This window comes from Pseudomonas serbiensis, assembly GCF_030580745.1.
Taxonomy (GTDB): domain Bacteria; phylum Pseudomonadota; class Gammaproteobacteria; order Pseudomonadales; family Pseudomonadaceae; genus Aquipseudomonas; species Aquipseudomonas serbiensis.
The window spans coordinates 1-178,509 of sequence record NZ_JAUQOO010000013.1 but is presented as its reverse complement, the minus strand read 5'-3'; the positions used below and the strand labels follow the sequence as shown (position 1 = coordinate 178,509).

Genomic DNA, 178,509 nt, shown 5'->3' with positions numbered 1-178,509 from the left:
TGATTACATCGAGATGTTCTACAACGCAAAACGCCGCCATGGTTTCAACAATCAGCTCTCACCGGTAGAGTTTGAAAAACGTTACACAATGAGCTTGCAAGGTGTCTAGAGAATCCGGGGCGATTCATTCTTAGGCACGGTATCCATTCAATATTTAAGTGACTTAGAACGTGGCAAGCGAACGCTCTCGCTTGCAGTTTTAGCGCGAATCTGTGAGCGGCTGGAGGTGCATGAGGCTTTGCCCCTGATTCTGGCGAAGCATTTCATGCAGCCCACCGATCCTCTGCTCCAGACGATTAGAGATATTGAGCGGCAGCTCTACATGGCAGGATTTATTGACAATCCCTTAAGCTGGTGAGGGTCCGGCCTACCCTGCGTGCCGCAGATCCCTAGGCCTCAAGATGATGCTTAGAACTACCATGGAACATCTTCATCGAAGGGTTGTGGATCTGGCCATGCTGCCGGAATGACGGGAGGCTGAGGTGGCGCAGGTGGTGCAGGTGGTGCTGGCGCTGCCGGTCTTGGAACGGGACGATTCTCCGCCCATGCACGAAATTCTGCGTCACCTGAACGCGGTGTTGGGGAAGCCTCGGCGGCACGGATTAGAGTAGGCATAGATATGCTTCCTCCAAAAACTATGGCTGTTTGCCTAGGCAACCCGGCAATGCGACGGATTTCTCTTCGGTCTGCCCATTCGCTCGCAGCTTGGATAGAAGCAAGGTCCTTTTCCGATGTAAGCCTGAATGTCACCCAGTTATTGCACTGCGATAATACCGTTGGTGAAATTTCAGATGGTCGCTGCGTACTGAGCCAAAGCGCCAATCCGAATTTTCGTCCTTCCTTGGCTAACCGTTCGTAAGCTAGCGAATTTTCACCTGCTTCCTCGCCCGACCCGATAGGGCGGAGGTAATGGTGAGCCTCCTCCAACACCAACAAGGTAGGAATTTTGTTTTCCTGGCCTCGGCGAAACAACTCATACGCGTATAGTTCCAGAAGCGAACCAAGGACAAACGGCGTCAGATCATGCGATAGATGCCGAAGGTTTATTATATGCACTCTCCACGGCTCGTCTTGTCCGCCAAAAATCTGCTCTACCAGATGAGTAGATTCCTGTGCCCAATTAAGCCCTCCCCCTGAACCGGGACCACCCTCAACGTCCACTACAGCTCGAAACATTGGATCTTCGGCGAATCGGTTAATCCTGGTGATCAGAGGTGAGACGTTGGAATAGCTGAAGGCATTTCTTTCAGGTCCTCTCGCCGTGGGCTGTATTCCATGGCTTTCAGCAACAAGTGCTCCGAGTGCTGCCATGTTTGGCCATCTAGCTGCTGTAGCGGCCCTGCCACTGCGTATTTGCTGAATCCTACTATCAGCCTCATTGGCTCCACCTTGGCGGCAGTCATCAAATAGGAAAGGACCGACGTCGTTCACGAGACCTACTCCTTTCGGCTGAGCAAACCATTGAACTTGATGGAGATGCTCTAGGGCGAAGGTAAGCGCAGGACGCTGGGTCTTTTCGCTTGGAATCAGTAGCCTGTTTAAGCCATGGCGACCGAGAGCGTAGTAAGGAATTTTGAAAGCACCGGGATCTTGCCCGCCTATGGTTGTGCATTTCACAGCATCCTCTGGTAGATCCTGAAGAGCTAGCGCATCTTCGTACTCTCCATTGATGTCGAATACAACAATCCTCGCGCTTGGCAATTTTACGATCTGTTGGAGCACTGCTGCTGTAAAGCAACTTTTACCTTGGCCAGAACTGCCCAGCACTGCTACGTGTCTGGAAATTAAGCTCTCAAGACCCACATATAGGCTTCCGCCGCCGCGAAGGTCGTCGCCAAGCTTGATGGGGATGTCGTTGACGTCCTCGCAGTTGAGGATTGCCGCAAGCTCATCGGTATTGAGAGGGAAGGCCTCAGCCCCGAGTGGTGGCGTTGCTAAGGAATCGCTGATGAAGCGAGGCTTTCCGCCCTCCCTAGATAGTCTTCCAACTACGACACCGGAGACGTTTCTAAGCGGCTCACTTTGATGCGTGCTGGAGCCGATCCCTAGCCTGTGAGCCTCACGCGGTTCGTCAAAGCTTAGCGAGATAACTTTCATTACTAAGGCGCGACTGCCCGCATCCAGCACGAGAAGGCTGCCAACCTCGGTTACTGACGAAACACCTTGGGCATGAGACGCCAACTGTCCTCGGTGCATATCCAAAAGATTCAACGTTACATCCGAACCTTCGATCTTCACTACATAACCGACTGGCAGGCGGCTTCTCATATCAAGTCATCCAGTAATGGCTCTTGGGCCTCGTGATCGTCCCTCAGGGCCTTTTCAAATTTCCGCATGTCATCATCGTAGATAAGAGGGTCTGGTAGATGGCGGGCCAAGGAATCAATGTAAGCGTGACCGGCTCCACCCCCTACCACGGTGATACGAGGGTTTTTTAACGAAAGCAGTTTTCGTAGAGCTGAAGGCAAATTGGCATCCGCCGGATCACCACTGAAGCCAGATGAGTAAATGACGAGCTGGAGTGTGGGGTTCAGAAGCGCTGACCGAATGAGCCGGTTTATGTGCTCGTCTCCAAATCCGTATCCGCACAGGATCAAACAGCTTTGCGGCTTAGACATGAACTCAGCAAATCTACGGAAAAGCTCTCCCAGGACATATCCGATAGTGTCCATGTATTTGGCCGCTCTGGGCATTACCATCAAGCCAAGGTCCGAGCCGTCTCTTTCAGCCATGAACTGCCTGATACGTTGATGGGCCAGTGGAGCCGCCACTTCAAATACCTGACCGCCCTCCTGCTTCCATGTCAGCGATCCGTGTAGTTTTGCCAAGTAAATATTGTAAACGCCGAACCTTGCCTCCCCCCTCGCTTGAGTGTTGCGAAATCCCAAGTCGAAGCTTTGAGGCGAAAAGCGCCTGGTATGTACGCCAAGGAAGCCGTTAGAAACCTGGAGGTCGATTGACTCTGCGGCCCATTCGATTGCTAGGTCATAGTTCGTGGTGAATATCCAAGGAGAGGCTTGACCAGGTTGTCTTGCCGAAACCAGCTTTTGAAGAATTGTTCTTTGGCTCGCGAGGGCTGCGTCATCTGTTTCGACACCACTTGGAGAAAGCCACCATTCCTCCCGGAGCAAAGCTGCACTGACGACAGTTCTAAAGAGCGCCGCTTTTGCAGTCTTCAGGTCATCTAGGTTTTGCCCCAGTGCCTCCTCCCCGTCCGCGTAATCCACTTCTTCTGCAAACTTTTTCATCTGCCTAGTCCAATCGGACAAAGCAATTTCAAGAGCATCTATTAGGTGCTCTATATTCGGCGTGGTAGGTTTTGGGTCCGCTATGGCTTGAGCGTCGATGAAGCCATGCTCGACCATCCATTCGGCGTCGTCAGCGCACTCGCGGACAAATTGGCTCCATAACGCGATCATCGTCAGACCGCCAGCGGCAACCGATGCTCCGGCACCTAACAGCAATCCAATATTTTCTAATCTAAGAAGAGAGGCGAGATGCGCCTCAAGCTCGATTTCGTCAGTAAGAGCTGTGGCTCCCCGTATCGCGGCAAAAGGCATCCTGACCTCCATTTAAAGATAAGCCCGCTCCGTGGGCGCCCAAGAACTACATGAGGCTCGGAGGAAGTGGCTTGAGGCTACTGATTTGACATCAAGCTGTCCATCCGAAGACGGGCTGTCACCTGGAGACGCCAATTTCCAGCGATTAAACGTGATAACTGATCAGTTCTCGGGTCCGCTGCGCTCTGCTCACACGTACCTATGTGGCTACTTCTAGAGTGCTGCGGCCAAACTGAATCGCCTGTATATAATTTCGCGAAAACCTTATGCCTAGTATGCTGGGCATATCGGATATCCCGGCGCCGTTCGCGGTTTAGTACTAGCTTTCTGAATCAGGAGCTGACGATTGGATATCGCCGAAGCCTCAGGTGCGGTCCTGTACGAGGGTGAGATGCGGCTCGATCAATCAGCCTGAGTTCACTCCAGCCATCTTGCGAAACTAAGAAGGCCCGAGCGCCAGAAATCGAAACCGCAGGGAGATTGCGTTAGAAGGCCCCAAGTCTCCAGTAAGGAAGCTTGGCCTAACGCTCACCAAGCGATGAGTTCCAGTACATTTGCGTCGGCCTGACCTTCGGAGCTGCATTTTCGCCTATAGGTCTGAGACCTTCAGCATCCAAAAAATCGTTAGATTAGGTAACTACTTGAATTATGGACGATAAATCAAATGTAACGGTTAGCAAGGCTCCGGAATTTATGAGCGATCAAACGACCGACCAGCCTCACACTCCCGACGACCTCACGCCTACCGAAGCCCAGGGTACTGCCGAACAGGCGCCGAGTAATCAGGCGCAGCAACGTCAACGCGCCAGCCATCTGGCACAGGCGTTGCGCAATGAGCTGCAAAAAGCACTGATCGGCCAGAATGCAGTGATCGACGATGTCCTGACCGCCCTGATCGGCGGTGGCCATGTGTTGCTTGAAGGCGTGCCGGGGCTGGGCAAGACCTTGTTGGTCCGCGCCCTGGCTCGCTGCTTCGGCGGTGAGTTCGCCCGCATCCAGTTCACTCCCGACCTGATGCCCAGCGATGTCACCGGCCATGCGGTGTACGACATGCAGACCGAGCAGTTCAAACTGCGCAAGGGGCCTCTGTTCACCAATCTGCTGCTGGCCGACGAGATCAACCGCGCCCCGGCCAAGACTCAGGCCGCGCTGCTTGAAGCCATGCAGGAACGGCAAGTCACCCTTGAGGGCCGAGCGTTGCCCATTGCCCAGCCCTTCATGGTGCTGGCGACGCAAAACCCCATCGAACAGGAAGGCACTTATCCGTTGCCGGAGGCTGAACTGGATCGCTTCATGCTCAAGTTGCGCATGGATTATCCCGACGCTCAGGAAGAACTGGCCATGGTACGGCAAGTCACCCGTTCGACCCGCGCCGACATGCTTGATGTGCAACCCCTGCGGGTGATCCTGCAAGCCCGTGAAGTTCAGGCATTGCAACGCATCGCCAGCGAGTTGCCCATGGACGAGCAGGTTCTGGACTATGCCGTGCGACTGGCACGCAGCACGCGCACCTGGCCAGGCCTGAGCCTCGGAGCCGGGCCGCGGGCGTCCATCGCTCTGGCACGTGGCGGACGGGCACGCGCCCTGTTACGCGGCGGTGAGTTCGTCATACCGGACGACATCAAAGGCTGCGCCCTGGCCGTATTGCGCCATCGCGTGCGGCTATCGGCAGAGCTGGATATCGAAGGTCTTTCGGTGGATCAGGTACTCAAGCAAGTGCTCGATCAGGTTCCGGCACCGCGCCTATGAAGCAGGCATTCAGGCCTTCTGTCGTACTGTTGCGCTGGCTTGGCGGGCTGGCGGGCATTGCCTTGCTGCTCGGAACCCTCAAGGCTTTGAGCGTCGAACTCCCCCACCAGGTCACCACCCTGTTCTGGGGAGCGTTGCTCGGGCTGACCGGGGCAAGCCTGTTCGACCTCATCAAGGTTGCACGCCAACCGTCACCCGTCGTGCAGCGCCACTTGCCGGGCAGCCTGGCACTGGGACGCTGGAGCGAAGTACGGCTGGATCTTGAGCACGTCTACCCGAGTGCCTTGACCTTGCGAGTGTTCGATCACATTCCCGACGGCCTGGAATTTGAAAACATGCCGCAATCGATCACTCTGGCCAGAGGCGAACAAGGCCGGCTGGGGTATCGTCTGCGCCCCTTGAGCCGAGGGCATTTCGTCTTCGGGCACTGCGAAGTCAGCCTGCCCAGCCCGTTGCGCCTGTGGTCTGCACGCCGCTATCTGCCGCTGCCCGGCAGCACCCGCGTCTACCCGGATTTCGCCCGACTGTATGGCGGGCAGCTGCTGGCTGTGGATAACTGGCTCAGTCAGATCGGCGTACACCAGCGTCAACGCCGGGGGCTCGGGCTGGAATTCAATCAATTGCGTGAATTCCGCGAAGGCGACAGCCTGCGGCAGATAGACTGGAAAGCCACTGCCCGGCAACGCACGCCCATTGCCCGTGAATATCAGGACGAGCGCGACCAGCAAATCATCCTCATGCTCGACTGTGGCCGACGCATGCGCAGTCAGGATGGCGACCTGTCGCACTTCGATCACAGCCTCAATGCCTGCCTCTTGCTCAGTTACGTTGCATTGCGCCAGGGAGATGCCGTGGGGCTGATGACCTTTGCCGGCGAACAGCAGCGCTATCTGGCCCCGGTCAAAGGGCAGAGCCAGTTGAACCTGTTGCTCAACAAGGTTTATGACCTGCAAAGTACCCAGCATGCAGCGGACTACAGCGCTGCGGTACGCCAGGTGCTGGCACGGCAGAAACGCCGGGCACTGGTGGTACTGGTGACCAACCTGCGCGATGAGGACGATGAAGAGCTACCGGCAGCCGTGAAACAGCTCAGCCGCCATCACCGTGTACTGGTGGCCAGTCTGCGTGAAGAGGTACTCGACAGCCTGCGCCAATCGTCGGTACAAACCTACGATCAGGCGCTGGCTTATTGCGGGACCATCGATTTTCTCAATGCAAGAGCCGGGCTTCATGAACGCCTGGCAGCCCAGGGAATCCCGGTCATGGATGTACGCCCAGCAGAACTGGGCGCACAACTGGTCACTCGTTACTTGAGCTGGAAGAAAGCAGGAACCCTGTAAATCGCCTGCGTCAGGCTGAAGCTTCCACAAGGTAGAAGCAGAAGTAATGACGCAGAGCATCGGCAAGATCACGATAGCCCTCAGGCACCGTGTTCAATAAAAAGCCCGAATTGTAGTTTCCAGGTGTTTCATCTTCGTTGCACCACAGGCAGGTGGCATTTACATCTACCATCCTTTGCCCGCTCTCGTTAACGGGCATCTTCATGCGCAAATCAAATACTGCGCCGACCAGTAAGGGCAAATCGCTGATGAGCATCAATCCCTCTTCAGAGACATTGCCCAGACAGCCTATCGATTTGCCGGTGTAGCGATTTGAGACGTGAAGATAATCTTGCAATTGGTGACGTTCAATCCTTCGATTCCTTTGCATCTCAGCCGCCTTCTGAACTATTGGGCGTGATCCTGCACGCGAACAATTCAAATTCCCTGCGGTTACGACCTACTCATGCCGCATGGAAAGCCCTTGAAACAGGTTTAGCTCTGTACATTTCATTCCCTTGACACAGAGCCTAGCCGAGATTTTTTTAACATCCACCCAAAAACGCTACTTTTCCCCCAATCGGGTGTAATTATTTTGACGCAGGAAGGGGCTTCGCAGGTTGTCCACCGAGGTTATGGCCCAGCTGTGACAAGGTATCCAGACGTGCGCGTGCGCGGTAGGCATATTCACTGGAAGGATACTTGGCAATCAGAAATTGATAGGTCTGCACTGCGTCAACGTACAGTTTCTGCCTTTCAAGGCATTGCCCGCGCAGCATCGACACCTCAGGCCACACATAAGAACGCTCGCGGCTCTGACGCTCGACCTTCGACAGAGACAGCATCACACTGTCGCAATCACCACGATCATAAGCCTGATAGGCCTCATTCAAGTTGGCGTTCATCGCCCAACGGGTACATCCGCTGACAGCAACCAGTAATACAAGAATCGTTAAAATGCGCATGAGAGTCTCCTGTTCTGTGCCTTGATATCGGCCCCCGGCCCCATTTCTTCAGGGCCGATTTAACACCGATCATCAGCCGATTGCCCTGCCGATTCCCGAAGAGGTAGTGCAAAGGAACAATGACTAAAGCCCCGGACAGGAGTAGCCTCTCGCTGCGCTTCAATTAAGGAGTTTGTGCATGACCGTTCGCCGCACCAAAATCGTCGCCACACTTGGCCCTGCCAGTAATTCGCCTGAAGTCATCGAACAACTCATTCTCTCGGGTCTGGACGTTGCTCGCCTGAACTTCTCCCACGGCACCCCGGATGAGCACAAGGCTCGCGCCAGGCTGATCCGTGAAATCGCCGCCAGACACGGGCGCTTCGTCGCACTGCTGGGTGACCTGCAAGGCCCGAAAATTCGTATCGCCAAGTTCGCCAACAAACGAATAGAGCTTAAGGTCGGAGACAAGTTCACCTTCTCCACCGCTCATCCACTGACCGATGGCAATCAGGAAATCGTGGGCATCGATTACCCCGACCTGGTCAAGGACTGCGGCGTGGGCGACGAGCTGCTGCTCGACGACGGTCGCGTGGTCATGCGCGTCGATACACAAACGGCTGAAGAACTGCATTGCACCGTGTTGATCGGTGGCCCGCTCTCGGACCACAAAGGCATCAACCGCCGCGGTGGTGGCCTGACAGCACCCGCGCTGACCGAAAAAGACAAACAGGACATCAAGCTGGCTGCAGAAATGGAGCTGGACTACCTGGCCGTTTCCTTCCCGCGCGATGCCGCGGACATGGAATACGCTCGCAAGCTGCGTGACGAAGCCGGCGGCACTGCCTGGCTGGTCGCCAAGATCGAGCGCGCCGAAGCCGTTGCAAACGATGAAGTGCTCGACGAGCTGATCCGCGCCAGCGATGCCGTCATGGTTGCCCGTGGTGACCTGGGCGTTGAAATCGGTGACGCCGAACTGGTCGGCGTACAGAAACGCATCATCCTGCACGCACGTCGCCACAACAAGGCGGTGATCGTTGCCACGCAAATGATGGAGTCGATGATCTCCAGCCCGATGCCGACCCGCGCCGAAGTGTCCGACGTGGCCAACGCCGTGCTCGACTACACCGACGCCGTGATGCTCTCGGCTGAAAGTGCCGCCGGTTCCTATCCGATCGAAGCTGTACAGGCCATGGCTCGCATCTGCCTGGGCGCTGAAAAGCACCCGACAGGCAAGACCTCCAGCCACCGCATCGGTCACTCGTTCACTCGCTGTGACGAAAGCATCGCGCTGGCCGCCATGTACACCGCCAACCACTTCCCGGGCGTCAAGGCGATCATCGCCCTGACCGAAAGTGGCTACACCCCGCTGATCATGTCGCGTATCCGTTCTTCGGTGCCGATCTATGCGTTCTCCCCGCACCGCGAAACCCAGGCGCGTGCCGCCATGTTCCGTGGCGTCTACACCGTGCCGTTCGACCCGGCAGCCCTGCCGCCAGGTCAAGTCAGCCAGGCTGCGGTAGACGAACTGCTCAAGCGCGGTCTGGTCGAGCAAGGCGACTGGGTCATCCTGACCAAGGGCGACAGCTACCACACCATCGGTGGCACCAACGGCATGAAAATCCTGCACGTTGGCGATCCCCTGGTTTAAAACGCCAGACGCCGTAAACGAAAACCCCCGGTCTCTCGCGAGCCGGGGGTTTTCGCGTTATGGCATGACAGCTTGCTCGCGACGATGGATTGGCGACAAATACATACGGGGCGATGGTGCCATGACAACAGCCCATGACCTGTCATTTCTGACAGTTGTTCACTCTTTTTCCTCATGACACTGTGAGGTTCTTCTGGTGCCTGGAGCACGGAAGTCACTTACATAAAACGTTCAGGATGAACGTTGCAGACTTGAAGGAATAAGCCCATGAATACAAAAAAATCAACGCTGGCTGCTGGCGACCTTGACCCCGACTTTGGCGAAAACGGCATCCTGCTCTTGAGTTTCGGACCGGAAACGATCGATGCCTCAGTGCTCGGGGTCAATATTGCTCCAGACGGAAAACTGCTGGTATCCGGGTATCGCGGCCAAAATGACTATGCACTGGCACGCCTGAACCCCGACGGCACGCCTGACCAGAGCTTTGGCAATGCCGGAATCGTGCTCGGCCAATTCGGTCCGGGACTCGAATCGGCCGTCGCCGCAACCCTTGTCACCTCAGACAATAAGCTGGTTCTGGTCGGGAAGGTTTAGATCGGCGAGAACACTGATTACCGGGCACTGACTCGCCTGAATCCCGATGGCAGCCTTGATACCAGTTTCGGTGAGCAAGGTTCTGTCATCCTGGACCTGCCACTTGAAAAGTCCGCGACGGAATCCACTCGTTTTGCGCGCGACCCAGAAGCCCTGCAGAACTCCTCCACCTCGATCGGCGCTCTACTTCAGGAGGATGGAAAGATCGTCGTCAGCGACACGTTCGCTCATATCGCTGTCACGTTCCGGCTGAATCCGGACGGCTCGCTGGACACATCGTTCAATGGCACTGGCTATGCGACCCTGAGTTTTCCAGACGTATTGACCAGGCTGGAGCCTCTGTATGTGGAAAACGGCAAGGTCATCATCGCCGGGACTTATCGGTATACCCCAATCACTGAAGCCCGTCCGATGGTAGTTCGCTATAACACCGATGGGTCGCTGGACAGCAGCTTTGGGGAAAACGGCATCTTCATCGCTCCGCCAGAAAGCACAGATGGCCAGCAAGCTCAGTTTCTGGATGTGCTCAGAGAGTCCAACGGTAATATTCTGGGGATCGGAAGCACGGTCGTATACCCTCTCAAGTCTCTGGCACTGGGCCTGGATAAAGACGGCTCACTGGACCCCGCGTTCAATGGTGGCCAAGCGCTGTTTACCGAAATCGGCACTCAAGGCTGTCAATGGAACAATACCGCTCTGGACAGCCGTTCCGGCCTGAATGTCCTGTGCGGCGGCACCTTGGGAACCGAGTCGGCGGCAATCATCGGGCGTATTGATAACCGGGGTGTCTGGGACACTCAGTTCGGTGCCCCCCAAGGCTGGGTCAGGATATCGGTAGCAGTTGGGCATACCCTTAATTATGGTGTTGCCGTGCAGAACGACGGCAACATTCTGGTGGCCGGTGCATCTATCCCGACCAGCGGATTGCTGAAGGGCTTTGTCTTCAGGGTATTGGGATAACGCTTTATCCGCCTGTAGCACCCCGGCCAGCAAAAGTATCAGCCAGTAGCCGATTACGTGGCACTCCCGCCATGTACAGGGCTTTGGCAAATGTCTCGACACTGACCGGGCTGCCGCAGACCAGCGCCACGGCCTGGCGGCAGATCAAACGCAACTCGCCCAGAGCGGCACGCAACTCATCGGGGGTAAACAGGCGGACCTGCAATTGCGGATACACCTCGGCCACACGTCGTAACTCGTCAGCCAGATAGTGCTCGCCAGGCTCATGGGCCAGATGCAGCAGATGAATAGCCCCCTGATGTTCCTGACGCAACGCTTCACGCAACACACCCCACAGTGGCCCAAGCCCGGTGCCGGCGGCCAACAGCAGAAGCGGGCGCTCCTGCCAGTCGGGGTCATAGTGCAAGGCACCGCCGCGCAACTCCCCCAGACGCAGCATATCGCCGGGGCTCAAGGTACACGCCACATCGCAGAACGCTCCGGGACGGCGGCAATCGAGATGAAACTCCAGAAAAGCGTCTTCACCGGGCAGGCTGGCCAGTGAATAAGGACGCGCAACCCCGCTGCTCGTCCACAGCACCTGATGCTGACCGGCGCGGTAACGCAGCGGGCGCTCCGGCTCCAGACGCAAACGCAGCACCGTCGGGCTCAGCCAGTCGCAGCCCGACACTCTGGCAGGCAAACCGTCGCGAACCGGGTCGAAGACCTCCACCGTCAGATCTTCAACCACACGGCACTGGCACGCCAGACGCCAACCCTGCTGACGCTTGTCCGCAGCCAGCGCATCGGGTTTGTCATCCGCAGGTTCGCCCTGTACGCAGCGCACCAGACACGCATGGCAACTGCCCGCCCGACAACTGTAAGGTACGGCAATACCCGCCTGATTAAGGGCATCGAGCAGATTACTGGCCGCAGCCACCGGCCAGTGCCGGTCGCCGACATATATCTCAGGCATCGGAAAGTTCCAGGCCCTGCGCAGAAAATATGCGCGATTGTACAGGTTGGTCGATTGGGCGGGTTATACTGCCGCGCCTTTTTGCGCCCGCTACGGCTACCCTGACAACTCTGGCTCGTGCCGCTGTGCCAGATGTCTGCCGATAGCGTAATTGAATGTTCCCGTCCTTACAGAGGAGCGCGCCGCATGACCGTGATCAAGCAAGACGACCTGATTCAGAGCGTTGCAGACGCACTGCAATTCATTTCCTATTACCACCCCGTTGATTTCATCCAGGCCATGCATGAGGCCTATCTGCGTGAAGAGTCCCCTGCTGCCCGCGATTCCATGGCTCAGATCCTGATCAACTCGCGCATGTGTGCAACCGGCCATCGTCCGATCTGCCAGGACACCGGTATCGTTACCGTGTTCGTGCGTGTCGGCATGGACGTACGCTGGGATGGCGCCACCATGGGCCTGGACGACATGATCAACGAGGGCGTGCGTCGCGCCTACAACCTGCCTGAAAACGTCCTGCGCGCTTCGATCCTGGCCGACCCGGCTGGCGCTCGTAAAAACACCAAGGACAACACTCCGGCGGTCATCCACTACTCCATCGTGCCGGGTAACACCGTCGAAGTGGACGTCGCGGCCAAAGGCGGCGGCTCGGAAAACAAATCGAAGATGGCGATGCTCAACCCGTCCGACTCCATCGTCGACTGGGTACTGAAAACCGTTCCGACCATGGGCGCTGGCTGGTGCCCACCGGGCATGCTGGGCATCGGTATCGGCGGCACTGCCGAGAAGGCGGCGGTCATGGCCAAGGAAGTGTTGATGGAGTCCATCGACATTCACGAGCTGAAGGCCCGTGGCCCGCAAAACCGTATCGAAGAAATGCGTCTTGAGCTGTTCGAGAAGGTCAACCAACTGGGCATCGGCGCTCAGGGCCTTGGCGGTCTGACCACCGTGCTTGACGTCAAGATCATGGACTACCCGACCCACGCCGCTTCGCTGCCGGTGTGCATGATCCCCAACTGCGCCGCCACCCGTCACGCGCACTTCGTTCTGGACGGCTCCGGCCCGGCTTCCCTGGAAGCGCCGCCACTGGACGCTTACCCGGAAATCGTCTGGGAAGCAGGCCCGTCGGCCCGCCGCGTCAACCTCGACACCCTGACGCCGGAAGAAGTACAGAGCTGGCAGCCGGGCGAAACCGTTCTGCTCAACGGCAAGATGCTCACCGGTCGCGACGCAGCGCACAAGCGCATGGTCGAGATGCTGAACAAGGGCGAAACCCTGCCGGTAGACCTCAAGGGCCGCTTCATCTACTACGTCGGCCCGGTCGACCCGGTACGCGAAGAAGTGGTTGGCCCGGCTGGCCCGACAACGGCCACGCGGATGGACAAGTTCACCCGCCAGATCCTTGAACAGACCGGCCTGCTGGGCATGATCGGCAAATCCGAGCGCGGCCCGACCGCTATCGACGCGATCAAGGACAGCAAGGCTGTGTACCTGATGGCCGTCGGTGGCGCTGCTTACCTCGTGGCTCAGGCGATCAAGAAATCCAAGGTCCTGGCCTTTGCCGAACTGGGCATGGAAGCGATCTACGAGTTCGAGGTCAAGGACATGCCAGTCACGGTCGCCGTCGACAGCAAAGGCGAATCCGTACACATCACCGGCCCGCAGATCTGGCAGAAAAAGATCAGCGACAGCCTGGCGGTGGAAGTGCAGTAAGTCTGGTTGGCGTACTCAAGAAACCCGGCGCAATGCCGGGTTTTCTTTTTGTGTTCTTGCTCTTTCGCGAATGAATTCGCTTCTACACGGTCCGGTAGGAGCGAATTCATTCGCGAAGGGACGGTATCTACAAACAGGCTATCGAACGATCCACCATGGCCTTGGCCATTTCCGCCAGATGCAGCACCGAAAAGGCCAGATCGCGGCCTGTACCCTGAGCGCTGTCGCCCGACTCGTAGGCTGTGGTGATGATGCAGCGCAACAGGTCGGAAGCATAATTGAGCGCTTCTTCCTGATTGACGGATTCGTTGACGATAAACAGGGCTGTGGGTGGGTCTGGTATGACTTTATCGAGCACTTGTGTAACTCCTGATCATTAATAAGGAACTGCCACTATCGCTACCAAACGAAGGGTAGCGGCCGCACGCAGGTTGGTAGACCGGTGACCAGGCAAGCCGGTGCGTCCAAAGACGCCAAGCGCACGGCCACAATAAACGCAGGCCGTAAAAATACTCCTCGCAAAAGAGGGACGCATTGCGCACTAATCACACAGGTCTACCAAATCTGATCGCTGATTTTGCAGCGACCGTGGCAGCCTAGAGACCCGAATAACAAGGCGCAATAGGTTGGGATTTTCTCGGAAACTTCCTTCAAGGGAAAGAGAGATATCCTGCCATTTAGGGCAAAGCTGGGCGAGTTGAGCTATCGCGTCAGCCTTGAGATTCCGGCCACCTTTGCGGGGACCAATGCGTATGGGGCGTTACAAAATAACAGCACCGTAGCGCAAGTGATGATGAGCGGGTTTAGGCGATCGTGCTAGCCACAGCCTTGTCAGTGCCACCAGCGCCTGCTGAAACAGCTGATGAGGCACTTGAAATTTACAAAACCCTGCAGAACATTACTGAAAATGCATTGAGGTTCGTAATCATGGCTACTAAATTACAAGCAACAACCCTATAACAAACTTAACAGTATTGCGATTTAATCAACCCCCTTGCGCGCTATTGCAGCTTTTTGCTATCTCTTGGCTTCCTAACTCGGACTTCAGATCTAACCGGATTAACTACTGATGCATCAACGCCACCTAATTCATTACTTGCAACTGAGATCAGCGTTATACCAGATACTGCTATCGTCAGGCCAGGCAGTTTGCTTTCAGAGCGGCCTGAGAGTGACAAAGCAGCCCCGTGAGCCTCAAACTGCACAGTCAATCCATAATATCCTTGGTGAATATTTTGGTCTCGCAAAAGTGCCACCAAAAGCTCATGAATGGAGAAATTCCGACTTTTACCTATCATTAACTCCCCCTACAACCCCACGACCCAATAAAGCTTTTAGTAGGTAATTAGTTTAAAAGTTCGTACTGCCTTTCATCAGTCTAAAAGATGCAAAAACCGAACTTACAGATTGGAGCGCGCTGTAAATCCACACAGGCTTGCGCGCGTAACACAACCTCAGAACTCGCTATCCTTCTACCACACTGCCTACATTCAAATGAGAAAAAACCTAGCCTGTCGATAATGAATACATCGAGCGACTCATAGCCAAGGCAGCATAACCTACCTTCATTCGCGCTACCTTTCCAAGCCATCATCGCTCCTCCCTGCCTTCTATTGGTGGTAAGTCCCCGGGGGCTCTTATTGATGCGGCCAATTTTTATTAATAAGCCTTGCGACAATCAATGATTCATCAATTATCCGTTCTGGCCCTTCAGCCAACATCAGCGGTGACATATCCAAGTAGATCGCCACGTTAAATTTTGCTTGAACTGCAAGCGCATAAGGGTCGAAGCCGAGTTGAAATGCTGCATGAAAAACGGCTACAAGTGAATTGCAGTAAACCTTTTCAGAACTATTTTGCATAATGGCATCCTTGATAACCTTCAGCAGCAGAATTTCCTCTTAGCTGCATCCTGATTAAATCAGTCTTTAAATTGAAGTTCGTCTTAGCAGTCACTTCAAGTTTAAAGTGAAGATTATCCGGTCACTGGTCAGTCCGCCCCCAAATCAGAGCATTTATCCAGCTCGGGCACAACCGTCCGTCAGAAACGCACGCACGCTATCGACAAGAGGTTGACTCGAAAGGAAAGCAAGAGTCGTATTCAATTTTTACTCACACAGGAGAAAGCTGGTGGTTATAGCTTCAAGTGTTAGCTGATGATTTCCTTAGGTGTAAGGTCCGTAATGGCATAAGTGAACTAATGCCTAATCTTATCTATAAATATGGGCAGGACTGGATCTGGCTATACTTCGCTTTGAGCTAAAAATAGGACTCCATTTTCAATATTCAGCCCAAAGATGCTGGGGCTTTACTTGGTGTTACTGACGAAGCCGTGCTCCGAAGGATTGAAAGCGGTGTTAGTCGCACTCCCTGCAGGTAAAGCCCTTAAGTCTCTGGGCTGGATGTAGTAAGCAGAGGGTCCGTCCTCCCTAGGCCCTCTGCCCTTTATGATCTCAGGATGCATTGCGAGTGATGTTATTTGTAGTCGCCCCTGTAGGTTTTGTCTTGTTTCGGAACGATCTCCAACCCTCATTTCATCACTCAAATTTCATTTTCCACAGTTGGTTTATATTCGTTGTGAAGCTCTGACACAACAGTTCTCGACGCATCCCCCTATCTGGAGCAGTTGGAACACTCGCAGCACGTTGCGTCCCTCTCCCCCAGCACCCGTTGATCTGGCCCAGGCTCCCATCATCTTGTCTGAGGTTGCGGGCTGTACTTGGGGCAAACTCCGGTGGCCGGCGGTGTCATAAGAAATGCTACGGAATTCGCGGAGCTGACATACGAAATACAGCAAAGTGAAAACCATATACAGCCTGAAAAATGGGAGCATCTGGATACACTGGAAAGTGGAACGCTCTCAAAGATGAGTTTGAAAGAGCCGGCATAGAACGATTCTATAGTGCGCCCGTTGGCGATCACCGAAGACAGATAAGTAACCGAGCGGCTTGGTTACGGCGGGGCGGATGGTTTCGAGCACAAACAGTGCAACCAGCTCATTCGCCATGACGATACGGCAGGGACTCGCCATCTGCCGGAGTACCGTTTGCTCGGCTCGGCACTGACTGAGGCCCGGCATTTTCTGCTGGGTCTGGAAACACCGGATTGACCGCTGGATGAAGTCGAGCGGATGCTCTTCTGGAAAGCGACCGCTAAGAAACGCAGTCGGCGTTCAATACTGCGGGCGAAACACTTCGGCAGACCGATGCCATGGAAAATACGCAATCCTTCAAACAGACTGTGGCAGGTCAATTGAAAGCCATCGAGTTGACGCTAGCCGGTACCACACAACCGCAGACGCTGGTCAGTGCTATCCATTACAACGCCTTCAACACTCCTGGTGCAATTGCTGCGCAAGCGGTGGAAGCTGGGAAAAGTCGAAATTCTCGCTCAAGTACAAAGGCTTCAGAGACGTTACGCAAACCTGATATGGGATGGACCTGACGCAGCAAATCTTGACAGCACAGCCTTCAGCGAAGACCCGTTGCAGCGCACCCGGATAATGTTGAAAAACGCCGATTCCATTTCTCTGGCGGTTTCGGTTATCAATCAACAATTCAATGGTCCGATGGCCAGCCTTACCGTGCTTGATGAACCATCATCCCGCATCCAGGCCTTGAATCTCGCCATCACCAAGGCCCCTGTGCGGGTTGAGCGTCGACGTTTATCCCTATGAGAAATAGTCGCCCTTCAATGACTTGAGCTTATGGCCTGTTTGCGAATGAGTTTGCACAACATCATCGCTCAGTTGCGCCGATCCAGCAGATTGACCACCAACCGGTCAATCCAGCCCCAAAGCCGCTGTTTGACACGGCGCCACAAGGGACGGGCTTTCCAGGCGTCCAGAGTGATTTCGGTGCTCTGGGCGAAATCCTTGTCGAAGCTGGCAACCACATCACGGGTCAAGGCAGGGTCGATGGCTTCAAGGTTCGCTTCCAGGTTGAAGCGCAGGTTCCAGTGATCGAAATTGCAGGAGCCAATGCTGACCCAGTCATCGATCAGCACCATTTTCAGGTGCAGGAAACGCGGTCGGTACTCGAAGATTTTCACCCCGGCCCTGAGCAGACGCGGGTAATAGCGATGCCCGGCGTAACGCACCGAGGGGTGATCGGTGCGCGGGCCGGTAAGCAGCAAGCGAACATCAATGCCCCGCAAAGCCGCCTTGCGCAGTGAACGGCGAACTTTCCAGGTGGGCAGGAAATACGGCGTCGCCAGCCAGATACGTTTCTGGCCACTGTTCAGCGTACGAACCAGAGACTGCACGATATCGCGATGCTGACGCGCATCTGCATAGGCGACGCGCCCAAGGCCTTGCCCGGACTCAGGGGCTCTGGGCAGATGCCTGAGGCCAAAGTCTTCCATGGGCCGCCATGCCGTGCGACGCAGGTTGGCGTGGAACTGGCGATCAAACAGCGCCTGCCAGTCGATCACCAGCGGGCCGGTGATTTCCACCATCACTTCATGCCACTGGCTGACCGGATGACTCGGCTCCCAGAACTCATCCGTGACACCCGTACCGCCCACTACCGCCAATGCCTTGTCCACCACCAGCACCTTGCGATGATCGCGGTAAAAATTGCGGATACCCCGTCGCCAGCGAATGGGGTTGTAGAAACGCAGGATCACTCCGGCGTCGGTCAGTTGCCTGCGTAATCCAGTGCTGAAAGCCTGAGAGCCGAAGTCGTCAAACAGGCAGCGCACGATCACACCGCGTCGTGCGGCTTCGGCCAACGCTCGAACGATGGCGTCCGCACAGGCGCCTGCTTCGACCAGATACAGCTCCAGATCGACCTGCTGCTCGGCGCGGTCGATGGCGGCGATCATGCGCGGGAAAAATGTCGGGCCATCAATCAGCAGTTGAAAGTGATTGTCCGGGCGCCATGGAAAGATCGCTCCCGCCACGTCAGCGTGCCGTGAAGATCAAAACAGCGATAGCGAGAGTGGCGCGGGCCAGCAGCGTGGGCATGAAAACTCCGTATGCACATTCGAGGACAACCTTATCCGGCTGTCAGACCGCTGGCAAACGACTCCGTTCGTCCATCAAGGCTCCTCAGGCAATAAACGACAGCCCTGACGTGCGCCCTGCCACGTCGCAACGCTGCTGCGTCCCAACCCGCTGGCACTGACCGATTTGTTGAGGGTGTCGTCCGTAAAGGTTGCAGGAATGTATTGCTTGACGTAACTGCGGCAGTAATCGGCAGGGTTGTTCATCACATAACGACACGAACAATATTCCTTGGCCGTGTAGGCACTGATGATGATGGGGAACGCCTGCAAGGCAACACGGTATTGCCAGGCCAGTACCGCGATCATGAAGACCACCAGCAAGAGCAGGCTGCTGAAAGGACGACGCAGGATAAACATTCGACGTTCGCTCATTGCCCGCCCTCCTTGCCGAAGGCCACTCGCAACAGTTTGAGCATCCGGTTGTGATCGTAGCTGCCATCGCGGTCATCGGCATAGCGCACGATCACCAGCCTGTCAGCGGGAATCACATACAGCGCCTGCCCCCAATGCCCAAGCGCCGCGAAGGTATCGGGTGGCGCATCCGGCCATGGGCCATTGCTACCGTCATGGGTCCGATTGAGCCACCAGTGTCCGCCCGGCACCTCGGCGTTCGCTTGCACGTTCTGGCCAGCAAAAGGAGTCAGGACAAAATCCATCCAGGCAGTTGGCAGCAACTGCTTTTGCTGCCAGCGCCCGCCACGCTGCATCAACAGGCCTATACGCGCCAGATCACGGGCGGTCATGTAGGTGTAGGAAGAGCCGACGAAGGTGCCGCTGCCATCGGTTTCCCATGTGGCACTGCCAATGCCAAGCGGGTCGAACAGCGCGGTCCATGGGTAGTCCTTGTAAGCCTGTTCACCCACCATGTTTTTCAAGGCGGCGGACAGAACATTGCTGTCGCCGCTGGAATATCGATACGACGTGCCCGCAGCGCTGGCGATGCCATGGCTGGCCGTAAAACGGGCCATATCGTCACGACCTCGGGTGTAGAGCATGGCCACGACCGATGAGTTGAGCGGCGCGTATTCATAGTCCTCCTGCCAGTCGAGGCCCGACGCCCAGTGCAGGAAGTCTTGAACGGTAATGTCTGGATGCGTCTTGAGCGGGCTGTAGAACTTCGCGACGGGATCATTCAACTGGAAGCGCCCTTGCCCGAATGCTACCCCCAGCACAGTGGCCAACACGCTTTTGCTGATCGACCAGGTCAGGTGCGGCGTCTGGGCGGTGGTAACTCCGGCATAGCGTTCATAGACGATGCGACCGTCACGAATCACCAGCAGGGCATCGCTGCGAATCCCTGTGCGGGCCACATCGTCGCGAGGCGGGAAAGCGTAATCCTCCAATGCTTTGAGAGCACTGGTCGGCTTGGCTGGCTCAATGCTCCATTGCTCATTCGGCCAGTCTTCGGCCAGGGCCGGGAAGATATTCAGGCTCAGCAAACACAACAGGCACAAGCGAACAAAACGGCGGGGCATGGCCAGAGTCTCTGGAGGATAACCGGCCAACATTAGCAGGGATTCATGACAGAACCGGGTAACCCGGTAGGAGTAATGCTGATCAGTTAAGGCATACACAAAACTTGTGGGAGGCAGCTTGCTGGCGAAAAGGCCTGTGAAGTGCGGAAATTCTGCGCCTGTACGCTGAAGTCGCCAGCAAGCTGCCTCCCACAAAGTGGTTTATGACCTTAACTGATCGGCATTACCCGTCACACAACCATCACCAAAGCTTCACCTCCATGACACGACGGCTCCCTAGCCTGCACATACAGCAAGCGCTTGGACAATTCAGTCAACCGGCCGCACTTGCATGGCTGGCTTATGGAGACTTCGCATGACCCAGATTGCCCGCATCCGTGACAACACTTCTGACCGTCGTCTTCAGGCCGAGCGCCTGATCGGTACACACGCCCTGCAGGAAGCTCAGGCGTTGCGTTTCAGCGTGTTCAGCGAAGAATTCAACGCCCGTCTCAAAGGCGCTGAACTGGGTCTGGATATTGATGACTACGATGTCCACTGCTCGCATATCGGTGTTCGCGACCTCAACACCGGTCGCCTGGTCGCCACCACCCGTTTGCTCGATCACAAGGCCGCAAGCTCTCTGGGCCGTTTCTACAGCGAAGAAGAATTCAGCCTGCACGGCCTGCTGCACCTGCAAGGCCCGATCCTGGAGCTGGGCCGCACCTGCGTTGACCCGGCCTACCGCAACGGTGGCACCATCGCCGTGTTGTGGAGCGAACTGGCAGAAGTCCTCAATGAAGGCGGTTACAGCTACCTGATGGGCTGCGCCAGTATTCCGATGCAGGACGGCGGCATTCAGGCTCACGCGATCATGCAGCGCTTGCGCGAACGCTATCTGTGTACCGAGAACCTGCGGGCCGAACCCAAGAACCCGCTGCCGACACTCGACATTCCCGGTAACGTGATCTGCGAGATGCCACCACTGCTCAAGGCGTACATGCGCCTGGGTGCGAAGATCTGTGGCGAGCCTTGCTGGGATGAAGATTTCCAGGTCGCCGATGTGTTCATCCTGCTCAAGCGCGACGAGTTGTGCCCGCGCTATGCCCGTCACTTCAAGGCAGCCGTGTGATGAGCCGCCTGCGCAGCCATGCGCGTGTTGCACGGGTGTTGCTGGTGATTGCTGTGGGGCTGACGATTGCCGCAGCCTTTGCGGTGATGGAGCGTCTGAAAGTCGGCAGCTCCATGGAGCGCCGACAACGCTGGACTCGCTGGTTCATGGCACGCTTGACCAACGCCCTGCCCTTTCGGGTGACGGTCAGCGGCAAGCTGCCGACTCAGCCAATGCTGTGGGTCAGCAATCATGTGTCATGGACGGATATTCCGCTGCTGGGCATGCTCGCTCCGCTGTCGTTTCTGTCCAAGGCCGAGGTACGGACCTGGCCGGTTGCAGGCTGGCTGGCGCTCAAGGCGGGAACCCTGTTCATTCGTCGTGGCTCGGGCGACAGCCGCCTGATCCAGCGGCAGATGGGCAGCCATCTGCAACACGGCACGCCATTGGTGATTTTCCCGGAAGGCACCACCACCGATGGCCGCGCCCTGCGCACCTTCCACGGTCGCCTGCTGTCCAGCGCCATCGAAACCGGTGTGGCCTTGCAGCCGGTGGCGATTGCTTACTCGCGTAACGGCAAGCCTGATCCGATTGCGCCGTTCATTGGCGATGACGATCTGCTGTCACACTTGCGTCGCCTGTTCGCCAACGATCAGGGTGATGTGCATATCCATCTGTTGGAGCCGATCCCCACTGCCGGCCTGGAACGTGCAGCCCTGGCCTTCAAGGCACAACAGGCGGTTCAGGTGGCGTTGTTCGGTGAGGCCGTTCAGCCGAACGAAGTGGTATCGCGCCCAGCCAGGGCTGCTTGAGCGAAGTCCTGCAACAGCGGATAGAACTCGTCGAAATCCGCACTCAAGGGTTGGTACAGCGCCTGCAATTCCTGCATGGCGCCCGCCAACCCTTCAGGCCGTGACAGACGCCTGGAAATCCCGCCCAGCACTTGTTCCAGCACTTCGAAATCCCGGTATGAGCCCAGCCAGTCCTGTGCCGCCATGCGAGGCGCAATCAGTGCCAGCCGCTCGGGCAATTGGCGCTCGGCGGCCAATGCGCCGTACACCTTGCGGGTGAAGGCTTCCAGAGGAACGTCGGCATAGCGGTGCCAGTCCCGTGCCAGGCAATGGTCGAAAAAGACATCCAGCATGATCCCCGCATAACGCCGCCGCTGCGCCGGGAAACGAGCCATCGCGTCCTTGATCAGCGGGTGGTTGTCGGTGAATGAATCGATGCTGCGATGCAGTCGGATCGAGGCTTCAAGTTCCGCAGGAAAACGCCCCGGCAAAGGCCCTTTGACGAAGTCGCCATACAGGCTGCCGAGCAATTGGGCGGGCCGCTGGCCGCCAAGATGAAGGTGCGCGAGGTAATTCATGGAGCAAAGCCTACGCCGTTTTCAGGGGGCAGGTCCATATATCGTTATAACCCGATATACCGATTCGATCCTTGCTTAGCGCAATTCCATATTTGTATATCGCGAAATACAGATATAAAGTTCGCTCCATCGCGATATACCGTTAGTGAGAACGACATGACCATCGACCTCGACGAAATAATAAAAGCCCTGGCGCACCCCTTGCGCCGCGAGATCCTGACCTGGCTAAAAGATCCACGAGCCAGCTTCCCGACTCAGGAGTACTCCATCGAACACGGCGTCTGCGCCGGTCAGATCGATCAGCGTGCAGGCCTGTCGCAATCCACGGTTTCTGCCCACTTGGCCACCCTGCAACGCGCAGGCCTGATCAGCAGCAAAAAGGTCGGCCAATGGCATTTCTTCAGACGTAATGAAGAAGTCATCGCAGCCTTCGTCAAAGCCCTGGTGCAAGAACTGGACAACCAGCCTTGAAGCCCGTCCCCAACAGGAGAAGCTACGTGCCCTTACCTCTACTTATTCTGGCCCTGAGCGCCTTTGCCATCGGCACTACCGAATTCGTCATCATGGGCCTGCTGCCCAATGTTGCCGCCGACCTGGGTGTTTCGATCCCCGGTGCCGGCTGGCTGGTGACCGGTTATGCCCTCGGGGTCGCCATTGGTGCCCCGTTCATGGCACTGGCCACGGCCAAGCTACCGCGCAAGGCCGCACTGGTCACGCTGATGGGAATTTTCATCATCGGCAACCTGCTTTGCGCTGTCGCCAGCGACTACAACGTGCTGATGTTCGCCCGTGTCGTGACAGCCCTGTGCCATGGCGCATTCTTCGGGATCGGTTCGGTGGTTGCCGCAGGCCTGGTCCCGGCCAACCGCCGCGCCTCTGCCGTGGCCTTGATGTTCACTGGCCTGACTCTCGCCAACGTACTGGGCGTACCGCTGGGCACCGCGCTGGGCCAGTACGCCGGTTGGCGTTCGACCTTCTGGGCCGTGACCGTTATAGGCATCGTGGCTTTCATCGGCCTGATCCGCTTTCTGCCGACCAACCGCAATGAAGAAAAGCTCGACATGCGCGCCGAACTGGCAGCGCTCAAAGGTGCCGGCATCTGGTTGTCATTGAGCATGACCGCGCTGTTCGCGGCCTCGATGTTCACTCTGTTTACCTACGTCGCACCGTTGCTGGGTGATGTCACGGGTGTCTCGCCCAAAGGCGTGACCTGGACCTTGCTGCTCATTGGCCTGGGCCTGACCGTGGGCAACGTCATCGGCGGCAAGATGGCCGACCGTCGCGTCTCGACCACCTTGATCAGCGTATTCATTGCCATGGCCGTGGTGTCCACCGCTCTGAGCTGGACCAGCGTGGCGCTGATCCCGACCGAGATCACGCTGTTCCTCTGGGCGGTTGCCTCCTTTGCTGCGGTGCCTGCCCTGCAGATCAATGTCGTGACCTTCGGCAAGGCCGCGCCGAATCTGGTTTCAACCCTGAATATCGGTGCCTTCAACGTCGGCAATGCGCTGGGCGCCTGGGTCGGTGGCAGCGTCATCGCCCATGGCCTGGGCCTGACCAGCGTGCCACTGGCCGCCGCTGTGCTGGCCGTGCTCGCACTGCTGGTCACCCTGATTACTTTCCGCCAGACCGCCAATCCCGATCTGGCTCCTGCTACCAATTGATCACTTAAGAGGGTTCGACGCATGACAACTATCTTTGACCCGATCACCGTAGGCGATCTGCAACTGCCTAACCGCATCATCATGGCGCCACTGACGCGCTGCCGTGCCGACGAAGGCCGGGTACCAAATGCGATGATGGCCGAGTACTACGTACAGCGCGCCTCGGCAGGCCTGATCATCAGTGAAGCCACTTCCGTCACGCCGCTGGGCGTGGGCTACCCGGACACACCCGGTATCTGGTCCAACGATCAGGTTCGTGGCTGGAGCAATATCACCAAGGCAGTTCATGGTGCTGGTGGCCGTATCGTCCTGCAACTGTGGCACGTAGGGCGTATTTCCCATCCTTCGTATCTGAACGGCGAAACACCTGTTGCGCCGAGTGCGATCAAGCCAGCGGGCCATGTCAGCCTGCTGCGCCCGATCTCCGACTTCGTGACACCACGCGCACTGGAGCTGGCGGAAATCGGTGATGTGATCGAGGCCTACCGTATTGGTGCAGAAAACGCCAAGGCTGCCGGTTTCGATGGTGTGGAGATCCATGCCGCCAACGGTTACCTGCTCGATCAGTTCCTGCAAAGCAGCACCAATCAGCGCAACGATCAGTACGGTGGCTCTCTGGAGAACCGTGCCCGTCTGCTGCTGGAAGTGACCGACGCAATCATCGAAATCTGGGGCGCCGGCCGTGTCGGTGTGCATCTGGCACCGCGCGCAGACTCCCATGACATGGGTGATGCCAACCTGGCCGAAACCTTTGGCTATGTGGCGACCGAACTGGGCAAGCGTGGCATCGCGTTCCTGTGCGCACGTGAGAAGGAAGCAGGCGACAGCCTTGGGCCAAAACTGAAGAAAGCGTTCGGTGGCGTGTACATCGTCAACGAAAGATTCACCAAGGCCAGCAGTAATGCGTGGCTGGCAGAAGGCAAGGCCGATGCCGTCGCCTTCGGCGTGCCTTATATCGCCAACCCGGATCTGGTGGAACGCCTGGAAAAGGATGCCCCGCTGAACCCGGCCAATCCGGAAACCTTCTACGGTAAAGGCCCGGTCGGTTATATCGACTATCCGCGCCTTTAACAGCAATAAGCATCACAAGACCCTGACTCGAAAGAGCCAGGGTTTCTTGCATCGAAACACTTTACTTACTTTGCACTTTCAACCACGCCCTGCACATTACCGTCTGCATCCGTGATCGTACCATCGGCCAACTTCCAGCGGCCATCGGGATACTTCACAGAACCATCGGCCAGTAACCAGGTGCCATCTTTATACAGATAGCTACCATCCGCATATTGTGTGGTTCCATCGGCATGCACGATAGTACCGTCCACTTTCTGCACCGTGCCGTCAGGACTGGTGACCGATTGCCCTTGTGCATCGGCAACACTCCCATTGGGATAAGTGACGGTCCCGTTGGGGTTGAATACGCTATTGAGCGGATGGACCAATTGCAGAACGCCCGTTGCCGTATTGATCACGTTCAATGTTGTTTCCAGACGCGATGGGCGTGCAGGCACAGGCGGCAGACTTGAAGCGCCGACAGTGGGTGCAGAGCCACTGGATACAGGTTTTGGCGGGACAGGCTTTGCAGGTGTCGGCTTGACCGGCGGCTTTGGAGGAAGTACCGGTTTGACCGGTGGTTTGGGAGGTGCCACAGGCTTGACTGGAGGCCGCTGCGGCCGGACGGGAAACTTGGGTGGCTTGGTTGGCGGTATGACCGACTTGGGTGGTTTTACTCCTACGGGCGGCCTTTTTTGCAACTCCGCAAACTTGCCGGAATCCGCGTGTACATCCGCCACATCGCCATAACTTTCAGCACTGTCCTCGACAGCATTGAACATTTCATTCTCTACATCTTTCATATTCTTGATTCCATTCATTATTGAAACTCCTGTTTAAAACCGCACCTCCACAGTAATGCCTGCGCCTGTCTATTTCGTATATTTATTTATCGAGTTAACTTTTATTTAACAGCCTGGAACAGGCTTTATTAAAAACAAAAATCAATCACCTGTAAAAAACAGTCTCATTACAATAGAAACGTGCATGACAGAGTATCTTTTCGCACTGTCCAGGCGAATATCACTGTACCAAGGCGAGAAACCTGAAAATGGGCCAGCCCGCAACAGAGTTGCTGCGGGCCAGGCTTTACGTCTTACCGACTGGCGTTGATCTGCTGCGACAACGTCTGGATCTGGCTGGTCAGGGTGTTGATGTTGCGGGTCACCTGAGCACGAAAGGCATCGAACTCGGCAGTATTGCCAGCCGCCGAAGGAGCCGGTCGATTTTCCTGCTCGCTCTTGAGCACCACCAGATCCTGCTCAAGACGCTCGATGGCCGCCGAGGGGTTACCCTGTTTTTTCAGGGTCGCCACATCGGTACTCAGGCTCTTGAGCTGGGCATCGAGTCTGGCCTGATCGCTCTGTGCGGCTTTCAGATCCGGCAATGCCGTCTTGAGGGCCGTCAGTTCGATCGCAACGTTCTTGAGCTGCTCCTGCAACTGCGCGTTGTCGTGCTGTTGTTGCGCAGCTTGCGAGGATATCTGCTCCAGGCGCTTGTCCAGGCTGCTTTGCTGCCCTTCGACACCTTCGCGCTGCTTGTCCTGATCTTCCAGTTGCGCTTCAAGCAGCTTGATGCGCTGCTTGAGCGCCTCGCCATCGCTGCTCAGCGATTCGGTCGCAACCACCTTGCCGGAAATGTCCTGCAGGCGGCCTGCCGCTTCTTCACTGATGCGTGCAAAACTTTCCTGGGTGGCGACCAGTTGCTGTTCCATCAGGGAAACCTGCTGGAAACTCCACCAGCCCAGGCCACAGAACGCAATGAACAAGGCGCCCACCAAAGCCCAGAGCGGCCCGGTACTCGGCCCTTTGACCTTGGCCACCGGCGTGCTGCGCGAGTAGACCGTCGTACGCTCGCGGGCGCCCTTGGTCGGGACGAAATCATCGTCATCGTCGTCCTTGGCGCTGAGGTTCGGAACGTCATCGACGTCGTCGTATGGATCGTTACGCATGGGTAACCCTTTAAAAGGAAACTGTTGAAACCAAAGGTGCGCAGTATAACCGGGCTCTGTTGCCGTTTCAGCGCGAACCACCTTGCTGAGCCGACCACCAGCCACAGAACTCATCCAGCGCAGCCCAGAGGCTGACCTTCGGCTGGTAATCCAGATAATGCCTGGCACGGCTTATATCAAGCGTGAAGTCCTTGTTCATGACCTGCATTCCCAACCTCGACAGGGTGGGTTCAGGTCGGCCAGGCCACAACAGGCATGCGCCCTCGTTGATAGCAGCTGCGGCATACGCCAGCCGGTATGAGCGATAGCGCGTGACCTGCGGCAACTGCATCTGACGCATGACATAGTTGATGGCATCCCACAGCGGAACCGGCGCGCCATTACTGATGTTGTAGGCCTTGCCCAGCGCCGAGCCCGTTACCAGCAAACTGCTTGCCATGGCCTCGTTGAGATTCTGCATGCTGGTGAAGTCCACCACGTTCAAGCCATTGCCCACGATTGCCAGGCGTTTCTTGCGTTGCATGTGCAGCAGGCGCGGGAAAATGCTGGTGTCGCCCGCGCCCGTTACAAAACGCGGCCGCAAGGCGATGACTTCAAGCCCGAACTCTTCAGCGCCAAACACCTTTTGTTCAGCCAGATACTTGGTGCTGGCGTAGTGATTGTGCAAGCGCCTTGGCACTTGCTCTTCCTTGATGTCGCGGTGCGAACGTCCGTCGAAATAGATCGACGGTGACGAAAGATGGACAAGCCTGCGCACTCTTTGTTTCAGACAGGCCTCGACAATGTTCTCGGTGAGCTGCACATTGCCCTGGACAAAATCCTGCCGAGTGCCCCATACACCGACCGCGCCGGCGCAATGCACCACGGCTTCCACGTCATGACACAAGGCCTTGACCAGTTCCGGGTCCGCCAGATCACCCTGAATGAATTCGGCTCCGCGTCGTACCAGATGCTCGACACCTGTGGCCCGACGACCATTGATGCGCACGCTCATGCCCTGCTCCAGAGCAAAACGCGCAAAGCGTCCGCCGATGAAGCCGCTTGCGCCGGTGACCAGAATCTTCATTTACCGCTCCCACATTTCATATGTCTTCACTGACGCTCACTTGTCGTCCAGCGGCACCAACCACTGGCTCGCCTGTTGCGCCAGATGCGCCGTGAGGCGGGTCAGCAATTGCCCGCCATTACGCCAATGGTGCCAATACAAGGGCACGTCGATGTAGCGATCAGGCACCAGCTCGCGCAACGACCCTCGCTGTAATTGCGCCTGCACCTGCAACTCGGGCACCAGCCCCCAGCCGACTCCAGCCTCAATCATCCGCACAAACCCGTCGGACGAGGGGCACAGATGATGCTCGAAACCGCCCTCGCCCCCAAGCAATGCAAGGTAGCGATGCTGCAAAAAGTCATCGGGGCCAAATACCAGCGCAGCAGAGTGCATCAGCTTTTCGGGGCTGATGCCCTCGGCAAAATGCCGCTCGATAAAGGCCGGGCTGGCCAACGCACGATAACGCATGGCACCGAGCAACTGACTGCGCGCACCGGCCACCGGTCGCTCGCTGCCACACAGGCAGGCGGCCACTTCACCGGCACGCATGCGCTTGAGGCCCACGTCCTGATCCTCGACCACCAGATCCAGCAACAGACGCTGCTCGGCACAGAAAGCGCCCACCGCCGGAGCCCACCAGGTCGCCAGGCTATCGGCGTTGAGCGCGATGCGCAGCCGCTCGGGCATGCCTTCTTCGTCCAGTGCGGGCACCTGACTTTGCAGATCGCGCTCCAGCAGACGCACTTGCTGCACATGGTTGAGCAAGCGTCTGCCGATATCGGTCGGCGTGGGGGGCGTGGCCCGAATCAGCACCGGCTGGCCGACCCGGGCTTCAAGCAGCTTGATCCGTTGCGAGACGGCGGACTGGGACAACCCCAGCACCTGTGCCGCACGTTCAAAACCGGCTTGTTCAACAACAGCCGCCAGGGCTGAGAGTAATTTGTAATCGAACATCAGTTTTCCTAATGAGCAATCAGGAATATTGGTTTTTCTTATACACCCACAGCTCAGACAATCGCCACCTCTCCCCTGCATTCTGGAATTCATTTCATGTGGCACAGTTATTTCAACGGCCTGTTGGTCGCAGGCGGCCTGATCATGGCCATTGGTGCGCAGAACGCTTTTGTCCTGGCCCAAGGCCTGAGACGCGAACATCACGTGCCGGTGGCGATGCTGTGTATTGTCTGCGATGCAATTCTCGTGGCCGTTGGTGTGTTCGGCCTGGCCAATATCCTGGTACAGAATCCGGCCTTGCTGGCGGTCGCACGCTGGGGCGGCGTGATCTTCCTGACCTGGTATGGCGTGCAGGCACTGCGCCGCGCCTGCTCGCGCCAAAGCCTTGAGCAAAGCGCAACGGCGGGCCAGAGGTCGCGTCGTGCGGTGCTGCTCAGCGCCCTGGCGGTCACGCTGCTCAACCCGCATGTCTATCTCGACACGGTCTTGCTGATCGGCTCGCTGGGGGCGCAACAAAGCGTACCCGGCGCCTATGTTGCCGGTGCCGCCAGCGCTTCACTGCTGTGGTTCTCGACTCTGGCTATCGGCGCGGCCTGGCTCGCTCCATGGCTGGCACGTCCCGCCACCTGGAGGCTGCTGGATCTGATGGTGGCAGTCATGATGTTCAGTGTCGCAGCACAACTGATCAGGGCGAGTTGAGAGTTTGTCCCTTTTAATGAGAAAAGGCTTTGGAACCTTTATCCCACACACTTGTTGCGTGGTTAAGGCGCAGGGCCGGTGCTATGATCCGGGGTCTGCGCCGAAAAAGAGTAAAACTCCCGGTGCATGCTGTATCTGGCCGCCCGTGATCGGCCTTGCGATTACCGCAACTGACCTGATAAGGAGATAAACCATGGCTTTTGAATTGCCACCGCTGCCCTACGAAAAAGACGCTCTGGTGCCGCACATTTCCGCTGAGACACTGGAATATCACCACGACAAGCACCACAACACCTATGTCGTGAACCTGAACAACCTGGTGCCAGGCACCGAGTTCGAAGGCAAGACTCTGGAAGAAATCATCAAGACTTCTTCGGGCGGTATCTTCAACAACGCCGCTCAGGTCTGGAACCACACATTCTACTGGGAATGCCTGTCGCCAAAAGGCGGCGGCGAGCCAACCGGCGCTCTGGCCGAGGCCATCACCGCAGCATTCGGCTCTTTCGAGAAGTTCAAGGAAGAGTTCAGCAAAACCACCATCGGCACTTTCGGCGCTGGCTGGGGCTGGCTGGTGAAGAAAGCTGACGGCTCCCTGGCACTGGCCAGCACCATCGGTGCAGGCAACCCGCTGACCAGCGGCGACACTCCGCTGCTGACCTGCGACGTCTGGGAACACGCTTACTACATCGACTATCGCAACATGCGTCCAAAATACGTCGAAGCGTTCTGGAACCTGGTGAACTGGGACTTCGTGGCCAAGCAATACGCTGCCTGATTCCTGCTTCATACAAGAAACCCGGCAATGCCGGGTTTTTTATTGCTCGCCGTTCAGACCTTTGATTTAAAAAGAAATCCTGCACCGTGCCGACACCCCCTCCTGCCCTCCCGAATGCCTCCCGGTAAATATCCTTCGCTTGCTATCGTTTTCATCAACGAAGACCCCGCCACTCAAGGCCTGCATCACATCAATGCGCCATTACGAGTGCAGACGTTCGCAACCAACAAGGGACTTACTCCATGTCATCGGTCAGCCGTCGTTCTTTCGTTACCCTCTCCGCACTGGCATCTGCGAGCCTGGCGCTGCCAGGAATCAGTTCAGCCGCACCACGGACAAACAACCCCGCCAGCAATGACAAGATTCATCTCAACTTCAATGAAAGCCATTTAGGCCCATCTGCCCTGGCCCTGGAAAAGATGCAGGACGGTGCGGCTTCGACAGGACGCTATCACTATGGCGCGCAATTGAAGCTGATCGAACTGTTCGCCAGACAGAATCAGATACCCAGCGATTACGTACATGCTTACAGCGGCTCGCGTGAACCCTTGCAGTACGCGATTGCAGCGTTCACCGATGAGAACCGAAGCCTTGCTCTCGCCACGCCATCCTACGATGCGCCTGTCGAAGCCGCGAACAGTCAGCAGGTCGCGTTCCATGAAGTGCCCCTGCTGCCCGATGGCTCGCATGATGTCGAGGCCATGCTCAAGGTCGACACGACGCCAGGCCTGATTTACATCTGCAACCCCAACAATCCCACCGGAACCGTGACAGCGCAGCATCAGATAGAGAAAGCCATCCTCGCAAAACCCGAAGGTTCGGTGGTGTTGATCGATGAGGCGTACATTCATTTCTCGGATGCCCGCAGCCTTATTCCGCTGGCAGCCAAGCGCAAGGATGTGCTGGTTCTGAGAACCTTCTCCAAGCTCTACGGCATGGCTGGAGCCAGGCTGGGTCTGGCAGTGGGGCATCCTGAACTGCTGGAGAAAATCGAAGTATGGGGCGGCAATAATTTTGTCTCGTTGCCTGCCGCCATGGGGGGTATGGCCAGCCTTGAAGACCCCGATCTGGTGAGGCAGCGCAAGCAGCTCAATACCCGGGTGCGCGAACAGACCCGGGCCTTTCTCGCCAGCCATGGATTCACCTGCACGCCTTCGCAGGCCAATTGCTTCATGATCGATACGGGCCACCCGGCCGAGCGTGTCATTGAGGGGTTGGCCAGGCGCAAGATTCTGATTGGCAGGAAGTGGGATGTCTGGCCGACCTGGGTGCGGGTTAGCATCGGCACAGAGGCAGAAATGCAGGCATTTCGCCAAGCCTTCATCGAAGTCGTACAACAACTGGCCTGACTAACTCTGGCAGGCAACGCTCTAGTACGGGCATCTTCCCCCGCTTCGTGCAAGCGGGGGCATTCAATCGTTAACCTGACACTAATGTTTTGTATGTTGCCAGAAAGCAATAGCAGACTAATATTACTTCTTGTATTTACAGAGTCATGCTCAAGTTCCATGCATACTTGTCCGACATAGTAGAATCGCCCCGGATCCAATCTTGCGGGTAAGCAGGACAAGAGAAGCAGAAATCGGCCAGATGAGCGCGCGCTCGTCACGAGGCTGACACAGCTGGTTTTTCGATGGTTGTAGGGTTGCACGCTCCCGGCACGAATTAAGGAATGACCATTTGAAGCTGGAACTCAAACACAGCTTGTCGGTTAAGTTGCTGCGCGTGGTACTACTGTCAGCGCTGTTCGTAGGCGTTGTGTTGAGTTGCGCGCAAATCGTCTTCGATGCTTACAAGACTCGCCAGAACGTGGCCAGCGATGCCGAACGTATTCTGGACATGTTCCGCGATCCTTCGACCCAGGCGGTGTACAGCCTGGACCGGGAAATGGGCATGCAGGTCATCGAAGGATTGTTTCAGGACAACTCCGTTCGCATGGCGTCCATCGGGCACCCGAACGAAACGTTGCTCGCGGAAAAAGAGCGCCCTCTGAAAATCTCTTCCACTCGCTGGCTGACAGACCTCATTCTCGGCCAGGAGCGCAGTTTCACGACCCAACTGGTCGGCCGCAGCCCTTACAGCGAATACTACGGCGATCTGCGCATCACTCTGGATACCGCCAACTACGGCGAGAGCTTCATCATCAATGCCGTGATCATTTTCATCTCCGGGGTGTTGCGCGCACTGGCCATGGGGCTGGTGCTGTATCTGGTCTATCACTGGCTGCTGACCAAGCCGCTGTCCAAAATCATCGAGCATCTGACCAGCATCAACCCGGATCGCCCCAGCGAGCATCAATTGCCATTGCTCAAGGGCCATGAAAAGAACGAACTGGGTATCTGGGTCAATACCGCCAATCAGTTGCTGGCCTCTATCGAACGCAACACGCACCTGCGTCACGAAGCCGAAAACAGCCTGCAACGCATGGCCCAATATGACTTCCTGACCGGGTTGCCCAACCGCCTGCAATTACAGACTCAACTGGACAAGATTCTCGTGGATGCCGGGCGCTTGCAACGTCGCGTTGCGGTGCTGTGTGTCGGCCTGGATGACTTCAAGGGCATCAACGAACAATTCAGTTACCAGACGGGCGACCAGTTGCTTCTGGCTCTGGCGGACCGGCTGCGCGCCCACAGCGGCAGGCTCGGCGCTCTGGCGCGACTGGGTGGCGACCAGTTCGCTCTGGTTCAGGCCGATATCGAACAGCCTTACGAAGCCGCGGAACTGGCGCAGAACATTCTTGATGATCTCGAAGCGCCGTTCGCGCTGGATCTTCAGGAGATCCGCCTGCGCGCGACCATCGGCATCACGCTGTTCCCGGAAGACGGCGACAGCACCGAGAAGCTGCTGCAAAAAGCCGAACAGACCATGACCCTGGCCAAGACGCGCTCGCGCAATCGCTACCAGTTCTATATAGCCAGTGTCGACAGCGAAATGCGCCGTCGCCGCGAACTGGAAAAAGACCTGCGCGAAGCCCTGCCCCGTGGCCAGTTCTATCTGGTCTATCAGCCACAGATCAGCTATCGCGACCATCGCGTGATGGGCGTCGAAGCGCTGATCCGCTGGCAACACCCGGAGCACGGCCTAGTACCGCCCGATGTCTTCATCCCTCTGGCAGAACAGAACGGCACCATTATCGCCATCGGGGAATGGGTGCTCGATCAGGCCTGCCGCCAGCTGCGCGAATGGCACGATCAGGGCTTCACCGAATTGCGCATGGCGGTCAACCTGTCCACCGTGCAACTGCACCACTCGGAACTGCCGCGAGTGGTGAACAACCTGCTACAGATCTACCGCCTGCCGCCACGCAGCCTGGAGCTGGAAGTCACTGAAACCGGCCTGATGGAAGATATCAACACTGCCGCTCAACACTTGCTCAGCCTTCGCCGCTCCGGGGCGCTGATCGCCATTGACGACTTCGGTACCGGCTATTCGTCCCTGAGTTATCTCAAGAGCCTGCCGCTGGACAAGATCAAGATCGACAAGAGCTTTGTGCAGGACCTGATCGACGACGATGACGACGCGACCATCGTGCGCGCCATTATCCAGCTGGGTAAAAGCCTGGGCATGCAGGTCATTGCCGAAGGTGTGGAAACCAGCGAGCAGGAAGCCTACATCATTTCCGAAGGCTGCCACGAAGGTCAGGGCTACCTCTACAGCAAGCCCCTTCCCGGCCGTGAAATTCTGCCTTACCTGAAACAGGCCCAACGCAGCCAGGCAGAAGCCCTGTAGGTAGTTGCGCGGCACAAGGCAGGAGCCAATTCATACGCGAAAGCAGCAGGCGATGCATTTCCATTGCATGTGCCGGCCTCTCGCGAATGAATTCGCTCCTACGATCAATATCCGGTTGTCTTGAAACCGACAGTTACACGTCGTCGAATGCTCGTTCACGACTTTAAGGGCGTTATGCCTTTACACCGAATGCAAATCTTTCGCATTATGTCGCAGTTTTTCTGGGCGCTCGGCGCCATAAATCCCCTAGACGCAGGAATTCGTCATGATTCGTATGCCTCTGGCAACAGCTAGTCTGCTGGCCATAGCTATCTCCCTCGCCGGTTGCGGCGAAGGCAAGGACAAGGCAGCCGCTCCCGCTCCTGCTGCAGCTCCTGTGACTCCGGCAGCAGCGCCTGCCGCACCTGCTCCGGCAGCGGCAACCCAGACCGATGACGCCGCCGCCAAGGCCGTGGTCGCCAACTACACCAATATTGTCTTTGCCGTGTTCAGCGATGCCGAAACCGCTGCCAAGAACCTGCAGACCGCAGTCAATGCATTCCTCGCCGCACCGAGCGACCAGACCCTCAAGGCCGCCCGTGATGCCTGGGTTGCCGCCCGCGTGCCTTACATGCAGAGCGAAGTCTTCCGCTTCGGCAATACCATCATCGACGACTGGGAAGGTCAGGTTAACGCCTGGCCCCTGGACGAAGGCCTGATCGACTACGTGGCCAAGGATTACCAGCACGCGCTGGGCAACCCGGGCGCTACTGCCAACATCATTGCCAACACTGAAATCCAGGTCGGCGAAGACAAGGTCGACGTCAAGGACATCACGCCCGAGAAACTCGCCAGCCTAAATGAGCTGGGCGGTTCCGAGGCCAACGTCGCCACCGGCTACCACGCCATCGAATTCCTGCTCTGGGGCCAGGACCTGAACGGCACCGGCCCTGGCGCCGGCGCACGTCCTGCCAGCGACTATCTGGAAGGTGCCGGCGCAACCGGCGGCCACAACGATCGTCGTCGCGCCTACCTCAAGGCGGTGACCGACCTGCTGGTAACCGATCTGGAAGAAATGTCGGGCAACTGGAAAGCCGGTGTCGCCGATAACTATCGTGCTTCCCTGGAAGCGGAGTCCGGCGAAAACGGCCTGCGCAAAATGCTGTTCGGCATGGGCAGCCTGTCGCTGGGCGAACTGGCCGGCGAGCGCATGAAAGTGGCTCTGGAAGCCAACTCCAGCGAAGACGAACACGATTGCTTCAGCGACAACACGCACAACTCGCACTTCTACAACGGCAAAGGCATCCGCAACGTCTACCTGGGCGAATACACCCGCACCGACGGCAGCAAGATCACCGGCCCAAGCATCTCGTCTCTGGTCGCCAAGGTTGACCCGGCCACCGACGCCACACTGCGCGCCGACCTGGACGACACCCAGGCCAAGCTGCAAGTGATCGTCGATCATGCCAACAAAGGCGAACACTTCGACCAACTGATCGCTGCGGGCAACACCACAGGCAATCAAGTGGTACGTGACGCCATTGCTGCACTGGTCAAACAGACCGGCGCCATCGAGCAAGCCGCTGGCAAGCTCGGCATCACCGACCTGAACCCGGACAACGCCGATCACGAGTTCTGATCCGTGATGTAACCGGAGGCTCAGAGCCTGCAATACCGAATGCCAGTCAGGTTTGCTGACTGGCATTTTTCATGCCTTTCTCCTGCAAAAAAACAAAGCAGCCGCGTCGCCTTTCAAAAGCCGCCCAGCCCGCGATTTAGTAACAATACGTTGCCTCAGCCCGAGCAAACGATAACTTTTCTTATTCCAAACCCATCAGGCTGATAAGCTTGCTCGCCCTGATTTTCAGCTCGTTGCAGAATTCGTATGAGTATGCCGCTGCGCCTGTCCCTTGTTTTGTTCTCGGCTCTGGTCCTGATTGCGTGCGATGACGCGCCGCGTTTCACTCAGGCAGAACCGGGGGAAGCTCTGTCTGGCGGTGCTGCTACGGTAAAGAAAAGCGATCAGAACGCCTTCTCCATGCCGTCAGCCAATCTCTCGCCGGTGCGCAGGCTGGACTTCAGTGTCGGCAACAGTTTCTTCCGCAACCCCTGGGTTATCGCGCCCTCGACCACCACTGCCCGTGACGGGCTGGGTCCGTTATTCAATACCAATGCCTGCCAGAACTGCCATATCAAGGATGGTCGCGGCCATCCGCCAGAGCCCGGCGACACCAATGCCGTGTCGATGCTGGTAAGGCTTTCGATTCCGAACAGCCCGGCGTATGCCGAGGTCATCAAGCGCAACGGTGTGGTGCCCGAGCCGAGTTATGGCGGACAGCTACAGGACATGTCGATCCCTGGTATCGCGCCGGAAGGCAAGGTGCGGGTCGAGTACGATCCTCTGACCATTCGCTTTCGCGATGGTATGACTGTCGAGTTGCGTCAGCCGACCTTGCGTATCACGCAACTGGGCTATGGCCCCATGCACCCCGACACCCACGCTTCGGCGCGCATTGCCCCGCCCATGATCGGTCTGGGACTGCTTGAGGCGATTCCCGAAGCGGCGATCCTGGCCAATGACGACCCTGACGACAAGAATGGCAACGGTATTTCCGGACGCGCCAACTGGGTCTGGGACGATGTGCAGCAAAAGGTCGTCTTGGGGCGCTTCGGCTGGAAGGCCGGGCAACCCACGCTCAATCAACAGAATGTCCACGCATTCTCGGGTGATATGGGCTTGACCACCAGCCTGAAAACTTCCGATGACTGTACCCCGGTGCAAACGGTTTGCCGCGATGCACCAAACGGTAATGGCCCCAACGGCGAACCGGAGGTCAGCGACAATATTCTGCGGCTGGTGGAGTTCTATACCCGCAACCTGGCTGTTCCGGCACGTCGCAATGTGGATGATCCGCAAGTACTGGCGGGCAAGAACCTGTTCTTCAAGGCAGGCTGCCAGCAATGCCACACACCGCAATTCACCACCCGCGCCGATGCGGCAGAGCCTGAGCTGGCCAATCAGGTGATTCGTCCCTACAGCGACCTGTTGCTGCACGATATGGGCGAAGGCCTGGCCGACAACCGGACCGAGTTCCAGGCCACTGGCCGCGAATGGCGTACACCGCCGCTCTGGGGCCTGGGCCTGACCGCTACCGTCAGCGGGCACACACAATTTCTACATGATGGTCGCGCTCGCAACGTGATGGAGGCGATACTGTGGCACGGCGGCGAAGCCCAGGCAGCACAGCGACAGGTATTGGCTTTCGACGCCGAGCAGCGTGCGGCGCTGTTGGCGTTCCTGAATTCGTTATAAGCATTCCCTTTTAAAAATAAGGAGCCGGACATGTTCCGACCCAAGTTGTTGTTTACCAGCCTGGCAGCCCTGGCTCTGGGCGCCTGCGCACCATCGGACCCACAAGCCGTCACCTCTGCCGCCATCGCCAAGCAGGTGATCCTGCCGACCTACAGCCGCTGGGTCGAAGCCGATCGCCAGCTGGCCAGCAGCGCAATTGCCTTCTGCCAGGGCAAAACCGATCTGGAAAGCGCACGCGCCGACTTCCTGAAAGCACAGAAAACCTGGGCCGAGTTGCAGCCATTACTGATCGGGCCGCTGGCCGAAGGCAACCGTGCCTGGCAAGTGCAGTTCTGGCCGGACAAGAAAAATCTGGTCGGACGTCAGGTCGAACAACTGGTCAACGCCCAGCCGCAGATCAGTGCCGAAGAACTGTCCAAGGCCAGCGTCGTGGTTCAAGGGCTGTCGGCTTATGAATACATCCTGTTCGATGCCGAAATCGACATGGCCAACGCCGAACAGAAAGCCCGTTACTGCCCGTTGCTGATGGCAATCGGTGAGCGCCAGAAGATCCTGGCCGAGGAAATTCTCAGCCGCTGGAACAGCAACGACGGCATGCTCGCGCAACTGAGCAAGTTCCCGAACACGCGCTATGCCGACTCCCACGAAGCCATCGCCGAAGTGCTGCGTGTACAGGTCACCGCGCTGGACAGCCTGAAGAAAAAACTGGGCACACCACTGGGTCGCCAGACCAAGGGCCAGCCGCAACCGTTCCAGGCCGACTCCTGGCGCAGCAAGTCTTCGCTCAGCAGCCTGGAAGCCAGCCTGATCAGCGCCCAGACCGTCTGGGTCGGCGTGGATAACAAAGGGCTGCGGGGTCTGTTGCCCGCCGAGCAGAAACCACTGGCCGACAAGATCGACGCAGCCTACGCTGCCAGCCGCAAACTGCTGTCGGAACTCAAGCCGCCACTGGCCGACCTGCTGGCCAGCGAAGCCGGCCGTCAGCAGCTCAATGCGTTTTACGACAGCCTGAACGTGGTTCACCGCCTCCATGAAGGCGAGCTGGCAAAAGCTCTGGGTATTCAGTTGGGCTTCAACGCCAACGACGGCGATTGATCGAGAGGTTGTAGATGATGTTGCGACGTCAGGCCCTGGCTCTTGGCAGCCTGTTACTCAGCGCTTGTACGCTGGGCGGCTGGACTCTGTTTCGGCAAAAAGGCAAAAGCCCCCTGCTGCTTTCCGCTCGCGACGATGGCGACGCAAGGCACTACGCAGTGGGCTACCGGCTCGACGGCACGCAGGTGTTCGCAACCCAGGTCGCCCAGCGTTGCCATGACATCATCAATCACCCGTCCTTGCCGCTGGCAGTATTCATCGCCCGCAGGCCCGGCACTGAAAGCTACCTGATCGACCTGCGCGACGGTCGCCTGCTGCAAACCATCACTTCGCAGCCGAACCGGCATTTCTACGGCCACGCCGTGATCCATGGCGATGGCGAGTGGCTGTACGCCACGGAAAACGACACTACCGATCCCGGTCGAGGCCTGCTGGGCGTTTATCGTTTTGTCGATGAACGACTGGTGCATTCGGCAGAGATCCCCACTCACGGCATCGGCCCGCATCAGGTGTCGTGGATGCCGGACGGCGAAACGCTGGTAGTTGCCAACGGCGGTATTCGCACCGAGGCCGAAAGCCGGGTAGAGATGAACCTGCATGCCATGGAGCCCAGCCTGGTGCTGATGCAACGCGACGGCACACTGCTGAGCAAGGAAACCCTCAGGCAACAGATGAACAGCGTGCGCCACATGGGAATTGCCAGCGACGGCACCATTGTCGCCGGGCAGCAATTCATGGGCGATGCCCATGAGTCCTCCGAACTGCTGGCGATCAAGCGTCCGGGTCAACCCTTCCAGGCCTTTCCCGTAGCCGAAGAGCAATTGCGGGCGATGGGGCATTACACCGCCAGCGTTGCGGTACACAGCGACCTGCGACTGGTTGCACTGACAGCGCCCCGTGGCAACCGGCTCTTTATCTGGGATCTGGACAGCGGTGCAGTGAAACTCGACGCGCCTCTGCCTGACTGTGCAGGCGTGGGTGCGGTTGCCGATGGCTTTGTCGTGACCTCCGGTCAGGGCCGCTGCCGCTTCTACGACTGCCGCCAGCCCCAATTGCTGGCTAAACCTCTGGATCTGCCGGCAGGGCTCTGGGACAACCATTTGCATCTGGTGTGATTGTCTGTGGGACCGGATTCATCCGGGAAGGCGTTTTGAGAATGTACTGGCCTCTTCTCGGATAAATCCGGTCCTACGACCATAAATAAAGAAATGTCCTACGCCCTGCCGGTTTGCAATATCCGGCGCTGGAGCTAGCCTGCTTCTCAGGTTAAATATCTCCAAAGGAAGTGCAGTATGGTGCGTCGGCGCATGCTGATCATGCTGGGCTTTGTTCTGCTTGTAGTGCTTTTACTGGCGGGCTACAAGGCCCTCTCCATTTATCGGCAGATTCAGCAATTCAGCGCCCCAAAACCACCGGTCAGCGTGGCTGTGGCCACTGCCAGCGAACAACCGTGGCAAAACCTTCTACCCGCCATCGGCACCCTCAAGGCCTTGCAGGGCGTCGACCTGAGCCTGGAAATCGCCGGCACGGTAAAGGCCGTGCAATTCGAGTCAGGACAAAAGGTCAGGGTTGGTCAGCCCTTGCTGCAACTGGACAGCGATGTCGAAAAGGGCCTGCTGGGCACTGCCGAGGCGGATCTGGGGCTGGCACAGGTTGAACACGGTCGCGGCAGCAGGCTGGTGGGTGATCAGGCGATTTCCAGAGGGGACTTCGACAAGCTCGCCGCACAACTGAAAAAAGCCGGCGCAACCGTCGCCCAGCTCAAGGCCTCTTTGGCCAAGAAACAGATACTCGCGCCATTCAGCGGCACCATCGGCATTCGTCAGGTGGATGTGGGCGATTACCTGGCCAGCGGAACGGTCATCGCTACCCTGCAGGACCTGAGCAGCCTCTATGTCGACTTCTACGTGCCGGAGCAGGCCCTGCCGAAGATCGCCATTGGCCAGACAGTCCGGCTCAGTGTCGCGGCCTATCCGGAGCAGCAATTTGAAGCCAGGGTCAGCGCCATCAACCCCAGGGTCGATGAGACCACCCGCAACGTGCTGATTCGCGCCACCCTGCCCAACCCTGAAAGCAGGCTGCTGCCGGGCATGTTCGCCAGCCTGCAGGTCGTATTGCCCAGTGCTCCAAGCCAGATCGTGGTGCCGGAAAGTGCAATTACCTACACCCTCTATGGCAACTCGGTGTTTGTCGTCGTACCGAAGAAAAACGACAAGGGCGAACCGGAAAAAGACGCCGCAGGCCAGCAACAACTGGCGGTCGAACGACACTTCGTCGAAACCGGTGAACGCCGCGCCGGGATGGTCATCATCGTCAGAGGGATCAAGGCTGGCGAGCAGGTTGTCAGCGGCGGGCAGCTCAAGCTCGACAACGGAACCCATGTGGCCATCAGCGCCGACAAGACCTTGCCGGCCGATCCGAACAGCCAGCCACGCGCTGACTGATCAAGGAATTTCTCATGGCATTTACAGATCCGTTCATTCGCCGCCCGGTACTGGCGACCGTGGTCAGCCTGCTGATCGTGCTGCTGGGTTTCCAGGCGTTCAGCAAGCTGACCATCCGCCAGTATCCGCAGATGGAAAACGCCATGATCACCGTGACCACGGCGTATCCCGGCGCCAATGCCGAAACCATTCAGGGCTACATTACTCAGCCGCTGCAACAGAGCCTGGCCAGCGCCGAAGGCATCGACTACATGACGTCGGTCAGCCGCCAGAACTTTTCGGTGATCACGATCTATGCACGCATCGGTGCCGACAGCGACCGCCTGTTCACCGAGCTGCTGGCCAAGGCCAACGAGGTCAAGAACAAACTGCCGCAAGACGCCGAGGACCCGGTACTGAGCAAGGAAGCAGCCAACGCTTCGGCGCTGATGTACATCAGCTTCTACAGCTCCGAACTGAGCAATCCACAGATCACCGACTACCTGTCACGGGTCATCCAGCCCAAGCTGGCCACGTTGCCCGGCATGGCCGAAGCAGAAATCCTCGGCAATCAGGTCTTCGCCATGCGCCTCTGGCTGGACCCGGTACGGCTGGCCGGCTTCGGGCTGACGGCCGCCGATGTCACCAATGCAGTACGCCGCTATAACTTCCTGTCGGCGGCCGGTGAGGTCAAAGGCGAATACGTGGTCACCAGCATCAACGCCACCACCGACCTCAAGTCCGCCGAAGCCTTTGCCGCGATTCCACTGAAGACCGATGGCGACAGCCGGGTGCTGCTGGGGGATGTAGCGCGGGTGGAAATGGGCGCAGAGAGCTACAACGCGGTCAGCTCCTTCGATGGCATACCCTCGGTCTATATCGGCATCAAGGGGACTCCCAGTTCCAACCCGTTGGATGTGATCAAGGAAGTGCGGCGCATCATGCCGGAGCTGGAAAGCCAGTTGCCGCCCAGCCTAAAGGTGTCCATCGCCTATGACGCAACGCTGTTCATCCAGGCTTCGATTTACGAGGTCGTGAAAACCCTGATCGAGGCAGTACTGATCGTGGTAGTGATCGTGTTCCTGTTCCTCGGCGCACTGCGTTCGGTGCTGATTCCGGTCATCACCATTCCGCTGTCGATGATTGGCGTGTTGTTCTTCATGCAGTTGATGGGCTACTCGATCAACCTGCTGACATTGCTGGCGATGGTGCTGGCCATCGGTCTGGTGGTCGACGATGCAATTGTGGTGGTGGAAAACATCCATCGCCATATCGAGGAAGGCAAGACTCCGTTCGACGCCGCCATTGAAGGGGCGCGGGAGATCGCCATGCCGGTGGTCTCGATGACCATCACACTGGCCGCGGTGTATGCGCCTATCGGTTTTCTGGAAGGCCTGACCGGCGCGCTGTTCAAGGAGTTTGCCCTGACGCTTGCCGGGGCGGTGGTCATTTCGGGCATCGTGGCTCTGACACTCTCGCCAATGATGTGCGCCCTGTTACTGCGCCACGATGAAAACGCCAGCGGTCTGGCCCACAAGCTCGACAAGCTTTTCGAGCGTCTGAAAGTACGCTATCAGCGCCTGTTGCACGGCACCCTCGACACCCGCCCGGTGGTGCTGGTGTTTGCCTTGATCGTCCTGTTCCTGATTCCCGTGCTGCTCAAGTTCACCCAGTCGAACCTGGCGCCGGACGAAGATCAGGGCATCATTTTCATGATGGCGACCTCGCCGCAGCCGACCAATCTGGATTACATCAACACCTATACCGATGAGTTCGTACAGATATTCCGAGAGTTTCCCGAGTATTACTCCTCGTTCCAGATCAACGGTTTCAATGGTGTACAGACCGGCATCGGTGGTTTCCTGCTCAAGCCATGGGACGAGCGCAGCCGTACCCAGATGGAAATCCTGCCGCAGGTTCAGGCACGGCTGGCGCAGATACCGGGCCTGCAAATCTTCGGCTTCAACCTGCCCTCGCTGCCGGGTACCGGTGAAGGTCTGCCGTTCCAGTTCGTCATCAATACCCCGAACGATTATGCCGCGCTGCTGGAGGTCGCAGAGCGGATAAAGAAACGTGCTGTGGAGTCCGGAAAATTCGCATTCATGGATCTCGATCTGGCCTTCGACAAGCCTGAAGTGGTGGTTGAGATCGACCGGGCCAAGGCAGCCCAGATGGGTGTTTCCATGCAGGACCTGGGCAGCACGCTGGCGACTCTGCTGGCCGAGGCGGAAATCAACCGCTTCACCATCGAAGGTCGCAGCTACAAGGTCATTGCCCAGGTAGAGCGAGCCTATCGGGACAATCCTGGCTGGCTGAACAACTATTACGTGAAGAACAGCGAAGGCAAACTGTTGGCTCTGTCCACACTGATAACGATCAGTGACCGGGCCAGACCCCGTCAGCTCAACCAGTTTCAGCAGCTCAACTCGGCAATCATCCAGGGTTTCCCCATCGTCAGCATGGGCGAGGCCATCGAGACAGTTCGCCAGATCGCCAGCGAAGAAGCGCCTGCCGGGTTTGCCTATGACTATGCGGGCGCTTCACGCCAATACGTGCAGGAAGGCAGCGCTCTGTGGGTGACCTTTGCGTTGGCGCTGGCGATCATTTTTCTGGTGCTGGCAGCACAGTTCGAGAGTTTCCGCGACCCGCTGGTGATTCTGGTCACCGTACCGCTGTCGATCTGCGGGGCATTGATCCCGCTGTTCCTCGGGCTGTCGAGCATGAATATCTACACGCAGGTAGGGCTGGTGACACTGATCGGTCTGATCAGCAAGCACGGAATCCTGATCGTCGAGTTCGCCAATCAGCTACGTCACCATAAAGGGTTGTCGGCACGTGAGGCGGTAGAGGAAGCCGCTGCGATTCGCCTGCGCCCGGTGCTGATGACAACGGCTGCAATGGTCTTTGGCATGGTGCCACTGATATTCGCGACAGGGGCCGGAGCCGTCAGTCGTTTCGATATAGGGATAGTGATTGCTACGGGGATGTCGGTGGGAACCCTGTTTACCCTGTTTGTACTGCCTTGCGTGTATACGGTTCTGGCTGCACGGGACAAAGCGGCTGATGCTGCACTCTCACAGACAGCAGAAGCAAAACCCACACACTAGAAAGCCCCGAAAAGGGGCTCTGGAAAGTTGAAGATCATTTCAACCTTTGGGGCCGGAGCCCTGAACAAGACCGTACATCAATAGCAACAGATCATGATCAGGCTTGACTGCCTGCATGCTCTTTACGACTCGCGGCAAAGGACAATGCCCTTCACCACTCTGGACACTGAGTATCTTTGTCGAGGGCTGCTCCCAGGCAGCCACGGCAACGGTTGCAGTTGCCAAGGCACCGACTACAAACAGACCTCTAGCCATTTCAAGTTTCATCACTCCAAACCTTTGATAGTGCTGCCAAACACTGAATGGTAAAAGTAGACAAGCTTTTGCCAGTCTGCTGCTTCGAGTGACGAATGGCGTCGAAACTGTTTCATGTCATGCTGGGCAGCGCCATAAGCAGTCCAGCGACGGCGGGCTTTCTCCAGGTCAAGCAGCGCAACTTCCACCCGAGCCTGCGAGCCTTCGCCAGTCACACGCACGAATATGTGCTTGCTGTACAAGCAACTATGCTGCCAGCGCGCAAGATGCATACGGGCCAGAGTGGAACCTATTTCCTTGAGCATGCGCTCATGCAGCAACTCACCGCAACGCTCACGCCCACCATTGGCATACCACTGGGCAAGATCCTCGAAACCCTCAAGTGCCTCCGTGACCAGCAAGGCGCGCCATTGATTGTTTTCGTCTCGCTCGGCACCGCAGAACATTATCTCAGGCACGCCGACGTTGATCTGGCGCAGACCTTCGATGGCATCGCGCTCACGCAGAACGGTCGGACGCCCCAATGGATACAAAAAACTACGATAGGTATGGCCAATCTGACGCTTGCTGTAAAGCATCGGACCTTCGTTGCCATAAATCCGCTGAACACCGCTTTCACCACCACGACGAACATTCGGCTCTTCTACCCACTCACCGCGCAAGTTCCAGAAATGGCTGAAGCGGCTCTCTTTTTTGGAGGTACGCATCGCTTTTCCTAAAGTCTGAACACTCATCCAAAATTACCTTTTACGCAGTAAATAGACGCGCCACATGGCATAAAACGGTAAGAAATCCATGCGTTCCTGAATCCGGAAACCCGCCTGTTCAAACTCGGCCTCGACAGTTTCAACGGGTAACACAAAACGATTCTGGTAACCTTCAGCCCCACTTTTTTGCTGCCTGTGTTGCTCAAGGCGCTTGCGTTTCCAGGCCTTGAAATTGCCATCGACCCAGAGCGAAACAATCACGCTGTCACGGGTGACACGCTGAAACTCCCGTAATAGAGACATTCGATGTTCAGCCTGCCCAACATGGTGCAAAAGACGCATACAGAAAATACTGTCCACGGCGTTTTCGGGCAGATTGATTGCGAAAGCAGATGTCTGCAAAGGTTGTACCCTTTTCACAACATCTTCAGGCTGAGACTCCAGAGCGGTCTTGAGCATGTCCTCGGAATTGTCGGCGCCGATGATAGAGCGATTGGCTTTTTCAGCCAACAAAGACCAGAAACGGCCAGCACCGCAGGGCAGGTCGAGTACCAGCCCGGGATCACCGGCAAGGTGCAAGGCCTTTCGGGCAAGTTGCTCGTCACGATAATGAGAAAGTTTGCGCCACAGACCGTCCTGATGCTTGTCCAGATACTGCCGGGCGTGATCTTTATCGTATTTGCGCGAGAACTCAAGCTCGATGCGCTTGCTCATGTGGGGGGCATCTCATGATTCTGATTGAGGCCAGACTACTCAAGGCACTGTCATCGTCAGGTCATGCAGATGTGAAAAAAATGTTCTCTGGGAGCAGAGAACATTTCAAGATATTACAGGCACTTCCGGAGACTCAGGTTTTGCTGACAAGACTCACCTTGAACCGGCAACCATTTGGCTCCATCGGTGTGAGCCCTACACTCCAACCCTGATTCGCACAGATCCGTTGCACCAGCGAAAGCCCAAGACCAAGCCCTTCTCCACGCTGCTCATTGCCTCGCACAAAAGGCTCGAACATGGCTTCGCGTTTTTCTTCGGGAATGCCCACGCCGCTGTCTTCAACCAGAAAGCCGTCCTCCAGCAGGGTCAGGGCGATAAAGCCATGATCGGTGTAATGCAGCGCATTGCGCAGCAGGTTGCCCATCACCGCATGCAGAAAGGTGGCGTTGTAGCGCACATCGGTCGACAGGTCGGCCTCTGGCGGGTTGTAGATCAGTTGCAGGCCCTTGCCTTCGATCGGGCCACGCCACAAGGCAACCAGTTGCTCGGCAACAGCACCAAGAGTGGCGCGTGGCGTCATGGCCGGATCTTCGCGCTGGGTTCGGGCCAGCATGAGGAAGGTCTGCACCAGATCGCGCATTTCTTCACAGGCCCGGGCAATACGCTCTACCTGCCTTCTGGCACGCTGGTCGAGGGCCGGGTTTTCAAGCAGCAGTTCGCAGGAGCTGGCGAGCACCATCAAGGGTGTACGCAGTTCATGGCTGACATCGCTGGTAAACATCCGCTCACGTATCAGCGCCTGCCTGAGACGGCCAAGCGTGGCATCGAACGCGACGGCCAGCTCACCGACTTCGTCGGCGGCATAATCAGGGGCCAATGGCGGCGCCAGCCCCAGTAGCTGGTCACGATGGCGAACCTGTCGAGCCAGACGTACCACGGGAGCCATGACACGCCGGGCCAGAACCCAGCCCAGGAATACGGCGAGCGCCAGGGCCAGCACGAACCCCACCAGTACAACGGCGAACAGAACACGCTCGCGCTCTTCGAAGTCGCTCTGATCCTGCAGCAAGGCGTAATGCCTGCCATCCACCACCTCGATCATGGCGTGGTAGGACAAGGGCCCGCGAAACACTTCATGAAAGCCCGGCTCAAGATGGCGCAAGTCCTTGGGCAGGTCGAAATCGCCCGGACCATTGGTGAAGTAGAACAGTTGGTCCGGCTTGGGGCGATGGCTCCAGTCACTGACACTGTCCATCAGCATCAAACGATTGAGGTCGCCTCCCAAGCCCGCGGAAATCAGTTTTTCCTCGACCAGATGAACCGTGGAAATGATTCCCATGGCAAAAGAGCCAGCGACCAAGGCACTCATCAAGGCAAAGGCAATGATGATCCGCTGGGCAAGGCTCTGTTTAAACTCCATCCTTGCCCTCGGCCAGACGGTAGCCAACACCATGTACGGTTTGCAGCAGAGGTTTCGGGAAAGGTTTGTCGATCACCTGACGTAACTGATGCACATGGCTGCGCAGGCTGTCGCTGTCAGGGCAATCATCGCCCCACAACGCTTCCTCAAGCACCTCGCGACGCAGCACATGCGGGCTCTTCTGCATAAGAACCGCCAGGAGTTTCAAACCGACCGGGTTGAGCTTGAGCAGGCGAGAGTCGCGGGTGACTTCCAGGGTATCGAGGTCATAGACCAGGTCAGCGACCTGCAGGGTACGACGCCCTCCTCCCTGAGCACGACGCAACACCGCTTCGATACGCGCCGCCAGTTCGGACAGCGCGAAAGGCTTGAGCAGGTAGTCGTCGGCACCAGAGCGGAAACCCTGCAAGCGATCATCCAGTTGATCACGGGCGGTGAGCATGATCACCGGCGTGTCACGCCGCGCATCTTCGCGCAGGCGCTTGCAGAGGGTGTAGCCGTCGATGCCGGGCAGCATGATGTCGAGCACGATCAGGTCGTAATGCTCGGTTGCAGCCAGATGCAGTCCAGAGAGGCCATCCTGTGCGCAATCGACTGTATAGCCTTTCATACCCAGGTAATCGGCCAGGTTCGCCAGGATGTCACGGTTATCTTCGACCAGAAGAATTCGCATGTGGGACACTCTCATATGCAATTTGGGCTGGCGCAGCTTAAGGCGAACTCAGCCTCAGGGCCAGTACCACATGGCTTTACGTTTTTTTCACCAGAGGAGGCAGAAACTGCCTCGTCCCCCGTAACAGCCGTCGGGGCCTTTGTAATAGAACTGGATTCGACATGCCGACACCCGCAACCCTGCCCGGCTCACGCCCGCTCAATCCGTGGATCTATCTGGGTATTCCTGCTGTAACCGCTCTGATCCTTATCCTGCTGGAACTGACGTCACTGGACATGAGCCTCGCCCACCTGGCTTATGACCCGATCGCGGGCGACTTCATCGGCAAGCACAGCTATTTTCTCGAAGACATACTGCACGACCGCGCCAAACAGGTCGTCATTGGCCTCGCTGTCGTATCCATGCTTGTTTTCGCCGCCTCGTTCAAGGTCAAGCGCCTGATGCCGTGGCGCCGCGAACTGGGTTGCCTGGTGCTTTCCATGGCGCTTTCGACAGGTTTCGTGACACCGCTAAAAGTCGTCACTTCAGTGCAATGCCCATGGAGCCTCACCGAGTTCGGCGGCAAGGAAACCTACAGCGAACTGCTCGCTTCGCGTCCTGAAACGGACAAACCGGGCCGCTGCTGGCCGGGCGGTCATGCGGCGACCGGCTTCTCCCTGCTCGCCCTGTTTTTCATGTTCCGTGACCGCAAGCCACGCCTGGCAAAGGCTGGGCTGATACTCGCTTTCAGCCTGGGCTCCCTATTTTCTCTGGGCCGTATGCTGCAAGGCGCTCACTTCTTCTCGCACAACGTCTGGACAGCGGTGTTCTGCTGGTTGATCTGCCTGGGCGCGTATTACTTCATCCTGTACCGACCGGATAAAAGCGTCCAGGCAGAGCAAGGTCTGCTCGTGAAGCCTTAAACCATGTATTGGTGGTAATACTCCAGCGTGGCCACGTTCTTGTGCTTGGATTCGAACATGACGTCGAACCGGTCAAGAAACCCGGTCACGTATTCGTTGGTCCAGCGGTTCCACATCATGTCGCTGTGGCCATAGAGGTCGCGCTTGGAGAGGACGTGCAGCAGCGCGTCCATTTCCAGCTTCTGGTCAGCGGTAAAACCCAGCTCCTGCAAACGCTCCTGGGGCTGAGAGTAATGCATGGTCGGACGCACGCCACGCCAGCTTTCAATAACTCGCTCGACGCGAGGCGACTGCGCAGGCATGTAGTCATCTTCATGGATCCAGCAATGGTGTACGTCCAGAACCACCGGAGCCAGATCGGCTAACCCGAGGCAATCGTCCACGCCGTAGGTTTTTTCGTCGTTCTCGAAAGTGATGCAGTTCTGCGCCTCTTTCGACAGACGCGACCAGATAGAGCGAATACCCTCGGCGCCCAGACGACCGGCAATGTGGATATTGCATTTGAAATCCTGGAACTCACGCCCGTAGCCCATCATCCGGATCATGTCGGCGTGATACTCGAATTCGGCCAGGCTGTTCTCCACCACTTCAGGCTTGTCGGAACCCAGCACGCAATATTGGCCAGGATGCATGGACAGCCGTATTCCGGCAGCACGCGCCGCCACACCAATGGCGGCAAAGCCCTTGATCAGCATCGACTGAATGACCGGCTGCCGGTAGAACGCGCTGACTTTCGGGTGGCTGTAGAACGGCAGCAGATCACTGCTCAGGCGCAACATTTTCAGTGCATCAGGCAAGGTCGCCACATAAGCCAGCAAACGCAACTGGGCTTCGAGGTTGTGCTCGATGATCTCCACCAGTCTGGCATGAGCGACTTCGGTGGAAACGCTCTCCATCCAGCGCAAAGTGGTGGTGCGCGGATTCAAGGCCGCCTCAATGGTTTTCAACTCGCCAGGGGACAGGTTGCGTTGAGGGTGTCGATACTGGCATGCAAAACCGATCCGGGCAGTGGACATGGCAATCCTGAAATCAGAAGGAATGGTGGTCAGACTATTGAACGGATAGACCGTTCGCTATTGTGTAATTGCATCAATGGTCCAGCGTTTGACTCCGGCTCATATGCTCAGGCGAACAGCCAGAGCGCTCAAGGTGACGACAAGAATGGGAAGAGTCAGCACGATGCCGGTCTTGAAGTAGTAGCCCCACGTGATGGTGATGTTTTTACGGGCCAGTACATGCAACCACAGCAGCGTCGCGAGACTGCCGATCGGGGTGATCTTGGGTCCCAGGTCGCAGCCGATGATATTGGCGTAGATCATGGAGTCACGAATGACGCCATCGACCTCGGCAGCATGAATGGATAGAGCGCCCACCAGTACGGTTGGCATGTTGTTCATGACCGACGACAACAGCGCGGTGAGCAGCCCGGTACCCAGCGAAGCCCCCCATACTCCATACCCGGCGAACAGGTTGAGAATCCTGGCTATATGATCGGTCAGGCCTGCGTTCTTCAGGCCATACACCACCAGATACATCCCAAGGGAAAATACCACCACCTGCCATGGCGCGCCCCTGAGCACCTTGCCGGTTTCGATCACATGCCCCCGTGCAGCGATGGCGTAGAGCACAAGGGCACAGACAGCGGCGATTGCACTGACCGGGATGCCAAGGGGCTCGATCACAAAGCAGCCCACCAGCAGCAATACCAGCACCCACCAGCCAGCGATAAACGTCGCACGATCACGAACCGCTTCATTAGGACGCTGGAGATGGTTCACGTCGTAGGTCGCGGGCAGATCCTTGCGAAAAAACCACAACAGCATGCCCAGCGTGGCCGCAATACTGACGAAATTGACTGGCACCATGACCGAAGCGTAACGGCTGAAACCAATATCGAAGTAGTCGGCCGAAACGATATTGACCAGATTCGAGACCACCAGCGGCAAGCTTGCGGTGTCGGCAATAAACCCGGCCGCCATGACGAACGCCAGGGTTGCTGCCGGCGAGAATCGCAACGCCAGTAACATTGCGATCACGATGGGCGTAAGAATCAGCGCTGCACCGTCATTGGCAAATAATGCCGATACAACAGCCCCCAGCAGGATGATGAAAGCAAACAACTTCCGGCTGCTGCCACCGCCCCAACGCGCAACGTGTAGAGCAGACCATTCGAAGAAGCCCGCCTCATCCAGCAACAGACTGATGATGATTACCGCAATGAAGGTGCCAGTGGCGTTCCATACGATATGCCATACCGCAGGAATATCACTCAGGCTTACCGCTCCGGTCAGCAGGGCTAGAACGGCACCGAAAGTCGCGCTCCACCCTACGCCCAACCCCTTGGGCTGCCAGATGACCAAAACGATAGTGACGACGAAAATCAACAGTGCAATCAGCATGGGGACAACTCAATGGCAGGGCTGGATCAATCGCAAATGGATTCGGACACCTTGAAACATGCCGATCACCCACACTGGCAACTCAGGATGAAGACGATGGGCATAAAAAAATCCGATGCCAGTATCTGACATCGGATTTTCTAGAAAAACCCTGCCTCGACTCAAATGCTCAGGTAAACAGCATTACGCTTGGCAGGGCTCCTCTGGTGTCGCCTGGGGTAAGGCTGGCTTACATCATGCCGCCCATGCCACCCATGCCGCCCATGTCTGGCATGCCGCCAGCCGCTGGCTTGTCTTCAGCCACGTCAGCGATCATCGCTTCGGTGGTGATCATCAAGCTGGCGATGGAGGACGCTGCCTGCAGAGCAGAGCGAGTCACTTTGGCCGGGTCCAGGATGCCCAGGTCGATCATGTCGCCGTATTCGCCGGTAGCAGCGTTGTAACCGAAGTTACCCGAACCCTGCTTGACCTTGTCGACAACAACGCTTGGCTCGTCACCGGAGTTGGCAACGATCTGGCGCAGTGGAGCTTCTACAGCGCGACGCAGCAGAGCGATACCGACGTTCTGATCGGCGTTGTCGCCTTTCAGGTCAGCGATTGCCTGCAGGGAACGAACCAGAGCAACGCCACCGCCAGGTACCACGCCTTCTTCAACGGCTGCACGGGTAGCGTGCAGGGCGTCTTCAACGCGGGCTTTCTTCTCTTTCATTTCAACTTCGGAACCGGCGCCGACCTTGATCACTGCAACGCCGCCAGACAGCTTGGCCAGACGCTCTTGCAGTTTTTCCTTGTCGTAGTCGGAGCTGGTGTCACCGATTTGCTGGCGGATCTGAGCGATGCGCGAGTCGATATCGGTCTTGACGCCGGAGCCGTCGATGATGGTGGTGTTTTCTTTGTTCAGAACAACGCGCTTGGCATTACCCAGGTGTTCCAGGGTAGTGCTTTCCAGGCTCAGGCCGATCTCTTCGGAGATGACGGTACCGCCAGTCAGGACAGCGATGTCCTGCAGCATTGCCTTGCGACGGTCGCCGAAACCTGGAGCCTTGACGGCTGCAACTTTCACGATACCGCGCATGTTGTTCACAACCAGAGTCGCCAGGGCTTCGCCTTCAACGTCTTCGGCAACGATCAGCAGAGGACGGCCAGCTTTTGCGACTGCTTCCAGAACCGGCAGCATTTCGCGAATGTTGGAGATCTTCTTGTCGACCAGCAGGATCAGCGGGCTGTCCAGCTCGGCAACCATGGTGTCCGGCTTGTTGATGAAGTACGGGGACAGGTAGCCACGGTCGAACTGCATGCCTTCTACGACCGACAGTTCGTTTTCCAGGCCAGTGCCTTCTTCAACGGTGATAACGCCGTCTTTGGTCACTTTTTCCATGGCTTCGGCAATGATGTCGCCGATGGAGTTATCGGAGTTGGCGGAGATGGTGCCAACCTGAGCGATAGCCTTGGTGTCGGTGCATGGCTTGGACAGCTTCTTCAGCTCGGCAACGATGGCGATGGTCGCTTTGTCGATACCGCGCTTGAGGTCCATAGGGTTCATGCCGGCAGCGACGGCTTTCAGGCCTTCGTTGACGATAGCCTGAGCCAGAACGGTAGCGGTGGTAGTACCGTCACCAGCGTCGTCGTTGGCACGGGAAGCAACGTCTTTGACCAGTTGCGCGCCCATGTTTTCAAAACGGTCTTTCAGTTCGATTTCCTTGGCAACCGAAACACCGTCTTTAGTGATCAGAGGAGCACCGAAGCTCTTCTCGATGATGACGTTACGGCCTTTCGGGCCCAGGGTCGCTTTTACTGCGTCAGCCAGGACGTTTACACCAGCGAGCATTTTCTTACGGCCAGCGTCGCCGAATTTAACTTCTTTAGCAGCCATGATCTTTATTCCTTCGATACTTTGTAGTGACGGAAATCAGCGGGTTTCTCAGCCTTCGATGACAGCGAGGATTTCGTTCTCGCTCATCACCAGCAGGTCTTCGCCGTCTACTTTCACAGTGTTGCTACCGGAGTAAGGGCCAAACACTACTTTGTCACCCACTTTCACGGCCAGCGCACGTACTTCACCGTTATCCAGCACACGGCCGGTACCTACAGCGACGATCTCACCACGGTTAGGCTTTTCAGCAGCCGAACCTGGCAGCACGATACCGCCGGCAGTTTTCGTTTCTTCTTCGCTGCGACGGATTACGACGCGGTCATGCAGAGGACGAAGCTTCATTGTCGATCTCCTGATTATGGTTTTAGAGCGCCCGGTGAACACACCGGCGGGGGTTAAAAATCCGGTCTTGCCGGTTACGGTTCGGCGAGCGAACCGCAGAATACGGTCTGGCAAATGGGCCAGAAACCTTGCGGTGACCCATACATAAGGGCGAGCAAGGTGATTACAAGTCTTGGCCAGGATTTTTTTTCGCACAGACAGGCACTTGAAACGAACACGGCACCCGAAGGTGCCGTGCAGACGAGTCATGCCGATTACTTGTCGCGATGCTCGAATTCACCTTCGATGACATCGGGTTCGCGGGTAGGCTGATGAATCGCGCCAGGACGGCTGCTTGCCGGCCCCTGACTGGCCTGGTGAAGATCCTCGGAGAACGCACGCTGCCGCGTGGCCTGAGCTTCGGCACGCTGGCGAAGCTTGCCGGCCAGCAGGCGGCGAGTGAACGGCAGAAGGCAGATCACACCCAGGATGTCGCTGATGAAACCGGGCAGCAGAAGCAGCCCGCCACCGACCGCAATCGTCAACCCTTCCAGCATCTGCTGCGCGGGAAGCTCGCCACGCGACAGGCTTTCACGGGCACGCAACGCGGTGGCCAGACCGGCCACACGCATCACGAACAGGCCGAGCACCGAAGTACTCAGCACAAGAAGGAAGGTCCACAGGAAGCCGATGGACATACCGACCCGAACCAGAACGAACAGCTCCAGCACCGGAAAAAGCAAAAAGAGCAGCAGAAAAACGCGCATCAAATCAGTTCCTCTAAGGAAGAATGCCTTCCAAGTAGACCGTATGTGATGTCAGAAGATCGTTAATTCAAGCTTTTTGCTCTTCAGATGAAGGCCATTTTTGCACGCGAGCCAAATGAACCAAGGCTTCGCGCACTTGTGTCGGAGTATTGCAAGGCTCACCAAATGCCAGCCAGTGGATGCCGCGGCCGATCCTCAGGTGCATGCCTTCACTGTCGAGACCGACCATCTGCGCAGGCTCGGTCTGCGGCAGGCCGGACAGTGCCACGTAATGCGCAATGGCATTGGCGTGGTCGTCATTCATGTGCTCGACCATGCGGGTTTCGACTTCCCCGGCGAACGGGTTGGCCAGAGCAACGTCATCGAGCCAGTGAATGGCGCCAAAACCGCCAATGTAGCGATAGCGCACCGGAGTCAGCACCCAGAAATCGAAATCATGGGCGCTGTGATAACTCTGCGACTCGGGGAAATAGCGGTAATAACGCTGGGCGGCCGCTTCGATGGCTTGCGGGTCGCTCAACTTCACGGCCTCAGCCAGCACCGTGATACGCCCGACGGCCTGCACGTCATCAGCTTCGCGCTCGCCCACCAGCAAGGAACACTTGGGGTCCAGGGTCAGGTTGTGGGTGTGCTGGGCAATCCGGCTTATCAGAATCAGCGGCCTGCCCTGCTCATCGAGGCAGTAAGGCACCGCCGAACCGAACGGAAAGCCGGGCATGGACCTGGAATGCGTGGATAGCACAGAGCGATACTCTTTGAGCAATAACTCCCGGGCATTTTTAGAGGCTTTCGCGCTCATCGTGTGGCTCCTTATAACGTTTTCGCCAAGTTAAAGACGAACGCTCTGAAACAGCTTATAACTTGTTGCGAATGGCATCAGCGATCACCGGTGCCACGGCATTGGCTTACAGATTGGGCACGCACATGGAATTGAAAAACAAGTTAATTATTATTACGGGTGGCGGCCAGGGGCTGGGTCGTGCAATGGCCGAGTATCTGGCGACCAAGGGCGTCAATCTGGCGCTGGTGGACCTGAACCAGGAAAAGCTCGACCAGACCGTCGCAGCCTGCAAGGCACTGGGCGTAGAAGCACGTGCCTATCTGGCCAACGTTGCCAGTGAAGAACAGGTCACGGACACGATTGCAAAAATAGCCGAAGACTTCGGTGCTATTCACGGCCTGATCAATAATGCCGGCATCCTGCGCGATGGTTTGTTGCTCAAGGTCAAGGATGGTGAAATCACCAAACTGAGCCTCGCGCAATGGCAGGCCGTCATTGACGTCAACCTGACCGGCGTCTTTCTCTGCACCCGCGAAGTGGCCGCCAAGATGGTCGAGCAGAAGAGCCAGGGCGCAATCATCAATATTTCTTCGATATCCCGCGCAGGCAATATCGGGCAAACCAACTATTCAGCCGCAAAAGCTGGCGTGGCTGCAGCAACCGTGACCTGGGCCAAGGAACTGGCGCGTTACGGCATCAGGGTCGCAGGCATTGCGCCGGGCTTTATCGAGACCGAAATGACCGCCAGCATGAAACCCGAAGCACTTGAGAAAATGACTTCGGCCATCCCGCTCAAACGAATGGGCACGCCCGCCGAAATTGCGCATTCGGTGGCTTACATTCTGGAGAACGATTACTACAGCGGCAGGATTCTGGAGCTTGACGGGGCAATGCGGATCTAGTCTGGACTCCCCACGGCATCGCTGGACGATTGCCGTGGGGAAGCCTTTCGGTTTTTACCAGCTCACACCAAAGCCTGCGGTGTAGCGAGTCTTGTCGACATCGCCATTATCTGAACCGCTGATGATGTTTTTCTCGGCCTTGAGGTTCAACGATGCCCAGTCAGTGACCTTGTAGCGCAACCCTGCTTCGACATCCATCGAGTAATCAGCCACGCCGCTCAGAGGCTTGCCCACTTCACCGTTTGTGAAGAACTCGAATTTCTTGCCGACCAGATAACGGTTGTAGTCCCAGGTACCGGCAACCGCGTAGAAGTTCTCCTTGTCACCGTTGGAGAACTCGAAGTCGGTGCGGTTGAGCAGAGCACCGACCTTGAATGCACCCAGTTCGTCATCCCAGAACTGATAACCGGGACCGGTACCGACCGTGCGCTGACGGGACAGGTCTTCGATCTTGTCGCGCTTGTAGGTGATGCGCGCATCCCAGAACAGCTTGTCGGTCAGGAAGCGGTCCAGGGAGTATTCGGCGCTCCAGTTATCGGTGCCGACGGCATCGTCCGTCGTCTCGCGGTTGTAGTCGCCCTTGGCGTTATGACGCCACTGACCATGGCGCGCCGAGGTCTTGAACGCCACGTTGTAGTCGTTGGTATCGTTCTCGGCCTGCTGGAAATCCAGGGCTGCATCGATATTGCCCTTCCAGACCATGTCGGTGATGACCGGCTTGGGCTTGATGAGCTGCTGAATGCTGGCCAGTTCCACTGTCTTCGGAGTCTCGCCATTGACCAGCACGACCTTGCCGTCATCGGCAGCCTTCAAGGATTTGGCAACCTCGCCGGTGAACTGGTCCTGCTTGACCAGCAACGGCTGGTCACTTTCAAGGGTCTTGACCTGCTTCCAGTCCAGGGGCACAGAACCGCCATATGGCGTCTCAATGAGCAATTTACCGCCATCGAACAGCTTGATCGTGCCGCTCAACCGGTCACCGTTCTTCAACCAGACGGTATCGGCAAGCAGTGGAGTGGAGGCAGTGGTTATTGCAAGGCACAACAGGGTTCTGGACAACATAAGCGACTACTAGGCTCTGTTAAGCGGAAAATCGGGCATTATCCTGCCAGCCTGCTGGATAACGTCAGGTATCAATGACAGTAGGATCTTTCCGTAGTTCCGGTAACAAAACACATACATGCCTTTAAACAGGAATAAAACCGTGACCCACCCCGCGTCAGAACATGACGATCCTGGCGGGCTTTCCCCCGCAGAGGCCCGACGCACAGCGCTCTACCTCACGCTTGAGCAGATACCGGAAGGCAAAGTTGTCAGCTATGGGCAATTGGCCGATCTGGCCGGGCTTGGAAGAGCCGCGCGCTGGGTCGGGCGAACCTTGAGCCAGTTGCCCGAAGGCACTTCGCTGCCCTGGCATCGGGTATTGGGGGCCGGCGGCAGGCTCAGTCTGCCGGCAGGAAGCATTTCAGGTGACGAACAGCGTGCCCGCTTGCGTGCAGAAGGCCTTACCATCCGTAACAATCGGGTCGATATGCAGCGCCATGGCTGGCGTCCCATGTAGCACAGCGGTTAGAGTGCGCCCTTTGTTTTCGCAACCTGAGGCAGTTTCCAGCCCATGCCCCGTAAAACCTGGCGCGCCGCGCTCGCCGCTTATGCCAGCCCCTCGACATTAGTACTGTTGCTGCTTGGATTCGCCGCGGGCATGCCTTACATGCTGGTCTTCTCAACGCTGTCGGTCTGGTTGCGTGAAGCCGGTGTCGCTCGCGAGACCATTGGTTATGCCAGCCTCATTGGCCTGGCCTACGCCTTCAAATGGGTCTGGTCGCCCCTGCTCGACCAATGGCGCCTGCCACTGCTCGGAAAACTGGGGCGTAGACGCTCCTGGCTGGTCCTCTCACAGGCACTGGTGATGCTCGGCCTGATCGGCATGGGCTTTTGCGACCCGCAGCAGCATCTATCGTGGTTGATCGCCATTGCGGTAGTGGTGGCCTTTTCCTCTGCGACGCAGGATATCGCCATCGATGCCTACCGCCTGGAAATTGCCCAGGACACCCAGCAGGCGGCGCTTGCTGCCAGCTACATGTCCGGTTATCGGGTCGCGGCGCTGCTGTCCACAGCCGGGGCGTTGTATTTCGCCGAAGGTTTTGGCTCGACGGGCTTCTCTTACAAGCACTCGGCATGGACCGGCACGTATGTGCTGTTCGGGCTGTTGATGCTGCCAGCGCTGGTTACCACGTTCATCATGCGTGAACCGCCAGTACCGTTACGCACCCAGTTGTCAGCGGCTCGCTATGGTTTTGTGCACCAACTGGCCTCCGTATTCGTACTCATTGTGCTGCTGGTTTCAGTGCCAGCGATGTTCACCCAGCTCTACAACACAGACTTCGCGAGTGTTCTGTTCGAGGGCAGCAGCTGGATGAGCCTGCTGCTGGAAGACCGGGCCTTCCTGCGCTCCATTCTGTATATCGTGCTCACCATAGCCTGCCTGTCCTCCATGGGGCGACGCGGCCTCGCTCCCGTGCTGACGCCCGTCAACGACTTCATCATGCGCTACCGCTGGCAGGCCTTTATCCTGCTGGGCCTGATCGCGACCTATCGCATGTCAGACACGGTGATGGGCGTGATGGCCAACGTGTTTTACATCGATCAGGGCTTTACCAAGGACCAGATTGCCAGTGTCAGCAAGATCTTTGGCCTGATCATGACGCTGCTGGGCGCGGGCGTTGGCGGTCTGTTGATCGTACGCTTCGGCATCATGCCGATCCTGTTCATCGGCGGCATGAGCTCGGCAGCGACCAATATCCTGTTCCTGCTGCTGGCCGACATGGGGCCGAACCTGAAGATGCTGGTGCTGACCATTTCCCTGGATAACCTGAGTTCCGGGCTGGCCACATCCGCCTTCGTCGCCTATCTGTCGAGCCTGACCAACCTCAAGTTCTCCGCCACCCAATACGCCCTGCTCAGCTCGATCATGCTGCTGTTGCCACGCTTGATCGGCGGTTATTCAGGGGTCATGGTGGAGAAATTCGGCTACCACAACTTCTTCCTCATTACCGCGCTGCTGGGCGTGCCGACCTTGCTGATGATCATTTTGCAGTGGAGCAAGGAAATTCGTACCGCAGACAAACAGGATTAGCCCGACAAGACCGTGGCTGACAAAGCGCATTAATCAAAATGCCCGGTGCATCAAGCACCGGGCTTTTTACCACTCCCAGTCTTTCTCCATGAACTCGGCCGTGGGTGGCAGGACCGAGTGCAGGAGTTGCAGGAATTGCTCGAATAACTCTTTGTTGGGAAAGCGAAATTCAAACCCCACCGTGATGTCAGTTCGGTGAGTGATGATCATGGAGCGTTTGCGATCCACCGTGACAAAGTTGTACTCGTTCCAGGGCAAGCTCTGTTCGTTATTGATTTTATTCTCCCAGTTCAGCAAAGAGCGTGCGGCCCCGATTGAAATGGCGGCGGGGCCAAGCAGAAATAGCAGAGAGCCTGTGACGAGGGCCACACCGAGAAATAGCAGAATGGTGAAGATGGCTATGCCCTTGAAGAAGGGACCTGCAAAATTTGGATAGTAGTCGTAGTACTCGACAGAGCCTGCCTGGATATCTATATGGTAATTGAATATGGTCTTTTTTCTGGCGACAAGCATAATCATATAAGTCGCGGACACCACTGCCGCACAACCGAACCCTACAAGTAACTCCACATCCTCAGGGAGCGTATCCCACATCATCCATAGGCAATAAAGAAAAAGCGCAAGGCTTGAGCCTATAATGATAAGCTGAAATTTAATTAATTCCTTTGGAGGGCAATCAATTGTTTTTATACTCCACGCCATTACAGTCGAATCGCTGCTGAAAATTTTGTTCTGCGCTGTACTGCAGGCTGCTATGTTATTCATAATAATCTCTTATTCCAGAATAGCGCTTCATGACCTGTAAACAGCGCGAAGTGAACGAGCGCGCCCTGTAAGGCTGATGCCGAACAGTTAAGGTCATAACTCAATGTGTGGGAGGCAGCCTGGCGACTTCAGCGTACAGACACAGAATATCTGTCAGTTTTCAGGCCTTTTTCGCCAGCAAGCTGCCTCCTGCAAGTATCTCGTTGCATCAAGCACCGGGCTTTTACCACTCCCAGTCTTTCTCCATGAACTCGGCCGTGGGTGGCAGGACCGAGTGCAGGAACTGCAGGTATTGCTCGAACAGGTCTTTGTTGGGGAAGCGGGCGACAAACCCTGTAGTGATGTCGGTGCAATGAATAACGATGATGGAGCGCTTTCGATCAATCGTGACGAAGTTGTGGGTATCCCATGGACGAGTTTCCCGATGATGGATTTTATTCTCCCAATTCAGCAAAGAGCGTGCGGCCCCGATTGAAATGGCGGCGGGGCCGACCAGAAAGAGCAGGGAGCCTGTGACGAGGGCGACGCCGAGAAATAGCAGGATGGTGAAAATGGCGATGCCTTTGAAGAAGGGGCCTGCAAAATTTGGATAGTAGTCGTAGTACTCGACAGAGCCTCCATGGAGTGTGATGTGGTAGTTGAACATAGCCTTCTGCCTGACTGCGAACACAATCAAATAAGTCCCGAATACTACAGGTGCGCAGCCGAACGCTATAAGCATGCCCAGAGCTTCCGGCAAATCATCCCACAACAACCATAGACAATAAAGAAAAGGGAGAAGACAGGCCGTTACTACAGCAAGATAAGCTTTTTTTAGCTCCTTTGGAGAACACTCGATTGTTTTTATGCTCCATATCATTACAGCTGTATCGTTGCTGAAAGTTTCGTTCTGCTTTGTGCTGCTGGCTGCTATATGAGTCATAGAGTTTTATTCCGGAAGCACAAGGATCAGTGCGTTGGCACGGCTTTGTTTATTGACCTCTAGCAGTGTGAGGCTTGAGCCATCTACTGCCATATCGCCCTCCTGACTTAGCTCTATCTGATAAAGGTAGCTTTGTGCTTTTTGCCCTGAAGCACTCACCGAGTTCGGATACCAGATTTGCAACTCAATGTAGGTAGCACCTTCCCTGAGCGGAACCCAGGTTTGCCAGACGACATCCTCGCCCGCAGGAAAAATCGGGAAATACAGATCCGATGGTGAATAGGGAGGCCGTTCATTACCGATCTTTCCAAACTCCTTGAGAGGAGTGAACTTGCCACGCTCTTCAAACTTTTCTGCAATGGGCGTATCCGTTTGCTCCGTTGGCAGAAAACCGAAAGTTCGCGTACTGCTGATAACATTAAGCTGAACCAGTTGCCCGCGTAATGCCTCAGGCAAACGCATTTGTATCCAGGCACCGTTTTGTACTGGCACATCTACATACCCAGCTAAACCCATGTATTTTTGCCTATACTCAACCGTGCTTTTAATAAGGATTTGCGGACTCAGCTGGATTTCCAGCAAAGAACGCTTTTCTTCAACTTCTCCTTCCGGGGTATCCGTATGTCGATGTTCAGACGAACGCGACCAGCAGCACCTCCTCAACCACCAACCGACACTGTCCTGCTTGAAATAGTTCAGGACCATAGTGGCAATTAAATAAACGACACCTGCTATTAGAAGACCGATGGTAAACCACGTACCCATTACAAAAATCGCGATTCTGCTGGATAGTGTTAATCCCGTAACCAATTGAGCCAGACCACCAACACCCATCACAAAAACAGCGATACCTTTTACAAGTAATGCGGCTCTTTCCTCCTCGGTTTTGGCATTCTGATAATCGCCTCGAATATCCCAAAGCTCCAACACCGCCGCCGCCACCGCAAACGCTCCCAAAGCCACCACCGTGCTCCTGAACCCGCGAATCGCATCCCCCCAAGCGTTGTTTCCCTGAGCTTTCCAGTAGGCGGAAGAGCGATCCAGAATGCCGATGCTTTTGCCGTCGATCAGCACCGGCGTCGCATTCTTGATCACCGCCCACGGCGCTTCGACAAAAACAGCCATCAACAAATTGAAGCTGTAACCCAGGCTGTAACCGACCTTGACGATATCCTTGCCGCTGAAGTCGCCATCGCGGGTCAGGTCTTCATAGAGGAATGCGGTGTTGATGAAGTTGAGCAGGATGACGCCCCAGGTGATCCCGGCTCCGAAACCACCTAAACGCTCGCTCCAGGCTTTGGCGCGGGTGTGCCAGTCCTTGGCGACGTCCAGGCCGGACTTGAAGAAGGCACGGATTTCGTCCTGCAGCAGTTGGGCGTACTGGTTGTTCTGAAAGTCCAGCAGGCTCGGGATTTTCAGTTCGTGCAGGCGCAACGCTTCCAGTTGTGATTGCAGCAGGCGCGCCAGGTTTCGGCGTTCGCGGGGATGGTGCGGGTAGAGCCAGTTAAAGCGGGTGTCGTCGATCTGTTTGGTGAGCAGCCACCATTCCCGTTTCCACTGCTTGAGTCGGGAGGCGATTTGTTCGTTGATGCGGATCATTTCCGGCGTATTGGCCAGAATCTGGCCGATCATGAAGTTGCGGATCAAGGCTCCGAGGTTCTGGCCCTTGCCCAGCGCCAGACGGCTGTCGACCGGCACCCAGGCCAGCAGCATGTTTTCGGCAATCGTTTTACCTGCCCCGCTCGCCAGTTCGCGCAGGGCCTTGAAGGTGTCCTGCACCGGCTGTTTCAGCTTTTTCATCCAGGCCGCGTCGGCGAAACCCTGATGGTTGAGCGCGGCGTTGAGTTCGCCAGCGCGGGTGGCCAGGTTGGTGAAGTCGCCAATGCCGTTGAGCAGGGCGTTGGCTTCCTGATCCAGAGCTTCCTTGAGACCTGGAGAAAAGCCGTAACGCATCGTCCCGAACAGCGTACTGCCCCGGGCTTCCTGCTTGGCCAACCAGACGCTGGCCTGTTGATCCTGGCCATAGACCATCAGCAAATCGGTCATGACGGTTTGCAGGTACAGCAGGGTTTTCGGGTTGGCTGTGTCGATGAACAGCCTGAGCGGGTCGCTGCCAAGGTGCTCGGCCCATGTCTGGAAATCCGCCTGGGTGTCGCGGACCTGTTGCAGCAGGGCTTCGCTGATGGGCAGGTTGTCTTGCAGATAGGTACGTGCGCCCTTGAGGTCGACTTCACGGCGCCATTTCTCGCGGTCCTTCCAGGCTTGCAGCTCTTCCTGGGACGGGTATCGGCCATAACGAGTATGCAGCATCTGGCGCATGTCTGCGCTCTTGAACAGGTCCATCGTGCCCAGCGAACCGCCCGGCCCGTTGCCGTGCATGATCAGCATCTCCTCCAGGTCCATCTGATCGAAATAAGCTTCCCTGTCGCTCAGAAACTGTTGGGTGCTGGCGCTGTTGCCACGTATCCAGGAGGGCTGGTATTTGGGGTCGCCATTGGCCCCGCAAAGCGCGGTTACGGTCTGAGCCATTTGCAGCTTATGTTCGTGTTCCTGTTGCCAGTTCTGATACGCGGCCTGATCACCCGCCAGTTGCATGCCCAGGTCGTTGAACACACCCAGCGGATCGTCGAGGGCGACCAGCAGCGAGCTGCATCTGTCCGGGACATTGCCCAGCCAGTACACATCGGCCCCAAGCGGGGTAAAGAGCGATTTCGCCGCCTGATCAGGCTGTGGCTCGGGCTCGGCAGTCGGAATGGACGAGTCAGCGAAGCGTTTGTCCTCGACCACGTAATTCTTGTCGATATCGGCGACGGCCGTGGCGAGCTTCATCAGTGGCAACGTACCCGGCTCGTTCAGGGTGGCGCAGAAGTTGGCCAGGTCCAGAGGCTTCATCCACAGGGCGCGGCTGTCGGCGTGTGAGCGCATGTGTTCGCAGATTCGCCAGGTCCATTGCACCGGGGAAAAAGCCAGATGCAGGCGGTTCCTGCGGGGGTAAAACAGGTAAGGGTTGCCCTCTCCATCGCCGCTGCGAACGTCACGCCCCAGATGGGCCTCCGTCCAGACGATGCGCGTCAGGCAGGCATCGGACGCCGAAACGCTGTACTCATGAAACGTCCCTGCCGTTTCGTCGAACACATAGACATACCCGTCGTAGAGCTGGCGCAGGGTGTAGCTGCGGGTCTTGAGTCGTGGCAGTGGGCTCCACTGGCCACGGGCGGGCAAGGGCTTGAGCTGTGCGGGGTCGACATCGTAGTGCGAACGGTCAAGGGCATAGCGCACCGGGACAATGGCGATATCCGCCGTCTTGAGCGAACAGGCACAGGTGGCAGAAGACGGAGACTTGTCGAAGCGTGCTCCACGCCGTTCTTGCAGGGTGCCGTGTTTCTTAGTCATGGGACGCACCGCTGCGTGCGTCTTCAGCGGATACCTGGAGGTGAAGAGTGATGAGGCGGCTTGCCTGGTAAACGAGCATGAACATCCCTTGTTCCCTGATGGTTGCCGAGCGACCTCGCTCGGACGTGGGAACGGTCTGTATCAAGAGTCATGCCTGTTAATTTTTCTACATATAAATCAATAGCTTAAATTTAAAATCCTTAAAATCTGGTTATTTTTCATACAAAAATCCCGAAAAAGTGCGCAAGCCCATGCGCACCTGCGCAATATCTTGCGCAGCTGGTCGAAGAGCCCTGTTCATAAGGGTTGGAGGGGATTTCAGGGGTGTTTTATCAAGGATGGGGTGCGCAGATATTTGCGCATCAAGGCTTAATGCCTGCGGTCATCAAAAAGCTCGATGCCTGGAGCATCGAGCTTTTTGAGCGAGCTGTCCGCTTACTCCTGAACCACACGCACCATGCGCTGTGGCGAAGGGATATCGATACCTGCGGCTTTCAGACGATCACGTGCCTCGATATTGAAGAGCGAACTCACATCGCCCATATCGCCGGTCTTGGTCCATACCCTCAACGACAGGGTAATCGCGTTTTCGCCCAACGCCGCGACGACAGCCTGCGGTGCCGGATCCTGAAGGACACGCGGGTCCTGAGCCATCTCCAGCAGCACCTCAAGTGCTTTCCTCAGGTCGGCATCGGGGCTAACACCGATATCGAACACGATCTTGCGGGTCGGCTGGCGGTTGGTGTTGGTGATGATGCCGTTGGACAGATTGCCGTTGGGCATGATCACTGTTCGGTTGTCGCCGGTACGCAGCACGGTATGGAAAATCTGGATACTGTCGACAGTACCCGCCACACCCTGGGCCTCGATCCAGTCGCCGATACGGAACGGGCGGAACAGCAGAATCAGCACGCCACCCGCAAAATTCGCCAGGCTGCCCTGCAATGCCAGGCCAATGGCCAGGCCCGCAGCACCGATAGCCGCGACGAACGAGGTGGTTTCCACACCGATCATCGACGCGACGCTCACCACCAGCAGAATCTTGAGAATGATGTTCGCCAGGCTGGCGACAAAACCCTGCAATGCCAGATCTGCATTACGCAGTGCCAGCAATGCACCCAGCTTGCCGGTCAATCGGTTGATCAACCACCAGCCAATACTCAGTGTTACCAGCGCCAGCAGCACACGGCTGCTGTATTGCATGATCATAGGAATCCAGCTTTGTGAAACCTTCCACAACTGATCGACTTCTGCGCTCAAATCCATCTTGTTTCTCCTGCCTGTCACGAGCCAATCTTGAAAGGACTGCCGGAAACAATCATTTCAGCGTTTACAGGGGTGTTCGGACATGTCCGGGAATAAAGGGTTCCCGGACAACCAGAATCACCTAGTCACGGAAGTTGTTGAATTGCAGCGGCATCCCCGAGTCGTATGTACGCAGTAAAGCAATGGCATCTTGCAGGTCATCGCGCTTTTTACCTGTGACGCGCACTTGTTCGCCCTGAATGGCGGCCTGCACCTTCAGTTTAGCGTCCTTGATATGGGCGACGATTTTCTTGGCCAGCTCCTTGTCGATACCTTCCCTGAGCACGGCTTCCTGCTTCATCACTTTGCCCGAAGCGTAGGCGTCCTTGACCTCAAGGCACTTCACGTCGATCTTGCGCTTGACCAGGGCAAGCTTGAGGATTTCGATCATCGCTTCAAGCTGAAACTCCGCCTCGGCGGTGAGCGTGACGGTCAGCTCCTTGAACTCGAAAGTGCCTTTGCCTTTGAGGTCATAGCGACGGTCCAGCTCTTTGATGGCGTTATCGACGGCATTAGTGACTTCGTGTTTATCCAATTCGGACACTACGTCGAACGATGGCATGTAATTTCTCCAGATAAACGGCGCGCCCGAAAAAAGCGAACGCGCGTGACTTGACGGTATGAAAGAACGCTCATTATAACGAGACTTTCCCAGCCTTCACTGCGAGCCTTTCATGTCGACTTTCGATTTTATCGCTGCAAGGCCGTTCAACCTTTTGGACATCCCTCTCTGATGGGCGCTATCTGGCACATACTCGGCGCGGGCAGCCTGGGCAGTCTGTGGGCCGCAAGACTGGCCCGTGCGGGCGTTCCGGTGCGGCTGGTCCTGCGTAATGCTGCACGGCTGCAAGCCTATCAAGCCAACGGCGGCTGCCTGACCCTTGTGGAAAACGGCGTTGCCCAACCGATCTTCATTTCAGCCCAGACCACCGACAGCGCAGAGCCCATCGAGCGCTTGCTGGTGGCCTGCAAGGCCTATGACGCCGAACAGGCCGTGGCCCAAGTAGCTGCGCGCCTGCGTGCCAATGCAGAAGTCATCCTGTTGCAGAACGGTCTGGGCAGCCAGGATGCCGTGGCGGCGTGTATTCCTCATGCTCGCTGTATTTTTGCATCGAGCACCGAAGGGGCATTTCGGGAGTCGGACTGGCGCGTGGTATTCGCGGGCCACGGCTACACCTGGCTGGGCGATGCCCGTGAACCGGCACCAGCGACGTTCTTGCAAACGCTGCATGACAGCGGCATTGCCCATGAGTGGACGCCCGATATCCTGACGCGCCTGTGGCGCAAGCTGGCCTTGAACTGCGCCATCAATCCACTGACCGTTCTCCATGATTGTCGCAATGGCAGCCTGCAGGACCATCACTGTGAAGTGGCGACGCTGTGCGTCGAACTCACGGACCTGCTGGAACGTTGTGGCCAGCCCGTGGCGGCCCAGGACCTGCACACTGAAGTGCAACGGGTGATCAAGGCCACGGCGGCCAATTACTCGTCGATGTATCAGGACGTGGCCAATGGCCGACGTACAGAAATCAGCTACCTGCTCGGCTACGCTTGCGCTGCGGCCCTTCGTCATCGATGTGCCGTGCCTCACCTGCAGCAACTACAGACGCGGCTGACCACTCATCTCGCAAGCAAGGGTTTGCGTACCGACTAGCGCACGCTACCCTGCTGGTTCATCCTTCGCGTGTGATTCGCCCCATGCCATTGCGCCAGCGCCTAGAAAACCTGCCCGTAGGCCAGAAACTGCTGGCAGCCCTGCTGGTCCTGTTGACCACGGTGCTGCTGGTCGCCAACCTGACCTTCATCAGCGCCGCTTATTACATCTCTCAGGAAGCCATGGCCCCACAGGCCTTACAGACCATCGGACGCCTGATCAGCAGCCCCAATCTAAACGAGCAGGCCTTGAGTTCACCGCGCAACGCCCATGCCCTGCTCAAGGAGCTAAAGAGCTACGGGCCGTTGCGTGCAGCCGCGCTCTACGACAACGACGGCAATCGACTGGCGCAAGTGCAACAGGGCGAAGGGCTTCACCTGCCCACCCATTACGGCGATATCGAAGGCTGGCGCCTGACCGAGTTTCGCAACACACAAATCATTACCGTGCCCAAAGGGGACCAGGCTCCGGGGCATTTGTTGCTGGTCGCCAGCAGCGAACTGCCGACTGCGTTTTACACCGGTACGCTGACGGCAAGCCTGGGCATTCTGATATTCAGCGTTCTGCTGTGGCTGGTCGTGGCCCGCCAGATCAGGCGCCTGATTACCGAACCGATCTATCAGCTCGAAGAGCTGTCGCGTCAGGTCACCCGCGAAGAAAACTATGCCCTGCGCGCCGGCCCCGGCAACGAAGACGAGATCGGTAACCTGGCCGAAGCCTTCAACACCATGCTGTCACGTATCGAAGCTCGCGAGCAGCAACTCAAGCGGGCCCGCGACGACTCGCAGGAAGCCTATGCACAGGCTCAGGGCCTTGCCGAAGAGACCCGCCATACCAACCGCAAGCTGGAACTGGAGGTCAAGGTTCGCAGCAAGATCGAGAAAAAGCTCACCGGTTTTCAGAACTACCTCAACAGCATTATCGACTCGATGCCCTCAGCGATGATTGCTCTGGACGAACAGCTTTATGTCACCCAGTGGAATCAGGAGGCGACCGCCCTGTCCGGCACAACGCTGGACGAAGCGCTCAATCAGCCGATTTTCATTGCCTTTGAGCCCATGAGAGCGTTTCTGCCACAGATCAAACAGACCGTTGAGCAACACAGCGTCACCAAGATAGAGCGTGTGACGTGGATCAAGAACGACGAACCTCGCAGCTATGCCCTGACCTTCTACCCGCTTGCAGGCGATGCAGGCCGTGGCGTGGTGATCCGTATCGACGACATCACCCAGCGTATTTCCCTGGAAGAAATGATGGTGCAGTCGGAAAAGATGCTCTCCGTTGGCGGGCTTGCAGCAGGCATGGCCCACGAGATCAATAACCCGCTGGGCGCAATTCTGCATAACGTGCAGAACATCCGTCGCCGCCTCTCGCCGGAACTGCCGAAGAACATCGAACAGGCCGAGTCGGACGGTATCGACCTGAATACCGTCAATCATTACCTGACCAGTCGCGGCGTCCCGCAATTACTCGATGGCATTCAGCAGGCAGGCGCACGGGCAGCAAAGATCGTCAGCCACATGCTCAACTTCAGCCGCCTGAGCAACCGTCAGCTGACGCCTTGCGAACTGCCCGCCCTGATCGATCAGGCGCTGGAAATCGCTGGTAACGACTTTGACCTGGCGATCGGTTTCGACTTCAAGGGCCAGCACATCATTCGCCAGTTCGACCCTGAACTGGGGCCGGTCCCCTGTATTCCCAACGAACTGGAACAGGTGCTGCTCAACCTGCTGAAGAACGCCGCGCAAGCCATTCACCAGCGAGCGGAAAATGAAGCAGAACCCGGACGCATTACCCTGCGCACCCGCCTCAACCCGCCATGGGCGGAGATTCAGGTCGAGGACAATGGCATCGGTATGGCGGAGAACGTTCGCAAGCGCACCTTCGAGCCATTTTTCACGACCAAGGAAATTGGTCAGGGCACCGGGCTGGGTCTGTCGGTGTCGTACTTCATCATCACCAACAACCACAAAGGCCAGATGGAAGTGCAATCGTCCATTGGCATGGGAACCTGCTTCACTCTGCGCCTGCCTCTGGCAGGCAATCAGGTGAATGTGCAGCAACAAGTCATTTCAAAGCTGTAAGCCAGGAGCCATTCAGATGGGCTTTCGTTTGTCGAAGATTTACACACGCACCGGCGATGCCGGAGAAACCGGGCTGGGCGACGGTCGTCGAGTACCCAAGGATCATCCGCGTGTCGAGGCCATCGGTGAAGTCGATACGCTCAACAGCCAGTTGGGGCTACTGCTGGCCGGGCTGGGCGAACATGCGCAGCGCATTCCTGCACTCAATGAAGTGATCGAGGTGTTGAGCCCTTGTCAGCATCGTTTGTTCGACCTCGGCGGAGAACTGGCGATGCCAGCCTATCAGGCGCTGAATACTGCTGAAGTCGAGCGACTGGAAGCCGCTATCGATGCATGGAACGAGGAAGTCGGGCCGCTGGAAAATTTCATCTTGCCAGGAGGCTCGATGCTGATCGCCCAGGCCCATGTCTGCCGCAGCCTGGCTCGCAGTGCAGAGCGACGCTGTCAGCACCTCAATGCACTGGAACCGCTGGCCGGTGTCGGGCTGGCGTATATCAATCGGCTGTCGGACTTGCTGTTCGTTGCCGCCCGCATCATTGCCAGGCGGCAAGGAGTTGCGGAAATACTCTGGCAGCCTGCTCCCAAGCCAGACAAGACCTGACCCGCAAGTGTAATGCCGATCATTTATCACTTGTGGGTGGGGCCTTGGCCGCGACGACCCAAGTTACAGGCAACATATTTTCAGCGCCTGAACTGGCTGTCGCGGCCAAGGCCCCTCCCACAGGTTGTGCTCACCATCAATCCAGAGGGAAGTCCGTTACGCGCCTGGCCAGAAGGCGCGGATTCCGGCTACGCCTTGTGCGCCGCTTTCCCAGGCGCGCTGACGCTCGTCGGGGCCGACACCGCCCAGCAGGAAAACCGGCCTGGTGAAACCGGCAATCAGGCGGGAGGCTTCCTCCCAACCCAGCGGCTGCGCGTCGGGGTGAGTCTGGGTCGGCTGGACCGGTGACAGGGTGACAAAGTCCACACCCATCTGTTCGGCCAGGGCCAGCTCTTCGGCGTTATGGCAGGAGGCCGCCAACCAGCGTTCCTCAGGGAATGGACGACCACGGCTGGCGTACTTGCGTAGCTGCTCCGCCGTCAGGTGCCATCCGGCGGACGGGAAATCACCCAGCCATTCCAGAGGCCCTTTGAGCATCAGTTGAGCCTTGCCAGCGCACAACCCCACGGCATCCACCGCCAGATCACGATATTGCGGGTCATAACCACCCGGAGCGCGCAACTGGATCAGTTTGATACCACCGGCGATGGCTTTCTGCATGCCGCGCAGAAGCTCGGGGGTTTCCAGACCATCGGGCGTGATCAGGTAATCGCTGGGCAAACGTGCCGCCGCAACAATCGGTTTGTTGGCCGCTGGAAACTCGTAACCGGCCAGTTCCCGATGGCTAGCCCACACCAGCGGTTGCCCTTCGGCACCATGAGGCTCGCCGGTAAAGGCCGAGACTTCCCAGACATCCAGCAAGACCTGTTTGTCCGGGTAATCGTGCTGGATCTTGATCAGCGGGCGCGCCGCTGTAACACCAATGCCCAACTCTTCTTGCAGTTCACGGCTCAATGCGGCCTGGACAGCCTCCCCGGCTTCAACCTTGCCACCGGGAAACTCCCACAAACCGCCCTGATGCTGGTTATCTGCACGCTTGGCGATAAGAATCCTGCCGTCAGCGCCACGAATGACAGCAGCGGCCACATGAACACGTTTCACTCATCGGTCTCCTGCAAGGCAGCCTGTTGCCAGCTCTGGAAGGCAGGCCACTGGTAAAGGGTTTCAATATAGGCCAGCGCTTCGGCAGGCAAGGCTACGCGGTAGCCACGCAGACGGATGGCCACTGGCGCAAAGAAGGCATCGGCAATGCTCGCCTGACCGAACAGGAACGGACCGCTTTCAACCGCCGCAGCACGGCACTCGCTCCACAGCGCAACAATGCGGTCGATATCGTGTTGCGTGTCGACCGGAATGACTTCCAGCGCCTGATCGCGGCGCAGGTCCATCGGCATGTTGGAGCGCAGGCTCATGAAGGCACTGTGCATTTGTGCGCATGCCGAACGGGCCTGGGCACGGGCGGCCGTATCACGCGGCCAGAGATTGGCCTCGGGGAAACGTTCGGCCAGGTATTCACAAATCGCCAGCGAATCGATGATGGTCCCGTGTTCGCATTGCAGCGCCGGGACCTTGCCGGTTGGCGAGTATTCAAGAATCTGTTTGCGGGTGTCCGGCTTGTTCAGGCGAATCACCTGATCGGTGTATGGCTGGCCAGTCATCGCCAGCACCAGCCAGGGGCGCAGCGACCAGGAGGAATAACGTTTGTCGCCGATGATGAGGTGCAGAGACATGTCCTTGGCTCCAGAGTCAGACAATGTAATGCCGATCAGTTAAGGCACAAACAAAACGTGTGGGAGGCAGCTTGCTGGCGAAAAGGCCTGAAAACCGGCAGATATTCTGCGTCTGTACGCTACAGTCGCCAGCAAGCTGCCTCCCACAAAGTGATTGATGACCTGAACTGACGGGGGATCAGGTGCGGTATTCGGCGTTGATCTTCACGTATTCGTGGGACAGGTCGGTAGTCCAGATCGTTTCGCTGCAATCACCGCGGCCCAGCTCGATACGGATGGTGATTTCTTCCTGAGCCATGACTGCCGAACCCTGCTCCTCAGTGTAGGTCGTGGCGCGGCAACCCTTGCTGGCGATGCACACGGAGCCGAGAAACACGTCGATCTTGCTGACGTCCAGATCCGGTACACCTGCACGGCCGACCGCAGCCAGGATACGGCCCCAGTTAGGGTCGGAAGCGAACAGCGCCGTCTTGATCAGTGGCGAGTGAGCCACTGCATAGCCGACATCCAGGCATTCCTGGTGATTGCCGCCGCCATTGACTTCAACGGTCACGAACTTGGTCGCGCCTTCGCCGTCACGCACGATGGCCTGGGCCACTTCCATGCACACTTCAAAGACCGCTTTCTTCAAGGCCTCGAACAACGGGCCTTTGGCCTCGGTTACAGCCGGTACGTCGGCCTGACCGGTGGCGATCAGCATGCAGCAGTCGTTGGTCGAAGTATCGCCATCGATGGTGATGCGGTTGAACGACTTGTTGGCGCCGTCGCGGATCAGGTCCTGCAACACGCTCTGAGACACTTTGGCGTCGGTCGCGATGTAACCCAGCATGGTCGCCATGTTCGGACGGATCATGCCCGCGCCCTTGCTGATGCCGGTCACGGTGACGGTAACGCCCTCGTGCTGGAACTGACGGCTGGCGCCTTTTGGCAAGGTGTCAGTGGTCATGATGCCGGTCGCAGCGGCGGCCCAGTTATCCACAGACAGGTCGTCGAGAGCGGCCTGCAAGGCACCTTCGATCTTTTCCACAGGCAACGGCTCGCCGATCACGCCGGTGGAGTAAGGCAGTACGGCGCTGGCATCGACGCCAGTCAATTCGGCCAGCCTGGCGCAGGTGCGGGTCGCGGCCGCCAGACCAGGCTCACCGGTACCGGCGTTGGCATTGCCGGTGTTGGTCAGCAGGTAACGCACAGGGCCTTGCACACGCTGCTTGGCCAGGATGACCGGTGCGGCGCAGAACGCATTCAGTGTGAACACGCCGGCAACACTGGAACCTTCGGCGCATCGCATGACTACGACGTCCTTGCGCCCCGGGCGCTTGATGCCGGCAGAAGCGATGCCGAGTTCAAAACCGGGAACCGGGTGCAATGTAGGCAAAGGACCAAGACCAACAGCCATGGGGTGCGCTCCTTGAGCAGTATCTGCGCCGTCCGCATCGGTACGGCAATCAATGAAAAAACGCCGCGACGGGTAAGCCGGTCGCGGCGTGTGTATTACAGAGTCAGAGCCTTAACTGATCTGACCGTGACAGTGCTTGAACTTCTTGCCCGAACCACACCAGCAGACTTCGTTGCGACCCAGTTTCATGTCGTTGCGAACCGGCGCGGTGGCGACGGCCACATCACCGCCCTCTTCAACCAGTGCTGGCTGATCGAGGCCTGGCGCTTCGGCATGCTGGAACTGCATGCGCTTGGCGAGTTCTTCGGATTCGCGACGCAGACGCGCCTCTTCTTCCTCTGGATCTTCACGACGAACCTGAACATGGGACAGCACGCGAATGGTGTCGCGCTTGATGGAATCCAGCAGTTCCTGGAACAGGGTGAAGGACTCGCGCTTGTATTCCTGTTTCGGGTTCTTCTGTGCGTAACCGCGCAGGTGGATACCGTGGCGCAGGTGGTCCATGGTCGAGAGGTGGTCTTTCCACAGGTCATCCAGAACACGCAGCAGGATCTGCTTCTCGAAAGTACGCAGAGCCTCGGCGCTGGCCTGATCTTCCTTCTCGGTGTAAGCGACCAGCAGCTCTGCCAGAATCTTCTCGCGAAGGGTTTCCTCGTGCAGGTGATCGTCTTCGTCGAGCCACTGCTGAATCGGCAGTTTTACAGCGAAATCGCTGTTCAGCGAAGCTTCCAGACCTGCGACATCCCACTGCTCTGGCAGTGATTGTGGCGGAATGTGCTGGCTGATCAGGCCACTGAGCACTTCTTCGCGGAAGTCGCTGATGGTGTCACCAATGTTGGTGGCTGCCAGCAGGCTGTTACGCATGTGGTAGATCACTTTACGCTGCTCGTTGGCAACGTCGTCGAACTCGAGCAGTTGTTTGCGGATGTCGAAGTTGCGACCTTCCACCTTGCGCTGCGCCTTTTCGATAGCGTTGGTCACCATGCGGTGCTCGATCGCTTCGCCGGACTGCATGCCCAGGGCTTTCATGAAGTTCTTCACCCGGTCAGAGGCAAAGATGCGCATCAGGCTGTCTTCAAGCGACAGGTAGAAACGGCTGGAACCGGTATCGCCCTGACGACCGGCACGACCACGCAACTGGTTGTCGATACGGCGCGATTCATGACGCTCGGAAGCGATGACGTGCAGGCCACCCGCCTCGATCACCTGCTGATGGCGTTTCTGCCAGTCAGCCTTGATTTGAGCGATCTGCTCGGGGGTCGGGTTCTCGAGGTTGGCAACTTCGACTTCCCAGTTACCGCCCAACAGGATGTCGGTACCGCGACCGGCCATGTTGGTGGCGATGGTCAGCGCACCCGGACGACCGGCCTGGGCAATGATTTCCGCTTCCTTCTCGTGGAACTTGGCGTTCAGGACCTTGTGATCGATACCTTCCTTCTTGAGCAGATTGGACATGTGCTCGGAGGTTTCGATGGTCGCCGTACCCACCAGTACCGGACGATTCTCGGCCAGACAGGCCTTGATGTCGGTAACGATTGCCGCGTACTTCTCTTCCGCCGTCAGGTAGACGAGGTCGTTGAAGTCCTTGCGCGCCAACGCCTTGTTCGGCGGAATGACCATGACCGACAGGCTGTAGATCTGATGGAACTCGAACGCTTCGGTGTCGGCTGTACCGGTCATGCCGGACAGTTTGTTGTACAGACGGAAGTAGTTCTGGAACGTGGTCGAAGCCAGGGTCTGGCTTTCGGCCTGAATGTTCAGGTTTTCCTTGGCTTCGATGGCCTGATGCAGGCCTTCGGACAGGCGGCGGCCCGGCATGGTACGACCGGTGTGCTCGTCGACCAGCAGAATCTGGCCGTCCTGAACGATGTATTCGACATTGCGGTTGAACAGCGTGTGAGCACGCAGACCGGCATACACGTGGGTCAGCAGGCCCAGGTTATGCGCCGAGTAGAGGCTCTCGCCTTCCGCCAGCAGACCGACTTCGGTCAGCAGTTCTTCGATGAACTGGTGACCGGCTTCGTTCAGCTCGACCTGACGGCTCTTCTCGTCGATGGTGTAGTGGCCCGGCTTGGTGACCTCACCTTCCACTTCCTCGATGTGACGCTCAAGACGCGGAATCAGGCGGTTGATTTCGGTGTACAGGCGGGAGCTGTCTTCAGCCTGACCGGAAATGATCAGCGGTGTACGGGCTTCGTCGATGAGAATCGAGTCGACTTCGTCGATTACACAGAAGTTGAGTTCGCGCTGGAACTTGTCTTCCATGCTGAACGCCATGTTATCGCGAAGGTAATCGAAACCGAATTCGTTGTTGGTGCCGTAAGTGATGTCGGCAGCGTAGGCCGCGCGCTTCTCTTCCGGTGGCTGGAATGGCGTGACGATCCCGACGGTCAGGCCGAGGAATTCGTACAGCGGACGCATCCAGTTGGCGTCACGACGGGCCAGGTAGTCGTTCACGGTTACAACGTGTACGCCCTTGCCAGCCAGTGCGTTCAGATAAACGGCCAGCGTACCTACCAGGGTTTTACCTTCACCGGTACGCATTTCAGCGATCTGACCTTCGTGCAGGGTCATGCCGCCGATCAACTGGACGTCGAAGTGGCGCATGCCCATGACGCGCTTGCCCGCTTCACGCGCAACCGCGAAAGCTTCAGGAAGGAGCTTATCGAGGGTCTCGCCTTTGGCTATGCGGGCCTTGAACTCTTCGGTCTTGGCACGCAGTTGCTCGTCCGAAAGGGCCACCATTTGCTCTTCGAAGGCATTGACGACTTGTACCGTCTTGAGCATGCGTTTGACTTCACGCTCGTTCTTGCTTCCAAAAAGTTTTTTTAACAAAGGCGCAAACATATCGACAGGATCTTCCACACATAGGAATGGAGGGCGGCCCCGTGAGTCGCCCGTGCAGCCTTATGGCCGCATGCGAACGAGTATTCTACCCGGAAACGATGGTGAGGAAAGTGGCGTTATTCCACGATGCTGGCACAGCGCTGTTACGGGGCAGTCTTACAATGGGGCCATTATTCAGCACTTCAACCCGCTCAGGGCCGAAGTTACTCGTTGATTTGCATATAAAAGCACGGAAAGCCCGCCGAACGAAGCTGCAAGAGCGCTTTCTGTTAACATGAGCGCCTTGTCACCCCCGGCATCACATTCATGGCCTTTCGTCCTCTCAATGCTCGAGCACCCGCAGTTCTGCTGCGCGACGCCAAGCCGCTCAAGGCCATTTTTCGCCATGCAGAGCGCCTGAGCCACCTTCAGCGCCTGCTTGAAAGCCAGTTGCAACCGGCAGCCCGCGAGCATTGTCATGTTGCCTCATGGCGCGAGGGCAGCCTGCTGTTGATCGTGACCGACGGTCACTGGGCCACGCGCCTGCGCTACCAACAAAAGCGCTTGCAGCGGCAATTGGTCGCTTTCGACGAATTCGCCAACCTGACACGCATTGTTTTCAAGGTACAGCCTCCCACTGTAGCCAGGGGAGCCGTCGGTCACACCATCGACCTGTCGCCCGCGGCAGCAGAAAGTATCCAGGCCACCGCAGACGGTATCAGCGATCCGAAACTGCGCGCCGCGCTGGAGCGTCTGGCCAGCCATGCCAAGGACAAGAAGTAAGCGTCAGCGTCGGCCAAGCACCGTTTTGAACTGCGATGCGCCCGCCTTCATCACACCGGCCTGAACCAGCAGCGGCGTCACCAGAGCAGCCGGCTCGACCCGACCGCTTATCTTCATCCGACCGGCGGCAGGTTCCAGCAATATCTCGAAACGGTGTTCCCCCTCGCGCTGCACATCGGCCAACAGCTTCATTGCGTCTCGACACTCAAGTTTGAGATGAGTATTGCCCAGCACCACCATCCACGGTGACAACAAGGCCAGGTCCTGGCCCTGAAGGCTTCCTTCGCTGGACGTGCATTTCGCGCCTCGCCCCTGCATCAGCAAACGCCCCTGCCAGCGACCATCCACTGCATAGGCCGCAGCAGGAGTGATGAGGCTGGCGGCGGGCGCAAGTTCTGCGCTCCATGCCCAGGGCCATCCCTGCATCTTGAGTTCCCAGGCCCGCTGTTGAAAGCCAGCGCTTACAAAGCCTTGGCCGATCCAGGGCTGAAGACGCCAACTCAAAGGCCCGACGCTCCCCAGCCGTTCGGCTCGCCCGCTCCACAGGGTTCCAGCGACGCCCTGAGGCTGCCAGCCGGGTGCCCACACAATAAAGCGAGCCATGAACGCGGCGGGCATGTTGAGCAAAAGCGTCAGGGCAAATACCAGCGTGCCGAGCATCCATAGCTTGCGGCTCATGGTCGTCTCCCGGCACGTCCCACATCCAGGCTGAACACCAGACCCTGATGACCTTGTTCGAGACTCCAGCGCAGCGGTCGCCCGCCCTGCTCCTGAATGCTGCGCATCAGTTGCGTCAGGGGTTCGGCCCGAGTCAGTTCGCCTTGCAGTTGCCAGATGTCACCGCGCTGTTCGACCCGCGTCAGCACCAGCCCTCGCGCACCGGCAAGCGCTTGCCAGTATTCGCTGGAAAAGGCTGGACCGGGGCTCAGTGCCTGGGCCTGCTGCGCCAGAGCCGGCCACTGGCGCAGGTCCTTGCCCCAGGCCAGCAAAGGACGTCCGATCAGCACCAGCAATAACGTCAGGACCACAACCCAACCCGCCAGCAACATGTAACGCCGGGCAGGCGGCAGTGCGACGAAAGCGTTTGAAGCCCGCTGAATCAATGCATTCATGGCTGCCCATCCAGATTGAAATTGAGCGTCAGCAGGGACGTCTTTTCGTTCGCTTCGATGCTGACCTTCGCGCCCACGGCCCTGGCCATGGCCTGCCAGTGAGTCGGGGACGGAGGTGGAGCATCGCCGCTCAGGACCAGCCGCAGGGTTCGCCCGTCGAAATAGGTCCCGGACACGCCCCAGTCCTTTTGGCTGTCGAGCCACAGCGTCATGGCCTGTTCCAGCTCGACGATCTGCTGCTGACGGCTTCGCCAGTCGGTCTGTTCAGCCTGAAGACGGGACAACACTCGCGCTGCCTGTTGAGCGCTGCCGACTGGTCCGGTCAAGGCTTCGACCTGAGCTTTCCAGGCCGGCACCTGCTGCCAGAATTGCCCCAACGCCAGCACGCCCCAACAGAAAGCCAGCGCTGCACAAACACCTGCCAGACGAAGCTGGGTTCTGCCAAATGGCAACGCCCGTCGCGGAGCCTTTGAACGACGATTGCCAGAACGCACCAACAAATTGGGCAGACGGCTCAACGAAGCCCATCGGGAGGGCCATGGCCCGACGACGTCCTCGTTCGGCTGTCGCCAGTCCTCGGGCAATTCTCCTAGAACATCCGGCCATACCAGCCAGTGCTGCACGCCATGCTCAGCGCCACGTATCAGACAACTGCCTCCAGGATGCGACCAGCGCAGCATCTCACCCGCCGCCTGCTGAGGCAGCAACTGCATCTCGGCCCACAGGTAATCCGGCGATACGCCCAGTGCTTCGCACTCGCTCAACCAACGCAGAACCTGTGCGCGCTCCACAACCAGCAACTCCAGATGCCCGGCTACCCGCGACAGGCAACTGACCTGCACCGCTTCGGCAGGCTGTTGCAGCAGGTCCTCCAGCAGCATCGGCCACTCATGAGGTTTGAGACCCGGTGGTGCAGGCACCTGAAAATGGCTGCACTGCGCGGCGGGCATGATCAATGCGAGGGTGTCCTGCAGAAAGTGCGCAGGCGGCGGCCAGTCGCCGTGCTCGGTTCCCGGCAGGCGTTGCCATTGCCAAGTGCCCGTGACGGCAGGACGCAGCAACAACCAATGACGCTCCGTCCGGCGTCTGGCACTCCAGCGCTCAAATATCATGGGCGGCTATCGGGCAAGCTGAAGGTGCAGACATAAGGCGCTCCATGACGCTCGAACTCAAGTCGCACGCCCCGGTCGGGCTGAAGTGCGACGGTGGAAGGAAACGCCAGCCAGCGGGTTCCCTGATAAAAACTGAAACTGACTTTGTCGACGTCATCCAGACGCTCGCGACTCTCCCAGCGTGGAGCGCCGACGGCATACAGATCCGCCGAGGTCCACAGGCTCAAACGCCGCTCTCGCGAGTTGAACGCCAAACGCTGACGCTGCAATCTCGACTGGCCTTCCACTTCGGGCCAGGCCGTCAAGGCGACCCAGCCCAGTTGATTGGCTGCCGGGTCCCAGTCGAGCCAGCTCACCGGCAACGGCAAACGCTTTTCATACAAACGACGCAACACCAGCCCATCAAAACGCCGCTCCAGAGCCAGACAAAACTCCAGCACCACCGGCTCATTGCCCGGCTCGGCCAGACGCTCGCGAACCTTGATCCAACCGTTCACCAGAGCAGCCAGCACCACACCGATCACGGCCGTAAGCGCCATCGCCACCAACAACTCGATCAAGGTCAAACCGCGTTGCCCATGGCTCACGGCCGCACCAGAAAAACGGTGTAACTCCCCAACGGCTCGCGCTCGTCACGGGCAGCGAACAGCGCCAGCTCACCTCGACGCAAGTGCTGGACACCGGTCATGCCCAGGTCCATGCGCCAGTAACAAGTGCTTGCGCCTTGCTGCAATTCACCGCTGACCTTGTTGATCTGCGGCCAGTAGCGCTCGACACCGAATCGCGCCTCCAGCTCACGGGCACACAAGGCACCGAGTCGATGCTGCTGAACGGCCTGATGCACGGTGATGCGCTGACGCAACATCTGGCTGACCATCATGGTCATGACCGCCGCGATGCCCAGCGCCACCATCACTTCCAGCAGGGTGAAACCGCGCTGACGCTTCATGGCAGCTTTACCTGAGTCAGGCTGTTATCGGTGCGCCACTCCCAGCGTTGCTGCCCTTCGGGCCATCGCCAGTTCAGGTTTACCGCCGTACTTACACCCGATGGCGTGAATATCACGCGGGGTTCGTCAGACACTGGCCAGTCCGCCTGCAACCCTTCGGGCCAGGACTTCATGGGCGGTGCATCCGCGACCCAGCGGGCTTGATCCTTGCGGACAAACTCCGGCTGACGACCATTCCAGCGCATCCCAATTACCTGGCCGCTGTGCCGGGCTTGTGCCGCCTGAGTCCGGGCCTCGGCAGCCAGTTTTTCCAGGACCTGCTGCATCGGTGCATGGCCCGAATCCAGCCAGGCCACGCTCAGGGCACTGAACAGCCCGATGATCAGCAAGACCACCAGAATTTCCAGCAGCGAAAAGCCCCGCGAAACCTTCACGCCTAGAGGTTCCAGTTACCAATATCGCCATCGGTACCTTCACCGCCCTGCGCTCCGTCGGCACCCAGCGAGTAGATATCGATGCGTCCGCGCTCACCGGGAGCGCGATAGTGATACGGGTTGCCCCACGGGTCCGCTGGCAGGCGACGGATGTAGCCATCGGCTCGCCATGAACGCGCCAGTGGCTCGACCGTTGGCGCACTGGTCAGCGCGGCAAGGCCTTGTTCGGTGCTGGGGTAACGCAGGTTATCGAGGCGATACATGTCCAGCGCCTGCTCAAGAGTGGACAGGTCGGCCAGGACTTTCTGACGCATGGCCTTGTCCTGATTGCCCAGGACACTGGGCGCAACCACGGCAATCAACAGACCGATGATGAAAATCACCACCATGATTTCCATCAGCGTGAAGCCGCGCTGGCGGCGTGAAGCAGACGTGGACATAAGACGGTTCTCCATGAGTCAGAAAGTAAGCCCCTGGTTGAGCTGCATGATCGGCAACAGCACAGCCAGGACGATGAACAGCACGACGCCGCCCATCACCAGAATCATCAAGGGCTCGAACAAGGCCATGAGCATGTCCACATGGCGGGTGAAGCCGCGCTCCTGGTTGTCCGCAACCCGTTCGAGCATGTCCGGCAAGGTTCCACTCGCCTCGCCACTGGCGACCATGTTGAGCAGCAGCGGCGGAAAGTGGCCGGCAGCGTTCAAGGCGCGGTGCAGGCTGACGCCGCCTTCCACTTGCTCACGAACGGTTTCCAGTGCCCGATGCACTTCACGGTTGCCCACTGTTGCAGTCGCCACTTGCAAGGCTTCGAGCAACGGCACACCACTGCCCACCAGAATCGCCAGGCTGCGGGCCAGTCGTGCGCTTTCCAGCACCGTCAGCAACGGGCCAACCTTGGGCAAACGCAGCAGGCTGCGGTCCAGGCGCAATCGCCAATGCGCCTTGCGCAGCAGAACCCCCGCGCCCACGGCGGCAAGCAGCGTCAGCACCAACAGCCAAGGACCGATATGCACCAGCCCTTCGCTGATGCCGATCAGCAGTTGGGTAATCAGCGGCAGGCTCTGCCCGGTGTGGCTGAATTGCTCGGTGAGCTTGGGCACCACGAAAGTCATCAGGCCAATGACCACGGCCAGAGAAACCAGCATCAGCACTGCCGGATAGATCATGGCGGTACGGGCCTTGTGGTGCTGACGCTGGACTTGCTCAAGGTGCTCGGCAAGACGCTCCAGCACCGGCGCCAGCTTGCCGGAACGCTCGCCCGCCTCCACCAGCGCGCAATACAGCCCCGTGAACAGGCCACCTTGCCGACGCAGGCTCTGAGCCAGACTATGCCCTTCCCCCAGCGCACCGCGCACGGCCACCAACAGGTTGCGAATCGCAGGTTCAGCCAGTTGCCGTTCAAGTGTCCCCAAGGCATCCACCAGCGGAATACCGGCGCTCAACAGCGTCGCCAGCTGGCGTGTCAGTTCACATAGCTGGGTGTGATTGAGGCGCTGGCCGCGAGGGCTGCGTGAAGCCGAATCCTGAATCTGCAAGTCGCGGGCGAACAGACCTTGCTCGCGCAAGAGCTGTCGGGCATGACGCTCGCTTTCCGCTTGAAGGCTGGCCTTGCGCGTGCGTCCTGCCGGGTCGAGGGCCTGATAGCGATAAGTCGGCATCGGTCAGCCCCGCACGGCGCGCAAGACCTGCGCCAGGCTGGTTTCGCCTCGACGCAGGCATTCGGTGGCCATGGCGACAAGGCTCTGTCGCTTGTCGGCCAGATATTCATGCATCGCGACTTCGCTGGCCCCGTCGTACAGCAAGGCAATCAGGCCGGCGTCCAGCTCGATGAATTCGTATAACCCCATGCGACCGTCATAGCCACTGCCCTGACAGGTGTCGCAACCCTGAGGATGAAAGCTTTCGGTGAGCCCGGCCAGCTCGGGCCATAACATCCGTTCGGCGTCCTGCAACGGTTGCGGGACCGCGCAATGGCACAAGCGGCGCACCAGTCGCTGGGCCAGCACGCCCTTGAGGGTCGAGGCGATGAGGAAGGGTTCGATGCCCATGTCCCGCAGGCGGGTCACCGCGCCCACCGCGCTGTTGGTGTGCAGGGTGGAAAGCACCAGATGCCCGGTCAGACTGGCCTGCACAGCGATCTGCGCCGTTTCCCGGTCGCGAATTTCGCCGAGCATGATGACGTCCGGGTCCTGACGCAGAATGGCCCGCAAGCCATTGGCAAAGGTCATTCCGGCCTTGGGATTGATCGCGGTCTGGCCGATGCCGGTAATGGCGTATTCAACCGGATCTTCCACGGTCAGAATGTTGCAGGAACCATCGTTGAGGCTGTTCAGGCTGGCGTAGAGCGTGGTGGTCTTGCCCGAGCCGGTCGGGCCGGTGCTGAGCACGATTCCATTGGGGCGTTGCAGACAGGCTCGCAGCCCTTGCTCCACTTCAAACGGCATACCGAGGTTACCCAGGTCCAACAGGCTCGCCTGCTTGTCCAGCACCCGCATCACCACGCGCTCGCCGTGAATGCCCGGCAAGGTCGAGACACGAATGTCCACTTCACGCCCGGCAGAACGCAGGGTAATCCGGCCATCCTGAGGCTGGCGTTTTTCGGCGATATCCAGCCGGGCCATGACCTTGATCCGCGACACCAGCATCGTCGACAACGCACGCGGCGGACGCAGCACTTCACGCATGTGGCCATCGATGCGCAGACGAATCACCAGGCTGGCCTCGAAGGTTTCCACATGAATATCCGAGGCGCGCAAGCGCAAGGCTTCGCCGAACAGGCCGTTGATCAAGCGAATGACCGGCGCGTCGTTATCGTTCTCCAACAGGTCTTCGATCTTCGGCAGTTCGCTCATCAGGCTGTCGAGGTCAACCTGCTCGCCAATGCCATCGATCAACGCAGCGGTCGCCGACTCGCCGGCCTGATAAAGCGCCCCAAGCCGGGTTTCATAATCCTGGGTCGAAAGGTGCTCCACCGCACTTGGCAAACCATGCACGCGCATCACTTCCTGCAAAGTGTCGGTGTCGCTCCCGGCGCGCAGCCACAGTTGCCAGCCCGTATCGGTCGGCACTCTGGCGACGCCGGTCTGGCGTGCGATGCGATACGGCAGCAGCGCGTTCACCATGCGCCCTGGTCCAGACGTTCGCGACTGGCCGGAAACAATTGCAGCAACGGATCACCATCGCTCGCACCGGGAAGCGCCAGCGACGTGTTGGCCTTGAGATTTCGGTATTTCTCGCTGCTGAGCTGAGCCAGCGTCTCGCCGTCGCGCACGATGCGCGGGCGGATGAATACCATCAGGTTCTGTTTGACCCGCTGAGTCGCATCGGAACGAAACAGTCGGCCCAGCACCGGAATGTCACCCAGCAACGGCACCCGTTGATCGCTGGTGGTGGACTCGTCACCAATCAGGCCGCCCAGCACCACAAGGCCGTTGTCCTCGACCATGACCTTGGTCTTGATCTCGCGCTTGTTGGTGATGACATCGCTGGCGCTGGTGCTGTCGGCAATCGACGAGACTTCTTGCACGATATCCAGGCGCACGGTGTTGTCGATGTTGATCTGCGGCTTGATGCGCAGCTTCACACCCACTTCCTTGCGCTCGATGGTCTGGTAGGGGTTGGTATTGTCCTGCGTCACCGAGCCGGTCACGAACGGCACTTCCTGCCCCACCAGAATCGACGCCTCGGCGTTATCCAGCGTCAGCAGTGTCGGCGTCGACAGGAGGTTGAAACCGCTCTGGCTTTTCAGGGCATTGAGCAAGGCCAGAAAATTCAGCCCGCCACCGCTCAGGTTGCCGACCCCGGCTGTCACGCCCTGAACCCCGGACAACAACTGTCCCAGGCCTGCCGTATCCCCGGACTGCACCAGCGCGCCTACGCTGGTGACGCTCGCGGCATTGCCACTGAAGTTGATCGCGCCGCCACCAAAATTGTCGCCCTGAAACAACCATTGCACGCCCAGTTCCTGAGCGCGGGTGTCCGAGACTTCGGCGATGATGGCCTCGACCACCACCTGGGCACGCCGAATATCCAGTTGCTCGACGATGCTGCGATAGGCCGTCAATTCGCTGTCCGGCCCGACCATCACCACGGCGTTGGTGCCTTCCTCATATTCCATGCGGATGCCCGAAGTACTCACCGGCAGGGACTTCTCGCTCCCTTGGGCTGAAGATGTCGGCGCGGCGGCGTCCTGACTGAGCCCGCGCAGAACCTTGACCACTTCCGCCGCATTGGCATGGCGCAGATAGATCACCACGGTGTTGGCGTTATGCAGCGGGTCGTAGGGTTTATCCAGTTGCTTGAGCAAGGCCCGCACACGTGCGCGGCTGTCGGTGCTGCCGCGTACCAGCAAAGCGTTGCTGCGCGGGTCGGCCACCACTTGCGCACTGTCAGCACCTTGCTCGCGGGCCAGCAGGCGCGTGACCAGTTGCGCGGTGTCATTGGCATTGGCGTTTTTCAGCGGCAGCACTTCCAGAGGTTCCTGGCTGACCTGATCGAGTTGCACCAGAAGGCTGTCGATACGATCCAGGTTGCTGCGCCAGTCGGTAATCACCAACAGGTTGGCCGAAGGGTACGGCGTGATAACCCCCACTCGGGGATCGATCAGCGGCTTGAGGATATTGAGCATCTGTTCGCTGGCGGCATTGCGCACGTTGAAGACGCGGGTCGCCATGCCGTCGTTGGCCTGCGCTGCATTGCGCCCCGACTCCACCGGCACAGGCTCCAGGCGAGCGGCCTGATCCGGGACGATCTTCACGCTGCCGTTCGGCAGGTCCACTGCTGCAAAACCCTGGGCACGCAATTGGGCCAGGAAGATATCGTAGATTTCTTCACTGCCCAGCATCTCGCTGCTGCGCACCGTGACCTTGCCCTTGACCCGTGGATCAATGATGAACGTGGTGTGGGTGATGCGCGAAACGCTGTCGATGAACTCGCTGAGTTCGGTATCGACAAAGTTGACCTCGTACAGCGGCTCCTCTTCTGCGCTGACACCGCTCAGGGTCAAAGCACACAACAGAAGGGCAAGACGCAGTGGCTGCTTGAAACGATTGATGGTCATTGCTTATCCCTGTTGCTTGAAGCCGAAGGACGGCCGTTGCGCAGGCCATGGCAAACGTTCGAGCTTGCCGTTGTTGTCGAACACCATGCCCAGCTCATCGATGTCATGCAGAGAAACGCCGGGGGCCAGTTTCTGGCCGCGGCCCAGGGTGCGCTGGCGTTGCTCGAAACGCAGCACCACCACTGTGGCGCTCAGGGGAATGGCCTTGAGGCTGCCCAGGTATTCGATGCCCAGCGTGGTCAGGGGCAGCTCATTACTGAGGATGGGGCCGGCTCGCCAATGGCTGCTCAACAGACCGGCCACTGGAGCCGTCGGCGCGCTGCCGGTAGCGGGTTGCGCCGAGCCATGCCAGGCCTGCAACACACACTGCGCCGCCAGCCAGCCGATCAGCATCACCAGAAACACATGGCTCGCCCAGACCAGACGAATCATGCAGTCGACTCCCGAGGATGCCAGCCGGGATGACCTTGCACGTAGCGCATCCGGGGCAATTGCAAAGGCGCGATGCGCCAGTCCGCAGGACGCTCGCGAAGCCAGGCTTCAAGGTGCTGCCAGAGCGGCTGGCCAGCCTGGGCATCGAAGCCCAGACCAAACGTCCGGCACTGTCCGGCGAGGTCGCCCACACCACTGACCCGCTTGCCGCCAGCGCTGTAGGTGACCTCCCACGCCTGGCCCATCCAGCGCGGCAGGTCCTGGCTGTTATCCAGCAGCAACATATCGCCAAACATTTGCTCTGCGACGTTTTCCAGCACCTTGGGGATTTGTTTGGCTGGCACATTCACCACCGGAGCCGGGTAGCTGCCGGTCAGGCTGATCAGGTGTTCGCGGGTAATCATCTGCCCTTGCGCCAGCGGGCTGTCGTATCGCAGGCCCGGCAACAACACGGGGCTGTCCGCACGCTCGGCCAATGCCTCATGCAGCAAGCGGTCCCAACTGCCGCCGCGCACATCCCGACGCCAGAGATTTTCCGGCGCACGGGCCAGTGGCTCGTCGAGCCAACCGGCATGGGCGGCGCGTTGTTGTTGAGCAAGTTGCCGAATACGCTGGACCTGAACCTGATCAGCCGCAGTCAACGTGCTTTCCAGGGCAGGATGAAAACGCGCCGTGAATTGCCATTGCCCAGCGACCTGCTGGCAACGAATGCGAAAGGCTCCGCTGGCACGGGTTCCACCCAATACCACGGGCACCCGCTTGCCGGAGGCTTGCATGACTTCCACCGGTTGCGGCCAGAGATCCTGACCCCGCGCGCACAACACCAGATCAATCTGCGACAGGCGCTCTGCCAGCCAGATCCCCGGCCCGGTACCGACATCCGCCAGCGCGATCACCAGATCGGCATCGGCACGGGCGCGCTCAAGTGCCGGTTGCAGGCTGTCGTGCCATTGTTTGAGAGACAGTTTCTGATCGCGAGCGTAAGGGTCGGTAATGCCCACCACCGCGATCCGGATTCCACCGCGACGAAAGAAGGCCACGGCTTCGGTCCCCAGCCGCTGGCTGACGTCGGCAGCCAGGTCTGCGCCAAGCACCGGATGGCCGAACTGGCGATACAGACCGGTGCATTGTTGTGGCCAGAGCAGACGTTCATCACTGCTGACCCGCACTTCACTGCCCAGCAATGCGCTGCCTTGAACGCCGGACTTCCCCTGAGTCAGATAAGCCAGGCCGCTGCCATTCCAGCACTGGCCGTTTTCCAGTGTGAGGCTGTTGCCCTCGCCCGCTTCGCTGCGAAAACGCTGCAACAATGCGCCCAGCACAGGATAGCCACCGGTTTCGATGTGCTGGCTCAGGCTGGCGTCGAGCAGGCTGTTGAGTGAGCTTTGATCGGGAGAGTGAACGCGGGCATTGGCACCCGTAATCCAGGGTGCCTGCCCGATACGTGTCGCAGGCCCCAGGCGCGTGGCGGGAACCACGGGCTTGCCCGGCTGACGTGCATCGAGAGTGTCGGCCACATACAGCAGATCGACGTAGCTGCCGCTGGCAACAGAGCCTGTGTACTGAAGGCTTGAGCAGGCCGACAGCAACGGCGCCATGGCACCAGCCGTCATCCATCCCAACACATCGCGCCGCGCCATTGAAGCCATCGTTCTTGTGTCCTGAGGCGAATCCTTCACAGGGGCGGCATATTGGCGATGGAAAATGACAGTTTGATGGCAGATTTTTAACCTGGGCCCTTATTGCCCCTCTGTAACAAAATGAAATAACTACGACGACTTTTAGAGATTTTCTTAATAAAACTGCCAATGAATCATCACACTCGACTTCTACAGTCCCGGTTCCTTTTCCAAACCTATTTCATAAAAAGGACCTGATGAATGAGTCGTAATACCGGCGATAACCTGAACCGCAACCTGAGTACCAACGAACCGCTGTCATCCGTGCTGGACACCTATCTGAGCCGTCGCAGTGTGGTACGTGGCGGACTGGGTGCAGCCATTGCCATGATTGCGGGTGCCGGGCTGACCGGTTGCTTTGACAGCGGCGGCGACTCAAATGACGATCCGGCACCGACGCCAGCACCGGAAGCCGGTCTGAAACTGGGGTTCACCTCGATCCCCGGCTCCCTCACCGACGCCGTGACCATTGCCGCCGGTTATACCGCTTACGTACTCGCGCCGTGGGGCACACCGCTGAGCAACCTCGCCAACCCGTGGAAAAGTGACGGCAGTAACACGTCCACCGACCAGGCCAACTCGATGGGCATGCACCACGACGGCATGCATTACTTCCCCATCAACGGCAGTTCCACCGACGGCCTGCTGGCGATCAACTTCGAATACATCGATCAGGACGCCTTGCACCCGTCTGGCGCGACCCTGGTGGGTGGCGTCCGGCCTGTCGAAGAAGTACGCAAGGAAATCAACGCCCATGGCGCTGGCGTAGTGCGTATCAGCAAAGTCGGCAACCGCTGGCAAGTGGTGGAAAACGACCCGCTGAACCGCCGCTTCACCACGGCCTCGGTGATGAACCTGTCCGGCCCGCTGAAAGGCACCGATCACGTCAAGACCGTGTTCTCCACCGACGGCAGCCAGACTCGTGGCACCAACAACAACTGCGGTAACGGCTACACGCCATGGGGCACTTACCTGACCTGTGAAGAAAACTGGCCAGGGATTTTCGTCAACAGAGGTACCCGCCCGGCAGATCAGGTGCGTATCGGCATCGCCACCTCAAACGGCAACTATCGTTGGGAAACCGCAGCAGGCGATGCTTCCGAGGTCAACGGCGAGTTCACCCGTTTCAACATCACCCCGTCCGGTGCCACCGCCACGGACGATTACCGCAACGAAGCCAGCACCTATGGCTATATCGTTGAAATCGATCCTTACAGCGCAAGCACCCTGCCAGTGAAACGCACCGCACTTGGTCGCTTCCGTCACGAAGGCTGCTGGCCGGGCCTGACCACTCCCGGCAAGCCGGTGGTGTTCTACATGGGCGACGACTCGCAGAATGAATACCTCTACAAGTTCGTGTCCACCGCCCTGTGGGACGCAGCCGATGCCAACCCGAGCGATCGCCTGGCAACTGGTGCCAAGTACATGGACAGCGGCAAACTGTATGTCGCCCGCTTCAACGCTGACGGCAGTGGCAACTGGCTGTTGCTCGACGTAGCCACCGCAACGACCGACAGCAGCACCCTGGGTGCCAAGTTCACCGACCTGCCAGGCATCATCCTCAACACCCGTGGTGCTGCGGATGCCGTGGGCGCAACCCCGATGGACCGCCCGGAATGGACTGCCGTCAACCCGCTCAATGGCGACGTCTATCTGACCCTGACCAACAACACCAGCCGCACGACGGCGAACGCTGCCAACCCACGGGTCAACAACAGGCACGGGCATATCATTCGCTGGCATGACGCCGACGATCTGGTGTCGTTCACCTGGGACATCTTCGTTTTCGGCGCCAATGCTTCCGGCACGGCGGATATCAACCGCTCAGGCCTGACCGAACTGAACCAGTTCGCCAGCCCGGACGGCATGAGCTTCGATAGCCGTGGCGTGTTGTGGGTCCAGACCGACAACGGCGAATCCACCATTACCAGCTACACCAACGACCAGATGCTGGCGGTGATCCCGACCAATATGCTCGATGCACAAGGCAAGCAGATTCCGGTCAATGCCCAGAACCAGGGCGACCTGCGTCGTTTCTTCGTTGGCCCCAACGGCAGCGAAGTCACCGGCCTGGCCTTTACGCCGGACAACAAGACCATGTTCCTCAATATCCAGCACCCCGAGAACTGGCCATCCACCGATGTCGCCACCGACGTCACCGTTGGCACGGTTCGGCCACGCGCTTCAACCGTGGTAATCCAGCGGGCTGATGGCGGGGATCTGGCGGTGTAGTTGAGGGGCGAGCTGCAAGCGGCAAGTTGGAAGCTGCAAGTGCTTGTAGCTTGTAGCTTGCGGCTTGTAGCTTACGACTACCGCCGTCCCACTTCCCGCTCCCGCACCACCATCTCCTGTGCCGGCACTCGGCTGTGCCATTTCACGATGCCCAGGGCTTCGGTGCGGTATTGGCTGTGAAATGTCTGGCCATCCAGTTCCACTTCAATCTGCACCAGGAAATGATCGCCATTGAGCTGCAAGCCTTCGCTCAGTTGGGCGAAGGCTTCATCGTCCATGGCACCCATGGCCTGGCGCAAAGCGCTGGCATCGAGATAACCACCGGCCGGTCTGCCGCTGATCAGGCGAGTCAATTGCGAGCGCTCGACTTTCCCCTCGAACAAGGCCTCCAGCAGTGGCAACTCACTGAGGTTCAAGGCATTGGCATTCAGTCGCCAGCCCGTGGTTTCCGGTAATGCGCACAACTGTGGATAACGTTGTTCGCGCTGGCTGTCGGCGGGTAACAGCAGGTTCAGCTCGCTGATGTCGACCATCAACTGATTGGCAGCCAGACGCGGGGGCGACGAGCGCAGGTATTCGTTGTTTTCGGCACCGTGCAGGCTGCTCTGATGATCGGCGTCTATCCAGTCGGTCAGGCTTTGGGTCAGACGCTCAGCCGCCATATCCGCTCCCAGCAGATAAACCAGCTGCTTTTGCGCACGCTCGGCTTCAGGACCTATCAGGCTGTTGACGTTGAAACAGCGGTGCAAATCGACAATACGGATACTCGCCTTGCCACCCTTGAAGTCGTAGCTCAAAGGCTGCCCGCGTAAGGCCTGCCAGAACAAAGGGCTGGCGCGCCACACCGGGTCCTTGAGCGCCTGCTCGGCAAACGCCAGAGCCGCCTTTTCAATCGACCGCGCCTGAACCCGCTGCTGAAGCAAGCGGACGCTGTCCACCTCCTGCCTTCCCTGCTCGACCATCCAGGCCAGCCCGGCAGCCAGCATGGCGAGGGCAACCAGCACCATCAGCAGTGCCGCACCTTGTTGTCGGTTTTTCGTCATCATCCAGCCTTGAATTTCGGGGGCAGCCCTCTAGTCAACAGCGGAGATGTTTCAGGCTGGTGGCAGATTTATGAAAAGGTCTTATACGCCGATCAGTCAGGGCGTACATATCACTTGTGGGAGGGGCCTTGGCCGCGACGACCTGCTTACAGGCAACACATTTTCAGCGCACCTCATGTGATCCCCGCTCACTGACTCGCCATACACGTGCCAGCGATTGCACCGCCACCTGATAGCGATTTCCTACAACCGCCTGTGAATTCCCCGATTACATACCAGCAGCGCCACGGCTAACCTCCACTCCACTCGCTGCCAAATCAGCGACCGGGTTTGGCGATCCGATCAAGTAAATACTCCCCATCGCGGCGCAGTCGTTTTATTCTGTCGGCCACCGCGTTATGGCGGCTGTGTGCGGGAGACCTTCGGGTCTGCCGGGTTTTCTACTTGCCGGTTCGCCAACCCTCACATAGCTGCCACCCATTGTTTGGCGACAATTCATGGCAGCGTCAATCCGTGATCCAAGTAGAGTGCCACCAATGCGGAATATCGCTCCAACGCCCCCCTGCACAGACCATTTTGAAGCCACCCTTTTCTCCCGCCACCACCGCATGCTGCGCGCCATCTTCAGCGAAGCCCAGGCATGGTTTTGTCTGGCCGACCTTGCCCGCTTGATGGGCCAGACGCTGGGTGAACGCTCAGCACTCAAGCTCGATGGCGATCAGCGGCGGGTTGTCTGGTTACAGGCTAATGGCAAGTGGCAAAAGCAATTGATGGTCAGCGAGTCAGGCGCATTTGCATTGCTGGTTCATCACTACGTCCCTGAAAACCGGGCGCTGCGACAGTGGCTGACCCACGAAGTGCTGACGGTGCTGCACGCGCCGCAAAATGAAACGCTGGATAACCCGAGGCTCTGTCATTTGCAGTGGCCGGGCACCTCATTGAGCGTGATGCAATGGCGTGATGAGTCATGGATCAGGCTGCGGGATATGCCGAACATAGCGCCAGAGATTGCACCGCCACCTGAGCGTGGTTTCTGGCAAAAGATCGGGGCGCGTATCGACGGCTGCAGGCTGGCAGACTGACACACTACCCTGGAATCCAGCCGACGATAGCGAATGGCATTGGTGGTCACCTCTGACAGGCGGCCACCAACGCATTATTCCTCACCCGACCAATACCAGAGCGTATCGCCCCATTTCGAGTCGCTGAAGCTCGGCATTATTTCGCCTTGCTGGAAGTGGCGTCTTGAGTTGGCTTGAGCCGGGGTGAACCAGTAGCCTGTTTTGCTGCAAGGCTGACCGGCATCAATACGAGCAACTTGAGGTCCATTGGCAGGTCGATAGCTTCTTGCGTACTCGACCAAGTCCTTTGGATAGACCATGTGATTTATTTTGCTGTCGTCGATATCATACAAAAAAGCAATGGCTCCGGCCTCGAAAGCCCAATATCCGACGTAACTTCCTTCATCTCCATCCAAATGCGAATCGTGCCAAGGCGCTTGCTTGAATGCGGGATACCACTGCTTGCAATATGTATCAAGCAGTTGTGATGCCTCCTCTTTTTCATCGGCATATATAGCGTGAATCAAAGGAGTATAAACATCATGATACCACTCATCTATATCTTCACGTCCCGGCAAGAGCTTGCGGAGTAAATCTTCATAAAGGGTATCTTCCCCATTGTAGCCTGCATCATCCAATAGTTTGACAAATCTTTTTAGAAGATCCGTCCTATGAAGCAATATGCAGAGACTGAAAACCTGAACACACTCTTCAAATTGATATGGCCAGTCATCAATGGCAAGGGGGGAAATATTTTCAACCCCCTCAAGAATGGCAAGCTTACCCTGCCGTTCTTCGTATTTCGACACGAGATTTTCAAGCAAAGGTATCAGCGCAGAAATCTCCAAACCTGCCGTGTAAGATATAAATATTTTTTTTAGCGCCACTTTTTTAAAGTGACTGGCCCTTAATAATTCTTCTTGTTCAGGAGAGTCAGACTCAAACTTATTATGCGCCCAAAACTCTTCCGTTTCTTCGCTATAGGCTAAGAAATCTTTATACCTGAACTCACTAAGAAATTTTTGTCTCTTATTCATAATCACTATTACTCAATGGCCAGAGACGGTAGCTTTCCGTACTTCTCTGCAAGAGATCTTTTTCGTTTATTCACAAATGCCTTAATCTCGCTCTCGACATAATGAAAAGCAGAATGGCTAGCATGGGCGGCTTCATCGCTATTATTTTTCCGAGCCTCAGCATGCTGTTTGGGACTTTGTTTAGGATGATATAAAGGAGCATAAAATAAATGTCGACTGTAGGAAAGCATAACCTGATCAGCGAATCGCTCCGACACAGCACTATCAATATTTACCTCAATCCACTCCTTGCTCATTTGAACAAGAATTTCCTTTGGCTGTTTTGCAGACTTGTCTTTTTTATCAGCCGTAGCGGGAGAGCTTTTTGAGCGTGAGAGCTTGCTTTTTTTCTTCCCGGCAGGCGCACCTTGGTCAATGTCTAACGGTTCAAGCAACTCGCTTGGATCCGTAAGCCCCGAAACGCCCAGTGTTGACGCGACACTGGGCTTGCGGGTGTTATTGGGTTTTCGCATAAACTTCGGTCCATCTTCATCGCGACTCGCTTTAGCCTCAACAATCGCGAATTTTTTTCCGTTGTTTGTAGCTGGATCGGCGCGCCAAACAGAATCGATACCGGTTCCATTCGCTCCATCTGTCAGCTTATATAGAACATGACGGGACTTAGGGCTACCACCTTTTGAGAGCTTCCCCAACTTACTCGCACTCGGTAAACCCTCCAGCCACTTCCCATCAGCGCCCTTGTCATGCCCGTCCCAATCCTTGCCCCAACCGAACTCTACTGCGCAGATGTAGTCAGCAATATGTTCTCCACTGACTCCCAATCCTTCATTGCTAATGTCATAGAGTGGGCTAACACCTAACGTTGTCTTATCGCCTTTCTGCGACGCGGTGCCGCTTGCGCCGTCTTTGCCTTGAGTGGCCACGGTAGAATCTTTTGCCGCAGGCTTTTTACCACGTGCGGGTTGACTGGTACCTGATGCCATACCAGAACTATTGCGCTGCACCCCCTTCCACTTCACCAGCCGTTTCTCAACAATCCCCACCATCGCTGGCATGTTGTCGCGGAACGCCGCGAGGATGGTCACAACTGCGGCTTTTAGCTTGTTGGGCAGGCTCTGGAATGCCGAGGAGCCTTTTACGCCGGTGATGATGTCGTCGAGTTCGGTGCGCAGTTTTCCGGCATCGAAAACCTGTTTGAGCAGTTCTTCCGGGCTGGTTTTGATGCCGCACTCTTGCAGCACGAAGCGCAGCAGGTCGAACAGCACGGGGGCGTAGCGCTGCGGGTCTTTGTTGACGATTCGCAGGCTCTTCTTCAGGCCATCGCCCGGCCCAGGAATCCAGCCGATGACGGCCATCAACAGATCGAATTGCGCGTCCTCCTTGCCGTCGGTTGTCTCTGCGTTATAGAGGACGATGGAAGATTCGATGGTGTCGTAGGCGTCGATGGCCTGGCCCAGAAACGGTACGGCACCCAGAGCGATACCTTTGGCCAGTTCAACGGCGGCTTCCTGATACGCGGCGCTACGGTCTTCACCACCTTTGTTTGCGCCTGTGGCGACTTTCTGACTCATGCCAACCTCCCTGCGGCTTTTTCCACCAATGCCTGTAAATCAATCTGATCCGGGTCCAGGCCGAGTTTGCGTAAATCCTCGTTCACCTTTTCGTCCGTGCTTTGAACGACCGCGACGCTCTCGCGGCTGAACGGCCTTGGATCTTCGCCGTAATACACCTTGGCCGGGCCTTTGGGGACATCTTCCAGCCGGGCAAATCCGTCGTCGTCCAGTACGCCTTCTCGGGTCGAGCCATCGGCAAATGCAACGCGATAGGAGGCACCGGGGACTGGCTCAAGGTTGTCGTAATGCAGGTTCAGTTCCAGCCAGGTTGGATTGGCCTTGGCGGTCTTCATCAGTTGCCCGGCTCTGTCGGCAGCCGCGAGGCCCGGAATCAGCGGAGCCAGAATCCCGATCCCCGTCCCGGCCCCCGGCGATCCACCGGAATTGGTCTTCACCTGCGCCCCGCTGATGGTCACGCCACCGGCATCGATCTTGATAAAACTCCCGCCGGCCTTGGCCGTGAATTCCATGCCGCCTTCCAGCACCACCTTGTCGCCCGCGTAGTAGTGAATCTCTGTCCCGGCTTCGACAAACTGTGCCGTTCCGACCTTTACATGCTGGGTCGCACCGACGGTCAGGTGGTCGTCGGCACGGGCTTCGGTCTTGCGGTCCAGGTGGGTGATGCGGTGTTCTTCGGCCTTGAACTCGCTGAAGGTGTTGGCTTCGACCGTGTCGTGGCGCTCATTGCCCACGCGGATCTTCTGGTCGTGTTCGGTGTTTTCATCCCAGTCGCGCTGGGCGTGCAGGTAGATCTGCTCTGCACCTTTCTTGTCTTCGATGCGAAACTCGTTATAGCCCTTGCCGCCCGGTGAGCTGAGGGTCTTGAAGGTGCTGCGGGTCTTGTGGGCTGGCAGGTCGTAGGGGACGACGTTGGTTTTGTGGAACAGGCAGCCGGTGATCAGCGGTTGATCGGGGTCGTTTGCAAGGAAGGTGACCAGCACTTCCATGCCGACTCGCGGGATGGCAATGCCGCCATAGGCACTGCCGGCCCAACCGGTGGCGACCCGCAGCCAGCAGGTGGTCTTGTCGTCACCCTGGCCCTCGCGGTCCCAGAAAAATTGCACTTTGACCCGACCGTATTCATCGCAGTGGATCTCTTCACCTTTTGGCCCGGTGACGATGGCGGTCTGGCTGCCGATGGTCATGGGTTTGGGATGAGCCAATGGCGGACGGTAATGGGCGTCCCACGGGCTGGCGAGGAAGCGATTACGGTAGCCCTGGTGGAAGTCGTCCTTGTTGTCGGTGACGTCGCTGGTGATGTTTTCGCCCAGCACTTGCGGCTGTTTGCCTTCGTGGATGACTTCCTGCAGCAGCCAGAGGTCGTTCCACTCGGCTCGCGGATGTTCGCTTAAAGCCAGAAAATGACCCGTGACCAGCGTCGGCTCGTCGCCTTTACCTTCGGCGAGCTGGTAGTCGCTGCGATGGCGTTCCAGGGCGCGGGTCGCCAGTTGCTTGCCCCGTGCGCGGTCGGTGAAGCGACCGGGGTAGTCGTAGTCTTCAAGGTCAGGCGAGAAAGGGCTCTTGGCGGTGCTTTCAGGCAGGAGGCTCGGTTTTTCAAAGTCGTAATCGCGTCGGCTGACGCGGGTGGTGCGGGTTTCCAGGCGCAGGTTGAAGCGTTTGATGACCGGCTTTTCGGCGGCCATGCCGGAGTCTTGCTGGTAACTCACGGGGGCGAGTTTGAGGAATACCGTCTGGTCGTCGCCAAACACCAGTTTGTGGCCGCTGACGGAGTGCTGAAAGTGGAAATGAATACCTTCCTCTTCGCACAGACGCTGGATGAAATGCAGGTCGGATTCGTCGTACTGCACGCTGTAATCACGTTTGGGGTACGTCGCACCGAGTTGAAAGCTGTAGGCGTCGGCCAGAATACCCCGCGCTTCCAGAACCTGAGCGATGATCTCTGGCACCGTCAGTTGCTGGAAGATCTGCTGGTCATGCTTGTGCCGCAGGTAGGCGAGTTGCGGCACCAGCGTGATGCTGTAGCGGGTCAGTTTCTTGCCGGAATCGCCCTGCTCGATGCGGTAGACCAGGCCATGGATGATGCCTTTGCCCGTTGCACCGAAAGTCAGGTAACCGCGCTTGTGCAGCAGCTCTTCGAGTTTCAGGTCAGGACGGGAACTGACCAGTTCGATATCGAAGGAATAAGGCTGGTTAAGCGCTTCGCGACCGATGAAGCTGAGGACTTGCAGATCCGTGGAAACGCCTTCGAGCGTCAGGGAAATATGGGTAGCATTTGCGTCCAGCATGCTGTGCATTCCATCCATAGAAATGATCGAGAGGCGGGATGTTGCTTGAATGAATGCATTATCTCAATGCGGAAATTGCCATCACAAAAATCAAGAATCGTTAGAGCGCTTCCAGGCTCAAAAAATTCCCTTTCAGCTACTCAAATGCCATTAATTGGCTACCATTAGTCCGCCTTCACGGCACACCGACTCTTGTTGTCCCTTTGGGATCATTTGTAATCAGGGAGATTTATATGGCCAGACTGGAAGAGTCTTGTAGCAAAGGCATGGCACCGGCAATGAAACGTTGCCATCTGCACGCCGCGATTGCCGCATTGATAGTGGGATGCACGGCATTGCCCGCAATGGCCGAAGAGTCATCACGGCAGTTCATCAATCCGCCCGATCTGCAACAGCAGGCTCCGAGCCAGGCGGTTAGTGGCCAGACTACTTTGCTGATGCGTTCGGGCGTCGAAAAAGCTGCGACCAAGCCGCTTCCCGCGCCGACACCTCGCGCAGGCAAGGAACGGCAATTGGTGCTGAATATCGGCTATACCGTCAGTAGCATCTATAACCCGACAACCAAGAACGACGATGTGGTCAGACTGCGCAGCTACAAAGGCACAGACGTCGACCCGCGCAGGCCTTTTGTTGCCCCTACGATCAATGCCACGCCGGGCGATACCATTCGGGTCACGCTGAACAACAACCTGCCGAAGGATCCGAGCTGCACCGACCCTCATGCGGCAACAGACAAACCACACTGCTTCAATGGCACCAACCTGCACTCCCACGGCCTGTGGGTCAGCCCGACGGGTAATAGCGATAACGTATTGTTGTCGATCAACCCCGGTGTCAGCTTCCAGTACGAATACAACATCCCCGAAGACCACCCGGCCGGTACGTTCTGGTATCACCCGCATCGCCACGGCTCTACCGCCCTGCAAGTGGGTAGCGGCATGGCGGGCGCTCTGGTGATCCATGGCGATCGCAAACCGACGCATGAAAGCAATGGCGATATCGATACCTTGCTCAAAGGCGCTGATGGCAAGCCGTTCACCGAACGCTTGCTGGTCCTGCAACAGATTCCCTATGCCTGCACGGACGATGGCGGCAAGACCTATAACTGGAATTGCGCTAAAGGCCAGATCGGGGTCGTGGAAAACTATGAGGCGCAGTTTGGCCCAAACGACTGGCAGAACTCGGGGCGTTACACCACGATCAACGGCCAGGTCCAACCGATCTTTTTCGCAAACAGCGGCACTATCGAGCGCTGGAGGCTGGTACATGCGGGCATTCGCGACACCATCGTGCCGCAATTTCGCAAAATGGCCGAAACAGGACGCCAGCGTAGCCAGGAAGGGATCAGTACCGCCGACTCTGAAAGCTTCATCGCCAACCAGTGCGTAGGGGAGCCGGTGCCGTTCCAGGTCATCGCTTCAGACGGCCTGACCATGGACAAGGCTCAGCAACTCAGCCAGGTCACCTTGCAGCCAGGTTATCGCAATGACCTGCTGGTGATGTTTCCGGAACCTGGTCGCTATTGCGTAGTAGACAAGCCTGAAACCGCATCGGGGAGCGTCAACCAGACCACTGGCAGTACGCAACTGCTCGGTTTTGTTGAAGTCGGCGCAGGCCCTAAGATCAAAGACATCAAGGCCGCAGTCACAACCGAACTGGTCGCTGCTGCCAAGCGCAACATGCCAGCAGAGGTTCAGAGGCTGGTGGTCAGCGACCTTCAGAAGGACCTGAAACTGACCAAATTCATTCCACATGCAAGCATCTCCGATGAGGAGCTGAAGAAGAGCGGCAATCTTGAGCAGAATCTGGTGTTCATGCTCAACGCTACCGATCCGAACAACGTCAAGTTTGCTGTCGGCACCACCGCAGCGAACGCAGAGCCCTACAAGCCCGATGTCATCAATCGTCAGCTGACACTGGGGACAGCGGAAACCTGGACTCTGCAATCGGCTTACGTCAGCCATCCGTTCCATATCCACGTGAACCCGTTCCAGATCGAGAAGATCATCGGCCCGGATGGCACTGACCTCAGTGAGCCGGGGGCTGTGGATAAGACTGATAACAACGATGCTCAGTATGCAGGCCTCAAAGGCGTCTGGAAGGACACTCTGTTTGTAAAAGGCCCTAGCAGCAAGGACCAAAATTTTGATCCGGTGACTAACACCGAAGGCCTCTACAAGATCTACGTCCGCACTCGCTACCAACGCTACATCGGTGAGTTCGTGTTGCACTGCCACATCCTCGATCATGAAGATCAGGGCATGATGCAGAACGTCAACATCAGCATTCCGGATGGCAATGGCGGCAACGTTGGCAGCAGCAGTCATCATTGATGGGTTCTGACTGAAAAAAGCGGCTCACACTGAGCCGCTTTTTTTACCCGCGAAAAAGCCATAAAAAAAGGCCGCCCGAGGGCAGCCTTTAAAGAACAAAAGGAAAGAGAGTAAAGCTTGCTTACACGGCCGCGACAGGACGCATGTAAGAAATAGGTGCCGTACTGGCATCCTCGAAGGTCACGACTTCCCAGGCGTCCGGCTGCTCGATCAACGTGCGCAGCAGACGATTGTTCAGTGCATGCCCCGACTTGAAGCCGCGGAACTCACCGATCAGGCTATTGCCCAGCAGGTAGAGGTCGCCGATGGCATCCAGGATTTTATGTTTGACGAATTCGTCCTCATAACGCAGGCCGTCTTCGTTCAGTACGCCTTCCTTGTCGACCACGATGGCGTTTTCCACGCTGCCGCCGAGTGCGAGGTTGTGCTTGCGCAGGTACTCGATGTCACTCATGAACCCGAAGGTCCGTGCACGGCTGACTTCCTTCACGAAGGAAGTACTGGAAAAGTCCACGCTTGCACTCTGGGTGCGGTCACGGAAGACAGGGTGATCGAAATCGATCTCGAAGCTGACCTTGAACCCCTCGAAAGGCACGAAAGTAGCGCGTTTACCGCCCTCTTCCACTGTCACCTCACGCAGGATACGGATGAACTGCTTCGGCTCGTCCTGTTCCTCCAGGCCGGCCGATTGAATCAGGAATACGAAAGGGCCTGCGCTGCCATCCATGATTGGAACTTCGGAGGCAGAGAGCTCGACGTAGGCGTTATCGATGCCAAGGCCAGCCATGGCCGAAAGCAAATGTTCTACCGTGTCGACCTTGACGTCACCGCTGACCAGAGTGGTCGACAGTGTGGTGTCTCCGACATTTTCCGCCCGTGCAGCAATATGCACGACAGGGTCCAGGTCGGCTCGGCAAAACACGATGCCGGTATTCACAGGCGCAGGTTTCAGGGTCAGGTAAACCTTTTCCCCGGAATGCAAGCCAACACCTGTGGCACGGATAATATTTTTCAGGGTGCGTTGTTTAATCATGGCATGGCCGCTTCAGCGCAAGTTGCGAACTGGTATCAACAAAGGCTGGCGATAATAGCAGACCATGCCTTTGCTGAACACCAATCACCCTAATACCCCTGATACATTTCATCAATCGGCCTGACGACGCAGGAAAGCCGGGATGTCCAGATAGTCAAGGTCATCGTTAGGGTTCATCTTCGCCGCTGCCGTGGCGCTTGCATGAGCCTGATTACGCATTACGGTCGGACGGTCCAGATCACGGTAGTTCACCGATGGAGCTTCCTGACGAGCTGCTGCCGGTTGAGCAGCGGCCTGCTGGACGGTTTGCAGCGTGTTGTCGATGACCTTCACCGGCTTCTCGATTTTCGCGCCCAGACCAGTGGCAACCACGGTGACGTGCAACTCGTCACGCATGTCCGGATCGATGACAGTACCGACCTTGACCATTGCGTGCTCGGAAGCGAACGCTTCGATGATGCTACCCACGTCGGAGTACTCACCCAGAGACAGGTCAGGACCGGCGGTGATGTTGACCAGGATGCCACGCGCACCTTGCAGGTTCACGTCTTCGAGCAACGGGTTGCGAATGGCCGCTTCGGTCGCTTCACGCGCACGATTCGGACCGCTGGCGCAGCCAGTGCCCATCATTGCCATACCCATTTCGCTCATCACGGTACGGACGTCGGCAAAGTCGACGTTGATCATGCCCGGACGTTTGATGATGTCGGAGATACCGCGAACGGCACCGGCCAGAACATCGTCAGCCTTGGCGAAAGCCGACAGCAGGCTGGCGTCTTTACCCAGGATGGTCAGCAGCTTCTCGTTGGGGATGGTGATCAACGAGTCGACGCTTTCAGACAGCATACGGATGCCTTCATCGGCGATCTGCATGCGCTTGCGGCCTTCGAACGGGAACGGACGAGTCACGACCGCAACAGTGAGAATGCCCAGTTCCTTTGCCACTTCGGCAATGATTGGAGCTGCACCGGTACCGGTACCGCCGCCCATGCCAGTGGTGATGAAAACCATGTTGGTGCCTTGCAGGACTTCTGCAATGCGCTCACGGTCTTCCAGTGCAGCCTGACGGCCGACTTCAGGGTTGGCGCCAGCGCCAAGACCTTTGGTCACGCCAGTACCCAATTGCAGGATGGTGCGTGCGCCGATGTTTTTCAGTGCCTGAGCATCAGTGTTGGCGCAGATGAATTCCACGCCTTCGATGTTGCTCTTGACCATGTGATTGACAGCGTTGCCACCACCACCACCCACACCGATAACCTTGATTACCGGGCTCTGCGGGACGTTGTCTACGAGTTCGAACATTTTCCCTCTCCTTCAGTTCTCTAGTTGTTTCTGCCTACTACCTGCCGCTACCACTTTTGAAGCCTTGAAACTCAGAAATTGCCCTGGAACCAGCGCTTGACGCGCTCAAGCACTGGGGCCTTGGGTTCGTCGCCGTAACTGCTGCTGTTGCCCAGGCCGGACAGCGAGATGCCATCCGACTGTTTTTGCAGCCCGTACAACAACAGGCCTACGCCTGTGGAGTAGATCGGGTTGCGCACAACATCAGCGAGCCCTTTGACGCTATGCGGCACGCCAAGGCGCACCGGCATGTGGAAGATTTCCTCGGCCAGTTCGACCGCACCTTCCATTTTCGAGGTACCACCGGTCAGCACGATGCCGGCCGGGATCAGATCTTCATAACCGCTGCGGCGCAGTTCGGCCTGGATCAGGGTGAACAGCTCGTCATAACGAGGTTCGACCACTTCGGCCAGGGCCTGACGCGACAGCTCGCGAGGCGGACGGTCGCCCACGCTCGGTACTTTGATGGTTTCACCGGCACCGGCCAGCTTGGCCAGAGCGCAGGCGTAACGAATCTTGATTTCTTCGGCGTACTGGGTCGGTGTACGCAGTGCCATGGCGATGTCGTTGGTGACCTGATCACCGGCAATCGGGATCACTGCGGTGTGACGGATGGCGCCTTCGGTGAAGATTGCGATATCCGTGGTGCCACCACCGATGTCCACCAGGCACACGCCCAGCTCTTTTTCGTCATCGGTCAATACCGAATAGGCGGACGCCAGTTGCTCAAGAATGATGTCGTCGACTTCAAGACCGCAGCGACGCACGCATTTCTCGATGTTCTGGGCAGCGTTCACTGCACAGGTCACCACATGCACCTTGGCTTCAAGACGCACGCCGGACATGCCAAGAGGTTCACGCACGCCTTCCTGGTTATCGATCACGTAGTCCTGAGGCAGGGTGTGCAAAACACGCTGGTCGGCAGGAATAGCAACAGCCTGCGCAGCATCGAGCACGCGCTCCAGATCCGCAGAGCTGACTTCACGATCACGAATCGCCACGATGCCGTGGGAGTTCAGGCTGCGAATATGGTTGCCCGCTACCCCGACGAACGCCGAGTGAATACGGCAGCCCGCCATCAGTTGCGCTTCTTCGACTGCGCGCTGGATCGATTGCACGGTCGACTCGATATTCACCACCACGCCCTTTTTCAGGCCACGGGATGGATGGGTACCGATACCCACGATTTCCAGCGAGCCATCGGCCGCGACTTCGCCTACCAGTGCCACCACCTTGGAGGTACCGATATCCAGCCCGACGATCATTTTGCCGCTTTGCACATTTGCCATGGTCCAGCCTCTTATCAATTCTTCGCGACAGCGGGCTTGTCCGCTGTCGGCGCTACCTGTTCACGCCATCCGACCGCAAGGCCGTTGGAGTAACGCAGGTCGATGCGCGCAATATTCGTGATTTGTTCTTTAAGCGTTTTTTCGTAAATCGCGATGAAGCGGCGCATTTTTTCCACAAGATGATCGCGTCCCAGCAACAACTCGATACCCGGACCGGCATTGCCGGCACCGGTGGTCAGGAACCAACTGCCACGCTCACGTAACTCCAGGCGTGCGATGGAGAACCCCATGGGGCGCAACATCTGACTCAACACCTGGTACTGCTGCATCACCTGTTGCTGAGCCCGCTGCGGGCCGAACAACTGGGGAAGGTGTTCATAGTTGGACAGTTCACGCGGCGTGAAAGCCTGTCCCTGGTTGTTCAACAGCGCTTCATCTCCCCAACGGGCGACGGGCAGTTGCTCTTCCAGTCGAATCACGACCTGATCCGGCCATACACGCCGTACTTCGGCATGGGCGATCCAGGGCATCTGTTCCAGTTCGGTACGCATACCGGCCAGATCGATGGTGAAGAAGCTTGCCGCGACATAAGGCGCGATTCGCTGCTGCACGGCCTGCTGGCTGATGTAACTCAAGTCGCCCTGCACGTTGATCCGGGTGATCGGACGATCGACATACGGCAGCAGACGCTGCGCGCCTTCGTACGTACCGAACCCCAGAACCACCAGCAGCACCGGCCAGAACAGCCCCCTCAGGAAACCGAAACCCGGCTTGGGCAGTCGCGCCGACAATGGCTCCTTGGCCACCATCCGACTGGCACCACGCGGCACTGGCTTGCGACCAGGAGCAGGTGGCTGATGACGTGCCGACGCGCCGTACATGCTTAACCTCTCACCTGAACGCTGTCGGCCAGAATCGCCAACACCAGTTGCTGGAAGTCCAGCCCGGCAGCACGCGCTGCCATAGGGACCAGACTGTGATCGGTCATGCCTGGCACGGTGTTGACTTCCAGCAGCCAGAACTTGCCTTCTGCATCCTGCATGACATCCGTGCGCGCCCAGCCTGCAATGCCGATGGCTTCGCAAGCACGTGCTGTCAGTTGTTTGAGTTCCTGTTCCTTCGCGTCACTGAGCCCGCACGGAATCCGGTACTGGGTATCGGAAGCCAGGTACTTGGCGTCGTAATCGTAGAAACTGTGAGGAGTGCCCAGACCGATAGGCGGCAATATTTCGCCACGCAGGCAGGCGATCGTGAACTCCGGACCTTGAATCCATTGTTCGACCAAAACTTGCGAATCGTAGGTACTGGCTGCTTTCCATGCGGCGATCAATTCGTCGACGCCGGTCACCTTCGCCATACCGATACTTGAACCTTCATGGGCCGGTTTGACGATCAAAGGGAAGCCCAGTTCCGTCGCCGCAGAAATACAATCGGCCTCGCTGCCCAGAACCGCGTGCAGCGGAGTGGCAAGCCCGAGACTTTGCCAGACCTGCTTGGTGCGCAACTTGTCCATGGCCAGTGCAGAAGCCAGTACACCACTGCCGGTATAAGGGATTTGCAGGCACTCCAGCAGGCCCTGCATCGTGCCGTCCTCACCGCCACGACCATGCAGGACGATAAAGGCCCGGTCGATCCTTTCGCTGACCAGCCGTTGCAGGAAGTCATCGCCCACGTCGATGCCGAACGCCTCGACCCCAGCGCCGAGCAATGCATCGAGCACCGCACGCCCGGACTTCAACGAAACCTCCCGCTCAGCGCTCTTGCCACCGAAGAGCACGGCAACGCGGCCGAAGCTTTTCGGCTCAAGTGTCGAGCGCAGGGAAGATTGCGAAGTCACAGTCATTTGAGCTTCCCTTCGGTTGAAGCGATGACGGCGCCGGCAAACAGCGGGCTCTTGAGCAGTTGCGGAGCCAGACCACCGATATCACCAGCGCCCTGACACAGCAGGATGTCCCCGGCACGCAGCAACGGCTTGACCAGCGGCGCCAGTTCGACACCACGCTCGATATAGATAGGGTCCAGTTGCCCGCGCTGACGGATGCTGTGACAAAGGTTGCGGCTGTCGGCACCGGGAATCGGCTCTTCGCCCGCCGGGTAGACTTCCATCAGCAACAGCACGTTGGCATCGGCCAGCACCTGTACGAAATCGTCGTACAGGTCACGGGTACGGCTGAAACGGTGTGGCTGATAGACCATGACCAGACGACGGTCCGGCCAGCCGCCACGCACGGCATTGATGACCGCAGCCACTTCACGCGGGTGGTGGCCGTAATCGTCTACCAGCATCACGTTGCCGCCTTCGACCGGCAGTTCGCCATAGACCTGGAAGCGACGACCCACGCCCTGGAAGCCCGACAGGCCCTGAACGATGGCTTCGTCACTGATGCCTTCGTCAGTGGCGATGGCGATGGTTGCCAGCGAGTTGAGCACGTTATGGTTGCCCGGCATGTTCACCGATACATCCAGCGGCTCGCGGTCGCGACGCAACACGGTGAAGAACGTCAGCATGCCATCCTGGCGTACGTTGATCGCACGCACATCGGCGGTTTCGCTGAAACCGTAGGTCAGGGTCGGACGCTTGACCTGCGGCAGGATTTCACGCACTACCGGATCATCGATGCACATCACCGCCAGACCGTAGAACGGCAGGTTGTGCAGGAACTCGACAAAGGTCTTCTTCAGCTTGTTGAAGTCGCCTTCGTAAGTGGCCATGTGATCGGCGTCGATATTGGTCACGACAGCGACCAGCGGCTGCAGGTGCAGGAAGCTGGCGTCGCTTTCGTCGGCCTCGGCGATCAGGTAACGGCTGGTGCCCAGTTGCGCGTTGGTGCCAGCCGCGTTGAGACGACCACCGATCACGAACGTCGGGTCCAGGCCACCGGCAGCAAACACCGAAGCGATCAGGCTGGTGGTGGTGGTCTTGCCATGAGTACCGGCAACCGCGATGCCATGGCGATAGCGCATCAGCTCGGCCAACATCTCGGCACGCGGCACCACTGGAATGCGGCGCTCAAGGGCAGTCGCGACTTCCGGGTTGGAGGTGTTCACAGCGCTGGAAACCACCAGCACGTCGGCACCGACTGCGTTCTCGGCCAGATGACCGATGAAAATGTGCGCGCCGAAGGATTTCAGGCGTTCGGTAACCGGCGAGTTCTTCAGGTCCGAGCCGGACACTTCATAGCCAAGGTTCAGCAATACTTCGGCGATACCGCACATGCCGACACCGCCGATACCGACGAAGTGGATGCGGCGGATACGGCGCATTTCCGGTTGAGGCATGGCGCGTTGACTCTCAACCATGAGCCACCTCCACACAGACATCGACAACAGTGTTGGTTGCATCGGGCCGGGCCAGCCTGCGGGCGGTACGGGCCATGTTGTTCAATTGTTCGGGCTGCATCAAAACCTCTTTCAGGCGCGTGGCCATTTCGGCGGCGCCAGTTGTCGCTTGCGGCATGACGAAGGCTGCGCCTTCGCGAGCCAGATAGTCAGCGTTACGAGACTGGTGGTCGTCGATCGCGTGAGGCAGCGGTATCAGGAACGAAGGCAAGCCTGCGGCTGCCAGTTCACTGATGGTCAACGCACCTGCGCGACAGACGACCAGATCGGCCCAGGCATAGGCCTGTGCCATGTTCTGGATAAAGGGCGCGACCTGCGCCTCGACGCCAGCGCTTCGATAGCGCTCGGCGGTGACTTCATCGTGTTTCTTGCCTGCCTGATGGAATATCTCGGGGCGTATGTCTTCAGGCACCTGAGCCAGGGCTTCGGGCAATAATTTGTTCAGGGGCTCCGCTCCAAGGCTGCCGCCCAGAACCAGCAGGCGAGCCTTGCGACCGGCCAGTGCCTGACGTGGTGTTTCAAGAAACAGTTCGACACGCACCGGGTTGCCGGTCGTGCGGCGCTTGGCCGTTGCGCTGAAGGTGTCCGGGAACGCCTCGCAGATACGGCTGGCGAAGGACGACAGGCTGCGGTTGGCGGTACCGGCCACAGCGTTCTGCTCATGGATGATCAACGGCACGCCCGCCAGCTTCGCGGCCAGGCCACCTGGGCCTGTGACATAACCACCGAAGCCCACGACGCACACCGGTTTCAACTCGCGCACGACCTTGCGGGCCTGACGCAATGCCTTGAGCAGCATGAAAGGGGCCTTGAGCAGCGACAGCTTGCCCTTGCCGCGCAAACCGGTGGCATCGATCAGGTGCAAGGTCAGCCCGGCCTGCGGGACCAGTTCGTTTTCGATACCCCGTGGCGTACCCAGCCAATGCACCTTGTAGCCACGCGACTGGAACTCGCGAGCACAGGCCAGCGCCGGGAATACATGCCCGCCGGTGCCACCGGCCATGATCAACACGTTAGCGTCCATGGGGCGGCTCCTCGGCGAAGTCGCTCTCTTTGAATTCGGTTTCTTCACTGCCCATGTTGTTGCGCGATTCCCACTCGATGCGCAGCAGCAGACCGAGGCTCGCACAGCAGATCACAAGCGAACTGCCGCCATAGCTGAGGAATGGCAAGGTCAGGCCTTTGGTTGGCAGCAGGCCTACGTTTACGCCGATGTTGATCAGGAACTGGCCGATCCACAGGAAAGAAAGACCATAAGCAACGTAAGCACCGAAGAACTGTTTGGCCCTTTCTGCCCACATACCTATGTACATGCCACGAATACTGACGAACAGGAACAAGGCGACTGTGAGCAAAGACCCTATGACACCCAGCTCTTCGGCAAGCACCGAGAACACGAAGTCGGTATGAGCTTCCGGCAGATAGAACTGTTTCTGGACACTGTTGCCCAGACCGACGCCGAACCATTCGCCGCGACCGAATGCGATCAGCGCCTGGGTCAACTGGTAGCCGGAACCGAACTGGTCCGCCCACGGGTCGGTGAAGTTGGTCAGACGCGCCATCCGGTAAGGCTGGGCCTGTACCAGCACCACCACGGAAACCACAGCCAGCACCACCATCAGGGAGAAACGGAACAGCCCGACACCACCGAGAAACAGCATGGCGGCAGCCGAGCCCATCATCACGACCGTGGCTCCGAAGTCAGGCTCCATCAGCAACAGGCCCGCCATAGGCAGCAGCACGATGAACGGCTTGAAGAAGCCCATCCAGCTTTCACGAACCTCCTGCTGACGACGAATCAGGTAACCGGCCAGGAAGATCACCACAAAGACCTTGGCGATTTCAGAGGGCTGCACGTTGAACGCGCCGAAACCGATCCAGCGCATCGAGCCGTTTACCTCGCGGCCGATACCCGGCACCAGCACCAGCAACAGCAAACCGAAGGCACCGATCAGCATCAGCCAGCCCATGCGCTGCCACGTGGCGACAGGCACCATCATGGTTGCGCAGCAGGCCCCCAGGCCGATCAACAGATAGATCAGATGGCGGGTCATCATGTACAGCGTATTGCCCGACTGCACGGCGGCCACTTCCGACGACGCGGAAGTGATCATCACCAGCCCAAGCCCCAGCAGCGCAAGACAGCCAGCCAGCATCGGGAAGTCGAGGTCTATGCCACGGCCACTGATCAGCGGCGACGGATAAGGCTTGATCACGCCAAAGATCATGACAAGCCCTCCACTGCCTGGGCGAACAGGCGTCCGCGCTCTTCGTAATTCTTGAACATGTCGAGGCTCGCGCAGGCAGGCGAAAGCAATACCGCATCTCCCTCTTGGGCCAGTTCGGCACTGCGTTGCACGGACTCTTCCAGCGTGGTGACACGCACCAGCGGTACAGTATCGCCCAGCGCCTGAGCGATCAGCTCGGCATCGCGGCCCAGCAGGACGACTGCACGGCAATGAGCTGCAACGGCAGCACGCAGGGCGCTGAAGTCAGCGCCCTTGCCATCGCCACCGGCGATCAGCACCAGCTTGCCGGTGATGTCAGCACCCAGGCCTTCGATAGCAGCCAGAGCCGCACCGACGTTGGTAGCCTTGGAGTCGTTGTAATAATGAACACCCGCCCGCTCGCGCACCCACTGGCAGCGATGCTCAAGACCGCTGAAGGTCCGCAGGCTGCTCAACATGGCATCGAACGGCAGGCCGACGGCATGCCCCAGTGCCAGCGCTGCCAGGGCATTGGCCTGATTGTGTGCGCCACGGACTTTCAGTTCGCGAACCGGCATCAGGTTGTCGAACTGGAAGGCCAGGTATTTTTCGCCATTTTCTTCACGCAGACCGAAACCGTGGAAATCCGGTTTGTTCAGGCCGAAGGTCCAGCAAGGCAGACCTTCACCGATCAGTGGTCGGGACAGTGCATCCTGACGATTGACGACGACTTGCCGGGCACCACGGAAAATCCGGTGCTTGGCCAGGTGATAGGCCGGCAGGCCGCTGTAGCGGTCCATGTGATCTTCGCTGACGTTCAGCACGGTCGCGACTTCGGCGTTGAGTTCGTCAGTGGTTTCGAGCTGGAAGCTGGACAGCTCCATCACGTACAGCTCAACGTCATCGCTGAGCAGATCCAGAGCCGGCATGCCGAGGTTGCCGCCGACAGCAACACGCTTGCCTGCGGCCTGAGCCATCTCGCCCACCAGCGTGGTCACGGTGCTTTTCGCATTGGAACCGGTGATTGCAATGATCGGCGCCTTCGCGTAACGCGCGAACAGGTCGATGTCGCCGGACATCTTCACGCCACGGGCATGGGCCTGTTGCAAGGCAGGTGTCGCAAGGGCCAGCCCCGGGCTGACATACAGCTCGTCGGCACGGCAGAGAAACTCTACGTCCAGCTCGCCACAACGCACTTCCACCTGCGGGTAATCGCGACGCAAGGTCGCCAGCTCAGGGGGATTCTCCCGCGTATCGGCCACGGCAAACGCAACGCCCCGGTTCGCCAGGAAGCGAACCAGGGACATGCCACTTTTGCCAAGACCGACAACGATACGGAAGCGGTCGGAAACGATCAAAGACACTCGTTCTACCTCAGTTTCAGCGTTGCAAGGCCGATCAGTACCAGAATCACGGTGATGATCCAGAAACGGACAATCACACGCGGCTCAGGCCAGCCCTTGAGTTCAAAGTGGTGGTGGATAGGCGCCATGCGGAACACGCGGCGACCGGTCAGTTTGAATGACGCAACCTGAATGACCACTGAAAGGGTTTCCATCACGAACACGCCGCCCATGATGAACAAGACGATTTCCTGGCGGACGATCACTGCCATGGTGCCCAGTGCCGCGCCCAGTGCCAGGGCACCGACGTCGCCCATGAACACCTGGGCCGGATAAGTGTTGAACCACAGGAATCCGAGCCCGGCACCAATCAGCGCACCGGAGAATACGATCAGCTCACCCGCTCCCGGCACATAGGGAATCAGCAGGTATTCTGCAAATTTCACGTTACCCGACAGGTAGCAGAAGATACCCAGCGCGCCACCGACCATCACGGTCGGCATGATTGCCAGCCCGTCCAGCCCGTCAGTCAGGTTCACGGCGTTGCTGGAGCCGACGATGACGAAATAGGTCAATACGATAAAACCGACCATGCCCAACTGGATGCGCACATCCTTGAGCATCGGCACGATCAGCGTGGTTTCGGTCGCCGACGGCGCAGTCGTATAAAGGAAGATGGCTGCACACAGGCCGAACACCGACTGCCAGAAGTATTTCCAGCGACTTGGCAGGCCACGGGAGTTCTTCTCGATCACCTTGCGATAGTCATCAACCCAGCCGATACCGCCGAACAGCAGCGTGACGAGCAGTACCACCCACACATAACGGTTGCTCAAGTCAGCCCACAGCAAGGTGCTGATGCCGATGGACGACAGGATCAATGCACCGCCCATGGTCGGGGTGCCGGACTTGGAGAGGTGCGATTGCGGACCATCGTTACGCACGGCCTGACCAATCTGGCGAAGCTGCAGGGTACGAATCATCCACGGACCCAGCCACAGCGAAAGGGTCAAGGCCGTGAGCACGCCGAGAATCCCGCGCAAGGTCAGGTATTGGAAGACCGCAAAGCCTTTGTAGAACTGTTGTAAAAACTCGGCCAACAGCAGCAGCATCAATGTTTCTCCAGGCTAGAACCGCATAAGGCGGCCACGACGTTTTCCATCGCGGCACTACGCGAGCCCTTGATCAATAAAGTGGTATTTGTGTCTTGCTCGGCGCCCAGCGCCGCAATCAGGTCGGCCTGGCTGGCAAAATGGCGCGCATGCTCGCCGAAGGCGTTGACGGCGTGAACCATCAGCGGACCAACGGCATAAAGCGCAGAAACCTTGCCGGCGGCATAGGCGCCCACGTCGTGGTGACCTTGTTCGGCCCAGTCACCCAGCTCGCCGATATCGCCCAGCACCAGGACAGTACGTCCGGGGAAATCGGCCAACAGATCGACAGCGGCATTTATGGAAGACGGGTTTGCGTTGTAAGTGTCATCGATCACCCGCACACCATTGCTGGCAATGTGTACGACCGTACGGCCCTTGACCGGCTGAACATTGTTCAAGCCAGTGACAATGCCTTCCAGCGTAATGCCCAGCGCAAAGGCCGCAGCAGCCGCCGCCAGCGCATTGGCCACGTTATGTTTACCCAGCAGATTCAGTTGCACCTGCGCAGTGCCCAACGGGCTGTGCAGCAAAAAGTTCGGGCAGCCACGGGCATCGCGCCCCAGGTCACTGGCGTGCAGGTCGGCCTGGGTGTTGCTCAGGGCAAAGCTGACGATCTTTCGCTCACCGACACGGATACGCCAGGTCGGGAATGCCTTGTCATCCAGATTCAGGACCGCAATGCCGCTGGCATCGAGCCCTTCAAGGATTTCGCCTTTGGCTTCCACGATCCTGTCCGGACCACCGAACTCACCGACATGGGCGGTCCCGGCATTGGTAATCAGTGCGACATGAGGTTTTGTCAGGCTGACAGTGAAAGCGATTTCACCGACACGCGACGCCCCAAGCTCGATGACTGCCGAGGAGTATTCCGGGGACAGCTCAAGCAGGGTCAGCGGCACGCCCAGTTCGTTGTTCAGATTGCCACGTGTGGCCAGAACCGGGCCGCGGGTACGCATGATGCTGGCCAGCATTTCCTTGACCGTGGTCTTGCCACTGGAACCGGTAATGGCTGCAACAGGCCTGTCGACAAAGGCATTGCGATTGATCGCGCCCAATTGCGCCAAGGCCTTGCGGGTATCGAGCACGACCAGTTGCGGCAAGGCTGCACCTTCCACTTCACGCTCGACCAGAGCACCTACGGCGCCTTTGGCGGCAACCTGATCCAGATACTCGTGACCATCGAATCGCGGGCCGGTCAGGGCAACGAACAACTGGCCCGGCAAGATGCCACGGCTGTCGGTGCTCACGCCGGTAAAACTGCAATCGCCCACACGACGGGCATCAAGCGGCGCGACCAGTTCGCTGAAGGTCAATGCTTTAAGCATTCGCAGACTCCCGTGCAGCCAAGGCCTTGGCGGCTTCTTCCAGATCGGAGAACGCATGACGCTGACCGTTGATTTCCTGATAGTCCTCATGGCCCTTGCCAGCCAGGACCACGACATCTGCCGCATCGGCACTGGCAATCAGTTCGGCAATCGCCTGGCCACGGCCTTCAATGAAATGCACGGCATCAGGGGTCACGAAGCCTGGGCGGATATCATCGAAGATCCGGCCCGGCGATTCTGTGCGGGGGTTGTCGTCAGTAACCCAGACGCCATCGGCAAGGCGCTCGACCACTTCGGCCATCAGCGGACGCTTGCCACTGTCACGATCGCCACCGCAACCGAACAGGCACAACAAGCGGCCCTTGGCATGCGGACGCAATGCGTTGAGGACCTGCTCGAGCGCATCGGGGGTATGGGCGTAATCAACCACCACCAAAGGTTTGTCGCCACCGCCAAGACGCTGCATGCGCCCGACCGGGCCTTCCAGCTTCGGCAGAACCTTGAGAATTTCGTCCAGCGCATACTCCAGCCCCAGCAAGGCGCCGATAGCGGCAAGCACATTGCTCAGGTTGAAACGCCCCAGCAGACGGCTGCGCAGCAGGTGTTCACCTTGCGCAGTCACCAGCGTGGCGCGTACGCCATCGTCATCGAACTTCGCATCGCGGCAATAAAGCGATGCGCTCTTGTCCTGGAGGCTGTAGGTGATGAGACGCGACTCATGCTTGATCTCGGCCAGCTCACGGCCGAACTCGTCGTCCAGGTTGATGACCCGGCAACGCAGATCCGACCATGCGAACAGCTTGGCCTTGGCCGCGCCATAGGCCTGCATCGTGCCGTGGTAATCCAGATGATCGCGGGACAGATTGGTCAACACGGCGACATCGAAATCCAAAGCGGTCGCACGACCTTGGTCGAGGCCATGAGACGACACTTCCATCGCAACGGCGCGTGCGCCGGCCTTTTTCAGGTCGGCGATGGTTGCCTGCACGGAAATCGGATCTGGCGTGGTGTGGCGGCCGCTTTGAAGGGCGCCATAGAAACCAGTCCCCAGAGTACCAACAATGCCGCAATGCTGACCGAGAAGGTCAAGAGCCTGGGCGACCAGTTGCGTGACACTGGTCTTGCCATTGGTGCCGGTGACGCCCACCAGATTCAGGCCGCGACTCGGCTCGCCATAGAAGCGGCCAGCAATGGCCGACAACTGCGCCGCCAGGCCCTTCACAGGGATCAACGGCACATCGGTAATCGGCAACACCGTAGAACCTTCTGCTTCATAGGCCACGGCCGCCGCGCCGCGTTGCAAGGCGTCGGCGATATGGGCGCGGCCATCAAGCTTGATGCCGGGCACAGCCAGGAACAGGTCTCCCGGCCGGACATTACGACTGTCGAGCGTCAACTCGCGAATCAGAGGATCGCGGTCGGTTTGAGCGAAAATCTTGCTCAGATTGAAAGCCATCAGCCACGCCCTCCTTTCACTACCGGGGCAACATTGACCTGCTCTTGCGGTGCGGCGAGGTTGTCAGGCGTCACGTTCATCAGACGCAACGTACCGGACATGACCTTGCTGAATACCGGGGCAGAAACCAGACCACCGAAATAACCACCCTTGCTCGGCTCATCGATCACAACGACGATTGCATAGCGCGGGTTACTCATCGGGCCAAAACCGGCGAACAGGGAACGGTAGGAGTTTTCCGCGTATCCCTTGGTGCCGATGGAAGTCTTGCGTGCAGTACCACTCTTGCCGCCGACGTGATAGGACGGCACACGGGCGCGATAGACGCCACGCGGGTCTTCGATCACTTGCTGCAACATGCCTTGCAGGGTCTTGGCGGTGTTTTCTGGAATGGCCTGCACTGCCGTCGGCGGCGTGTCGCTTTTCAGAATGGTCAGCGGCACGATCCGGCCGTTGTTGGCCAGCGCGCCGTAGGCATGCACCAGTTGCAAAGCAGTTACCGAAAGCCCGTAGCCGTAGGACAGGGTCGCGGTTTCAGCCTTGCGCCACTCGCGGTAGTTCGGCAGATTGCCCACGCGCTCGCCGGGGAATCCAAGGCCGGTGTACTGGCCGAAACCGACGCGCTGCATGGTACGGAAGATGGCTTCACCGCCCACGTCGAAGGCGATCTTGCTCATGCCCACGTTACTGGAGTTGATCAGAATCCCGGTCAGATCGAGGATCGGCCCTTCGGTCTTGGTCACGTCACGAATGGTGTACTTGCCGATCTGCAAGGTGCCCGGATAGACCTCGACCTTGTCGCTCGGTTTCCAGCGGCCGCTGTCCAGCGCGGTCGTCATGGAAATCGGCTTCATGGTCGAACCCGGCTCGAACACGTCGATGATTGCCCGGTTACGCATTGCAGCAGGCACCATGGTGCGGCGATTGTTCGGGTTGTAGGTCGGCTGGTTGACCATGGCCAGAACTTCGCCGGTCTTGACGTCCATGATTACCAGGCTACCGGCCTTGGCTTCGTTCTCTACAATGGCGTTGCGCAGCTCGCGGGTGGCCAGATATTGCAGGCGCAGATCAATAGACAAAGCCAAGGTCTTGCCGGCCTTGGCGTTCTTGGTTACCTGGACGTCCTTGATCAGTCGTCCCCTGCGGTCCTTGATGACCTGCCGCTTGCCGGGAACCCCAGCGAGCCAGTCGTCGTAGGCAAGCTCGACGCCCTCGCGACCATGGTCATCAAGGTCGGTGAAGCCAACCATGTGGGCGGTCACGTCACCGGCCGGATAGAAACGCCGGAACTCCTCGATGCCGTAGACACCGGGGACTTTCAGGTCCAGCACCGACTGCCCTTGTTCAGGCGTCAGGCCGCGAACCAGATAGATGAATTCCTTGGTGGCCTGGGAATCGAGACGCTCGGTCAGGGCCTTGAGGTCCTGGCCAAGCGCAGCCGCCAGCAAGGACCACTTGGATTTGTCCTGCTGCATTTCACGCGGGTTGGCCCACAGCGTAGTCACAGGAGTACTGACGGCCAGAGGCTCGCCGTTACGGTCGGTGATCAGACCACGGTGAGCCGGAATCGGGATATGACGGACGCTACGAGCATCACCCTGCTCCTTGAGGAAGGTGTGATCGATGACCTGCAGATCGACAATGCGCCAGCAGATGGCGAGCACCAGCACGACGAGCAAGCCCACCACAACACGGAAACGCCACGGATACAGGGCACCCTCAAGCTTCATCATGGCGCCACCATCCGTACTTCGGCAGCGTTGGGGATGCGCATTTTCAACTGTTCGGTGGCCAGGTTCTCGATGCGGCTGTGGGCCGTCCAGGTACTTTGCTCAAGAATCAGACGCCCCCACTCGGCCTGCGCCTTGTCGCGCACGCTCATCTCCGAGTACAGGGAGTTGAGCAATTGCCGGTTCCAGTGGGCGCTATAGGACACGCCGATTGCCGAAATGAGGACGGCAATGAACAGCAGCAACATAATGAAACTGCCGCCGGGCAATGGCTTGAGGAACAGACGACTCACCTGAGCTTCTCCGCCACACGCATGACAGCGCTGCGCGAGCGTGGATTGGCTCTGGTTTCTGCGTCCGAGGCGAACTGCGCCTTGCCGATGAGTTTGATTTTCGGCTCGAAGGCCTTGAACTGGATCGGCAGATTACGAGGCATGTTGTCAGCTTCGCCCTTGACGAGCTTGCGCATGAACAACTTGACGATGCGGTCTTCCAGAGAGTGGAAGCTGATGACCACCAGACGGCCGCCGACTTCCAGGGCGTCCAGCGCCGCCTCAAGACCGGCTTCCAGATCACCCAGCTCGTTGTTGACGTGAATACGCAGGCCCTGGAAGGCGCGCGTGGCCGGATTCTTGCCTTTTTCCCAGGCGGGGTTGGCGACCTTGAGGACTTCTGCCAGATCGGCAGTGCGCTCGAAAGGCTGGATTTCACGACGCTGGACCACGGCATTGGCCATGCGCTTGGCGAAACGCTCTTCGCCGTATTCCTTGAAAACCCGGGCAATTTCTTCAGCGGGGGCTGTGGCGATGAACTCGGCCGCACTCACGCCGCGAGTCGGGTCCATGCGCATGTCCAGCGGGCCGTCGTTCATGAAGCTGAAGCCACGCTCAGGATCATCCAGTTGCGGCGACGACACGCCAAGGTCCAGCAGAATGCCGTTGACCTTGCCTGCCAACCCGCGTTCTTGAGCCTCCGAGCCCAATTCAGCAAAGCTTCTCTGCACAATGACAAAGCGGCCGTCTTCGGCCGCCAGCGCTTGCCCTGTGGCAATCGCTTGAGGATCCTTGTCGAACCCCAGCAGCCGGCCATCCGGCCCCAGATGCTGCAGTATCAGGCGGCTATGTCCGCCACGACCGAATGTGCCGTCCAGATAGCAGCCATCGGCGCGCACAGCGAGAGCCTCGACGGCTTCTTCGAGCAGTACGGTGATGTGGGTAAAACTGCTGTTCATAGTCACAGGATCAGGTCACGTAATTCATCAGGCATCGCGCCAGGTTTTTGAATGGCTGCAAGGTCGGCATCGGCAAGAGCGTTCCAGGCATCCTCGTCCCACAGTTGAAACTTATTAAGCTGTCCAACCAACATCACACGCTTATCCAACTTGGCGTATTCACGAAGACGCGGTGGCACCAGAAAACGCCCACTGCCGTCCAGCTCCAGATCCACTGCATTACCAATCAGAAGCCTTTGCAACCGGCGGTTTTCCTCGCGAAAGGTAGCCAGCTCACGAAGTTTCGCCTCAATCAGTTCCCACTCGGACAGCGGATAAAGACACAAGCAGGGATCAACAGCATCAATGGTCACGATAAGTTGGCCGGAGCTACGCGAATCCAGCTCGTCACGGTACCGGCTCGGCATAGCGAGACGGCCCTTGGCATCGAGATTGATTGCGTTGGCACCACGAAACACAGGCGCACTCTCCGAATTTTAACTTTTTGCGCTAAAAAAACCCACTTCGTGCCACTTTCTGCCACTTACGCACACTATAGGAATGCGCCCACCACACCGTCAAGGCACGGTCTTAAGGAAACCCCTTACATTTCGGAGATTTAGGAGTGGTATTGGAGGGGGAGAGATAAATTCACGAGGGTTTTGACAGGCAAACACGATGCCTCTCAAATGTTTGTGAGCAAAAGTTAAAGTAATTTATTAAGTGTAAGAATTTTTTGGCATTACGGAGAAGAAAAACAGCTGCTTTAACAGCAGAGAGGAAAAAAGGTGGAGAGTCGATCTGTAAGCCGGGTTCTGTCGAGGACAGTCATTCCTCTACGACGGCCATCACTGGACGTCTTTAGCAACCTACCCGGTTCCAGCGCGGGCCACGCCTAGGAACCCTATTTGGTCTTGCTCCGAGTGGGGTTTACCTTGCCACGAACTGTTGCCAGACGTGCGGTGCGCTCTTACCGCACCTTTTCACCCTTACCGGCACCGAAGTGCTTAGGCGGTTATTTTCTGTGGCACTTTCCGTAGGCTCACGCCTCCCAGGCGTTACCTGGCACTCCGCCCTATGGAGCCCGGACTTTCCTCCCCCCCTTGTTGCGAAACAACAAGAGGCAGCGACTGTCCAATCGACTCTCCGTTGCCAAGGGTATCGATACGAGGCGTCAAGAACAAGCATTAAAAGCCCGAATGACGCGCATTCGTCGCACAGGCGGGAACTTATTGGTTCTTCTGCTTATCCAACGCGACCTGATAAAGCAGGTTCTTGCGCACACCGGTAATTTCAGCGGCCAGTGCAGCAGCACGCTTGAGCGGCATTTCCTCCAGCAACAGATCAAGAACCCTGCGCGCCTCGGCCCCCACGACATCTTCATCCTCGGGCTGCGTCCAGCCCGCCACCAGAACCACACATTCGCCACGCTGCTGATTGCTGTCGCCTTCGACAAAGGCGCGCAACTGTGCCAGCGGCAAACCCTTGAGCGTTTCAAAGGTCTTGGTCAGCTCCCGCGCCAGCAGCGCAGGGCGATCAGGGCCGAACACCTGCTCCATATCCTGAAGACATTCCAGAATCCTGTGCGGGGCCTCATAGAAGATCAACGTGCGCGGTTCTTCGCGAAGCACTTCAAGCCGACTTTTGCGACCGACTGCCTTGGCTGGCAAAAAACCTTCGAAGATAAAGCGGTCCGAAGGCAGACCGGCTGCCGACAGAGCCGCGATCAATGCACAGGCACCAGGCACCGGAATGACCTGCACACCCGCCGCTCGCGCCTGACGGACAAGGTGATAACCGGGATCGGAGATCAGCGGCGTACCGGCATCGGAAATCAACGCAACATCGTCGCCCGCCAGCAAACGAGTGATAAAACGGCTACCCTCGTCACGCTCGTTATGTTCATGGCAGGCAGCCAGAGGCGTGGATATTCCAAAATGCTGCATCAGCCGTGCCGAGTGCCGAGTATCCTCTGCTGCTATCAATGCCACTTCACGCAGCACTTTCAAGGCCCGCACGCTCATGTCGTCCAGATTGCCGATAGGGGTCGCCACTACATAAAGCGAACCCAGGGTGGAATTTGAAACAACCGGAGCAGTCAAAGCGCAGACCTCATTTTTGATGTTTGAAAAAACCGCATTGTACAGGCTACGGCCATGACCAATGGTGCAACACATTCAGGGATGAGTATAAAAAGGAAGGAAACCCATGATTCTGTCCCGCCGCAAGATGCTGAAACACTATCGAATCGGGTGTATTGGCCGATAGAGGGCCATGACACGACCAATATCACTGCTTTGCACACCATCGAAGTCGCACCCCGGCCAGTGCTTGGGTACAATTCCCCGCTAACTTGCTTGAGTATCAGGAACACATCAATGATCGCCTGCCTGCGGCTGTTCTCTGCCCTCTGCCTCGCTGCCCTTCTTGCAGCCTGTGCCAGCTCGCCCTCATCCAGTCTTGGTGAGTTGCCTCGCACCCCCGACGCCAGCATCGAGCAACTGCTCGAACAGGCCGCGTCCGCCAAGGCGCCGGATCAGGCCGCCACATTGCGCCTGAGCGCCGCAGACCTGGCGAATCGCCAGAATAATCCTGGTCGCGCAGCCCAGATTCTGGCCCAGGTGCCTCTGGATCAGCTGAAGCCCGGTTTGCAGGTATTCGCCAGCACCCTGTCTGCGGAACTGGCCATGGGTCGCAACCAGCCAAAAGCGGCATTGACCGCGCTGGAGCATCCGAGCCTGCAACGCCTGGGCGAACTGTCGGTTGAACAGCAAGTGCGCACCCACACTGTCCGGGCCCGCGCACTTGAAGCCGATGGCCAGGCTCTGGCTGCCGCTCGCGAGCGTGTATTTGCCGGTCCGCTGCTGCAAGGCAACGACGCCAGCGCCAACAACGATGCAATCTGGGCACTTGTTGCCTCATTGCCTGCCGACCAGTTGCAAAGCACCACCACCGACGACATGGGGGGCTGGCTGAGCCTGGCCCGCTCGGTCAAGGGCGCCGGCACGCTGGAGCAACAACAGGCAGCCATCGACGCCTGGAAAGCACAGAACCCGCAGCACCCGGCCGCCCAGAAGCTGCCGACCACCCTGGCCCAACTTCGCGCCCTGACCAGCGAACCGCTGACCAAGATCGCTCTGCTGCTCCCACAGGATGGCCAGTTGGCCTCGGTTGCCAAGGCGCTTCGTGAAGGCTTCATGGCCGCTCACTATCAGGCCCAGCAAGCTGGCCAGAACCCACCTGCCATCCAGGTTTTCGACAGCTCGCGCGTCACCTCGATGGACGAGTTCTACCGTCAGGCCAAGGCTGCCGGTGCGCAACTGGTCGTCGGCCCGCTGGAAAAGAATCTGGTCAAACAGCTGAACAGCCGTCAGCAACTGCCTATCACCACGCTGGCCCTGAACTACAGCGACTCCAACACCGAAGGCCCGGCGCAACTGTTCCAGTTCGGCCTCGCCGCCGAAGACGAAGCTCGCGAAGTGGCCCGTCGCGCCTGGGCAGACGGCAAACGCAGCGCAGTCGCCATGGTGCCGAAAGGCGAATGGGGTGATCGTGTACTGGATGCCTTCCGCAAAAGCTGGCTGGCCAAGGGCGGCAAACTGATCGCTGCCGAACATGTTGACCAACCCGTCGCGCTTGCCCAGCAAGTCGCTGACCTGTTCCAGTTGCGTAACAGTGAAGGCCGCGCCCAGCGTCTGCAAAGCACGGTAGGCACCCAGGTTGCAGCCCAGCCGACACGCCGTCAGGACATCGACTTCATGTTCCTGGCCGCGACGCCTCAACAGGCCCAGCAAATCAAGCCAACCATGGTGTTCCAGTACGCGGGCGACGTTCCGGTCTATGCAACGTCCCATCTGTTCACCAACAGCAACGATCAGGCTCAGTATCTGGACCTGAACGGCGTACGCTTCTGCGAAACACCCTGGCTGCTCAATGCCAACGACCCTCTGCGCCAGCAGGTGATTGCTCAATGGCCGCAGGCATCCGGCAGCCTGGGTCGCCTCTACGCCATGGGCATCGACGCCTATCGCCTGGCCCCACGCCTCGACCAGCTCAAAACGCTGCCTGAAAGCCGTATCGATGGTCTGTCGGGCAGCCTGAGCATGAGCCCGAGCCGTCGCGTCGAGCGTCAGTTGCCATGGGCAGAGTTCATCGACGGCAAGGTCCAGCGTCTCCCGGACACCATCAATTGATGTCAGGCAACACCCGGCAACAGGCAGGGCGCGAGGCAGAAGCCTACGCCCTGCTCTATCTGCAGCAACAAGGCCTGCGCCCGATCACTCAAAACTGGTCATGTAAACGCGGCGAGCTTGATCTAGTCATGCTCGACGGCGATACAGTAGTATTCGTCGAAGTTCGCTACCGACGCCATTCAGGCTGGGGTGGAGCGATGGAAAGCGTCGACTTTCGCAAACAGGAAAAACTTATTACCGCTGCACAACTGTTTCTGCAACAAGAGTCCCGGTGGGCCGATTATCCATGCCGTTTCGACGTGATAGCTGTCGATGGAGATCCAGGCAAGGCCGCTCCCCTGAACTGGCTCAAGAGCGCATTCGACAGTTGATTCGATCAAGGGCAATCAGAACCCTGACGAGCAGCAACACCCTTTACCACCCATTTTGCTATTTGATTTGCGGGCTGCACATTCAGTGTGTGGTGAGCCGCCGGGAATACCCGCAGCGCACCCGACCAGCCGCCGTACGCTCTCATTAAGGTCACATTGATGGACATGCAATCCCGAATTCGCCGGCTTTTCCAGGCCAGCATCGACACCAAGCAACAGGCGATGGACGTCCTTGCACCCTTTATCGAGCAGGCCAGCCAGGTAATGGTCAACGCCCTGCTCAACGAAGGCAAAATGCTTGCCTGCGGTAACGGCGGCTCCGCTGGCGATGCGCAGCATTTCTCTTCCGAACTGCTCAATCGTTTCGAGCGCGAAAGACCGAGCCTGCCAGCCATAGCGCTGACCACAGACACGTCAACCATCACCTCGATCGCCAACGATTACAGCTACAACGAAATCTTTTCCAAACAGATCAGAGCCCTGGGTCAGCCGGGCGATGTACTGCTGGCCATTTCCACCAGCGGCAATTCGGCGAACATTATTCAAGCCATCCAGGCCGCACATGATCGCGAAATGATTGTCGTAGCATTGACGGGACGCGACGGTGGCGACATGGCATCGCTATTATTGCCGGAGGACGTGGAAATCCGCGTACCGGCCAACGTCACGGCACGCATACAAGAAGTCCATCTGCTGGCGATCCATTGCCTTTGCGATCTGATCGACAGCCAACTGTTCGGGAGTGAAGAATGACCCCTAATCGCCTCAGCCTACTGGTCCTGACACTGTGCCTCGGCGTCAGCGGATGCAGCTCGGTTCTGACAGCAACACGTGACACGCCGATCGAGGACGACCGGGGAACAAGGACTTTCGGCAGCAAGATCGATGACTCCCTCATCGAAACCAAAGCCGCCGTCAACATTTCCAAGGCCCACCCTGACCTGGCCGAAGGCTCGCATATTGTCGTCACCAGCTTCAACGGCATCGTCCTGCTGGCTGGCCAGACACCTCGCGCAGACCTCAAGGCCATTGCAGAACAGGCCGCCAGCTCCGTGCAGCGGGTCAAGAAGGTCAATAACGAACTTCAGGTCATCACCCCCTCGTCCCTGCTGGCGCGTAACAACGATGCCTGGCTGACGACCAAGATCAAAACCCAGATGCTGGCGGACAACTCTATCCCCGGCTCGCGCATCAAGGTGGTCACCGAAAACGGGATCGTCTTCATGCTGGGCCTGGTCACTCAGGATGAAGCCAACCGCGCCACCAACCTGGTGCAGAGCGTATCCGGCGTACAGAAGATCGTCAGGTTATTCGAGTACATCGATTGATAAGCTGCCGGCACTAAAAAAGGCGATCCATCCGGATCGCCTTTTTTTATTTCACTACCTTCAGACTCGGTCTGCCGCTGGGGCGCGGCGGCTCGCTGTCCGGTGGTGGCGCATCCTCTTCCAGCTCGATCTCGTCCTCTTCCTCCACCGGAGGCTCCAGATCGAAGACCATGCCCTGGCCATTTTCCCGGGCATAGATCCCCAGAATGGCACCGATAGGAACATACAAGGTATGCGGCACACCGCCGAAGCGGCCTTCAAAACTGACCGCTTCGTTGTCCATGTGCAAATGGCGCACAGCACTGGGCGAAACGTTCAGGACAATCTGCCCATCATTGGCAAAACCCTGAGGGATCTGCACCGATGGGTACTCCGCATTGACCAATATATGCGGTGTGCAATCGTTATCGACGATCCACTCATAGAGAGCACGAATCAGATAAGGGCGACTGGAGTTCATCAACGGCTCCTTAAGCCTTAGCGCATCTCACGTTCGGCTACAGACAGGCTCGCCTGAAATGCCTCGCGCGCAAATTGGCGCTCCATGTAATCAAGCAACGGCTTGGCAGGCCGTGGCAATTCGATACCCAATACAGGCAAACGCCAGAGTATGGGCAGTAGACAGCAATCGACAAGGCTTTGCTCGTCACTGAGGAAAAAAGGCTTTTCCGCAAACAACGGCGAAACACCGGTCAGACTTTCACGCAATTCCTTGCGCGCCTGTACGCGGGCAGACTCTTTGGTACGCGAATCCAGAATAAGATCCACAAGTCCACACCAGTCGCGCTGAATCCGATGGATCAACAGGCGGCTATTGGCACGCGCCACAGGGTAAACCGGCAGCAAGGGCGGGTGCGGGTAACGCTCATCCAGATATTCCATCACCACCGTAGACTCGTACAACGCCAGGTCACGATCAACCAGGGTTGGAACGCTGCCATACGGATTCACTTCGATGAGCTGAGGCGGATGACGGCCCGCAACAACATCGATGATCTCGGCGCTGACACCTTTCTCCGCGAGCACGATGCGCACGCGATGGGAATAGTGGTCGGCGGGGTCGGAGTAACAGGCCAACCGATTGGTCACGCCCATGGCGATCCTCCTCGCTTGTTAAAATTTATAAGGCAGACAAACGAACGCGCCCCAGTGGTGCCTCCGATTATGACCGCGCAAAGACAGGTCGTCGTCGCGGGCGACAAGATAGCTCATTTACGCGAAGTAAATTCTGCAATCTTGCGCCGCTACTATACCCGCCTCGCAATCACTATCCGAATGGAGACGCCACTGGAGCGCTTGTGTCAGGGCGAAGCTACAGCTCGATCAATGAACATCCTTCCAGTATTCACGCTTGAGCAGATAGGCGAATACAAAGAAGAAGGCCAGATAAAGCAACACATAAGCGCCTATGCGCTGATGCTGCAGTTTAACCGGATTGGCTGAATAGGCCAGAAAGGTCACCAGATTCTTGATCTTCTCGTCGAACTGCTCTTCGTTCAGGCTACCGGTTTTCGGCACGATGGTCAGTTGATCGCAAGCCTCATGGGTGAGCGGCGCACCGGTCAGCGGATCATATTGCTTCTTGCCATCCTCAATCACCTGGACCTGCTTGCAGCCGACAACCTGACGCCCTTGAAGCCCGACCAACACGTTGGGCATGCCGACATTAGGGAACACCTTGTTGTTCACGCCCCACGGACGAGCCGGATCTTCGTAGAACGAACGCAGATAGCCATACAACCAATCCGTGCCACGTACTCGCGCCACCAGCGTCAGATCAGGCGGCGCAGCACCAAACCAGGCCTTGGCATCGTTTGGCTGCATCCCGATATTCATGTGATCGCCGATCTTGGCACCGGTAAACACCAGCTTTTCCAGCATCAACTCATGGGGAATACCCAGATCATCGGCTACGCGCTCATAACGCTGGTACTTGGCGCTATGGCAGCCCATGCAGTAGTTGGCGAACGTGCGTGCGCCGTCCTGCATCGCCGCCTTGTCGGAAACGTCGATATCAACCTTTTCCAGCTCTGGGCCGCCATGTTCGGCGGCAAACGACAAGACAGGCAGAATCGCGAGAATCAGTACAGCAAATAGCTTTTTCATCAGCCAGTCACCCTTTCTGGAACCGGTTTGGTCTTCTCTAGCCGGGTATAGAACGGCATCAAAATGAAGTAGGCGAAGTACAGAAAGGTGCAGATCTGCGACAACAGAGTCCGCCCCGGGGTTGGCGCCAGAACGCCCAGCACGCCCAGGATCACGAAAGCCACGCAGAACAGCAGCAGCCAGATCTTGCTCATCCATCCCTTGTAGCGCATCGACTTGACCGGGCTGCGGTCGAGCCATGGCAGCACGAACAACACTGCAATTGCGGCCCCCATGGCAATGACACCCGTGAGCTTGTCCGGAATCGCCCGCAAGATTGCGTAGAACGGCGTGAAGTACCAGACAGGCGCAATATGCTCAGGCGTCTTGAAGGCGTTGGCAGGTTCAAAGTTAGGTTTTTCGAGGAAGTAGCCACCCATTTCAGGGAAGAAGAACACAATCGAGCAGAAGACGAAGAGAAACACCACCACGCCGACAATGTCTTTCACGGTGTAATAAGGATGGAAAGGAATGCCATCCAGAGGGATGCCGTTTTCATCCTTGAGTTTCTTGATGTCCACGCCATCCGGGTTGTTGGAGCCCACTTCATGCAGCGCCAGGATATGCAGAACCACCAGCCCCAGCACCACGATTGGCAGTGCGACCACGTGCAAGGCGAAGAAACGGTTCAAGGTGATGCCGGAAATCAGGTAGTCACCGCGAATCCATTGGGTCAGGTCATCGCCAATGACCGGAATGGCCCCGAACAGCGAAATGATCACCTGGGCACCCCAGTAAGACATTTGCCCCCAAGGCAGCAGATATCCCATGAAGGCTTCAGCCATCAATGCCAGGTAAATCAGCATCCCGAAAACCCAGACCAGCTCACGCGGCTTTTGATACGAGCCGTAAAGCAAGCCACGGAACATGTGCAGGTAGACCACGATAAAGAAAGCCGAGGCGCCAGTGGAGTGCAGCAAACGCAGGATTGCGCCGTACTCGACATCGCGCATGATGTATTCGACAGAAGCAAACGCCTCTTCAGCCGACGGCGTGTAGCTCATGGTCAGCCAGACGCCGGTCAGGATCTGGTTGACCAGAACCAGCAGCGCCAGAGAACCGAAAAAGTAGAAGAAGTTGAAGTTCTTTGGAGCGTAATACTTGCTGAGATGGTCTTCCCACATCTTTGTCGCCGGGAAACGAGCATCGACCCAATCCATGAACTTGCTCATCACGCACCCTCCTTATCGACGCCAATGACAATGACACTGTCCGACTCATAGGAATGCGGGGGTACTGGCAGATTCAATGGTGCGGGTTGCGACTTGTAGACCCGACCGGCCAGATCGTAATGAGACCCGTGACAAGGACAGAAATAGCCCCCCACCCAATCCTTGCCAAGATCGACAGGTGCGACTTCAGGACGGAAGGTTGGTGAACACCCCAGGTGCGTACACAGACCGACCAGCAGCAGGATTTCCGGCTTGATCGAACGAACGACAGGGTCAACATAAGCAGGCTGAACAGAAGCCTTGGACTCAGGATCGGATAGCTGGCCGGTAATCTTGCCAAGGTTATCCAGGATCTCTTTGGTGCGACGAACAATGAACACCGGCTGACCACGCCATTCAGCAATCATCTGCTGTCCTGCTTCAATCTTGCTGATATTCACCTTGACCGGTGCCCCTGCGGCTTTCGCCTTGGCACTGGGGAACCATGACCCCACGAACGGGACCGCAGCCCCCACCGCTCCTGCTGCACCAACCACGGATGTGGCTGCCACGAGGAAGCGACGCCGGCCTGCATTCACGCCGTCATTGCTCATTCCGTCCTCTCCCATCAGCTATGTGGCCTGTTTGATCAGGCGTCTACTTAATATCAATCTAGCTGTTTATAGATTTGGCCGGATGGTAAATAAAAACCCTTCAATTAACAAGGTAATAAGACCGTACGAAAAGTAGGAAACGTTGTAAATCAAGGCTTACAGCCGTGTGTCACGTTGTCACACATAAATAACAGACATAAAAAAACGCCCAGCTCCGAAGAGGCTGGGCGTTCTTTTTGAACGAAGTGCGAATTAACGCTTCGAGTACTGCGGACGCTTACGCGCTTTACGCAGACCGACTTTCTTACGTTCAACTTCACGAGCGTCACGAGTAACGTAACCGGCTTTACGCAGGGCGCTACGCAGAGTTTCGTCGTATTGCATCAGAGCGCGAGTGATACCGTGGCGGATTGCGCCAGCTTGACCACTTACACCGCCACCGATAACGGTGACGTAGATGTCGAACTTTTCAACTGTTTCGGTCAGTTCCAGTGGCTGACGAACTACCATGCGGGCAGTTTCGCGGCCGAAGAACACGTCCAGAGAACGGTTGTTGATCGAGATGTTACCAGTGCCCGGACGCAGGAAAACGCGTGCGGTTGCGGTCTTGCGACGGCCAGTGCCGTAATTTTGAGTCGCCGACATAATGAACTATTCCGTTAAAACTTCAGTTCTTGGGGCTGCTGAGCAGTATGAGGGTGTACAGCGCCCGCATAGACTTTCAGCTTACGATACATGTCGCGACCCAGCGGGTTCTTAGGCAGCATGCCTTTGACCGCGGTCTCGATCACGCGCTCAGGAGCTTTATCGATCAGCTTTTCGAAGTTGATCGATTTGATCCCGCCCGGAAAACCGGAGTGAGAGTAGTAAATCTTGTCGGAAGCTTTAGCACCGGTAACGCGGATTTGCTCAGCGTTGATAACGACGATGTAATCACCGGTATCGACGTGCGGAGTGTATTCCGGTTTGTGCTTGCCACGCAGACGGCTCGCGATTTCGGTGGCCAGACGACCCAGGGTCTGACCAGCAGCGTCGACGACGAACCAGTCGCGCTTAACTGTTTCCGGTTTAGCAGTAAAAGTTTTCATTCTTTATAGCCTCAGGGGCCGCCTGAAAATGAGACGGCGGATCTTACTGAATAGTGCGTACTTTGACAAGTCAAAGGCAGCCGGAAACAGACGCTATCGGGGGCTCGGGTCAGCGCGTCCGTTATACGGCAAGATTCTTCGGCAGACGGCGCATCACTTCCACTGCAAAGAGCTGCCGGATTATACAGGCTGAAAAAATAACCTCAACCTGATTTTCAGCTCAGGTTCTGTTTATTGCTTGCGCGAGCAAATCGTCAGGCCGCCAGCCAGCAAGAGACGACCGCGGAGGCTGGACACACCCGCAAAAAAATAAGACGATTCAGCCGTTGCTTGACCACTATTCCATATAAGAACAAAAGATTATGCCGATTCAACACACCGCCCCGCTGCGGCGCGTAAGCATTCTTGCCACTGACAAAGTATTCGCCTCGACCCTCATGCAAGCCAAGGACTTCTTCCATCTGGCCAGCCTGCGGTACAGCAAGCAATTGGGTCACGGCCTCAAACCCGCCTTTGAAATTCGCCTGGTAAGCCCGGACGGACAGCCCGTCGGCAGCTTCAGTGACGTCACCCTGCCGGTAGACGGCCCGCTGTGCGAAAGCGACATCATTGTCATCCCGGCATTCTGGGACGACTTCGACAGCCAGTTGCAGCAATACCCGCAGATACTGCCATGGCTGCGCGAACAGCACGCCAGCGGCGCCGTCCTGTGCGGTGAAGCCACCGGGGTTTTCTGGCTGGCCGAAGCCGGCCTGCTGGACGGCAAGGAAGCCACCACCTACTGGCGTTTCTTCAATGCGTTCAACGAAAGGTTTCCCAAGGTCCTGCTCAATCAGGAAAAACACCTGACAGACGCCGACAACCTGTATTGCGCAGGCGGCACCACATCGGCCTGTGATCTCTACATTTATCTGATCGAACGCTTCTGCGGCTCGAACGTCGCCCAGGCCGTGGCCCGCGACATCCTCTATGAGGTGCGGCGCAGTTATTCACCGGGAAGGATAGGTTTTGGCGGCCAGAAGCTTCATCAGGATGTGATCATCCTGCAAATCCAGCACTGGCTCGAAGAACATTTCGCGGACAAGTTCCGCTTTGAAGACGTGGCCCGCAACCACGGCATGAGCATCCGCAACTTCATGCGCCGCTTCCAGGCCGCAACCGGCGACAAGCCGCTGCATTACCTGCAACGCCTGCGCATCGAAACAGCCAAGGGCCTGCTCTCCGGCACGCGAAAGAGCATCAAGACCATCAGCTATGAAATTGGCTACGACGATGCAAGCTTCTTCGCCCGCCTGTTCCGCCAGCACACCGAACTGTCGCCCAATCAATATAGGCAGCAGTTTCAGCAGGCCGCCTGAGGGCAGCATGCTGAAAAGCTGCAAGCTGTAAGTTACAAGCTGCAAGCAAAAGCAGTGCGCAACCTGCCTTTACTTGCAGCTTCCAGCTTCCAGCTTGAAGCTTGCAACTGCTCCTAAGGCTTATGCGCCCGAGCCAAAAACTCGTGGGATTGCATTTCCAGCAAGCGGCTCAAGGTACGTGCGAATTCAAACGTCAAACGTCCGCCCGTATACAGGTCCTTCAGCTCAACTTCTGCCGAGATGATCAGCTTGACGTTACGGTCGTAGAATTCATCGACCATGTTGATGAACCGACGGGCAATGTCGTCAGTGGTCACGCTCATCTGCTCGACGCCGCTTAGCAGCACGGCATGAAAGATCTTACCCAGCTCGATGTAGTCGTTCTGGCTGCGAGGCCCGTCGCACAATTCGCGGAAATCGAACCACGCCACGTCGTCGCAGGTACGCAAAGCGCGAATCTCGCGATTCTCGATGATCAGCACATCGTTTTCGATGGTCTGCGCACACTCCGGCGTCAAAGCCTTGAAGCTTTTGCGCAGGCTTTCCTCGGCGACGTCATTGAGCGGGAAGTGGAACAGCTCGGCCTGCTCCAGATGGCGCAGGCGATAGTCGACGCCGCTGTCGACGTTGACGATATCGGTGTTCTGCTTGATCAGGGCAATCGCAGGCAGGAAGCGGGCGCGTTGCAAACCGTCCTTGTACAGACCGTCGGGCACGATGTTGGAAGTGGCGACCAGGGTCACGCCATTCTTGAACAGCTCTTCCATCAGGGTGCCAAGGATCATGGCATCGGTAATGTCGGAAACGAAGAACTCGTCGAAACAGATCACCCGCGCCTCATCGGAAAAGCGCTTGGCGATAAGAGTGAGCGGGTTTTTCTCGCCCTTGAGGGTTCTCATTTCTTCGTGCACGCGCTTCATGAAGCGGTGGAAGTGAGTCCGCACCTTCTGCTCGAACGGCAGGGCATCGAAAAAGGTATCGACCAGATACGTCTTGCCCCGGCCTACACCACCCCAGAAGTACAACCCCTTGACCAGGGCTGGCTCTTTCTTGCCGAACAGCTTGCCGAACACGCCCGGCTTGCTGTTGTTCGCAGCGATCAGATCTTCGTAAAGACGCTGCAAGTGACGCACAGCGTTTTCCTGCGCAGCATCGTGGAAGAAGTCAGGGCGTTTCAGATCTGCTTGATATCGTTCTAGGGGCGTCATATTCGGTAACAAGGCAACAAAAGCGGGCCGTCACTGTAGCGACGGCCCGGGGGAATGGCAATCAATCCTGCAAGGCTTTGAGCTCAGCCAGCAAGCGCTCTATACCGGCCTGCACGGCTTCAGCACTTTCAAACTGCGGACTTTGGGCGTTGCCATTGCCAAAAGCCACTTCAAAGTGGAAGTCACCAGGAATGATGATTGGCTCGTTGGGGCCAAGCAGACTTTTGCTGGCAGCGCCTGCCGTCTTGCCATCCGCGAAATGGCTCGACAGCAACAACTCTTCACCATCGGCAGCCAGCAGACGGAAACGGAAACTGCCGTCCGCTTCACGGAAGCTCACAACCCGTGCGCCCTTGGCGGCTTTTTTCTTGCCGGTTTCGACATTCTGCGCAACCGTGCGGAACGAGCGCAGGCCAACCGCCTCGCGCAGCTCTTCAAGGAACGGCGTGGCGGCGCGACGGGCTTTCTGGGCACCGGCGAGCAGGATGTCTTCCAGGTCCGCAGGACGCTCGATCAGGCCCAGGTATTTCTCGCGGGCTTCGCTCAGTTCGCCATCCAGCAGCTTGAACAGACGATTCTTGGCCTCGCCCCAACCCAGACCTTGCAACAGCTCGGAGCGGAACTCGGCCGACTGCTCTGCACTGGAGAATGCCTGATAGAGCGTGAACAGGTGAGAGTTATCCGGGTCCTTGGCTTCGCCGGGAGCACGCGAGTCGGTGACGATGCGCGAGATCGCATCCTTCATGTCCTTGGCGCTGCTGAACAACGGAATCGTGTTGTCGTAGCTCTTCGACATTTTGCGACCATCCAGACCGGGCAGCGTCGCAACGCTTTCCTCGATCAGGGCTTCAGGCATGACGAAGAACTCCTTGCCCTTGCCGAACAGGTGGTTGAAGCGCTGACCGATATCGCGAGCCATTTCAACGTGCTGGATCTGGTCACGGCCGACCGGCACTTTATGGGCGTTGAACATCAGAATGTCGGCCGCCATCAGCACCGGATAGCTGAACAGCCCCATGGTGATACCGGCATCCGGGTCTTCGCCGGCCTCGACATTCTTGTCTACAGATGCCTTGTAAGCGTGGGCGCGGTTGAGCAGGCCCTTGCCGGCCACGCAGGTCAGCAGCCAGGTCAGTTCCGGGATCTCGGGGATATCGGACTGACGATAGAAGGTCACTCGATCGACATCCAGACCGGCAGCCAGCCAGGTCGCGGCGATTTCCAGGCGCGAGCGCTGGATGCGCTGCGGGTCATCGCACTTGATCAAGGCATGGTAGTCCGCCAGGAAGTAGAACGAGTCGACATCCTTCTGGCGGCTGGCGACGATGGCCGGGCGGATCGCGCCCGCATAGTTGCCCAGATGGGGAGTGCCGGTGGTGGTGATACCGGTCAGGATACGAGTAGTCATGGCAGGTCGCTTATTCTATGGCTGCAATCAGTTCGAGAGACGCGGAAGGACCAGATCTTTCAGATCGGTCAGCTTGCCGTGAAAAAAGTGTCCGCATTCTGCCACTTTCAGCAGCTCATGGGGACGTTGCAGAAGCGCGGACCATGCATAGACCATTTCCGGGTCCACGACTTCATCGGTTTCGGGCTGAATGACCGTCAGCGGACAGTTCTGCGGCAGGACGCTTTGATCCTTCAAACGCGATGCGGCAGCGGCCACCAGAAACAGGTGTTTCAGTTGCTCGCCTTGCGCTTCGAGGCGTCCGCCAAGCGTGGCAGCCACATAACCCCCAAAGGAAAAACCCAGCAACGTGATGGGCAGATCCGGCTGCTGCTTGCGAAGCCATTGCGCGACCGCAACCGCATCTTCGACCTCCTCCGGCCCGGCAACCGATGTGCCAGCGCTGGCACCGACGCCACGATAATTGAAACGTAACGTAACCAGACCGGCATCGCGGGCGGTACGCTGCAACGTCGAAACCACTTTATTGAGCATCGTCCCACCCTGGATCGGGTTAGGATGGCAAATCAGCGCCAGGCCCACAGCATCGGGCAGATCCTGATAAAGCGCTTCAAGCTGGCCTTCGGGGCCATCAATGAATACGGGGGTTTCACGCATGGACAAAATAAACTCCGTGACCTCGAAATGGATCGACTCGTCTAGCTGATTGTCTGTGGCTGACATATAAGCGACGTGTCGCGGGTATACAGCGCAGGTTAGAGCCGTTAACGTAAAGCAAAGCCGTTTATAGAGGAAGGACTCGTGGAACACTCGCTCTTAGTTTGGTTGTTGCCGACTCTTGCCCTGGTTGCCGGTGTCGTCATTGGTTTCCTGGTCGCACGTCTGCTGCCCAATACCGTTCCGAATAACACCCAGCGCCAGCTGGATAGCATTCAGGAGCGCTTCGATACCTATCAGAACGAGGTGGTCACACACTTCAACAGCACGGCTACCCTGGTACAGAAACTCTCGCAAAGCTATCAGGAAGTACAGGAACATCTCGCCGAGGGCGCCAATCGTCTGGCCCTTGACGAACTGACCCGCCAACGCCTGCTGGCGGCCTTGCATCCAGAGGCCAACCAGGCACCACGCGACCGCCTTACACCGCCACGTGACAGCGAAGCACCAAAGGACTACGCGCCCAAGGCACCCAACACGCCGGGCATGCTGGATGAGCATTACGGTCTGAAAAAGCCGTAAGCGACCGATAAACAAAAAGCCCGCCATTCAGATCGAATGGCGGGCTTTTTTGTGGGCGCTACAGAAACATCCTACGCATTTTCAAGACTGCAACGTCTATGTATAAATTCTGCACACATTTACCCTCTCCAAAAACTGGAGAAACAAATGAAAGCGATAAAAATACTGACTGCATGCCTATTACTATCAGGTTGCGTCTCCGGCGACTGCACTCACAACTGTTACATGATGGGAAGACATAATCCCGAACTTCTGTACAAATGCGAAATGGACCCAAACCGATCTGACTGCCCCGTGCAACGATAAATATGGAAGCAATCCACTAACAGAAATCAAAACTTCCATGTATAGATCTTGAAGGGTTCTATCAAAACCCGAATGGTTCTATTGTTTCGCCCAGGTATGAAACCAAACCGAGCCCATAAAAGGCTGCCTGTGCGCTCGTCATAGATGATCAGATTACCGTCATCCTGCATGGACATATGGCTGTGATACCAATATGACTTATCCTTGCTGTGAGTGCTTTCTGCCACCCAGAGGCGAGCTCTGGCCGGATCGTAGAGAAAACCGCTATTGCTTACGACAAACCAGGGTGCGCCTCTTTGCTTGCGAGAAAGTGTAAGACTATAGGGCTGACTACCATCAGCGGCCCATATAACAACGCCATTATCCTTGATTACAAGATTACCATCGCCCTGTAAGTCCAGACGAAAGCGCCCGTTAGGCGACAGCAGAAACTGCCCAGGGGTCATCATTTGATTGGGCGGCAATACAGGAGAGCCACTTCCATTAAACGAACCGTATTGAATACTCATCTCTTTCACCTTGAAAGCTATAGATTGAGTATTCAACTAATCATCAGAGGGGAGTGATATGCGATAAATATATACCGCATTTCGCTAATGAATTGGCTCTGTCTGCGTTAAGTGTTGCAGATGACTAAACTCGCACCGTGCAACCCCTGCCTAAGGCTCTGCAATGCGGGTTTCAGGGGTGCGTAAAGTGGACGTTACAAGAAAAGCCTAATCAATTGATTTTATTGAATAAAATCGCATTCTTTTCCAGGTGCAACACTTAACGCACACAGAGCCAATGAATTCGCTCCCACAGACCATGTGTGGGAGCGAATTCATTCGCGAAGAACTTAGATCGCGCCGCGGGTGCGCAACAAGTCCAGTACCAGCTTGACGCCCTCTTCCACGCTCAACGACTGTGTATCGATCACGAGGTCGGCATCCAGCGGTACGTCGTACGGGAAGGATTCGCCTGGGATGTTGTCGCCATCGGCGGCATACAGACCTTGCGGATCACGCTCGCGGCAGACGCTTGGCGAAGCCTGGACGTAGACGGTCAGCAAACGTTCCTTGCCAAGCAGCGCCTTGGCGCGCTCACGGCCTTCTGCATCCGGTGCGACGAAGGCTGCCAGGGTCAGCAGGCCGGCTTCGTTGAACTGACGGGCTACGTGAGCAGCACGGCTCCAGTTCTCGGTACGACCGGCACGGTTCTGTGGCAGACCTTTGTTCAGGTCGTGACGCAGGTTCTGGCCATCGAGGACATAAACCGCACGCCCCATGTCGAACAGCTTGCGCTCGACCGCGTAGGCCAGCGTGCTTTTGCCTGCGCCCGACAGACCGCTGAACAGCACGGTAGCCGGTTGCTGACCGAAGCGCTGGGCGCGTTCCTGAGTCGACACGTGAGCCAGTTCGCCATGGTGATTCGCGCCGCCCGCACTGACTGGCTTGGCGATGATCATGCCCGCCGCGACAGTGCCGTTGGTCAGGCGATCAATGACGATGAACGCACCGGTGGTGCGGTTGCTTTCGTAACCGTCCAGCGCGATAGGTGCATCGAGGCTGATCTTGACGCGGCCAATCTCGTTCAGTTGCAAGGCGCTGGCAGGACCTTCGACCAGCGTGTTCACATCGACGCGATGTGTGATGCTGGCAATCGAGCCCGGCACGTAGCTGGTAGCGCGCTTGATGTCGTATTTCTTGCCCGGCAGCATCGGCTCTTCAGCCATCCATACCAGCATGGCATCGAATGCATCGCTGACTTGCGGAACGTTGTCGGCATGCACCAACAGGTCACCACGGGAGATATCGATCTCGTCTTCCATAGTCAGGGTCACGGCCTGGCCTGGACCTGCCTGCTCCAGTTCACCTTCAAAGGTGACGATGGACTTGATGCGACTGCTCTTGCCCGACGGCAGCACGACGATTTCATCGCCCTTATGCACGATGCCGCTGGCCAGAGTGCCAGCGAAGCCACGGAAGTTCAGGTTCGGGCGGTTGACGTACTGCACCGGGAAACGCAGGTCCGCATAGTTGCGGTCACTGGAGATCTCCACGGTTTCCAGAATTTCCATCAACGACTGACCGGTGTACCAGGGCGAACGCTCGCTCTTGTTCACCACGTTATCGCCCTTGAGGGCCGACATCGGCACGAATGCCATGGTGGTCGGCTTGAAGGCCAGGCCTTCGGCAAACTTCAGGTAATCGGCCTTGATCGACTCGAAAATGCTCTCATCGAAGCCATTGAGGTCCATCTTGTTGATGGCCACGACAATGTGCTTGATGCCCAGCAGCGAAGCGATGTAGCTGTGACGACGGGTCTGGGTCTGCACGCCATAACGGGCGTCGACCAGAATGATCGCCAGATCGCAGGTCGATGCACCGGTCGCCATGTTACGGGTGTACTGCTCGTGGCCCGGCGTATCGGCAATGATGAACTTGCGCTTGGCGGTAGAGAAATAGCGATAAGCGACATCAATGGTGATGCCCTGCTCACGCTCGGCCTGCAGGCCATCCACCAGCAACGCCAGATCCACGTCATCGCCAGTGGTGCCGGACTTCTTCGAGTCGCGGGTAATGGCTTCCAGGTGATCTTCATAGATCATCTTGGAGTCATGCAGCAGACGCCCGATCAGCGTGCTCTTGCCGTCATCGACGTTGCCACAGGTAAGAAAGCGCAGCATTTCCTTGCGTTCGTGCTGGCCCAGATAGGCGAGGATGTCCTCGCTGATCAATTCGGATTGATGGCTCATAGGGTTTAAGCTCCAAGCTGTAAGCTTCAAGCGGCAAGCTTGTCGGCGTACAACTAGTCAGAATTTTTTTGTTATGAGCGCTCAAATACGCCCACAAAGGGCGGCAACCTGCAAAACCCTGAAGCTACGCAATGCGCTTCCAACTTGCAGCTTGCCGCTTGTAACTTGAAGCTTAGAAATACCCCTGCCGTTTCTTTTCTTCCATCGAGCCTGCGCCGTCGTGGTCGATGACCCGGCCCTGGCGTTCGGAAGTTCGTGTCAGGAGCATTTCCTGGATGATGTCGGTCAGGCTGGTGGCTTCGGATTCGACGGCACCGGTCAGCGGGTAGCAGCCGAGGGTACGGAAGCGCACTTTCTTTTTGACGATGCGGGCCTTTTCCTCGTCGGTAAGGTGCTCGAGGATGCGATCGTCGTCGATCATGATCAGGGTGCCGTTCTTCTCGATGACGTCGCGCTCGGCCGCAAAGTACAGCGGCACGATCGGGATGCCTTCGAGGTAGATGTACTGCCAGATGTCCAGTTCGGTCCAGTTCGACAGCGGGAAGACGCGGATCGACTCGCCCTTGTTGACGTTGCCGTTATAGACGTTCCACAGCTCGGGACGCTGGTTCTTCGGGTCCCAGCGATGCTTGCTGTCGCGGAACGAGTAGACACGTTCCTTGGCACGGGATTTTTCCTCGTCACGCCGCGCGCCGCCGAAAGCTGCGTCGAAACCATGCTTGTCCAGTGCCTGCTTCAGGCCCTCGGTCTTCATGATATCGGTGTGCTTGGCACTGCCGTGGGTGAAAGGGTTGATGCCCTGCGCAACACCATCAGGGTTGACGTGGGTGATCAGATCCAGGCCCATTTCCTCGACCATCTTGTCGCGGAAGCTATACATTTCCCGGAATTTCCACCGGGTATCGACGTGCATGACCGGGAACGGCAGTTTGCCCGGAAAGAAGGCCTTGCGTGCCAGATGCAGCATCACGGCAGAGTCCTTGCCGATCGAGTACAACATCACCGGGTTGTCGAACTCGGCGGCGACCTCGCGGATGATGTGGATGCTTTCCGCTTCCAGCTGTTTCAGATGCGTCAGTTTGTCAACCATGGTTACTCACGGATTGCAATCGTTGTGGGCCGGGAAAAATCCCCCCGGGCGGCCAGCGGGCCGTATTCGAGCCGCGCACTTTATCATGAGGGATACCGCAGGATCAGCGCGCTGGATAGATCGAAACGATCTATCCATATAGCTCGTCGTTTGGACCTTCCCAGACAGCGTGAAAACTGCTGCGCTCGGTCACGCTGAATTTTCACGCGCCTGTTTCAGATCGGATTCGGGCAATCGATGAAAATATGCTCAAGGGCAAAACGCCGTGCCAGATAGTCACCCAAGGCCTGAACACCATAGCGTTCGGTGGCGTGGTGCCCCGCGGCGATAAAGCTGATGTCGTTCTCACGGGCACTGTGAAAGGTCTGTTCCGAGGCTTCGCCACTGAGGAACAAGTCCACGCCCTCAAGCACTGCCTGATCGATATAGCCCTGCCCTCCACCGCTGCACCAGCCGACACGACGGATCATCTGGCTGCCTTCGATCAATAACGGCTCACGCCCCAGCGCGTCCTGCACGCGACGGGCAAAGTCGCGAGGCGTCACCGGCTCGGAAAGGGAACCGACCAGACCGACCACCTTGGGATTCTCGGGGTCCAGCGGACCTTCGACCGTAATGTCCAGCTGGCGAGCCAACTGCACGTTATTGCCCACATCCGGATGCACATCCAGGGGCAGGTGATAGGCCAGCAGGCTGATGTCATGCTTGAGCAATGTCTTCAAACGACGCTGCTTCATGCCCACGACACAGGGATTCTCGCCCTTCCAGAAGTAACCATGGTGGACCAGAATCAGGTCGGCCTGAGCCTCGACCGCTGCGTCCAGCAAGGCCTGGCTGGCCGTCACACCACTGACGATACGCATGATCTGCGGGCGACCTTCGACCTGCAAACCATTGGGGCAGTAATCCTGAATGCGGGCACTGTTGAGATAACGGTCGGCCTCTTCGACCAGGGTACTCAGGGCAACAGCCATAAAAGACTCCTAAATATGCAGTTCAGAGCTGCTTTGTGCTCGTATAATGCCCGCCATTATGGCGCACCCGCGGAAAAATCTTTGCGCCTGTAACCATCAGGACTTGCTCAATGTTAAAGGCACTGCGCTTTTTCGGCTGGCCATTGCTGGCTGGCGTGCTCATCGCCATGTTGATTATTCAGCGTTACCCGGAATGGGTAGGACTGCCCAGCCGGGATGTAAACCTGCAACAGGCTCCCAAGGCCACTGTAGTGATGCAGGGCCCGACGTCTTATGCCGATGCAGTGAGTGCCGCTGCACCAGCCGTGGTCAATCTCTACACCACCAAGATGGTCAACAAGAGCAACAACCCCATGTTCGAGGACCCTCAGTTCAGAAGGTTCTTCGGCGACAACGTTCCCAAGCAGAAACGCATGGAATCCAGCCTCGGCTCCGGTGTGATCATGAGCCCCGAAGGCTACCTGCTGACCAACAACCACGTTACGACGGGTGCGGACCAGATCGTGGTCGCTCTCAAGGACGGTCGCGAAACCATCGCACGAGTGATTGGCAACGATCCTGAAACCGATCTGGCCGTTCTGAAGATCGACCTGAAAAACCTGCCTTCCATCACCATTGCGCGCTCCGACAGCATTCGTATCGGCGACGTGGCACTGGCCATCGGCAACCCGTTCGGGGTGGGCCAGACCGTCACCATGGGCATCATCAGCGCGACCGGCCGCAACCAGTTGGGCCTCAATACCTATGAAGACTTCATCCAGACCGACGCCGCCATCAACCCCGGCAACTCGGGTGGCGCGCTGGTGGATGCTGCTGGCAACCTGACCGGCATCAATACCGCAATCTTCTCCAAGTCAGGCGGCTCGCAAGGCATCGGCTTTGCTATCCCGACCAAACTGGCGATGGATGTCATGAAGTCGATCATCGAGCACGGTCAGGTCATTCGTGGCTGGCTGGGTATCGAAGTTCAACCCCTGACGCAGGAACTGGCCGACTCCTTCGGCCTGAAAGATCGCCCAGGGATTGTGGTCGCAGGAATCTTCCGCGATGGTCCGGCACAGAAAGCCGGCCTGCAACTGGGAGATGTGATCCTGAGCATCAATGGCGAACCGGCAGGTGACGGCCGACGCTCGATGAACCAGGTAGCGCGCACCAAGCCAAAGGACAAGATAGCGATTGATGTCATGCGCAACGGCAAGGAATTGCGCCTGAGCGCCGAGGTCGGCCTGCGGCCACCACCGGCACCGACGCCGGCAGTGAAGGAACAGTAAACCCGTCTTCGCGAATGAATTCACTCCCGCACAAGGAGCGAATTCATTCGCGAAAGACCTAGATCCCGCTCAACCCATCCAGCAAGGCCTGATTCTGCTCAGCCGTACCGATGCTGATACGCAGGAACTGGGCAATGCGCTCCTGTTTGAAGTGACGCACGATAACGCCCTGCTCGCGCAGCTTCGCCGCCAGGCCTGCCGCATCGTGTTGCGGGTGGCGGGCAAAGATGAAGTTGGCCGCCGAAGGCAGCACTTCAAAGCCAATACCTTCCAGCTTCTCGACCAATGCCTCACGGCTGGCGATCACCGCATTACGGGTAAAATCGAAGTGCTCCCGATCTTCAAAGGCTGCGGTCGCACCGACAATCGCCAGACGATCCAGAGGATAGGAGTTGAAGCTGTTCTTGACTCGCTCCAATGCCTCGATCAGATCAGGATGACCTACGGCAAACCCGACCCGCAACCCGGCCAGTGAACGGGACTTGGACAACGTTTGAGTCACCAGCAGGTTCGGATAACGATCAACCAGCGCTATCGCTGTCTCGCCGCCAAAATCGACATACGCCTCATCGACCACTACCACCGAATCCGGGCTGGCCTTGACGATCTGCTCGACCGCTTCCAGCGGCAGCAGGCAGCCGGTGGGCGCGTTCGGGTTCGGGAAGATGATCCCCGCATTCGGCCTGGCATAATCGGCCACGCGAATCTGGAACTTTTCGTCCAGTGCGACAGCGTCATAGTCAATGCCGTACAGACCGCAGTAGACCGGATAGAAGCTGTAGCTGATATCCGGGAACAGCAACGGCTTATCGTGCTGGAACAGCGCGTGAAAAATGTGCGCAAGCACTTCATCGGAACCATTGCCCAGGAACACCTGGCTGGCTTGTACGCCGTAATAGCCAGCAACCGCCTGCTTGAGCAGGTCGCTGTTGGGGTCCGGGTACAGACGCAGATCATCGGTCAATGCAGCCCGCATCGCCTCAAGCGCCTTGGGCGAAGGGCCGTAAGGGTTTTCATTGGTATTGAGCTTGACCAGCTTGGTCAGCTTCGGCTGCTCACCCGGCACATAAGGCACCAGACTGCTGACGAAAGGACTCCAGAATTTACTCATTACTTGCCTTCCTCTGTGCTGCCCGCACTCCAGTTGGTATCGGTGATACGGTACTCGGCGCTGCGAGCATGGCCGGTCAACGATTCGCCACGGGCCAGGACCGAAGCGGTCTTGCCCAGCTCGGATGCGCCTTGCGGCGAGCAGTAGATGATCGATGAACGCTTCTGGAAGTCATAGACACCCAGCGGCGAAGAGAAACGCGCAGTGCCGGAAGTCGGCAGCACATGGTTCGGACCGGCGCAGTAGTCACCCAATGCCTCGGACGTGTGGCGCCCCATGAAAATCGCACCGGCATGACGAATCTGCGGCAGCCAGGCCTCAGGATCGGCAACCGACAGCTCAAGGTGTTCCGGCGCGATACGGTTGGCGACATCGATGGCTTGCTGCATGTCGGCCACCTTGATCAGGGCACCACGGCCATTGATCGAGGTTTCGACGATGGTGGCACGCTCCATGGTCGGCAGCAAACGGGTGATGCTGGCGGCAACCTTGTCGAGGAACTCGGCATCGGGGCTGACCAGAATCGCCTGCGCATCTTCGTCGTGCTCGGCCTGGGAGAACAGGTCCATGGCAATCCAGTCCGGATCGGTCTGGCCATCGCACACCACGAGGATTTCCGAAGGCCCGGCAATCATGTCGATGCCGACCTGACCGAACACATGGCGCTTGGCAGTGGCGACATAAATGTTGCCGGGGCCGACGACTTTATCGACCTGAGGCACGCTTTCAGTCCCGTACGCCAGTGCGGCAACGGCCTGCGCGCCACCAATGGTGAAGACGCGGTCCACACCAGCGATGCAGGCAGCGGCCAGTACCAGCTCGTTGATCTCGCCACGCGGAGTCGGCACGACCATGACCACTTCAGTCACGCCGGCCACTTTCGCCGGAATGGCATTCATCAATACCGATGAAGGATAAGAGGCCTTGCCACCTGGCACGTACAGGCCAGCACGATCCAGAGGCGTGACTTTCTGGCCAAGCACCGTGCCATCGGCTTCGGTGTAGCTCCAGGAGTCCTGCTTCTGCTTTTCGTGGTAGCTGCGCACCCGGGCAGCAGCCGTTTCCAGCGCCTGGCGCTGGGCCGGGGAAATGCGTGTCAGCGCCAGTTCCAGGCGCTCGCGAGGCAGGATAAGGTCAGCCATCGACGCCACTTGCAGGCCATCGAAACGCTGGGTGAACTCGACCAGGGCGGCGTCACCACGCTCACGCACGGCCTTGATGATGTCGAGCACACGCTGGTTGACCGAATCGTCAGACACACTTTCCCAGCTCAGCAGATGATCCAGATGTCGTGCGAAATCCGGATCGGCAGCATCGAGTCGGCGTATTGCAGTGGGAGTGGTCATAGCGATATCTCAATAAGTGGCGGATGCTCAGGTGCCATAAGCTACCAAGCTATCCGCGCAGGCACCTGAGAAATTTGGCTATGACACGGATAGCTGGACGCGACTCAAGGCCGCGCAATCAGATCAGCTGCGGTGTCGCGACTCCACTGCCTTGCGCAGTGTGTCGATGAGCGCCTGGATGCGCGCATGCTGCATTTTCATCGAAGCCTTGTTCACCACCAGACGCGAACTGATGGTTGCGATCAGTTCCTGGGGCTCAAGACCGTTGGCGCGCAAGGTGTTGCCAGTATCGACCACGTCGATGATCTTGTCGGCCAGACCGATCAGCGGAGCCAGTTCCATCGAGCCATAGAGCTTGATGATATCGACCTGACGACCCTGCTCGGCGTAATAACGCTTGGCAACATTCACGAACTTGGTCGCCACACGCAGGCGGCCTTTTGGCTCGGCTGCGCCAATGGCTCCTGCGGTCATGAGCTTGCACTTGGCAATCTGCAGATCCAGCGGCTCATACAACCCCTGGCCGCTGTACTCCATCAACACATCCTTGCCCGCAACCCCCAGATCGGCAGCGCCATGCTCGACATAGGTCGGCACATCGGTAGCGCGCACGATCAGCAGGCGTACGTCGTCTTGAGTCGTGGGGATGATCAGCTTGCGGCTCTTGTCCGGATTCTCGGTCGGCACAATGCCCGCTTCGGCAAGAAGCGGCAGTGTATCGTCGAGGATACGGCCCTTGGACAGTGCGATGGTCAACATGGAAAACGTAAGTCCTTATCAGGAAACTTTTGCCCTGCGCAGGTGGCCCAGAGCAACACTTGAGCCCGATATTACTGGCTCAAGGTAAAACGAATCAGAAATCGCACCAGCATGAATCAGGTGGCTCCACTCCCCCAGGGGCAGCAGAGCCACATGCTACTAGCCCGGAACGCGACGGATCTTGGCACCCAGCATTTGCAGCTTCTCTTCGATGCACTCGTAACCACGGTCGATGTGGTAGATGCGATCGATCAGAGTATCGCCCTGAGCAACCAGCGCCGAGATCACCAGACTGGCCGATGCACGCAGGTCGGTCGCCATCACAGGCGCGCCCTTGAGCACTTCGGTACCGGTCACGATTGCAGTGTTGCCTTCAACCTGAATATGCGCGCCCATGCGATGCATTTCATAGACGTGCATGAAGCGGTTTTCAAAGATGGTTTCGATAACCGCACCAGTGCCTTCCGCGATAGCGTTGAGCGAGATGAACTGCGCCTGCATATCGGTCGGGAACGCCGGGTAAGGCGCAGTACGCACGTTGACCGCCTTGGGGCGCTTGCCGTGCATGTTCAGCTCGATCCAGTCTTCGCCGCTGGTGATTTCAGCGCCGGCTTCCTGAAGCTTGAGCAATACCGCCTCAAGAATCGTTGGATCGGTGTCCTTGACCTTGACCCGGCCACCGGTGGCAGCAGCGGCAACCAGGTAAGTACCGGTTTCGATACGGTCCGGCATGACTTTATAAGTCGCCGACCCCAGGCGCTTCACGCCATCAATGGTGATGGTATCGGTACCGGCACCCTGGATTTTCGCCCCCATGGCGATCAGGAAGTTCGCCAGATCGACGACTTCAGGCTCGCGAGCGGCGTTTTGCAGGACGCTGCGGCCGTTTGCCAGGCTGGCAGCCATCATGATGTTCTCGGTACCGGTCACGCTCACGGTATCGAAGAAGAAGTTGGCACCACGCAGGCCACCTTCAGGGGCCTTGGCCTTGATGTAGCCACCTTCGACATCAATGATTGCGCCCATGGCTTCAAGGCCACGGATGTGCAGGTCAACCGGACGCGAACCGATGGCGCAGCCGCCAGGGAGTGCGACTTCAGCTTCACCGAAACGGGCAACCATCGGCCCCAGCACAAGAATCGACGCACGCATGGTTTTCACCAGTTCGTACGGCGCAACCAGTGTCTTGATGGTGCGCGGGTCGATCTCGACGCTGAGTTTTTCGTCGATCACAGGCTCGATGCCCATCCGACCGAACAGCTCGATCATGGTGGTGATGTCGTGCAGGTGCGGCAGGTTCTGAACAACTACAGGCCCATCGGCCAGCAATGTTGCCGAGAGGATCGGCAGGGCGGAGTTCTTTGCCCCGGAAATGCGAATTTCGCCATCAAGACGAACGCCGCCGGTAATAATCAATTTATCCATTAGAATCTCGACACCAATTGGCTCAGGTGCGCTCGGCCCAGGCAGCGCGGCTGAAAAATTTCATAGTGACCGCGTGGATACTGCCATCGGCAATCCAAGGGTTCAGATGGGCATAGATGTTTTGCTGACGCTTGACGGGGCTCAGGCTGGCCATCTCGTCACTAATGATGTTCAGCTGGAAATTGCAGCCTTGGCCTTCAACTTCCACCTGGATTTCGGGCAGCTTTCCTTCAAGGAAGCTCTTAACTTCTACAGCCTGCATGCTTAACCTCGATCGGCGCCCTACGCGCGCGGGTCGGCCATCATACAAAAAAGCCCATGCTATGCGAACCCCAACGACGGGGTGCCAGACAAAGGGCTTTTCCGATAACCGCTATTAATGAATGTCCAAAAGCTCGCTCAAGCCCGATACCCGGGCAATTTCCCGCATATCCTCAGGCAATGACTGCACGCTGACCGACTTGCCTGCATCCTTGGCGTCACGCATGAACGCCAGCAACAAGGCGAGGCCTACACTGCTGGACTTCACCACACCGGAGCAGTCCAGAATCAGGTTCGACGCATCGCTGGACTTGATGAGGGCCGCGCCCTGCTTGCGCAGTTGCGGCCCGCTACGGTAATCCAGCACGCCCGTCAGCTGCAATTGACCCGGCGAACCAAGGCGTACGGCAGACTCACTCATTGCGCCGACTTCTGCGCAGCTTCGGTCGTCACTTCCTTGGCCTTGGCGACTTCACCTGCCCAGCCATCGATGGTCTTGTCCAGGTCGTTGCCATTACGCTGCATGGCGTCGGCGAACTGATCACGGAACAGCTTGCCGATGTTGATGCCATTGATGATGACGTTACGAACCTTCCACTCACCGTTGATTTTCTCAAGGGTGTAGGAAACAGGATAGACCGCGCCGTTATTGCCTTTTACCTGCATGTCGACGCTGGTGCGGTCCGCACCCTCATCCTTGGCTGGCGAAACGGTAATGCCCTGGTTGTTGTACTCAAGCAACGCATTGCCATAGAACTGCATCAGGCTGCGCTTGAAGTTTTCCTGGAAGCGCTGCATCTGCTCAGGCGAAGCCTTGCGCGAATACTTGACGGTCATGATGCTTCTGGAAATGCCGTCAGCGTCAACCACCGGGCCAACGATACGGTTCAAGGCATCGTAGAACGCGCTCGGATTGGATTTGTACTGCTCTTTATTGCTGGCCAGGTCGCTCAGCAACTCCTTGGTGGTGCGATCTACCAGGTCATGAGCAGACGGAGTTGTCGCCGCATTTGCCATCATGGGCAGCACGGCCAGCAATACCAGCAGACCACGGCGCAGGATAGAGATCATTTAAAGCTCCTCATTTGGCTTCTTTACTCACGGTATTGAGCAGGAATTTCCCGATCAGGTCTTCCAGCACAAGCGATGACTGCGTGTCATGGATCGTACTTCCATCCTTGAGCAGAGCCTGGTCACCACCCACGCTGATACCAATGTATTTTTCACCCAGCAAGCCGGCGGTCAGGATCGAGGCAGTGGAGTCGGAAGGCAGGTTGTCTACCTTCTTCTGGATCTCCAGCGTTACACGACCGGTAAAGGTGTCACGATCCAGATCGATTGCCGTTACACGGCCAATCGGGACACCCGCCATGCTCACCTTGGCTCTGACAGTCAAACCGGCGATATTGTCGAAGTAAGCGTAAAGTTTATAGCTGTCATTGGTCGCACTGGCGCTCAAGCCGCTGACACGCAGGGCGAGCAATAGCAAAGCCAGGATCCCGGCCAGCAGGAACAGGCCGACACCGGTTTCGATTGCGCGGTTTTGCATCAGAAATCTCCAAACATCAAGGCGGTCAGAATAAAGTCGAGGCCCAGCACTGCCAGCGAGGCATATACAACCGTTTTGGTCGTAGCCCGACTGATACCCTCGGAAGTGGGCTCACAGTCATAGCCCTGGAACACAGCAATCCAGGTCACCACGAAGGCAAAGACGACACTTTTGATAACACCATTGAGCACATCACTGGTGAAGGAAACGCTGCTCTGCATGTTCGCCCAGAAGGAGCCTTCATAGACGCCCAGCCAGTCGATAGCGACCCAAGAGCCACCCCAGATTCCGACCACACTGAAAATGATCGCCAGCAGCGGCAGGGAAATGAACCCGGCCCACAGGCGTGGCGCAATGATGTACTTGAGCGGATCGACCCCGATCATCTCAAGGCTCGACAGCTGCTCGGTGGATTTCATGTTGCCGATCTCCGCAGTCAGTGCGGAGCCTGCACGCCCGGCGAACAGCAGCGCAGTGACCACCGGGCCAAGCTCGCGCAGCAGGGTCAATGCGACCATCTGGCCCACCGCCTGCTCCGAACCGTATCTGGCGAGAATGCTGAACCCCTGAAGCGCCAGCACCATGCCGATGAAAATACCGGACACGACGATGATGACCAGAGACATCACGCCCACAGAATACAACTGCTTGATCAACAGCGAAAAACCGCCGCCGATGCCACCACGCCCTACCAGGGCATGGCCCAGGAAGATGCCGGATCGCCCCAGCACTGCCACGGTATCAATGGCCGAACGCCCAAACAGGCGGATACGGTCCAGCAATGACTTATTGCGCATCAGCGCTTCCCCAAAAGATCTTCACGAAAATCCGGTGCCGGATAGTGAAACGGAACGGGGCCGTCCGGCTCGCCGGTCATGAACTGACGAATGCGCGGATTATCCGAGGACATCAATTCCTGCGGCGTACCCTGCCCCAACACCTGCCCGTCTCCGACGACGTACAGGTAATCCGCGATACTTGCCGTCTCTGAAAGATCATGAGACACCACGATGCTGGTTATCCCCAGCGCATCGTTGAGCAAACGGATCAGACGAACCAGGACCCCCATGGCTATCGGGTCCTGCCCGACAAAGGGTTCGTCGTACATGAGAATCTGCGGGTCGAGAGCGATTGCACGGGCAAGCGCCACACGGCGCTTCATGCCGCCGGACAATTCGTCAGGCATCAGCTCCAGAGCCCCACGCAAACCTACTGCCTGCAATTTGAGCAGGACAATGTCGCGGATCATCTCTTCCGGTAACTCGGTGTGAACGCGCAAGGGAAATGCAACGTTCTCGAACACATCCAGATCGGTGAACAACGCGCCGCTCTGAAACAGGACGCCCATGTTCTTGCGCGCATCGAACAGATCGCTGCGTGACAGCTCGGGCAGGTTCTGGCCATTGACCCAGACCTCGCCTGCACTTGGGCGCAACTGCGCACCCATCAGACGCAGCAAGGTAGTCTTGCCACAGCCGGAAGGCCCCATGATCCCGGTGACCTTCCCTCTGGGAATACGGATATCGACATTACTGAATATGCTGCGCGTGCCGCGTTTGAAGGACACACCTTTCAAATCGACCGCGTAGGCGTCATCGGCGCTCATCTAAACTCCTTGCGATACAGCCTCTCCCTTCTCCTGTCGTGCTCTGACGAGAGACAGACAGTGCGGGCCAGCCGAACAAGCCGCGAACTATATCACCGCAGCAGCACGCCACCCAAGAAGAGAACCTGTTTGTTAGATACCCTGACGCACCTTGCAGACACCCTTTGCATGTTGAAATAAACCTCAGGACAGCCCTTGCAATAAACCTGAAAAGCTGAACAAGCCGCCCCGAATACAACTCCATGACGATCAGACGTGAGGGAATCGTACATTACCGCTATAATCGCCGCCTTTCAGCAAGCCGACTAATTCAAGATATGAGCCGATCCAGCGACCTGACTCAATCCGCGCAACGAACCATCCGCCTCGAAATGGAAGCCATACAAGGCTTGCTTGGCCATCTCGATGGCGATTTCGTGCGCGCGTGCGAAATGATTCTGGCCAGCAAGGGACGTGTCGTAGTGGTCGGCATGGGTAAGTCCGGGCACATCGGCAGAAAGATCGCCGCCACCCTGGCAAGCACCGGCACGACCTCGTATTTCGTGCATCCAGCCGAAGCCAGCCATGGCGACATGGGCATGATTACCCGTGACGACATCATTCTGGCTCTGTCCAACTCCGGCACGACCAACGAAATCGTCACGCTGTTGCCACTGATCAAGCGCCTGGGCATCCAGATGATCAGCGTGACCGGCAACCCGAACTCAGTCATGGCCAAGGCCGCCGACGTCAACCTCAACGTTCAGGTGGAACACGAAGCCTGCCCACTGAACCTGGCGCCAACGTCATCGACAACTGCCGCTCTGGTAATGGGCGACGCTCTGGCTGTCGCCCTGCTTGAAGCGCGCGGCTTTACCGCCGAAGACTTTGCGTTCTCGCACCCTGGAGGCGCATTGGGTCGACGCCTGCTGCTGAAAGTCGAGAACGTCATGCATACCGGCGACACCCTGCCCAAGGTACAGCGCGGCACCCCGCTACGCGATGCACTGCTTGAAATGACCCGCAAGGGCCTGGGCATGACCGCAATCGTCGACGCCGACGGCAAGCTGGCCGGGATCTTCACCGACGGCGACCTGCGCCGCACGCTGGATCGTCCGATCGATATTCGCGAAACCACCATTGATGAAGTCATGACGATTCACGGCAAGACGGCCCGCGCAGACATGCTTGCAGCCGAAGCCCTGAAGATCATGGAGGATCACAAGATCAGCGCCCTGATCGTCGTCGACGCCAAAGACCACCCGGTAGGTGCGTTCAACCTGCAGGATCTCCTGCGTGCGGGTGTCATGTAATGGCCGCCACCCTGTTTGCGAAAGCCCCGAATCCGGGCCATGAGCATGAACAAGTCACCTATCCGGCCGACGATCTGCCAGACTTGCCATTGATCCGGCATGTCAGTCGCGAACAGGGCAGCCTCGAAGCAGCCCAATCCGCCTCCTTATAGAAGCCATTTTTTATGTTCAACAAGAAAGTTCGTACGTTTCTGCTTTTCGGGGTGCTGGCGCTGCTGCTTGCCGCAGCGGGCTACTGGAACATAAGCCCGGAAAGCTTCATGGATCAGCCTGTCGCCACAAAAGACGACACCGCTATCGACTATTACGCCATCAATGCCCATAGCGTGCAGTACCTGCCCGACGGCAAGATGCAATACGACATGACCGCAGACAAGGTCGAACACGTCAAGGCCACGGATGTGACCCTGCTGACCAAGCCCGATCTGCATATGTACCGCGGCACCCTGTTCCCGTGGCACGTCCAGAGTGAACGCGGCGAAGTTTCGCCTGGCGGCACAGAGGTCGAACTGATCGATTCGGTACGTGTTGCACGCACCGACGAAAAACAACGTACGACTATCATTACCAGTAGCCGTATGACCGTATTCCCACAGAAGCAATATGCGCAGACCGAGCAAATCGTTAGAATCGACGCCGCTGGCGGTGTAACGACAGCCAAGGGAATGAAAGCGTATTTGAACGACGGCAGGATGGACCTGCTGTCCAACGTAAGAGGACAGTATGAGTCTCGTTAAAACTCTTCCTTTTTTGCTCGGCCTGGGCGCAGCACTGGGAAGCCCGAGCGCCTGGTCCCTGCCAACCGACCGCGATCAGCCTATCCACATCCAGTCTGACGACGCGCAGCTCGATGACAAGAAAGGCGTTGCCACCTACAAAGGTAACGTCATCATCACTCAGGGTTCGATGAAGATCACCGGCAACACCGTGACCATCACTCGTAATGCCCAAGGCGAAGTCGACGTATTCACCTCCGTCGGCAACCTTGCCTATTACGAGCAGAAACCCTCGGTAGACAAGCCGATCGTGCAGGCTTATGGCGTGACCATCCAGTATTACGCGGCACAAGACCGCATCGTGCTGATCGACAAGGCCAAGGTCATCAATGACGGCAACACCTCCGAAGGCGAGAAGATCGTCTACGACACCGTGAAGCAGATCGTCACTGCCGGCCGCGCCAATGGCGGCTCCAAAGTGACTGCGCCACGCCCGCGGATCGACATGGTCATCCAGCCCAAAAAGAAAACCGAACAGCAGAAGGCCCAGTAAATGGCGACGCTTAAAGCCCAGCACCTGGCTAAAAGCTACAAGAGTCGTCAGGTCGTACGCGATGTCAGCCTGTCCATCGACAGCGGTCAGATCGTAGGCTTGCTCGGCCCTAACGGTGCAGGCAAGACGACCTGCTTCTACATGATTGTCGGCCTGGTACAGGCCGATCAGGGCCGCGTCCTGATCGATGACCTCGATGTCAGCCACCAGCCGATGCACGGTCGCGCCCGTGCCGGTATTGGCTACCTGCCACAGGAAGCCTCGATCTTCCGCAAGCTGTCCGTGGCCGACAACATCATGGCCATCCTTGAAACCCGCAAGGAACTCGACGGCGCTGCACGTCGCAAGGAGCTGGAAAGCCTGCTTCAGGAATTCCACATCACCCATATCCGCGACAACCTGGGCATGAGCCTTTCGGGTGGCGAACGTCGCCGCGTGGAAATTGCCCGCGCACTGGCCACCGCCCCCAAGTTCATCCTGCTCGATGAGCCTTTCGCAGGCGTTGACCCCATCTCGGTGGGCGATATCAAACAGATCATTCATCACCTGAAAGCCAAGGGCATCGGCGTGCTGATCACCGATCACAACGTCCGCGAAACCCTGGATATCTGCGAAACCGCTTACATCGTCAACGATGGACAACTGATTGCCGAAGGCGACTCGCAAACCATTCTGGCCAACCAGTTGGTGAAAGAAGTCTACCTCGGCCACGAGTTCCGCCTGTAGTCGACCCTGTGTGAGCTCTTTTGATGCGAGCTTTGCCTGGACATCCTGTTGACAATGCATTTTTTGTCATGATGCTCTAGGCAAACACTTCAGATTCAGGCATATAACTTGCTTAAGCTGGCGCTTCGGCGCCCTGTAGTGGATGGCGCATGTGCGCCGGCGAATAAGGTGTTTAGCCCCTGCCATGAAACCATCGCTAGTCTTGAGAATGGGCCAGCAGCTGACGATGACGCCGCAGCTGCAACAGGCTATCCGCTTGCTCCAGTTATCGACCCTGGACCTCCAGCAAGAGATTCAGGAAGCACTGGAATCCAACCCTATGCTGGAACGTCAGGAAGAAGGCGACGACTTCGACAACTCCGACCCTCTGGCTGACAACATCGAGCAAAAGCCCAATACAGACGTTCAGGAACCCAGCTACCAGGAAACCGCACCGACTGTGGATAACCTGGAAGACGGCGAGTGGAACGAACGCATTCCAAACGAATTACCTGTCGACACCGCCTGGGAAGATGTCTATCAGACCAGCGCCAGCAGCCTGCCCAGCAACGATGACGATGAATGGGACTTCACCACCCGTACATCCGCTGGCGAAAGCCTGCAAAGCCACCTGCTATGGCAATTGAATGTCGCGCCGATGTCCGACAAGGACCGGCTGATTGCCGTCACCCTGATCGACTGCATCAATAACCAGGGTTATCTCGACGAAACCCTCGAAGAGATAGTCGAAGCCTTCGACCCCGAACTGGATATCGAACTCGACGAAATCGAAGCCGTTCTGCACCGCATTCAGCAATTTGAACCCGCTGGTATCGGCGCTCGCAACCTGAGCGAATGCCTGTTGCTGCAACTGCGTCAGTTGCCGGTAAAAACCCGCTGGCTCGCAGAAGCACAGCGCCTGGTAACCGACTACATCGATCTGCTGGGCAGCCGCGACTATACGCAGCTCATGCGCCGCATGAAGCTCAAGGAAGACGAACTGCGCCAGGTCATCGAACTGGTCCAGAGCCTTAATCCTCGCCCCGGCTCCCAGATCGAGTCCACAGAAGCCGAATACGTCGTGCCCGACGTGATCGTACGCAAGGACAACGAACGCTGGCTGGTAGAGCTGAATCAGGAGTCGGTACCGCGCCTGCGCGTCAACCCTCAGTACGCCGGATTCGTGCGCCGTGCCGACACCAGCGCCGACAACACCTTCATGCGCAACCAGTTGCAGGAAGCACGCTGGTTCATCAAGAGCCTGCAAAGCCGCAACGAAACACTGATGAAGGTTGCCACCCAGATCGTCGAGCACCAGCGCGGTTTTCTCGAATACGGCGATGAGGCCATGAAACCGCTCGTCCTGCATGACATCGCCGAAGCGGTAGGCATGCACGAGTCGACGATTTCCCGCGTGACCACTCAGAAGTTCATGCACACCCCAAGGGGCATTTACGAGCTGAAATACTTCTTTTCCAGCCACGTAAGCACCTCCGAAGGCGGCGAATGCTCTTCGACAGCTATCCGCGCAATCATTAAAAAACTGGTTGCTGCCGAAAATCAGAAAAAGCCGTTGAGTGATAGCAAGATCGCTGGTTTACTGGAGGCACAAGGCATTCAAGTAGCCCGTCGCACAGTTGCCAAGTACCGCGAATCACTGGGGATTGCACCTTCGAGTGAACGCAAGCGACTGATGTGATGCAGGCAGAGCCACAGCGTTCCAGCGGCAGGACTCAACACCTGCCTCTTTATGCACTGGCAAAGGAGAAAGCTGTATGCAAGTCAATATCAGTGGACACCAACTGGAAGTGACCAAGCCCCTTCGTGAATACGTTGAGCTCAAGCTCAAGAAGCTCGAAGGGCATTTTGACAAGATTACTAATGTGCAGGTCACGCTGGCTGTCGAGAAGCTGAAACAGAAAATCGAAGCCACTCTGCACATCCATGGTGGAGAGGTCGTAGCCAACGCCGAACATGACGACATGTACGCGGCAATCGACCTTCTCACTGATAAGCTCGACAGACAATTGCTCAAGCATAAGGAGAAGCAGCAGAACATCCTTAAAGGTGCGACAGCTCGCTGACACTCATCCCAATGATCCGACTTGAAAATATCCTGACCCCCGGCCGTTCATGCGTGAACGTGTCGGGCGGCAGTAAAAAACGTGTACTCGAACAAATTGCCAACCTGATCGGTCGTGAAGTACCGAGCATGGATCAGCAAAGTGTGTTTGAAAGCCTTGTTGCCCGCGAAAAACTGGGATCTACCGGTTTCGGCAACGGCATTGCCATCCCCCATTGCCGCCTTGCAGGCTGTGAAACGCCTGTCAGCGCTGTTATGCGCCTGGAATCCCCCATCGATTTCGACGCCATCGATGGCGCCCCGGTAGACCTGCTATTCGTCCTGCTCGTCCCGGAAGCTGCTACCGATGAACACCTGGAGCTGCTGCGCCAGATAGCCAGTATGCTTGACCGCACAGAAGTACGTGACCGCCTACGCAGTGCCGAAAGCGGTGAAACGCTTTATAAAGTGGTGCTGGACGTACAGAACGGTAACTGATCATGCGCATGATCGTCGTCAGTGGTCGCTCAGGCTCCGGCAAGAGCACAGCTCTGGATGTACTGGAGGACAACGGTTTCTATTGCGTTGACAACCTCCCTGCCGGCCTGCTGCCTGAACTGGCCGAACGCGCCCTGATAAACACCGAACTGGCCGAACCGCTGCTGGCGGTGTCCATTGATGCACGCAACCTCCCGAGCCACTTGACGCGCTTCCCGCAAATGCTTGCCGAGGTTCGTGCACGCAATATCCAGTGCGACATTCTTTATCTGGATGCCGACGAAGCGACCTTGCTCAAGCGGTTCTCCGAAACACGCCGTCGTCACCCCCTGAGCACAGCCAATCGCTCATTGGCCGAGGCCATACACGACGAAACGACGTTGCTGGGGCCGATCATCGATCTGGCCGACCTCAAGATCAACACCACACACCTGAACCTCTATCAACTGCGCGATACCATCAAGCTTCGCCTGCTGAACAGGCCAGAGGCCGGTACCGCCTTCCTGATCGAATCGTTTGGCTTCAAGCGTGGCATGCCTGTAGATGCGGACCTGGTGTTCGATGTTCGCTGCCTGCCCAATCCATACTGGAAGCCGGAACTACGCGACTACTCCGGCCTTGACGCTCCCGTTGTCGAATACCTGGCAGCACAGCCTGATGTCGAGGAGATGTTCCAGGACATTTTTTCCTACCTCAACAAATGGCTGCCTCGCTTCGCTGCCAGCAACCGCTCATACGTCACCATTGCCATTGGCTGCACAGGCGGGCATCACCGCTCCGTCTACCTGACAGAACGTCTGGGTCAGGTGCTGCAACAATCACTCAAGAACGTTCAGGTCCGCCACCGCGACCTAAGCTGAAAGGATTTTCACTGCGATGCCCGCTCGTCAAATCACCATCATCAACAAACTGGGCCTGCATGCCCGAGCTGCCGCCAAGTTCGTGGGCGTCGCAGGCAAGTTTCCCTGCCAGATCAGAGTTGGCCGCTCACCGGACAGCATGGTCGACGGCAAAAGCATCATGGCCGTGATGATGCTGGCTGCCGGCAAAGGCACGGACATTCATCTGCTGACCGAAGGCGAAGGCGAGCAGGACGCCCTGGACGGGCTGGTCGAACTCATCAATAACAAGTTCGATGAGGGCGAGTAAGGCGACTGGCTAATGCCAGGCAGTGAAGAGGCTGGGGCAAAATCCGTGGTGGGGGCCTTGGCCGCGCACTTCACCTTGACTGATCAGCATTACGCCGATTGACATGTTGCTCAATCAGGTACACAACTCGCGTAATGCAGCAGTGGCCAGAAAGCCTGATCGCGAAGCGTAGCGGTGATCCTTCTGAACCTTTTCATCAATCCTGTTCAGAAGATGCTCCGGCAGAGAAGCGTTAAACCTCACCGACTTCCCCAGATAAGGGGTCAAGTCGAAATCAACCAAAGCCCATATGCCATCTGCGTAATCCGGATTACCGAGATGCGCGTCTACTTCTTGCGCCCGAGGTAAAGCCTCATCATCAGCAACGAGCCCCTCCAGGTGCAGCGCCAGTGCTTCATGTACATTTTCAAGCGCTTGCGAGAAGGAGGTACCGGCCGAGAAGCATCCAGGCACATCGGGCACAGTCACACTAAAATCAGAGTCAGCATCTTTATGTATTACAACTGGGAATTTCATTAACGTAATTCTCCCTTGAGAATTAAAGCGCCCGTTACACAGAGCCCTTGAGAGCAGTAACTGTAGATTTGAGAGCCCCGCAAGGCCAATCAGTCGCCCAGCACCACTTTACTGACACCCTACCGGACATTCGGTAGTCACTCCGTACTCACTTCAGGCCGGCGCTTTTCAATATGTTGTGTAGCGTTCCTTTAGCTATTTCAGACTTGGGGTGCGGAACCGTTACCCGGCCTTTTTTGGTTGGATGTTTGAACTGATGATGACTTCCCTTCACCGCCACTTCAAACCATCCATCCGCCTCAATCATTTCAATCAAATCTCGACTTCGCATCCGCCCACTCATCACGCCTTATGTTGTGTACGATACACACGCATAATGGCTTCGTCAAAGCAGAATACACACGATACACAATAATTTTACCCGCGCTCTCACGACTGCCCCCCCTTCAAACCAGCGCCGTATCCATCACCATCATTAAACAAAAACCCGCAATCAATCCCAGACTGGCGATCTTGTTATGCCCGTTCAGGCGTGATTCCGGGATGATTTCATGGGTCACCACCAGCAGCATTGCGCCAGCCGCCAAGGCCAGGCCGAATGGGAGCAGTTGCTCGGCAATGCCCACCAGCCATGCACCGAGCAAGGCAAAAAGCGGTTCGACAAGACCAGAGGCCGCACCAATCAGGAACGCCTTGCCCCGCGACATTCCCGCTCCGGCCAGCACCATCGCGATAACCAGCCCTTCGGGTACGTCCTGCAAGGCAATGCCGATGGCCAGGCTGTCGGCCTCCGAGAGACCACCGCCCGCCGAAACGCCAATCGCCATGCCTTCCGGGATGTTGTGAGCCACTATCGCAATCACGAATAGCCAGATTCGCGGGGCGATTGCCGGATGCTCGGCAGTACCGCCCAGCGGTGAACCTCTGGAGACGCTGTAGTCGACCATGAACAGGCACAACGCACCAACGGCGATACCCGCACTGATCAGGGCGCCCGCTCCCCAGGCAGAAAAGCCAAGACCTTCGGCAGCCTCAAGCCCTGGCACGATCAAGGAAAACGCAGTCGCCGCCAGCATGACGCCAGCACCAAAACCGAGTAATCCATCGGACACCATGATGGGCATGTTGCGAATCACCAGCACCGGAACAGCCCCCAGAGCCGTGCCCAATGCACAAATGGCGCCACCCTCCAGCGCCCGCATCAAGCGTGGTTCCAGGTTGAGCCAGGCCAGTCCCTGCGCGACCAGTAATGCCATACCGGCCAACAGCAGCACTGTCCCGATTGCCAGACGAAACAACCGCACACTGCTGATCGTGAGTATTTCCGAACGCATAAACTGCCTTAGGTCTTTTTATTGAAAAATCAGGCCAGAGCGGCCTGGTAGCGCCGGGACACCTCATCCCAATTGATCACGTTGTAAAACGCATTGATGTATTCAGGACGACGGTTCTGGTACAGCAGGTAGTAAGCGTGCTCCCACACGTCCAGACCCAGAATCGGCGTATTGCCATTCATCAGCGGGCTGTCCTGGTTACCGCTGCTTTCGACCACGAGTTTTTTCTCGGGCGTCACGCTCAGCCAGGCCCAGCCACTGCCGAAACGGGTCAGCGCAGCCTTGGTGAAAGCGTCCTTGAAGCTGTCGAAACCGCCCAGTTGCTCATCGATAGCCTTGGCAACCTCGCCTTGAGGAAGACCGCCGCCACCTGGAACCATCACGGTCCAGAACAGTGAGTGGTTGGCATGACCGCCACCCTGATTGATAACCGCCGGGCGCAGTTTTTCAGGCAATTGCTGGACGCTGGCGACCAGTTTCTCGATTGGCCACTCAGCGAACTCGGTGCCCTCGACAGCGGCGTTGAGGTTGTTGATGTAGGTCTGGTGGTGCTTGGTGTAGTGAATTTCCATGGTTTGCGCATCGATGTGCGGTTCCAGGGCGTCGTAGGCATAAGGCAGTGCAGGCAAGGTATAAGGCATATCAATGTGCTCCGTAGAAAAGGCCAGGAGTGGCGGCTGAATCTCGCTGCAACGATGAGCGCGTATGCTCGCCGTTGCTGTTCAGCAATCTATGCGTCCTTGGGTATTCGCCGTGTTCTCCGATGAAGCCCAACAGTTCGGCATAGGTCTTGTTGCTGTGGCGCAGCGCGGCCTCGCGCAAGGCCTTGGGCAGACGCGGCTCCTGCATGGTTTGCAGCAGATGCTGGTGAATCGAGCACAGGTACTCGGCGCTCTCTTCCGGCTGCCCCAGGCTCAAATGCAGATCGGCCAGGTTGTGATGGGAAATGACACAGGCCGCTACCGCTTCATCGGCATCCGGCCAGCGCTCAAACAGCACTTGAGCCAAAGCCAGCGCCTGAAGGTAAAGCTCGCGGGCCTCGACCCACTCACCCTGATTGAAACAGCGATTGGCCAGTTCGATGGTGCGTTTCCAATGCTGCATGACATACCTCCAGGCGGGCTTGAATCAGATGCCGCCAGCAGTGAGTTTTTCGGGATTGAGCAGCACTTCAAGCTGACTGCGCTGCAAATCGGTGTGTTCAAGGGCGACATCGATGATCGGACGCCCTTGCTGATACGCCTTCTTGGCGATCTCGGCGGCCTTCTGGTAACCGATGATCGGATTGAGCGCAGTCACCAGGATCGGGTTGCGTGACAACGCTTCCTTGAGCTTGGCTTCGTTGACCTTGAAGCTGGCTATCGCCTTGTCAGCCAGCAGGCGGCTGGAATTGGCCAGCAACTCGATGCTGCTGAGCAGGTTCTGGGCAATGATCGGCAGCATCACATTCAGCTCGAAGTTGCCGGACTGCCCTGCCACGGTAATCGCCGCATCGTTGCCGATAACCTGCGCCGCCACCATTGCGGTCGCTTCCGGGATCACCGGATTGACCTTGCCCGGCATGATCGACGAGCCAGGCTGCAAGGCTTGCAGCTCGATCTCACCCAGGCCGGCCAGCGGGCCGGAGTTCATCCAGCGCAGGTCATTGGCGATTTTCATCAGAGAAACGGCTGTCGCCTTGAGCTGACCGGAAACCGCCACTGCGGTGTCCTGAGAACCGATCAGTGCGAAAAGGTCCTTGCCGGGCTCGAACTGCACGCCACTCAAAGCGCTCAGGTGCGCGCTGAAACGCTTTGCGAATTCAGGATGCGCGTTGATGCCAGTGCCGACTGCAGTACCGCCTTGAGCCAGCGCCTGCAAGCTTGGCTGCAAACCTTGCAGGTGTTCGACATTGGCGCGAATCTGCTGCGCCCAGCCGTTCAGGACCTGGCTCAAGCGAACCGGCATCGCATCCATCAAATGGGTACGGCCAGTCTTGACGAAGGCATGCACCTGCACAGCCTTGTGCTCGGTGACCTGCACCAGATGATTCAAGGCTGGCAGCAATTGCTCATGCAATGCCAGGGCGGCGCTGACGTGAATGGTGGTCGGGATGATGTCGTTGCTGCTCTGACCACAATTGACGTGATCGTTCGCGTTGACCGTTTCACCCAGCACACGTGTGGCGAGAGTCGAAATCACCTCGTTGGCATTCATGTTGGTGCTGGTGCCGGAACCGGTCTGATAGATATCCACCGGGAAGTGAGTCATGAAATCACCGGCCAGCAGTTCCTTCACGGCGCTGACGATGGCTTTGCTCTGCCCTTCGCTGATCTGCTCCAGTTCAAGATTCGCCTGGGCTGCAGCCGCCTTGGCCAACAGCAAGGCCCGAATGAATTGCTTGGGCATACGCTGCTGGCTGATCGGAAAGTTATCCACCGCACGCTGAGTCTGTGCGCCATACAAGGCCTCGGCCGGGACTTGCAGTTCGCCCATGCTGTCGCGTTCGATACGGGTATTACTCATCGGAATGTCCTTGCACCAGTTCAGAGAGAGAAATCGAAGGCTGCAAAACGCAGGAAGCCAGTTGATGCACGTAGACTTCCCAGCGCTGCTTGCGTGCGGGAGTGGAGGCCAGCGCTTTCACATCGCGCAATGGCCGCCATGCCTGATCCAGACACAGACAGCGCCAATGCCACGGCAAGACGGTGTCGCGTGCGGTGTCCATCAACAGGCGGAATGTGGTTTCGGCGATAAGCGTCTGGGGCGTAGCCGTGAAACGCGCCAGATAGCGCCCTTCAGCCAGGTAATGATCAATGAGGCGCGGTTCGTCAGGCTCAAGGGCACAGCGAATCCGCAGACTCAGCCCGCGCCAGTTTTCCAGATAAGGCAGCTCGTGCAACACAGAACCCATGACCGCATCTCATTTTAGAAATGATATTCATTATTGAATGAGATTAAGAATCAAAACAAGAGTGGAGTTTGAACGAACCGAAAAAGGAGATATGAAAGGAGGAATTGGGGGATGGGTTTTCGCGAATGAATTCGCTCCTACACCCGTAGGAGCGGATTCATTCGCGAAGAGGCGTTTTAGCTACCCGCTACAGTCATGCGCTCGATCAGTACCGAGCCTGTGCGAATATTGCTGCGCAACTCAAGATCGCTGCCAATCGCGACAATCTGCTTGAACATGTCGCGCATATTGCCGGCAATGGTCACTTCCTGAACCGGGAACTGGATCTCGCCGTTCTCGACCCAGAAACCCGCCGCACCACGCGAATAATCGCCAGTCACGATGTTCAGGCCGCTGCCCATCAATTCGGTCACCAACAGGCCACGCCCCATGCGCCGGATCAGCGCGGCCTGGTCTTCAGTGCCGTGGGTGACGAACAGGTTATGCACGCCACCAGCGTTCGCCGTGCTGGGCAGACCCAGTTTTCGGCCCGAATAGGTGCTCAGGACATAGGAAACCAGCGTGCCGTTTTCCACGAACGGCTTGGCATAAGTCGCCAGACCATCACCATCAAAAGCAGAGCTGCCCATGGCACGCAGCAGGTGTGGACGCTCATCGATGGTCAGCCACTCAGGGAACAGGCGCTCACCCAGCGTGCCTTCAAGGAAGGAGGACTTGCGATACAGATTGCCACCCGCAATCGCCGACAGAAGACTGCCGAACAACCCACCCGCCATTTCAGCGGAGAACAGCACTGGAACTTCGCAGGTCGGGACAGGGCGTGCGCCCAGGCGACTGGCGGCACGTTGCGCAGCCTTGCGACCGATGCTCTGGGCATCGGCAAGCAAGGAGCCGATACGATTGACGTCATACCAGTAATCACGCTGCATCTGGCCTTCGCCTTCGGCGATCATGACGCAACTGAGACTGTGACGAGTCGAAGCGTAACCACCGATAAAGCCGTTGCTGTTGCCATAGACACGGCAGCCCTGGTGAGTATTGAGCGTGGTGCCATCGGCGTTCTTGATCCGGCTGTCGGCGTCGAAGGCTGCCGCTTCGCAGATCAGGGCCTGTTCAATGGCTTGCTCTGGGGTGATGTCCCAGGCATGGAACAGATCGAAATCCTTGTCTTCCTTGGCCATCAGTGCAGCATCGGCAAGACCGGAGCTTTCGTCCTCGGAGGTATGCTTGGCAATCGCCAGTGCTGCGGCAACGGTTTCGCGGATGGCATCTGCGCCACTGGCCGAGGTGCTGGCCGAGCCTTTGCGCTGCCCCACGTACAAGGTGATGCCAAAGCCTTGATCGCGGTTGAACTCCACGGTTTCCACTTCACGCTGACGAACGGATGTCGACAGCCCCTGCTCCAGCGACACGGCAACTTCGCAGGCGCTGGCGCCCTGACGCCTAGCTTCGGCAATGATCTGCTCGACCTGTTCCTGCAGCTCGGGCAAGGCCTGAGGGCCGACGCTTTGGGTTGCACTCATGATTTTCTCCATCAAATTCTGCTTTCGGCACACGCCGAATACCGACCGGGCCGGACAAGCGGCCCTCGACTGGTTATCATGGCGGCGTTTATTTGCGGACGGCCCCCATGGTTGATTCTTACGACGACTCCCTCGACGGGGAGAAAAGCAAAAGCCAGGTAAAACGCGAGCTGCATGCTCTGGTTGATCTTGGCGAGCGACTGACGACATTCAAGCCCGATGTGCTGGCAAAGCTGCCTCTGACCGACGCCTTGCGCAAGGCTCTGGCAGATGCGCCCAAACACACGGCGCACATTGCCCGCAAGCGCCACATTCAGTTCATTGGCAAGCTGATGCGCGATCAGGACCAGGAAGCCATTCTGGAATTGCTGGACCAACTCGATGCCTCCACTCGCCAGTACAACGAACGCTTCCACGCTCTGGAGCGCTGGCGTGATCGCTTGATATCGGGCAATGACGGCGATCTGGAAAAGTTCGTCATCGATTACCCGGATGCTGACCGCCAGCAACTGCGCTCGTTGATCCGTCAGGCTCAACACGAAGTTGCACGCAACAAACCGCCGGCCACCAGCCGCAAAATCTTCAAATACATCCGTGATCTGGACGAGATTCAACGCGGTCTGCGTTGATCACGACAGAGTCACGAACGACCGGGGCTGATCGCAAGCGGCCAGCCCCGCTCCCCCTCAACCGCCTGTGCCACCCACAGTGATTGCATCAATCTTCAGGGTTGGCTGACCGACGCCTACCGGCACCGACTGTCCATCCTTGCCACACACGCCCACACCGCTGTCGAGCGACAGATCGTTACCGACCATCGACACCCGGCTCATGGCTTCCGGGCCGTTGCCGATCAGGGTCGCGCCCTTGACCGGCGCAGTGATCTTGCCGTCTTCGATCAGATAGGCTTCGCTGGTGGAGAACACGAACTTGCCGCTGGTGATGTCGACCTGACCACCGCCCAGGTTGGCGCAATAAATACCCTTCTTCACCGACGCGATGATTTCCTGCGGATCACTCTCGCCACCCAGCATGTAGGTGTTGGTCATCCGTGGCATCGGCAGATGTGCATAGGACTCACGACGACCGTTGCCCGTGCGGCCCACACCCATCAGGCGCGCATTGAGCTTGTCCTGCATGTAGCCCTTGAGAACCCCGTTCTCGATCAGGGTCGTGCATTCGGTCGGAGTACCTTCGTCGTCCACGCTCAGCGAGCCGCGACGCCCGGCCAGCGTACCGTCATCGACGATAGTGCAAAGGCTGGAAGCAACCCTTTCACCGATCCGACCGCTGTAGGCCGAACTGCCCTTGCGGTTGAAGTCGCCTTCCAGGCCATGCCCGACCGCTTCGTGCAGCAATACACCGGACCAGCCGGAACCCAGCACCACAGGCAAGGTGCCCGCTGGCGCCGGAATCGCTTCAAGGTTCACCAGCGCCTGACGCAACGCTTCACGGGCATAGCCCATGGCACGGTCTTCAGAGAGGAAATAACGGTAGTCGGTACGCCCGCCGCCACCATGACCGCCGCGTTCGCGGCGACCGTTCTGTTCGACGATGACGCTGACATTGAAACGCACCAGCGGCCGGACATCGGAGGCCAGCGTGCCGTCGGCGGCAGCTACCAGAATGCGCTCCCAGACCCCGGACATGCTCACCGAAACCTTCTGGATACGCGGGTCCAGAGCGCGGGTGGCAACGTCAACGCTCTTGAGCAGTTCGACCTTCTCGGCACGGGTCAGCACTTCGAGCGGGTTATCCGGTGCATACAACTGGGTCACATCCTGGGAGGTGAATGCCTGAACCCGGCCATTCTGGCCCGCACGGGAAATGGAGCGAGCGGCACGGGCCGCAGTGTTCAAGGCTTCCAGCGTGATTGCATTGCTGTAGGCAAAACCGGTTTTCTCACCCGATTGCGCACGCACGCCAACCCCCTGATCGAGGTTGAAGCTGCCTTCCTTGACGATGCCGTCCTCCAGAGACCAGGACTCCGAGATCATCCCCTGAAAATAAAGGTCAGCCGCATCGATTCCAGGCCCGGCCAGCTCGCCCAGAACCGATTGCAGGCTGTCCAGAGTCAAGCCACCGGGCGCCAGAAGATGTTCACTGACAGAGGACAAGCCACTCATATTCACTCCGAAGCAGGCCGCACGGCGTCCTGCGAAATAAAGCGCCGGTGACTGGACACCGGCATCCGCGCCCGTATGGACGCCTGTTCTTCACTGTCTCGTTCGGCCAGCAGCACAGCTTCACCCTGTTCCTGCCGGCCCAGCACACGACCCCATGGATCGACGATAGCCGCGTGCCCGTAGGTTTCGCGAGGCCCCGGATGAATTCCGCCTTGCGCGGCCGCCAGCAGATAACACTGGGTTTCGATGGCACGCGCCCTGACCAGAACCTCCCAATGCGCCGCGCCGGTCACTGCCGTGAAGGCCGACGGCGCGGTAATCAATTCAGCCCCGGCTTCGCGCAGGGCGGTGTAAAGCTCCGGGAAACGCAGGTCGTAACAGACACTCAAGCCCAATCGGCCTACGGGTGTGTCGGCAACAACCACATTGTTCCCATGAGCATAGTCATCCGATTCACGATAGCGACCGCGATTATCAGCGACGTCGACATCGAACAAATGCAGCTTGTCATAGCGAGCGACCTGCTCGCCCTGCTCGTCCACCAGCAACGAACAGGCCGTGACCTTGCCATCGGGCCGATCATTGGGCGGCAATGGCAATGTTCCGGCAACAATCCATAACTTGAGGTCACGGGCAGCCAGTTTCAACCACGGCAGGATCGGACCTTGCCCACGGGCCTCGGCGCGACCGATATCGGCAACGTCACGACGCCCCATGGCGGCAAAGTTCTCGGGCAACACCGCAAGGCGCGCCCCGCTCTCGGCAGCTTGCTCCAGCAGCCTGCGAGCCTGGGCAAGATTGCCGAGAACGTCGCTCTGGCTGACCATCTGAATCACGGCAAAAGACATGGCACTTCCCTTACATGGCCTGTCGTCACTGTACTCCATGACGCGCTATTGAGGTTTTTCAAAAGGCTTGTCGAACGTGATCTTCGGCTCTTTCCATGGCCCTTCGACCTTGTACTGCACGCTGGCAAAACGCGCAACGCGATCACCCAATAACTTGTCTACCAGAAACAGCGCGCCACCAATGGCCGGGGCACCGACAATCAGCGCGGCAATCGGCAGATTATTGGTGACCGGCAGGGTGACCAGCAGTTTGGCATCGACGCGGTCACGCACCATATCCAGCGTACCGTTGAGCTCAAGGTTGCTCGACGGGCCGGTCAAGGTAATGGGGTTGCGTGTGACATAAACACCATCACTGGCCACCAGCAGCCCTTTGACCCGGTCGTAACTCAGGCCTTTGCCCAGCAGGTCGGAGAAGTCCAGCCGCAGGCGACGGCCGATCGAGTTGAAGTTCAGCAGACCGAAGACCCGCAAGGCCTGCGCACCACCCTCCACTTCCACGAACTGCCCCTGGCGCAGCGTGGCATCGAGGCTGCCAGAGAAACGCTTGAGCCCGACCCAGGCAGGCGAGCCCGGCCAGCGCCCATCGGCGTCCATCTCGAAACTTTCACTGGTGACCGTGGGTGCAAAACCCCAGGCTTTCAGGACGTCAGCCAGATTCTTGCCACTGAGCTGACCTTTGAACCAACTGCTGCTCGCTCCCGGCGCGCCTTCCCAACTGCCATCGCCCTTCAGCAACAGCCCCTTGAGTTCCAGGTTCATGTCGGACAAGCGAATCCCGGTTGCCGAAGGCCTGATCTTCAAGGCCCAGCTTCCCAGCAATTGCTCGCCCTGATACAGCTGGGCAATCTTGATATCCGTCGCCGGGATCTTGCTCGGGTCGACATCGGCCAGTGGGTCGGGCGGATTTTCGACCACGGCAGCGTTCGGATCGGGAGCAGGCAAGCGTACATACAGCAGGTCAATACCAATCGGAACGGCCTTGCTATCCGGCAGCGTGGCCGAGCCCTTGACCAGCCCGCTGTCCAGCGAAAGCGCCCATGCGCTCGCATTACGCTGCAACTGCACACGAACCTGATCCAGCGTCATGCCCATTGCAGTCAGCTTGCCGACCTGCAAGTCCACACCACTGAGCAACTGCCTGGCACTACCGCCCGGATCGTTGCCCGAATAGCGCTGAGCAATGGCCTGCCAGGGCGCGACATCCAGCTCAGACAGGTTGCCACGCAGGCGCAAGCCCTTGGCATCGGGAACAATGGCGCTCCCCTGCCCCAGAAACAGCTCACCTCGTCCGTCTGCCAACTTGCCGCCTGGAGCGGCAAAAGCCAGATTCGCCAGCCCGCCATAGGACGCCCCGAAACGCCGCTCGGCGCCCTGAAGTGTCATGCGGAACTCACTGGCACGCTCTTCTTCACTGGCCTTGCCGAAGGGAGCCGGCAGATCAACCGTCACACCTTTGAGCCCGGAGTTGATGAGCAAAGAGCTATCGCCCTCATTGAGGGTCAGTTGCAGTTGATAAGGTAAATCGCCCGATACAGGCAACGGCTGGCTGATCCCCAGCCATTCGGTCAGTTTTTTCAGCGTGATCTGCCCGCTGGCAACGACACGGGTCACGTTGGCGCCCGGCTTGCCTTCTGCAACGACCTCCGCCGTCACCGGACGATCGAAGGCCTGGGCACGAATCCCCTTGCCGCTGACGCCCTTGGCACTGTCGAAGCGGAAATCACCTTTGAGCTGGGTAAGCTCCAGCACCGGATCGGCGATCTTCAAGCGCGCGCCCTCGGTACTGAAATCCACGGCGACCTTCGGCTCACCTTCCTTGGCCAGCGGAATATCCAGTTTCAACTTGCCCTTGAGCGGCCCTTCGCCCTGCCAGCCAGCAAATGTACTGCCGGTGCCGATGGGCGCCTCCTGAAGAATCTTCATCCCATCAGCCACAGTGCCGGCAAATTCGCCATCCACCAACAGATGGCTTGTCTGCCCGGCCGGGACATGAGGGATATTCACCAGCACATTGCTGACTTGAGTATCGAGCAACTGTCCTTTGCTGGCCTTGACACGCACGCCGCTGTTTTCGACATAGACCTTGCCATCCACGCCCTTGAGCGATGGCCAGCCCGGCTGGAATGCCAGTGTGGCGTCATGTACATCGAAAAACAGGCTGATGACCCGGGCGGTATCCGGTGAGTTCTTGTTCAGCGAACCCTGATACTGGAAGAAACCCTGATTGACCGCGCCCCCGACAACCGCCGTGCGCAACCACTTGTCCAGCTCCGGACTCAGCACTGCTGGCAGGTACTTGCCGGTATAGCGACCGTCGCCATCGACCATGCCGACCCGCAGGTCCATGTAGTCTTCCTGGTCGTGACTGAAATGCAGGCGGATCAGGAAGTCAGCCGCGATCTTGCCTTCTTCGCCCAGGACCTTGATGTAAGGCGCAATCAGGGTGAAGCCCTGATCATCCAGCTTCCAGGTCAGACGGGCATTGGCCTTGAGGTAGTGCCAGGGATTCTTGAAGATCGGGTCCAGATGCAACATGAAGTCATCGGTGGCCAGACGCAGTTCACCCTGCCCCAGATCACCACTGATGGCGCCACTGACGTTTCCGGCTGCCGGAGCGCCGTGGTAAGCGTTGAAACCCACCTTGTCCAGATTGGCGGCAAAGCTCAGACGCTTGTCGCCCGTTTCCTGAGGCCGGTAATCGAGCAGAACATTGCGCAGGCTGCCAGTCGCCTTGAGGTTGTTGAGTACTGTCCTGAAACCTTCTGGCAGTGGCGCAACGGAGTCGAGCAGCGGAGTGACAGGCGTCAGGTCCAGCTTGTCGGCCTGAACATGCCAAAGCTCTTCGCGATCAGATGTGGCAGCCGTCCGGGTCAGTTTCAGACGACTTTCCCAGCGGTCCTTGCCCAGGCTCATGGCCAGCGAATCCAGAGTCAGGTCGAAGCCTGTATCACTGCGCTGAAACCAGGCATTGAGGGCCAGATTGTCGATGGTCGCAGGCTTGCGCTCGGCGTAACCCGTCTTGACCTGCGGCGCATTGAGCCGTGCGACAGCGCTCTGGACCGTGCCCTTGCCCCAAGTCAACCAGAACTCGCCACCCGCCTTGAGCGTGGAAACCTTCCACTCACGGGTCAGCGCCTTGGGCAGCCATTTGGCCCAGTTACTCTGTGGCAGGCTCAGATACAGGTCGGCTTCGCCGTCCTTCCAGTGACTGGCCTGGATGCGCGAGCGCAGGTTCAAGGTCAGCGGCTGGCCATCCGGCAGGGTCATGCGCGCATCAAGACGCTGATGATAACTGCCGGTCATCAGGCTGAAGCTGACGTAAGTGAGGGTCAGCGGGGACTCATTGAAAGGTTGCAGTGTTACCTGGCTGTCGAGCAGCGACAGGCGCGACACGATCTGCATCTGGTTGAGCATTTTTTCGGGATCGAGTGGCGCGTTGTCCTGCACCGGCAAGCCCTGGACTGCCCAGGCACCGTCCTTGTCCTGCTTGAGAATGACCTGCAGGCCGCCGACCTCAAGATGGGCGATACGCACATCCCGGGACCTCAGACTGCCCCAGATATCGGGCAAGACCTTGACCTGATCCAGACGCAAGGCACTGGCGCCCTCGCCAACCATCACATCACGAGCAACCAGCACCGGAGAAAAACCGCTCCAGCTTCCTTCCAGACTCCCGACGCTCAACGGCATGCCAAGCGCAGCACTGGCGCGGGTTTCGACATCGACCCGATACTCGGCAACCATCGGCATCAGTTGACGCCCGAGGCTGACATACAAGGCAGCCAGAATCAGCGCCAGCGCGCAAAGACCAAGCCCCCAGCGAGTCAGGGCAGAAAAGAAACGGGACAGACGCTCCATATCAGAAGGCCCTCCGCAATAAAGTTCGCCAGTCAGCCTTGCTGAAATGAACCTGGCTCAATAGTGCAGGTGCGGCCCGGTACAGGTTTTGCTCATTTACCACGCATCATTCTCGTTATAAGGGCTTACGGCTCGCCGGCCTGTGCATCAGGCTTTTACAAAGCGAGCAACTTCAGAGCAGCACCACGTCATATTGTTCCTGCGAATACATGGTTTCTACCTGAAAACGAATGGTGCGTCCGATAAAGCTCTCCAGCTCAGCCACATTACCCGACTCTTCATCGAGCAGCCGGTCCACAACCCGCTGGTTGGCCAATACACGATAGCCCAGCGCCTGATAGGCCCGGGCCTCACGCAGGATTTCGCGGAAAATCTCGTAACAGATGGTTTCCGGCGTCTTGAGCTTGCCGCGCCCCTGGCAGCAGTGGCAAGGCTCGCACAGCACTTGCTCAAGGCTTTCACGGGTACGCTTGCGGGTCATCTGCACCAGCCCCAACTCGGTGATCCCGATGATGTTGGTCTTGGCATGGTCGCGCTCCAGCTGTTTTTCCAGAGTGCGCAGGACCTGGCGCTGATGCTCGCCATCCTCCATATCGATGAAGTCGATGATGATGATGCCGCCCAGATTGCGCAGGCGCAGTTGCCTCGCAATGGCCGTCGCAGCTTCCAGGTTGGTCTTGAAGATGGTTTCTTCCAGGTTGCGATGGCCGACGAACGCACCGGTATTGACGTCGATGGTGCTCATCGCCTCGGCCGGATCGACCACCAGATAGCCACCCGACTTGAGCGGCACCTTGCGCTCCAGGGCCTTCTGGATTTCGTCTTCCACACCGTACAGGTCAAAGATCGGGCGCTCGCCGGGGTAATGCTCCAGGCGATCGGCAATTTCCGGCATCAGTTCAGCCACGAACTGCGTGGTTTTCTGGAAGGTTTCCCGGGAGTCGATGCGAATCTTCTCGATACGCGGGCTGACCAGATCGCGCAGTGTACGCAGCGCCAGGCCGAGGTCTTCATAAATCACGTTGGGCGGGCTGATGGTCTTGATCTGCTCGCCGATCTGGTCCCACAAACGACGCAGGTAACGAATGTCCATGAGGATCTCGTCGGCACCTGCACCTTCGGCAGCGGTGCGCAGGATAAAACCGCCCGCTTCCTTGATGCCTTCCAGCGCCACGCAATCACTGACGACTTTCTTCAGCCGTTCGCGCTCGCCCTCGTCTTCGATCTTCAGGGAAATGCCCACATGGGCCGTGCGCGGCATGTACACCAGATAGCGCGACGGAATCGACAGTTGAGTCGTCAGGCGTGCGCCCTTGCTGCCAATCGGATCCTTGGTGACCTGCACGACCAGACTCTGGCCTTCATGGACCAGAGAGCTGATGGTTTCCACAGCCGGGCCTTCACGCATGGAAATTTCCGACGCATGAATGAAAGCGGCGCGATCCAGCCCGATATCGATGAACGCGGCCTGCATGCCGGGCAACACCCGCACGACCTTGCCTTTGTAGATATTGCCGACGATGCCCCGACGCTGGGTCCGCTCGACATGGACCTCCTGCAGAACACCGTTTTCCACCACTGCCACCCGCGACTCCATCGGGGTGATATTGATCAGAATCTCTTCACTCATGGCTTTTCACCTTCCAGGCATTGCCAACAGGGTATGCCGAAACTGCCCAGCAGTTCTGCGGTTTCGCACAGAGGTAGCCCAACAACTCCAGAATAGCTGCCATGCAGCTCTTCGACGAAGATCGCTGCCAGGCCTTGAATAGCATAACTGCCCGCCTTGTCCTGCGGCTCGCCACTGGCCCAATAGGCCTGGATTTCAAGGGGTTGAACAGGACGAAAGCGCACGCGACTGGCCACGACACGGGCCTCGCTGCGCTGATGACCGACCAGCGCAATGGCCGTCAGCACTTGATGCTCACGCCCGGACAGCGCGGTCAGCATTGCCAAGGCATCGGCTTCATCGACTGGCTTGCCGAGAATGCGGCCGTCGAGCACTACGGCGGTGTCGGCCCCCAACACGCAAGCTGCCTCATCGTCCAGCAACGCCAGACCGGCTTTAGCCTTGCCAAGCGCCAGACGCTCGACATAGGCCGTCGGGGCTTCATCGATCAGAGGGGTTTCGTCGATTTGCGCACTCAGCGCAGTGAAAGGCACACCGATCTGAGTGAGCAGTTCACGGCGGCGCGGTGAGCCAGAAGCCAGATAAAGCAAGGGCATAAGGACATCTCCGTGTCTGTGACGATGAGCGCAGCACGACGCAGGTCTGCGCTCAGGCTGCGCTTAGTTGATTTTCAAACGCTTGCGCAACCCACGTAACCCATAACTCACCCATGGCCACAACAAGGCGCTGACCAATGCGGGCAGGACAAGAGCCAGCGTTGGCTGGCGATTGCCGTTCAAGGCGCTGATCCACAACTGGGCAAGCTGTGCCAGACCAAAGACCACCAGCAGCACAAGGCATTGCTGCCACATGGGGAACATGCGCAGACGTTGCTGCAAAGACATGACCAGAAACGCGATCAGCGTCAGGATCAAGGCGTTCTGCCCCAGATAATTGCCGTATAGCACATCTTCCATCAGGCCCAGCAGCCAGGCAGTGGTCATGCCGACCTTTTGCGGCAGAGCCAGGACCCAGAAGCTCAGGAGCAACGCCAGCCACAGCGGGCGAAAGATTTCCATGAACTGCGGCAGAGGCGAAATGCTCAGCAGCAGACCAATGGCGAACGTGAGCCAGACAACCCAGCCATTGCGCCCGGAGACATGACTAACCATCGATTCGCTCCCGAGTGTTGGAAGGTGTAGACGCCGGGGGCTGAGACGTAGCGGGTCTTGCGGCAGGTCGTGCCGGTGCCTGCTGAGTCGCCGGGGCTGCGGCCGGAGCCGAAGTACCGTGGGCGGCAGGCCTGGCGTGGGTGGTGCTGGTCGGGAACGACGGAATCGCTGGTACCGGCACCATCGGGAAAGCAGGTGACAGCGGCGGAATCGTTGGCGCCACTGTCGGCTCGATGCCTTTCTCAAGAGATTCCTGCGCCTGAGCCGCATCGGCGGCACGCTCTTCCGGCGAACGGCCATCGGAGAACACCAGCAGCAGGTAACGGCTGCGATTCAAGGCCGCAGTGGGAACGGCGCGAACAATGGCAAATGGCTGCCCGGAGTCATGAATGACCTCCTTGACCGTCGCCACCGGATAGCCCGCCGGGAAACGCTGCCCCAGGCCGGAACTGACCAACAGATCACCTTCCTTGATGTCTGCGGTATCCGCCACATGCCGCAGCTCCAGACGCTCCGGGTTGCCGGTGCCGCTGGCGATGGCTCGCAGGCCGTTGCGGTTGACCTGCACGGGAATGCTGTGGGTGGTGTCCGTCAGCAGCAGGACACGCGAGGTGTAAGGCATCAACTCGACCACCTGCCCCATCAGACCACGGGCATCGAGCACCGGCTGGCCAAGGACAACGCCATCGCGCTCGCCCTTGTTGATGATGATGCGGTGAGTGAAGGGGTTGGGGTCCATGCCGATCAGTTCGGCGACCTCGACCTTCTCGTTGACCAGCGCCGAGGAGTTGAGCAACTCACGCAGGCGAACGTTCTGCTCGGTCAGTGCCGCCAGTTTTTGCAGGCGACCTTGCAGGAGCAGGGTTTCGGTCTTGAGTTTTTCATTTTCGGCGATCAGCTCGGTACGGCTGCCGAACTGGCTGGCAACCCCCTGAAACATGCGTTGCGGCAGATCGACGATCCAGTAGGCCTGCATCAAGACCAGCGACATCTGACTGCGCACGGGCTTGAGCAGCGAGAAGCGTGCGTCCACCACCATCAGCGCGACCGACAGCACGACCAGCACCAGCAGACGTACGCCCAGCGATGGGCCTTTTGCGAAAAGCGGTTTAATAGGCCGCTCCTCCCGGGCATGCGATCAAAGGATCGAGCTTCAATTGGCTGTTATTCATGCGGTATGGAACCGGCCTGGACAGATGAAAGAAATAGGCACCTTGTTTCGGCGTCAGCCTAACGCATACAGGTAGCACAAGCGCTACCTGCATACAAAAGACCCCTATGAACAGCGCCCCGGCGAATTACTCGCTGGAGAGCAGGTCCATGGTGTGCTTATCCATCATTTCCAGCGCACGACCACCACCACGCGCCACACAGGTCAGCGGGTCTTCGGCAACGATGACCGGCAAACCGGTTTCCTGAGCCAGCAGTTTGTCCAGGTCACGCAGCAACGCGCCGCCACCGGTCAGCACCAGACCACGCTCGGCGATATCGGAAGCCAGCTCCGGCGGAGATTGCTCCAGAGCACTTTTGACAGCCTGAACGATAGTTGCCAGAGACTCCTGAAGGGCTTCGAGCACTTCGTTGGAGTTCAGGGTGAAGGCACGTGGAACGCCTTCGGCCAGATTACGGCCGCGCACGTCGACTTCACGGACTTCGCCGCCTGGATAGGCTGTACCGATTTCCTGCTTGATGCGCTCTGCGGTGGATTCACCGATCAGGCTGCCGTAGTTGCGACGCACGTAAGTGATGATCGCTTCGTCGAAACGGTCGCCGCCGACACGAACGGATTCGGCATAGACAACACCGTTGAGCGAGATCAGGGCGATTTCAGTGGTACCACCACCGATATCGACGACCATCGAGCCACGGGCTTCTTCGACCGGCAGACCGGCACCGATGGCAGCGGCCATTGGCTCTTCGATCAGGAATACTTCACGGGCACCAGCGCCCAGAGCCGATTCGCGGATTGCGCGACGCTCGACCTGAGTGGACTTGCACGGCACGCAGATCAGCACACGAGGGCTGGGCTGCAGAAAGCTGTTTTCATGAACCTTGTTGATGAAATACTGAAGCATCTTCTCGCAGACGCTGAAGTCGGCAATAACGCCGTCTTTCATCGGACGAATGGCTGCGATGTTGCCTGGAGTACGGCCCAGCATACGTTTGGCTTCGGTACCGACAGCCACGACACTTTTCTGGTTGCCGTGGGTACGAATGGCAACAACAGAGGGTTCATTCAGAACGATACCGCGCTCACGCACGTAAATAAGGGTGTTGGCAGTGCCCAGGTCGATGGAAAGATCACTGGAAAACATGCCACGCAGTTTCTTGAACATGGGATATGGGACCCTAGGGAACGCGTGGGTAAAAAAGTGCGGCAAACTCTAACAACGACAGGGATTTTGGGCAAGGAGCCAATATGTTAAATTGGCGGTTTTCTGAACACGCCCCCCGACGTTTGCGGCTTTAAGACCGCACAAACGCGGTGGTGTTCCGCAATTTGCTGACAGACCCGATTCGTCAGCATTCCACTGGAGATACCCCATGGCGCTTGAACGCTCCGACGTGGAAAAGATCGCCCATCTGGCCCGACTGGGCCTGGATGACGCCGATATCCCGCGTACTACCGAAGCACTTAACAGCATTCTTGGGCTGGTCGATCAGATGCAAGCGGTCGATACCACAGGCATAGAGCCGCTGGCTCACCCGCTGGAAGCCTCCCAGCGCCTGCGCGAAGACGCCGTTACAGAGCACAATCGTCGCGATACTTACCAAGTCATCGCACCAGCGGTCCAGGACGGGCTTTATCTGGTTCCGAAAGTCATCGAGTAAGGGAAAGAGCCTGCATGCATCAAATGACTCTGGCCGAGATCGCCCGCGGACTCGCCGATAAAAAGTTTTCTTCCGAAGAACTGACCCGTGTCCTGCTGGCGCGCATCGCGCAGCTCGACCCTCAGCTCAACAGCTTCATCACCCTGACCGAAGACCTGGCCATCACTCAGGCCCAGGCCGCAGACGCACGCCGCGCTGCCGGTGAGAATGGCGCCTTGCTGGGCGCGCCTCTGGCGCACAAGGACCTGTTCTGCACCCAGGGCATCCGCACCAGTTGCGCCTCGCGCATGCTCGACAACTTCAAGGCACCGTATGACGCCACCGTGGTTGCCCGACTGGCAGCCGCGGGCACCGTGACACTTGGCAAGACCAACATGGACGAATTCGCCATGGGTTCGGCCAACGAGTCCAGCTACTACGGCGCGGTGAAAAACCCCTGGGCCCTGGAACACGTACCAGGCGGTTCGTCCGGCGGCTCGGCTGCGGCAGTTGCTGCACGCCTGCTGCCTGCTGCCACCGGCACCGACACCGGCGGTTCGATTCGCCAGCCCGCTGCACTGACCAACCTCACCGGCCTGAAACCGACCTATGGCCGTGTTTCCCGCTGGGGCATGATCGCCTACGCTTCCAGCCTCGATCAGGCAGGCCCAATGGCGCGCACCGCCGAAGACTGCGCCCTGCTGCTGCAAGGCATGGCCGGCTTCGATCCGCAGGATTCCACCAGCATCGATGAGCCTGTGCCGGATTACTCCGCCAGCCTCAACACCTCGCTCAAAGGCCTGCGCGTCGGTTTGCCGAAGGAATACTTCAGCGCCGGCCTCGACCCACGCATCGCGCAACTGGTACACGAAAGCGTCAAGGAGCTGGAAAAGCTCGGCGCGATCGTCAAGGAAATCAGCCTGCCGAACAACCAGCATGCGATTCCAGCCTATTACGTCATCGCTCCGGCAGAAGCTTCATCCAACCTGTCGCGCTTCGACGGCGTACGTTTCGGCTATCGTTGCGAAGAGCCCAAGGACCTGACCGATCTGTACAAGCGCTCCCGCGCCGAAGGCTTCGGCCCTGAAGTACAGCGTCGCATCATGGTCGGTGCCTACGCGCTCTCGGCTGGCTACTACGACGCCTACTACCTGCAAGCGCAGAAGATCCGTCGCCTGATCAAGAGCGACTTCATGAACGCCTTCGCCGAAGTCGACGTGATTCTCGGCCCTACCACGCCAAACCCGGCCTGGAAGATCGGTGCCAAGAACAACGACCCGGTCTCTGCATATCTGGAAGACTTCTACACCATCACCGCCAACCTTGCGGGTCTGCCGGGCTTGTCCATGCCAGCAGGTTTCGTCGACGGCCTGCCGGTCGGTGTGCAATTGCTTGCGCCGTATTTCCAGGAAGGCCGTCTGCTGAACGTGGCCCATCAGTATCAGCAAGTCACTGACTGGCACACACGCACACCTGAAGGCTTCTGAGGAGCAATTAATATGCAATGGGAAGTCGTCATCGGGCTGGAGATTCACACCCAGCTTTCGACCCAATCGAAGATTTTCTCCGGTAGCGCCACCACGTTCGGCTCCGAGCCCAACACCCAGGCCAGCCTTGTGGATCTGGGCATGCCGGGCGTGTTGCCGGTGCTCAACAAGGAAGCCGTGCGCATGGCCGTCAAGTTCGGCCTGGCGGTCAATGCCGAAATCGGTCAGCACAACGTGTTCGCCCGCAAGAACTACTTCTACCCGGACCTGCCCAAGGGTTACCAGATCAGCCAGATGGAATTGCCGATCGTCGGCAAGGGCCATATGGACATCACCCTTGAAGACGGCACGGTCAAGCGCATCGGCATTACCCGCGCTCACCTGGAAGAAGATGCGGGCAAGAGCCTGCACGAAGACTACAGCGGCATGACCGGTATCGACCTGAACCGCGCCGGCACTCCGCTGCTGGAAATCGTGTCCGAACCGGACATGCGCAGCGCCAAGGAAGCCGTGGCTTACGTCAAGGCAATCCATGCGCTGGTTCGCTACCTGGGCATCTGCGACGGCAACATGGCCGAAGGCTCGCTGCGTTGCGACTGCAACGTGTCGGTTCGCCCCAAGGGCCAGGCCGAATTCGGTACTCGCTGCGAGATCAAGAACGTCAACTCGTTCCGCTTCATCGAGAAGGCGATCAACAGCGAGATCCAGCGCCAGATCGACCTGATCGAAGACGGTGGCAAGGTCATCCAGCAGACTCGCCTGTACGACCCGAACACCAACGAAACCCGTGCCATGCGCAGCAAGGAGGAAGCCAACGACTACCGTTACTTCCCCGATCCGGACCTGTTGCCGGTCATCATCGAAGACTCGTTCCTCGACGAAACCCGCGCCACCCTGCCGGAGCTGCCGCCGCAGAAACGCGAGCGCTTCCAGAGCCAGTTCGGTCTGTCGGCCTACGACGCCAGCGTGCTGGCTTCCAGCCGCGAGCAAGCCGATTACTTCGAGCAAGTGGTCAGCATCGGCGGCGACGCCAAGCTGGCGGCCAACTGGGTCATGGTCGAACTGGGCAGCCTGCTGAACAAGCAAGGCCTGGAAATCGAAGAGTCGCCGGTCAGCGCCGAGCAACTGGGTGGCATGCTCAAGCGCATCCTGGACAACACAATCTCCGGCAAGATCGCCAAGATGGTGTTCGAGGCCATGGCCAATGGTGAAGGCAGCGCCGACGAAGTCATCGAGAAGCGTGGCCTGAAGCAGGTTACCGACAGCGGTGCCATCGAATCGATGCTCGACGAAATGCTCGCCGCCAATGCCGAGCAGGTCGAACAGTACCGCGCCGCAGACGAAGCCAAGCGCGGCAAGATGTTCGGTTTCTTCGTTGGTCAGGCGATGAAAGCCTCCAAAGGCAAGGCCAACCCGCAGCAAGTGAACGAACTGCTGAAGGCCAAGCTCGAAGGCTAACTCAAGCCGTAGGAGTGAATTTATTCGCGAAAGTCTTATTCCGGGCTTTCGCGGATGAATCCGCTCCTACATGGTTAAACAGGCATCACAGGATCTGACCGATGCGCCGACTTCTCACTGCCTGCTCCCTGCTCACACTGCTGGCCGGTTGCGCCAGTCATGACATCGATCCTCACGGCTACGACGAAACCGGCCGGGCCTCGTACTACGGCGCCAGGCATCACGGCAAACGTACCGCCAGTGGCGAACCTTTCAATCAGAATGCCTTGACCGCCGCTCATCGCGAGCTGCCTTTCGGCACGCGCGTCAAAGTCACCAATCTGGACAACGACAAGAGCGTTGTCTTGCGTATCAACGATCGTGGTCCTCACATTCGAGGGCGGCTGATCGATGTATCCCGCGAAGCGGCCGAGCAACTGGGCATGCTGCGCAGCGGAACCGCGCCAGTGCGCATCCAGAGCCTCGACTGAGGACACCCGGAATTATCCAGCTATCGAGCCTTCCCGCCCCCGCACTCATCCAGCTGGTGAGTGGTCTTCTACTTTTACTGATCGGCGCCGAGCTGTCAGTACGCGCCGCCGTACGCATGGCCTCCATCCTCAATATTCGCCCGCTGATCATCGGCCTGACCGTTGTCGCCCTGGGCAGTAGCGCGCCGCAGATGGCAGTCAGCCTGCAAGCCGCGTTTTCCGACAGCACCGACATTGGCGTAGGCAGTGTCATAGGCAGCAATATCTTCAATGTGCTGGTGACGCTGGGGCTGTGCGCCCTGATCATTCCGCTGCGGGTCGCCCGCCAGGTCTTGCGCATCGATATCCCGCTGATGATCGGGGCCAGCCTGCTGGTCATCGGTCTGTCCTGGAATGGCGAGTTCAGCAAGTTCGATGGCGTGTTGCTGTTGGGTGCCCTGCTGGCCTGCCTTGTTATCGTCCTGCGCCAGGCCAGTCATGGCGCACGTCATGGCCATACGCACAGCACCGAAAAACCCCGTTCACTGACTTGCATTGCCCTGCTGGTCTGCGGCCTGCTGTTGCTGGCGTCTGGCGGCCATCTGCTGGTGGATGCGGCGGTGGTGGTCGCGATCAATCTGGGGCTGTCCGAGCGCATCATCGGCCTGACACTGATCGCCATCGTTACCTCGCTGCCAGCCCTGATGACTTCCCTGATCGCCGCACTGCGCGGCGAGCGGGATATCGCAGTGGGCAATGTGATCGGCAGCAACCTGTTCAACCTGCTGGGCGTACTGGGCCTGACTGCCCTGATCTCGCCTGTGCCATTGACGATATCTCCCAACGCGCTGGTTTTCGACCTGCCGATCATGCTCGGCGTCGCCGTGCTCTGCCTGCCGCTGTTTTACGCCGGTTATCGCATCACCCGCCTTGAGGGGCTGCTGCTGTTGGCGTTGTATCTGACCTACGGGCTGCATATCGTGTCGTTCAGTACCGGCATGCTGCTGGCTGAAAGGCTTGAACACCTGATGATCCAGTTCATCCTGCCGCTGCTCGGCACCGCGGTTGCCTTCGGCATCGTGAAGGCCTGGCGGCGCCAACATTGACCCAGGGGGAAACGCCATGACAGACAAGACAATCGGCAAGGGCGAACAGATGCGGCGTCAGGTCATGGGCGATGTATTCGTCGACCGTGCGCTGGGCAACGCCACCGAGTTCAGTCAGCCACTGCAGGATTTCGTCAACGAACACGCCTGGGGTAGCGTCTGGCAACGCGAAGGTCTGGACCTGAAAACCCGCAGCCTGATTACCTTGGCGACGCTGACTGCGCTCAAGTGCTCACAGGAACTCAAAGGTCATGTGCGTGGTGCCCTGAACAACGGCTGCACCGTGGAAGAAATTCGCGAAGCCCTGCTGCATTGCGCTGTGTATGCCGGGGTGCCCGCCGCTATCGAAGCGTTCCGCTCGGCACAGGAAGTGATAGACGCCTATCAGAAAGCCGACTAGATCCAGCCGCCCCACTGCAACAGGAAAATCCCGATATTGGTCGTCACCGCCGCCGCCAGGGTGGTGATGACGATAATCGCGGCGGCCAGCTCGTAATTGCCATTGGCGGTGCGAGCCATGATGTAGCTGGCTGCCGCCGTCGGGCTGCCGAAGTACAGGAACAGAATCCCCAGCTCAGCACCGCGAAAGCCCACCAGCCACGCTGCAAAAGTGCAGATCAATGGCAGCCAGACCATTTTCACCATGCTTGCACTGATCGCCAGCGCGCCGCTTTTGCGCAAGGACGCCAGCGACAGCGTGCCACCGATACAGATCAGCGCCAGCGGCAGAGTCATCTGCGCCAGATAGCTGCCGGAGGTTTCCAGCCACTTGGGCAGGCCGATGCTGAAATAGGCGAAAGGCGAAGCGACGATGACACTGATGATCAGTGGATTGGCCAGAACACTCTTGAACACACTCCACGGATCGGACTTGATGACCGGGCTGTAGACCGCCAGCACGATGGTCGAGAGTGCGTTGTAGAACACAATGACCAAGGCCGCGAGAATCGCACCCAGCGAAATACCGTATGCGCCATACATACTGGCGGCCAGCGCCAGCCCCACCACACCATTGTTACCGCGAAACGCACCTTGAACGTAAACGCCCCGATCCTCCCGAGGGCAACGCCAGATCGCCCAGCCCCACGTAGCTGCGAAGCTCAACAGAGTCGCGAGGCTGAAGAAAACCAGCAGCTTGGGTTGCAGTGCCTCGTTCAGATTGGCGTGAATGATCCCCAGAAACAGCAGAGCCGGCATGGTGACGTTAAACACCAGGCTCGACGCCACAACGATGAAACCATCATTGATCGCATGGATACGCTTGAGGACCACACCCAGGAACAACATGGCAAACACAGGCGCGGTAATGTTCAGGGTTTCAAGAAAAATAGCCAGCATGCCGCAGACCCGGTCCTGTCGTAAGGTGACCTCATCATAAGCCAGCAGGGGGAAAGGTGTTGCAAGGAATTTCAGTTCGTCTGAATCGCCCCGGATTCTCTAGACACCTTGCAAGCTCATTGTGTAACGTTTTTCAAACTCTACCGGTGAGAGCTGATTGTTGAAACCATGGCGGCGTTTTGCGTTGTAGAACATCTCGATGTAATCA

171 protein-coding genes, 1 other RNA gene and 1 pseudogene are annotated in these 178,509 nt (G+C 57.9%); 60 read left to right on the top strand and 113 right to left on the bottom strand.

The features are described 5' to 3' along the window. Both Q6A51_RS17740 and Q6A51_RS27560 read left to right on the top strand, forming a co-directional pair. A partial coding sequence (locus Q6A51_RS17740) for an IS3 family transposase (RefSeq protein WP_304574666.1) occupies nt 1-109 on the top strand: 109 nt, incomplete at its 5' end. 3 nt (nt 110-112) lie between these two features. Beyond that, nucleotides 113-358: a helix-turn-helix domain-containing protein gene (locus Q6A51_RS27560; RefSeq protein WP_405046160.1), complete on the top strand. Its 246-nt coding sequence runs from the start codon at nt 113-115 to the stop codon at nt 356-358. A gap of 56 nt (nt 359-414) precedes the next feature. Here the strand turns inward: Q6A51_RS27560 and herA are convergent, their stop codons facing one another. Together herA and Q6A51_RS17730 are read right to left on the bottom strand one after the other, a co-directional pair. Beyond that, nucleotides 415-2,268 (bottom strand): anti-phage-associated helicase HerA, encoded by a 1,854-nt coding sequence (gene herA, locus Q6A51_RS17735; protein ID WP_304575377.1) that lies wholly within the window; start codon nt 2,266-2,268, stop codon nt 415-417. Then, the gene (locus Q6A51_RS17730; protein WP_304575376.1) at nt 2,265-3,560 is read right to left on the bottom strand and encodes an SIR2 family anti-phage-associated protein; all 1,296 of its coding nucleotides are present in this window, start codon (nt 3,558-3,560) and stop codon (nt 2,265-2,267) included. The genes herA and Q6A51_RS17730 overlap by 4 nt, the downstream gene beginning before the upstream one ends. A 693-nt stretch (nt 3,561-4,253) precedes the next feature. On the opposite strand from Q6A51_RS17730, the gene Q6A51_RS17725 reads away from it, so the two are divergent. Continuing rightward, nucleotides 4,254-5,309: an AAA family ATPase gene (locus Q6A51_RS17725; RefSeq protein WP_201000242.1), complete on the top strand. Its 1,056-nt coding sequence runs from the start codon at nt 4,254-4,256 to the stop codon at nt 5,307-5,309. Then, a complete protein-coding gene (locus Q6A51_RS17720; RefSeq protein WP_304575375.1) occupies nt 5,306-6,649 on the top strand; it encodes a DUF58 domain-containing protein in 1,344 nt (447 codons plus the stop codon). The genes Q6A51_RS17725 and Q6A51_RS17720 overlap by 4 nt, the downstream gene beginning before the upstream one ends. 10 nt (nt 6,650-6,659) lie before the next feature. Here Q6A51_RS17720 and Q6A51_RS17715 read toward each other — a convergent pair whose 3' ends face one another. Both Q6A51_RS17715 and Q6A51_RS17710 read right to left on the bottom strand, forming a co-directional pair. Further along, nucleotides 6,660-7,019, bottom strand: coding sequence for a PilZ domain-containing protein (locus Q6A51_RS17715; RefSeq protein ID WP_304575374.1), 360 nt, complete (start codon nt 7,017-7,019; stop codon nt 6,660-6,662). Nucleotides 7,020-7,218: 199 nt separating this feature from the next. Continuing rightward, entirely contained in the window at nt 7,219-7,593 is a 375-nt protein-coding gene (locus Q6A51_RS17710; RefSeq protein ID WP_201000245.1) for a tetratricopeptide repeat protein, read from the bottom strand. 178 nt (nt 7,594-7,771) lie between these two features. Here Q6A51_RS17710 and pyk point away from each other — a divergent pair, with 178 nt between their 5' ends. The 4 genes and pseudogenes from pyk to Q6A51_RS17695 all read left to right on the top strand — a co-directional run bounded on the left by pyk (nt 7,772) and on the right by Q6A51_RS17695 (nt 10,777). Further along, on the top strand, nt 7,772-9,223 hold the full coding sequence (gene pyk / locus Q6A51_RS17705; RefSeq protein ID WP_201017459.1) for a pyruvate kinase: 1,452 nt from the start codon (nt 7,772-7,774) through the stop codon (nt 9,221-9,223). A 267-nt stretch (nt 9,224-9,490) separates the two neighbouring features. Further along, complete coding sequence (locus Q6A51_RS17700; protein ID WP_304575373.1) at nt 9,491-9,817, top strand: delta-60 repeat domain-containing protein; 327 nt, start codon at nt 9,491-9,493, stop codon at nt 9,815-9,817. After that, nucleotides 9,818-10,117, top strand: a pseudogene (locus Q6A51_RS27555) (hypothetical protein); the annotation flags it as partial. 45 nt (nt 10,118-10,162) lie between these two features. After that, nucleotides 10,163-10,777 (top strand): delta-60 repeat domain-containing protein, encoded by a 615-nt coding sequence (locus Q6A51_RS17695; protein WP_304575372.1) that lies wholly within the window; start codon nt 10,163-10,165, stop codon nt 10,775-10,777. 4 nt (nt 10,778-10,781) lie between these two features. On the opposite strand, the gene Q6A51_RS17690 is transcribed toward Q6A51_RS17695, so the two are convergent. Further along, on the bottom strand, nt 10,782-11,732 hold the full coding sequence (locus Q6A51_RS17690; RefSeq protein ID WP_304575371.1) for an iron-sulfur-binding ferredoxin reductase: 951 nt from the start codon (nt 11,730-11,732) through the stop codon (nt 10,782-10,784). A 186-nt stretch (nt 11,733-11,918) separates the two neighbouring features. On the opposite strand from Q6A51_RS17690, the gene Q6A51_RS17685 reads away from it, so the two are divergent. Beyond that, nucleotides 11,919-13,442, top strand: a complete 1,524-nt coding sequence (locus Q6A51_RS17685; protein WP_201000249.1) for a fumarate hydratase — start codon at nt 11,919-11,921, stop codon at nt 13,440-13,442. A gap of 127 nt (nt 13,443-13,569) precedes the next feature. Here the strand turns inward: Q6A51_RS17685 and Q6A51_RS17680 are convergent, their stop codons facing one another. The 3 genes from Q6A51_RS17680 to Q6A51_RS17670 all read right to left on the bottom strand — a co-directional run bounded on the left by Q6A51_RS17680 (nt 13,570) and on the right by Q6A51_RS17670 (nt 16,117). Continuing rightward, the gene (locus Q6A51_RS17680) at nt 13,570-13,800 is read right to left on the bottom strand and encodes a DUF6124 family protein (protein ID WP_304575370.1); all 231 of its coding nucleotides are present in this window, start codon (nt 13,798-13,800) and stop codon (nt 13,570-13,572) included. A 1,279-nt stretch (nt 13,801-15,079) separates the two neighbouring features. Next, nucleotides 15,080-15,304, bottom strand: coding sequence for a hypothetical protein (locus Q6A51_RS17675; protein WP_304575369.1), 225 nt, complete (start codon nt 15,302-15,304; stop codon nt 15,080-15,082). Nucleotides 15,305-15,979: 675 nt separating this feature from the next. Beyond that, entirely contained in the window at nt 15,980-16,117 is a 138-nt protein-coding gene (locus tag Q6A51_RS17670; RefSeq protein WP_405046159.1) for a DUF4113 domain-containing protein, read from the bottom strand. A gap of 665 nt (nt 16,118-16,782) precedes the next feature. Here Q6A51_RS17670 and Q6A51_RS17665 point away from each other — a divergent pair. Further along, nucleotides 16,783-17,118 (top strand): hypothetical protein, encoded by a 336-nt coding sequence (locus Q6A51_RS17665; protein WP_304575368.1) that lies wholly within the window; start codon nt 16,783-16,785, stop codon nt 17,116-17,118. A 68-nt stretch (nt 17,119-17,186) separates the two neighbouring features. On the opposite strand, the gene Q6A51_RS17660 is transcribed toward Q6A51_RS17665, so the two are convergent. The 3 genes from Q6A51_RS17660 to Q6A51_RS17650 form a co-directional block, all read right to left on the bottom strand. Next, nucleotides 17,187-18,344: a phospholipase D-like domain-containing protein gene (locus Q6A51_RS17660; RefSeq protein WP_304575367.1), complete on the bottom strand. Its 1,158-nt coding sequence runs from the start codon at nt 18,342-18,344 to the stop codon at nt 17,187-17,189. Nucleotides 18,345-18,482: 138 nt separating this feature from the next. Continuing rightward, nucleotides 18,483-18,821 (bottom strand): amidase, encoded by a 339-nt coding sequence (locus tag Q6A51_RS17655; RefSeq protein ID WP_304575366.1) that lies wholly within the window; start codon nt 18,819-18,821, stop codon nt 18,483-18,485. Beyond that, nucleotides 18,818-19,924 (bottom strand): serine hydrolase domain-containing protein, encoded by a 1,107-nt coding sequence (locus Q6A51_RS17650; protein ID WP_304575365.1) that lies wholly within the window; start codon nt 19,922-19,924, stop codon nt 18,818-18,820. The genes Q6A51_RS17655 and Q6A51_RS17650 overlap by 4 nt, the downstream gene beginning before the upstream one ends. Before the next feature lie 355 nt (nt 19,925-20,279). Between Q6A51_RS17650 and olsB the strand changes: the two genes are divergently transcribed. Next, complete coding sequence (gene olsB / locus Q6A51_RS17645) at nt 20,280-21,035, top strand: L-ornithine N(alpha)-acyltransferase (protein ID WP_201020631.1); 756 nt, start codon at nt 20,280-20,282, stop codon at nt 21,033-21,035. Continuing rightward, a complete protein-coding gene (locus tag Q6A51_RS17640) occupies nt 21,035-21,826 on the top strand; it encodes a lysophospholipid acyltransferase family protein (RefSeq protein ID WP_201020632.1) in 792 nt (263 codons plus the stop codon). Before olsB ends, Q6A51_RS17640 begins: the two co-directional genes overlap by 1 nt. Here the strand turns inward: Q6A51_RS17640 and Q6A51_RS17635 are convergent. Continuing rightward, nucleotides 21,784-22,383 (bottom strand): acyl carrier protein phosphodiesterase, encoded by a 600-nt coding sequence (locus Q6A51_RS17635; protein ID WP_201020633.1) that lies wholly within the window; start codon nt 22,381-22,383, stop codon nt 21,784-21,786. The two genes, Q6A51_RS17640 and Q6A51_RS17635, sit on opposite strands and share 43 nt — an antisense overlap. Before the next feature lie 156 nt (nt 22,384-22,539). Here Q6A51_RS17635 and Q6A51_RS17630 point away from each other — a divergent pair, with 156 nt between their 5' ends. The 3 genes from Q6A51_RS17630 to Q6A51_RS17620 are packed head-to-tail and all read left to right on the top strand — an operon-like array spanning nt 22,540 to nt 25,118. After that, entirely contained in the window at nt 22,540-22,854 is a 315-nt protein-coding gene (locus Q6A51_RS17630) for an ArsR/SmtB family transcription factor (RefSeq protein ID WP_201020634.1), read from the top strand. Between the two features lie 26 nt (nt 22,855-22,880). Next, entirely contained in the window at nt 22,881-24,047 is a 1,167-nt protein-coding gene (locus Q6A51_RS17625) for an MFS transporter (RefSeq protein WP_304575364.1), read from the top strand. A 21-nt stretch (nt 24,048-24,068) separates the two neighbouring features. Continuing rightward, complete coding sequence (locus tag Q6A51_RS17620; protein WP_201020635.1) at nt 24,069-25,118, top strand: alkene reductase; 1,050 nt, start codon at nt 24,069-24,071, stop codon at nt 25,116-25,118. A gap of 65 nt (nt 25,119-25,183) precedes the next feature. Here Q6A51_RS17620 and Q6A51_RS17615 read toward each other — a convergent pair whose 3' ends face one another. The 4 genes from Q6A51_RS17615 to Q6A51_RS17600 all read right to left on the bottom strand — a co-directional run bounded on the left by Q6A51_RS17615 (nt 25,184) and on the right by Q6A51_RS17600 (nt 29,053). Continuing rightward, a complete protein-coding gene (locus tag Q6A51_RS17615) occupies nt 25,184-25,921 on the bottom strand; it encodes a hypothetical protein (protein WP_304575363.1) in 738 nt (245 codons plus the stop codon). 275 nt (nt 25,922-26,196) lie between these two features. Next, the gene (locus tag Q6A51_RS17610) at nt 26,197-27,051 is read right to left on the bottom strand and encodes an ATPase (protein ID WP_201020637.1); all 855 of its coding nucleotides are present in this window, start codon (nt 27,049-27,051) and stop codon (nt 26,197-26,199) included. A gap of 67 nt (nt 27,052-27,118) precedes the next feature. Then, on the bottom strand, nt 27,119-28,117 hold the full coding sequence (locus Q6A51_RS17605; protein ID WP_201020638.1) for an NAD-dependent epimerase/dehydratase family protein: 999 nt from the start codon (nt 28,115-28,117) through the stop codon (nt 27,119-27,121). Nucleotides 28,118-28,153: 36 nt separating this feature from the next. Beyond that, entirely contained in the window at nt 28,154-29,053 is a 900-nt protein-coding gene (locus Q6A51_RS17600) for a LysR family transcriptional regulator ArgP (protein ID WP_304575362.1), read from the bottom strand. Between the two features lie 96 nt (nt 29,054-29,149). Between Q6A51_RS17600 and Q6A51_RS17595 the strand changes: the two genes are divergently transcribed. The 10 genes from Q6A51_RS17595 (at nt 29,150) to Q6A51_RS17550 (ending at nt 44,176) form a co-directional block, all read left to right on the top strand. After that, nucleotides 29,150-29,752, top strand: coding sequence for a LysE/ArgO family amino acid transporter (locus Q6A51_RS17595; RefSeq protein ID WP_201020640.1), 603 nt, complete (start codon nt 29,150-29,152; stop codon nt 29,750-29,752). A 193-nt stretch (nt 29,753-29,945) separates the two neighbouring features. Then, on the top strand, nt 29,946-30,527 hold the full coding sequence (locus Q6A51_RS17590) for a superoxide dismutase (protein ID WP_201020641.1): 582 nt from the start codon (nt 29,946-29,948) through the stop codon (nt 30,525-30,527). Nucleotides 30,528-30,769: 242 nt separating this feature from the next. Next, nucleotides 30,770-31,876, top strand: a complete 1,107-nt coding sequence (gene ptaA, locus Q6A51_RS17585) for a pyoverdine biosynthesis transaminase PtaA (RefSeq protein ID WP_304575361.1) — start codon at nt 30,770-30,772, stop codon at nt 31,874-31,876. A gap of 331 nt (nt 31,877-32,207) precedes the next feature. Then, on the top strand, nt 32,208-34,259 hold the full coding sequence (locus Q6A51_RS17580; protein ID WP_201007187.1) for a putative bifunctional diguanylate cyclase/phosphodiesterase: 2,052 nt from the start codon (nt 32,208-32,210) through the stop codon (nt 34,257-34,259). Nucleotides 34,260-34,524: 265 nt separating this feature from the next. After that, nucleotides 34,525-35,877: an imelysin family protein gene (locus Q6A51_RS17575; RefSeq protein WP_201020643.1), complete on the top strand. Its 1,353-nt coding sequence runs from the start codon at nt 34,525-34,527 to the stop codon at nt 35,875-35,877. A 246-nt stretch (nt 35,878-36,123) separates the two neighbouring features. Beyond that, nucleotides 36,124-37,551: a di-heme oxidoreductase family protein gene (locus Q6A51_RS17570; protein ID WP_201020644.1), complete on the top strand. Its 1,428-nt coding sequence runs from the start codon at nt 36,124-36,126 to the stop codon at nt 37,549-37,551. Nucleotides 37,552-37,581: 30 nt separating this feature from the next. Then, nucleotides 37,582-38,646 (top strand): imelysin family protein, encoded by a 1,065-nt coding sequence (locus Q6A51_RS17565; RefSeq protein WP_201020645.1) that lies wholly within the window; start codon nt 37,582-37,584, stop codon nt 38,644-38,646. Nucleotides 38,647-38,663: 17 nt separating this feature from the next. Continuing rightward, nucleotides 38,664-39,761, top strand: a complete 1,098-nt coding sequence (locus Q6A51_RS17560; protein WP_304575379.1) for a DUF1513 domain-containing protein — start codon at nt 38,664-38,666, stop codon at nt 39,759-39,761. Nucleotides 39,762-39,938: 177 nt separating this feature from the next. Continuing rightward, on the top strand, nt 39,939-41,090 hold the full coding sequence (locus Q6A51_RS17555; protein WP_201020646.1) for an efflux RND transporter periplasmic adaptor subunit: 1,152 nt from the start codon (nt 39,939-39,941) through the stop codon (nt 41,088-41,090). 14 nt (nt 41,091-41,104) lie between these two features. Further along, a complete protein-coding gene (locus Q6A51_RS17550) occupies nt 41,105-44,176 on the top strand; it encodes a multidrug efflux RND transporter permease subunit (RefSeq protein WP_304575360.1) in 3,072 nt (1,023 codons plus the stop codon). A gap of 39 nt (nt 44,177-44,215) precedes the next feature. Here Q6A51_RS17550 and Q6A51_RS17545 read toward each other — a convergent pair whose 3' ends face one another. From Q6A51_RS17545 to colR, 5 genes are all read right to left on the bottom strand, one after another. Next, complete coding sequence (locus Q6A51_RS17545) at nt 44,216-44,443, bottom strand: hypothetical protein (protein WP_201020648.1); 228 nt, start codon at nt 44,441-44,443, stop codon at nt 44,216-44,218. Further along, complete coding sequence (locus Q6A51_RS17540; RefSeq protein ID WP_374063558.1) at nt 44,443-45,138, bottom strand: lipopolysaccharide kinase InaA family protein; 696 nt, start codon at nt 45,136-45,138, stop codon at nt 44,443-44,445. The genes Q6A51_RS17545 and Q6A51_RS17540 overlap by 1 nt, the downstream gene beginning before the upstream one ends. Before the next feature lie 33 nt (nt 45,139-45,171). Further along, nucleotides 45,172-45,852, bottom strand: coding sequence for a class I SAM-dependent methyltransferase (locus Q6A51_RS17535; RefSeq protein WP_201007173.1), 681 nt, complete (start codon nt 45,850-45,852; stop codon nt 45,172-45,174). A gap of 133 nt (nt 45,853-45,985) precedes the next feature. Beyond that, nucleotides 45,986-47,272 carry a sensor histidine kinase gene (locus Q6A51_RS17530; RefSeq protein ID WP_201020651.1) on the bottom strand — a complete coding sequence of 429 codons (1,287 nt, stop codon included), beginning with the start codon at nt 47,270-47,272 and terminating at the stop codon, nt 45,986-45,988. Further along, complete coding sequence (colR, locus tag Q6A51_RS17525) at nt 47,262-47,945, bottom strand: two-component system response regulator ColR (protein ID WP_304575359.1); 684 nt, start codon at nt 47,943-47,945, stop codon at nt 47,262-47,264. Before colR ends, Q6A51_RS17530 begins: the two co-directional genes overlap by 11 nt. A 161-nt stretch (nt 47,946-48,106) precedes the next feature. Here colR and Q6A51_RS17520 point away from each other — a divergent pair, with 161 nt between their 5' ends. Beyond that, nucleotides 48,107-48,847 (top strand): phosphatase PAP2 family protein, encoded by a 741-nt coding sequence (locus Q6A51_RS17520; RefSeq protein ID WP_304575358.1) that lies wholly within the window; start codon nt 48,107-48,109, stop codon nt 48,845-48,847. Here the strand turns inward: Q6A51_RS17520 and uvsE are convergent. From uvsE to Q6A51_RS17490, 6 genes are all read right to left on the bottom strand, one after another. Further along, nucleotides 48,844-49,863, bottom strand: a complete 1,020-nt coding sequence (gene uvsE / locus Q6A51_RS17515) for a UV DNA damage repair endonuclease UvsE (RefSeq protein ID WP_201020653.1) — start codon at nt 49,861-49,863, stop codon at nt 48,844-48,846. The two genes, Q6A51_RS17520 and uvsE, sit on opposite strands and share 4 nt — an antisense overlap. A gap of 99 nt (nt 49,864-49,962) precedes the next feature. Beyond that, nucleotides 49,963-51,246, bottom strand: coding sequence for an arsenic transporter (locus Q6A51_RS17510; protein WP_201020654.1), 1,284 nt, complete (start codon nt 51,244-51,246; stop codon nt 49,963-49,965). A 229-nt stretch (nt 51,247-51,475) separates the two neighbouring features. Next, nucleotides 51,476-53,119: a chaperonin GroEL gene (gene groL / locus Q6A51_RS17505; RefSeq protein ID WP_201007155.1), complete on the bottom strand. Its 1,644-nt coding sequence runs from the start codon at nt 53,117-53,119 to the stop codon at nt 51,476-51,478. A 48-nt stretch (nt 53,120-53,167) separates the two neighbouring features. Then, nucleotides 53,168-53,461, bottom strand: a complete 294-nt coding sequence (locus tag Q6A51_RS17500; RefSeq protein WP_004881479.1) for a co-chaperone GroES — start codon at nt 53,459-53,461, stop codon at nt 53,168-53,170. Nucleotides 53,462-53,715: 254 nt separating this feature from the next. Continuing rightward, nucleotides 53,716-54,207 carry an FxsA family protein gene (locus Q6A51_RS17495; protein WP_025261689.1) on the bottom strand — a complete coding sequence of 164 codons (492 nt, stop codon included), beginning with the start codon at nt 54,205-54,207 and terminating at the stop codon, nt 53,716-53,718. A gap of 67 nt (nt 54,208-54,274) precedes the next feature. Continuing rightward, on the bottom strand, nt 54,275-55,006 hold the full coding sequence (locus Q6A51_RS17490) for a HugZ family pyridoxamine 5'-phosphate oxidase (RefSeq protein ID WP_122321383.1): 732 nt from the start codon (nt 55,004-55,006) through the stop codon (nt 54,275-54,277). Between the two features lie 125 nt (nt 55,007-55,131). Between Q6A51_RS17490 and Q6A51_RS17485 the strand changes: the two genes are divergently transcribed. Beyond that, a complete protein-coding gene (locus Q6A51_RS17485; protein WP_304575357.1) occupies nt 55,132-55,890 on the top strand; it encodes an SDR family oxidoreductase in 759 nt (252 codons plus the stop codon). A 54-nt stretch (nt 55,891-55,944) separates the two neighbouring features. On the opposite strand, the gene Q6A51_RS17480 is transcribed toward Q6A51_RS17485, so the two are convergent. Next, the gene (locus tag Q6A51_RS17480) at nt 55,945-56,952 is read right to left on the bottom strand and encodes a DUF481 domain-containing protein (RefSeq protein ID WP_025261692.1); all 1,008 of its coding nucleotides are present in this window, start codon (nt 56,950-56,952) and stop codon (nt 55,945-55,947) included. A 118-nt stretch (nt 56,953-57,070) separates the two neighbouring features. Between Q6A51_RS17480 and Q6A51_RS17475 the strand changes: the two genes are divergently transcribed. Further along, complete coding sequence (locus Q6A51_RS17475; protein WP_051427746.1) at nt 57,071-57,451, top strand: MGMT family protein; 381 nt, start codon at nt 57,071-57,073, stop codon at nt 57,449-57,451. A 54-nt stretch (nt 57,452-57,505) separates the two neighbouring features. Continuing rightward, nucleotides 57,506-59,026, top strand: a complete 1,521-nt coding sequence (locus tag Q6A51_RS17470) for an AmpG family muropeptide MFS transporter (RefSeq protein WP_304575356.1) — start codon at nt 57,506-57,508, stop codon at nt 59,024-59,026. A 66-nt stretch (nt 59,027-59,092) separates the two neighbouring features. Here the strand turns inward: Q6A51_RS17470 and Q6A51_RS17465 are convergent, their stop codons facing one another. The 5 genes from Q6A51_RS17465 to Q6A51_RS17445 all read right to left on the bottom strand — a co-directional run bounded on the left by Q6A51_RS17465 (nt 59,093) and on the right by Q6A51_RS17445 (nt 65,973). After that, nucleotides 59,093-59,791 carry a permease gene (locus Q6A51_RS17465; protein WP_304575355.1) on the bottom strand — a complete coding sequence of 233 codons (699 nt, stop codon included), beginning with the start codon at nt 59,789-59,791 and terminating at the stop codon, nt 59,093-59,095. Nucleotides 59,792-60,014: 223 nt separating this feature from the next. Then, nucleotides 60,015-60,713: a hypothetical protein gene (locus Q6A51_RS17460; RefSeq protein WP_025261697.1), complete on the bottom strand. Its 699-nt coding sequence runs from the start codon at nt 60,711-60,713 to the stop codon at nt 60,015-60,017. A 6-nt stretch (nt 60,714-60,719) separates the two neighbouring features. After that, nucleotides 60,720-64,106: a T6SS effector BTH_I2691 family protein gene (locus Q6A51_RS17455; RefSeq protein ID WP_304575354.1), complete on the bottom strand. Its 3,387-nt coding sequence runs from the start codon at nt 64,104-64,106 to the stop codon at nt 60,720-60,722. A gap of 435 nt (nt 64,107-64,541) precedes the next feature. After that, nucleotides 64,542-65,372, bottom strand: a complete 831-nt coding sequence (locus tag Q6A51_RS17450; protein WP_201005671.1) for a mechanosensitive ion channel family protein — start codon at nt 65,370-65,372, stop codon at nt 64,542-64,544. 121 nt (nt 65,373-65,493) lie between these two features. Continuing rightward, complete coding sequence (locus Q6A51_RS17445) at nt 65,494-65,973, bottom strand: YajQ family cyclic di-GMP-binding protein (protein ID WP_201020563.1); 480 nt, start codon at nt 65,971-65,973, stop codon at nt 65,494-65,496. Between the two features lie 171 nt (nt 65,974-66,144). Between Q6A51_RS17445 and Q6A51_RS17440 the strand changes: the two genes are divergently transcribed. The 3 genes from Q6A51_RS17440 to Q6A51_RS17430 are packed head-to-tail and all read left to right on the top strand — an operon-like array spanning nt 66,145 to nt 69,750. Then, entirely contained in the window at nt 66,145-67,065 is a 921-nt protein-coding gene (locus Q6A51_RS17440) for a putative 2-dehydropantoate 2-reductase (RefSeq protein WP_304575353.1), read from the top strand. A 44-nt stretch (nt 67,066-67,109) separates the two neighbouring features. Continuing rightward, nucleotides 67,110-69,149, top strand: a complete 2,040-nt coding sequence (locus tag Q6A51_RS17435) for a sensor histidine kinase (protein WP_201020565.1) — start codon at nt 67,110-67,112, stop codon at nt 69,147-69,149. A 16-nt stretch (nt 69,150-69,165) separates the two neighbouring features. After that, the gene (locus Q6A51_RS17430) at nt 69,166-69,750 is read left to right on the top strand and encodes a cob(I)yrinic acid a,c-diamide adenosyltransferase (protein ID WP_201020566.1); all 585 of its coding nucleotides are present in this window, start codon (nt 69,166-69,168) and stop codon (nt 69,748-69,750) included. A 156-nt stretch (nt 69,751-69,906) separates the two neighbouring features. On the opposite strand, the gene Q6A51_RS17425 is transcribed toward Q6A51_RS17430, so the two are convergent. From Q6A51_RS17425 to secA, 4 genes are all read right to left on the bottom strand, one after another. Next, the gene (locus Q6A51_RS17425; RefSeq protein ID WP_304575352.1) at nt 69,907-70,851 is read right to left on the bottom strand and encodes a Nudix family hydrolase; all 945 of its coding nucleotides are present in this window, start codon (nt 70,849-70,851) and stop codon (nt 69,907-69,909) included. Then, nucleotides 70,848-71,480 carry a glutathione S-transferase family protein gene (locus tag Q6A51_RS17420; protein ID WP_304575351.1) on the bottom strand — a complete coding sequence of 211 codons (633 nt, stop codon included), beginning with the start codon at nt 71,478-71,480 and terminating at the stop codon, nt 70,848-70,850. Before Q6A51_RS17420 ends, Q6A51_RS17425 begins: the two co-directional genes overlap by 4 nt. 178 nt (nt 71,481-71,658) lie before the next feature. Further along, the gene (gene argJ / locus Q6A51_RS17415; protein ID WP_201005681.1) at nt 71,659-72,876 is read right to left on the bottom strand and encodes a bifunctional glutamate N-acetyltransferase/amino-acid acetyltransferase ArgJ; all 1,218 of its coding nucleotides are present in this window, start codon (nt 72,874-72,876) and stop codon (nt 71,659-71,661) included. A 111-nt stretch (nt 72,877-72,987) separates the two neighbouring features. Further along, nucleotides 72,988-75,723, bottom strand: a complete 2,736-nt coding sequence (secA, locus tag Q6A51_RS17410) for a preprotein translocase subunit SecA (protein ID WP_304575350.1) — start codon at nt 75,721-75,723, stop codon at nt 72,988-72,990. A gap of 306 nt (nt 75,724-76,029) precedes the next feature. Between secA and Q6A51_RS17405 the strand changes: the two genes are divergently transcribed. After that, nucleotides 76,030-76,485, top strand: coding sequence for a DUF721 domain-containing protein (locus Q6A51_RS17405; RefSeq protein ID WP_201005683.1), 456 nt, complete (start codon nt 76,030-76,032; stop codon nt 76,483-76,485). A 3-nt stretch (nt 76,486-76,488) separates the two neighbouring features. On the opposite strand, the gene gspN is transcribed toward Q6A51_RS17405, so the two are convergent. Genes gspN through Q6A51_RS17345 form a run of 12 tightly spaced genes read right to left on the bottom strand, consistent with a single transcriptional unit; the run spans nt 76,489 to nt 87,235 of the window. Next, nucleotides 76,489-77,163: a type II secretion system protein N gene (gspN, locus tag Q6A51_RS17400; protein WP_304575349.1), complete on the bottom strand. Its 675-nt coding sequence runs from the start codon at nt 77,161-77,163 to the stop codon at nt 76,489-76,491. Then, nucleotides 77,160-77,597, bottom strand: a complete 438-nt coding sequence (gene gspM, locus Q6A51_RS17395) for a type II secretion system protein GspM (protein WP_304575348.1) — start codon at nt 77,595-77,597, stop codon at nt 77,160-77,162. Before gspM ends, gspN begins: the two co-directional genes overlap by 4 nt. Then, nucleotides 77,594-78,709: a type II secretion system protein GspL gene (locus Q6A51_RS17390; protein WP_304575347.1), complete on the bottom strand. Its 1,116-nt coding sequence runs from the start codon at nt 78,707-78,709 to the stop codon at nt 77,594-77,596. Before Q6A51_RS17390 ends, gspM begins: the two co-directional genes overlap by 4 nt. Then, nucleotides 78,706-79,296 (bottom strand): PulJ/GspJ family protein, encoded by a 591-nt coding sequence (locus Q6A51_RS17385; protein WP_201020573.1) that lies wholly within the window; start codon nt 79,294-79,296, stop codon nt 78,706-78,708. The genes Q6A51_RS17390 and Q6A51_RS17385 overlap by 4 nt, the downstream gene beginning before the upstream one ends. Next, entirely contained in the window at nt 79,293-79,658 is a 366-nt protein-coding gene (locus Q6A51_RS17380; protein ID WP_304575346.1) for a type II secretion system protein, read from the bottom strand. Before Q6A51_RS17380 ends, Q6A51_RS17385 begins: the two co-directional genes overlap by 4 nt. Beyond that, the gene (locus Q6A51_RS17375; RefSeq protein ID WP_304575345.1) at nt 79,655-80,092 is read right to left on the bottom strand and encodes a prepilin-type N-terminal cleavage/methylation domain-containing protein; all 438 of its coding nucleotides are present in this window, start codon (nt 80,090-80,092) and stop codon (nt 79,655-79,657) included. The genes Q6A51_RS17380 and Q6A51_RS17375 overlap by 4 nt, the downstream gene beginning before the upstream one ends. Before the next feature lie 2 nt (nt 80,093-80,094). After that, complete coding sequence (gene gspG / locus Q6A51_RS17370) at nt 80,095-80,532, bottom strand: type II secretion system major pseudopilin GspG (protein ID WP_304575344.1); 438 nt, start codon at nt 80,530-80,532, stop codon at nt 80,095-80,097. An 18-nt stretch (nt 80,533-80,550) separates the two neighbouring features. Continuing rightward, nucleotides 80,551-81,753 (bottom strand): type II secretion system inner membrane protein GspF, encoded by a 1,203-nt coding sequence (gspF, locus tag Q6A51_RS17365; protein ID WP_304575343.1) that lies wholly within the window; start codon nt 81,751-81,753, stop codon nt 80,551-80,553. A gap of 3 nt (nt 81,754-81,756) precedes the next feature. Continuing rightward, on the bottom strand, nt 81,757-83,205 hold the full coding sequence (locus Q6A51_RS17360) for a GspE/PulE family protein (protein ID WP_304575378.1): 1,449 nt from the start codon (nt 83,203-83,205) through the stop codon (nt 81,757-81,759). Nucleotides 83,206-83,210: 5 nt separating this feature from the next. Then, nucleotides 83,211-85,154, bottom strand: coding sequence for a type II secretion system secretin GspD (gene gspD, locus Q6A51_RS17355; protein WP_304575342.1), 1,944 nt, complete (start codon nt 85,152-85,154; stop codon nt 83,211-83,213). A gap of 3 nt (nt 85,155-85,157) precedes the next feature. Continuing rightward, entirely contained in the window at nt 85,158-85,586 is a 429-nt protein-coding gene (locus Q6A51_RS17350; protein ID WP_304575341.1) for a pilus assembly protein PilZ, read from the bottom strand. Beyond that, nucleotides 85,583-87,235, bottom strand: a complete 1,653-nt coding sequence (locus Q6A51_RS17345; protein ID WP_304575340.1) for a bifunctional UDP-sugar hydrolase/5'-nucleotidase — start codon at nt 87,233-87,235, stop codon at nt 85,583-85,585. Before Q6A51_RS17345 ends, Q6A51_RS17350 begins: the two co-directional genes overlap by 4 nt. A gap of 231 nt (nt 87,236-87,466) precedes the next feature. Between Q6A51_RS17345 and Q6A51_RS17340 the strand changes: the two genes are divergently transcribed. Then, a complete protein-coding gene (locus Q6A51_RS17340; protein WP_201005699.1) occupies nt 87,467-89,497 on the top strand; it encodes a PhoX family protein in 2,031 nt (676 codons plus the stop codon). A 77-nt stretch (nt 89,498-89,574) separates the two neighbouring features. Here the strand turns inward: Q6A51_RS17340 and gspK are convergent, their stop codons facing one another. Further along, entirely contained in the window at nt 89,575-90,540 is a 966-nt protein-coding gene (gspK, locus tag Q6A51_RS17335; RefSeq protein ID WP_201020580.1) for a type II secretion system minor pseudopilin GspK, read from the bottom strand. A 536-nt stretch (nt 90,541-91,076) separates the two neighbouring features. On the opposite strand from gspK, the gene Q6A51_RS17330 reads away from it, so the two are divergent. Further along, nucleotides 91,077-91,622, top strand: coding sequence for a BRO-N domain-containing protein (locus tag Q6A51_RS17330; RefSeq protein WP_304575339.1), 546 nt, complete (start codon nt 91,077-91,079; stop codon nt 91,620-91,622). A gap of 74 nt (nt 91,623-91,696) precedes the next feature. Here Q6A51_RS17330 and Q6A51_RS17325 read toward each other — a convergent pair whose 3' ends face one another. From Q6A51_RS17325 to tssI, 3 genes are read right to left on the bottom strand one after another with little or no spacing between them, the layout of a single operon-like run. Then, nucleotides 91,697-92,638 carry a PoNe immunity protein domain-containing protein gene (locus Q6A51_RS17325; RefSeq protein ID WP_304575338.1) on the bottom strand — a complete coding sequence of 314 codons (942 nt, stop codon included), beginning with the start codon at nt 92,636-92,638 and terminating at the stop codon, nt 91,697-91,699. An 8-nt stretch (nt 92,639-92,646) separates the two neighbouring features. Further along, nucleotides 92,647-94,209, bottom strand: a complete 1,563-nt coding sequence (locus Q6A51_RS17320) for a hypothetical protein (protein ID WP_304575337.1) — start codon at nt 94,207-94,209, stop codon at nt 92,647-92,649. Next, entirely contained in the window at nt 94,206-96,497 is a 2,292-nt protein-coding gene (tssI, locus tag Q6A51_RS17315) for a type VI secretion system Vgr family protein (RefSeq protein ID WP_304575336.1), read from the bottom strand. The genes Q6A51_RS17320 and tssI overlap by 4 nt, the downstream gene beginning before the upstream one ends. A gap of 233 nt (nt 96,498-96,730) precedes the next feature. Between tssI and Q6A51_RS17310 the strand changes: the two genes are divergently transcribed. Further along, nucleotides 96,731-98,830 carry a multicopper oxidase family protein gene (locus tag Q6A51_RS17310; RefSeq protein WP_304575335.1) on the top strand — a complete coding sequence of 700 codons (2,100 nt, stop codon included), beginning with the start codon at nt 96,731-96,733 and terminating at the stop codon, nt 98,828-98,830. 121 nt (nt 98,831-98,951) lie between these two features. Here Q6A51_RS17310 and lpxC read toward each other — a convergent pair whose 3' ends face one another. The 18 genes from lpxC to rsmI all read right to left on the bottom strand — a co-directional run bounded on the left by lpxC (nt 98,952) and on the right by rsmI (nt 118,359). Then, complete coding sequence (gene lpxC, locus Q6A51_RS17305; protein ID WP_201005703.1) at nt 98,952-99,863, bottom strand: UDP-3-O-acyl-N-acetylglucosamine deacetylase; 912 nt, start codon at nt 99,861-99,863, stop codon at nt 98,952-98,954. A 111-nt stretch (nt 99,864-99,974) separates the two neighbouring features. Continuing rightward, a complete protein-coding gene (gene ftsZ, locus Q6A51_RS17300) occupies nt 99,975-101,165 on the bottom strand; it encodes a cell division protein FtsZ (protein WP_025261728.1) in 1,191 nt (396 codons plus the stop codon). A gap of 71 nt (nt 101,166-101,236) precedes the next feature. Beyond that, entirely contained in the window at nt 101,237-102,493 is a 1,257-nt protein-coding gene (gene ftsA, locus Q6A51_RS17295) for a cell division protein FtsA (RefSeq protein ID WP_025261729.1), read from the bottom strand. Between the two features lie 14 nt (nt 102,494-102,507). Beyond that, nucleotides 102,508-103,374 carry a cell division protein FtsQ/DivIB gene (locus Q6A51_RS17290; protein ID WP_201005705.1) on the bottom strand — a complete coding sequence of 289 codons (867 nt, stop codon included), beginning with the start codon at nt 103,372-103,374 and terminating at the stop codon, nt 102,508-102,510. A 2-nt stretch (nt 103,375-103,376) separates the two neighbouring features. Continuing rightward, a complete protein-coding gene (locus tag Q6A51_RS17285; protein WP_304575334.1) occupies nt 103,377-104,336 on the bottom strand; it encodes a D-alanine--D-alanine ligase in 960 nt (319 codons plus the stop codon). Next, nucleotides 104,333-105,793, bottom strand: coding sequence for a UDP-N-acetylmuramate--L-alanine ligase (gene murC, locus Q6A51_RS17280; RefSeq protein WP_304575333.1), 1,461 nt, complete (start codon nt 105,791-105,793; stop codon nt 104,333-104,335). Before murC ends, Q6A51_RS17285 begins: the two co-directional genes overlap by 4 nt. Continuing rightward, complete coding sequence (gene murG / locus Q6A51_RS17275) at nt 105,786-106,856, bottom strand: undecaprenyldiphospho-muramoylpentapeptide beta-N-acetylglucosaminyltransferase (RefSeq protein WP_304575332.1); 1,071 nt, start codon at nt 106,854-106,856, stop codon at nt 105,786-105,788. Before murG ends, murC begins: the two co-directional genes overlap by 8 nt. Continuing rightward, nucleotides 106,846-108,060 carry a putative lipid II flippase FtsW gene (gene ftsW, locus Q6A51_RS17270; RefSeq protein WP_025261734.1) on the bottom strand — a complete coding sequence of 405 codons (1,215 nt, stop codon included), beginning with the start codon at nt 108,058-108,060 and terminating at the stop codon, nt 106,846-106,848. The genes murG and ftsW overlap by 11 nt, the downstream gene beginning before the upstream one ends. Continuing rightward, entirely contained in the window at nt 108,057-109,403 is a 1,347-nt protein-coding gene (murD, locus tag Q6A51_RS17265) for a UDP-N-acetylmuramoyl-L-alanine--D-glutamate ligase (RefSeq protein ID WP_304575331.1), read from the bottom strand. The genes ftsW and murD overlap by 4 nt, the downstream gene beginning before the upstream one ends. A 5-nt stretch (nt 109,404-109,408) precedes the next feature. Continuing rightward, entirely contained in the window at nt 109,409-110,494 is a 1,086-nt protein-coding gene (gene mraY / locus Q6A51_RS17260; protein ID WP_201005715.1) for a phospho-N-acetylmuramoyl-pentapeptide-transferase, read from the bottom strand. Beyond that, on the bottom strand, nt 110,494-111,861 hold the full coding sequence (locus tag Q6A51_RS17255) for a UDP-N-acetylmuramoyl-tripeptide--D-alanyl-D-alanine ligase (protein WP_304575330.1): 1,368 nt from the start codon (nt 111,859-111,861) through the stop codon (nt 110,494-110,496). The genes mraY and Q6A51_RS17255 overlap by 1 nt, the downstream gene beginning before the upstream one ends. Beyond that, on the bottom strand, nt 111,854-113,317 hold the full coding sequence (locus Q6A51_RS17250; protein WP_201020585.1) for a UDP-N-acetylmuramoyl-L-alanyl-D-glutamate--2,6-diaminopimelate ligase: 1,464 nt from the start codon (nt 113,315-113,317) through the stop codon (nt 111,854-111,856). The genes Q6A51_RS17255 and Q6A51_RS17250 overlap by 8 nt, the downstream gene beginning before the upstream one ends. Then, nucleotides 113,317-115,047: a peptidoglycan D,D-transpeptidase FtsI family protein gene (locus tag Q6A51_RS17245; protein WP_201020593.1), complete on the bottom strand. Its 1,731-nt coding sequence runs from the start codon at nt 115,045-115,047 to the stop codon at nt 113,317-113,319. The genes Q6A51_RS17250 and Q6A51_RS17245 overlap by 1 nt, the downstream gene beginning before the upstream one ends. Next, the gene (gene ftsL, locus Q6A51_RS17240; RefSeq protein WP_201005721.1) at nt 115,047-115,340 is read right to left on the bottom strand and encodes a cell division protein FtsL; all 294 of its coding nucleotides are present in this window, start codon (nt 115,338-115,340) and stop codon (nt 115,047-115,049) included. Before ftsL ends, Q6A51_RS17245 begins: the two co-directional genes overlap by 1 nt. Continuing rightward, nucleotides 115,337-116,278, bottom strand: a complete 942-nt coding sequence (gene rsmH / locus Q6A51_RS17235) for a 16S rRNA (cytosine(1402)-N(4))-methyltransferase RsmH (RefSeq protein WP_201005723.1) — start codon at nt 116,276-116,278, stop codon at nt 115,337-115,339. Before rsmH ends, ftsL begins: the two co-directional genes overlap by 4 nt. 2 nt (nt 116,279-116,280) lie before the next feature. Further along, the gene (gene mraZ / locus Q6A51_RS17230) at nt 116,281-116,736 is read right to left on the bottom strand and encodes a division/cell wall cluster transcriptional repressor MraZ (RefSeq protein WP_200995439.1); all 456 of its coding nucleotides are present in this window, start codon (nt 116,734-116,736) and stop codon (nt 116,281-116,283) included. 309 nt (nt 116,737-117,045) lie between these two features. After that, nucleotides 117,046-117,403, bottom strand: an RNA gene (rnpB, locus tag Q6A51_RS17225) — RNase P RNA component class A. An 83-nt stretch (nt 117,404-117,486) separates the two neighbouring features. Further along, complete coding sequence (rsmI, locus tag Q6A51_RS17220) at nt 117,487-118,359, bottom strand: 16S rRNA (cytidine(1402)-2'-O)-methyltransferase (RefSeq protein ID WP_201005725.1); 873 nt, start codon at nt 118,357-118,359, stop codon at nt 117,487-117,489. A gap of 276 nt (nt 118,360-118,635) precedes the next feature. Here rsmI and Q6A51_RS17215 point away from each other — a divergent pair, with 276 nt between their 5' ends. The 4 genes from Q6A51_RS17215 to Q6A51_RS17200 all read left to right on the top strand — a co-directional run bounded on the left by Q6A51_RS17215 (nt 118,636) and on the right by Q6A51_RS17200 (nt 122,149). After that, nucleotides 118,636-120,450, top strand: a complete 1,815-nt coding sequence (locus Q6A51_RS17215) for a penicillin-binding protein activator (protein WP_304575329.1) — start codon at nt 118,636-118,638, stop codon at nt 120,448-120,450. After that, complete coding sequence (locus tag Q6A51_RS17210; RefSeq protein ID WP_201005728.1) at nt 120,450-120,821, top strand: YraN family protein; 372 nt, start codon at nt 120,450-120,452, stop codon at nt 120,819-120,821. The genes Q6A51_RS17215 and Q6A51_RS17210 overlap by 1 nt, the downstream gene beginning before the upstream one ends. A 159-nt stretch (nt 120,822-120,980) precedes the next feature. Continuing rightward, the gene (locus Q6A51_RS17205) at nt 120,981-121,574 is read left to right on the top strand and encodes a phosphoheptose isomerase (protein WP_201005729.1); all 594 of its coding nucleotides are present in this window, start codon (nt 120,981-120,983) and stop codon (nt 121,572-121,574) included. After that, a complete protein-coding gene (locus Q6A51_RS17200; RefSeq protein WP_304575328.1) occupies nt 121,571-122,149 on the top strand; it encodes a BON domain-containing protein in 579 nt (192 codons plus the stop codon). Before Q6A51_RS17205 ends, Q6A51_RS17200 begins: the two co-directional genes overlap by 4 nt. Before the next feature lie 46 nt (nt 122,150-122,195). Here the strand turns inward: Q6A51_RS17200 and Q6A51_RS17195 are convergent, their stop codons facing one another. The 7 genes from Q6A51_RS17195 to rplM form a co-directional block, all read right to left on the bottom strand. Next, nucleotides 122,196-122,609 (bottom strand): ClpXP protease specificity-enhancing factor, encoded by a 414-nt coding sequence (locus Q6A51_RS17195; protein ID WP_201005731.1) that lies wholly within the window; start codon nt 122,607-122,609, stop codon nt 122,196-122,198. 17 nt (nt 122,610-122,626) lie between these two features. Beyond that, nucleotides 122,627-123,244: a glutathione S-transferase N-terminal domain-containing protein gene (locus Q6A51_RS17190; RefSeq protein ID WP_201005732.1), complete on the bottom strand. Its 618-nt coding sequence runs from the start codon at nt 123,242-123,244 to the stop codon at nt 122,627-122,629. Between the two features lie 228 nt (nt 123,245-123,472). Beyond that, a complete protein-coding gene (locus tag Q6A51_RS17185; protein ID WP_201020588.1) occupies nt 123,473-124,255 on the bottom strand; it encodes a cytochrome c1 in 783 nt (260 codons plus the stop codon). Beyond that, complete coding sequence (locus Q6A51_RS17180; protein ID WP_201005734.1) at nt 124,255-125,466, bottom strand: cytochrome b; 1,212 nt, start codon at nt 125,464-125,466, stop codon at nt 124,255-124,257. Before Q6A51_RS17180 ends, Q6A51_RS17185 begins: the two co-directional genes overlap by 1 nt. Next, nucleotides 125,466-126,059, bottom strand: a complete 594-nt coding sequence (gene petA / locus Q6A51_RS17175) for a ubiquinol-cytochrome c reductase iron-sulfur subunit (protein WP_201020589.1) — start codon at nt 126,057-126,059, stop codon at nt 125,466-125,468. Before petA ends, Q6A51_RS17180 begins: the two co-directional genes overlap by 1 nt. Nucleotides 126,060-126,311: 252 nt before the next feature. Then, the gene (gene rpsI, locus Q6A51_RS17170; RefSeq protein ID WP_025261753.1) at nt 126,312-126,704 is read right to left on the bottom strand and encodes a 30S ribosomal protein S9; all 393 of its coding nucleotides are present in this window, start codon (nt 126,702-126,704) and stop codon (nt 126,312-126,314) included. A gap of 14 nt (nt 126,705-126,718) precedes the next feature. Then, nucleotides 126,719-127,147, bottom strand: a complete 429-nt coding sequence (rplM, locus tag Q6A51_RS17165) for a 50S ribosomal protein L13 (protein WP_025261754.1) — start codon at nt 127,145-127,147, stop codon at nt 126,719-126,721. Between the two features lie 461 nt (nt 127,148-127,608). Between rplM and Q6A51_RS17160 the strand changes: the two genes are divergently transcribed. Next, on the top strand, nt 127,609-128,505 hold the full coding sequence (locus Q6A51_RS17160) for a GlxA family transcriptional regulator (protein ID WP_201005881.1): 897 nt from the start codon (nt 127,609-127,611) through the stop codon (nt 128,503-128,505). Nucleotides 128,506-128,618: 113 nt separating this feature from the next. On the opposite strand, the gene zapE is transcribed toward Q6A51_RS17160, so the two are convergent. The 3 genes from zapE to Q6A51_RS17145 all read right to left on the bottom strand — a co-directional run bounded on the left by zapE (nt 128,619) and on the right by Q6A51_RS17145 (nt 131,778). After that, entirely contained in the window at nt 128,619-129,713 is a 1,095-nt protein-coding gene (zapE, locus tag Q6A51_RS17155; RefSeq protein ID WP_201005736.1) for a cell division protein ZapE, read from the bottom strand. A gap of 61 nt (nt 129,714-129,774) precedes the next feature. Beyond that, nucleotides 129,775-131,121: a tryptophan--tRNA ligase gene (locus Q6A51_RS17150; protein ID WP_201005737.1), complete on the bottom strand. Its 1,347-nt coding sequence runs from the start codon at nt 131,119-131,121 to the stop codon at nt 129,775-129,777. Nucleotides 131,122-131,148: 27 nt separating this feature from the next. After that, nucleotides 131,149-131,778 carry an alpha/beta hydrolase gene (locus tag Q6A51_RS17145; RefSeq protein WP_201005739.1) on the bottom strand — a complete coding sequence of 210 codons (630 nt, stop codon included), beginning with the start codon at nt 131,776-131,778 and terminating at the stop codon, nt 131,149-131,151. Between the two features lie 144 nt (nt 131,779-131,922). Here Q6A51_RS17145 and Q6A51_RS17140 point away from each other — a divergent pair, with 144 nt between their 5' ends. Next, nucleotides 131,923-132,360 carry a Z-ring associated ZapG family protein gene (locus tag Q6A51_RS17140; protein WP_117165805.1) on the top strand — a complete coding sequence of 146 codons (438 nt, stop codon included), beginning with the start codon at nt 131,923-131,925 and terminating at the stop codon, nt 132,358-132,360. 332 nt (nt 132,361-132,692) lie between these two features. On the opposite strand, the gene Q6A51_RS17135 is transcribed toward Q6A51_RS17140, so the two are convergent. From Q6A51_RS17135 to Q6A51_RS17120, 4 genes are all read right to left on the bottom strand, one after another. Continuing rightward, complete coding sequence (locus Q6A51_RS17135; protein WP_304575327.1) at nt 132,693-133,175, bottom strand: hypothetical protein; 483 nt, start codon at nt 133,173-133,175, stop codon at nt 132,693-132,695. A 329-nt stretch (nt 133,176-133,504) separates the two neighbouring features. After that, nucleotides 133,505-135,403: a sulfate adenylyltransferase subunit CysN gene (gene cysN, locus Q6A51_RS17130; RefSeq protein ID WP_304575326.1), complete on the bottom strand. Its 1,899-nt coding sequence runs from the start codon at nt 135,401-135,403 to the stop codon at nt 133,505-133,507. A gap of 172 nt (nt 135,404-135,575) precedes the next feature. After that, nucleotides 135,576-136,493, bottom strand: a complete 918-nt coding sequence (gene cysD, locus Q6A51_RS17125; protein ID WP_201005743.1) for a sulfate adenylyltransferase subunit CysD — start codon at nt 136,491-136,493, stop codon at nt 135,576-135,578. A gap of 215 nt (nt 136,494-136,708) precedes the next feature. Continuing rightward, nucleotides 136,709-137,467, bottom strand: a complete 759-nt coding sequence (locus tag Q6A51_RS17120) for a Nif3-like dinuclear metal center hexameric protein (RefSeq protein WP_201005753.1) — start codon at nt 137,465-137,467, stop codon at nt 136,709-136,711. Nucleotides 137,468-137,577: 110 nt separating this feature from the next. Here Q6A51_RS17120 and algW point away from each other — a divergent pair, with 110 nt between their 5' ends. After that, complete coding sequence (gene algW / locus Q6A51_RS17115; RefSeq protein WP_201005755.1) at nt 137,578-138,738, top strand: Do family serine endopeptidase AlgW; 1,161 nt, start codon at nt 137,578-137,580, stop codon at nt 138,736-138,738. A gap of 58 nt (nt 138,739-138,796) precedes the next feature. Here the strand turns inward: algW and hisC are convergent, their stop codons facing one another. The 10 genes from hisC to Q6A51_RS17065 all read right to left on the bottom strand — a co-directional run bounded on the left by hisC (nt 138,797) and on the right by Q6A51_RS17065 (nt 146,795). Further along, nucleotides 138,797-139,849, bottom strand: a complete 1,053-nt coding sequence (gene hisC / locus Q6A51_RS17110; RefSeq protein WP_201018797.1) for a histidinol-phosphate transaminase — start codon at nt 139,847-139,849, stop codon at nt 138,797-138,799. Beyond that, nucleotides 139,849-141,195 (bottom strand): histidinol dehydrogenase, encoded by a 1,347-nt coding sequence (hisD, locus tag Q6A51_RS17105; RefSeq protein ID WP_304575325.1) that lies wholly within the window; start codon nt 141,193-141,195, stop codon nt 139,849-139,851. The genes hisC and hisD overlap by 1 nt, the downstream gene beginning before the upstream one ends. A gap of 123 nt (nt 141,196-141,318) precedes the next feature. Further along, nucleotides 141,319-141,954 (bottom strand): ATP phosphoribosyltransferase, encoded by a 636-nt coding sequence (gene hisG, locus Q6A51_RS17100; RefSeq protein WP_201005761.1) that lies wholly within the window; start codon nt 141,952-141,954, stop codon nt 141,319-141,321. A gap of 159 nt (nt 141,955-142,113) precedes the next feature. Then, the gene (gene murA / locus Q6A51_RS17095) at nt 142,114-143,379 is read right to left on the bottom strand and encodes a UDP-N-acetylglucosamine 1-carboxyvinyltransferase (RefSeq protein ID WP_025261767.1); all 1,266 of its coding nucleotides are present in this window, start codon (nt 143,377-143,379) and stop codon (nt 142,114-142,116) included. Between the two features lie 22 nt (nt 143,380-143,401). Further along, complete coding sequence (locus Q6A51_RS17090) at nt 143,402-143,641, bottom strand: BolA family protein (protein ID WP_025261768.1); 240 nt, start codon at nt 143,639-143,641, stop codon at nt 143,402-143,404. Between the two features lie 114 nt (nt 143,642-143,755). Further along, nucleotides 143,756-144,061 carry an STAS domain-containing protein gene (locus Q6A51_RS17085; protein ID WP_201005764.1) on the bottom strand — a complete coding sequence of 102 codons (306 nt, stop codon included), beginning with the start codon at nt 144,059-144,061 and terminating at the stop codon, nt 143,756-143,758. Further along, nucleotides 144,058-144,711 carry an MlaC/ttg2D family ABC transporter substrate-binding protein gene (locus Q6A51_RS17080; protein WP_201005765.1) on the bottom strand — a complete coding sequence of 218 codons (654 nt, stop codon included), beginning with the start codon at nt 144,709-144,711 and terminating at the stop codon, nt 144,058-144,060. Before Q6A51_RS17080 ends, Q6A51_RS17085 begins: the two co-directional genes overlap by 4 nt. A 10-nt stretch (nt 144,712-144,721) precedes the next feature. After that, nucleotides 144,722-145,189, bottom strand: coding sequence for an outer membrane lipid asymmetry maintenance protein MlaD (gene mlaD, locus Q6A51_RS17075; RefSeq protein ID WP_201005766.1), 468 nt, complete (start codon nt 145,187-145,189; stop codon nt 144,722-144,724). Further along, nucleotides 145,189-145,986, bottom strand: coding sequence for a lipid asymmetry maintenance ABC transporter permease subunit MlaE (gene mlaE, locus Q6A51_RS17070; protein ID WP_201005767.1), 798 nt, complete (start codon nt 145,984-145,986; stop codon nt 145,189-145,191). Before mlaE ends, mlaD begins: the two co-directional genes overlap by 1 nt. Further along, complete coding sequence (locus tag Q6A51_RS17065; RefSeq protein WP_201005768.1) at nt 145,986-146,795, bottom strand: ATP-binding cassette domain-containing protein; 810 nt, start codon at nt 146,793-146,795, stop codon at nt 145,986-145,988. Before Q6A51_RS17065 ends, mlaE begins: the two co-directional genes overlap by 1 nt. A 317-nt stretch (nt 146,796-147,112) precedes the next feature. On the opposite strand from Q6A51_RS17065, the gene Q6A51_RS17060 reads away from it, so the two are divergent. The 10 genes from Q6A51_RS17060 (at nt 147,113) to Q6A51_RS17015 (ending at nt 153,770) form a co-directional block, all read left to right on the top strand. Next, a complete protein-coding gene (locus Q6A51_RS17060) occupies nt 147,113-148,087 on the top strand; it encodes a KpsF/GutQ family sugar-phosphate isomerase (RefSeq protein ID WP_201018794.1) in 975 nt (324 codons plus the stop codon). Further along, on the top strand, nt 148,087-148,239 hold the full coding sequence (locus tag Q6A51_RS17055; RefSeq protein WP_201018793.1) for a hypothetical protein: 153 nt from the start codon (nt 148,087-148,089) through the stop codon (nt 148,237-148,239). Before Q6A51_RS17060 ends, Q6A51_RS17055 begins: the two co-directional genes overlap by 1 nt. A gap of 12 nt (nt 148,240-148,251) precedes the next feature. Beyond that, a complete protein-coding gene (gene lptC, locus Q6A51_RS17050; RefSeq protein ID WP_201018792.1) occupies nt 148,252-148,824 on the top strand; it encodes an LPS export ABC transporter periplasmic protein LptC in 573 nt (190 codons plus the stop codon). Next, nucleotides 148,811-149,356 carry a lipopolysaccharide transport periplasmic protein LptA gene (lptA, locus tag Q6A51_RS17045; protein WP_201005774.1) on the top strand — a complete coding sequence of 182 codons (546 nt, stop codon included), beginning with the start codon at nt 148,811-148,813 and terminating at the stop codon, nt 149,354-149,356. Before lptC ends, lptA begins: the two co-directional genes overlap by 14 nt. After that, entirely contained in the window at nt 149,357-150,082 is a 726-nt protein-coding gene (lptB, locus tag Q6A51_RS17040) for an LPS export ABC transporter ATP-binding protein (protein ID WP_201005775.1), read from the top strand. A 184-nt stretch (nt 150,083-150,266) separates the two neighbouring features. Beyond that, nucleotides 150,267-151,760, top strand: a complete 1,494-nt coding sequence (locus Q6A51_RS17035) for an RNA polymerase factor sigma-54 (RefSeq protein WP_201005776.1) — start codon at nt 150,267-150,269, stop codon at nt 151,758-151,760. 76 nt (nt 151,761-151,836) lie between these two features. After that, nucleotides 151,837-152,145 (top strand): ribosome hibernation-promoting factor, HPF/YfiA family, encoded by a 309-nt coding sequence (hpf, locus tag Q6A51_RS17030; RefSeq protein WP_025261779.1) that lies wholly within the window; start codon nt 151,837-151,839, stop codon nt 152,143-152,145. Between the two features lie 11 nt (nt 152,146-152,156). After that, nucleotides 152,157-152,621, top strand: a complete 465-nt coding sequence (gene ptsN / locus Q6A51_RS17025) for a PTS IIA-like nitrogen regulatory protein PtsN (protein WP_201005777.1) — start codon at nt 152,157-152,159, stop codon at nt 152,619-152,621. 2 nt (nt 152,622-152,623) lie between these two features. Then, the gene (rapZ, locus tag Q6A51_RS17020; protein WP_201005778.1) at nt 152,624-153,481 is read left to right on the top strand and encodes an RNase adapter RapZ; all 858 of its coding nucleotides are present in this window, start codon (nt 152,624-152,626) and stop codon (nt 153,479-153,481) included. Nucleotides 153,482-153,497: 16 nt separating this feature from the next. After that, a complete protein-coding gene (locus Q6A51_RS17015; protein ID WP_201018791.1) occupies nt 153,498-153,770 on the top strand; it encodes an HPr family phosphocarrier protein in 273 nt (90 codons plus the stop codon). A gap of 114 nt (nt 153,771-153,884) precedes the next feature. Here Q6A51_RS17015 and Q6A51_RS17010 read toward each other — a convergent pair whose 3' ends face one another. The 8 genes from Q6A51_RS17010 to pmbA form a co-directional block, all read right to left on the bottom strand. Continuing rightward, complete coding sequence (locus tag Q6A51_RS17010; RefSeq protein ID WP_201018790.1) at nt 153,885-154,286, bottom strand: type II toxin-antitoxin system HicB family antitoxin; 402 nt, start codon at nt 154,284-154,286, stop codon at nt 153,885-153,887. Nucleotides 154,287-154,434: 148 nt separating this feature from the next. Further along, nucleotides 154,435-154,617 carry a type II toxin-antitoxin system HicA family toxin gene (locus Q6A51_RS17005; RefSeq protein ID WP_200994626.1) on the bottom strand — a complete coding sequence of 61 codons (183 nt, stop codon included), beginning with the start codon at nt 154,615-154,617 and terminating at the stop codon, nt 154,435-154,437. A 115-nt stretch (nt 154,618-154,732) separates the two neighbouring features. Beyond that, nucleotides 154,733-155,620 carry a ZIP family metal transporter gene (locus Q6A51_RS17000; protein WP_201005784.1) on the bottom strand — a complete coding sequence of 296 codons (888 nt, stop codon included), beginning with the start codon at nt 155,618-155,620 and terminating at the stop codon, nt 154,733-154,735. A gap of 29 nt (nt 155,621-155,649) precedes the next feature. After that, nucleotides 155,650-156,261, bottom strand: a complete 612-nt coding sequence (locus tag Q6A51_RS16995; RefSeq protein ID WP_201005786.1) for a superoxide dismutase — start codon at nt 156,259-156,261, stop codon at nt 155,650-155,652. A gap of 1 nt (nt 156,262) precedes the next feature. Beyond that, nucleotides 156,263-156,724, bottom strand: a complete 462-nt coding sequence (locus Q6A51_RS16990) for a tetratricopeptide repeat protein (protein WP_201005788.1) — start codon at nt 156,722-156,724, stop codon at nt 156,263-156,265. 24 nt (nt 156,725-156,748) lie between these two features. After that, nucleotides 156,749-158,125 (bottom strand): class II fumarate hydratase, encoded by a 1,377-nt coding sequence (locus Q6A51_RS16985; RefSeq protein WP_304575324.1) that lies wholly within the window; start codon nt 158,123-158,125, stop codon nt 156,749-156,751. Next, nucleotides 158,118-158,513 carry a FagA protein gene (locus Q6A51_RS16980; RefSeq protein WP_201018788.1) on the bottom strand — a complete coding sequence of 132 codons (396 nt, stop codon included), beginning with the start codon at nt 158,511-158,513 and terminating at the stop codon, nt 158,118-158,120. The genes Q6A51_RS16985 and Q6A51_RS16980 overlap by 8 nt, the downstream gene beginning before the upstream one ends. A 176-nt stretch (nt 158,514-158,689) precedes the next feature. Further along, nucleotides 158,690-160,036, bottom strand: a complete 1,347-nt coding sequence (pmbA, locus tag Q6A51_RS16975; protein ID WP_201005794.1) for a metalloprotease PmbA — start codon at nt 160,034-160,036, stop codon at nt 158,690-158,692. A 107-nt stretch (nt 160,037-160,143) separates the two neighbouring features. Between pmbA and yjgA the strand changes: the two genes are divergently transcribed. After that, complete coding sequence (gene yjgA / locus Q6A51_RS16970) at nt 160,144-160,665, top strand: ribosome biogenesis factor YjgA (RefSeq protein WP_117165779.1); 522 nt, start codon at nt 160,144-160,146, stop codon at nt 160,663-160,665. Between the two features lie 57 nt (nt 160,666-160,722). On the opposite strand, the gene tldD is transcribed toward yjgA, so the two are convergent. The 8 genes from tldD to mreB form a co-directional block, all read right to left on the bottom strand. Further along, nucleotides 160,723-162,162 (bottom strand): metalloprotease TldD, encoded by a 1,440-nt coding sequence (tldD, locus tag Q6A51_RS16965; protein ID WP_304575323.1) that lies wholly within the window; start codon nt 162,160-162,162, stop codon nt 160,723-160,725. A gap of 2 nt (nt 162,163-162,164) precedes the next feature. Next, nucleotides 162,165-163,010: a carbon-nitrogen hydrolase family protein gene (locus tag Q6A51_RS16960; RefSeq protein WP_201018786.1), complete on the bottom strand. Its 846-nt coding sequence runs from the start codon at nt 163,008-163,010 to the stop codon at nt 162,165-162,167. 45 nt (nt 163,011-163,055) lie between these two features. Next, a complete protein-coding gene (locus Q6A51_RS16955; protein WP_304575322.1) occupies nt 163,056-166,871 on the bottom strand; it encodes a YhdP family protein in 3,816 nt (1,271 codons plus the stop codon). Nucleotides 166,872-167,043: 172 nt separating this feature from the next. Next, nucleotides 167,044-168,501 carry a ribonuclease G gene (gene rng / locus Q6A51_RS16950; protein WP_201005803.1) on the bottom strand — a complete coding sequence of 486 codons (1,458 nt, stop codon included), beginning with the start codon at nt 168,499-168,501 and terminating at the stop codon, nt 167,044-167,046. Further along, nucleotides 168,498-169,097, bottom strand: coding sequence for a Maf family protein (locus tag Q6A51_RS16945; protein WP_304575321.1), 600 nt, complete (start codon nt 169,095-169,097; stop codon nt 168,498-168,500). The genes rng and Q6A51_RS16945 overlap by 4 nt, the downstream gene beginning before the upstream one ends. 63 nt (nt 169,098-169,160) lie before the next feature. After that, the gene (mreD, locus tag Q6A51_RS16940; RefSeq protein ID WP_201005807.1) at nt 169,161-169,652 is read right to left on the bottom strand and encodes a rod shape-determining protein MreD; all 492 of its coding nucleotides are present in this window, start codon (nt 169,650-169,652) and stop codon (nt 169,161-169,163) included. Further along, nucleotides 169,645-170,766 carry a rod shape-determining protein MreC gene (gene mreC, locus Q6A51_RS16935; RefSeq protein ID WP_201005883.1) on the bottom strand — a complete coding sequence of 374 codons (1,122 nt, stop codon included), beginning with the start codon at nt 170,764-170,766 and terminating at the stop codon, nt 169,645-169,647. Before mreC ends, mreD begins: the two co-directional genes overlap by 8 nt. A 184-nt stretch (nt 170,767-170,950) precedes the next feature. Next, nucleotides 170,951-171,988, bottom strand: coding sequence for a rod shape-determining protein MreB (gene mreB, locus Q6A51_RS16930; RefSeq protein WP_002555108.1), 1,038 nt, complete (start codon nt 171,986-171,988; stop codon nt 170,951-170,953). A gap of 208 nt (nt 171,989-172,196) precedes the next feature. On the opposite strand from mreB, the gene gatC reads away from it, so the two are divergent. The 6 genes from gatC (at nt 172,197) to Q6A51_RS16900 (ending at nt 177,363) form a co-directional block, all read left to right on the top strand. Continuing rightward, nucleotides 172,197-172,484 (top strand): Asp-tRNA(Asn)/Glu-tRNA(Gln) amidotransferase subunit GatC, encoded by a 288-nt coding sequence (gatC, locus tag Q6A51_RS16925; RefSeq protein ID WP_201005809.1) that lies wholly within the window; start codon nt 172,197-172,199, stop codon nt 172,482-172,484. A 14-nt stretch (nt 172,485-172,498) separates the two neighbouring features. After that, the gene (gene gatA, locus Q6A51_RS16920) at nt 172,499-173,950 is read left to right on the top strand and encodes an Asp-tRNA(Asn)/Glu-tRNA(Gln) amidotransferase subunit GatA (RefSeq protein WP_304575320.1); all 1,452 of its coding nucleotides are present in this window, start codon (nt 172,499-172,501) and stop codon (nt 173,948-173,950) included. A gap of 12 nt (nt 173,951-173,962) precedes the next feature. Further along, nucleotides 173,963-175,408: an Asp-tRNA(Asn)/Glu-tRNA(Gln) amidotransferase subunit GatB gene (gene gatB, locus Q6A51_RS16915; RefSeq protein ID WP_201005811.1), complete on the top strand. Its 1,446-nt coding sequence runs from the start codon at nt 173,963-173,965 to the stop codon at nt 175,406-175,408. A gap of 101 nt (nt 175,409-175,509) precedes the next feature. After that, nucleotides 175,510-175,878 carry a septal ring lytic transglycosylase RlpA family protein gene (locus tag Q6A51_RS16910; RefSeq protein ID WP_201018782.1) on the top strand — a complete coding sequence of 123 codons (369 nt, stop codon included), beginning with the start codon at nt 175,510-175,512 and terminating at the stop codon, nt 175,876-175,878. Nucleotides 175,879-175,931: 53 nt separating this feature from the next. Then, nucleotides 175,932-176,963, top strand: a complete 1,032-nt coding sequence (locus Q6A51_RS16905) for a calcium/sodium antiporter (RefSeq protein WP_201018812.1) — start codon at nt 175,932-175,934, stop codon at nt 176,961-176,963. Between the two features lie 16 nt (nt 176,964-176,979). Continuing rightward, a complete protein-coding gene (locus Q6A51_RS16900) occupies nt 176,980-177,363 on the top strand; it encodes a carboxymuconolactone decarboxylase family protein (protein WP_201005813.1) in 384 nt (127 codons plus the stop codon). On the opposite strand, the gene Q6A51_RS16895 is transcribed toward Q6A51_RS16900, so the two are convergent. Both Q6A51_RS16895 and Q6A51_RS16890 read right to left on the bottom strand, forming a co-directional pair. Beyond that, the gene (locus Q6A51_RS16895; protein ID WP_201018781.1) at nt 177,360-178,301 is read right to left on the bottom strand and encodes an AEC family transporter; all 942 of its coding nucleotides are present in this window, start codon (nt 178,299-178,301) and stop codon (nt 177,360-177,362) included. The genes Q6A51_RS16900 and Q6A51_RS16895 overlap by 4 nt on opposite strands. Nucleotides 178,302-178,400: 99 nt before the next feature. After that, a partial coding sequence (locus tag Q6A51_RS16890) for an IS3 family transposase (RefSeq protein WP_304574666.1) occupies nt 178,401-178,509 on the bottom strand: 109 nt, incomplete at its 5' end.

What these genes read in the sequence shown, in the direction of transcription:
- Q6A51_RS17545 (WP_201020648.1), bottom strand. Translation starts at nt 44,443, where the DNA reads ATGAAACTTGAAATGGCTAGAGGTCTGTTTGTAGTCGGTGCCTTGGCA.
- rsmH (WP_201005723.1), bottom strand. Translation starts at nt 116,278, where the DNA reads ATGAACAGCAGTTTTACCCACATCACCGTACTGCTCGAAGAAGCCGTC.
- gspD (WP_304575342.1), bottom strand. Translation starts at nt 85,154, where the DNA reads ATGACCATCAATCGTTTCAAGCAGCCACTGCGTCTTGCCCTTCTGTTG.
- Q6A51_RS17430 (WP_201020566.1), top strand. Translation starts at nt 69,166, where the DNA reads ATGGGCTTTCGTTTGTCGAAGATTTACACACGCACCGGCGATGCCGGA.
- pyk (WP_201017459.1), top strand. Translation starts at nt 7,772, where the DNA reads ATGACCGTTCGCCGCACCAAAATCGTCGCCACACTTGGCCCTGCCAGT.
- Q6A51_RS17480 (WP_025261692.1), bottom strand. Translation starts at nt 56,952, where the DNA reads ATGTTGTCCAGAACCCTGTTGTGCCTTGCAATAACCACTGCCTCCACT.
- Q6A51_RS17565 (WP_201020645.1), top strand. Translation starts at nt 37,582, where the DNA reads ATGTTCCGACCCAAGTTGTTGTTTACCAGCCTGGCAGCCCTGGCTCTG.
- gatA (WP_304575320.1), top strand. Translation starts at nt 172,499, where the DNA reads ATGCATCAAATGACTCTGGCCGAGATCGCCCGCGGACTCGCCGATAAA.
- Q6A51_RS17245 (WP_201020593.1), bottom strand. Translation starts at nt 115,047, where the DNA reads ATGAAGCTTGAGGGTGCCCTGTATCCGTGGCGTTTCCGTGTTGTGGTG.
- Q6A51_RS17465 (WP_304575355.1), bottom strand. Translation starts at nt 59,791, where the DNA reads ATGAATAACATAGCAGCCTGCAGTACAGCGCAGAACAAAATTTTCAGC.
- Q6A51_RS17630 (WP_201020634.1), top strand. Translation starts at nt 22,540, where the DNA reads ATGACCATCGACCTCGACGAAATAATAAAAGCCCTGGCGCACCCCTTG.
- Q6A51_RS16985 (WP_304575324.1), bottom strand. Translation starts at nt 158,125, where the DNA reads ATGAGTAATACCCGTATCGAACGCGACAGCATGGGCGAACTGCAAGTC.
- Q6A51_RS17650 (WP_304575365.1), bottom strand. Translation starts at nt 19,924, where the DNA reads ATGCCCCGCCGTTTTGTTCGCTTGTGCCTGTTGTGTTTGCTGAGCCTG.
- petA (WP_201020589.1), bottom strand. Translation starts at nt 126,059, where the DNA reads ATGAGCAATGACGGCGTGAATGCAGGCCGGCGTCGCTTCCTCGTGGCA.
- Q6A51_RS17255 (WP_304575330.1), bottom strand. Translation starts at nt 111,861, where the DNA reads ATGCTTAAAGCATTGACCTTCAGCGAACTGGTCGCGCCGCTTGATGCC.
- Q6A51_RS16995 (WP_201005786.1), bottom strand. Translation starts at nt 156,261, where the DNA reads ATGCCTTATACCTTGCCTGCACTGCCTTATGCCTACGACGCCCTGGAA.
- Q6A51_RS17675 (WP_304575369.1), bottom strand. Translation starts at nt 15,304, where the DNA reads ATGCAAAATAGTTCTGAAAAGGTTTACTGCAATTCACTTGTAGCCGTT.
- ptsN (WP_201005777.1), top strand. Translation starts at nt 152,157, where the DNA reads ATGATCCGACTTGAAAATATCCTGACCCCCGGCCGTTCATGCGTGAAC.
- murG (WP_304575332.1), bottom strand. Translation starts at nt 106,856, where the DNA reads ATGGACGCTAACGTGTTGATCATGGCCGGTGGCACCGGCGGGCATGTA.
- Q6A51_RS16990 (WP_201005788.1), bottom strand. Translation starts at nt 156,724, where the DNA reads ATGCAGCATTGGAAACGCACCATCGAACTGGCCAATCGCTGTTTCAAT.
- mraY (WP_201005715.1), bottom strand. Translation starts at nt 110,494, where the DNA reads ATGCTGCTGCTGTTGGCCGAGTTTTTACAACAGTTCTACAAAGGCTTT.
- Q6A51_RS17575 (WP_201020643.1), top strand. Translation starts at nt 34,525, where the DNA reads ATGATTCGTATGCCTCTGGCAACAGCTAGTCTGCTGGCCATAGCTATC.
- Q6A51_RS17450 (WP_201005671.1), bottom strand. Translation starts at nt 65,372, where the DNA reads ATGGATTTGAGCGCAGAAGTCGATCAGTTGTGGAAGGTTTCACAAAGC.
- Q6A51_RS17540 (WP_374063558.1), bottom strand. Translation starts at nt 45,138, where the DNA reads ATGCGTACCTCCAAAAAAGAGAGCCGCTTCAGCCATTTCTGGAACTTG.
- hpf (WP_025261779.1), top strand. Translation starts at nt 151,837, where the DNA reads ATGCAAGTCAATATCAGTGGACACCAACTGGAAGTGACCAAGCCCCTT.
- ptaA (WP_304575361.1), top strand. Translation starts at nt 30,770, where the DNA reads ATGTCATCGGTCAGCCGTCGTTCTTTCGTTACCCTCTCCGCACTGGCA.
- Q6A51_RS17120 (WP_201005753.1), bottom strand. Translation starts at nt 137,467, where the DNA reads ATGGCTGTTGCCCTGAGTACCCTGGTCGAAGAGGCCGACCGTTATCTC.
- herA (WP_304575377.1), bottom strand. Translation starts at nt 2,268, where the DNA reads ATGAGAAGCCGCCTGCCAGTCGGTTATGTAGTGAAGATCGAAGGTTCG.
- Q6A51_RS17135 (WP_304575327.1), bottom strand. Translation starts at nt 133,175, where the DNA reads ATGAGTATTCAATACGGTTCGTTTAATGGAAGTGGCTCTCCTGTATTG.
- Q6A51_RS16900 (WP_201005813.1), top strand. Translation starts at nt 176,980, where the DNA reads ATGACAGACAAGACAATCGGCAAGGGCGAACAGATGCGGCGTCAGGTC.
- Q6A51_RS17145 (WP_201005739.1), bottom strand. Translation starts at nt 131,778, where the DNA reads ATGCGTGAAACCCCCGTATTCATTGATGGCCCCGAAGGCCAGCTTGAA.
- Q6A51_RS17510 (WP_201020654.1), bottom strand. Translation starts at nt 51,246, where the DNA reads ATGCTGATTGCACTGTTGATTTTCGTCGTCACTATCGTTTTGGTCATC.
- lptC (WP_201018792.1), top strand. Translation starts at nt 148,252, where the DNA reads ATGTTCAACAAGAAAGTTCGTACGTTTCTGCTTTTCGGGGTGCTGGCG.
- Q6A51_RS17090 (WP_025261768.1), bottom strand. Translation starts at nt 143,641, where the DNA reads ATGCAGGCTGTAGAAGTTAAGAGCTTCCTTGAAGGAAAGCTGCCCGAA.
- Q6A51_RS17195 (WP_201005731.1), bottom strand. Translation starts at nt 122,609, where the DNA reads ATGAACTCCAGTCGCCCTTATCTGATTCGTGCTCTCTATGAGTGGATC.
- Q6A51_RS17340 (WP_201005699.1), top strand. Translation starts at nt 87,467, where the DNA reads ATGAGTCGTAATACCGGCGATAACCTGAACCGCAACCTGAGTACCAAC.
- Q6A51_RS17210 (WP_201005728.1), top strand. Translation starts at nt 120,450, where the DNA reads ATGTCAGGCAACACCCGGCAACAGGCAGGGCGCGAGGCAGAAGCCTAC.
- Q6A51_RS17150 (WP_201005737.1), bottom strand. Translation starts at nt 131,121, where the DNA reads ATGACTACTCGTATCCTGACCGGTATCACCACCACCGGCACTCCCCAT.
- Q6A51_RS17180 (WP_201005734.1), bottom strand. Translation starts at nt 125,466, where the DNA reads ATGAGCAAGTTCATGGATTGGGTCGATGCTCGTTTCCCGGCGACAAAG.
- Q6A51_RS17325 (WP_304575338.1), bottom strand. Translation starts at nt 92,638, where the DNA reads ATGAATAAGAGACAAAAATTTCTTAGTGAGTTCAGGTATAAAGATTTC.
- Q6A51_RS17495 (WP_025261689.1), bottom strand. Translation starts at nt 54,207, where the DNA reads ATGCGCGTTTTTCTGCTGCTCTTTTTGCTTTTTCCGGTGCTGGAGCTG.
- ftsA (WP_025261729.1), bottom strand. Translation starts at nt 102,493, where the DNA reads ATGGCAAATGTGCAAAGCGGCAAAATGATCGTCGGGCTGGATATCGGT.
- Q6A51_RS17590 (WP_201020641.1), top strand. Translation starts at nt 29,946, where the DNA reads ATGGCTTTTGAATTGCCACCGCTGCCCTACGAAAAAGACGCTCTGGTG.
- Q6A51_RS17720 (WP_304575375.1), top strand. Translation starts at nt 5,306, where the DNA reads ATGAAGCAGGCATTCAGGCCTTCTGTCGTACTGTTGCGCTGGCTTGGC.
- Q6A51_RS17530 (WP_201020651.1), bottom strand. Translation starts at nt 47,272, where the DNA reads ATGGAGTTTAAACAGAGCCTTGCCCAGCGGATCATCATTGCCTTTGCC.
- murA (WP_025261767.1), bottom strand. Translation starts at nt 143,379, where the DNA reads ATGGATAAATTGATTATTACCGGCGGCGTTCGTCTTGATGGCGAAATT.
- Q6A51_RS17455 (WP_304575354.1), bottom strand. Translation starts at nt 64,106, where the DNA reads ATGACTAAGAAACACGGCACCCTGCAAGAACGGCGTGGAGCACGCTTC.
- Q6A51_RS17460 (WP_025261697.1), bottom strand. Translation starts at nt 60,713, where the DNA reads ATGACTCATATAGCAGCCAGCAGCACAAAGCAGAACGAAACTTTCAGC.
- hisC (WP_201018797.1), bottom strand. Translation starts at nt 139,849, where the DNA reads ATGAGTAAATTCTGGAGTCCTTTCGTCAGCAGTCTGGTGCCTTATGTG.
- murC (WP_304575333.1), bottom strand. Translation starts at nt 105,793, where the DNA reads ATGGTTGAGAGTCAACGCGCCATGCCTCAACCGGAAATGCGCCGTATC.
- secA (WP_304575350.1), bottom strand. Translation starts at nt 75,723, where the DNA reads ATGTTTGCGCCTTTGTTAAAAAAACTTTTTGGAAGCAAGAACGAGCGT.
- Q6A51_RS17610 (WP_201020637.1), bottom strand. Translation starts at nt 27,051, where the DNA reads ATGCGTAACGATCCATACGACGACGTCGATGACGTTCCGAACCTCAGC.
- Q6A51_RS17640 (WP_201020632.1), top strand. Translation starts at nt 21,035, where the DNA reads ATGAGCCGCCTGCGCAGCCATGCGCGTGTTGCACGGGTGTTGCTGGTG.
- Q6A51_RS17380 (WP_304575346.1), bottom strand. Translation starts at nt 79,658, where the DNA reads ATGAAGCGTCAGCGCGGTTTCACCCTGCTGGAAGTGATGGTGGCGCTG.
- Q6A51_RS17320 (WP_304575337.1), bottom strand. Translation starts at nt 94,209, where the DNA reads ATGAGTCAGAAAGTCGCCACAGGCGCAAACAAAGGTGGTGAAGACCGT.
- Q6A51_RS17605 (WP_201020638.1), bottom strand. Translation starts at nt 28,117, where the DNA reads ATGAAGATTCTGGTCACCGGCGCAAGCGGCTTCATCGGCGGACGCTTT.
- Q6A51_RS17445 (WP_201020563.1), bottom strand. Translation starts at nt 65,973, where the DNA reads ATGCCATCGTTCGACGTAGTGTCCGAATTGGATAAACACGAAGTCACT.
- gatC (WP_201005809.1), top strand. Translation starts at nt 172,197, where the DNA reads ATGGCGCTTGAACGCTCCGACGTGGAAAAGATCGCCCATCTGGCCCGA.
- Q6A51_RS17470 (WP_304575356.1), top strand. Translation starts at nt 57,506, where the DNA reads ATGCCCCGTAAAACCTGGCGCGCCGCGCTCGCCGCTTATGCCAGCCCC.
- Q6A51_RS17085 (WP_201005764.1), bottom strand. Translation starts at nt 144,061, where the DNA reads ATGAGTGAGTCTGCCGTACGCCTTGGTTCGCCGGGTCAATTGCAGCTG.
- Q6A51_RS17710 (WP_201000245.1), bottom strand. Translation starts at nt 7,593, where the DNA reads ATGCGCATTTTAACGATTCTTGTATTACTGGTTGCTGTCAGCGGATGT.
- lptA (WP_201005774.1), top strand. Translation starts at nt 148,811, where the DNA reads ATGAGTCTCGTTAAAACTCTTCCTTTTTTGCTCGGCCTGGGCGCAGCA.
- gatB (WP_201005811.1), top strand. Translation starts at nt 173,963, where the DNA reads ATGCAATGGGAAGTCGTCATCGGGCTGGAGATTCACACCCAGCTTTCG.
- colR (WP_304575359.1), bottom strand. Translation starts at nt 47,945, where the DNA reads ATGCGAATTCTTCTGGTCGAAGATAACCGTGACATCCTGGCGAACCTG.
- Q6A51_RS17570 (WP_201020644.1), top strand. Translation starts at nt 36,124, where the DNA reads ATGAGTATGCCGCTGCGCCTGTCCCTTGTTTTGTTCTCGGCTCTGGTC.
- Q6A51_RS16910 (WP_201018782.1), top strand. Translation starts at nt 175,510, where the DNA reads ATGCGCCGACTTCTCACTGCCTGCTCCCTGCTCACACTGCTGGCCGGT.
- gspK (WP_201020580.1), bottom strand. Translation starts at nt 90,540, where the DNA reads ATGACGAAAAACCGACAACAAGGTGCGGCACTGCTGATGGTGCTGGTT.
- gspG (WP_304575344.1), bottom strand. Translation starts at nt 80,532, where the DNA reads ATGTCCACGTCTGCTTCACGCCGCCAGCGCGGCTTCACGCTGATGGAA.
- Q6A51_RS17595 (WP_201020640.1), top strand. Translation starts at nt 29,150, where the DNA reads ATGTGGCACAGTTATTTCAACGGCCTGTTGGTCGCAGGCGGCCTGATC.
- zapE (WP_201005736.1), bottom strand. Translation starts at nt 129,713, where the DNA reads ATGACGCCCCTAGAACGATATCAAGCAGATCTGAAACGCCCTGACTTC.
- Q6A51_RS17520 (WP_304575358.1), top strand. Translation starts at nt 48,107, where the DNA reads ATGCCGACACCCGCAACCCTGCCCGGCTCACGCCCGCTCAATCCGTGG.
- tldD (WP_304575323.1), bottom strand. Translation starts at nt 162,162, where the DNA reads ATGAGTGGCTTGTCCTCTGTCAGTGAACATCTTCTGGCGCCCGGTGGC.
- Q6A51_RS17550 (WP_304575360.1), top strand. Translation starts at nt 41,105, where the DNA reads ATGGCATTTACAGATCCGTTCATTCGCCGCCCGGTACTGGCGACCGTG.
- ftsW (WP_025261734.1), bottom strand. Translation starts at nt 108,060, where the DNA reads ATGATCTTTGGCGTGATCAAGCCTTATCCGTCGCCGCTGATCAGTGGC.
- Q6A51_RS17060 (WP_201018794.1), top strand. Translation starts at nt 147,113, where the DNA reads ATGAGCCGATCCAGCGACCTGACTCAATCCGCGCAACGAACCATCCGC.
- algW (WP_201005755.1), top strand. Translation starts at nt 137,578, where the DNA reads ATGTTAAAGGCACTGCGCTTTTTCGGCTGGCCATTGCTGGCTGGCGTG.
- Q6A51_RS17435 (WP_201020565.1), top strand. Translation starts at nt 67,110, where the DNA reads ATGCCATTGCGCCAGCGCCTAGAAAACCTGCCCGTAGGCCAGAAACTG.
- Q6A51_RS17535 (WP_201007173.1), bottom strand. Translation starts at nt 45,852, where the DNA reads ATGAGCAAGCGCATCGAGCTTGAGTTCTCGCGCAAATACGATAAAGAT.
- Q6A51_RS17035 (WP_201005776.1), top strand. Translation starts at nt 150,267, where the DNA reads ATGAAACCATCGCTAGTCTTGAGAATGGGCCAGCAGCTGACGATGACG.
- Q6A51_RS17310 (WP_304575335.1), top strand. Translation starts at nt 96,731, where the DNA reads ATGGCCAGACTGGAAGAGTCTTGTAGCAAAGGCATGGCACCGGCAATG.
- hisD (WP_304575325.1), bottom strand. Translation starts at nt 141,195, where the DNA reads ATGACCACTCCCACTGCAATACGCCGACTCGATGCTGCCGATCCGGAT.
- Q6A51_RS17635 (WP_201020633.1), bottom strand. Translation starts at nt 22,383, where the DNA reads ATGAATTACCTCGCGCACCTTCATCTTGGCGGCCAGCGGCCCGCCCAA.
- Q6A51_RS17615 (WP_304575363.1), bottom strand. Translation starts at nt 25,921, where the DNA reads ATGAATGGAATCAAGAATATGAAAGATGTAGAGAATGAAATGTTCAAT.
- Q6A51_RS16955 (WP_304575322.1), bottom strand. Translation starts at nt 166,871, where the DNA reads ATGGAGCGTCTGTCCCGTTTCTTTTCTGCCCTGACTCGCTGGGGGCTT.
- cysD (WP_201005743.1), bottom strand. Translation starts at nt 136,493, where the DNA reads ATGGTTGACAAACTGACGCATCTGAAACAGCTGGAAGCGGAAAGCATC.
- Q6A51_RS16980 (WP_201018788.1), bottom strand. Translation starts at nt 158,513, where the DNA reads ATGGGTTCTGTGTTGCACGAGCTGCCTTATCTGGAAAACTGGCGCGGG.
- Q6A51_RS17440 (WP_304575353.1), top strand. Translation starts at nt 66,145, where the DNA reads ATGGGCGCTATCTGGCACATACTCGGCGCGGGCAGCCTGGGCAGTCTG.
- tssI (WP_304575336.1), bottom strand. Translation starts at nt 96,497, where the DNA reads ATGCTGGACGCAAATGCTACCCATATTTCCCTGACGCTCGAAGGCGTT.
- mlaE (WP_201005767.1), bottom strand. Translation starts at nt 145,986, where the DNA reads ATGCGCAATAAGTCATTGCTGGACCGTATCCGCCTGTTTGGGCGTTCG.
- Q6A51_RS17600 (WP_304575362.1), bottom strand. Translation starts at nt 29,053, where the DNA reads ATGTTCGATTACAAATTACTCTCAGCCCTGGCGGCTGTTGTTGAACAA.
- Q6A51_RS17730 (WP_304575376.1), bottom strand. Translation starts at nt 3,560, where the DNA reads ATGCCTTTTGCCGCGATACGGGGAGCCACAGCTCTTACTGACGAAATC.
- gspF (WP_304575343.1), bottom strand. Translation starts at nt 81,753, where the DNA reads ATGCCGACTTATCGCTATCAGGCCCTCGACCCGGCAGGACGCACGCGC.
- Q6A51_RS17015 (WP_201018791.1), top strand. Translation starts at nt 153,498, where the DNA reads ATGCCCGCTCGTCAAATCACCATCATCAACAAACTGGGCCTGCATGCC.
- Q6A51_RS17700 (WP_304575373.1), top strand. Translation starts at nt 9,491, where the DNA reads ATGAATACAAAAAAATCAACGCTGGCTGCTGGCGACCTTGACCCCGAC.
- Q6A51_RS17475 (WP_051427746.1), top strand. Translation starts at nt 57,071, where the DNA reads ATGCCTTTAAACAGGAATAAAACCGTGACCCACCCCGCGTCAGAACAT.
- Q6A51_RS17290 (WP_201005705.1), bottom strand. Translation starts at nt 103,374, where the DNA reads ATGTACGGCGCGTCGGCACGTCATCAGCCACCTGCTCCTGGTCGCAAG.
- Q6A51_RS17065 (WP_201005768.1), bottom strand. Translation starts at nt 146,795, where the DNA reads ATGAGCGCCGATGACGCCTACGCGGTCGATTTGAAAGGTGTGTCCTTC.
- Q6A51_RS17190 (WP_201005732.1), bottom strand. Translation starts at nt 123,244, where the DNA reads ATGGGCGTGACCAATCGGTTGGCCTGTTACTCCGACCCCGCCGACCAC.
- Q6A51_RS17250 (WP_201020585.1), bottom strand. Translation starts at nt 113,317, where the DNA reads ATGGCTTTCAATCTGAGCAAGATTTTCGCTCAAACCGACCGCGATCCT.
- Q6A51_RS17555 (WP_201020646.1), top strand. Translation starts at nt 39,939, where the DNA reads ATGGTGCGTCGGCGCATGCTGATCATGCTGGGCTTTGTTCTGCTTGTA.
- groL (WP_201007155.1), bottom strand. Translation starts at nt 53,119, where the DNA reads ATGGCTGCTAAAGAAGTTAAATTCGGCGACGCTGGCCGTAAGAAAATG.
- lpxC (WP_201005703.1), bottom strand. Translation starts at nt 99,863, where the DNA reads ATGATTAAACAACGCACCCTGAAAAATATTATCCGTGCCACAGGTGTT.
- lptB (WP_201005775.1), top strand. Translation starts at nt 149,357, where the DNA reads ATGGCGACGCTTAAAGCCCAGCACCTGGCTAAAAGCTACAAGAGTCGT.
- argJ (WP_201005681.1), bottom strand. Translation starts at nt 72,876, where the DNA reads ATGGCTGTTGGTCTTGGTCCTTTGCCTACATTGCACCCGGTTCCCGGT.
- Q6A51_RS17725 (WP_201000242.1), top strand. Translation starts at nt 4,254, where the DNA reads ATGAGCGATCAAACGACCGACCAGCCTCACACTCCCGACGACCTCACG.
- rpsI (WP_025261753.1), bottom strand. Translation starts at nt 126,704, where the DNA reads ATGTCGGCGACTCAAAATTACGGCACTGGCCGTCGCAAGACCGCAACC.
- Q6A51_RS17005 (WP_200994626.1), bottom strand. Translation starts at nt 154,617, where the DNA reads ATGCGAAGTCGAGATTTGATTGAAATGATTGAGGCGGATGGATGGTTT.
- ftsZ (WP_025261728.1), bottom strand. Translation starts at nt 101,165, where the DNA reads ATGTTCGAACTCGTAGACAACGTCCCGCAGAGCCCGGTAATCAAGGTT.
- Q6A51_RS17350 (WP_304575341.1), bottom strand. Translation starts at nt 85,586, where the DNA reads ATGATTCGTCTGGTCTGGGCGAGCCATGTGTTTCTGGTGATGCTGATC.
- mlaD (WP_201005766.1), bottom strand. Translation starts at nt 145,189, where the DNA reads ATGCAAAACCGCGCAATCGAAACCGGTGTCGGCCTGTTCCTGCTGGCC.
- pmbA (WP_201005794.1), bottom strand. Translation starts at nt 160,036, where the DNA reads ATGAGTGCAACCCAAAGCGTCGGCCCTCAGGCCTTGCCCGAGCTGCAG.
- Q6A51_RS17560 (WP_304575379.1), top strand. Translation starts at nt 38,664, where the DNA reads ATGTTGCGACGTCAGGCCCTGGCTCTTGGCAGCCTGTTACTCAGCGCT.
- Q6A51_RS17055 (WP_201018793.1), top strand. Translation starts at nt 148,087, where the DNA reads ATGGCCGCCACCCTGTTTGCGAAAGCCCCGAATCCGGGCCATGAGCAT.
- Q6A51_RS17080 (WP_201005765.1), bottom strand. Translation starts at nt 144,711, where the DNA reads ATGATCTCTATCCTGCGCCGTGGTCTGCTGGTATTGCTGGCCGTGCTG.
- Q6A51_RS17420 (WP_304575351.1), bottom strand. Translation starts at nt 71,480, where the DNA reads ATGTCTCTGCACCTCATCATCGGCGACAAACGTTATTCCTCCTGGTCG.
- Q6A51_RS17000 (WP_201005784.1), bottom strand. Translation starts at nt 155,620, where the DNA reads ATGCGTTCGGAAATACTCACGATCAGCAGTGTGCGGTTGTTTCGTCTG.
- Q6A51_RS16945 (WP_304575321.1), bottom strand. Translation starts at nt 169,097, where the DNA reads ATGCCCTTGCTTTATCTGGCTTCTGGCTCACCGCGCCGCCGTGAACTG.
- cysN (WP_304575326.1), bottom strand. Translation starts at nt 135,403, where the DNA reads ATGAGCCATCAATCCGAATTGATCAGCGAGGACATCCTCGCCTATCTG.
- Q6A51_RS17390 (WP_304575347.1), bottom strand. Translation starts at nt 78,709, where the DNA reads ATGATATTTGAGCGCTGGAGTGCCAGACGCCGGACGGAGCGTCATTGG.
- Q6A51_RS17285 (WP_304575334.1), bottom strand. Translation starts at nt 104,336, where the DNA reads ATGACTGTGACTTCGCAATCTTCCCTGCGCTCGACACTTGAGCCGAAA.
- Q6A51_RS17485 (WP_304575357.1), top strand. Translation starts at nt 55,132, where the DNA reads ATGGAATTGAAAAACAAGTTAATTATTATTACGGGTGGCGGCCAGGGG.
- mreB (WP_002555108.1), bottom strand. Translation starts at nt 171,988, where the DNA reads ATGTTCAAGAAACTGCGTGGCATGTTTTCCAGTGATCTTTCCATCGAC.
- gspM (WP_304575348.1), bottom strand. Translation starts at nt 77,597, where the DNA reads ATGAATGCATTGATTCAGCGGGCTTCAAACGCTTTCGTCGCACTGCCG.
- rplM (WP_025261754.1), bottom strand. Translation starts at nt 127,147, where the DNA reads ATGAAAACTTTTACTGCTAAACCGGAAACAGTTAAGCGCGACTGGTTC.
- Q6A51_RS17685 (WP_201000249.1), top strand. Translation starts at nt 11,919, where the DNA reads ATGACCGTGATCAAGCAAGACGACCTGATTCAGAGCGTTGCAGACGCA.
- Q6A51_RS17345 (WP_304575340.1), bottom strand. Translation starts at nt 87,235, where the DNA reads ATGGCTTCAATGGCGCGGCGCGATGTGTTGGGATGGATGACGGCTGGT.
- Q6A51_RS17215 (WP_304575329.1), top strand. Translation starts at nt 118,636, where the DNA reads ATGATCGCCTGCCTGCGGCTGTTCTCTGCCCTCTGCCTCGCTGCCCTT.
- Q6A51_RS17205 (WP_201005729.1), top strand. Translation starts at nt 120,981, where the DNA reads ATGGACATGCAATCCCGAATTCGCCGGCTTTTCCAGGCCAGCATCGAC.
- Q6A51_RS17715 (WP_304575374.1), bottom strand. Translation starts at nt 7,019, where the DNA reads ATGCAAAGGAATCGAAGGATTGAACGTCACCAATTGCAAGATTATCTT.
- yjgA (WP_117165779.1), top strand. Translation starts at nt 160,144, where the DNA reads ATGGTTGATTCTTACGACGACTCCCTCGACGGGGAGAAAAGCAAAAGC.
- Q6A51_RS17655 (WP_304575366.1), bottom strand. Translation starts at nt 18,821, where the DNA reads ATGAGCGAACGTCGAATGTTTATCCTGCGTCGTCCTTTCAGCAGCCTG.
- olsB (WP_201020631.1), top strand. Translation starts at nt 20,280, where the DNA reads ATGACCCAGATTGCCCGCATCCGTGACAACACTTCTGACCGTCGTCTT.
- Q6A51_RS16895 (WP_201018781.1), bottom strand. Translation starts at nt 178,301, where the DNA reads ATGCTGGCTATTTTTCTTGAAACCCTGAACATTACCGCGCCTGTGTTT.
- hisG (WP_201005761.1), bottom strand. Translation starts at nt 141,954, where the DNA reads ATGTTGACCATCGCACTGTCCAAGGGCCGTATCCTCGACGATACACTG.
- Q6A51_RS17200 (WP_304575328.1), top strand. Translation starts at nt 121,571, where the DNA reads ATGACCCCTAATCGCCTCAGCCTACTGGTCCTGACACTGTGCCTCGGC.
- rapZ (WP_201005778.1), top strand. Translation starts at nt 152,624, where the DNA reads ATGCGCATGATCGTCGTCAGTGGTCGCTCAGGCTCCGGCAAGAGCACA.
- Q6A51_RS17620 (WP_201020635.1), top strand. Translation starts at nt 24,069, where the DNA reads ATGACAACTATCTTTGACCCGATCACCGTAGGCGATCTGCAACTGCCT.
- Q6A51_RS17405 (WP_201005683.1), top strand. Translation starts at nt 76,030, where the DNA reads ATGGCCTTTCGTCCTCTCAATGCTCGAGCACCCGCAGTTCTGCTGCGC.
- Q6A51_RS17185 (WP_201020588.1), bottom strand. Translation starts at nt 124,255, where the DNA reads ATGAAAAAGCTATTTGCTGTACTGATTCTCGCGATTCTGCCTGTCTTG.
- mreD (WP_201005807.1), bottom strand. Translation starts at nt 169,652, where the DNA reads ATGGTTAGTCATGTCTCCGGGCGCAATGGCTGGGTTGTCTGGCTCACG.
- Q6A51_RS17010 (WP_201018790.1), bottom strand. Translation starts at nt 154,286, where the DNA reads ATGAAATTCCCAGTTGTAATACATAAAGATGCTGACTCTGATTTTAGT.
- Q6A51_RS17690 (WP_304575371.1), bottom strand. Translation starts at nt 11,732, where the DNA reads ATGCCTGAGATATATGTCGGCGACCGGCACTGGCCGGTGGCTGCGGCC.
- Q6A51_RS16960 (WP_201018786.1), bottom strand. Translation starts at nt 163,010, where the DNA reads ATGTCTTTTGCCGTGATTCAGATGGTCAGCCAGAGCGACGTTCTCGGC.
- Q6A51_RS17500 (WP_004881479.1), bottom strand. Translation starts at nt 53,461, where the DNA reads ATGAAGCTTCGTCCTCTGCATGACCGCGTCGTAATCCGTCGCAGCGAA.
- uvsE (WP_201020653.1), bottom strand. Translation starts at nt 49,863, where the DNA reads ATGTCCACTGCCCGGATCGGTTTTGCATGCCAGTATCGACACCCTCAA.
- rng (WP_201005803.1), bottom strand. Translation starts at nt 168,501, where the DNA reads ATGAGTGAAGAGATTCTGATCAATATCACCCCGATGGAGTCGCGGGTG.
- Q6A51_RS17490 (WP_122321383.1), bottom strand. Translation starts at nt 55,006, where the DNA reads ATGAGCGCGAAAGCCTCTAAAAATGCCCGGGAGTTATTGCTCAAAGAG.
- gspN (WP_304575349.1), bottom strand. Translation starts at nt 77,163, where the DNA reads ATGAGCCGCAAGCTATGGATGCTCGGCACGCTGGTATTTGCCCTGACG.
- Q6A51_RS17330 (WP_304575339.1), top strand. Translation starts at nt 91,077, where the DNA reads ATGCGGAATATCGCTCCAACGCCCCCCTGCACAGACCATTTTGAAGCC.